The 227,696-nt window shown below is 60.1% G+C and carries 205 protein-coding genes and 1 pseudogene; 100 read left to right on the plus strand and 106 right to left on the minus strand.

Translation table 11 applies throughout. From position 1 onward, the window contains the following. Positions 1-230 precede the first annotated feature (230 nt). The 5 genes from HJB83_RS19410 to HJB83_RS19430 all read right to left on the minus strand — a co-directional run bounded on the left by HJB83_RS19410 (position 231) and on the right by HJB83_RS19430 (position 6,670). Complete coding sequence (locus HJB83_RS19410; RefSeq protein ID WP_221116511.1) at positions 231-1,550, minus strand: glucoamylase family protein; 1,320 nt, start codon at positions 1,548-1,550, stop codon at positions 231-233. Then, entirely contained in the window at positions 1,547-2,299 is a 753-nt protein-coding gene (locus HJB83_RS34745; RefSeq protein ID WP_246762688.1) for a hypothetical protein, read from the minus strand. Before HJB83_RS34745 ends, HJB83_RS19410 begins: the two co-directional genes overlap by 4 nt. Positions 2,300-2,362: 63 nt before the next feature. Next, on the minus strand, positions 2,363-4,825 hold the full coding sequence (locus HJB83_RS19420) for a phosphoketolase family protein (RefSeq protein WP_221132285.1): 2,463 nt from the start codon (positions 4,823-4,825) through the stop codon (positions 2,363-2,365). Positions 4,826-4,894: 69 nt separating this feature from the next. Further along, positions 4,895-5,923: an alcohol dehydrogenase AdhP gene (gene adhP, locus HJB83_RS19425; protein ID WP_207581616.1), complete on the minus strand. Its 1,029-nt coding sequence runs from the start codon at positions 5,921-5,923 to the stop codon at positions 4,895-4,897. Positions 5,924-6,001: 78 nt separating this feature from the next. Continuing rightward, positions 6,002-6,670: a CBS domain-containing protein gene (locus HJB83_RS19430; RefSeq protein WP_221132286.1), complete on the minus strand. Its 669-nt coding sequence runs from the start codon at positions 6,668-6,670 to the stop codon at positions 6,002-6,004. A gap of 465 nt (positions 6,671-7,135) precedes the next feature. Between HJB83_RS19430 and HJB83_RS19435 the strand changes: the two genes are divergently transcribed. Both HJB83_RS19435 and HJB83_RS19440 read left to right on the plus strand, forming a co-directional pair. Next, the gene (locus HJB83_RS19435; RefSeq protein WP_207581614.1) at positions 7,136-8,101 is read left to right on the plus strand and encodes a phosphate acetyltransferase; all 966 of its coding nucleotides are present in this window, start codon (positions 7,136-7,138) and stop codon (positions 8,099-8,101) included. 4 nt (positions 8,102-8,105) lie between these two features. Beyond that, complete coding sequence (locus tag HJB83_RS19440; protein ID WP_207581613.1) at positions 8,106-9,278, plus strand: acetate/propionate family kinase; 1,173 nt, start codon at positions 8,106-8,108, stop codon at positions 9,276-9,278. A gap of 68 nt (positions 9,279-9,346) precedes the next feature. On the opposite strand, the gene HJB83_RS19445 is transcribed toward HJB83_RS19440, so the two are convergent. From HJB83_RS19445 to HJB83_RS19455, 3 genes are all read right to left on the minus strand, one after another. Further along, entirely contained in the window at positions 9,347-11,035 is a 1,689-nt protein-coding gene (locus HJB83_RS19445; protein ID WP_221132287.1) for an ABC transporter ATP-binding protein/permease, read from the minus strand. 70 nt (positions 11,036-11,105) lie between these two features. Then, entirely contained in the window at positions 11,106-12,899 is a 1,794-nt protein-coding gene (locus HJB83_RS19450; RefSeq protein WP_221132288.1) for an adenylate/guanylate cyclase domain-containing protein, read from the minus strand. A 143-nt stretch (positions 12,900-13,042) separates the two neighbouring features. Further along, positions 13,043-15,361, minus strand: coding sequence for a membrane-bound PQQ-dependent dehydrogenase, glucose/quinate/shikimate family (locus HJB83_RS19455; protein ID WP_221132289.1), 2,319 nt, complete (start codon positions 15,359-15,361; stop codon positions 13,043-13,045). A gap of 254 nt (positions 15,362-15,615) precedes the next feature. Between HJB83_RS19455 and HJB83_RS19460 the strand changes: the two genes are divergently transcribed. Together HJB83_RS19460 and HJB83_RS19465 are read left to right on the plus strand one after the other, a co-directional pair. Further along, positions 15,616-16,725, plus strand: a complete 1,110-nt coding sequence (locus tag HJB83_RS19460; RefSeq protein ID WP_221116574.1) for an acyltransferase — start codon at positions 15,616-15,618, stop codon at positions 16,723-16,725. Between the two features lie 592 nt (positions 16,726-17,317). After that, on the plus strand, positions 17,318-17,617 hold the full coding sequence (locus tag HJB83_RS19465) for a hypothetical protein (protein ID WP_221116520.1): 300 nt from the start codon (positions 17,318-17,320) through the stop codon (positions 17,615-17,617). A gap of 213 nt (positions 17,618-17,830) precedes the next feature. Here the strand turns inward: HJB83_RS19465 and HJB83_RS19470 are convergent, their stop codons facing one another. Next, entirely contained in the window at positions 17,831-18,481 is a 651-nt protein-coding gene (locus HJB83_RS19470; protein ID WP_221132290.1) for a sugar transferase, read from the minus strand. Between the two features lie 450 nt (positions 18,482-18,931). Between HJB83_RS19470 and HJB83_RS19475 the strand changes: the two genes are divergently transcribed. Continuing rightward, positions 18,932-19,684 carry a Crp/Fnr family transcriptional regulator gene (locus HJB83_RS19475; protein WP_207581607.1) on the plus strand — a complete coding sequence of 251 codons (753 nt, stop codon included), beginning with the start codon at positions 18,932-18,934 and terminating at the stop codon, positions 19,682-19,684. A gap of 48 nt (positions 19,685-19,732) precedes the next feature. On the opposite strand, the gene HJB83_RS19480 is transcribed toward HJB83_RS19475, so the two are convergent. Then, positions 19,733-20,755 carry a glycosyltransferase family 2 protein gene (locus tag HJB83_RS19480; protein ID WP_207581606.1) on the minus strand — a complete coding sequence of 341 codons (1,023 nt, stop codon included), beginning with the start codon at positions 20,753-20,755 and terminating at the stop codon, positions 19,733-19,735. Between the two features lie 135 nt (positions 20,756-20,890). Continuing rightward, positions 20,891-21,802 carry a glycosyltransferase gene (locus HJB83_RS19485; protein WP_207581605.1) on the minus strand — a complete coding sequence of 304 codons (912 nt, stop codon included), beginning with the start codon at positions 21,800-21,802 and terminating at the stop codon, positions 20,891-20,893. Positions 21,803-22,107: 305 nt separating this feature from the next. Here HJB83_RS19485 and HJB83_RS19490 point away from each other — a divergent pair, with 305 nt between their 5' ends. Then, the gene (locus HJB83_RS19490) at positions 22,108-22,407 is read left to right on the plus strand and encodes a hypothetical protein (protein ID WP_246762687.1); all 300 of its coding nucleotides are present in this window, start codon (positions 22,108-22,110) and stop codon (positions 22,405-22,407) included. A gap of 104 nt (positions 22,408-22,511) precedes the next feature. Here the strand turns inward: HJB83_RS19490 and HJB83_RS19495 are convergent, their stop codons facing one another. The 5 genes from HJB83_RS19495 to HJB83_RS19515 form a co-directional block, all read right to left on the minus strand. Beyond that, positions 22,512-23,981, minus strand: a complete 1,470-nt coding sequence (locus tag HJB83_RS19495; protein ID WP_221132291.1) for a hypothetical protein — start codon at positions 23,979-23,981, stop codon at positions 22,512-22,514. A 125-nt stretch (positions 23,982-24,106) separates the two neighbouring features. Continuing rightward, positions 24,107-25,486, minus strand: coding sequence for a polysaccharide biosynthesis/export family protein (locus HJB83_RS19500; RefSeq protein ID WP_207581602.1), 1,380 nt, complete (start codon positions 25,484-25,486; stop codon positions 24,107-24,109). Positions 25,487-25,490: 4 nt separating this feature from the next. After that, the gene (locus HJB83_RS19505; protein WP_207581601.1) at positions 25,491-26,513 is read right to left on the minus strand and encodes a glycosyltransferase family 2 protein; all 1,023 of its coding nucleotides are present in this window, start codon (positions 26,511-26,513) and stop codon (positions 25,491-25,493) included. Then, positions 26,510-28,264, minus strand: a complete 1,755-nt coding sequence (locus HJB83_RS19510) for a GNVR domain-containing protein (RefSeq protein WP_221132292.1) — start codon at positions 28,262-28,264, stop codon at positions 26,510-26,512. The genes HJB83_RS19505 and HJB83_RS19510 overlap by 4 nt, the downstream gene beginning before the upstream one ends. Positions 28,265-28,397: 133 nt before the next feature. Then, positions 28,398-29,099 (minus strand): sugar transferase, encoded by a 702-nt coding sequence (locus tag HJB83_RS19515; RefSeq protein ID WP_207581599.1) that lies wholly within the window; start codon positions 29,097-29,099, stop codon positions 28,398-28,400. A 471-nt stretch (positions 29,100-29,570) separates the two neighbouring features. Between HJB83_RS19515 and HJB83_RS19520 the strand changes: the two genes are divergently transcribed. From HJB83_RS19520 to HJB83_RS19540, 5 genes are all read left to right on the plus strand, one after another. Beyond that, positions 29,571-30,308, plus strand: a complete 738-nt coding sequence (locus HJB83_RS19520; RefSeq protein ID WP_207581598.1) for a Crp/Fnr family transcriptional regulator — start codon at positions 29,571-29,573, stop codon at positions 30,306-30,308. Beyond that, a complete protein-coding gene (locus HJB83_RS19525; RefSeq protein WP_221132293.1) occupies positions 30,308-31,654 on the plus strand; it encodes a glycosyltransferase family 4 protein in 1,347 nt (448 codons plus the stop codon). The genes HJB83_RS19520 and HJB83_RS19525 overlap by 1 nt, the downstream gene beginning before the upstream one ends. Further along, positions 31,651-32,895, plus strand: coding sequence for a glycosyltransferase family 4 protein (locus HJB83_RS19530; protein ID WP_207581596.1), 1,245 nt, complete (start codon positions 31,651-31,653; stop codon positions 32,893-32,895). The genes HJB83_RS19525 and HJB83_RS19530 overlap by 4 nt, the downstream gene beginning before the upstream one ends. A gap of 83 nt (positions 32,896-32,978) precedes the next feature. Then, positions 32,979-34,460, plus strand: coding sequence for a lipopolysaccharide biosynthesis protein (locus HJB83_RS19535; protein ID WP_221132294.1), 1,482 nt, complete (start codon positions 32,979-32,981; stop codon positions 34,458-34,460). Positions 34,461-34,511: 51 nt separating this feature from the next. Next, positions 34,512-35,339 carry a glycoside hydrolase family 16 protein gene (locus tag HJB83_RS19540; protein ID WP_207581594.1) on the plus strand — a complete coding sequence of 276 codons (828 nt, stop codon included), beginning with the start codon at positions 34,512-34,514 and terminating at the stop codon, positions 35,337-35,339. A 27-nt stretch (positions 35,340-35,366) separates the two neighbouring features. On the opposite strand, the gene HJB83_RS19545 is transcribed toward HJB83_RS19540, so the two are convergent. The 6 genes from HJB83_RS19545 to HJB83_RS19570 all read right to left on the minus strand — a co-directional run bounded on the left by HJB83_RS19545 (position 35,367) and on the right by HJB83_RS19570 (position 41,435). Continuing rightward, complete coding sequence (locus tag HJB83_RS19545) at positions 35,367-36,446, minus strand: ABC transporter ATP-binding protein (protein ID WP_221132295.1); 1,080 nt, start codon at positions 36,444-36,446, stop codon at positions 35,367-35,369. After that, a complete protein-coding gene (locus HJB83_RS19550) occupies positions 36,443-37,372 on the minus strand; it encodes a PfkB family carbohydrate kinase (protein WP_207581592.1) in 930 nt (309 codons plus the stop codon). The genes HJB83_RS19545 and HJB83_RS19550 overlap by 4 nt, the downstream gene beginning before the upstream one ends. Continuing rightward, complete coding sequence (locus HJB83_RS19555) at positions 37,373-38,395, minus strand: SIS domain-containing protein (RefSeq protein ID WP_221132296.1); 1,023 nt, start codon at positions 38,393-38,395, stop codon at positions 37,373-37,375. Further along, positions 38,392-39,237: a carbohydrate ABC transporter permease gene (locus HJB83_RS19560; protein WP_221132297.1), complete on the minus strand. Its 846-nt coding sequence runs from the start codon at positions 39,235-39,237 to the stop codon at positions 38,392-38,394. Before HJB83_RS19560 ends, HJB83_RS19555 begins: the two co-directional genes overlap by 4 nt. Beyond that, on the minus strand, positions 39,237-40,121 hold the full coding sequence (locus HJB83_RS19565; RefSeq protein WP_221132298.1) for a carbohydrate ABC transporter permease: 885 nt from the start codon (positions 40,119-40,121) through the stop codon (positions 39,237-39,239). Before HJB83_RS19565 ends, HJB83_RS19560 begins: the two co-directional genes overlap by 1 nt. 75 nt (positions 40,122-40,196) lie before the next feature. Continuing rightward, a complete protein-coding gene (locus tag HJB83_RS19570; protein WP_207581588.1) occupies positions 40,197-41,435 on the minus strand; it encodes an extracellular solute-binding protein in 1,239 nt (412 codons plus the stop codon). A gap of 193 nt (positions 41,436-41,628) precedes the next feature. Between HJB83_RS19570 and HJB83_RS19575 the strand changes: the two genes are divergently transcribed. From HJB83_RS19575 to HJB83_RS19595, 5 genes are all read left to right on the plus strand, one after another. After that, positions 41,629-42,834: an ROK family transcriptional regulator gene (locus HJB83_RS19575; protein ID WP_221116533.1), complete on the plus strand. Its 1,206-nt coding sequence runs from the start codon at positions 41,629-41,631 to the stop codon at positions 42,832-42,834. A gap of 362 nt (positions 42,835-43,196) precedes the next feature. After that, complete coding sequence (locus HJB83_RS19580) at positions 43,197-44,552, plus strand: extracellular solute-binding protein (protein WP_207581586.1); 1,356 nt, start codon at positions 43,197-43,199, stop codon at positions 44,550-44,552. Positions 44,553-44,779: 227 nt separating this feature from the next. Further along, on the plus strand, positions 44,780-45,664 hold the full coding sequence (locus HJB83_RS19585; protein WP_207581585.1) for a carbohydrate ABC transporter permease: 885 nt from the start codon (positions 44,780-44,782) through the stop codon (positions 45,662-45,664). Positions 45,665-45,675: 11 nt separating this feature from the next. Next, the gene (locus HJB83_RS19590) at positions 45,676-46,590 is read left to right on the plus strand and encodes an ABC transporter permease subunit (RefSeq protein ID WP_164016154.1); all 915 of its coding nucleotides are present in this window, start codon (positions 45,676-45,678) and stop codon (positions 46,588-46,590) included. Positions 46,591-46,602: 12 nt separating this feature from the next. Continuing rightward, positions 46,603-47,712, plus strand: coding sequence for a sn-glycerol-3-phosphate import ATP-binding protein UgpC (locus tag HJB83_RS19595; RefSeq protein WP_221132300.1), 1,110 nt, complete (start codon positions 46,603-46,605; stop codon positions 47,710-47,712). A gap of 48 nt (positions 47,713-47,760) precedes the next feature. Here HJB83_RS19595 and HJB83_RS19600 read toward each other — a convergent pair whose 3' ends face one another. Then, positions 47,761-48,234 (minus strand): cupin domain-containing protein, encoded by a 474-nt coding sequence (locus tag HJB83_RS19600; RefSeq protein ID WP_207581583.1) that lies wholly within the window; start codon positions 48,232-48,234, stop codon positions 47,761-47,763. Between the two features lie 174 nt (positions 48,235-48,408). Here HJB83_RS19600 and HJB83_RS19605 point away from each other — a divergent pair, with 174 nt between their 5' ends. Beyond that, complete coding sequence (locus HJB83_RS19605; protein WP_221132301.1) at positions 48,409-48,951, plus strand: hypothetical protein; 543 nt, start codon at positions 48,409-48,411, stop codon at positions 48,949-48,951. A 3-nt stretch (positions 48,952-48,954) separates the two neighbouring features. Here HJB83_RS19605 and HJB83_RS19610 read toward each other — a convergent pair whose 3' ends face one another. The 8 genes from HJB83_RS19610 to HJB83_RS19645 form a co-directional block, all read right to left on the minus strand. After that, a complete protein-coding gene (locus HJB83_RS19610) occupies positions 48,955-51,057 on the minus strand; it encodes a beta-galactosidase (RefSeq protein ID WP_221116536.1) in 2,103 nt (700 codons plus the stop codon). A 108-nt stretch (positions 51,058-51,165) separates the two neighbouring features. After that, positions 51,166-52,041 (minus strand): 2-hydroxy-3-oxopropionate reductase, encoded by an 876-nt coding sequence (locus HJB83_RS19615; protein WP_207581580.1) that lies wholly within the window; start codon positions 52,039-52,041, stop codon positions 51,166-51,168. Beyond that, positions 52,038-52,832 carry a 2-oxo-tetronate isomerase gene (otnI, locus tag HJB83_RS19620; RefSeq protein ID WP_221132302.1) on the minus strand — a complete coding sequence of 265 codons (795 nt, stop codon included), beginning with the start codon at positions 52,830-52,832 and terminating at the stop codon, positions 52,038-52,040. Before otnI ends, HJB83_RS19615 begins: the two co-directional genes overlap by 4 nt. A 10-nt stretch (positions 52,833-52,842) precedes the next feature. Continuing rightward, positions 52,843-54,567: an ABC transporter ATP-binding protein gene (locus HJB83_RS19625; RefSeq protein WP_221132303.1), complete on the minus strand. Its 1,725-nt coding sequence runs from the start codon at positions 54,565-54,567 to the stop codon at positions 52,843-52,845. A 10-nt stretch (positions 54,568-54,577) separates the two neighbouring features. Continuing rightward, a complete protein-coding gene (locus HJB83_RS19630; protein ID WP_221132304.1) occupies positions 54,578-55,768 on the minus strand; it encodes an ABC transporter permease in 1,191 nt (396 codons plus the stop codon). A 10-nt stretch (positions 55,769-55,778) separates the two neighbouring features. Further along, positions 55,779-56,765 (minus strand): ABC transporter permease, encoded by a 987-nt coding sequence (locus HJB83_RS19635; protein ID WP_221132305.1) that lies wholly within the window; start codon positions 56,763-56,765, stop codon positions 55,779-55,781. Between the two features lie 101 nt (positions 56,766-56,866). Next, positions 56,867-58,975, minus strand: a complete 2,109-nt coding sequence (locus HJB83_RS19640; protein ID WP_221132306.1) for a family 10 glycosylhydrolase — start codon at positions 58,973-58,975, stop codon at positions 56,867-56,869. A 188-nt stretch (positions 58,976-59,163) separates the two neighbouring features. Then, positions 59,164-61,089, minus strand: a complete 1,926-nt coding sequence (locus HJB83_RS19645) for an ABC transporter substrate-binding protein (RefSeq protein WP_207581575.1) — start codon at positions 61,087-61,089, stop codon at positions 59,164-59,166. Positions 61,090-61,256: 167 nt separating this feature from the next. Here HJB83_RS19645 and HJB83_RS19650 point away from each other — a divergent pair, with 167 nt between their 5' ends. Next, on the plus strand, positions 61,257-62,276 hold the full coding sequence (locus tag HJB83_RS19650) for a LacI family DNA-binding transcriptional regulator (RefSeq protein WP_207581574.1): 1,020 nt from the start codon (positions 61,257-61,259) through the stop codon (positions 62,274-62,276). Here the strand turns inward: HJB83_RS19650 and HJB83_RS19655 are convergent. Then, the gene (locus HJB83_RS19655) at positions 62,273-63,043 is read right to left on the minus strand and encodes a TIM barrel protein (protein WP_221132307.1); all 771 of its coding nucleotides are present in this window, start codon (positions 63,041-63,043) and stop codon (positions 62,273-62,275) included. The genes HJB83_RS19650 and HJB83_RS19655 overlap by 4 nt on opposite strands. A gap of 143 nt (positions 63,044-63,186) precedes the next feature. Between HJB83_RS19655 and HJB83_RS19660 the strand changes: the two genes are divergently transcribed. Both HJB83_RS19660 and HJB83_RS19665 read left to right on the plus strand, forming a co-directional pair. After that, positions 63,187-63,975 carry an SDR family NAD(P)-dependent oxidoreductase gene (locus HJB83_RS19660; protein WP_221159579.1) on the plus strand — a complete coding sequence of 263 codons (789 nt, stop codon included), beginning with the start codon at positions 63,187-63,189 and terminating at the stop codon, positions 63,973-63,975. Between the two features lie 174 nt (positions 63,976-64,149). Further along, the gene (locus HJB83_RS19665) at positions 64,150-64,614 is read left to right on the plus strand and encodes an Rrf2 family transcriptional regulator (protein ID WP_207581571.1); all 465 of its coding nucleotides are present in this window, start codon (positions 64,150-64,152) and stop codon (positions 64,612-64,614) included. A gap of 1 nt (position 64,615) precedes the next feature. Here the strand turns inward: HJB83_RS19665 and HJB83_RS19670 are convergent, their stop codons facing one another. Then, positions 64,616-65,740: a monooxygenase gene (locus HJB83_RS19670; RefSeq protein WP_221132308.1), complete on the minus strand. Its 1,125-nt coding sequence runs from the start codon at positions 65,738-65,740 to the stop codon at positions 64,616-64,618. Between the two features lie 262 nt (positions 65,741-66,002). On the opposite strand from HJB83_RS19670, the gene HJB83_RS19675 reads away from it, so the two are divergent. After that, positions 66,003-66,779: a metallophosphoesterase family protein gene (locus HJB83_RS19675; RefSeq protein ID WP_221132309.1), complete on the plus strand. Its 777-nt coding sequence runs from the start codon at positions 66,003-66,005 to the stop codon at positions 66,777-66,779. 33 nt (positions 66,780-66,812) lie between these two features. Here HJB83_RS19675 and HJB83_RS19680 read toward each other — a convergent pair whose 3' ends face one another. From HJB83_RS19680 to HJB83_RS19690, 3 genes are all read right to left on the minus strand, one after another. Further along, positions 66,813-69,998, minus strand: coding sequence for an efflux RND transporter permease subunit (locus HJB83_RS19680; RefSeq protein ID WP_221132310.1), 3,186 nt, complete (start codon positions 69,996-69,998; stop codon positions 66,813-66,815). After that, a complete protein-coding gene (locus tag HJB83_RS19685; protein WP_207581567.1) occupies positions 69,995-71,173 on the minus strand; it encodes an efflux RND transporter periplasmic adaptor subunit in 1,179 nt (392 codons plus the stop codon). The genes HJB83_RS19680 and HJB83_RS19685 overlap by 4 nt, the downstream gene beginning before the upstream one ends. A gap of 260 nt (positions 71,174-71,433) precedes the next feature. Further along, positions 71,434-72,978 carry a sodium:proton antiporter gene (locus tag HJB83_RS19690; RefSeq protein ID WP_207581566.1) on the minus strand — a complete coding sequence of 515 codons (1,545 nt, stop codon included), beginning with the start codon at positions 72,976-72,978 and terminating at the stop codon, positions 71,434-71,436. Between the two features lie 243 nt (positions 72,979-73,221). Between HJB83_RS19690 and HJB83_RS19695 the strand changes: the two genes are divergently transcribed. Genes HJB83_RS19695 through HJB83_RS19705 form a run of 3 tightly spaced genes read left to right on the plus strand, consistent with a single transcriptional unit; the run spans position 73,222 to position 76,436 of the window. Next, the gene (locus HJB83_RS19695; RefSeq protein ID WP_207581565.1) at positions 73,222-73,686 is read left to right on the plus strand and encodes a MarR family winged helix-turn-helix transcriptional regulator; all 465 of its coding nucleotides are present in this window, start codon (positions 73,222-73,224) and stop codon (positions 73,684-73,686) included. Beyond that, entirely contained in the window at positions 73,679-74,902 is a 1,224-nt protein-coding gene (locus tag HJB83_RS19700; RefSeq protein ID WP_207581564.1) for an HlyD family secretion protein, read from the plus strand. Before HJB83_RS19695 ends, HJB83_RS19700 begins: the two co-directional genes overlap by 8 nt. Next, a complete protein-coding gene (locus HJB83_RS19705) occupies positions 74,895-76,436 on the plus strand; it encodes a DHA2 family efflux MFS transporter permease subunit (RefSeq protein ID WP_207581563.1) in 1,542 nt (513 codons plus the stop codon). The genes HJB83_RS19700 and HJB83_RS19705 overlap by 8 nt, the downstream gene beginning before the upstream one ends. On the opposite strand, the gene HJB83_RS19710 is transcribed toward HJB83_RS19705, so the two are convergent. From HJB83_RS19710 to HJB83_RS19720, 3 genes are all read right to left on the minus strand, one after another. Beyond that, positions 76,437-77,054 carry a DNA-3-methyladenine glycosylase gene (locus HJB83_RS19710; protein WP_207581562.1) on the minus strand — a complete coding sequence of 206 codons (618 nt, stop codon included), beginning with the start codon at positions 77,052-77,054 and terminating at the stop codon, positions 76,437-76,439. It abuts the gene before it with no gap. Between the two features lie 52 nt (positions 77,055-77,106). Next, positions 77,107-77,421: a hypothetical protein gene (locus HJB83_RS19715; protein WP_207581561.1), complete on the minus strand. Its 315-nt coding sequence runs from the start codon at positions 77,419-77,421 to the stop codon at positions 77,107-77,109. A 124-nt stretch (positions 77,422-77,545) separates the two neighbouring features. Next, a complete protein-coding gene (locus HJB83_RS19720; protein ID WP_207581560.1) occupies positions 77,546-78,469 on the minus strand; it encodes a LysR family transcriptional regulator in 924 nt (307 codons plus the stop codon). A 119-nt stretch (positions 78,470-78,588) separates the two neighbouring features. On the opposite strand from HJB83_RS19720, the gene HJB83_RS19725 reads away from it, so the two are divergent. Further along, positions 78,589-79,332: an SDR family oxidoreductase gene (locus HJB83_RS19725; protein ID WP_221132311.1), complete on the plus strand. Its 744-nt coding sequence runs from the start codon at positions 78,589-78,591 to the stop codon at positions 79,330-79,332. 325 nt (positions 79,333-79,657) lie between these two features. Here the strand turns inward: HJB83_RS19725 and HJB83_RS19730 are convergent, their stop codons facing one another. Beyond that, positions 79,658-80,569, minus strand: coding sequence for a LysR family transcriptional regulator (locus HJB83_RS19730; RefSeq protein WP_207581558.1), 912 nt, complete (start codon positions 80,567-80,569; stop codon positions 79,658-79,660). 164 nt (positions 80,570-80,733) lie between these two features. Here HJB83_RS19730 and HJB83_RS19735 point away from each other — a divergent pair, with 164 nt between their 5' ends. From HJB83_RS19735 to HJB83_RS19765, 7 genes are all read left to right on the plus strand, one after another. Continuing rightward, a complete protein-coding gene (locus HJB83_RS19735; RefSeq protein ID WP_207581557.1) occupies positions 80,734-81,546 on the plus strand; it encodes an alpha/beta hydrolase in 813 nt (270 codons plus the stop codon). Positions 81,547-81,592: 46 nt separating this feature from the next. Further along, on the plus strand, positions 81,593-82,783 hold the full coding sequence (locus tag HJB83_RS19740) for an efflux RND transporter periplasmic adaptor subunit (RefSeq protein ID WP_221116547.1): 1,191 nt from the start codon (positions 81,593-81,595) through the stop codon (positions 82,781-82,783). Between the two features lie 141 nt (positions 82,784-82,924). After that, the gene (locus HJB83_RS19745) at positions 82,925-86,125 is read left to right on the plus strand and encodes an efflux RND transporter permease subunit (protein WP_207581555.1); all 3,201 of its coding nucleotides are present in this window, start codon (positions 82,925-82,927) and stop codon (positions 86,123-86,125) included. A 144-nt stretch (positions 86,126-86,269) separates the two neighbouring features. Next, the gene (locus tag HJB83_RS19750; protein ID WP_221132312.1) at positions 86,270-87,181 is read left to right on the plus strand and encodes an NAD(P)-dependent oxidoreductase; all 912 of its coding nucleotides are present in this window, start codon (positions 86,270-86,272) and stop codon (positions 87,179-87,181) included. Then, positions 87,178-88,962, plus strand: coding sequence for an IlvD/Edd family dehydratase (locus HJB83_RS19755; RefSeq protein ID WP_221116548.1), 1,785 nt, complete (start codon positions 87,178-87,180; stop codon positions 88,960-88,962). Before HJB83_RS19750 ends, HJB83_RS19755 begins: the two co-directional genes overlap by 4 nt. 132 nt (positions 88,963-89,094) lie before the next feature. Then, positions 89,095-90,921, plus strand: a complete 1,827-nt coding sequence (locus HJB83_RS19760) for a bifunctional diguanylate cyclase/phosphodiesterase (RefSeq protein ID WP_221132314.1) — start codon at positions 89,095-89,097, stop codon at positions 90,919-90,921. 372 nt (positions 90,922-91,293) lie between these two features. Next, entirely contained in the window at positions 91,294-92,142 is an 849-nt protein-coding gene (locus tag HJB83_RS19765; protein WP_207581551.1) for a GNAT family N-acetyltransferase, read from the plus strand. Positions 92,143-92,224: 82 nt separating this feature from the next. Here the strand turns inward: HJB83_RS19765 and HJB83_RS19770 are convergent, their stop codons facing one another. Then, positions 92,225-93,142, minus strand: coding sequence for a DMT family transporter (locus HJB83_RS19770; protein WP_207581550.1), 918 nt, complete (start codon positions 93,140-93,142; stop codon positions 92,225-92,227). 191 nt (positions 93,143-93,333) lie between these two features. Here HJB83_RS19770 and HJB83_RS19775 point away from each other — a divergent pair, with 191 nt between their 5' ends. Then, positions 93,334-94,632, plus strand: coding sequence for an adenylosuccinate synthase (locus HJB83_RS19775; protein WP_207581549.1), 1,299 nt, complete (start codon positions 93,334-93,336; stop codon positions 94,630-94,632). 60 nt (positions 94,633-94,692) lie between these two features. Next, positions 94,693-97,197: a hypothetical protein gene (locus HJB83_RS19780; protein ID WP_221159580.1), complete on the plus strand. Its 2,505-nt coding sequence runs from the start codon at positions 94,693-94,695 to the stop codon at positions 97,195-97,197. Between the two features lie 208 nt (positions 97,198-97,405). Here the strand turns inward: HJB83_RS19780 and rpoH are convergent, their stop codons facing one another. Both rpoH and HJB83_RS19790 read right to left on the minus strand, forming a co-directional pair. Next, positions 97,406-98,314, minus strand: coding sequence for an RNA polymerase sigma factor RpoH (gene rpoH / locus HJB83_RS19785; protein WP_007630673.1), 909 nt, complete (start codon positions 98,312-98,314; stop codon positions 97,406-97,408). A 180-nt stretch (positions 98,315-98,494) separates the two neighbouring features. Beyond that, positions 98,495-99,520: an RluA family pseudouridine synthase gene (locus HJB83_RS19790; protein ID WP_221116549.1), complete on the minus strand. Its 1,026-nt coding sequence runs from the start codon at positions 99,518-99,520 to the stop codon at positions 98,495-98,497. Between the two features lie 41 nt (positions 99,521-99,561). On the opposite strand from HJB83_RS19790, the gene HJB83_RS19795 reads away from it, so the two are divergent. Continuing rightward, the gene (locus HJB83_RS19795) at positions 99,562-99,948 is read left to right on the plus strand and encodes a hypothetical protein (protein WP_221116550.1); all 387 of its coding nucleotides are present in this window, start codon (positions 99,562-99,564) and stop codon (positions 99,946-99,948) included. Between the two features lie 7 nt (positions 99,949-99,955). Then, positions 99,956-100,780, plus strand: a complete 825-nt coding sequence (locus HJB83_RS19800; RefSeq protein ID WP_221116551.1) for an RNA methyltransferase — start codon at positions 99,956-99,958, stop codon at positions 100,778-100,780. 59 nt (positions 100,781-100,839) lie between these two features. On the opposite strand, the gene HJB83_RS19805 is transcribed toward HJB83_RS19800, so the two are convergent. Together HJB83_RS19805 and HJB83_RS19810 are read right to left on the minus strand one after the other, a co-directional pair. Further along, positions 100,840-102,000, minus strand: coding sequence for a hypothetical protein (locus HJB83_RS19805; protein WP_221132315.1), 1,161 nt, complete (start codon positions 101,998-102,000; stop codon positions 100,840-100,842). A 116-nt stretch (positions 102,001-102,116) separates the two neighbouring features. After that, positions 102,117-102,704 carry a DUF1134 domain-containing protein gene (locus HJB83_RS19810; protein ID WP_221132316.1) on the minus strand — a complete coding sequence of 196 codons (588 nt, stop codon included), beginning with the start codon at positions 102,702-102,704 and terminating at the stop codon, positions 102,117-102,119. A gap of 194 nt (positions 102,705-102,898) precedes the next feature. On the opposite strand from HJB83_RS19810, the gene chpT reads away from it, so the two are divergent. Both chpT and HJB83_RS19820 read left to right on the plus strand, forming a co-directional pair. Then, positions 102,899-103,546 carry a histidine phosphotransferase ChpT gene (gene chpT / locus HJB83_RS19815; protein WP_207581542.1) on the plus strand — a complete coding sequence of 216 codons (648 nt, stop codon included), beginning with the start codon at positions 102,899-102,901 and terminating at the stop codon, positions 103,544-103,546. A gap of 121 nt (positions 103,547-103,667) precedes the next feature. Next, positions 103,668-104,030 carry a response regulator gene (locus HJB83_RS19820; RefSeq protein ID WP_207581541.1) on the plus strand — a complete coding sequence of 121 codons (363 nt, stop codon included), beginning with the start codon at positions 103,668-103,670 and terminating at the stop codon, positions 104,028-104,030. A gap of 182 nt (positions 104,031-104,212) precedes the next feature. On the opposite strand, the gene ctrA is transcribed toward HJB83_RS19820, so the two are convergent. Further along, positions 104,213-104,914, minus strand: a complete 702-nt coding sequence (gene ctrA / locus HJB83_RS19825) for a response regulator transcription factor CtrA (RefSeq protein WP_003542362.1) — start codon at positions 104,912-104,914, stop codon at positions 104,213-104,215. Between the two features lie 435 nt (positions 104,915-105,349). Between ctrA and HJB83_RS19830 the strand changes: the two genes are divergently transcribed. Continuing rightward, positions 105,350-105,700 carry a hypothetical protein gene (locus tag HJB83_RS19830; protein WP_026188505.1) on the plus strand — a complete coding sequence of 117 codons (351 nt, stop codon included), beginning with the start codon at positions 105,350-105,352 and terminating at the stop codon, positions 105,698-105,700. 259 nt (positions 105,701-105,959) lie between these two features. On the opposite strand, the gene HJB83_RS19835 is transcribed toward HJB83_RS19830, so the two are convergent. Next, positions 105,960-106,238 carry a GNAT family N-acetyltransferase gene (locus HJB83_RS19835; protein ID WP_207581540.1) on the minus strand — a complete coding sequence of 93 codons (279 nt, stop codon included), beginning with the start codon at positions 106,236-106,238 and terminating at the stop codon, positions 105,960-105,962. A 133-nt stretch (positions 106,239-106,371) separates the two neighbouring features. Here HJB83_RS19835 and HJB83_RS19840 point away from each other — a divergent pair, with 133 nt between their 5' ends. Next, positions 106,372-106,839 (plus strand): paraquat-inducible protein A, encoded by a 468-nt coding sequence (locus HJB83_RS19840; protein ID WP_207581539.1) that lies wholly within the window; start codon positions 106,372-106,374, stop codon positions 106,837-106,839. A gap of 20 nt (positions 106,840-106,859) precedes the next feature. Here HJB83_RS19840 and HJB83_RS19845 read toward each other — a convergent pair whose 3' ends face one another. After that, positions 106,860-107,135, minus strand: coding sequence for a DUF1153 domain-containing protein (locus HJB83_RS19845; RefSeq protein WP_007533628.1), 276 nt, complete (start codon positions 107,133-107,135; stop codon positions 106,860-106,862). A gap of 413 nt (positions 107,136-107,548) precedes the next feature. On the opposite strand from HJB83_RS19845, the gene HJB83_RS34195 reads away from it, so the two are divergent. Further along, a complete protein-coding gene (locus HJB83_RS34195; RefSeq protein WP_246762686.1) occupies positions 107,549-107,821 on the plus strand; it encodes a hypothetical protein in 273 nt (90 codons plus the stop codon). A gap of 452 nt (positions 107,822-108,273) precedes the next feature. Here HJB83_RS34195 and HJB83_RS19855 read toward each other — a convergent pair whose 3' ends face one another. Together HJB83_RS19855 and cysQ are read right to left on the minus strand one after the other, a co-directional pair. Next, positions 108,274-108,999 (minus strand): sugar transferase, encoded by a 726-nt coding sequence (locus HJB83_RS19855; protein ID WP_221132317.1) that lies wholly within the window; start codon positions 108,997-108,999, stop codon positions 108,274-108,276. A gap of 734 nt (positions 109,000-109,733) precedes the next feature. After that, positions 109,734-110,531: a 3'(2'),5'-bisphosphate nucleotidase CysQ gene (cysQ, locus tag HJB83_RS19860; protein ID WP_207581538.1), complete on the minus strand. Its 798-nt coding sequence runs from the start codon at positions 110,529-110,531 to the stop codon at positions 109,734-109,736. A 536-nt stretch (positions 110,532-111,067) separates the two neighbouring features. On the opposite strand from cysQ, the gene HJB83_RS19865 reads away from it, so the two are divergent. From HJB83_RS19865 to HJB83_RS19895, 7 genes are all read left to right on the plus strand, one after another. Beyond that, positions 111,068-111,970 carry a branched-chain amino acid ABC transporter permease gene (locus tag HJB83_RS19865; protein WP_207581537.1) on the plus strand — a complete coding sequence of 301 codons (903 nt, stop codon included), beginning with the start codon at positions 111,068-111,070 and terminating at the stop codon, positions 111,968-111,970. 4 nt (positions 111,971-111,974) lie between these two features. Next, on the plus strand, positions 111,975-113,366 hold the full coding sequence (gene livM, locus HJB83_RS19870; RefSeq protein WP_164014065.1) for a high-affinity branched-chain amino acid ABC transporter permease LivM: 1,392 nt from the start codon (positions 111,975-111,977) through the stop codon (positions 113,364-113,366). Further along, complete coding sequence (locus tag HJB83_RS19875; protein ID WP_207581536.1) at positions 113,366-114,241, plus strand: ABC transporter ATP-binding protein; 876 nt, start codon at positions 113,366-113,368, stop codon at positions 114,239-114,241. The genes livM and HJB83_RS19875 overlap by 1 nt, the downstream gene beginning before the upstream one ends. Continuing rightward, entirely contained in the window at positions 114,241-114,984 is a 744-nt protein-coding gene (locus HJB83_RS19880; protein ID WP_221132318.1) for an ABC transporter ATP-binding protein, read from the plus strand. The genes HJB83_RS19875 and HJB83_RS19880 overlap by 1 nt, the downstream gene beginning before the upstream one ends. 20 nt (positions 114,985-115,004) lie before the next feature. Continuing rightward, positions 115,005-115,358, plus strand: a complete 354-nt coding sequence (locus HJB83_RS19885; RefSeq protein ID WP_207581534.1) for a DUF6867 family protein — start codon at positions 115,005-115,007, stop codon at positions 115,356-115,358. Positions 115,359-115,478: 120 nt separating this feature from the next. Next, a complete protein-coding gene (locus tag HJB83_RS19890; protein ID WP_207581533.1) occupies positions 115,479-116,600 on the plus strand; it encodes a branched-chain amino acid ABC transporter substrate-binding protein in 1,122 nt (373 codons plus the stop codon). A 240-nt stretch (positions 116,601-116,840) separates the two neighbouring features. Then, positions 116,841-117,812: a D-glycerate dehydrogenase gene (locus tag HJB83_RS19895; protein ID WP_221132319.1), complete on the plus strand. Its 972-nt coding sequence runs from the start codon at positions 116,841-116,843 to the stop codon at positions 117,810-117,812. A 19-nt stretch (positions 117,813-117,831) separates the two neighbouring features. Here HJB83_RS19895 and HJB83_RS19900 read toward each other — a convergent pair whose 3' ends face one another. Next, entirely contained in the window at positions 117,832-118,749 is a 918-nt protein-coding gene (locus HJB83_RS19900; protein ID WP_207581531.1) for a response regulator transcription factor, read from the minus strand. Further along, positions 118,742-122,128: an ATP-binding protein gene (locus HJB83_RS19905; protein ID WP_221132320.1), complete on the minus strand. Its 3,387-nt coding sequence runs from the start codon at positions 122,126-122,128 to the stop codon at positions 118,742-118,744. Before HJB83_RS19905 ends, HJB83_RS19900 begins: the two co-directional genes overlap by 8 nt. Before the next feature lie 178 nt (positions 122,129-122,306). Here HJB83_RS19905 and HJB83_RS19910 point away from each other — a divergent pair, with 178 nt between their 5' ends. From HJB83_RS19910 to ureG, 18 genes are all read left to right on the plus strand, one after another. After that, positions 122,307-124,211: a phosphatase PAP2 family protein gene (locus HJB83_RS19910; RefSeq protein ID WP_207581529.1), complete on the plus strand. Its 1,905-nt coding sequence runs from the start codon at positions 122,307-122,309 to the stop codon at positions 124,209-124,211. 187 nt (positions 124,212-124,398) lie between these two features. Then, positions 124,399-125,691 carry an urea ABC transporter substrate-binding protein gene (urtA, locus tag HJB83_RS19915; protein ID WP_164014049.1) on the plus strand — a complete coding sequence of 431 codons (1,293 nt, stop codon included), beginning with the start codon at positions 124,399-124,401 and terminating at the stop codon, positions 125,689-125,691. Positions 125,692-125,806: 115 nt separating this feature from the next. After that, positions 125,807-127,459 (plus strand): urea ABC transporter permease subunit UrtB, encoded by a 1,653-nt coding sequence (gene urtB / locus HJB83_RS19920; RefSeq protein ID WP_207581528.1) that lies wholly within the window; start codon positions 125,807-125,809, stop codon positions 127,457-127,459. Next, entirely contained in the window at positions 127,456-128,619 is a 1,164-nt protein-coding gene (urtC, locus tag HJB83_RS19925) for an urea ABC transporter permease subunit UrtC (protein WP_207581527.1), read from the plus strand. Before urtB ends, urtC begins: the two co-directional genes overlap by 4 nt. Before the next feature lie 5 nt (positions 128,620-128,624). Continuing rightward, positions 128,625-129,380 (plus strand): urea ABC transporter ATP-binding protein UrtD, encoded by a 756-nt coding sequence (gene urtD, locus HJB83_RS19930; RefSeq protein ID WP_207581526.1) that lies wholly within the window; start codon positions 128,625-128,627, stop codon positions 129,378-129,380. Positions 129,381-129,604: 224 nt separating this feature from the next. Beyond that, on the plus strand, positions 129,605-130,300 hold the full coding sequence (urtE, locus tag HJB83_RS19935; protein ID WP_207581525.1) for an urea ABC transporter ATP-binding subunit UrtE: 696 nt from the start codon (positions 129,605-129,607) through the stop codon (positions 130,298-130,300). 152 nt (positions 130,301-130,452) lie between these two features. Then, positions 130,453-131,271 (plus strand): urease accessory protein UreD, encoded by an 819-nt coding sequence (locus HJB83_RS19940; RefSeq protein WP_207581524.1) that lies wholly within the window; start codon positions 130,453-130,455, stop codon positions 131,269-131,271. 20 nt (positions 131,272-131,291) lie between these two features. Beyond that, a complete protein-coding gene (locus tag HJB83_RS19945) occupies positions 131,292-131,594 on the plus strand; it encodes an urease subunit gamma (protein ID WP_028743291.1) in 303 nt (100 codons plus the stop codon). A gap of 10 nt (positions 131,595-131,604) precedes the next feature. Continuing rightward, positions 131,605-131,856: a DUF1272 domain-containing protein gene (locus HJB83_RS19950; RefSeq protein ID WP_207581523.1), complete on the plus strand. Its 252-nt coding sequence runs from the start codon at positions 131,605-131,607 to the stop codon at positions 131,854-131,856. 10 nt (positions 131,857-131,866) lie between these two features. Next, complete coding sequence (locus tag HJB83_RS19955; RefSeq protein WP_207581522.1) at positions 131,867-132,172, plus strand: urease subunit beta; 306 nt, start codon at positions 131,867-131,869, stop codon at positions 132,170-132,172. A gap of 12 nt (positions 132,173-132,184) precedes the next feature. Beyond that, positions 132,185-132,592, plus strand: coding sequence for a lysozyme inhibitor LprI family protein (locus tag HJB83_RS19960; RefSeq protein ID WP_207581521.1), 408 nt, complete (start codon positions 132,185-132,187; stop codon positions 132,590-132,592). Between the two features lie 16 nt (positions 132,593-132,608). Beyond that, positions 132,609-133,232, plus strand: coding sequence for a Urease operon accessory protein (locus HJB83_RS19965; protein WP_221132342.1), 624 nt, complete (start codon positions 132,609-132,611; stop codon positions 133,230-133,232). Positions 133,233-133,235: 3 nt separating this feature from the next. After that, positions 133,236-134,948, plus strand: a complete 1,713-nt coding sequence (ureC, locus tag HJB83_RS19970; protein ID WP_207581520.1) for an urease subunit alpha — start codon at positions 133,236-133,238, stop codon at positions 134,946-134,948. A gap of 33 nt (positions 134,949-134,981) precedes the next feature. Further along, positions 134,982-135,653 (plus strand): TIGR02117 family protein, encoded by a 672-nt coding sequence (locus HJB83_RS19975; RefSeq protein ID WP_207581519.1) that lies wholly within the window; start codon positions 134,982-134,984, stop codon positions 135,651-135,653. 330 nt (positions 135,654-135,983) lie between these two features. Next, on the plus strand, positions 135,984-136,847 hold the full coding sequence (locus HJB83_RS19980; protein WP_207581518.1) for a GGDEF domain-containing protein: 864 nt from the start codon (positions 135,984-135,986) through the stop codon (positions 136,845-136,847). Between the two features lie 87 nt (positions 136,848-136,934). Next, on the plus strand, positions 136,935-137,534 hold the full coding sequence (ureE, locus tag HJB83_RS19985) for an urease accessory protein UreE (RefSeq protein ID WP_221116559.1): 600 nt from the start codon (positions 136,935-136,937) through the stop codon (positions 137,532-137,534). A 6-nt stretch (positions 137,535-137,540) separates the two neighbouring features. Further along, on the plus strand, positions 137,541-138,212 hold the full coding sequence (locus tag HJB83_RS19990) for an urease accessory protein UreF (RefSeq protein ID WP_207581516.1): 672 nt from the start codon (positions 137,541-137,543) through the stop codon (positions 138,210-138,212). Between the two features lie 90 nt (positions 138,213-138,302). Next, on the plus strand, positions 138,303-138,914 hold the full coding sequence (gene ureG / locus HJB83_RS19995) for an urease accessory protein UreG (protein WP_207581515.1): 612 nt from the start codon (positions 138,303-138,305) through the stop codon (positions 138,912-138,914). 104 nt (positions 138,915-139,018) lie between these two features. Here the strand turns inward: ureG and HJB83_RS20000 are convergent, their stop codons facing one another. Further along, positions 139,019-142,345, minus strand: a complete 3,327-nt coding sequence (locus HJB83_RS20000) for an efflux RND transporter permease subunit (RefSeq protein ID WP_221132321.1) — start codon at positions 142,343-142,345, stop codon at positions 139,019-139,021. Between the two features lie 12 nt (positions 142,346-142,357). After that, positions 142,358-143,548 carry an efflux RND transporter periplasmic adaptor subunit gene (locus tag HJB83_RS20005; protein ID WP_207581513.1) on the minus strand — a complete coding sequence of 397 codons (1,191 nt, stop codon included), beginning with the start codon at positions 143,546-143,548 and terminating at the stop codon, positions 142,358-142,360. A 194-nt stretch (positions 143,549-143,742) separates the two neighbouring features. On the opposite strand from HJB83_RS20005, the gene HJB83_RS20010 reads away from it, so the two are divergent. Next, positions 143,743-143,949 (plus strand): hypothetical protein, encoded by a 207-nt coding sequence (locus tag HJB83_RS20010; RefSeq protein WP_207581512.1) that lies wholly within the window; start codon positions 143,743-143,745, stop codon positions 143,947-143,949. Here HJB83_RS20010 and HJB83_RS20015 read toward each other — a convergent pair. The 4 genes from HJB83_RS20015 to HJB83_RS20030 all read right to left on the minus strand — a co-directional run bounded on the left by HJB83_RS20015 (position 143,942) and on the right by HJB83_RS20030 (position 148,044). After that, entirely contained in the window at positions 143,942-144,913 is a 972-nt protein-coding gene (locus HJB83_RS20015; protein ID WP_207581511.1) for an ABC transporter substrate-binding protein, read from the minus strand. The genes HJB83_RS20010 and HJB83_RS20015 overlap by 8 nt on opposite strands. A gap of 57 nt (positions 144,914-144,970) precedes the next feature. After that, on the minus strand, positions 144,971-146,098 hold the full coding sequence (locus HJB83_RS20020; RefSeq protein ID WP_207581510.1) for an ABC transporter permease: 1,128 nt from the start codon (positions 146,096-146,098) through the stop codon (positions 144,971-144,973). Further along, complete coding sequence (locus HJB83_RS20025) at positions 146,095-147,024, minus strand: ABC transporter permease (RefSeq protein ID WP_207581509.1); 930 nt, start codon at positions 147,022-147,024, stop codon at positions 146,095-146,097. Before HJB83_RS20025 ends, HJB83_RS20020 begins: the two co-directional genes overlap by 4 nt. Positions 147,025-147,258: 234 nt before the next feature. Then, complete coding sequence (locus HJB83_RS20030; RefSeq protein WP_164014014.1) at positions 147,259-148,044, minus strand: ABC transporter ATP-binding protein; 786 nt, start codon at positions 148,042-148,044, stop codon at positions 147,259-147,261. Between the two features lie 94 nt (positions 148,045-148,138). Between HJB83_RS20030 and HJB83_RS20035 the strand changes: the two genes are divergently transcribed. Beyond that, positions 148,139-148,552: a cupin domain-containing protein gene (locus tag HJB83_RS20035; RefSeq protein ID WP_207581508.1), complete on the plus strand. Its 414-nt coding sequence runs from the start codon at positions 148,139-148,141 to the stop codon at positions 148,550-148,552. A gap of 58 nt (positions 148,553-148,610) precedes the next feature. Here HJB83_RS20035 and hydA read toward each other — a convergent pair whose 3' ends face one another. The 3 genes from hydA to HJB83_RS20050 are packed head-to-tail and all read right to left on the minus strand — an operon-like array spanning position 148,611 to position 151,958. Then, on the minus strand, positions 148,611-150,065 hold the full coding sequence (hydA, locus tag HJB83_RS20040) for a dihydropyrimidinase (RefSeq protein ID WP_207581507.1): 1,455 nt from the start codon (positions 150,063-150,065) through the stop codon (positions 148,611-148,613). A gap of 34 nt (positions 150,066-150,099) precedes the next feature. Next, positions 150,100-150,705, minus strand: coding sequence for a hypothetical protein (locus HJB83_RS20045; protein ID WP_221116561.1), 606 nt, complete (start codon positions 150,703-150,705; stop codon positions 150,100-150,102). Next, on the minus strand, positions 150,705-151,958 hold the full coding sequence (locus HJB83_RS20050; RefSeq protein ID WP_221116562.1) for a Zn-dependent hydrolase: 1,254 nt from the start codon (positions 151,956-151,958) through the stop codon (positions 150,705-150,707). The genes HJB83_RS20045 and HJB83_RS20050 overlap by 1 nt, the downstream gene beginning before the upstream one ends. 276 nt (positions 151,959-152,234) lie before the next feature. Here HJB83_RS20050 and HJB83_RS20055 point away from each other — a divergent pair, with 276 nt between their 5' ends. Further along, positions 152,235-152,912, plus strand: coding sequence for a TetR family transcriptional regulator C-terminal domain-containing protein (locus HJB83_RS20055; RefSeq protein WP_207581504.1), 678 nt, complete (start codon positions 152,235-152,237; stop codon positions 152,910-152,912). Positions 152,913-152,915: 3 nt separating this feature from the next. Here the strand turns inward: HJB83_RS20055 and HJB83_RS20060 are convergent, their stop codons facing one another. From HJB83_RS20060 to HJB83_RS20070, 3 genes are all read right to left on the minus strand, one after another. Then, positions 152,916-155,486 carry an HWE histidine kinase domain-containing protein gene (locus HJB83_RS20060; RefSeq protein ID WP_221132322.1) on the minus strand — a complete coding sequence of 857 codons (2,571 nt, stop codon included), beginning with the start codon at positions 155,484-155,486 and terminating at the stop codon, positions 152,916-152,918. Continuing rightward, entirely contained in the window at positions 155,483-156,019 is a 537-nt protein-coding gene (locus HJB83_RS20065; protein ID WP_207581502.1) for a biliverdin-producing heme oxygenase, read from the minus strand. The genes HJB83_RS20060 and HJB83_RS20065 overlap by 4 nt, the downstream gene beginning before the upstream one ends. A gap of 192 nt (positions 156,020-156,211) precedes the next feature. Next, the gene (locus tag HJB83_RS20070) at positions 156,212-157,111 is read right to left on the minus strand and encodes a LysR family transcriptional regulator (RefSeq protein ID WP_221132323.1); all 900 of its coding nucleotides are present in this window, start codon (positions 157,109-157,111) and stop codon (positions 156,212-156,214) included. Positions 157,112-157,214: 103 nt separating this feature from the next. On the opposite strand from HJB83_RS20070, the gene HJB83_RS20075 reads away from it, so the two are divergent. After that, positions 157,215-158,237 (plus strand): NAD(P)-dependent alcohol dehydrogenase, encoded by a 1,023-nt coding sequence (locus tag HJB83_RS20075; protein ID WP_207581500.1) that lies wholly within the window; start codon positions 157,215-157,217, stop codon positions 158,235-158,237. A gap of 38 nt (positions 158,238-158,275) precedes the next feature. Here HJB83_RS20075 and HJB83_RS20080 read toward each other — a convergent pair whose 3' ends face one another. Beyond that, complete coding sequence (locus tag HJB83_RS20080; RefSeq protein ID WP_207581499.1) at positions 158,276-158,686, minus strand: rhodanese-like domain-containing protein; 411 nt, start codon at positions 158,684-158,686, stop codon at positions 158,276-158,278. Positions 158,687-158,776: 90 nt separating this feature from the next. Between HJB83_RS20080 and ftrA the strand changes: the two genes are divergently transcribed. Then, on the plus strand, positions 158,777-159,763 hold the full coding sequence (ftrA, locus tag HJB83_RS20085; RefSeq protein WP_207581498.1) for a transcriptional regulator FtrA: 987 nt from the start codon (positions 158,777-158,779) through the stop codon (positions 159,761-159,763). Positions 159,764-159,827: 64 nt separating this feature from the next. Here the strand turns inward: ftrA and preA are convergent, their stop codons facing one another. The 4 genes from preA to HJB83_RS20105 all read right to left on the minus strand — a co-directional run bounded on the left by preA (position 159,828) and on the right by HJB83_RS20105 (position 164,926). Next, positions 159,828-161,141, minus strand: coding sequence for an NAD-dependent dihydropyrimidine dehydrogenase subunit PreA (gene preA, locus HJB83_RS20090; RefSeq protein ID WP_221132325.1), 1,314 nt, complete (start codon positions 161,139-161,141; stop codon positions 159,828-159,830). A gap of 15 nt (positions 161,142-161,156) precedes the next feature. Beyond that, positions 161,157-162,518 carry an NAD(P)-dependent oxidoreductase gene (locus HJB83_RS20095; protein WP_221132326.1) on the minus strand — a complete coding sequence of 454 codons (1,362 nt, stop codon included), beginning with the start codon at positions 162,516-162,518 and terminating at the stop codon, positions 161,157-161,159. A 425-nt stretch (positions 162,519-162,943) separates the two neighbouring features. Continuing rightward, a complete protein-coding gene (locus HJB83_RS20100; RefSeq protein ID WP_221132343.1) occupies positions 162,944-163,939 on the minus strand; it encodes a sensor histidine kinase in 996 nt (331 codons plus the stop codon). Positions 163,940-164,131: 192 nt separating this feature from the next. After that, the gene (locus HJB83_RS20105; RefSeq protein ID WP_003581798.1) at positions 164,132-164,926 is read right to left on the minus strand and encodes a response regulator; all 795 of its coding nucleotides are present in this window, start codon (positions 164,924-164,926) and stop codon (positions 164,132-164,134) included. A 254-nt stretch (positions 164,927-165,180) separates the two neighbouring features. Here HJB83_RS20105 and HJB83_RS20110 point away from each other — a divergent pair, with 254 nt between their 5' ends. Then, entirely contained in the window at positions 165,181-165,387 is a 207-nt protein-coding gene (locus HJB83_RS20110; protein WP_207584361.1) for a NepR family anti-sigma factor, read from the plus strand. 10 nt (positions 165,388-165,397) lie between these two features. Then, complete coding sequence (locus HJB83_RS20115) at positions 165,398-165,955, plus strand: RNA polymerase sigma factor (RefSeq protein WP_007630757.1); 558 nt, start codon at positions 165,398-165,400, stop codon at positions 165,953-165,955. Between the two features lie 215 nt (positions 165,956-166,170). Here HJB83_RS20115 and HJB83_RS20120 read toward each other — a convergent pair whose 3' ends face one another. The 7 genes from HJB83_RS20120 to hemP all read right to left on the minus strand — a co-directional run bounded on the left by HJB83_RS20120 (position 166,171) and on the right by hemP (position 171,177). After that, positions 166,171-166,572: a hypothetical protein gene (locus tag HJB83_RS20120; protein ID WP_221132327.1), complete on the minus strand. Its 402-nt coding sequence runs from the start codon at positions 166,570-166,572 to the stop codon at positions 166,171-166,173. A 9-nt stretch (positions 166,573-166,581) separates the two neighbouring features. Then, positions 166,582-166,926, minus strand: a complete 345-nt coding sequence (locus tag HJB83_RS20125; RefSeq protein WP_221132328.1) for a YqjD family protein — start codon at positions 166,924-166,926, stop codon at positions 166,582-166,584. Positions 166,927-167,073: 147 nt separating this feature from the next. After that, positions 167,074-167,868 carry a heme ABC transporter ATP-binding protein gene (locus HJB83_RS20130; protein WP_221132329.1) on the minus strand — a complete coding sequence of 265 codons (795 nt, stop codon included), beginning with the start codon at positions 167,866-167,868 and terminating at the stop codon, positions 167,074-167,076. A gap of 11 nt (positions 167,869-167,879) precedes the next feature. Next, positions 167,880-168,992 (minus strand): iron ABC transporter permease, encoded by a 1,113-nt coding sequence (locus HJB83_RS20135; protein WP_221132330.1) that lies wholly within the window; start codon positions 168,990-168,992, stop codon positions 167,880-167,882. Between the two features lie 3 nt (positions 168,993-168,995). Continuing rightward, positions 168,996-169,925, minus strand: coding sequence for a hemin ABC transporter substrate-binding protein (locus tag HJB83_RS20140; protein WP_221132331.1), 930 nt, complete (start codon positions 169,923-169,925; stop codon positions 168,996-168,998). 11 nt (positions 169,926-169,936) lie between these two features. Then, positions 169,937-170,986, minus strand: a complete 1,050-nt coding sequence (locus HJB83_RS20145; RefSeq protein ID WP_221132332.1) for a hemin-degrading factor — start codon at positions 170,984-170,986, stop codon at positions 169,937-169,939. A gap of 8 nt (positions 170,987-170,994) precedes the next feature. Beyond that, positions 170,995-171,177 (minus strand): hemin uptake protein HemP, encoded by a 183-nt coding sequence (hemP, locus tag HJB83_RS20150; protein ID WP_221132344.1) that lies wholly within the window; start codon positions 171,175-171,177, stop codon positions 170,995-170,997. A 175-nt stretch (positions 171,178-171,352) separates the two neighbouring features. On the opposite strand from hemP, the gene HJB83_RS20155 reads away from it, so the two are divergent. The 5 genes from HJB83_RS20155 to HJB83_RS20175 all read left to right on the plus strand — a co-directional run bounded on the left by HJB83_RS20155 (position 171,353) and on the right by HJB83_RS20175 (position 174,257). After that, the gene (locus tag HJB83_RS20155) at positions 171,353-171,775 is read left to right on the plus strand and encodes a hypothetical protein (RefSeq protein WP_221116569.1); all 423 of its coding nucleotides are present in this window, start codon (positions 171,353-171,355) and stop codon (positions 171,773-171,775) included. A 54-nt stretch (positions 171,776-171,829) separates the two neighbouring features. Then, complete coding sequence (locus HJB83_RS20160; protein ID WP_221132333.1) at positions 171,830-173,149, plus strand: energy transducer TonB; 1,320 nt, start codon at positions 171,830-171,832, stop codon at positions 173,147-173,149. A gap of 107 nt (positions 173,150-173,256) precedes the next feature. After that, positions 173,257-173,664 (plus strand): DUF2325 domain-containing protein, encoded by a 408-nt coding sequence (locus HJB83_RS20165; RefSeq protein WP_207581487.1) that lies wholly within the window; start codon positions 173,257-173,259, stop codon positions 173,662-173,664. Beyond that, a complete protein-coding gene (locus tag HJB83_RS20170; protein WP_221116571.1) occupies positions 173,661-173,933 on the plus strand; it encodes a hypothetical protein in 273 nt (90 codons plus the stop codon). The genes HJB83_RS20165 and HJB83_RS20170 overlap by 4 nt, the downstream gene beginning before the upstream one ends. Before the next feature lie 9 nt (positions 173,934-173,942). Next, the gene (locus HJB83_RS20175) at positions 173,943-174,257 is read left to right on the plus strand and encodes an antibiotic biosynthesis monooxygenase (RefSeq protein WP_221116572.1); all 315 of its coding nucleotides are present in this window, start codon (positions 173,943-173,945) and stop codon (positions 174,255-174,257) included. 109 nt (positions 174,258-174,366) lie between these two features. Here HJB83_RS20175 and HJB83_RS20180 read toward each other — a convergent pair whose 3' ends face one another. Together HJB83_RS20180 and HJB83_RS20185 are read right to left on the minus strand one after the other, a co-directional pair. Beyond that, positions 174,367-174,738, minus strand: a complete 372-nt coding sequence (locus tag HJB83_RS20180; protein WP_221132345.1) for a DUF423 domain-containing protein — start codon at positions 174,736-174,738, stop codon at positions 174,367-174,369. Between the two features lie 2 nt (positions 174,739-174,740). Beyond that, positions 174,741-175,151 (minus strand): group II truncated hemoglobin, encoded by a 411-nt coding sequence (locus HJB83_RS20185; RefSeq protein ID WP_221132346.1) that lies wholly within the window; start codon positions 175,149-175,151, stop codon positions 174,741-174,743. 167 nt (positions 175,152-175,318) lie between these two features. Between HJB83_RS20185 and HJB83_RS20190 the strand changes: the two genes are divergently transcribed. The 6 genes and pseudogenes from HJB83_RS20190 (at position 175,319) to HJB83_RS20215 (ending at position 180,368) form a co-directional block, all read left to right on the plus strand. Further along, entirely contained in the window at positions 175,319-175,882 is a 564-nt protein-coding gene (locus HJB83_RS20190; RefSeq protein WP_221117530.1) for a TetR/AcrR family transcriptional regulator, read from the plus strand. Positions 175,883-175,900: 18 nt separating this feature from the next. After that, positions 175,901-176,242, plus strand: coding sequence for a multidrug efflux SMR transporter (locus HJB83_RS20195; RefSeq protein WP_207581483.1), 342 nt, complete (start codon positions 175,901-175,903; stop codon positions 176,240-176,242). A gap of 195 nt (positions 176,243-176,437) precedes the next feature. After that, a complete protein-coding gene (locus HJB83_RS20200) occupies positions 176,438-177,223 on the plus strand; it encodes a ThuA domain-containing protein (protein WP_221117529.1) in 786 nt (261 codons plus the stop codon). A 9-nt stretch (positions 177,224-177,232) separates the two neighbouring features. Further along, positions 177,233-178,276: a Gfo/Idh/MocA family protein gene (locus HJB83_RS20205; protein WP_221132334.1), complete on the plus strand. Its 1,044-nt coding sequence runs from the start codon at positions 177,233-177,235 to the stop codon at positions 178,274-178,276. Between the two features lie 41 nt (positions 178,277-178,317). Then, positions 178,318-178,755 carry an EamA family transporter gene (locus HJB83_RS20210; RefSeq protein ID WP_207581480.1) on the plus strand — a complete coding sequence of 146 codons (438 nt, stop codon included), beginning with the start codon at positions 178,318-178,320 and terminating at the stop codon, positions 178,753-178,755. An 84-nt stretch (positions 178,756-178,839) separates the two neighbouring features. Then, positions 178,840-180,368, plus strand: a pseudogene (locus HJB83_RS20215) (tetratricopeptide repeat protein). A 323-nt stretch (positions 180,369-180,691) separates the two neighbouring features. On the opposite strand, the gene HJB83_RS20220 reads toward HJB83_RS20215, so the two are convergent. From HJB83_RS20220 to HJB83_RS20250, 7 genes are all read right to left on the minus strand, one after another. Next, a complete protein-coding gene (locus HJB83_RS20220; protein ID WP_221117528.1) occupies positions 180,692-181,087 on the minus strand; it encodes a DUF1236 domain-containing protein in 396 nt (131 codons plus the stop codon). A gap of 130 nt (positions 181,088-181,217) precedes the next feature. After that, positions 181,218-182,327: an ABC transporter permease gene (locus HJB83_RS20225; RefSeq protein ID WP_221117527.1), complete on the minus strand. Its 1,110-nt coding sequence runs from the start codon at positions 182,325-182,327 to the stop codon at positions 181,218-181,220. Then, positions 182,327-183,469 (minus strand): ABC transporter permease, encoded by a 1,143-nt coding sequence (locus HJB83_RS20230; RefSeq protein ID WP_221132335.1) that lies wholly within the window; start codon positions 183,467-183,469, stop codon positions 182,327-182,329. Before HJB83_RS20230 ends, HJB83_RS20225 begins: the two co-directional genes overlap by 1 nt. Then, positions 183,466-185,208, minus strand: coding sequence for an ATP-binding cassette domain-containing protein (locus HJB83_RS20235; protein ID WP_221132336.1), 1,743 nt, complete (start codon positions 185,206-185,208; stop codon positions 183,466-183,468). Before HJB83_RS20235 ends, HJB83_RS20230 begins: the two co-directional genes overlap by 4 nt. Further along, complete coding sequence (gene hlyD, locus HJB83_RS20240; RefSeq protein ID WP_221117526.1) at positions 185,205-186,212, minus strand: secretion protein HlyD; 1,008 nt, start codon at positions 186,210-186,212, stop codon at positions 185,205-185,207. Before hlyD ends, HJB83_RS20235 begins: the two co-directional genes overlap by 4 nt. Then, positions 186,209-186,913 carry a CerR family C-terminal domain-containing protein gene (locus HJB83_RS20245; protein WP_207581474.1) on the minus strand — a complete coding sequence of 235 codons (705 nt, stop codon included), beginning with the start codon at positions 186,911-186,913 and terminating at the stop codon, positions 186,209-186,211. The genes hlyD and HJB83_RS20245 overlap by 4 nt, the downstream gene beginning before the upstream one ends. Before the next feature lie 348 nt (positions 186,914-187,261). Next, positions 187,262-187,498 carry a hypothetical protein gene (locus HJB83_RS20250; RefSeq protein ID WP_207581473.1) on the minus strand — a complete coding sequence of 79 codons (237 nt, stop codon included), beginning with the start codon at positions 187,496-187,498 and terminating at the stop codon, positions 187,262-187,264. A gap of 228 nt (positions 187,499-187,726) precedes the next feature. Here HJB83_RS20250 and HJB83_RS20255 point away from each other — a divergent pair, with 228 nt between their 5' ends. Next, on the plus strand, positions 187,727-188,041 hold the full coding sequence (locus HJB83_RS20255; RefSeq protein ID WP_207581472.1) for a hypothetical protein: 315 nt from the start codon (positions 187,727-187,729) through the stop codon (positions 188,039-188,041). Between the two features lie 36 nt (positions 188,042-188,077). Here HJB83_RS20255 and HJB83_RS20260 read toward each other — a convergent pair whose 3' ends face one another. Beyond that, on the minus strand, positions 188,078-189,094 hold the full coding sequence (locus HJB83_RS20260) for an NAD-dependent epimerase/dehydratase family protein (RefSeq protein ID WP_207581471.1): 1,017 nt from the start codon (positions 189,092-189,094) through the stop codon (positions 188,078-188,080). 280 nt (positions 189,095-189,374) lie between these two features. Between HJB83_RS20260 and HJB83_RS20265 the strand changes: the two genes are divergently transcribed. Continuing rightward, positions 189,375-190,331, plus strand: coding sequence for an endonuclease/exonuclease/phosphatase family protein (locus HJB83_RS20265; protein ID WP_207581470.1), 957 nt, complete (start codon positions 189,375-189,377; stop codon positions 190,329-190,331). Between the two features lie 15 nt (positions 190,332-190,346). Here the strand turns inward: HJB83_RS20265 and HJB83_RS20270 are convergent, their stop codons facing one another. The 3 genes from HJB83_RS20270 to HJB83_RS20280 all read right to left on the minus strand — a co-directional run bounded on the left by HJB83_RS20270 (position 190,347) and on the right by HJB83_RS20280 (position 193,675). After that, a complete protein-coding gene (locus tag HJB83_RS20270) occupies positions 190,347-190,652 on the minus strand; it encodes a hypothetical protein (protein ID WP_164014133.1) in 306 nt (101 codons plus the stop codon). 133 nt (positions 190,653-190,785) lie between these two features. Further along, positions 190,786-192,213, minus strand: coding sequence for a mannose-1-phosphate guanylyltransferase/mannose-6-phosphate isomerase (locus HJB83_RS20275; RefSeq protein ID WP_207581469.1), 1,428 nt, complete (start codon positions 192,211-192,213; stop codon positions 190,786-190,788). A 37-nt stretch (positions 192,214-192,250) separates the two neighbouring features. Then, positions 192,251-193,675 (minus strand): phosphomannomutase, encoded by a 1,425-nt coding sequence (locus HJB83_RS20280; protein ID WP_221132337.1) that lies wholly within the window; start codon positions 193,673-193,675, stop codon positions 192,251-192,253. Between the two features lie 236 nt (positions 193,676-193,911). Between HJB83_RS20280 and ung the strand changes: the two genes are divergently transcribed. The 3 genes from ung (at position 193,912) to HJB83_RS20295 (ending at position 196,299) form a co-directional block, all read left to right on the plus strand. Next, positions 193,912-194,619, plus strand: coding sequence for a uracil-DNA glycosylase (ung, locus tag HJB83_RS20285; RefSeq protein WP_221117524.1), 708 nt, complete (start codon positions 193,912-193,914; stop codon positions 194,617-194,619). A gap of 130 nt (positions 194,620-194,749) precedes the next feature. After that, on the plus strand, positions 194,750-195,682 hold the full coding sequence (locus HJB83_RS20290) for a VOC family protein (protein ID WP_207581466.1): 933 nt from the start codon (positions 194,750-194,752) through the stop codon (positions 195,680-195,682). Between the two features lie 11 nt (positions 195,683-195,693). Next, the gene (locus tag HJB83_RS20295) at positions 195,694-196,299 is read left to right on the plus strand and encodes an alpha/beta hydrolase (RefSeq protein WP_207581465.1); all 606 of its coding nucleotides are present in this window, start codon (positions 195,694-195,696) and stop codon (positions 196,297-196,299) included. Between the two features lie 81 nt (positions 196,300-196,380). On the opposite strand, the gene HJB83_RS20300 is transcribed toward HJB83_RS20295, so the two are convergent. Further along, a complete protein-coding gene (locus HJB83_RS20300; protein ID WP_007630795.1) occupies positions 196,381-196,584 on the minus strand; it encodes a KTSC domain-containing protein in 204 nt (67 codons plus the stop codon). 664 nt (positions 196,585-197,248) lie between these two features. Here HJB83_RS20300 and HJB83_RS20305 point away from each other — a divergent pair. Continuing rightward, positions 197,249-198,043: a metallophosphoesterase gene (locus HJB83_RS20305; protein WP_207581464.1), complete on the plus strand. Its 795-nt coding sequence runs from the start codon at positions 197,249-197,251 to the stop codon at positions 198,041-198,043. 111 nt (positions 198,044-198,154) lie between these two features. Here HJB83_RS20305 and HJB83_RS20310 read toward each other — a convergent pair whose 3' ends face one another. Together HJB83_RS20310 and HJB83_RS20315 are read right to left on the minus strand one after the other, a co-directional pair. Beyond that, positions 198,155-199,483 carry a UDP-glucose/GDP-mannose dehydrogenase family protein gene (locus HJB83_RS20310; protein ID WP_207581463.1) on the minus strand — a complete coding sequence of 443 codons (1,329 nt, stop codon included), beginning with the start codon at positions 199,481-199,483 and terminating at the stop codon, positions 198,155-198,157. Between the two features lie 269 nt (positions 199,484-199,752). Then, positions 199,753-200,352 (minus strand): transglutaminase-like cysteine peptidase, encoded by a 600-nt coding sequence (locus tag HJB83_RS20315; RefSeq protein ID WP_207581462.1) that lies wholly within the window; start codon positions 200,350-200,352, stop codon positions 199,753-199,755. A 304-nt stretch (positions 200,353-200,656) separates the two neighbouring features. Between HJB83_RS20315 and HJB83_RS20320 the strand changes: the two genes are divergently transcribed. The 5 genes from HJB83_RS20320 (at position 200,657) to HJB83_RS20340 (ending at position 207,395) form a co-directional block, all read left to right on the plus strand. Then, a complete protein-coding gene (locus HJB83_RS20320) occupies positions 200,657-202,063 on the plus strand; it encodes an O-antigen ligase (protein WP_207584358.1) in 1,407 nt (468 codons plus the stop codon). 298 nt (positions 202,064-202,361) lie between these two features. Next, positions 202,362-203,573 carry a polysaccharide biosynthesis/export family protein gene (locus HJB83_RS20325; protein WP_164014128.1) on the plus strand — a complete coding sequence of 404 codons (1,212 nt, stop codon included), beginning with the start codon at positions 202,362-202,364 and terminating at the stop codon, positions 203,571-203,573. Between the two features lie 79 nt (positions 203,574-203,652). Continuing rightward, positions 203,653-204,363, plus strand: a complete 711-nt coding sequence (locus tag HJB83_RS20330; protein ID WP_221117523.1) for a sugar transporter — start codon at positions 203,653-203,655, stop codon at positions 204,361-204,363. 51 nt (positions 204,364-204,414) lie between these two features. Next, positions 204,415-206,691, plus strand: coding sequence for a polysaccharide biosynthesis tyrosine autokinase (locus HJB83_RS20335; RefSeq protein ID WP_207581460.1), 2,277 nt, complete (start codon positions 204,415-204,417; stop codon positions 206,689-206,691). Then, a complete protein-coding gene (locus HJB83_RS20340) occupies positions 206,691-207,395 on the plus strand; it encodes a hypothetical protein (protein ID WP_207581459.1) in 705 nt (234 codons plus the stop codon). The genes HJB83_RS20335 and HJB83_RS20340 overlap by 1 nt, the downstream gene beginning before the upstream one ends. Before the next feature lie 104 nt (positions 207,396-207,499). On the opposite strand, the gene HJB83_RS20345 is transcribed toward HJB83_RS20340, so the two are convergent. Then, complete coding sequence (locus tag HJB83_RS20345) at positions 207,500-208,210, minus strand: Ig-like domain-containing protein (protein WP_207581458.1); 711 nt, start codon at positions 208,208-208,210, stop codon at positions 207,500-207,502. 687 nt (positions 208,211-208,897) lie between these two features. On the opposite strand from HJB83_RS20345, the gene HJB83_RS20350 reads away from it, so the two are divergent. From HJB83_RS20350 to HJB83_RS20365, 4 genes are all read left to right on the plus strand, one after another. Further along, the gene (locus HJB83_RS20350) at positions 208,898-210,523 is read left to right on the plus strand and encodes a right-handed parallel beta-helix repeat-containing protein (protein ID WP_221132338.1); all 1,626 of its coding nucleotides are present in this window, start codon (positions 208,898-208,900) and stop codon (positions 210,521-210,523) included. A gap of 503 nt (positions 210,524-211,026) precedes the next feature. After that, positions 211,027-212,814: a type I secretion system permease/ATPase gene (locus tag HJB83_RS20355; protein ID WP_221117519.1), complete on the plus strand. Its 1,788-nt coding sequence runs from the start codon at positions 211,027-211,029 to the stop codon at positions 212,812-212,814. A 15-nt stretch (positions 212,815-212,829) separates the two neighbouring features. Further along, entirely contained in the window at positions 212,830-214,137 is a 1,308-nt protein-coding gene (locus HJB83_RS20360) for an HlyD family type I secretion periplasmic adaptor subunit (protein ID WP_207581456.1), read from the plus strand. 185 nt (positions 214,138-214,322) lie between these two features. Further along, positions 214,323-215,018: an SGNH/GDSL hydrolase family protein gene (locus HJB83_RS20365; protein WP_207581455.1), complete on the plus strand. Its 696-nt coding sequence runs from the start codon at positions 214,323-214,325 to the stop codon at positions 215,016-215,018. Between the two features lie 145 nt (positions 215,019-215,163). Here HJB83_RS20365 and HJB83_RS20370 read toward each other — a convergent pair whose 3' ends face one another. From HJB83_RS20370 to HJB83_RS20425, 12 genes are all read right to left on the minus strand, one after another. After that, the gene (locus HJB83_RS20370; protein WP_207581454.1) at positions 215,164-215,640 is read right to left on the minus strand and encodes a glycosyltransferase; all 477 of its coding nucleotides are present in this window, start codon (positions 215,638-215,640) and stop codon (positions 215,164-215,166) included. Beyond that, entirely contained in the window at positions 215,637-216,095 is a 459-nt protein-coding gene (locus HJB83_RS20375; RefSeq protein ID WP_207581453.1) for a glucuronosyltransferase, read from the minus strand. Before HJB83_RS20375 ends, HJB83_RS20370 begins: the two co-directional genes overlap by 4 nt. 209 nt (positions 216,096-216,304) lie before the next feature. Further along, positions 216,305-217,285, minus strand: coding sequence for a glycosyltransferase family 2 protein (locus tag HJB83_RS20380; protein ID WP_221117518.1), 981 nt, complete (start codon positions 217,283-217,285; stop codon positions 216,305-216,307). Continuing rightward, complete coding sequence (locus HJB83_RS20385; protein ID WP_207584357.1) at positions 217,282-218,166, minus strand: glycosyltransferase family 2 protein; 885 nt, start codon at positions 218,164-218,166, stop codon at positions 217,282-217,284. Before HJB83_RS20385 ends, HJB83_RS20380 begins: the two co-directional genes overlap by 4 nt. A gap of 23 nt (positions 218,167-218,189) precedes the next feature. Beyond that, complete coding sequence (locus tag HJB83_RS20390; RefSeq protein ID WP_207581451.1) at positions 218,190-219,134, minus strand: glycosyltransferase family 2 protein; 945 nt, start codon at positions 219,132-219,134, stop codon at positions 218,190-218,192. Between the two features lie 81 nt (positions 219,135-219,215). Beyond that, on the minus strand, positions 219,216-220,037 hold the full coding sequence (locus HJB83_RS20395; RefSeq protein ID WP_207581450.1) for a galactosyl transferase: 822 nt from the start codon (positions 220,035-220,037) through the stop codon (positions 219,216-219,218). Positions 220,038-220,047: 10 nt separating this feature from the next. Beyond that, on the minus strand, positions 220,048-221,079 hold the full coding sequence (locus tag HJB83_RS20400; protein WP_207581449.1) for a polysaccharide pyruvyl transferase family protein: 1,032 nt from the start codon (positions 221,077-221,079) through the stop codon (positions 220,048-220,050). Between the two features lie 31 nt (positions 221,080-221,110). Further along, positions 221,111-222,613 (minus strand): lipopolysaccharide biosynthesis protein, encoded by a 1,503-nt coding sequence (locus HJB83_RS20405; RefSeq protein WP_207581448.1) that lies wholly within the window; start codon positions 222,611-222,613, stop codon positions 221,111-221,113. Positions 222,614-222,764: 151 nt separating this feature from the next. Then, positions 222,765-223,667 carry an exopolysaccharide glucosyl ketal-pyruvate-transferase gene (gene pssM / locus HJB83_RS20410; protein ID WP_221132339.1) on the minus strand — a complete coding sequence of 301 codons (903 nt, stop codon included), beginning with the start codon at positions 223,665-223,667 and terminating at the stop codon, positions 222,765-222,767. Continuing rightward, the gene (locus HJB83_RS20415) at positions 223,664-224,167 is read right to left on the minus strand and encodes a DapH/DapD/GlmU-related protein (protein ID WP_007630830.1); all 504 of its coding nucleotides are present in this window, start codon (positions 224,165-224,167) and stop codon (positions 223,664-223,666) included. The genes pssM and HJB83_RS20415 overlap by 4 nt, the downstream gene beginning before the upstream one ends. Further along, entirely contained in the window at positions 224,167-225,318 is a 1,152-nt protein-coding gene (locus HJB83_RS20420) for a glycosyltransferase (RefSeq protein ID WP_221159581.1), read from the minus strand. Before HJB83_RS20420 ends, HJB83_RS20415 begins: the two co-directional genes overlap by 1 nt. Positions 225,319-225,349: 31 nt before the next feature. Further along, positions 225,350-226,423 carry an endo-1,4-beta-xylanase gene (locus tag HJB83_RS20425; protein ID WP_207581445.1) on the minus strand — a complete coding sequence of 358 codons (1,074 nt, stop codon included), beginning with the start codon at positions 226,421-226,423 and terminating at the stop codon, positions 225,350-225,352. Positions 226,424-226,619: 196 nt separating this feature from the next. Between HJB83_RS20425 and HJB83_RS20430 the strand changes: the two genes are divergently transcribed. Beyond that, positions 226,620-226,994 (plus strand): hypothetical protein, encoded by a 375-nt coding sequence (locus tag HJB83_RS20430; protein WP_221117536.1) that lies wholly within the window; start codon positions 226,620-226,622, stop codon positions 226,992-226,994. Positions 226,995-227,021: 27 nt separating this feature from the next. Here the strand turns inward: HJB83_RS20430 and HJB83_RS20435 are convergent. Next, the coding region (locus HJB83_RS20435; protein WP_221140778.1) for a DUF6030 family protein at positions 227,022-227,696 on the minus strand (675 nt) is incomplete at its 5' end.

The following is a 227,696-nucleotide window of genomic DNA, read 5'->3' on the forward strand; positions in this document are numbered from 1 at the left end:
TAAGCCGATATGGCCAGAAAACCCGCCTCAATCGGCCAAAATCCCACCGCACGACAGCCAGTCTGTAAAAAATCAGACCCACAGCAAGCAACTGCGCCAACGCAGAGCGAATTTCAGCAGCCTGCTAAAGCGCGAGGAGCAAATCTGAAAGATCGCGACCCGCTTTAGGCCCGAGATCGTTGACGCTGTTTGTAACATTCGAACCGAGGCCTGTTGCCTCTCGGTTGTTTTCACAGCCACCCGCCTGCAAAACCTGCTTTCCTCAATCCCACCACGATTGGCCGGCAGCGACGCATGATGCTCCACAGCAACCCGCTCCTGTAGTTCTCGATCATCAGAACGACGGGACCTTGATCGATTCCAAAGTGATAGGGACTGACCCATCGTCCGGTGTCACTGTTTTTCACGGCATAGGTTTGGTTGAAAGACGGCTTGAAGCCATAAAGTCGCGTCATGCCAAGATCCATGCGTGCGAAGTTCCAAAGTGTCGGTATGACTATCTCTGGCGCAAAGGGTAGAGAGGCAACAACTGCCCATGGTGATACCGTTCCATCGTCCGGCCCGTATGGCGCGCCGCGAGCGATGTAGTCGAAGAACTCCACCTCTACCCCCCCAACGTTTCGCTTGGTCCAGCCCGGTCCGTCGCTTGCGGTGAAACCCCAGCAATGCTCGCCGTATCCGGCGAAATTCTTGGGATTGCGGATCGCATATTCCTGCTGGACGAATGTCGCGTGGCGACTGTTCTGGAAATAGTCGCTGTCGTGCTCTCTCATAAATTCGTCACGGATGCCACGAAAGTCGATCCACATATGCGAAAGCTGATGGGTAAACAGCGGTCCGGAGTAGAGCAGTTCGCGTCCGTAGATGTTACGCCATTCATAGCTGGCGGTGTAGGCCGCATAGGATTCAAAGGGCAACGGATGGGTCGGTGACCCGAGGCCCAGAATATAGAGAAGCAATCCCTCGTCGTAACCGCGCCAGCGGTAGGGGATAAAACCGATTTCCGGCCGCCAGCCGTGGGTCAAGGTGAGGCCGTGATCACAAGCCCAATCCCAGTCAGCGCGCTCGTAAAGTGCATTGGCCAGGCGGCGAACTTCAGCCTCTTCCACGGAATCGCCATCAAAATAGGCGGCAACGGTCAATGCTCCGGCAAACAGGAACGCGGAGTCGATCGTCGACAGCTCGCATTGCCAAACGCGTCGTCCGGTTTCGATGTCAAGGAAATGGTAGAAAAAGCCCTTGTATCCCGTTGCATCGGGCTCAGGTCCTTGTGGACTATCCAGCAAGAACTTCAATCGCATGCGTGCGATCTTCACCGCGAACTCTCGAATGATGATGCCACGCTCCACGAGAACGGGGATGGTTGCGAGAGCCATGCCTATCGCGGCAATGCTCGCAGGCGCGTCCGGCTGCGTCTTGTCGCGGACAAGGCCGTTGTCCGGATTCGTGCAGTGAAGATAGTAGAGCAGGGTCGTGAACTGCAGACGAGCCAGGTCCTCCTCGGCCGGCATCCTGTTCAGTTCGGGATCCGTAGAGAGCTGCTCTGTCATGGCGAACCAAGGATAGTGCGGACATCATGACGGCGGCCGTCATCTGACAGCGTTATCGTGCTTCCATCGATCCCTTTGCCATCCACGACAAGCGAAAGCAGGCTGTGCCCCGGCCCGCTCTTGTTGTCCACATGGATTTTATGGGTTGCTGATCCGTGCTCGAAATCGAGCTCGTAGCCCGGCCAATCCGCCGGATTGCAGGGATCGACCGAAAGAAACTGACCTTCTCTTCGAATGCCGAGAATAGCCTCAAGTTTGGCAAAGGCCGGGTGCGCACTGTCGGCACGACGGTTGTTCAGGCAGATTTCGCTATAGCTTGTCAGTTCGAGCTCTTTTGCCTTTGAGCCAAGATTGGAAATTCGAAGCAGGCGCACTTCCGCATCGCAATCTGTCACGACGCATATCGAACTCCGAATATCAATGTCTTCGGTAGAGCAGCGGAGTTCCGCTCGATCACTTTGAAAGGAGTGTTCGTAGATGCAGTCTGTCCGATGGATCGGCTGCCCGCCGACTGACCAGATCTTGTTGTCCGCAAGATCCCTGACGTAGCAGAATTGCCCCCAGCAATCGCGCGTGCCATCCTCGCGCCAGCGAGTCACGTCGAGGTCGAACCGGGATGCGTAGCCCGCGCCTGCCTCGGTGACGAGAGTGCGACCGTTGGAGAGCAAGCCTACCTCTGGAAGCATGCCCATACGGTCATGGCTTCCTTCGGCGTCGTGAGCGCCAACATCCTTGTTTGATCGCATCATAAACGGATCCTTCAAACTAGATCGGTCCCGCGGAGCGATTGATTGGAAAGCCCGCCAATGTCTTCAGGCGTTGTCGCCTTCGGTGGAGGTTGATTTCGGTGCCTTCGTCGTGCCCCTTGCTCCCCATTTCCAGCCGCTGATCGACGGCATGTCATCGCCGTATTTCTCGATGTACTCCTTGTGTTCAAGCAGCTTCATCCGGATGGCCTGTTTGAAGTAGGCGGCGCGGGCACCCAGTTGCGGCAACCGGTCGATGACGTCTGCGACAAGGCTGAACCGATCGAGTTCATTAAGAACCACCATGTCGAAGGGCGTGGTTGTGGTGCCTTCTTCCTTGTAGCCGCGGACATGCAGGTTGCCGTGGTTCGTCCTCCGATAGGTCAGCCGGTGGATCAGCCAGGGATAGCCGTGGAACGCGAAGATGATGGGCTTGTTCTTGGTGAACAGGCCGTCGAAATCCGCATCGGACAGCCCGTGTGGATGTTCCTTGGCCGGCTGCAGCTTCATCAGGTTGACGACATTGATGACCCGCACCTTGATCTCGGGAAGATGCTCACGGATCAATTGGACCGCGGCCAGCGTCTCGACGGTCGGAACGTCGCCACAGCAGGCCATCACCACGTCCGGCTCGCTGCCCTTGTCATTGCTGGCCCATTCCCAGATGCCAATACCCATGCTGCAATGCCTGACGGCCTCGGACATCGTCAGCCATTGCGGCGCGGGTTGCTTTCCCGCAACCACCACGTTGACGTAGTTGCGACTGCGCAGGCAATGATCCGTGACCGACAGCAGTGTGTTGGCATCCGGTGGCAGGTAGACCCGCACCACCTCCGCCTTCTTGTTGACGACATGATCGATGAACCCGGGGTCTTGATGGCTGAAGCCGTTGTGATCCTGGCGCCAGACATGAGAACTCAAAAAGTAGTTCAGTGACGCGATCGGCCTTCGCCACGGGATTTCATTGCATACTTTCAGCCATTTGGCGTGCTGGTTGAACATCGAGTCGATGATGTGGATGAAGGCTTCGTAGCAGGAGAAGAAGCCGTGACGACCCGTCAGAAGGTAGCCTTCCAGCCAGCCCTGGCACTGGTGCTCGCTCAGCACTTCCATGACACGGCCATCAGGCGAGAGATGGTCGTCCTCCGGATAGATCTCGGCCATGTAACAACGGTTGGTGACCTCGAGCACGTCCTGCCAGCGGTTGGAATTGTTTTCATCCGGACTGAAGAGGCGGAAATTTTCGGTTTCGAGGTTCAGCTTCATTACGTCGCGCAGGAATGTTCCCATGACGCGCGCCGCCTCGGCCGTCGTTTCGCCGGGACTCGGAACATCGATCGCGTAGTCCCGGAAATCCGGCATCTTGAGATCGCGCATCACGAGCCCGCCATTGGCATGGGGGTTATCGCTCATCCGGCGCTGCCCGGTCGGAGCCAGTGCCGCCAGTTCGGGCTTGAACCGGCCGGAATCGTCGAACAGCTCCTCGGGACGATAGCTCTTCATCCATTGCTCGAGGATTCGGATGTGTTCGGGCTTGTCCATGTCGCCCATCGGAACCTGGTGCGATCGCCAGTAGCCCTCGGACTTCTTCCCATCTATCTCCGCCGGGCATGTCCACCCCTTTGGCGTTCGAAAGACGATCATCGGCCAGGCGGGGCGCTTCAGGTTGCCGTTCGCTCGCGCATCTGCCCAGATGTTGCGGATCTCGGCAACGGCCGTGTCGAGCACAGAAGCCAGCTCCCGGTGGACCTTGTCGGGATCATGCCCCTCGACGAAATAGGGCTTGTAACCCATGCCCTCGAAGAACTTCCGCAGTTCCTCTTTCGGGATTCTGGCAAGGAAGCACGGGTTGGCGATTTTGTATCCGTTGAGATGGAGGATCGGCAGAACGCAGCCGTCGCGCGCCGGGTTCAGGAACTTGTTGCCTTGCCAGCCGGTCGCCAGTGGCCCGGTCTCGGCTTCGCCGTCACCGACGACGCAGGCAACGATCATGTCGGGATTGTCGAAGGCGGCGCCATAGGCGTGGCTGAGCGCATATCCGAGCTCACCGCCCTCATGAATGCTGCCCGGCGTTTCCGGAGCAACATGGCTTGGAATGCCGCCTGGGAAGCTGAACTGCTTGAACAGCCGCCGCATGCCCTCCGTATCCTCGCTAATGTTCGGATAGAACTCGCTGTAGGTGCCCTCCAGATAGGCATGGGCGACCAGTGACGGCCCTCCATGACCAGGACCGATCACGTAGATCATGTTCAGGTCATCGCGCTTGATCACCCTATTCAGGTGCACATAGAGCATGTTGAGGCCGGGCGACGTGCCCCAGTGGCCGAGCAGCCGCGGCTTTACGTGCTCGCGCTTCAACGGCTCCTTCAGCAAAGGATTGTCCAGGAGGTATATCTGGCCGACCGAAAGGTAGTTCGAAGCGCGCCAATAGGCATCCAGCAGACGAAGTTCTTGTGCTGAAATCGCACTTGGTGGCGGGGGACCGCCCGACACAGTTTCGTTCATTGCTGCCATCTCAGTCGAACCCATCTCAACCTCCCGATCAAACTGACATTTGCCAACCCGTAGATCTATGCAGCTCGCTCCGACGCTCTCCGGTTATGAAAGGGGAATGACGACGCGACCATCGATTTTGCCCGCTTCCATGCGGTGGAATATGTCGTTGATGTTTTCCAAGCTGTCCCAGGAAAAATGAGGCGTAACCTTGCCCTCCGCCGCGAACTGCAGGGACTCGTCCAAATCCTGGCGCGTGCCAACGATTGATCCACGCACGGTGATGCGTTTCAGAACCGTTTCAAAGACGGGTAGTGCGATTTTCCCAGGCGGCAAGCCGACGAGGACCATCGTGCCCTTTGACCGCATGAACCCGAAAGCCTGCTCCATTGCCGGCGGTGAGACCGCCGTCACCAGTACTCCATGAACGCCGCCATTTGTGGCAGCTTGTATCTGCGCGACCGCATCTACAGCCTTGGCGTTTATCGTGATATCCGCGCCGAGTTGCTTTGCCAACGCCAGCTTGTCTTCGAAAATGTCGGCAGCAACAACGTTCATGCCCATCGCCTTAGCATACTGAACGGCCATGTGGCCCAAGCCTCCCACGCCCGAAATCGCCACCCATTCACCGGGGCGCACCTCTGATTCCTTGAGGCCTTTGTAAACGGTCACCCCGGCGCACAGCACCGGAGCGGCGGGACCGAAATCCAACCCGTTTGGCAAATTGCCGACGAAATCAGGATCAGCCAGCCCGAACTCGGCGAAGGTTCCATTCACCGAATATCCAGTGTTGGACTGAGACGCGCAAAGCGTTTCCCAACCGGTTCGGCAATGGGGGCAGTAGCCGCACGCGGCATGGAGCCAAGGCACGCCGACTCGGTCGCCCTCCTTTACCCGCTTCACGCCCGCTCCTACCGCAGCGACAAAGCCGGCACCTTCATGTCCAGGTATGAACGGCGGGGAGGGCTTCACTGGCCAGTCGCCATTGGCCGCATGCAGATCGGTGTGGCATACACCAGTCGCTTCGTATTTCACGAGAATCTGACCGCTTCCCGGACTTGGGATCTCCATCTCTTCGATAACTAGCGGTGCGCGGAACTGTCGAACGACGGCCGCGTTCATGAGCTTTACCATGCGATGCCTCCGTCGGAATATGCCAGCTCCGACAGTCCGGAGCGGCAGTAGGCCTCTATATCGGCAATGCAGTGCTGATCAGCTATCCGGGGCGGTGAAGTGCTCGACTACTCCCCTGACCCCATGAACACCTTCTGCGAGAACCCGCGCCGCTCTTCGGCATTCGGTGGTCTCGACGTTCCCCCAGATGTGCACGATCCCGTCGGTAACCGTCACGCTTAGATCCAAACCTTCCAGTCCGGTGTTTTCTCCGAACCGTGTGACGATACTGCGTTGGATGCCCTCATCCCCTCCACCGGTTTCGTCTTGCCGCGCCACCAGAATTGCCTGAAGCAGGTCTGCGCGACTAACTATGCCGACCAGCTCGCGACCTCTCACGACAGGAATTCGCTTGATGCTCCACTCGTGCATGAGCTTCGCAACGCGCGCCAGCGAGGCTTCCTCGTCAATGGTGAGAGGATCCGGGGTCATTGCATCACCGACCCGCCACGAGGTGCGCCTGACATAGGCGTTGGCTCGAGCTTCCGATGGCAATGCCATTTCCTCAAGCGAGGCTATCGCTCCAGATACCAACTCCGTTCTGCGGATCAGATCCCCTTCGCTGAGGACACCCAGCAAATGCCCTTCGTCATCAACGACTGGGACGCCGCTGACGTGGTTATCAAGCATGATTTTTGCCGCCTGCCTGACATTGTTGTCAGGCGACACCTTGATAATTTTGACGGTCATTACATCTTTGACGAGCATTCGGCTCCAACTCCTGCATGGACCTCAGGGCGGCGATACGAATTGAGCTAGCTGTAGGCTCGGTAACCGTTTATCGCCCCTGGGCAAAGTTGCAGACAGGCGGCATCAGATAACTCCCTACGGGTATCTGGCAAGGTGTATGTTCCCGTAACATACGTGCAGTGGCTGGAAGGAGACGATAAACCGTCACAATGGGATACTAGGATGGCTTCGGTCGCCGGCTTGTCCTGCACGCCGTCGGGTTTTTCCCGTTCAATTGCGGCTGCCGCAAAGCGGGGCTGGCAAGAAGCAATGTGGGTGCGCTCGCGGCGCTCCCGGCATGTCGCCTGCAGACACGCAGCTTAGCCGGAGCGCCATCCGATTGCCCGAAAACGGCGAGGATCGCACCGGACCGGCAGGTCCAGAACTCAGGATCACGACCCGATATCGGCGGCTGCGATAGAAGCTGTTCTAATGGGAGTTTTCATGACGGATACAGCAGGCATTGTACCGCCGGAGGCGCACCGGAAATATGAACAGCTCGTCGCGCGCGCCAAGCAGGCTCCGCGGATGAACACGGTCATCGTTCACCCCTGCGACGAAGCATCTCTGCGCGGCGCCGTCGAGGCTGCCGAGGAGGGGCTGATCACGCCCATACTCGTCGGTCCCGCCCAGAAGATTGAGGCGGTGGCCGAGGCACACCATCTCGATATCGCAGCCTATGAGATTGTGGACGTTACCCACAGCGATGCCGCCGCAGTTCGCGGAGTTGAGCTGATCCGCGAGGCGAAAGGCGAGCTTCTGATGAAGGGCAGCCTGCACACCGACGAGTTGATGCGTGCCGTGACCGCGTCAGCCACGGGATTGCGGACTGCCCGCCGGATCAGCCACGTCTTCGTCATGGACGTGCCGACCTATTCGGAGCCGCTGTTCATCACGGATGCAGCTATCAATATCGAACCGGACCTCGATGCGAAGCGCGATATCGTCCAGAATGCCATCGACCTGTTTACCCAGGTTGGCCTCGGCAAGCCGCGGGTGGCGATCCTGTCGGCCGTCGAAACGGTAACCTCGAAGATCCCTTCCACCATCGAGGCGGCCGCGCTTTGCAAGATGGCGGAGCGCGGGCAGATCACCGGCGGGCTGCTCGATGGGCCGCTCGCCTTCGACAATGCCATCGACCCCGAAGCTGCGCGGATAAAAGCTATCCATTCGCCGGTGGCAGGCAAGGCGCAGATTCTTGTCGTGCCCAATCTGGAAGCCGGCAATATGCTGGCGAAGAACCTTACATTTCTGGCGCGCGCAGACGCTGCTGGCATCGTGCTCGGCGCCAGGGTGCCGATCATCCTCACGTCCCGTGCCGATTCCGTGCGGACCCGCCTTGCTTCCTGTGCGGTGGCAGTCCTGCTCGCCGAAGCGCGCCGCCGAATGGCGACCATATCAGGTGCATAGTGTGATGGATGTCATTCTCGTCGTAAATGCCGGATCCTCCAGCCTCAAATTCGAGGTCTTTTCGGTCGAAGGTGGCCTTTCAAAACTTTTGAAAGGGCAGATGGAAGGCGTGGGTACCGCCCCGCGTTTACGCATCAAGGGCACCGGCTCAGAGATGCTTGCGGATCATCAGCACAGCCCGAGCGAAGTTCCCGACCTGCCGGCCGCCATGCGGCTCGTCGGGGACTGGCTGCGAGAACGACATCAAGATCGGCTTGTCGCAGTTGGTCACCGGGTTGTGCACGGCGGCCCGGATTATGATCGGGCGGTGCTCATCGATAAAACGGTGCTCGCGGATCTGGAGCGTTATGTGCCGCTCGCCCCGCTGCATCAGCCGAACAATCTGGCGCCGATCCGCGCGATCCGGCAGCGGCGTCCGGATTTGCCGCAGGTCGCCTGCTTCGATACATCCTTCCATCGCGGCCACAGTGCGGTTGCAGATCACTATGCCATTCCTGAACGGTTCTATGCCGAAGGCGTCAGGCGCTACGGCTTTCACGGGCTCTCCTATGAATATGTGGCAAATCGCCTGCGCGAACTTGCACCGGAGATCGCCGGTGGCCGCATTGTCGTCGCCCATCTCGGCAGCGGCGCCTCAATGTGCGCGCTGCTCGGTGGTCACAGTGTGGAAAGCACTTTTGGCTTCACTGCTCTCGACGGGCTGCCGATGGGCACGCGTTGCGGTCAGATCGATCCCGGCGTCATCCTCTATCTTCTAGACCAGAAGGGCATGAAGCCCGACGGAGTGCAGGACCTGCTCTACAAGGAGTCGGGGCTCATGGGCCTTTCCGGCGTGAGCAATGATGTACGTGCGCTCCTGGAAAGCCGGCAATCGTCTGCGGCCTTCGCGCTGGAGCACTTCGTCCATCGCATCGGCTTGCATGCCGGCATGCTGGCAGCAGCCCTTGGCGGCATCGATGCCTTTGTCTTCACTGCCGGCATCGGCGAAAACTCGCCCGAGATGAGGAAGAGGATCGTTGCGAAACTCGAATGGCTGGGGGCGAAGCTGGATCCGGAAAGGAACGCCAAGGGAGATCTGCTGATCTCGACGCCGGATAGCAGGCTGCGGGTCTATGTGGTGCCTACGGACGAAGAACTGATGATCGCCCGCCATACGCTAGCTACGACCCGGACCTAGAATGGAATGTCCAACAGCGGCAATGGCGGCATGGAGGAAGTGCGGCAGCACTCGCCCACCATGAGCAATTAGGAATTGCCTAGTTGATCGATCCAGATCCAGGATCCGTCGGCATGATATTCGAGAACTGCATCATAGCCGCTGCGCGCTGCATCGGGCTCCGCGAAGTTGATGCATGCGACCGATCTTTCCGCCAGAAGCCCGAGGATCTGATTCAGCAGTTCCTGCCCGAACATGACCTCGCCCTTCTCCATCAGGACATAGTGCGGCTCGGCAACGAGCGCTCCCGCGATAGCCAGAAGGTGCTGCTCGCGTGGCGACAGCAGTGTCGCGCAGTTCTGTTCCTTGTCGATTTCCCCGGCATCCATGGCGCGTCCAAGACCGAGCTCTTTCAGCAATCGAAGGATTTGCTCTTCCGAGACGTCCCCGGATCGATCCGGCGGTACGAGGATCTGGCGCAACGTGCCGGGAGCAACATAGGGGCGCTGGGGAATGAAACGGATCAAATCCCGCCTTGGACGGTTGATGCGTCCGTTGCCTGATATATTGATCCCCGCTGTGGCCCGGAACAAAGCAATGCCTGCGGCGTCTTCATCGCCGACGACAAGCAATCGCGTGCCGAGCGGGATCGACGTTGACAGCTCTCGCAGCAAAGGCACATCCGAGGGTGCCGTCAGGGTCACATCCTCATAGGCAAGTTGCTCTCCGTTTTCGGTGAACTCAATCCCGGATTCTGCGGATTCTTGCGCCTCCTCTATGGCGTCCAGCAGAGAGCTGATGCGGGCCACCACGGCGGCGAAATTGGAAATCGAATGGAACTGGCTGACGATGAACGAGAATGCGCCGACCAGCGTCGCAAACGCTGCAGCCGACTGCGTGATGACGCCGAATTCCATGTCGCCATTCATGAAGACTGGAGCAATGATGACGACCGGAATGATCTGTATCATCCAGTTATAGCCGGTGGTGAAGAAGCCGACATTGCGATTGATGAGTATTATTCTCCTGAAATTGCTGGCGAGCTGATCGAACTGTTTGATCAGGAATCTGGCGTGGCGCTCCTCTCCGCCTGCGATCATGACGGATTCCGCGTTTTCCCGCATATGGATCAGGCTGGAGCGGAAGGCCGCTTCGGAGTCGAGCTGGTTGTAGTTCAGGTCGATCAACGGTCGGCCGAGCGCGATCGTCATGTAGGAGCCAAATGCCGCATAGACGACTGCAGCAATGAACAGCAGCGGACTGATCAACCACAGCACACCTGAAAAGGTCAAAATGGTCAACCCGCTGTTCAACAGCATCAGCACGAAGGAAAGCGTGGCAATGGTAAACGCCTTGATGTCGTCTGCGATTCTCTGGTCCGGGTGTGAGAGCTTGCCTGATATGCCGACCCGATAAAAGGTGCCGTCGCTCATGTAAAGCCCGATGGCGCGATGTGTCAGGAATTCCCTCCAGAGCAGAGCAAGACGTTCCTCCGCAAAACGCGCGATCACCGAGACAATCGTCGAGGCGCCAAATACCCCAGTATAAAGCAACGCCTGGCGGACGAATTCGGCAGTTTGCTTTTCGGCAATGGCGGTCATGAAATGTCGCCCAACAAAGCTGTTGAGGACATTCAGTGCGCTGATGCCGCAGAAGAGCGTTACCAAGCCAAGGAGGAGGAGTTTTGCTCTTCCGCCGACATGCGAAGTCAAGAAGATTTTCACCGCGTAGGAAAACCTGGCCACGGTTACCTTGAGCGGAGTGTATTGCTGGCTCATGCTCTTCCTCCACAACTACATATCTGCGGCGGATGCAGCTATCGGCATCGTAAGCGCGGCCGAAGGCGGTTCATCGATCGAGATTCGCGATCGTCAATCCGGCCTTACGCAGTCCTTCCACACGGCGGTTAAAGTCCTCGGGGTTTCGGAAGGGAAGGACGCGGCGGCGGCGCTCGACGGAAAAATTGGGATTGATCTGGAGTGCCTTTTCCCACGCGCGTCGGCACTCCTCCGGCCGGCCGAGGTGGCCGTAGCATGACGCCAGCAGGGCATAGGCGGTTTCCGATTGGGAGTTTTGTTGGAGCCGCAGCTCGATCGCGACGATCGCTTGCTCATATTCACCGAGAGAAAAGCGCGCGTCAGCGAGAAATTGGAAAAGAATTTCCGGATGATGTGGGTCAAGCCGCATCGATGCATCGAGTTTTTCCAAGGCGCCTTCGGGATCGCCGGAGAATATCTGGATATGGGCCATCAGCATCAGGAGCTCGGCGGAATTGGGAGAAAGCGCGAGGCCTCGCAGCACTTCTGCCCGGGCCCGGTCCAGTTCGCGGTTCCACATGCAGGCCATGCCCAGCGCGAAGTGGCTATTGGGTTGTTCTTCCGCCATTTGCACTGCCTGCTGCGCGAGATCCAGCCCGATCTGCAGCGAAGCCTCCGGATCGTCGCTCCAGGCGTTGACGTAGTCGAGCACATGCGTGAAGGAAATGAGTGCCCATGCCGCTGCATAGTCCGGATCGATGGTGATAGCGTCTGCTGCCAGGCTGCGGGCGGCTCCATTTCCGGCTCGGGTATGGGCCGATGCCTGTTCGCGACCACGCAATAGCAACTCGTAAGCGCCGACATCGGCAGCGCGCCCGTGGCCCAAACGGTTCTGGTCGCCATGGGTGAGGTTCAGCTTGAGCGCTGTCACGATCTCCTGGGTCAGTTCATCCTGAACCGCAAAAATGTCGGTAAGGTCGCGGTCGAACCGGCTGGCCCAGATATGTCCGCCATTGCTGGCGTCGATCAATTGGGCGGTAACACGCACGCGGTTGCCAGCCTTGCGCACGCTGCCTTCAAGGACATAGCGGACACCAAGCGCCTTGGCCATCTCAGGCACGGAAGCTGTCACGTTCTTGTAGATGAAGGATGAGTTGCGAGCGATCACGTGCAATTCGGACAACTTCGAGAGGTCGGTGATGATGTCCTCGCTGATCCCGTCGGAGAAATATTCCTGTTCGGCGTCGCCGCTCATGTTGTTGAACGCCAGTACGGCGATGGAGGGCTTGTCACGAACGGCTGCGGCCCATGCCGGTTTCATCGGGGTCGGCTCTCCCGGCTGCCATGCCGGAAGCGGCTTTGACGCGGTTCCGATCTGAAGCAAATAGGCCCGCATCGGCTCCGCGATATTCTTGAGAGGGATTTTGCCGAGATCGGTCACGGCACATTCAAGCCGCGTTTTCACCTGGCGATAGGCATCTTCGGAGAGGCAGATGGCGCCGGGCTGGGCAATTCCCTCCAACCGCGCGGCGATATTGACGCCGTCGCCCATCAAATCGCCGTCGCTCTCCTCGACGACATCCCCCAGATGGATACCGACCCGGAACTCGATGCGATTCTCGGGGGACACGCCGATATTTCGCTCGACCATGGCAGTCTGCACTTCGATCGCGCAGCGCACGGCGTCGACGACGCTGCGAAACTCGATGAGGCTTCCATCTCCGGTACGCTTGACCACACGGCCATTGTGCACGGCAATGGTAGGATCGACCAGATCGCTGCGCAACGTTCGCAGCCGCGCCAGGATGCGATCCTCGTCCGCACCGGCGAGGCGGCTGTAGCCGACCACATCCGCGACCAGGATCGCCGCCAGTTTTCGCGTCACGCTCGTAGCCTCAGTTCCCTATCGGACCAAAATAACACAATGCGGCCGGCAACGTCGCCAAATCCTGATTGCCTTTGCTGCGGGTCCCGTGATGAGTTCGTTTGAGGTGGAGATGGTCGGGTAAGCTTGTGCGCTGACAGCGGCTAATGTTCGTCTTTGAGAGTGAAGGCGAGCACGTAGTCGCCGACGTCCGTCGAATATGGCGCTCCACCAACGGATATCAGGACATACTGCTTTCCGGTTTTAGGTGAGACATAGGTCATGGGCGTGGCGCTCGAGCCGACCGGCAGGGGATATTTCCAGAGTTCCGAGCCGTTCTCGGCGTCATAGGCGCGGATATAATAGTCCTGAAAGCCGGCGAAGAAGACCACACCGCCGGCAGTCGCCGACGTGCCGGCATAACTCGGCAGGCCCATCGGCATCGGCAGATTGGTTTTGATCTTAAACGGCCCTAGTTCTTCGGCGGTCCCGGCCGGAACCTGCCATGCGATCTTACGGGTGTTCAGATCCACTGCCGTGACGGTGCCGAAAGGCGGCTGCGTGCAGGGAACCCGGAGCCTCGAGGTCCACATTTCGGTAGCCATACCATATGGTGTACCGCGCTGCGGGGCGGAGGGGCCATGCGCGGTCGTGGTGAGGGCAAAATCGACATACTCGCCGCGTGGGATGAGTGCGAAGAGACTGGGCACGCGGATATCGTTCATGAAGACCCGGTTGTTCGGCAGATCGACCGATACGCTTCCCCAGTTGAGACCACCCAGATTTCCCGGCTGCTGGATTGCATAGTGCGGGCCGATCGGGGTGAAATCGCCATCGTAGCGCATCTTTCGGAAGGCGATGCGGCATGCCAGTTGATCGAACATCGTCAGGCCCCAGGCCGTCTGCTCCGTCACCCGCTCCGCACCGATTGTCGGCATGCCGACGGAATAGGGCTGTGTCGGAGACAGCTTCTCCCCCGGCGCGCCGCCGTCCTGCGGCACCGGGTTCTCCTGAACCTCGGCAAGCGGTGCGCCGGTCTGCCGGTTGAGCAGGAAAAGCTGCCCGCGTTTGGTGGTCTGCAGGAGAGCAGGCATTGTGGCGCCATTGCCATCAGGCAGGTCGATCAAAACCGGTTGGGCCGGGAGGTCATAGTCCCAGATGTCGTGATGCACGGTCTGGAACTTCCATTTCTCTCGTCCCGTCGTGACATCGAGCGCTACCAGTGTGGCATTGTATCGATCGGCGAAGGCCGGGCGATTGACGCCGTAGTAATCCGGGGTGGTATTGCCGAGCGGTGCATAGATGAGCCCAAGCTTGTCGTCGAATGCGGCCGTCGTCCACATGTTGGGCGTGGCTCGCGTATAAGTCTGGCCCTTCGGCGGGAGTTTGGTGATCTCAGGATTGCCGAGATCCCACGCCCATTCGAGCTCGCCGGTGACGACATTGAAGGCGCGGATGACGCCCGAGGGTTCGCCGACCTCCTGATTGTCCATGACCCAGCCTCCGACGACGATCAGATTGCGGGCAATCAGCGGCGCTGATGTTTGGAAATAATAACCTGTCTTGACTTCGCCCATGCCCTGGGAGAGCTGCACGGTGCCATTGTCTCCGAAGCCTTTACAGGGCGCGCCGGTCCTGCTGTCGATCTCGAGGAGGCGGGCATCAATCGTTGTCTGCACCAGACGCTCATTGCAAAGACCGTCGGCAGATGGGGCCTCCTGGGGCATCTTATAGTAACCGAGGCCGCGGCAGCGCTGCCAGTAAGGCGCCGTTGCCTTGGGGTCGAAGGTCCAGCGGGGTTTGCCGGTATCTGCATCGAGCGCTGCGATCACATCCGTCGGCGTGCAGCTATAGATCGTATCGCCGATCTGCAGAGGCGTGTTCTGATCGGCGCCTTCTCCTTTTCCGGTGCGATATGTCCAGGCAAGGTCTAGCTTGGCAACATTGCCGCGATTGATCTGATCGAACGGCGAGTAGCGATCTCCTGCCGTGCTGCGGCCATAGGATGTCCAGTCGGAGGGAGCATTGTCGCCTTTGGCGATTTTGTAGGCGGGGATGTCGGCGGAGGGGCGGATCAGCCCATGCGGCGTGAAAGCAAGGCTAAAGCCCGCAACGAACAGGACGACGGCAAGCAGGGTGCCGCCATAGAAAAGTTTCCGGTTGGCGGCTGGCAAAAGCGAGGGCGCAAAAAGAAGTGCAAAGCCCGCCAGTGCAATGGGAGACATCAAACGTGCAAAAAGTGCCCAAAAATTGAGACCCGACTCCCAAAGTGCCCAGGGAAGGGTGAAAACGGCAACAAGAAAGACGATGAATGCGCCTGACGCTTTCCGGCGCCATAGCAGGAGCGCTGCAATCAGATAGGCAATCCCGACGATCGCGTAATAGGGCGAGCCGCCGAGGCTGAGCAGCACGGCGCCGCCTCCCATCAAGCCCAACCCGATAAAGGCGAGAACAATACAGAATAGGGTGGCCAGAAATTTCATCGTTTCCTCATCCAATCCGCCGCCCGATCGCCTGGATTTAAAATCTGACCGTCGCATGGCACCTCGGGAAGCACAGGGCCATTGGGTTGATGGTCAGCTATCTCGTCTTTAGGAGAGGGGAGCTCTCTCGTTCAATTTTTCCTGGTGTACCTCTGGTCACTGACACGCGGCTCCGATCTGGCAATGATGCCGCCGCCGCTCTGCGGCAACAGCTTGCCATTCCAAATCGAGTAATATTTCTGAAAGGGGCACAGATGTTTCTCGGCGAAAAGCTTGATCTAGCGAACGGGCGACCGGCAGGATTCGACTATATGCGATTACTGTTAGCCTTTTCAGTGCTTTGGATACATACGGCCCGCGTCACCTACGGCGATGACCTCTTCCTCTGGGAGTCGCCCTTCCGTCCTGTCATCAAATCAGTGCTCCCGATGTTCTTTGTCTTGAGTGGATTCCTGGTGGCCGGCAGTCTTGAACGGTCGAAGACATTAATCTCATTTCTCGGTAACCGATTTATCCGGATCTACCCTGCTCTTGCGGTGGAGGTATTGCTGGCTGCCTTTATACTCGGAGCCATCTATACAGAGTATGACCTGCGTGACTATTTCACCGACCCACAGTTCTTTACCTATCTGCTGAATGTCACAGGGCACATTCACTTCAATCTTCCAGGGGTATTCCTGGATAATCCCGACGCCGCGATGGTGAACGGGCAGCTCTGGACTGTACCCTTCGAGCTCGAGTGTTATGCTGTGATCGCCGCCCTGTTTCTGCTTGGCGTGGTCAGGCGGCGCGTGATCGCCCTTATCGCAACGCCGGCTTTGATCGTAAGCTTCGGTATCGCAAGGTATTGGAAACATGAAAGTGATTGGGCGACGATGCCCACGACCGCATCGGGCAATCTGCTTATTTGCGCTTTTCTCGTGGGGGTGACTTTCTATCTCTACAAGGACAAGGTTCTTTGGGACGTGAGAATTTTCCTTGCCTCTGTGGCAATGATATTCTGGGCCTACTGGTTCACCTCCTTTGGGGATTTCGTAGCCATTCCAGCCATGGGATATGTCACGGTTTTCCTCGGCCTGACCTCGCCCCGCAAGCTTGGCGTTTTGCGCGGGGCCGACTACTCCTACGGCGTCTTCCTCTATGGATATCCCATCCAACAAGCGTTCGTAGCGCTCGGGCCTTGGGCGCATAACTGGTTGTTGAATGGCATTGTCTGCAGCATCGTTGCGACTTGCTTTGCTGCCTTCTCCTGGATATTCATCGAAAAGCCGGCGTTGAAATTGAGGAAACAAGTCACTTGGCTTGAAAACCTCAGTCTCCAACGCGGCGCAAAACGGCAATTGGCGGCTGCAGTCTCGAAATAGACTTATCGATGCCGGTCGCGAGACTGGCAACTTTATCGCCGGTGCTTAACCTGCAAAAGACATCAGCAGGGCTCACCAATCACCGGCGGGCCCTGTTTCGTTGTAACGTGGTCGACCGCCACGGGGGAGCGTCCGATCCCGTCGTGAAAGCCGAGCTTGGAGCAGGCTTGCTGCAGATCACTGACGTCGTCGTCATCTCATGCTGGGTTGACAGGCGCTGTTTGGATCATCGCGGGTGCATAAGTGCCCATACGCAAGCTTATGTTCAGATTTGTCTTTTTGGAACAATCGAACGAATGTTCAGTTAGGCGCTGGAACGTCGCGGCAGCACCGCGGCGCCTCGTTACTAATCCGATACCTAAACCTTCCTGCGTGCTCCAAGCATCTTTTGATTTTGGACGATGGATGGCCCTGTCTGAGGAATAGCCAAATATTCTTCGCGTAGTTGATCGGGTTGCTAGGCGGTTCTTAGCAATATTTTAACAGTAATAGATAAAATACTTTGATCGGACTTCGTTCCGACTTTGAGTTTTGTCATGTCATTGAGGGCAGACGGCGGCTTGAAGGAGGCGTGAAGAGAGGAGCAGTATAAATGCTGAAGAGCACGCTCATCGTGGTTTCCATCTCCATCGCCGCCGGAGCGACCATTCGCGCCTGGGCCTTTGCAATCTTTGCATTTCTGCTGGTCGCTGCCCTGGGTGCTGTGATCCTGCTGAAAGGCTCCTCCTTTTCCGAAGCGATCGCCTACTCGCTCGAAGCGCTTGTATTGATGGAAATATGCTATCTGGCGGGTCTATTCGCCTACTCATTGTGGGTGCATATCCAAAAGCGGCGGAAAAAGGACTCTATCACCGAGCGCTCACAAGTGACCGGCAAGCCTCCCCACGGATAATGCAATGGCTGAACAGGCAGGTTGCGCCTCTGTGTGGTATCTCAGCCGTCCGGAACGAAGGCAACATCCACAAAAAATGACGATTTGCGCCCACCAGAACAGGATGGTTTAAGGCTGCCGGTCTGCCTAAAATCCAGTTTTTAATAAGATATTTTGCATCATTATTTCGTCCAAAAACCGCTTACGCTTTTCGGCGGGGAAAACGGAAATACTCTACCAGTCCACTTTCGGCAGCAAGGCGTGCCGGGAAAGCAGGGCCGACAGAGTTTTTGCCATGATCATGAAATCCAATGCGAGCGTCCATTTGCTCAGATACTCGACGTCGAGGCAAACGCTATTCTGATAGTTGGCGCGCTCGCCAGTCTGCCACTGACCGATCAGACCAGGACGGACCGCGATGTAGGCATAGGCATGTTCGCCGTATCGCGGCAGCTCTTCTTTGCTAACGGCGCGGGGTCCGACAAGGCTCATTTGCCCAAGCAGCACGTTGATCACTTTAGGAAGCTTGTCGAGGCTCGATCGCGTCAGGATGTCGCCGAGAACAGTCACATGCGGGCTGGCCGTTGCGTCGGCTCTCGTCGTCCGAAACTTGAGGCAACCGAACTCTTTTCCCCTATAGCCAATCCGCCGATGGGAATTGAGAATGGGCCCCCTATCGCTTAGCGTCATGATGAGTGCTACCGACAGAAGGAGCGGCGACAGAAGAAATAAGAGAGACGCCGCAATGGTGATGTCCAATGCGCGCTTCAGAATCCTGCTGATCGTATCGGATTTGGACGAGTTGAATGGATACCCTTCCTGTCGTCCCCTGGTGTAGTCCCGCCAAGGATCGTTTCGGTTGATACCCTGATTTTTTCCCGCCATCCGCGTCTCCGTTGGGCGAAGCCCAGAAATTACAGCGAAAGCTTGTTCTAATATAGGCTTGATGTCTGTGACCGAGGTCATAATGGTGAACAAATTCTTTATCTCCGAAGGTGTATTTGTGCATATTTAAAATACTGTTTGCACATCCGGTTAAGTAAACAAAATGTTATTAGTATTAATTGGTGGTAATGGGATTAATCGTCTGTCGCGCCGATTTGTCGTGTAATTGAGAAATTGTCATGGATCGTACAAAATCCAACCATAGCTTACGATCATGGCAGTTTATGGAATTCAGTATAGATCTTTATGTATATAAATGTGAGCATTCGTCATAGTTTATGTATAATTTCGACAGGATATCTTTATACTATCGTTATTCGACTTTCTAAGTTAACGTATTTCCAATGTCGCCGACGATAATAACGAATTAATCTGCGTGGAGTTGTGTGTATGGACGGGGCGATTAGCATCAGAGATAACAAGACTAAAGGAGGCGCGTCGCGAATAGAGGAGGCGGTTACTTCAGGGCCTGTAGGTATTATATACGGTGGGCGGGGGGATCTGGATCATGAATTCCCGTTTTGCCGTTCGAGTGTCCGAAAGTTTCGCCGCGGTGAGGTGATTGCCAGCGCCGGTGTCGTCGTCGACATATTCGCCCGCGTTCAGCACGGAATGGTGAGTGCAAGCACCCCGCTTGCAGATGGACGAGAGTTCATCGTGGAAATCGTTCCAAAAGGCGGCCTGATCGGCGAACTGGCGGTACTGCGCAAGCAGTCCCTCAGCCTGGAATATCGGGCCTCGTCCGACTGCGAACTGCATTATTTCGACGGTCGGTTGCTGCGGGACTTATGTGCAAACGATCCGCAATTTCAGGTGAAGCTTCTGTCGAAGGCGCTGGCGCGTGTTTCCGAACTCGAACTGCGGATCATTTCCAATGCGGGATCGAGCCTAAGGCAGAGACTGGCCGGGACGCTGCTGCGCCTTTCTGCCGTGTACAAAGTGGATGCGCAAAATAGCGGAGATGAGCTGATTATCTCCCAACATGAGCTGGCGGCGACGCTGCCGGCGTCGCGCGAAAAGGTCAACCAGTGTCTGCGGCGTTTGCGCGAGAGCAAAGTGGTCGACGGCACGCATGGCAAAATCCGCATTCTCAATCGGAAGGCGTTGGAGGCTTATGCCGAGGGTGCGGCGCACCTCGCTTGAGACGGCGCCGCGAGCACTTCCGGGGGATATGCATCTAGGTGACCTGCATCAGACTTCGCTCTCGGAGGCATTTCTCCAGTATTTCCAGCCTTCACCCTGGATGAGCCCGTGATCGGAGAGGTCCTTCCAGCTTCTGTAGGTCCCGGTATCGGCACAGACGAAGGCATCCACATTATTGCTCGAGGAATATACGGCATATTCCTCCGTATGTTGGGACCGGTGCGCCGCATCGGCAACCTTGTGCACGAAGGTCGACAGGAACTTAAAATGCAGAAGCGCGCCAGATACGCCGAGTGCGCCGCTCATGTCGCCCAAATTCAGGGAGAGCGGCCAGACCTGGTGGGATGATTTCAGAAAAAGACGTTCACCCCCGACATAGACAAGGGGTATCTTGTTGAGCGCAGGGCCATCCCAGAGCCGGTTGTTGAAATAGACCCGCCCGCGAACGCCGCCCTTGATCCAAATCGTCCAGTTGCGTTTGTCGAAATGCGCGACATAACCGGACCGGTCGAAGAGATTGCAGACTTCGAGCGGATTTCGACCGGGTTCACATATGTTTTCGAGAACGGGATGGGGGCTGTACATGTCGATCATCACCGAGCGGAGGGAATGGCCGCCCATGGAATCGATATAGGCGGTCAATTGATCGATCGGCCGTGTGTCGCAATGGGGATAGACCAGGAACTCGTCTGCATCGACATAGAGAACCCATTTCTCCCGACAGTGACGATTGATGACTTCGTTGATCCAGTCGTTTCCGAATCTCGCAGCCTTGTAGGACCCGTGGGCAGAAAGAAGTGAGACATCGTCGAAGCTGGACAGCAGCTCGACCGTGCCATCGGTCGAGCCGTTGTCGATGCAGATAAAATGCTCGAAGCCGAGATCACGATAATATTGCAGGAAGAATGCCAGCCGGTGCACCTCGTCGCGGATGACGCAGATGACGACGTGACGTGCCTGCGTGAGCCCATCGCGCAGCAGGTCATAGCGAACCTGCCGGGCCTTGAGCGACCGGCGCAGGCGGGCTTTTGCGTAATGCGAGATACTGGCGACGGAAGCCCTATAACTCATATTCTGTCCTGAACATTATCTATCCTGGTATGAATAGATGAATACTTGCGCGCGCGCCTGCAATCCAAAGCTCGACCGGCGATGCTGAGATCGGTCACGCCGACATTCACCTCAGGACGAACCAACGATGGGTCCTCATACAGCGTAGTCGCCAACCAGCAGCTTTTGGACCCGCGGATCAGATCCGTCTTTCTCAATTGCATGTTCGATGCGCGCTCGTATCGACCGGTACTTATACAGGATCTTACGATCGAAGCTTATTCCGCGATACAACGAGTTGTAAATCGGATGGGCTTTGCGAAGGTCGACGTAAACTTGGCTTTCCTTGTCGGTCCATGGAAAGAAGGTTCCGTGCCACGGCTTCGGATGCGCCATGTAATGCACGATCGCCAAGGAGGACATATTGACGAGATGAAGGAACTGCTTGGGAAAGTTCCAGCGGTTCGATACGAGGATCAGCGATGCGCCACAGACATAATTCAATGCGCCCTGATCGTGTTTGCCCTCGCAGGCCTCAGGATTTTTAGCAAAAAGCTCAAGCGCCTCCTGCCCGATCCAGCCATTGCGATGGAATTTCAGGACTCCCGCGTTGAAATAGTGGCTGCTCTTTCCAGTGTCGAGGAAATCATGGATCGCCGTGTAATCGCGCGCCGCGAAAAACCTGCCTTCGGGCACAGCGGCGTTTTCGAGCCTGCCGAGATCGCTGACGATCTGCGTATCCCCATCAAGGTAGATGATCTGGGTATAGTTGGCAGGCAGAATCTCGCAAAGCACCAACTTGGCCATCGTGCTGACGCTGATGCGTCCCCGGAAATGCGCCCCGTCGAGCTTGCCGAGCGAATCGTGCAGCGCTCCGGTCACATCCATCAAGTCGACCCCGCTCGTGGCGAGCAGGGCTTTCAATTCTACGAAATTATCGAGATGTTCCGACATGAGAACGCAGACATCAGTCGCGGGGCTTGCGAATTTGCGAGCCTGAAGCGCCGAGAGAATAGTCGGAAATGAATACTCGACATCCGTGACGTAGACGACGCACTGATTGTTCATGCCATCACCCTTCCGATTGTGCGCGATACAAATGAACCGGCATTGTCTTTCCAGTCGAGAGAACAGTTGTGAATTGAGCCGACGGGTCTGTCATATGAAGGCCCCGTTCGGTATATATAGCCCGCGTCCAGTCCGGTGGTGACCGAATCGGATCTGTCCGCCGGCGGCTTTTGTGTGATCATTGTTGAGATATTCACCATGAAGAGTGCCTTGCCTGTCACAAGGCTGTGTTTCGACATCTTGTTTCGCGGACCAACGATTGGTGCTGGGAGCCGTGTCGGCATGCAGAAGGAATGGGGATTGCGATGCTGATCACCACACTCGTGGCAGCTGTGATTTCGATCGTTGCCGGGGCTTCCATCCGTGCCTGGGGCTTCGCAATTTTTGCATTCCTCGTGGCAATCGGATTCGGCAGCGTGGCTTTCGCCGATGGGTCTTCCGTGATTGCGGCGGTCCTCTCCGGTATTGCTATCCTCATACTGATGGAAATTGGCTATGTGGCAGGCGTATTCGTGTCGGGGCTTTTGCGGCGTAGTGCCAGGTTGCGGGAAAATAATTCGGTCGCAGACAACGTCGCGACCAGCCGCGAGCGCCCGCAAGGCTGATGTTGATACAGACCTCTCAGCATATCCGTCTGCAGCGCGCTTTGTAGGAGCGCCTTTGGCCGACGGGCTCCTTCTCGTGCTGCGGCGGAGTTCGAGCGCGGGCATCATCGTGCTGAAAACATCGGCGCTCTCATCAGAGATGTCGATGTCTCCCGTGGGGTTCGGTTGGCAAGCGACAGGGCTGCGCGTCGCGGTGAGATATTGGTTGGTGCCAGGCACCCGGCAGCCAGACCCGCCGTGGTGCTGAACAGCAGGCCGAGATCGGTGCCGCTTCCTGATATCGCCGCCGAGGCGACCTGGGCGATGCATGCCATAATCGCGGCATTTCCGATCGCGTGGGTTTCCCGATCGCCTGATATGCGCCGGCCGGAAGCCCTTAAAAGGCTGCACAGGAAAGTGGCGAAGAGAAGAGTGCCGGTTAATCCGACATTGGAAAGCAATGCAGCGATAAAACTCGAGGCTCGAACCGTGCCGAGCCCGGCGCCGAAGGTGGCGGTATCAACGAATGCGATCAATGCCAGCGTGTTCCAGGCGGTCCGTTCTTCGCCGGATTGCGATTGGAGCTTGTCCGACAAGGTGGTGTTCACCAGGCCGGCAATGGAATCCCACGCATCGGGGACGAGGCTGAGTGCAACGATGGCACAGGGAATCAAGAACAGCGTGATCACCAGGAGTGTCACGTGCGGGGTCGTTGCCGGGCCGCCGATCAGTCGTTTCAGGCAGAACAGCACGAACAAGCTGACAACGAAGATGCCGGCGATGTAGGCGGTTGTTGACGTGCAAAGCACGATCGTCGGGCCGATGAAAAGCGTTGCAAGTCCCGCCATGCGGCTTTGAACACGCTCCAGCCAGAGCATCAGCGTGAAGGAAAAATAGGCCAGCGCGACCGCGCCATAGGTGCTCGCTTCGGGAAAGGAACCGACGATGCGCTTGAACCCGCTGATCGTCTCGGCCGTATGCATCGTATAATTCGCATTCCTGATGACATCGAGCAGGTAGGACTGGCCGGTCAGGAAGGTTCCGATATCGATAAGCGCCAATGCAAAACATACTAGCGACGCCACGATCAGTTGTTGTGCAATGAAACGGGCATATCCGAGCCTGGTAAGCCCCGAGACGACGGCAAAGCAGGCGAGGTCGCCAAGCAGATAGACGGACTGGCTGAGATTGGACGAGCCTGGAGCCAGCGGAGCAGCCACTGTCGACATCATCCCCGAAACGTCTCGTGCAGAGGAGTAGACGAGGGTCGCGCCGGCAAAGATGCGGGGCAAGAAGAACGACGATGCCACGGAAAACAGGATGTAGCTGGCAAACCAGAAGCCAGGGCCTGGATAGGCGATGCTGGCCAGTACCGTCTGCGTTTGAGCCGGGCGCAGCAGGGCGGCCAGAACGAGAAAGAGCACCAAAAGATGGCTTGGCTGGATGCTGCTGCCGCCGAGCGCGGGCAATTGGAGAGCCGCTGCGGCTCCTAGCAGCGTCGACAGGCAGAGGGTCGTAAGAGCAAAGCGCGCGCCGTTGATCATGCCGAGCACACCAAGCAGCAGAACGATGAAACCGATCGGTTCTATCGACATGCTTCAGATCCTGATCCGGAGGGTAAGCGGCCAAGACCCCGCTTTTGCCGACAACCGGCATCCGTCTCTCGGCATGATGCTCGAGGCGAAAGCTGCCCGCTGTCGTCGAGGATCACAACCGCCACCTAATTCGATCCCGCCTGAGATACCCAGCCGGGGGCCGGCCGACTGTCCCCGGCCACATCGGACGACGAGACCGTCGAGCTCTGTTTCTGCGGCGCGGTCTGCGGCGACTGGGATGAGCCCTGAAGAGCCGTGTCTAAACCGACCTCGACCAGATCGTGCGGCAGCAATGCGGTTTGCTCATCCGCCACGATGTTGTGATAGGTTCCGTCGTCATTGCGGCGCACGATCCTGTAGTTCTTCTGCGCTCTGCCGAGACCCGGTGCGTCCGTGCTGATCTGGGCGAGTTGAGCGTCGTAGCCGGCCTGTTCGCCAAGAAGCTGGGCCACCTGGATATCGATCGCCGCCCTGCCGATCGCAAGATTGACCTGATTGAGCAGGTCCTGGTTTTCGCTGTTCTGCCTGTTGACGATGTTGATCTTGGAACGGTCAGCTTCGCTGAGGCCCTGACGAGCCGTGGTCAGGGCAACTTCGAGATCGATCAGGGTGCCCTGTGCATCCGCGACCCCGCGATCGACCGAGACCTGACGGGAATTGCTGACCAGGCCTTTGCTGACCAGGCTGTTGACATTGTCCAATTCTTTTTGGGCAAGATCGATCTGCCGTTTTTGCGAATTGATCTTGGCCGCAAGCGACTCGACCTGCTGGCCATAGAGGCGGGTGAGATCATTCGCCGCTTCGATCTGGCTGTCGATATCGACGCGCCGCAGCCGCATCAGGTTCAATTCCTGTGCCTTCAGCTTGTCTATATCGGGCGTTCCCACAAGTTCGTCAGGAATTTCAAAACTCTGCTCGCCAGCGATCTCCGCGCGCAGCCGCGCCTGCCGCATCAAGAGATCGCGCCGGTTGAGAACGGCCGTTCGGTAGGCGCCGGCAGCCTGGATCCGGTCGCGTTCGAAGTAGGTATTATCCTCGCGTTCCCGCAGGAAACCACCAGCGATGCTGACCACCTTCATGACGGTCATGTTGGGTTCAAAAGGATAGCGCCCGGGAGTTTGCACGGTTCCGGTGACGAAGATCGGCGCATGCTCGGCAATCTCCAAGGCGATGTACGGCTTGCCCGGGAGTTCCGCCTTTTCGGCCAGCGCGCCGGCGATAGCATCGGCGAGCTCTTCCGTCGTCTTTCCGGTCGCCTGCACGTGACCGGCGATCGGGATCGACAGGTCGCCGGTATCATCGACGGTATAGACGCCGTCGAGAGCCTCCCAGCTGGCATAGCGCGAATCCGACGAGCGCCATTCGACGACGCGCAGTCTTACCTTGTCTTCCGGTACGAGGGTGAATGTCTGCGCATGGGCGACGCTCCAGCCGGTCAGGCAGCAGAAGGCCAGCAAGGAGAGTGCCGCGGAGATGAGGCGATCGGACAAGGATGTAGGCTGCATTGATCTATCTCCGTTTCGTTGCGATCGACGGCGAAGGCATCTCGCGCGGCGACGGATTGCCGAGTTCGAGAATGCGGGACGGAGAGGCGCGGCCGACAAGAAGATCGGAAAGCGCCAGCAAATTGCCATTCAAACGTCCCCAACGGTCAATCAAGCGGTCTTTGAACAATAGGCCCGAGGCGTTCGCCAGGATGTTGCGGCCGATTTGTGCGATTGCGCGGGCCCTCGACATCGTGCCCTTGCGGATCAGATAAACAGGATTGGCAACCTGCGAATAGCCGAGTCTTCGGCCGGGCTGGCGCCCGGATCTGACGCCGAGATGCACGCCGCGGGCGCCTTCGACATGCACGGACCTGCCGTAGCGGGCGATGGACCTGCTGAAATCGACATCCTCGAGCCAGCCGTAGAGTGGCAGCTGCTCGTCAAAAGTCAGCGCATGCTCGACAACGGATGAAAGGCGAACCGCCATGTTGCATCCGTAGGCGTTATAGACCTCCGTCACCTGTTCGGCCGCTTCGCCGGCCGTTTCAAGAACCTGCAGGGCCTTTGACATGCTAAGGCCGCCATCGAGGATGCCGTCAGCCAGGACTTCGCCAGTGGCGATCGCGACGTCGGGCCTTAGCGTAAAGACCGCCGCAATCCGCGACAGGAAGGTTGCTGCGGGAATGAAGTCGTCGTCCAGGAATATCAGAATATCCGTATCGGCCGCGGCGGCCTCGATGATCCTGTTGCGCTGAGAGGTCAGGCCACGGCTGCCGATGATGACGTCCACGTCGATGCGGTCGGCAAGCCCGGTGGCATCGTCGATCGAAGGCACGCAGACGATCAACCGCTCAGCCTGACCGGGCATGGTGGTGAGATAATCGATCGTCTCCCGCAGGATCGAGGGGCGGCCTGCCGAAGCAATCCCGATGGCAATCCGCAATGGGCGGCTCGCGGCCCCTGACGCGGCTTCAGTGCCGCAAGGACCAGGCGCCGGCGCGATTGGCCCGTCCTGCCTGGTTGCTCCTGCCGAAGATGAGGTCATGACTGCATTCTCTTCGGTGCATGGTTGATGATCGCGCCGAGGATCTCCGCGCCGACGTTCCGCATCGTGTCGATGATGCGCATGGTATCGTCGATCGAGGTGCGGCCGTGCGAGGTGACGACGAGGACGCCGTCCAGTTCCGGCGCGATCGCATTGGCATCCGGAGAAGCGGAGAATGCGGAAATGTCGACGAATATGGCGTCGAATTCCTTTTTCAGATCGGCGAAGCTCAACTGCGTGCGACGGGAGCTCAGGCGAATGGCCGGCGTCACCGCTTCGACATCGCCGAGGGGAAGGAACTTCAGCGTCGGGGTGAGGGGCAATGCCGCCGTCTGAATCAGTTCTCCATTGTCGAGGACATCGACGAGGCCGGTGGAACTATAGGGCGCGATCGATTTGCTGAGCGACGATTTCTGTGCAGCCGCATCGATCAACAGCGTCCGAGCTCCTGATATCGACGACAGCACGGCAAGTTCACACGCAATGGTCGATGCCCCGCTGCCGGGATCGATAGCGACGATTCCAATCACAACCCGGCGTTTGCGCCGAAGACCGACGACCGTCGCGCTCAGTTCCGCCATGCCTGGGATATCAGGATAGGCGGCTGCAGTGCTGCTATCAGTGCCGGCCGCAAGGAAACGCGCAGGGTGTCGATTGCTGGCCCTCTTCGATGTCGCCAGCAGAGTGACGAAGGGCAGTCCAGCGGCCTCCGCGATCTGATGGGGACGGATGATCCGGCGATCACCGGCGTGCCTTATCATGGCAAGTGCCAGGCCGAGACCAAGACCGACCGCCGCCGCAAAGGCGAGGATAAGCGTGCTGCGTGGCCTGGCCTTCGAAAGAGGCAGCGTGGCCCGCGAAACGATCGTGGCATCGGACACCGGGTAGGTGATGCGCTGCTTGGCTTCGGTAAGCTGGTTCAAGGTGCTTTCATAAAGGGTGCGGCGGGCGTCCGTCGCGCTTTGCAGCTCCGCAAGCTTGAACTGATCGCGCGGATTGCTCGTAAAGCCAGCCAAAGCGCTAGCAGCTTCGGCAAGTCCTCGCTGTTGCTCGGTTATGAACTTCGCCAGCCAGTCGCTGTATTGGCGGGCGGCGCTGGCCTTCATGGAGATATTCTTCTGGATATACTGCCTGGCGAGCGTGTCGGCGATATCGACGGCTTTCTGAGGGGTCGTTGCCGCGGCCGATATCTCGATGACCGTCGAACTTCCGATCCGGCGTATTTCCATCATGTTCAGCAGGGTGGCGGTCGCCCAGTCATGGAGCCGCTCCCCCTCCGGCTGCGCTTCTCTCGTTCCCTTGCCCGTCGCTTCCTGCGATGGCGTATCCAGTTGCGAAGAAAAGCCCGTCAGCCAATTCTTTGCCCTGTCCTGCAGCGAAGGCGCCTGATCGACGAATTCCGGATCGGTGTCGAGATCCAGCGCCGTTACCGTTCCGCCGACGACGTCGCTGGATCTGGCGATTTCCAGCTGTCCCTCTATGAATGCGTCTTCCGCAAAGGCCCTCTGTGTTTCGGAGCCGCTCACCTGGGGAAAGATCAAAAGTTGCGTGCTGGCAACGAATGTCGGCTCGGCGGTCAGTACATAGCTCCCCGCCATTACGAGGAAGGCTATCGTCGTCGCCGCAATCCACAGCCAGCGCATTCTAAGAAAGAAAAGCATATCCCGCAAAGTCAGCGGTGAATTCGCCCCAGTCGTTGCGGCAGGCAGAGGTATCGAAGAAACGCCGCTGAAGATCGTGCTCGAGGTCATGTCGTCCTAATCCAAAATGGCGATATCAAGGAGTAACCAGGTATCGGGTGACCAGGTGCCTGCAGCTTGGAGGGGACGGAGGAGGTGTATGTCTTCCGATTTCAGGCATGATCGGCAGCTCTCTCCTAATTGCTCAGTACGAGCCCCGCTGCGAAAACAGTGCGGGAATGGTCTTGGCAATGATGATTAAGTCCCGGCCTAGCGACCAGTTATCGAGATAGTGAACGTCGAGGGAAACCCGGTGCTCATAGCTGACATCGTTGCGCCCGCTGGTTTGCCAGTGGCCTGTCAGGCCGGGGCGGACTGCCATGTACGCCCAGATATGCTCGCCGTAGCGCGGCAATTCCTCGACGGTGATTGGCCGAGGGCCGACGAGGCTCATTTCGCCACGCAGGACATTGAACAGCTGGGGAAGCTCGTCGATGCTCGACCGCCTCAGGATGTCGCCGACGGCCGTAATCCTCGGATCGTCCTTCAGCTTGTGGGTCGCCTCCCACTCGGTTCGTGCAACTGGGTTGTTTTCGAGCAATTCGGCAAGCTGAGCACTCGCATCGGTCTTCATCGTGCGAAATTTGAGGCATCCGAACGGCGCGCCGCTGAAGCCGATGCGCGTATGGGAGTAGAAGACCGGGCCGCGGTCGGAGACCTTTACGATCAAGGCGACGACCAAAAGAAGCGGGGAAAGCAGGAACAGGGCGGTGATCGCCATCAGAAGGTCGAGTGCGCGCTTGGACGATCTGCCTGCTGCACGAGGCCGGGACGCATTCAGATCGCCGCCTTTCGCAGACCTTCCGACACGCGACCATGCTTCGAAACTATGTGCATCCCATGCCATAGGGGGTCTCCAAAACTTTCCGATTAAGAACCGTTCAAAGTTTGCTGCGCCGCACTCTTGTTGTCTGTTACCAAGGTCATAATCCTTAATAAATTCTTTATGCTACTAGACGGCAGAAGAGAACTCCGATTGTACCTTTGGGCGAATTATTTTCATTCTAAAGAGCAATCTAACATACTTAAAGGTGATTAATTCACTGAAATTCAATTATATTTTTGATATCACCTTTTCGATTATGACTTTTTTTTAACTAGAAAGACTTTTTAATGAGCACCTCTTTCCAATCATACAATCGTTCTTCGGTTACGCCGAGTTTTCGATTGTCGATGATGGTGTATTTTTGTTTTTCACCCAAATGTAGTCTTAATCTTTACGCTGTCTATCGGGGATGTTATTTGACTTGGGTATTAAGGTAATATAAATGATGCGGTGCAGCATTGCCTATCGTTATTCGAGTACTGGAGTATGCGCATGGACGGGGTGACTCACGCATCAGATCGCAGGGCCGGGGTCGGCAAGGCGGCGATATCGGCTAGTGGCGGCATTCATCTCGGCAGCCGCATAGTGCTCGACGACGAATTCCTTTCGTGCCGGTCGAGCGTTCGGCGTTTCCGGCGCGGCGAGGTCATCGCCGGGGCCGGCGTCCTGATCGATATGTTCGCTCGCGTACATTCGGGAGTGGTCAGCGCAAGCACGATGTTGCCCGACGGCAGAGAATTTATCGTTGAGATCATCCCAAAATCGGGCCTGATCGGCGAACTCGAGGTTTTGCGCAGACAGACGTTGAGCCTAGAATACCGAGCCGGTTCCAACTGCGAGTTGCACTTCTTCGAAGGCCGCCTGCTGCGCGACATGTATGCCAGCGATCCTAGCTTTCGCGAAAAGGTCTTCTCCAGGGCGCTGGCGCGTATTTCGGAGCTCGAACTCCGGATCATTGCGAATGCGGCGTCGAGCCTGCAGTCGAGGCTGGCCAGCACACTGCTGCGGCTCTCCGCCGTTTATGGAAAAGATGCGGCAAACAGCGGGGACGAACTGATCATTTCGCAAAATGATCTGGCCGCGACGCTGCCGGCGTCCCGCGAGAAGGTCAATCAATGCCTGCGGCGCCTGCGTGAAGGCAAGATCATCGACGGGGGGCAGGGCAAGATCCGTATTCTTAACCGAAAGGCGCTGGAAGCCTGTGCCAACGGTGCGGTTTCGGTGAAATGATGCGCCTGTCGCCTTCCGAGGCCAGCCGATCCACCGCACGCGTCGGCCGGTTTCTCGGCCCTGGCACGACAAAGATCGATCGCCTGGTCATTATCGACGACTACTCGGTGGCCAGAGGCGGGGCGACAGGCCTGGCGGTGCTGTCTGCCAAGCTTTTTCGCGGGCTCGGCATTCCGGTGACCTATATTTGCGGAGATAACGCCGCCAATGCGGAGCTTGCCGCGCTCGGAGTCTCGATGGTCGGACTGAAAAGCCGCGACCTGCTCAGTGCCGAGCGTGCGAAGGCGTTCGTGACCGGCATTCACAATGGCGCCGCCGTCCGCATGGTCGCGAACTGGATTGCTGCAAACGATACCGCCAACACCATCTACCATGTGCATGGCTGGCACCAGATTCTGTCCCCCGCGATTTTCAGGGCGTTGGTGCCGGTCGCCAGACGATGCGTGGTTCACGCGCATGATTTCTTCACGGCTTGCCCGAACGGCGCCTTCTTCGACTATCAGGCGCAGGAGATCTGCCTGCGACGCCCGCTCGGCGGAGGCTGCATTGCGACGGCTTGCGACAAGAGAAGCTATTCGCACAAATTGTGGCGTGTCGCCCGCGGCTCGAATATCTTCCGGCTCTTGAAGGATCAGGCCAATTTCGGCCGGATAATTCTGCTGCACGAGAAGATGGCGAGCTTTCTCGTCGGCGCCGGCTATCGGCCCGAAAGGCTGACGACGATCCGCAATCCCGTCGCTCCACTTTCCATCAAACGGATTGTGGCAGAGGCCAACGACGAGTTCGTGTTCATCGGACGGTTGGACGAGGAGAAAGGCGTGGAGGACGCCCTAGCCGCCACGCGCAGAGCCGGCGTCCGGCTTTGCGTGATCGGGGACGGGCCACTGATGCCGCTGGTCGCCGCGTCAGGAAATCACGTCAGGGCCGTCGGCTGGCAGTCGCATGCGGAGATCGGCCCGACCATCCGCAAGGCGCGTGCGCTGTTGATGCCCTCGCGTTATCCCGAGCCGTTCGGTCTCGTCGCTATCGAAGCGGCCAGGAGCGGTCTGCCCGTGATCATGTCGCGCAGCGCCTTTCTCGCCGAGGAAATGGAAAGAGCCGGCATGGCACTTGCCTGCGATACGGCCGATCAAAGCGCCTTTGCCGACACTCTGGCGAGATTTAGCCAAATGCCCAAGCAAGAGGTCCGCGCCATGAGCGAGCGGGCTTTCCGGCTGTCGCCGGATCTCGCCTCGACACACGAGGAATGGCGCGATGCGCTTCTTGCCGAATACCATAGCCTGATTTCGACGAATACGGTTTCCGAGCTGACAGACGGTGTGGCGATACAAGGAGTATTGAGTTGACCCTTAAAGCAACAACCTCTCTTCCCGACGCGAGGGCTTTTCTTACCGATGCGCCTGTCATGGCGAAAAGGCGCGTCACCGAGGGCGGAAGCACAAGCGAAACCGGGCAACTTCGGGTCGCCATCGTGCATTACTGGCTCGTTTCGATGCGCGGCGGCGAAAAGGTCCTTGAAGAGCTGTGCCGCATGTTTCCGCAGGCCGATATCTTCACCCTCGTCTGTAACCGGGATCGCATCAGCGATTTTCTGAAGACGCGGAACATCCGCACCTCTTTCCTGCAGAAGATCCCTGGCGCGCAGCGGCATTATACCAAGATGCTGCCGCTGATGCCCTTCGCGCTCGAGCAGTTCGATCTGCAGGATTACGACCTGGTCCTGTCGAGCGAATCCGGGCCCGCCAAAGGCATCATCACGCGCGCCGACGCTCTCCATGTCTGTTACTGCCATTCGCCGATGCGCTATATCTGGGATCAGTTCCATGTCTATCGCCATGGCCTTCCCTGGCTGGGACGCGCCTTAATGTCGATTACCGCGCCGATGCTGCGCGCCTGGGACGTGACGACGTCCTCGCGCGTCGATGTGTTCGTCGCCAACTCCGATTATGTCGCAAGCCGCATCCGCCGCTTCTACGACCGGGACTCCGTCGTCATTCATCCGCCCGTTGCGACCGACGATTTTGCGGTGGGGAAGGGGAAAGGCGAATTTTACCTTTATGCGGGACAGCTGACCACCTACAAGCGGCCGGATATCGCGGTGCGCGCCTGCACCGAGGCTGGCCGGAAGCTGGTCGTCATCGGCGAGGGAGAACAATTATCTTATCTGAAGTCGATCGCCGGCCCGACCGTTGAGTTTCTCGGCCATCAGCCATTCAACGTGCTGCGCGACCATCTGTCGCGATGCCGCGCGCTGTTGTTTCCGGGCACGGAGGATTTCGGCATCCTGCCGGTGGAAGCCATGGCATCGGGGCGGCCGGTTCTGGCTTTCGACGCGGGCGGCGCCCGGGAAACCGTATCCGCGCCACAGGTCGGCTTTCGCTTCGCGCAACAGACGACGGAAGCCCTTTTGGAAACGATGGCAGCGTTCGAAGCGGTCGAGGACGATATCGATCCGCATGCAATCCGCGCGCACTCGCTGAAATTCTCCGCCGCCGTATTCCGCGATCGTCTGTCCAGCCTGATCGAGCGACAGTTGTCCAGCCATGGAGACGGATCTGCCGACGTCTTCAGAAGACGGCACGGTTGAGGGGGAAGGAACGGAGCTGCCTGCCTTGCCGCGCCCCGCCCGAATCCGTCTCAAGCCCCCGACGAGGAATAGATAAACAGATCATGTCAAGCGTATCTCAGAGGACGGCGACGGCGAGCATCTGGACCATCAGCGGAAAATTCCTCGCGCGGATGCTCGATTTCGTCAGCCTCCTTGTCCTGGCAAGGCTGCTGAGCCCTGAGGATTTCGGCCTGGTCGCCATCGCAACGTCGGTCTTGGTCATCGTCGAGGCGATCCTGGACCTGCCGTTGACCCAGGCCCTGATGCGCCAATCGTCGCCTTCGGACGAGATGTTCGCCACGGCCTTCACCCTCAGCCTGCTGAGAGGGCTGGCTATCAGCCTGCTGATGATGATCATCTCCTGGCCAATGGCGCTGGTCTACGCCGATCCGCGGCTTTTCGCCCTTGTCGCCGTTCTATCGATCGCGCCTGCCATGCGCAGCATGATCAGCCCGCGTATGGTTCTTTTCATGCAGCGGTTCGATTTCAAGCGTGAGTTCGCGCTCGATCTTATTGCCAAGGGATCGACATTGTTGTTCGGGGTGGGTGTAGCTGTGGCAACAGGCAGCTACTGGGGGCTGGCGATCGGAGCGGTCGCCGGCCCGACGGCGGCGATGATCACGTCCTATGTCTTTGCGCCGATGCGACCGACGTTCAGCCTTTCCGAATGGAAGCATTTTCAGGACATGATCAGCTGGAATACCGTGTCGCAGGTGCTGAATTCGATCAATTGGCAGCTGGACCGGCTGCTTCTGCCGCGTTTTACGGGCTTGTCGACGTTCGGCGCCTTCAGCGTCGCCGACAATATCGCGGGCATTCCGTACCAGACCTTCGTCGGACCGTTGCTACGCCCGCTGATGGCGGCATTCTCCACCGTCGAAGACCGCCGCAACCTGGTCGCCGCCTATCTAAAGGCGACGAATGCGATCACCTTCGTCGCGGCACCCATTCTCATCGCGCTTGCCCTCCTCGCAGAGCCGACCGTGCGCGTCCTCGTCGGCGAAAAATGGGCATCGTCCGCACCGATCCTGCAATGGCTGTGCCTTGTCAGCCTACTCGGTCTTCCCACGAACATGATGCCGCCATTGGCCATGGTCATGAACAATACCCGCTATGTCGCTCTCAGGATGTTTGTCGAGTTCGCCGTCAGGGCTCCGGTTACCATTCTGGCTATCGCCTATTTTCAGGTGGCGGGCGCGCTGGGGGCGCGGTTCGTGGCAGTCCTCGTCGCCTATGGCGCATCGCTCGTCATCACAAGGCGTCTGATCGGCGCGAGTTTTGCCGCGCAATTGATGTCCTTTTTCCGGCCTCTGCTCGCGAGCTTGCCGATGATCGCTTTCCTGCTCTGGGCGGAGCCGATGCTTGTCGCCATGCCTGTCGGTCTCAATCTTATCGTCGGCGTCGCGCTTTTCGGCGGGGCGGCAGCGGGGATTTTCTGGGCTGTCGCCTTGCTGTTGTGGCAGATGATCGGAAGGCCCGACGGTATCGAGACCATCATCGTCCAAAGGCTCATGCCACGACGAAACGAGGTCTTCACCTCATGATCGAGAAGAGTGCATCCCAATGATTGGTTCGGCGTTTCCAGAGGAGTAGTAATGCGTTACGGGATATCTGCTAAGGGGCTCGGTTTGCTCCTCGTCCTCGGTCTGGGCGCGTTGCCGGGCCAGCCCAGCGTGGCCCAGGAACCACTCAATATCGATGCATACCAGCTGACGTTCGAGGAGAGTTTTGACAGCCTTGACGTTTCGGCCTGGGGAGAGAAAAGCTCCCGCTGGATCGCCCATACGCCCTGGAACGGTGATTTCGGTGATGCCCGTTTCACCGATCCGGCCCCCGGCTTTCCATTTACCACCGATCAGGGAATTCTGAAGATCGAGGCGCGCAAGGAGGCCGACGGCACCTGGCGCTCGGGCTTGCTTTCGTCGGTGAACCCGAAGGGTGAAGGTTTCTCGCAGCAGTTCGGCTATTTCGAAGCACGAATGAAGCTGCCGCCGGGTAAGGGAGTCTGGCCGGCATTCTGGCTCATCGGGCTCGATCGGTCGAAATACACCTCCGAAATCGACGTGCTGGAATATTATGGACGCGCGCCCTACGAATTCAGCATGGGCTTTCATGTCTGGCGTCAGAGCCAGGGCGGCCAGAACAGCACCGGTGGCCATTGGCAAAGCGTCCAGCACGGAATTTTGAACAGCGAATATCACACCTACGGCGTCGATATCCAAGCTGACAAGACGAGTTTTTACTTCGATCGTCAGTTCATCTGGAGCTTCGACACGCCGAAAGAGTTCCACATGCCATTTTATCCGTTGGTAAACTTGGCGCTTGGCTCGGGTTGGCCGATCGATGAAACGCCGAACCCTTCCATTCTGCTCGTCGACTATATCCATGTTTACAAGCGGAAGCCTGCCGACGCAGCGAATTGAACGAGTGGCTCGTGGTGCGTGACCGGCCTATTGCTCGCGGAGGCAGCTGAGACCGGTTTCAGCGTCGAAGAGATGCATTGCCTCCTCGTCGAAGAAGAGGGTCAGCTTTTCGTTGTCGCGGATCGGCGTGCGCGGCGGCAGGCAGGCCATCAGACGCTGATTTCCGGCAAGGGCTGTGACGACGAGTTCCGGGCCGGTCAGCTCTGCGACCTCAGCGGTGGCCTCGATCGACGGGCCGGGGCCGTCTGTGCGAAGCGCCTCGGGGCGGATGCCGAGGACGAGGTCGCGGCCATTGCCGGCCGTATCGCGGAAACGGGCGGGCAGGAGTAGGCCAGTGTCGGAGCCTGAAAGCACCAGCCGGTTGTCCCGAACGGTGGCCTTCAAAAGGTTCATCGGCGGCGCGCCGACAAAAGTGGCGACGTAAAGCGTTGCCGGGTGGTTGTAGATCTCCTCCGGCGTGCCGAGCTGCTCGATACGGCCGTCGCGCATAACGGCGATGCGGCTTGCCAGCGTCATCGCCTCGATCTGGTCATGGGTGACATAGACGACCGTCGTCTTCAGCATCTGGTGCAGCCGCTTGATCTCGGTGCGCATCTCCATTCGCAGCTTGGCGTCAAGGTTGGAGAGCGGCTCGTCGAACAGAAACACCTCAGGTTTGCGCACCAGCGCACGGCCGATCGCGACGCGCTGACGCTGGCCGCCGGAAAGCTGACTCGGCTTGCGGTCGAGGAGGTTTTCGATCTGCAGGAGCTTTGCCGCATCGCGAACGGCCTTGTCGCGGTCGTCCGCCGGCACTTTGCGCATTTCCAGCCCGAAGCCGATGTTCCTGTGCACCGTCAGATTAGGATAGAGCGCGTAGGATTGAAAGACCATGGCGATGTCACGGTCCTTCGGATGCACGCCGAGCACCGAGCGCCCACCGATCCTGACATCGCCGCTCGTTGCCTCGGCAAGTCCGGCGATGATGTTCAAGAGCGTAGACTTGCCGCAGCCGGACGAGCCGAGCAAAACGAGAAATTCACCGCTTTCCAGCGAGATGTCGATGCCTTTCAGGGTCTCGACATCACCATAGGACTTGCGGATGGTCTGGATTTCGAGCGCACTCATCGCAACGGCTCCTGAAGAGTTGTCGGGCCGCCATAATTGCGGGGAAGGGTTGAGATGGCGCGCGAGGCAACCTCCGTTCCGGCTATCAGGCAGGAAAGCAGCGGCGCATCGCCAGCGAGAGCCGCGAGGAAAGCGGCGTTGAAGACATCACCGGCACCGATCGTATCGACAACTTCGACAACGGGTGCGCCCACCGAAACCAACACGCCCTCCGGCCCGATCGCGATCGCGCCGTCCGGGCCACGCTTAACAACGACGATCGCATCCTGCGGCATATGCAGCCTGATGTGACGTGCGGCCGCGATCGGATCGACGATGCCGGCAAGCGTCGTCGCCTCGATTTCGTTCAACAGCGCGATGCCGCTGCGAGACAGCCAGGCGCGTGTCGCCGCGCAATTCCGCTGCGTCCAACCGTCGAGCGGCCAGCCGGTGTCGAGTGCGACGGTAACGTCATGGCTGTCGGCCCAGTCGAAAAAGGGGTCGTATTGCTCGGTCAGATCGTCGGTCAGGAACGAGCCGCAAAGGAGGGCGTAACCGCTGCTAAGGCGCGCTGCGTCGAGGACCGCGAAGACATCGGCCAGACTGAAACGCGGCAGATGGCCTTTGGTCGTGAAGAAGGTGCGCTCGCCGTCCGGATGGATGATGCCGACGGAGAGCGTCGTTTTCTCAGGACGTATGGGCCACTTCTCGGAACGGTGGCCGAAGGCTTCGCTCAGCCAGCGGCCGAATTGGTCACTGCCGATATTGGCGGCGATCTCGAATTCGACGCCAAGCGCCTGCCAGGTGAGTGCGCTGTTGCCGGCGGCTCCGCCGACCCGTAGTTCGTCGTGATCGACGATGATTTCCGTCCCGGCCTTCGGCCAGGCGGCTGCCGGCCCAAGGATCAGGTCGACGTTGACGTTGCCGATGACTGCAAGCGGCCGCATTCATTCACTCCGGGTGATCTTGGTGGATCGAACCGGCGTTCCGGCATTCTCCACACGGGCGTCGGCAAAGGCGATCATCAGCCGCTGGGCAACCGGCAGCATGGCGAAGATCGCGGCAAGGCCCGTTACCGGGGTAAAGCGGATTGTCACCGCGCCGGCGACCGGCGCTTGCCCGGATGCGTCGAACAGGATGACGGGGGCGCCGGTCTCGACGGCGGAGATCGCCATTGCGGTCACCAAGCCGGATGTCTCGTCCAAGCCGCGGAACAGCACGACGCCGATTTCCGGCCCCAGCATCTCCATCGGCCCATGGCGCAACTGGCCGCCTTCAAGCGAGAAGCAGGGGCGGCGCGACAATTCGGTCAATCCGAGCGCCAATGCCTCGGCGATGCCCTGCAGCCGGCGGCCTGAGGTGACGACCGTTGCGACGTCTTCGAGCGCGGTGAGGGCGGCGGCGATGTCATGGTCTTCAGGCGCGTTGAGGATCGCAAGTGCGGCCCGGGGATCTTCGCCGAGGGCGGCGAGGATTGCCAGATGCAGGGCGAAGGTTACCGTCAGGCTGCGTGTCGCGGCGAAGGCAAGTTCGGTGCCGCCGGCGCCCACCAATGACGGGGCGGTTCTTGCGAGGAAGGAACTGGCTTCGAGCGTCAGGCCGAAGGTCTCCTCAGTGCCGCCGGTTTCATCGAACCAACGCACCACCTCGGCGCTCTCGCCGGATTGCGAGGTGACGAAGATCGTCCTGCCGCTAACTGGTAGCGGCTGGCCAAGCTGCTCGGAAAGCGGCAAGGCGACGGCATCGATACCGAGGGCCCGATAGAGCGGTTCGACGGCGCGGTTGACGGCATGCGAGCCGCCCATGCCGAGCAGGAGCAGCCGGCCGGTTTTCTTCAGCGAGACGGCGGCTCTTGTCGCGCTCGGCCCGGCAACTTCATAGGAGGCGATCGCATCGGCATGCTGGCGCGCCATCTCGCGATCGATCGCGGCAAGTCCGGCCGGCCGGATTGTTTCTGTTGTCATGTTCATCCCTTGACGCCGCCGCTGGTGAGCCCTGAAACCAGGGCACGTTGCATGATGAGACCAATCAGTACCGGAGGCAGGGCGGCGAGCACGCCCGCCGTGGCGATCAGTCCGTAATCGGAAACGCGGCCACCGGCGAGATCCGCGATGGCGACGGTCAGCGTTTTGGCGCGCTGGTCGGAGGTGAAAAGCAGCGCATAGAAGAATTCGTCCCAGGCAAGCAGGAATGCAAACAGGCTTGACGTCGCGACCACAGGGGCGGCGAGCGGCAGCGTAATGATCCTCAGCGTCTGGAACAGGCCGGCGCCGTCGATCATTGCGGCGGATTCGATTTCGCGTGGAATGGAATCGAAGCCCGATTTCATCAGCCAGGTGGTGAAGGGCGCCAGGATGCTGAGATAGACGAGGGCCAGGCCGAAGACGTTGTTCAGCATGCCGAGATGGGAGAGACCCATATAGAGCGGCACCGCAAGCGCCACCGGCGGCAGCATATAGGTGCCGATCACCATCGACAGCGACCATCCCACAGAAGGCGTGCGCGACACCGCCCAGCCGGCCGGAATGGCGAGCGCAATCGACGCGATCGTCGCCATGCCAGCCACCTCGATGCTGTTGCGCAGCGACGAGGTGAAGGCGGCGCCGGCGCTGTTTTCGATCGTCGAGAGCAGCACGGCGTAGCGAGAGAAATCCGCCGTTTGCGGCCACCAGCGCAATGGCTTCGCCGCAAGGTCGGCGGCGGGCGAGATGCTCATGATGAACAGCCACAGGATCGGCGCCAGGATGACGGCGGCAAGAAGCAGCGCGCAGACATAGATGAAGGCGGAAAAGAGTGGGCTTTGGCGTTCCATCAGGCCGCACTCCCGGCGGTCTTGCGCACCAGGGCGGCGTAGCCGGCGGCAAGCAGCGTCACCAGCAGCGTCACGATCAACGCCAGCGATGCGCCGGAGCCGGCTCGCTGGAAGGAGAAGGCTTCCTGATAGACGAGGATCGACAGCGTGCGCGTGCTATTGGCCGGGCCACCGCGGGTCATGACCCAGATGATGTCGAACACCTTGAAGGCTTCGATCGTGCGCAGCACCAGGGCCACCATCAGCGGGCCGGCGAGATAGGGCAGGATGACGAAGCGGAAGCGGGCGAAAGCGCCGGCGCCGTCGACGAGCGAGGCGGCGGTGATGTCGCGCGGTACGGCCTGGAGTGCGGCCAGCGCGATCAGCGCCACCAGCGGGAAATTCTTCCAGCAATCGGCGACGATGAGGGCTGCCAACGCCGTGCCCGGTTCGCCGAGCCAGGAGCGGTAGGCATCAAGCAGGCCGAGCTGGGTCAGCGCCGCGTTCAGCGCGCCATATTCCGGGTTGTAGATCAGCCGCCAGAGCGTGGCATTGACGACGGTCGGCAGCGCCCAGGGCAGGATCATCAGGGCGCGAAGCGCGGCGCGGCCGCGGAATTGCTGGTTCAGTAACAGGGCGGCGAGAACGCCGATCACCATTTCGGCGGCAACCGAGACGATCGCGAACCATGCGGTGGTGATGAGGGTGCGTTGAAAATTCGAGCCGGAGATCATCTTCGCGTAATTGCCGATACCGACGAAATTTCCTTCCGTGCCGACGAGCTTGGCATCGGTGAAGGAGAGGCCGACAGTATCGATCAGGGGCCAGCCGATGACCGATATCATGACCACGAGAAGCGGCAGCATCAAAAGCCACGCGCGGGTTGTCAGCCAAGTGCCCGACATCAAGGCGACCCTTCTTCATTCTTAAGTTTTTGGAAACCGGGCGACGGCAGGCGCCGCCCGGGGTTCTGAGCCGGATCAGAGACCGCTATTATCGGCCGCCGATTTCAGCGCGTTCTCGGGAGAGGACTGGCCGAGCAACGATTCCTGTATCGCCTGCTGCAGGGCGGTCGAAAGCTCCTGATATTTCGGTGTCGTCGGACGCGGATACATGGCGGCGAGGCCGACCTTGGCAGCGGAGATCAGCTCTTCCTGACCCTTGGTGACGGCCGGGTCCTCATAGGAGGAGGCCCAGATCGGCAGGCTGAGCTTGGCATAGGCATTCTGCGTCGCCTGCGAGGTCATGAAGGTGATGTATTTCCAGGCCTCATCCGGATGCTGGCTGGCCGAGGTGATGCCGAGGCCCATCGAACCGTTGACGGCCGAAGCCGCGCTCTTGCCGGCCACACCCGGTGCCGGGACGACGCCGACCTTGCCCGCGACCTTGCTGTCCTTCGGATCGTTGGCCATATTGTACATATAGGTCCAGTTCAGCGCGAAGGCGGCATCGCCGTTTTCGAAGACCTTGCGGACGTCCTCTTCCAGGAATTCCTTGGAGTTCGGATTGGTCAGGCCGGAGGAATAGCTGGAGACCATATATTTCAGCGCATCAAGACCGCCGCCGGTCTGGAAGGCGGGCTTGCCCTCCTTGAGGAAATCGCCGCCATAGGCGCTGACGAGCGTTGTATAGTCGCAGATTGCCGCTTCGGCCTGCGACCAGCTCCAGGCGATCGGCGTAGCGAGCAGGCCCTTGTCCTTGATCGTCTTTGCCTGCTCGGTCAGCTCGTCCCAGGTTTTCGGTGGAGCCTTGATGCCGGCCTTTTCAAGGATCTCCTTGTTGTAGAACAGGTATTTGGTATCGAGGATCCACGGCATGCCGAAATATTTGCCGTCATACTGCACGGTGGTCCAGGCGCCCGGCAGCACGCCTTTCTTCATCTCGTCGGTGATGTGCGAGGAGACGTCGACCAGCACCTTGTTGGTGGCGTATTCCGCCGGCCAGATAACATCGAAGAGGACGACGTCATAGCCGCCGCCGGAACCCTGCGCCAGCACCGTCTTGTCGTGCAGGCCTTCATAGGGAACGAATTCGAGATTGACTTTGATATCGGGGTTCGCCTTGGCGAAGGCATCGGTCATGGCCCGCACGTCGGCCTCGCTATAGGCGGCCTGCGCCATGAAAAGCGCGTTCAGCGTCGTCTCGGCGAAAGCGTGCGGTGCAAGAGATGCGCCGATCAAGGCCGCACCGAGAAGCGTCTTGTTAAAGGATTTCAGCATTGCAGCCTCCAGTTTTTGACATTTACGCATTTCCGAGGGCTTCCGCCATCGGTGTTCGAGAAGTCGTCTCGGAGCGTCGTCGGAGCCCTTGTCGGCGTCCTGCGTTCCCTGGAACTCTCCGGCTCCTTATTAAGTCAAGTGTCTTGACTTATTACTTCTTCAACATTCTATTGGAGTCAAGAGGCAATTGCACATGAATGACAGCCGTCCGATCCGAGCCAAGAGCGGCACCAACCACGGGGGCACCAGTGCCCATAACCGGCGCGTGATGATCGATGCCCTGAGAATCAACGGTGCGCTTTCCCGCGCCGATCTGGCGCGGGCGACGCGGCTGACCAAGCAGACGGTGTCCAATATCATTGAGGAACTCGAACGCGACGGTCTCGTCAGTTCGCAGGAGGCGGTGAGGAAGGGCAGGGGCCAGCCCTCGACGCCCTATCGGCTCGTGCCGGAAGGCGCCTTTGCGATCGGCCTGCAGATCGACCGGCATGTGACGCGTGCGGTTGCGGTCGATCTTGTCGGTAGCGTTCTCGTGCGCGACGAGGCCGGGCTCCCACCTGGAGGTCCGTCGCAGGGGGCGAAGGTGATCCTCAATCTTGTCGCCAGCGTGCGTTCGAAGCTTGCCGGCGTCGTCCGGCAGTCGGAAAAGCGGCTTGTCGGCCTCGGCGCGGCCATGCCTGGGCCCTTCGGCGTCGCCGGTAGCGGCGACGATCCGTGGATGATGGAGGCTTGGCAGAAGTTTCCGCTGTTGGAAACGCTGACTGCCGGCACCGGGCTCGATGTCGACCTGCAGAACGATGCGGCGGCGGCAGCGACCGCCGAGCGCATGGTGGGGGCGGCCCATGGGCTCGACCATGCCATCTGCCTCTTCGTCGGCTATGGCATCGGTGCCGGGCTTATCCTGAATGGCGAGCTCTACCGCGGCGCCAACGGCAATGCCGGCGAGATCGGCATGGCGCTGCTGTTTGCCGACGGCAAATCGACGCCGCTCGAACATCGTGCCTCCCTCGCCTCGCTCTATCAGCATCTCTCGGCCGATCCCGCCGATCCCGACCTCCACGCACGCATCAACGACCTTACCTTGAGCGGCGATCAAAGCATCGACGCCTGGGTCGAGGCGGCGGCGGTCGACCTGCGCTGGAGCATCCATCTCATCGAGACCCTGTTCGATCCGCAAACCGTTATCCTTTGCGGCAGCGCGCCGGAAGCGCTGGTGAACAAGTTGATTGCGGCAATCGGCCGGTTGCTGCCCTCGATCGCCGAACGTCGCGGTCGCATACTGCCGCGCCTGCAGCCCGGTATGGCCGATCCCTGGTCGGTCGCACTCGGTGCTGCCGCCGGGCCGATCAGCCACGCGTTCGATCCGCGTTTTGCTGCAATTTTGAAGGATTCCCTTTGATTTCAAGGCTAAAACCAGACGTTGCACACGAGTGCAGTGGCGGAAAGATAGCCGTTTCTGCAGGTTTCATGTGACGGTATCCCCGAATAAGGATGCTCTGTCGCAATATAGGCAAATATTGAAAACCCTTGATAATTATAATTATTCGAATATGAATATAACTGTTCGGCAGTGCGCTGGGGAGGCTGGCGAGGCTTCTCTAAATATAGCCTCGGCTGCGGCAAATAACATCCGAATGAAGGTTTTGTGACGGCACGATTTCGATCGTTTCATGTCATGTAATATTCATTAGCCGCAGCAATTTGAACCAGCTAATAGGGCGTGCGCTGAAAGTGCGCGTCTCTTTTACGTTCGAGGTTCTCATGCAAGCCAAGCTTCTCGGCGCCGTAGGCGCCCTTCTCGCTACAGCGTTTCTTGCTGGTCCCGCTGCCGCCGCCGATAAGACCAAGATTGACTTCTGGTTCGGCAATTCCGGTGACATCGCAAAGCGGGTCCAGGAACAGTGCGATCGGTTCAACCAGTCGCAGGCCGATTATGAAATCGTCTGCACCAGCCAGGGCAGCTACGACGCTTCCCTGCAGAACACCATCGCCGCCTTCCGCGCCGGCAAGCAGCCGACCATCGCCCAGGTCTCCGACGCCGGCACGCTCGACATCATGCTTTCCGGCGCCTACTACCCGGCCAACAAGCTGATGACCGACATGGGCTACAATGTCGACTGGAAAGATTACTTCTCCGGCATCGCAAACTATTATGCGACGTCGAAGGGCGAGATGTATTCGTTCCCCTTCAATTCCTCGACCGCTCTGCTCTACTGGAACAAGGATGCCTTCGCCAAGATCGGCAAAGACCATGCTCCCGCCACCTGGCAGGAAGCCGGCGAAGACTTCAAGGCTCTGAAGAACGCCGGCTATGCTTGCCCGCTCGCCTTCGACATCTCCAACAACGAAGTCTGGCAGTACATCGAGCAGTTCGAAGCCGTCAACGGCGAAGCGATCGCGACGAAGAAGAACGGCTTTGAAGGCCTCGACGCCGAGCTGGCGTTCAACAAGAACCCGCTGCTCGTCAGCTATGTCAAGGACCTCAAGTCCTGGTACGACAACAAGCTTGCCTTCATCAAGAACAAGGCCGTCGGCCAGACTTTCGTCGAGGCTTTCGCCGCCGGCGATTGCCAGGTCATCCTGACCTCGGTCGGCGACCATGGCAATGTTGGCCGCACCGCCAAGCAGGGCATGAACTGGGGCGTTGCCATGCTCCCCACCTACGGCAACGCAACCCGCCACAGCTCCTACGTCGGCGGCGCTTCGCTCTGGGTTCTGAAGGGTCACTCCGACGCCGAATACAAGGCTGCTGCTGCCTTCTTCAACTTCATCGCAAAGCCGGAAGAAGCTCTCACCTGGTCGACTGTTACCGGCTATATCCCGGTTCGCAACTCCGGTTTCGAATACCTGAAGAAGCAGGGCTTCTACGACAAGGCTCCCTATGCCGGCCGCGAACTCGCCATTCAGAGCCTGACCGCATCGCCTGCTGACGACACGGCTGCGCACGGCATCCGCCTCGGCGGCCTGCTGCAGGTTCGCACCGAAATCGCAAACAGCCTGCAGGCAATCTTTGTCAACAACGCTGACGTCCAGGCTTCGCTCGACGGCGCGGCCGAACGCGGCAACCAGCTCCTGCGTCGCTTCCAGCAGACCTACAAGAACGTTCAGCTTCCCTGATCATTCGATATGAGCCGCACCCAGCCCGCGTTTGGCGCGCTGGGTGCGTTTTGCAGGTTCTTCAATCGGACGCGGATGCGAACTCGCCGCCCGCGCCTACCGCATAATCCCTTAAATCGGAATCGATTTAGGGATAAATTATGCAGCAATTCAAAAGCTGCAGCGTCCTTTGCGCGTCTGAAAGAGGCGCGGCGCTGTGGGTCAAACCAGGGCGAAAACGACCACTCATGGAAAAGCGCGTCACTTTCTCCTCGACGACGATCGGACTGCTCTTTGCATTTCCGATGCTGCTGCTGATCTTCGTATTCTTCTATTGGCCTAGCGCCCAGGCGCTCTATTGGGCGTTCACGCTCGAGCAGCCATGGGGCGGCGGCAATGCCTGGGTCGGTTTCGACAATTTCAAACAGCTGCTTACCGACCCGGTCTATTGGGACTCGATTTCCCGCAGCATGATCTTCGGCTTCAGTTCGACGGCCATTGCCATGGGTCTGGCGCTCATCCTAGCGCTTTTGACAGATCGTGAACTGCGCGGCCATAAGATCTACCGGTCGGTCTTCATCTGGCCCTACGCGATTGCCGCGCCCGCTCTCGGTCTCGCCTTCCGCTTCATCCTGGCGCCGGAGGCAGGCCTTCTGTCGGTCATCAATCACGTCTGGCCCGGTCTCTGGAATCCGGCGCTCGACGGCAAGGATGCGATGATCGCCGTCATCGTTGCATTCTCCTGGAAATATATCGGCTACAATTTCATCTTCTTCCTCTCGGCGCTGCAAGGCATTCCGCGTTCGCTGATCGAGGCCGCCGCAATGGACGGTTCGGGGCCGATGCGCCGTATCTGGGATATTCAGCTGCCCTTGCTGACGCCGACGCTGTTCTTCCTGCTCGTCATCAACATCACCGAGAGCTTCCAGGATTCCTTCGGCATCGTCGACGTCATGACGCAGGGGGGGCCGGCGCGCGCGACGGACCTCATGGTTTACAAGATCTATTTCGACGGCTTTAGGGGCCTCGATTATTCGGGCGCCGCAGCCCAGTCGATCATTCTGATGGTGCTCGTTGTTCTTCTTACCATCTTTCAGTTCCGCTTTATCGAGCGGCGCGTGCACTACAAGTAAGGCCCCTGCACATGATCGAACGCACCCCAATATTCAATTTCATCTGCTATACGCTTCTCGCGCTCGGCATGGTCATCGCGCTCCTGCCTTTCGCCATTGTCATCATCGCGTCGACCCTCGATCTGGAGACGGTCAATCGTGTGCCGCTGCCGCTCACGCCGGGCTCGCATTTCTGGGAAAACGTCCAGACCGCCTGGGTCCGTGCCGATCTCGGCAACAAGCTGTTTCACAGTATCATCTTCGCCGCGGCGGTCGGCGCCGGCAAAGTGATCCTTTCTGCCATGGCAGCCTTCTCGATCGTCTACTTCCGCTTCCGCGGCCGGTATGTGATTTTCTGGATCATCTTCATCACGCTGATGCTGCCGCTGGAGGTCCGCATCGTGCCGACCTATTCGATCGCGGCCAATGCGCTGCAGCCGTTCCAGACGATCCTTGATGTCCTCGGCATAAGCTGGCTCGTGGCGCAGATCACCGGCATCCAGATCAAGCTCGAATGGGGCCTGCTGAATTCCTATCCCGGTCTCGTTCTGCCGTTGGTCGCAACGGCGACCGGCACTTTCCTTTACCGGCAGTTTTACCTGACGGTTCCGGACGAACTTGCCGAGGCCTCGAAGATGGACGGATCGGGTCCTGTCCGGTTTTTCTGGGACATTCTGGTGCCGCTTTCGCGGCCCAACATGATCGCACTGTTCACGATCATGTTCGTCTGGGCATGGAACCAGTATCTCTGGCCGCTGCTGATTACTACCGATCCGAATTTCGGCATTGCTGTGACGCAGCTCAAGACCCTCATTCCCTCCGAATTCGGCCTGCCAGACTGGAACGTCGCCATGGCAGGTACACTTATCATCATGTCGCCGCCGCTGGTGCTCGTCATCCTGATGCAGCGTTGGTTCGTGCGCGGCCTTATCTCTACCGAGAAATGAAGGAATAGTCCTGTGGCACCTATCTCAATCCGTGATGTGAAGAAGAGCTACGGCAAGAATCCCGTCGTTCACGGCGTCGATCTCGAAATCCAGTCCGGTGAGTTCATCGTCATCCTCGGCCCGTCCGGCTGCGGCAAGTCCACACTGTTGCGCATGATCGCCGGCCTGGAGGAAATCAGCGGCGGCGAAATCGCAATCGATGGGCGCGTCGTCAACCGGCTTGAGCCGCGCGAGCGCGGCTGCGCCATGGTGTTTCAGAACTATGCGCTCTATCCGCATATGAGCGTCGCCGAGAATATCGGTTATGCCCTTAAAGTGGCCGGCGTCTCCAAGGTGGAGCGTGAGCGCCGCATCGCCGAAGTCGCCAAGGCGCTCAGCCTGGAACCCTTCCTCGACCGCCGGCCCGCCGCCCTTTCCGGCGGGCAGCGCCAGCGCGTCGCCATGGGCCGTGCGATGATCCGCGAACCGAACGTGTTCCTCTTCGACGAGCCGCTTTCGAACCTCGACGCCAAGCTGCGCATCGCCATGCGCGCCGAAATCCGCCGGCTGCATCGCCGCCTTGGCGCCACTTCGATCTTCGTCACGCATGACCAGACCGAGGCCATGACGCTGGCTGACCGGCTGGTGGTGATGAACGGCGGCAGGGTCGAGCAGGTCGGCACCCCGGAAGAAGTCTATCATCATCCGGTGTCGCGTTTCGTTGCCGGCTTCGTCGGCACGCCGGCGATGAACCTGCTTGAAGGCACAATCAATGACGAGGGTGTCTTCGTCTACGACCAGAGCCGCAAGATCGCGCTGCCGCGCGAGCGCGCAGCACCGCTGAAAGGCAAACGCGTCGTGCTCGGCATGCGCGCCGAAGCGGCCCGGCTGGTGGCCCCGGATGCGCCCGGTGCTCTCACTGCAACGGCCGATTTCATCGAAGAACTCGGCGCGAGCCGTGTCGTTCACGCCGATTTCGACGGGCTGCCCTTTGCCGTGGCGCTGACCGAAGCCGTGAAGGTGAAGTCCGGCGATCCGATCGGCATCGCGATCGACTATAACGCGATCCATCTCTATGCCGCCGATACCGGCCGGATCATCGAGAACCCTGTGATGAGCAGCGCTGGCGCCGTTCACGCGTGAGGGGACGCGCCGAGGTTGCTTTCTTTCCAGCGGGCGTGGCGGCATGCATCAGCGATGGATCGGGTCGATCCAGGGCACGTCTTCCGGTTTCTCGATCGGCTCGATGTCGAGATTGACGACGACCGGCTCCTGGCCTGAACGGACGAGCACGCATTCCAGCGTCTCGTCGCGGCTGGCGTTGATCTCCTGGTGCGGCACATAGGGGGGAACATAGATGAAGTCGCCGGGACCGGCCTCGGCGGTATATTCCAGATGCTCGCCCCAGCGCATGCGGGCTTTGCCCTTGACCACGTAGATGATGCTTTCGAGGTCACCGTGATGATGGGCGCCGGTCTTGGCGTTGGCATGGATCGTCACCGTGCCGGCCCAGATTTTCTCGGCCCCGGCACGCGCATTGTTGATCGCGGCGGCGCGGTTCATGCCCGGCGTCTGCGCGGTGTTCGGATCGAGCGAATTGCCGGGAATGACCTTGACGCCATGTTCCCGCCAGTCGACGTGATGATGCTCGTGATCGTCGCTCATGCCTTGCCTCCACCTTCGATGAGATCAATCTAGGCGGAGGCGGCGCGAGGGCCAAGTGGATTTGCCGGTCACGCGGGCCGGAATATCTGATCGAAACGAAAAGCTGAACGAAGTTGGGTTGCACACTATGCCGGTGCATCGATAACGTCTGCGCAAAACGAAAGAGCGGACCCGATGAGCCACCTCCCACAGATCGACTACGACACTGCTTCGCAAGAGGTTCGTGCGGCGCATGACGAGGAAGTCAGGCTGCGCGGACGCATGACCAACATGAAGCGCACGCTGCTGCATTCGCCGGCCGCCCATCGCATCTATGCCGAATGGTTCACGCTACGGGCAGAACTCGATCCTGCTATCGGCGACCGGGCGATCTGGATCTTCTCGCATGCAATCTCGAAGGCGGCGAAATCGAAGATCGCCGTCACCTTCTTTCGCCGGGCTTTGATCAACAAAGGTTTCAATCCCGACGCGCTCGAACTTTCCGAGGAGGAAGCGCTGCTCGAGGCCTTCGGCAAGGCGACCGTCGCCGATTCCAATGCCGTTCCCGCCGAACTCTGGGCGAAGCTGAAAGAGCGCTACGAGACGCGGGTGCTGGTCGATCTCGTCGCTTTCGCCGGCATCATGCTGGCTACCGCCGTCTTCAACAATGTCGTCGAGGTCGATTTCGACCCCGAGTTTGAAGCCTTTGCCGAAAGCGCCGATTCACCGGCATCCTGAAACTCAACGATCGAGCGGCAGGATCAGCACATCGCGCGCCGGCACCTCGATGCCGCCATTGTCCATATGGTCGATCGGCCAGACGGGTTGGCCTCGCGCCAACATTCCGCGGGCAAGCGTCACCTCTGTTTTCTGTGCAGTTCTCGTCGGGTTGACGAGCCAGAGAAAGCTGCCTTTCTCCCCGACGTGAATGCGCGGGAAGAGCGCGCCATTCGAAAGCGTCGCATGCCGCTTCTTGCCGCTCCATGTTATTAGTTCGGCGAAGAAAGCCCCGTTCGCCTTTCCCAGCGTGCGGTAATAGGCGACGGAGGGATTGGTGCCAATTAGCAGCGTGCGGCCGTTGCCAAAGGTATTTTCGACGACGGCAAGACGGCCGTCAGTGAAATGCCCACGTGCCGCGCCGCCCGCCAGCCGGTAGGACTGCAGGAAACCGCCGCCGTCGACAGCTGCGCCGTCGAGATCGAAATGGATGCGGTCGCCGATATCGGGCATGAATTCGACTTCTTCCTCGCGCGCACCGAAGACCTCGTCGAGGCCCATGTTCGGCTGCACGGTGCCGACATGGCCACGATCGCCGAAATAGCCGGGGCATGCTTCGGCAATCAGTGTGCCGCCGTTTTCGACCCAGGCTTTCAGGCGTTTTGCCTGTTCTGATGTGAACATGATCGGGTAGGGGAAATAGAGGAAATCATAGGGGTCGATATCGTCGATATGCACCCAGTCCGGTTGCGCGCCCTGTTCGAGGAAGGCGCGATAGGCGCCCCACATGGCTTCGGGGTAGGGCTTTTCCTTACGATCGTGGTTCAGGAGGTAATCGAACTCCTGCGTTTCGCGGATAAACAGGATGCCGACCTCGCCGCGCACCGGCTTTGCCTCCCAGAGGGGACCTTGCGCCGTGTCGTTTGCCCACTTTGCCATGGCGCTCGCCATGTCGGAGCGCGGCGTGCGCGAGCCGTCCATGCCGTAGGAGCCGAAGGCGCCGAAAAGGGGGCCGTCAAGCAGCGGGCGCCAGCGAAGGTTTAGGACGCCGCGGGCGCCGCCGGCAAGCGAGGTCATGCTCCAGAGGCGGATATCCTCGGGCTCGGCGACACGGCCATCCTCCTTGTCGCGGCCGATCACCTGCGGCTGCAGCCAAAGCGGGCCGCCCTGGCGCTCGGCATGCCAGAAAGGCTTGCCGCGGGCGGCGGCGCGGTTGATATCGACGCCGTACCAGTTCTTCCAGGCTTCCGAGCCCTTGCGCGCCTGGATCCAGGTGAAGCCGTAGACTTCGACCTTGGAAGCGGCGAGCCAGTCGTCGCAGCCGTTGGCCGCCATGTTGGGAATTGCGCCCGATATGCCATGGGCAACGATGGTGTTCTTCAGATCGACGGCGCGGAGTGTGTCGATGCGCCACTGCATCTGGTCGTAGAAGTTGTCGCGCTTGAACTGCAGCCAGTCGATGCATTCGGGATAGGGCGCCATGTGGACCGGCGGCTCGATATCCTCCCATTCGGCGTAGCTGTAGCGGTGCCAGGCTGTCGCCAGGGCCTTCAGGCTCCCGTATTTCTTCTCCAGCCACTTCCGGAAGGCTGATTTGGCGTAGCTGCTGTAATCGACATCGGCGGAATAGTTGCACTCGTTCCAGACGTCGTAGCCATAGATTGCCGGGTGATCCTTGTAGCGGGTGGCGAGCGCGGTCAGGAACTTGCCCGCAGCTTCCTTGACCTCCGGGCAGTTCAGCGTCAGGGCGCCGGCACCGCCGCCATTATTGGAGAAGCCGCCGGTCGCCGCCGAGACGCCCATATAGGAACCGAGCTTGTTGCCGTCGGCATTGACCTGCAGCGCATGGGCGTATTTGCGAACGGCCCAGTCGGGCACGGCATGGATCAGTTCGGCGATGACTGTCTTGATGCCGTTTGCGGCGGCAAGGTCCAACTGGCGGTCATATTCTTCCCAGTCGTAAACGCCGGGTGCTGTCTCGATCGCGCCCCACATGAACCAGTGGCGGAAGATGTTGAGGCCGTCTTGCCCAGCGGTCGCGTAGTCGCGCTCCCAATCGTCGCGGGGCGGATTTGATTTGCGAAAATAGACGGCGCCGTAGGGCAGTTGGATATCTTTATTGAGCATTGTCTTGTCCTTTTCTATCGATGTCCGGACATGGCTTCGCCGTCCGGAGAAGAGGCTCCGGCAATAGGCAATCGAGGATGTCGTCCGGCTATTTTAAAAGCGTTTCTTCTAGCGCGGCCCTCCGGCGAGGAGTTCGAGCGTGCGGATGAGGGCGGAATGGTCGCGTTCGCCGTCGCCAATGGCGATGGCGGCATTCATCAGTTGCTGCGTCGCGGCGGTGTTCGGCAGCGACAGATCGAGCGCGCGGGCTGCATCGACGGCAAGTGTCATGTCCTTGCGATGCAGGCGGATGCGGAAGCCGGGCTCGAAGGTCTCCTTGACCATGCGCTCTCCATGCACCTCGAGGATGCGCGAGGCGGCAAAGCCGCCCATCAGTGCGGCGCGCACCTTGGCCGGGTCGGCGCCGGCCTTCCTGGCAAACAGCAGCGCTTCGGCAACCGCTTCGATCGTCAGCCCGACGATGATCTGGTTGGCGACCTTGGCGGTCTGGCCGTCGCCACTGCCGCCGACATGGGTGATGTTCTTGCCCATCTTTTCGAAGAGCGGTCTGGCGCGCTCGAAAGCCTGCTCCTTGCCACCGACCATGATCGTCAGCGAGGCGGCCTTTGCGCCAACTTCGCCGCCGGAAACCGGAGCATCGAGATAATCGCAGCCGAGGGCCTCGACGCGCTTGGCGAAGCTCTTCGTCGCCACCGGCGAGATCGAGCTCATGTCGATGACAAGCTTGCCCTCGGACAAGCCCGAGGCGACGCCGTTCTCGCTGAAGAGAACCGTCTCGACGTCAGGCGTATCCGGCAGCATCAGGACGATGATGTCCGAGGCTTCGGCCACAGCCTTGGCGCCTAACGCCGCCTTGCCGCCCTTGTCGACGAGATGCTGCGAGACCTCCTTGACACGGTGGAGATGCAGCGTGTGGCCGGAATCGATCAGGTGTTCCGCCATCGGGCGACCCATGACGCCCAGTCCGATGAATCCTATATTCATGCTGTTCTCGCTTGCTTCCGGTAGGGTTTCATCCAGCCGAGGCCCTCGCTGGTGCCTGATTTCGGCTTGTATTCACAGCCGACCCAGCCGTCGTAGCCAAGGCGGTCGAGTTCAGAGAGGATGAAGCGGTAATTGATCTCGCCGGTGCCGGGTTCGTTGCGGCCGGGATTGTCGGCGATCTGCACATGGGCGATCTTCTCCTGCAGCCTTGTGAAGGTCGGCATCAGATCGCCCTGCATGATCTGCATGTGGTAGAAATCATACTGGATATAGAGATTGTCGGAGCCGACCCTGTCGAGGATGCGTTCGACATGGGCGGTGCTCGACAGGAAGAAACCCGGAATATCGCGCAGGTTGATCGGCTCGATCAGCAGCCTGACGCCGGCATCGGCGGCGCGCTTTGCTGCATATTTCAGATTGTCGACCAGCACCGTTTCCAGCGTTTCGAGGTCCGCACCCTTTGGCACCAGGCCGGAGATGACGTTGACCTGCCGGCAATTGAGCACCTTGGCATAATCGAGCGCCTGGGTCACACCATCGCGGAATTCCTGCACGCGATCCGGCAGGCAGGCAATGCCGCGCTCACCGCCGGCCCAGTCTCCTGATGGCACGTTGAAGAGCGCCTGTTTCAGGCCACTTGCCTTCAGCGTCTCGGCGACCTTCTCCTTCGGCTCGGCATAGGGGCCGAGATATTCGAACGCGCCGAAACCGTCCCGTGCGGCAGCGGCGAAACGATCGAGGAACGGTAGGTCCTGATAGAGGAAGGAAAGGTTGGCGGAGAATTTCGGCACTGGACAGTCCTTAGATGGCGGGCGCGACGAAACGATGCCGATGCAGCATGCGCTTGTCGCGGGGGTCAGGATTGGGAACGGCTGATATGAGGCTCTTGGTATAGGCCTCCTTGGGAGCGGTGCAGATCTGCTCGGCCTCGCCGAGTTCGACGATTTTGCCGCGATGCATGACGGCGACCCGATCGCAGAAATAACGCACGACTGAAATGTCGTGCGAGATGAAGATGAAGCTCAGGTTCAGCCGCTGGCGGATATCGAGCAGCAGATCGAGAATCTGGCTGCGGATCGAGACGTCGAGCGCAGAGGTCGCCTCGTCGGCGATGATGATGCGCGGATCGAGCGCAAGCGCGCGGGCGATGCCGATACGCTGGCGCTGGCCGCCGGAGAAGGCATGGGGGTAACGCTCCATGCCCATCGGATCGAGGCCGACGAGCCGCATCAGCTCGGCGACGCGGTCCTCCAGCGCCTTGCCCTTGGCGAGGCCGTTGACGATGAGGGGATCGCCGATCACCTCCTTGACGGTCATGCGCGGATTGAGCGAGGCGAACGGATCCTGGAAGACGAGGCGGACTTCGCGGTGGAAGGTGCGCAGCTCGCGTTTCGTCAGCTTGGTGACGTCGATCTCGGTACCGTCCCTGCCGCGATAGGTGATGCTACCCGATGTTGGCTCGACGGTGCGCAGGATGAGGCGGCCGAGTGTGGTCTTGCCGGAGCCGCTTTCGCCGACAATGCCGAGGTTCTCGCCGGGATAGAGATCGAAGCTGGCGTCGTCGACCGCGCGTAGCGTATTGGCTTTGCCGTGCCAGCCGTAAATTTTGCCGAGATTGCGGACGGAAAGGATCGGCTGCGGCGCTTGAGGCGACAGCGCCACGGCCGGCAGCCTGCCTTCGACATGATGAGTGAGTTTCACCGTCGAGGCGAGCAGCTGGCGGGTATAGGGATGCTCGGCGGCGTGATAGATCGCGTCGACCGGACCCCGTTCGACGATGCGGCCGAAGCGCATGACGGCGACGTCGTCGGCCACTTCGGCGACGATGCCCATATCGTGGGTGATGAGCAGCATGGCCATGCCGCGTTCGACCTGCAGGCGCTTGATCAGGTCGAGGATTTCGGCCTGGGTGGTGACATCGAGCGCCGTGGTCGGTTCGTCGGCGATGAGAATATCGGGATTGCCGGCAAGCGCCATGGCGATCATAGCGCGCTGGCGCATGCCGCCGGAAAATTCGAAGGTGTAGCGGTCCGCCATCCTGTCGGGATCGGGGATTTCGACTTGGCGCAGCAGTTCGACGGTTCTTTCGCGGGCGGCGCGCTTGTCGAGATCGCTGTGCAGGCGCACGGCCTCGATGATCTGCGAACCGATGGTATGGACCGGCGACAGCGAGCTCATCGGCTCCTGGAAGATCAGGCCGATGCGGCGGCCGCGGATGGCGCGCATCGCCCGATCCGACGGCTTCAGGGCGGCGATATCGGTGACCCCGTTACCCCCGGTGACCTCGTCGCCGTTGCGCAGCAGGATGCGGCCGGAAACGATGCTGCCGGGGCTGTCGACGATCTGCAGCAGCGAGCGGGCGGTGACGCTCTTGCCGGAGCCGCTTTCGCCGACGAGGCAGAGCGTTTGGCCGCGTTTCAGCTCGAAACTGACATTTTCGACCGCGTGCAGGATGTGGGTGCGCAGCCTGAAATCGATCGAGAGGTTTTCGACGGAGAGAACGACGTCTTCGGAAAGATCGGTCACGATTTCCTCCTCAGCTCTCATAGGGGTCGGCGGCATCGCGAAGGCCGTCGCCGAAGAAATTGAAGGACAGCACGGCGACGACGACCGCGAGCGACGGCCAGATCAGCAGCCATGGCGCGGTGGCGACCGTGCGAATGTTCTGCGCGTCCTGCAACAGCACGCCCCAGCTGACGACCGGCGGCTTCAAGCCGATGCCGAGGAAGGAGAGCGACGTCTCGGCGACGATCATGGTCGGCACGGCAAGGGTGACGACCGCGAGGATGTGGCTCGTCAGCGACGGCAGGATGTGGCGGAAGATCAGCCGCGCTTCGCTCGATCCGTCGAGTCTGGCGGCAACGACGAAATCCTCGCTGCGTAGCGCAAGAAACCGGCCGCGCACCTCGCGGGCGAGGCTGGTCCAGCCGAGCAAGGAGACGATGATCGTTATGACGAAATAGACGTTGACCGGCGACCATGTCAGCGGGATCGCCGCCGCCAGACCCAGCCAGAGCGGGATGGTCGGCATGGCGCTGACGACCTCGATGAGCCGCTGCATCAGGGTATCCACCCAGCCGCCGTAGAAGCCCGAGATCGAACCGAGTACGACACCCAGGATCAGCGACATGGCGACGCCGACGAGGCCGATCGACATAGAGACTCGGGTGCCGTAGACGAGGCGCGAGAAGACGTCGCGGCCGAGACGGTCGGCGCCGAGCAGATACATCGGGTCGTTCTGGTTGAGAGGGCCGATCAGGTGCCTGTTCATCGGGATCAAGCCCCAGAGATCATAGGGGGCGCCTTTGACGAAGAAGCCGATCGGCACCACCTTGGTGTCGTCGACGACGAAGGTGCGGCGCAGCGCCACCTTGTCGATCTCGACCTTGTAGCCCTTCACGTGGAAATTGAATTCCGAGCTGCCGTCCGGTTTTTCGACGAAGAAGCTGAAGCCCTGCGGTGGGGCATAGGTGTATTGCGGCCGCGAGGTCGTCGGTAAGGCGGGCGCCAGAAATTCGGCGAAGAGGCCGACCAGATAGAGGAAGAGAATGATTGCGCCGGCTACCATCGCCACCTTTTGGCGGACCAGCTTGCCCGCGACCAGCCGCCAGGGGCCAATCGCGGCGGTCGAGACGGTCTTGCCCTGTTTCAGCGGGCTGATCGAGGGACCGTCGGCGACGGCATGGAGCGGGCCTGCATGGGTTCCGAAGGTTTCGTGCGTGCTCATCGCATTCCCCTCAATTGAACCGGATGCGCGGATCGAGCAGCGCCAGCAGCAGATCCGACAGCAGCATGCCGACGAGGGTGAGGGCGCTCAAAAGCAGGATGAAGCTGCCGGCGAGATACATATCCTGTGAGATCAGCGCGCGAAAAAGCAGCGGGCCGGCGGTCGGCAGGTTCAGCACGATGGCGGTGATGGTGACGCCGGAGACGAGGTGCGGCAATACCCAGCCAATTGCCGAGACGAAGGGATTGAGCGCGATTCTGACAGGATATTTGAGGATGACCTTGTACTCCGGCAAGCCCTTGGCGCGGGCGGTGACCACATAAGGCTTGTGCAGTTCATCCGTCAGGTTGGCGCGCAGGATGCGGATCATCGCCGCCGTTCCCGATGCGCCGATGATGATAATCGGGATCCAGAGATGGGCGAGGAAGTCGCCGACCTTGGCAAGGCTCCACGGCGCTTCGGCATATTCCGGCGAGATCAGCCCGCCGACGCTCTGGCCGAGATATTTATAGGCGATGTACATCAGCGTCAGCGCGAGGATGAAGTTCGGCACCGCCAGGCCGATGAAGCCGAGGAACGTGAAGACGTGATCGCCGACGGAGTGGCGGCGGACGGCGGAATAGATGCCGATCGGCAAAGCGACGATCCAGACGAAGAGCAAGCTCAAGAGCGAGATCACCAGCGTCGAGCCCATGCGGGCCCAGATCAGGCCGGAGACCGGCTGGCCCCATTCGTAGGAGTAGCCGAAGTCGCCGCGGCTGACGATGCCCCAGATCCATTTCAGGTATTGGACATAGAAGGGGTCGTCGAAGCCATAAATTTCCTTGAGGCGCTCGATCTGCGCGGGATCGACGGTCTGGCCGCTGTCGCTCATGGTGGCGATCATCGAGGTCAGGTAGTCACCCGGCGGCAGCTGGATGATCAGGAACGAGATCAGCGACATGCCGAACAAGGTCGGGATCATGTAGAGCACGCGCTTGAAGATATAGCCAAGCATCGGAATGTTTCTCCTCCCGTCGGGAACACCGTGAGGTGCTTCCCCCGGATCTCCATCCGCTTTCGGCCCCTCCAGGCCAAAAGCGCTCCTCGCGTATCACCTCATTTCCAGGTGAGGTGCAGCACCTCCAGCCGATCAATGCTCGGCACCTCCACCTGTGCGCGGCCATTCCCGAGGGTGAAGCTTGCGGCGCGGTCGGCAACGACAAGCCACGCCTTCGCCATCGATCGGCCCTCTGGAATCTCCACCGAAACGGTCTGTGTAGCCAGAGGGTAATTCTCGCGGATCGGACCTTTCATCATCATCGGGTTGGTGAGGTTGAAGAGGCTAAGTGCTAGGCCATGATCGTTTTCTCGAAGCGCCAGATCGACGACGCCCTTGCCCTTGACGGCGATGCGCGGCGTCTTGCCGAGCGCCCAGTGGACGGCATTGGCAAGCAGGCGGGCGTGGTCGACAGCAAAGACTTCCCAGAAGATCTCGCCGATATTCCAGGGGATATAGACTGTGCGTCCGCCCTTGCCGGTTTCGCGGGCGATGACGGCCGCTCCTTTCGGGTCCTCACGCGGATAGACCTCTTCCATCGGCAGATCCGGGAAATCGGGAACGTAGAGGAAGGGTGTCTTCGCATCGGCATACGGCTCGGCGTGGATGAGGCGGGTGCCGCCCATGATGCGCTCGGCGTCTTCATAACCCTGGTTGATCGGATGATCGCCGGAAAGGGCGATATAGGTATTCTTGACGATGCCGCGCGGGCCGGCGATGAATTTTGCACCGAGCACGTCGGCAAGGCCGAAGTCCGGACGTTTCTTGCCGAACTCGTCCCGCAGCGATGTCTCATAGGAAGCGATGACGCTGCCGCCGCGATCGACATAGGCGCGGATCGCCGCGTTTTGCACATCCGAGAGGCAGGAGGCGTTGGCGAGAATGATCAGCTTGAAACGGTCGAGGTTGTCCTCGGTCAGCACCTGATCCGAAAGCAGTTCGAAGGGCAGGCGGGCTTCGACGAGGGCGTGATAGAGACCGAGATCGTGCTTCTCGGCAAAGTGCCGCTCTTCCGGCGCCCAGTGACGCAGCGTCGTCGAGGGATCGACGACGGCGATTTCTGCGGTCGGCTTCATGCTTTCCAGTACCGGCTCGACGGCTGCCTGCAGACCGAAGGCGTCGGCCACAGGCTCGACCCAGCGCTTGTCGGGCACGACGCCGTTGAACTTGGTGAACCAGGCGTAGAGGCCGTGGGCCGTGCCGTCATTGATCCAGAGCTGCATCTCCTCACCCGAGGTGACGGCGTCCTTCCAGCGATATTCCTCCTCCGGGCCGATCGAGGTGATCAGCACGACCGGGCGGTCGGGGAAGGTGGCGCGGATGCGCTTGCCGTTGCGCCCGGCCGACCAGCCGAGTTCAAGGCCCTTGCGGCCCTGATGGTCGACGACGAGGAAGGGGCAATGCCTGGCGATGACCGAGAGGTCGAACTCCATCAGCGAAGCGCCGCCCATGTTCGGGATGAAGCTCGCATGCGGGCGGATCGCCTTCACGGCATCGTCCCAATGGGCGATCATGTCCGTCAGCACACGGCGGCGCCACTGCACCCAGGCCTGCCAGGCCGGATCCTCGGCATCGGGCTTCTTCGGCAGGTGATGGCCAGACATGTCCTTGAAGCGGCGAGCGCTGTCTTCGCTGTAATCGACGCCGTGGCCCTGCCAGCGATTGGCGAAGATCGCGTCGATATCGTATTTGCGGACGATCTCCTTGACCACTTCCGGCATGAAAACGGTGTTATAATCGCCATAGGCATTGGTCACCCAGACATCGGGATAGGCCCAGTGGCGGCGCGGCGTGCCGTCGGCATTGATCATCACCCATTCCGGATGGGCCTTGGCTGCGTCGTCGTGGATCGCATGCGGGTCGACGCGGGCCATGACATGCATGTCGAGCTTGCGGGCGGCGTCGACGAGCGCGCCGAAGATATCCTTGTCGCCGAGATATTTGCTCACATAGTGGTAGGGCACATCGCTCGGATAATAGGCGATATAGCCGCCGGCGCTGAGACAGACCGCATTCGATTTGGTGCGCTTGAAGACATCGATCCAGAAGGCCGGGTCATATTTTTCCGGGTCATCCTCCACGAAGGTCAGCTGGGTCCAGCGGGTCGCGGTCTTGAACCACTCCGGCGTCCTCAACGTATCGGTGTTCTGTTTCCTGGCGTCGAGCATCGTCTTCATCCAATCATTGGCAAAAGAAGGGCCTTAGAGCGGCGCGCGTCGAAAAGGACGCGTTAGTGACGCTCTAACACTTTGAATTTGCGTATAATCCTTTCCGAAAATCGATTCCGATTTTCGGGGCTATGCGCTGGCGCCGGCCGGTGAAGCCGGCGCCTGACATGCATCATTGAAAAAGGCCATCAGACCTTGTAGAACTGCTCCGGCATCGTCGGAGCGGGCGTCGGCCAGCCGAAGGAGTTCGGCATGGTCTTCGTGATGTTCTTCATGTTGTTCTTGACGATGCCGTAGCCATCCGGCGGCAGCGAGATGCCGAAGACATAGAAGTTGTCGGCGGCACCCTGAAGGAGCTGCTTCATGATCTCGTGCTGGCCGGCAGCGTCGGAGGTCGCTTTCAGCTTGTCATAAAGAGCAAGCTGGCTCTTCGTGCCTTCCGGCGGCTCCTCGGCATTGGCGTTGCCGCGGTCGCGGTACCAGAGCTGCCAGGCCGGTGCGTACATGGCATTGGCATCGGTCGGCACGTAGTAGCGCGGGTCCAGCATGGCGGCGACGCCGCCATTGGCGCCGAACTGGTGCGCCGTCGCATCGAAATCGCGGCCCTGGCGGACGCGGGTTTCCCAGAGCGACCGGTCCATCGAGCGCATCTGCGCATCGATGCCGACCGCCTGGAACATCGGGATGACCAGTTGGAAGAGATCGAGGAAGACGGCTCGGGCCTGGTCGATCTCGAAGATGATCGTGAGGCGGCGACCCTTCTCATCGAGGCGGAAGTTCTGGTCGTCGCGCTTCGGCACGAGCTGGTCGAGCATGGCATTCGCCTTGTCGACGTCATAGGCCGTGAATTGCGTGGCGAGCTGCTCGTTGTAGAGCGGATCTTCCTTCTTAATCGAGGGCTGGGCGGGCGTACCCTGGCCGACGAGCACGGCATCGATCAGCGCCTGCCGGTCGAGTGCGGTGGAGAGTGCCGCACGGAAATCCTTGTTCTGGAAGAGTTTCCGCTTGGTCTCGTCATTGTGGTTCAGGTTGAAGATGAAATTCATCACATTGGCTTCGGTCGAGGTCAACGTGTAGAAATCATAGCCGCCCTGCTCACGCGCATCGTAGAGCACCGACTTGTTGTTCGGAGTGGCGATATACTGATCCATTAGGTCGACTTCGCCCTGCATGGCCTTCAGCAGCAGAACCTGCGGGTCGGCGACCATCTGGTAGACGATGCGGTCCATGTAGGGCAGCTGGTTGCCTTCGGTATCGACCTTCCAATAGTAGGGATTGCGTTCGGCGACGGCGCGCTCGGTGTTTTCGCCGGGTGCTACGGTGAACATCCAGGCGTGGACGCAGGGCTTCTTCGAGGAGTTCAGGAAGAAGGCATTGTCGTCCTGGAAACCGGCGGCCGCCTGGAAGGAGGCGATCCAGCTTTCGAAGCCGCGCTGCTTGGCGAGCTCATCGGCCTTCGGATTGTAGTCGATGTGGAATTGCTCGAGATAGTGCTTCGGCGTGCGCGTCGTCTGGTCGCTGTTCGCCCAGGCGACCTGCAGCGGGAACAGGCCGTTCGGCCTGTCGAAAGTGACCTTGAAGGTCTGTTCGTCGACGATTTCGAGCTTGGCCGGCTTGCCGCCAGACTTCCAGTGATCCTGGCCGACGAAGGCGACACGCTTGTCGGTGAAGACAGTGTCGTACCAGAACTTGATGTCCTCAGTGGTGTAGGGATGGCCGTCAGACCATTTCATGCCCTTGCGCAGGCGGATCGTGTAGACCTTGGAGTCGGCGTCGCCCTCGAAGGACTCTGCAACATTCAGCGTCACGCCGGACCAATCGGGCGTATAGCGCAGCAGCGGCTCATAGGCCTGGTAGCGGAACAGCATCGACAGCGAGCCGCCGCCGACCAGCGCCATGTTCCAGTCGCCGCCGTGTTTGCCGACGCTCTCGACCGGCTTGACGACGAGCGGATTTTCTGGAAGCCGGTCCTTGAGGGCCGGCAGGGCGCCGCTTGAAACTTTCGCTTTCAGAATATCCGCTTCCTTGAAGTCGGCGGCGAAAACCGGCAGCGCCGGCAATATGAGTGCGGCCGACGTCCCGGCCAGAAACGCACGACGTTTCAGCTTGATCATAGGGGTCTCCTCCGAAAACCGCGCCCTTGTTCTTAATTTTGCCGTCGGGCTTGGGATATAGGAAAGATTACATTTGGATATTGTTAGGTAAAGCGTTATGTTCTGTTAGTGCAATATTTTGGCTTGCGAGCGCGATAGCGCCGATCAGTCGAAGAGCGAGGTGTCAGGTGGGAAGTAGGGGCCGGGTTACGTTGCAGACGATCGCGCGGGAGGTCGGCCTCTCGAAATATGCCGTGTCACGCTCGCTTGCCGGCAAGAGTGGTGTCAGCGAGGAAACGCGCACGCTGATTCGCGAGACGGCACAGCGTCTCGGTTATACCAGGCCCGCGGGACAGGGGGGCGCTGGTGAAGTCGCAGTCGTCTTTCATGATCTCGATGCGGTCAATAGCGAGCTCTATATGCAGGTGCAGAACGGGGTGCAGCGCGAGGCGCACCGGCTCGGCATGACGTTGCGCGTGCGTTGGACGCACAATGCCGGACAGTTGGAGGAACTTGCGCGCGCTTGCGACGGGCTGATCATCGTTGGGCCTCACGACCGCGAGGCAATGGTGGCGGTGAGTGCGACGGGCGTTCCGATCGTGCGTTTCGGCTGGGTCGATCCGCTGGAACAGGCCGACCAAGTGACCGGAACGGACCACGAGGCGGGGCAGGCGGTGATCCAATATCTGGTAGATCTTGGACACCGTTCCATCGTCTATGTCTATGGCACGCCGGGGTTCAGGGGGCGCCAGGAGCGTTACTACGGCGCCCGGGAGATCGCAGAACGTTATGGCAATGTTGCGCTGCATGTTATGCATTTCGACGAACAAGCCGGCTTCGGCGCAGCCTTCCGGGCGTTGGCAGAAAAAGATATCCGGCCGACGGCCTTTTTCTGCGCACATGACGGCTTGGCGCTGACCGTGGTTTCCGAGCTTCTCGGCCAAGGATATCGCATTCCCGATGATATTTCGGTCGTCGGTTTCGGCGATTTTTCGCCGGCGACGCAGATTTCGCCTGCGCTGACGACGGTGAGGATGGAAGGGCAGGAATGCGGGGCGGTCGGCCTGCGGCTCCTGCTCGAACGCATCGAGAATCCACGCCTGCCCGGTATGCCGGCGCGGCGTGTCATGATTGCCTCCCGCATCGTCGAGCGCCGCTCGGCCGGCCCATGCAAGGTGGCGCCGAGCGCTGACGTCGCTCAAGCTTAACCGCCGAGCGAGGCGATCGCAGCTCTGACTGCGTCCGCACCGGGCCTGGTCGGTCGGTACTCCAGGCCGACCGAACCGTCGTAGCCGTTGGCGAAAATCCAGCCGAGGCGGTGGGCAAGGTCGATGCCGCCGGAGCCCGGTTCGTTGCGGCCGGGATGATCGGCGACATGGACGTGGATGACGCGGTCGAGACGGCCCTTCAGCACCTCTTCCGTGCGCTCGTCCATCACGGCGGAATGGTAGATGTCGTAGACGATGCCGATCTCCGGGCGGGCGACGTCATCGATGATGTCGAGGCCCTCGCGGGTCGAATGGAGGAAATAGCCGACATGATCGATGCGGATGTTGAGCGGCTCGACGCCGACGCGCACACCGCTGCCGGCAAGAATATCGGCGCCGGCTTTCAGCGTTTCGGTGAGCGCCCGGCGCTGCTCCTCGCGGGGCACATTTGGAAGATCGTTGCCCGCCTGGGCAATCAGGACCGGCGCGCCGAGACGTTTTGCCACGGCGACGGATTCGGCAAGACCTTTCAGCCAGGCCTGGCGGTTGGCGGCATCGGTCAGCGCGATCATCGGTTCGGCAACGAGGCTGGTGACGGCAAGGCCGCTTTCCTTCAGCGCCGCCTCGATCGCATCCAGATCCTTGTCGGTCCAGCGCCAGAATTCGATCGCCGTCAGGCCGCTGGCACGAGCGCGGCCGATGCGATCGGGAAAGCGGTCGCCTTCTTTGGCAAACAGCCACTCTATACAGGCTGAATAACGTCGCATGAAAACTCCTCTTATGTGTGGATGCAGGCTGCGACAGATCGGTGACTGCCGCAAGAGGCGTTTGGGTGCTTGACGCCCGGTTTCATTGACGGAACACTCGGCACATCAGGCCGGAACCGCCGGCCGCTTGCGCGGAGGAAAATATGGATCTCGGACTTAAGGGAAAGACCGCCGTCATAACCGGCGCCTCTGTCGGGATTGGGTTGGCGATCTCCGAGGGGCTGGCGGCTGAGGGCTCCAATCTGGTGCTGGCGGCCCGTGGCGGCGAACGGCTCGAGGCGGAAGCCGCCCGGATCGCCGAGAAGTATGGCGTCAGCGCCGCCGCTATTGTCGCCGATGTCGCGACGGTTGCGGGAACCGAGGCGATCATTGCAGCGGCGGCCGAAAAAGGCGGCGCCGATATCCTCATCAACAATGCCGGCACCGGTTCGAACGAGACGGTGATGGAGGCGCCCGACGAAAAGTGGCAGACCTATTGGGACCTGCATGTGATGGCCGCCGTGCGGCTGGCGCGCGGAATTGCGCCGCAGATGAAGGAACGCGGTGGCGGTGTGATCCTGCACAATGCCTCGATCTGCGCTGTCCAGCCGCTCTGGTACGAGCCGATCTACAATGTCAGCAAGTCGGCACTGATGATGTTTTCGAAGACGCTTTCGACTGAGCTCATCAAGGACAATATCCGCGTCAACTGCGTCAATGCCGGCCTGATCCTGACGCCCGACTGGATCAAGACCGCCAAGCAGTTGACGGCCGAAACCGGCGGGAACTGGGAGGGCTATCTGCAGGGTGTCGCCAACGAACACGCCGCCTCCAAACGGTTCGGCACTCCCGAGGAACTGGCAAACGTCTTCGTCTTCCTGAGTTCGGAACGCGCGAGCTATTGCATCGGCTCCACCTATTTCGTCGATGGCGGCATGCTGAAGACGATCTGACCAAAGGCTGTCAATGGCTCGGCAAGTCGGTTCTTCTCAAGACTGCCGGGCGGGCCTGTGGACGTTGCCGATATAAGCTATAAATAATAGCTATTTTGTTGTATGTTCACGCTTTTGACGCTATTTGCCTGCTATTGGCAGGATAAATACTGCGTTTTCTACAGGGCAAAGACGATGCTGACGAAAAAGGGCAAATACGGGCTTAAGGCGCTGGTGGATCTGGCGCGGCTGGCGCCGGGTGAGACCGCCTTCATCAATGACATCGCAAGCCGCAATAATATCCCGAAGAAATTCCTCGATACGATCCTGCTCGAACTGCGCAATGTCGGCATCCTGCGGTCGAAGAAGGGGCCGGGCGGCGGCTATTCCCTGTCGCGGCCGGCTTCCGAAATCCGCATCGGCCATGTCATCCGCACGCTCGATGGGCCGCTGGCGCCGATTCGCTGTGCCAGCCGTACGGCTTACGAGGCCTGCGACGACTGCGCCGATCCGGAAACCTGTCAGGTGCGGCGCTCGATGACCGATGTTCGTGACGCGATCGCCGCCATTCTCGACAATATGAGCCTCGAGCAATTCGTCGCCGATGGCGGCGGCATCGAAGGCCCCGAGGAACAATTCCCGGTCTCCGCTGCCAGCTGAATTAGGCGTCGCCGGGCTTCGACCTATATTCGCCTGCGGAACGCACCAGCTTGTCCCGTGGCAGCGATAGAGCGTGAATGCGGGCATTGCGCCAATGCCGGTCGAGATTGAGCCCGATGCCGGCGGATGTTTCCCCTACAAGTTCGAACAGCGCGTTTGCGGTGTCGATTGCCGTTTCCCCTGCAAGGATCGCGGCCGCCGAGGCAGAGAAATGCGCGTCCGCCATCGCGGCCTCCACAGGGTTGACCTGGGCAATATCGAGTTTGCGGCCAGCCCGTTCCAAGGCTGCCGCCGTCGCTTCGATGCGGACGGCGCGTTCGCCGAGCTGCGCAAGGACGGCGGTGCAATCGTCAATCGCGGTCGTGAGGTCGGTCCATGCGGCCCGCGCGATGCCGAGGCTGACGCTGGCCTTGAGCAGCAGGCCGAGCGAGATGCCGGTCGGATTTCCGGAGGAGGGGGAAGGCGCTATCGCATCGGCATTGACGTGTAGCCTGCCTATGATCGCCGTTCCCGAGCCATTGGTGCGTTGGCCAAAACCGTCCCAATCGTCGATCACCTGCAGGCCTACCGCATCGCATGCGAGGTAGAGTGTCACTGGGCGGCTGGGCGGCGCGGTGGCGGCAGCCGCGATCCAGTCGGCGAATAGAATGCCGGGCGTCTGCCGAGTTCGCCCGCTCAGGCGGTAGCCTGGACCTTCGGCGGTAAGCTCGGCCCCTTCGGTGAGGCCGGCGCCCGCAAAGCGGTCGCCGAGCAGCGCACGGGTAAACAGCGATACCTTCAAATCCTCGCCGGCATGGGTGCGGAGTGTTTCCAGGACGCAATAATGGTTTTGCAGCGCCTCGCCGATCGAGGCATCGGCCTCGGCAATGATTGCAACGATTTCGGCGAGCAGCGCGTTCGACACGTCGAGCCCCTGATAGTCGGGCGGAACGGTGATCGCCGTCAGTCCCGAGACCGACAGCGCATCGAGTTCAGCAAAGGGCAGCACGCGGTTGATATCGCGTTCGCTCGCCCGACGCCGGAATGCGGCGGCGAGGCTGCGGGCCGTGGATATCGCCTCCTCTTCACTTTCGATGCGATGTGCGGGAGGCCTCACTTTATCCTGAAACTGCGATACCGTTCCCATCGGTCACTCTTTCCTACAGCGCCGCGCGTCTTTTCAGACGCGCAACGGACGCTGCAACACGTTGACTCCGCGTATCGTGTCTTCCGAAAATCGCTCCGATTTTCGGGCCGATGCGAGAGGTACAGGAGTGAAGGATTGGCCCACGAATGATAAGGCCGGTTTTTCTACAAAACCCGAAGGCTTTGAATTTTCTTACCAGCTTGATTGCCTTGTGCTCCACTCTATTTACGGTGAAGTGGGGCTTCCTTGATCGAGAAACATGATGGGCGACACTCTTGCTCGCAACGGCGAGGTTTCGAAAATGGCACGCCGGCCGAGACCGCGTCTGAGGCTGGATATTGCCGCTATCCCAACCTATGCGATCGGCGACATCCATGGGCGGTACGATCTGCTTGTGAAAGCAGAAGAGGCGATCCTGCGCGATGCCGCTCGATTGCCGGGTCGCAAGCTGATCGTCACGCTTGGCGACTATATCGACCGTGGGCCGGATTCGGCCCGGGTCATCACGCATCTCATGGAGCCGCCGCCTGATGATTTCGATCGCATCTGCCTTACCGGCAATCACGAAATTGCCATGCTCGACTACATCGATGGCTGGATCTCCTATGACGAGTGGATGGGGATGGGTTCGGCAGAGTCGCTCAAATCTTATGGACTCGATCCGGAGCATCTGCCGCTAGTCTTTCCCTCCGGCGCAAAGCTCGATGCCTTTATCCGCCAGTCGCTGCCACACACGCATATCGATTTCATGCGGGCGATGCCTGTCATGCTGGAGACTCCAAGCGTAATTTTCGTGCATGCCGGCATCAATCCGAAGCTGTCGCTGGGCGAGCAGACGGATGAGGATCTGGTCATCATCCGTCAGCGTTTTCTCGAAAGCCGGGTGCCGTTGCCGAAGCTCGTCGTTCACGGCCATACGCCGAATGACGAGCCCGACATACGGTCGAAACGGCTCAATCTCGATACGCGCGCCTATCGCAGCGGCAAGCTCACCGTCGCCCGCCTGTGGCAGGGCGAGGTGCATCTGTTTTCAACCTGATTTCTCGCCTTATCAGCCGCCTGTCGAAGCGGATCAAGCCGTCTCGCTCTCAACCGGGACGGTCTCGACCGCCTTCTCAGCCGGACGGTTGCGGCGCCAACCGCGCAGCACGACGTAGAAGACCGGCGTCAGGAACAGGCCGAAGATCGTCACACCAAGCATGCCCGAAAAGACGGCGGTGCCGAGCGACTGGCGCATTTCGGCGCCCGGGCCGGTGGCGATGGCAAGCGGCAGAACGCCGAAGATGAAGGCGAATGCCGTCATCAGGATCGGGCGCAGGCGGAGATGGCTGGCCTCGATGGCCGCCTCCACCGGCGACTTGCCCTCATCTTCCGCTTGCCTGGCAAACTCGACGATCAGAATGGCGTTCTTGGCCGCAAGGCCGATCAGCACGATCAGGCCGATCTGCGTCAGGACGTTGTTGTCCATTCCTCTCAGCGAGACCCCGATCAACGCCGCGAGCACCGCAAGCGGAACGATGAGAATGATCGCCAAGGGCAGAACCCAGCTCTCATATTGTGCCGCCAGCGCCAGGAAGACGAAGACGACAGACAGGGCGAAGATGTAAACGGCCGTGTTGCCGGTATGGGTCTCCTGGTAAGCGAGTTCGGTCCATTCGAAGGTTGTCCCTTGCGGCAGGATCTTCGCCGCCAGCGCTTCCATCTTCGCGATGGCATCGCCCGTCGATGTCCCCGGCGTCGGATTGCCCTGAAGCGGCACCGAGACATACATGTTGTAGCGCTGGACAAGCGCCGGGCCGCTGGCATCTTGGATATCCATCAACGTTCCAAGCGGAACCAGCGCGCCGGTCGCCGATCGAACCTTCAGGGCGAGGATGTCTTCCCTGTCCATGCGATATTGCCGGTCGGCCTGGGCACGGACCTGGTAGACGCGGCCGAACGCATTGAAATCGTTAACGTAGGCGACGCCGAGATTGATGGAAAGCGCGTTGAAGATATTGGGGATCGGCACGTTCAAGAACCGCGCCTTGTCACGGTCGATCGCCAGGAAGTATTGCGGGCTTGCATCGGAGAATGTCGTAAAGACGCCGGTCAGTCCCTCGGTCGTGGCTGCCGCACCCATCATCTGGCGGGCGAGACCGAGCACGCGCGTCATGTCGGCGTTTTCAAGATCGGAAATCTGCATCTTGAAACCACCGGAATTGCCGACGCCACGCACGGATGGCGGCGGGATGGCGATGATGAAGGCTTCCTGGATGCTTTGCAGTTTGCCGTAAAGCTCGCCGATGATCTTGTTGGCGTTCTCTCCGCCTTCTTCACGTTCAGCAAAGGATTTGAAGGGCACGAAGACGACGCCGGCATTCGAGGCATTGGTGAATGTCGCGCCGCTGAAGCCGGCAAACTGTACGGCGTTGCCGACACCGGGCACAGTACGGGCGATATCGCCCACCTGTTTGACCACGGCGTCGGTACGCGCAAGCGAGGCACCATCGGGAAGCTGTATGACGATGATCGCGTAGCCCTGGTCCATGGTCGGGATGAAGCCCGCGGGAACGCGGGTGCTCATGTACCAGGTTGCTCCGAGCAGGCAGACGAAGGCGACCATCGCCGCGGTCAGGCCGACCCAACTGCTGACCAGATGCCGAATGGTCCATGAATAGCCGGAGCTCAGCCGATCGAACCCATGATTGAAGCCATTTGCAAGACCTCTTCCCAGGCGTGATGCAACATTCGTGGGCTTGGTTTCATGGTCATGGGTTTTCAGCAATATCCCCGCAAGGGCGGGCGACAGTGTCAGTGAATTCAACGCCGATATCGCGGTGGTGACCGAGATCGTCACGGCGAACTGCCTGTAAAACTGGCCGGATATGCCCGGGATGAAGGCTGTCGGCACGAACACGGCGATCAGCACCAGCGAGATGGCGACGACGGCGGTTCCGACTTCGTCCATCGTGACATGGGAAGCCTGCTTCGGCGTCATGCCGCGGGCCAGATTGCGCTCGACGTTTTCCACCACCACGATCGCGTCGTCGACGACGATGCCGATCGCCAGCACCAGACCGAACAAGGTGAGCATGTTGAGCGAGAAGCCGAATGCCAGCAGGACGGCGAAGGTGCCAATCAGCGATACAGGGATGGCGATGATCGGAATGATTGCGGTTCGCCAGGATTGCAGGAAGACAAGAACGACGATCGCCACAAGGATGGCCGCCTCGGCGATGGTCCTGTATACCTCGGTGATCGAATCCGAGATGAATTCGGTCGTGTCATATACAATGCGATATTCCAGGCCCGGCGGGAAATTCTGCGAGACGTCCTTCATGAGCGTCTGGATCTGATGGGCCGTGTCGAGCGCGTTGCTTCCCGGCCGGGCGAAGATGCCGAGAGCAACTGCGGGGTCGTTGTTGAGATAACTGTTGGTGACGTAGTCCTGCGCGCCGAGTTCGATACGGGCGACGTCCTGCAACTGAACAAGTCGCCCCGCTGTCGTCGATTTCACGATGACATAACGGAACTCTCGCGCATCGGAGAAGCGGCCTTCCGTTCGTACCGTATATTCGAATGCATTCTTGCCGGTTACCGGCGGGGCACCGATCTTGCCGCCCGATACCTGGACGTTTTGGTCTCTCAGGGCGGAGACGACATCGTCTGACGTCATGCCATAGGCGGAGAGCTTTTCCGGATCCAGCCAGATTCGCATCGAATATTGGCGTTCGCCGAAGATCTGCACGTCGCCGACACCGTCGAGGCGCACGAGAACGTCGCGAATGCGGTTGCGGGCGTAGTTCGAGACGTAAAGCTGGTCATAGCGGTGCGACGGCGACAGCAGGTGCACCACCATCATCAGATCAGGTGAGCTTTTGTCGGTGGTCACCCCAAGCCGCTGAACTTCCTCGGGAAGACGGGGGAGGGCGATGGAAACCCGGTTCTGGACAAGCACCTGGACCTTGTCGAGATCGGTGCCGAGCTTGAAGGTGATGGTCAACGACATGGCGCCATCGGCGCTGGAGTACGAGGACATGTAAAGCATGTCTTCGACGCCGTTGATCTGTTGTTCAAGCGGCGTCGAAACGGTATCGGCGATCGTCTGCGGGTCGGCGCCGGGATAGGAGGTGCGCACGACGATGGTCGGCGGCGCTATCTCCGGATACTGGGATACCGGCAATTGCGTGTAGGCAATGCCGCCGACGACGAGAAAAAGGATCGAGATGACCGCCGCAAAGATCGGCCGGTCGACGAAAAAATGAGCAAATCTCATTGTCCGTTCTCCGCGCCGGCAGTTTCGGGCGCAGTATCCTGCCGCTCCTGCGGCAATTCGGTCATCTGAGGCGTGATCTTTGAACCCGGTCGGGCGCGCATCAGGCCGTTGACGATGATCGTCTCGGTGCCGTCGAGGCCCTCGCGTATCACGCGGTAACCGTAAAGTCGCGGTCCGGCTCGCACCGGCTTGGTCGAAACCGTGCCGTCCGTTGCGACGACATAAACGACACGCTCATTCTGATCCGAACCGATTGCCTCGTCGGGGACGAGAATGGCCTGGTAGGTGTTGGAGGCTTCAACCTGAATGCGGCCGAATAGGCCGGGCTGAAGGACGAGATCGGGGTTGGGAAAGCGGGCGCGGAGACGAATGGTGCCGCTCTGATTGTCGACCCGGTTCTCAGCGAAATCGAGCTTTCCCTTAAATGGTTTGGCAGAGGGATCCGAGATCGTGACGGATACATCCAGCCCGCCACCGCCCAACTGGAGTTCCTTGCCCACTTTGCGCGCCGTGTCGGCGAAATTCAGCAGGCGGCGCTCATCGACGTCGAAATAGAAATCGATCGGGTCGAGCGAAACGATGGTCGTTAGGACGGTCTGGTCGGTCTGCACAAGGTTGCCGGCCGAGATCAGTCGGCGGTCGATGCGGCCGCTGAGCGGCGCCTTGATTTCGGTATATTCCATGTCGAGAGAAGCGCGATCGGCTGCGGCCTGCGCGCCGCGGACATTGGCCTCGGCCGAATCGAATTCGCGGCGGCGATCATCCAGTGTCTGCGCCGACTGGCTGCCGCTCGCGGCAAGCGATTGCGCGCGCTTATACTGCGCATCGGCAAAGACCAGAGCCGATTGCGACGCTTCGAGCGTCGCCTTTGCCTGGCTGAGCGCGGTGACGAAGGGCCTCTGGTCGATGACGAAGAGCAGGTCGCCCTGCTTGACCAATGCACCGTCCTGGAAATGGATTTCCTGCAGGTATCCACCAACGCGCGAGCGAACGGAGACTTCGTCGACCGGCTCGAAGCGGCCGATGAATTCGTCACTGTCGATGACATCACGAACGACCGGCTTGGCGACGGTGACCGGAGGAGGGGCAGACGGTGCGCCCTGCGCCATCGCCGCCAGAGGCATGAACGTGGTGATGCAGCCGAGCATCAATATCCGTCGAAGCACGTAACTCATACCGGTCCCTCCAATCGCGACGGCTGATAGACTGCCGCCGAACCTAAGATTAGGTGATGCTATTCACGTCTTGCTGCTTTGAACGAAGGCCTCGGCCCTCGTGATTTCCCCCGGCGTTCAATCCATGGGAGGGAAGGCCGGCATACAATGCAAATCGGAAAAATCGTAACCTATGGAACCGGATATAAACGGCAGCGGCGAAAAATAGCAAATGCCAATTGGCTGCGGTTTCGAAATCCATCAAAACGTCATGGATGGCGTCAGCTCTCGACGATCTCGTCGCGGCCGGGCGGCAGGACGGCGAGTTCGGCCCAATCGAGCTCCTGTTCCAGCATGTGAAAAACATCGTCGTCGATCTCGTCTGCACGACGCATCGCCGCCAGTCTGCGGCGTTTGGCGGCGATGACGTTGCGGCGCTGCTTGTCCAACTTGCTGACCTCGCGTGGGTGTTTTCCGTCGGCGGCGATCTCGCGTTCGGAGGTATAGACCTCGCGCAGGATGCGCGCGGATTTATCCTCGTCGTCGGCAAGCTCGGCAAGCGCTGCATCGATCAACGCGACGCGAGCTCTGACGAGGTCGCGGTCCAGCGAGGTGTCGGGGTCGAATTTCAGGAAACGGATCAGCGGTCCGAGCGTCAGGCCTTGGATGATGAGCGTGCCGAGAACGACGGCCAGCGCGCTGAGCAGGATGATATCGCGATCCGGAAAGTCGATTGGCAGAGCAAGTGCTGTCGCCAGCGTGACGAGACCGCGCATGCCGCACCAGCCGGCAAGCAGGCTGGTCGCGAATGTCGGAGCCGCTTGTGTCGTGTGTCCGCGCGCGGCGAGAAAGTTCACCACGCGATTATAGAAGAGTACCCAGGCCAGGCGGACGACGATAACGGTGATGAAGACCGCGGCGGCTAAGGTGATGGCGAAACTCAGGCGACCGGGATCGAGGTCGAGAACGATCTGCCGGACCTGCAGGCCCATCAGCAGGAAGGCGAGCACGTTGAGCAGGAAAACTGCTGCTTCCCAGACCGAATACGAATGAATGCGGTGGCGGGCGGTCTGCCGCTCGGGCATGTATCGGGCGATCACCATGGCATAGACGACGATCGCCAGAATGGCCGAAAGGTGCAGCCGCTCGGCGATGATCCACGTGCCAAAGGTGGCGACGAATTCGAGCAAGGTGCCGCCAAGCGTGCCGGCCAGCCTCAGACCGACGATCATGTACAGGCGGCCCATGAGGTAACCGAGGATGAGGCCGCCAGGCACGGCGAGCGCCAGTTGCGCCAGAACGCCGGCGAAGAAGGTGGGGCTCGCCGCCGCGGCAACCGCGGCGCTGAAGATCAGCAGCGCGACGGCGTCGTTGAGCAGGCTTTCGCCCTTCAGGATCACATAGGTTTGGCGCGGGAGGGTGAAACGGTCGAGCATGGCGGTCGCCGCCGCGGCATCCGGCGGCGCGACGATGGCGCCGAGTGCGACGGCAGCGGCAAGCGGCAGGCCGGCCATCGTCACGCTGACGGTGGCGACCGCGGCGGCCGTTAGGATCACGGCGATGGCGGCGAGCGAGAAGAGCGGCAGCCAGTTTCGTCGCAACGTTCTCGGCGGCAGATCATAGGCGGCGTCGAAGAGCACGGGTGCCACCAGCAGCGCAAGTGCAAGTTCGGGATCGATCGCGACCTCGGGCGCCCAGGGCACGGCGGCGACAATGACGCCGGCGATCGCCAGCATGGTCGGATATGGAATTTTGAACTTCCTGGAGAATTGCAGAAAGACGATTGCCACCAGCAGCAGCGTCAACATGCTTTCGAAGAACGCCATCGAGCTCCCCAATGCGCGCCTCCGACGGAGGCTGCTCCTGTCTCGGAACTAGGGCGGAGCCGGGCCGCGGCTACCGTCTGGCGTCTCGAAAGGGCGATAGAGGGGAACCCAGGATAGGCTCGGCCGGCTGCGGCATTTTCACCGCGGCGGCCGAATCTGTCTTCCATACCCTTGTGCAGCGCACAAGCTCAATATATCTACCCATATTATAAGTATGCTTATAAATAACAGTCACAGGTTTTCATGAACGCCACTCCTACCCTCGGTTTCCTTCTCCACGACGTCGCGCGGCTGCTGCGCAAGCGGTTCGAGCAGCGTGCGAAGTGCCTTGGGCTGACCCGATCGCAATGGCAGACGCTTGCCTATCTCTCGAACAATGAAGGCATCCATCAAAGCGGGCTTGCCGAAATCCTCGAGGTCGAGCCAATTACGCTGGTGCGCATCCTCGACAAACTCGCCGAACGCGGGTTGATCGAGCGCCGTCAGCACCCGACCGACCGGCGCATCTGGTTGCTCTACATGCGCGAAGAGGCGCATCCGCTGCTCGCCGAAATGCGCGAGATTGGCGACACCACCCGCGCGGAAGCGCTGCAAAGCGTTTCAGCCGAGCAGCGCGAGCAGCTTTTCCACACCCTATCCGTAATGAAGACGAACCTGGTTCAGGCATGCCGGACCCCGGTTGACGAGAACGAGACGAACGATGGCTGATCAATCCCCCCTCCGCGTCGTTGCTGACGCCAATACCAAGACATCTGTCGAAGACAACCAAACGAAACAGCAGGAAACGGTAGCCGAAGCGCCTTCATCCAATTCAGCGCCGGCTGCCGCCGTGGCTGCGCCCGGCGGCATCAAGGTCCGCCGCCGGCGCAGTCTCACTCGGCCGATCCTGTTCGCCCTGCTGCCGGTGGCACTCGTTGTCGGCGGTTATTATTACGTCAATGGCGGCCAGGTGATGTCGACCGACAACGCTTATCTCCAGGCCGACATGGTCGGGCTTACCACCGATGTCTCGGGTATCGTCGAGCAGATCAAAGTGCACGAGAACGAGGCGGTCAAGGCGGGGCAGGTGCTCTTCAGCCTCAGAGCCGATTCCTTCAAGATCGCGCTCGACGGCGCCAAGGCGCAGCTCGGCGTGCAGCGCAACCAGATCATGAATCTCAAGGCGAGCTACCAGCAGTCGCTGGCCGAGATTACCCAGGCGCAAGCCGATCTGCCTTATTACCAGGATCAATTCGACCGGCAGCAGAACCTGGTCAACAACGGCAGCGCGACGCAATCGGCCTATGACGAAGCCAAGCATAATCTCGAGGCTGCTGAGCAGAAGGTGACCGTCGCCAAGGCGGAAGCCGCAACCACGCTTGCCCAGCTCGGCGGTTCGGCCGATCAGCCGATCGAGCTGAACCCGCTCTACCTGCAGGCAAAGTCGAATGTCGACAATGCCCAGCGCGAACTCGACCACAGCGTCGTCAAGGCGCCGTTCGACGGCATCGTCACCAATGTCAACGCGCTGCAGGTCGGCTCCTACCTGCAGGCTTCGCAGCAGGCCTTCTCGCTCGTTGCCACCGATCATCTGTGGATCGCCGCCAGCCCGAAGGAAACCGAGCTTACCTACGTCAAGCCAGGCCAGACGGCCGAGATCTACGTCGACACCTATCCTGGCGTGACGTGGAAGGGCAAGGTCGAGAGCATTAGCCCGGCCTCAGGCTCCAGCTTCTCGCTGCTGCCGGCGCAGAACACCACGGGCAACTGGGTGAAGGTCGTCCAGCGCATTCCGATGCGCGTCAGCATCGAAGACACCGAAGGCAAGCCGCCGCTTCGCGTCGGCATGAGCACGGTGGTCGATGTCGAGACCGGTCATGCCCGCGGCCTGCCCGATTTCGTCAACAAGCTTCTGGGTCGGCCTCAGGGCAAGGATCATGAGTAACGCTTCCGCTTCCCCGGCGACCCCGGTTGCCAATCGCGGCGCAATCACGGCCTGCGTCATCCTCGCCGTCATCATGCAGGCGCTGGACACGACGATCGCCAACGTGGCGCTGCCCTATATTCAGGGCAGCGTGTCGGCTTCTGCCGACCAGATCAACTGGGTCCTGACCTCTTACATCGTCGCGGCGGCGATCATGACGCCGCCGTCAGGCTTCCTTGCCGCCAAGTTCGGCCGCAAGCGCGTGCTGCTCGTCGCTATCGCCGGCTTCGTGGCCGCCTCGATCCTATGCGGCCTGGCGCAATCGCTGAATCAGATCGTCGCCTTCCGCCTGCTGCAGGGTCTGTTCGGCGCATCGCTGGTGCCGCTTTCGCAGGGGATCCTTCTCGACATCTATACCGTCGAGGAGCGCGGGTCGGCCATGGCCCTCTTCGGCGTCTCGGTCATGGTCGGGCCGGTGCTCGGTCCCGTCATCGGCGGCTGGCTGACTGATAACATCAGCTGGCGCTGGGTGTTCTACATCAACATTCCGATCGGCGCGCTTGCCTTCGCCGGCATCGTCATCTTCGTCACCGAGACCAAGAGAGATTTCCTCGCCAAACTGGATTGGTTCGGGTTCGGGATGATGAGTCTCGGCATCGCCTCGCTGCAGCTCTTCCTCGACCGCGGCGAGCAGCTCGACTGGTTCTCCTCCGGCGAGATAATCCTCGAGGCGCTGATCTGCGCTTCCGCTTTCTATCTGCTGATCGTGCATACGCTGACGGCGGAGAAATCCTTCGTCAATCCGAAGCTGTTTCTCGACCAGAATTTTACCATCAGCATGATCTTCATCTTCGTGATCGGTATCACTTATCTCGCCTCGCTGGCGCTGATGACACCATACCTGCAGACGCTGATGGGCTATCCCGTCATCACCGCCGGCATCGTCATGGGGCCGCGCGGGCTCGGCACCATGCTCTGCATGTTCATCGTCGGGCGTCTGATCGGCAAGGTCGATACGCGTTGGCTGCTGGTGCTCGGCCTCGGCCTGACTGCCTGGGCGATGCACGACATGACCGGTTGGACGCCCGACGTCTCGCAATGGACGATCGTCTCGGTCGGCTTCATACAGGGCGCCGGCCTCGGTTTCCTGTTCGTGCCACTGACAACCATCGCTTTCGCCACGCTGCCCGCCCATATGCGCGGCGACGGCACCGGGCTCTACAACCTGTCGCGCAACATCGGCTCCTCGGTCGGCATTTCGATCGTCGCGGCGCTGATCGTCGAGAACACGCAGAGCAATCATGAATCGATCGCGGCCTATGTGACGCCATTCAACCACGCCTTCAATGCCGTGGCGGCGCAGGGGCTCAGTCCGCTGACGGCGGCGGGGCGCGCTTCGCTCAACGAGATCATCACCCTGCAATCGACGATCATCGCCTACATGGACGATTTCAAGCTGCTGATGGTGATGTCGCTCGCGGTCATTCCGCTGGTGCTGCTGCTGCGCAAGCCGAAAGCAGCGCCCGCCGTCGACCATAGTGCGGTCATGGAATAATCAGCGGAAAGGTTTGCTGAGATAACGCGAGCCCTGAATGCCGAAGCGCCACGGTGCTTCGGCATTTTTGGTGATGCCGATGCGTTTTCCCGAGATGATCGGCACCGGTGCTGACGGCGCGATCGCATAGGGCGGGCGGTCGAGCAGACGGTCGTTGATCTGAATATCGATGCCGAGCCCCTGGCAGAGTTTGCCGGGACCGCTGCAGAGCGCGGTCAGCCTCTCGGTGCCGCGCCGCTCGATCATCAGAGGGATTCCCGTTTCCGGCTCCAGCGCGCGAATGAGCGCGGCCGAGCCCGGATGGCAAACGAAGTTCAGGCACCAGTACATGCCGTAAATGCGGTAAATGTAGACATTGCCGGGGCGGCCGTACATGGCGCCGTTCCGCTTGGTCGGGCCGCGGAAACTGTGCGAGGCCTCGTCATCGGGGAAATAGGCTTCGGTCTCGGTGATCCGGCCGCCGACGCCATCGACAGTGAGATGGCAGCCGAGCAGGTCGCGAGAGACGGTGATCGCGTCGCGCTCGAAAAACGCCCTGAGGTTTTCGCCGGTGAGCGCGCCAGCGCCGATCGCGCCAGTTATCGTTCCACCATCGGTCATGGCCGACGCAGATAACATTCATCGCACCCGCCGTCATCCCAAAACCGCTTCATGCTTTCAGCCACCGGCATCAGCGGCCGGCATTCGGATCGCGCATCGGGATTGAGGAGACGGTGACCGAGACCGGGTCGCTCGCCGGGAAGGAGCCTTCCAGACCTTCCTCCAGCTCTTCTTCGAGCAAAGCTGGGTCCTTGCTGCGCGCGCCGTCGTTATGGGCAGGTTCGATCGCTGCCGCAAGCAGGGTCTTGGCCCGCAAGACGGCGGTTTCCAGGGTCAGCTCGGGCGTACTCCGCAGTGTCGCGGCAATCCTGTCTTCGCCTTCGCCGCCGAATTCGACGACAAAGCCGTCTTCCGTCTGGTAGACGGTGATATCATTGAGTGCCATGGCCGTTTCCCCAAAGAACGCTCATATTAGCAAGGTGCGTTTTACTGCATAATTCCCTAAATCGGAATCGATTTAGGGAATTATGCAGCGATTCAGAGTGTTACAGCATCCTTTGCGCGTCTTTTCAGACGCGCGGTGCTGTAATAAACGCGTTTTCCGAATTTTGTCGTGCGAAGACCTTCACCAGCCAGTCGATGAAGACGCGCACGCGCGGCGTAAGCTGGCGGTTGCGCGGATAGAGCAGGGAAACCGGTGTCGGGGTCAGCGGAAAATCCTTGAGGACATGAATAAGCGTTCCTTCGGCCAAGTCTTTTTCGGCGTGATAGCGTGGGATCTGGATCATGCCGAGGCCCATCCTCGCCGCTGAAATGTAGCTTTCGGCGGCGTTGACGGCGACGGTAGCGGGAATGGTGATGTGACGCACCGCGCTGTCGACGATGAATTCGAGCGGTAACAGGCTGCCTGTACTGCTGGAGCGGAAGCCGACCATGCGGTGGCCGGCAAGCCCGTCTGGATGCTGCGGCAGGCCATGGGTGGCGACATAGCCAGGTGAGGCGAGCGTGATCTCATCCAGCATGGCAACGCGCCGGGCGATCATGTCGCTATCCCCAGGCGTGCCAACGCGCAGCACGCAGTCGATGCCCTCGCGCACCAGATCGACCAGCCGGTCGCCTTCGCTCATGTAAAATTCGATCTCAGGATAGGTCTGGAGAAAAGACGGCAGGCTCGGCAGCACGAAATGGCGGGCGAGTGTGCCATGCACATCGACGCGCAGCAGACCCTTCGGCTTGGCGCCGGCAAAGCCGCCTTCGGCATCTTCGATATCGGCAAGGATCGACAGGCAGCGCTGGTAATACGCTTCGCCGTCGAGCGTTGGGCTGACATGGCGTGTGGTGCGCTGGAGCAGGCGCACGCCGAGGCGGGCCTCGAGCTGCTTCACCGCATCGGTGACGGTCGAGCGCGGCAGGCCGGTGTCTTCGGCGGCAAGCGTGAAGCTGCGGCGTTCCACGACGCGGCAAAGCACCCGCATGGCATCGAATCTGTCCATCTTTTTGTTCGCCATTCCCGGATAGTGATGCCGAAGAATGCCTGATTATCCGCGGAAGGAAAAGGCGCATCTTCTCCTCATCGAAAACGCGCTGCGGCGCAGGATGAAGGAGACGGACCATGGCTTCCCAAGAAAACGGCAAGGTGGCGCTGGTCACCGGCGCTTCCCGCGGCATCGGCGCGGCAGTCGCCCGACGCCTCGCCAAGGACGGTTTCACCGTCGTCATCAATTACTCCGGCAACGCCACCCCGGCCGAGGAACTCGCCCGGGAGATCGAGCAGGCCGGCGGCAAGGCGCTGACTGAGAAAGCCGATGTCAGCGATGCGCAAGCCGTCCGTCGCATGTTCGATGCTGCGGAAACTGCCTTCGGCGGTGTCGACGTCCTCGTCAATAATGCCGGCATCATGATGCTGTCCTCGCTGGCTGAGGCCGATGATGCCCATTTCGACCGCCAAGTCAGCGTCAATCTCAAGGGCACCTTCAATACGCTACGCGAAGCGGCCAAGCGGATGCGCGACGGCGGCCGGATCATCAATTTCTCGACCTCGGTCGTCGGGCTGAAGCTCGAAACCTACGGAGTCTATGCCGCCACCAAGGCTGCGGTCGAAACGCTGACAGCGATCATGGCCAAGGAGATGCGCGGCCGCAACATCACCGTCAACGCCATCGCACCTGGTCCTGTTGCCACGGACCTTTTCCTCAACGGCAAGTCGGACGAGCTGATTGCCCGGATGGCCAAGATGAACCCGCTGGAGCGCCTGGGCACACCTGAAGACATCGCCGCCGCGGTGGCCTTCCTCGCCGGCCCCGACGGCGGCTGGATCAACGGCCAGACGCTGCGCGCCAATGGCGGAATGATCTGACGAAGGCAAGCGGCCGATGCCCTATGGCATCGACGATTTGCTGAAGCCGGCCGTCGAGAACTGAAACCCGGCCCGCCGACGGGGGTACATGAGCCAAGCCGTCATCGCGATTATGTGAACGGGCTTGCGGAATTTCCCCTTACAATCCTGCGGGGAGTACCTATGTTTGTTCTATCGGGAGAGAGTGGAATTCCCTACCGTTCTTTTCCGAAACTCCAGAGCCTGCCGCTCTCTTCCTGCGGTGCGACAGGCTTGATGTTCAAAGTTGCACAGTGCGGCCCGTCGAAGGTTTCCCCTGCCTTCCGGGCCGTACTTGTTTTGGCGCTCAGCCGTCGTTCAGTCTCGCCTCTACCAGAAGCTTTACCAGCCAGTCGACAAAGACACGGACCTTGTTGCTGAGGTGGCGGTTCGGGGGGTAGACGACGTAGAGCGGCAGCGGATCGCGGCGCCAGTCCGGGAGCACGCGGACGAGTTCACCCCTTGCCATCGGCTCACGCGCCATGAAAATCGGCACCTGCGCGACGCCGAGCCCCGTCAACGCAGCTGTCAGATAGGTGCGGCTATCGTTAACCGAGGCGATGTAACGTGGACTGGTTTCGATCACCTCGTTGTGCCGGCGAAATTCAAAGGGCAGCGTTCGGTTGTTCTGAGCGCGGAAATAATTGACGGAGTAATGATCGGCCTCCAGATCCTCCGGCCGCTCGGGCATGCCGAATTTTTGGATATAGTTCGGCGAAGCACAGGTGATCATCTCGACTTCGGAGACACGCCGCGCAATCAGCGACTGATCGGCCGGCGTGCCGGCCCGTAGCGCGCAGTCGACATTTTCTGCAAGATAATCGACCGTGCGGTCGCCGACCCCGAGATCGATGCGGATATCGGGATAACGCTGATAGAAATCGTAGAGCGCGGGAACGACGATCCAATCGGCGAAAGCGCCGGCCATCTCGACACGCAGCCGCCCGCTCGGCAGGCTCTGCGAATTGGAGAGGCTGCCATCGAGTTCCTCCAGCTCCGAAATAATCTGGGCGGCGCGTTCGTAATAAAGCGCGCCGTCCGTGGTCACCATCACCCGGCGCGTGGTACGATTCAAAAGCTTGGTGCGCAAATGCGCCTCCAGGCCCTGGATGAGATTGGTTACCGTCGCCTTGGGCATGGCGAGCATGTCGGCGGCACGGGTGAAATTGCCCGTCTCCACCACGCGAATGAAGACGCGCATTGCCGAAAGCTGATCCATCGGTTTGAAATCCGCGGTTTGCGTTGCACCATTGTTCGAGATCTGGAACAGTGTTATCGCGATATAGCTTCTTATTCCTCGGTTGGAATAACAATATCTTTTTTGTACAAAATGCAAGCGGCAGGCGTTGTCTGCTTCTGGCTGACGCAAAAGAGACCGGACGCATGACGGTGGAATGGAAAGATATGATGCTGGATAAGGTGGCCATCGGCCCCGTTTCCGCACGTATCTACCAGGGCGCCGATTACGGCAAGGGTCCGCCAATCGTGCTTTACCTGCATGGCGGCGCGTTTCTCGACAGCGACAAGAACGTCGACCGGCCGGTGGCAATGAGTCTCGCCAAGGCGGGCGCCATTGTTGTCGCCGCTGATTACAGCAGCCTTTCCGATAATATTTTTCCGAGGGCGTTGGAAGTCTCCTTCTCCGTCTTCAGCTATCTCGCCAACAAACGCGCTGGCCTCGGTGACCGCAAATCGCTGCTCTTCGTCGCCGGCGAAGAGGCGGGTGGCAATATTGCCGCCGGCGTGGCGCTGAAGGCGCGCGACCAGATGCCGGATGCGCTCGACGGTCAGGTGCTGATTTCGCCGCTGCTCGATCCGTTCATGGGCACGTCCTCGATCCGCAAGGCCGATGCCATCGGCATGCGCCGGCGCTGGACGGAAGGCTGGAGCCACTATCTAAGCGGTGGCGGTTGTCACCCTTATGCAGCGCCTTGTCTCTGTTCGCGTATTTCAGGCGTCGCGCCGGCGCTGATACTCACTGCGGAGGACGATCCTCTGCACGACGAGACAATTGGTTACGGCGCCCGCCTGAAAACGGCCGGCGTCGGTGTGCGCCAGCATGTCCTTCCCGCCGGGACGGGCTGGCCTTCGATTTATGGTGGGAAATCCGACGGAGCGCCCGACTGGCAGGAAAACGTCAGCCGCCATTTCGGAAGCTTCCTTCGGGACGTAAGCGTCCAAACGCAATTGCATTGAAGAAGATCTGATATTTCGGCGGCTCGTAGCCGCAAGGAGAGCACTGATGACGTCCAGAAAGAAGCGCTGGGCCCTGGTGGGCGCCGGCTTAGGCCTTATTGCGTCCGTTTCCGGCGCTGCATTGTTTTTCGAGCTGCCGATGAGCACGACCGCCACGGCTGCTTCCGCCCCCGCACAGGCTCCCGCTGTGCCGGTGACGGTCGCCGTCGTTGCGGCGCGCGACGTGACGGCCTGGGAGAGTTTCTCCGGCCGTCTAGAAGCCGTCGACCGGGTGCAGGTGCGTTCCCGCGTCGCCGGCGCCATCCTGGCGGTGGCTTTCCGCGAAGGGGCGCTGGTGAAGCAGGGCGACCTGCTCTTCACCATCGACCCGGCTCCCTACCAGGCAACCGTAGCCCAGGCGCAAGGCCAGGTCGCTTCGGCCGAGGCCAGGGTCAGCCTGGCGCAAACCGAACTCGATCGTGGCCACAGGCTTTCCGACAATCGCACCATCTCCCAGAGCGATCTCGATCAGCGCCAGAGCGCACTGACCGAGGCTCAGGCGGGGCTGCGGTCGGCACAGGCTGCGCTGCAGTCGGCCCAGCTGGATCTCGATTATACGCAGGTGCGGGCTCCGGTTTCCGGCCGCATCGGCAAGATCGAGGTTACCGCCGGTAACCTTGTCGCAGCCGGCTCGACCTCGCCGGCGCTGACGACGCTTGTTTCGGTCGATCCGATCTATGCGAGTTTCAACGCCAGCGAAGAGATGGTGACGCGGGCGCTTGCCCAGCTTCCGCAGACCGACAGCGCCCTGCCTCCGGTCGAGCAGATCCCGGTCGAGGTCGGCACGCTGACCGACAGCGGTACGCCCATCAAGGGCAAGCTGCAGCTGATCGACAATGAGGTCGATGCCTCAAGCGGCACGATCGGCGTGCGCGCCGTGTTTGACAATCCGGGCGGGCGTCTCATCCCCGGCCAGTTCGTGCGGGTGCGTATGGGCCAGCCGAAGGCCGAGAACAAGATCGTCATCAGCGACCGCGCCGTCGGCACCGACCAGGACAAGAAATTCGTCTTCGTCGTCGATGCCGAAAACAAGGTCGCCTACCGGCAGGTCCAGCTCGGCACACTTTCCGATGGCCAGCGGGTGGTCGAAAGCGGCCTGAACGCCGGCGAGACGATTGTCGTCAACGGTTTGCAGCGCATCCGTCCAGGGGCAGTCGTAGCACCCCAGATGGAAGAGAAGGTCGCGACCGCTCAATAACACATCGCCTGCCCCTCCCGGGGGAGGGCGATGCCTTCGCTTCTGGGAAGGCCAATACCCGAAATGATATGACCCGCCGGCGGCTTCCAAACCGCCGGAGAGGGACTTTGCATCCATGTTCACCCCGGAGAGGGCTTTGATATGAACATCTCCAGATTCTTTGTCGACCGCCCGGTCTTTGCCGGCGTTCTTTCGGTCCTCATCGTGGTTGCCGGCCTGATCGGCCTGCGCTCGCTGCCGATTTCCGAATATCCGGAGGTGGTGCCGCCGTCGATTGTCGTGCGCGCCACCTATCCCGGCGCCAACCCGTCGGTCATCGCCGAAACCGTGGCGACGCCGCTCGAAGAGCAGATCAACGGCGTCGAGGGCATGCTCTACATGTCCAGCCAGGCGACATCCGACGGCGTGCTCAACGTGACCGTCACCTTCAAGCTCGGCACCGACGCCGACAAGGCGCAGCAGTTGGTGCAGAACCGCGTTTCGCAGGCCGAACCGCGGCTGCCGGCGGAAGTCCGTTCGCTCGGCATCACGACGGTCAAGAGTTCGCCCAACTTCATCATGGTCGTCAACCTCGTCTCCGACGGTGACAATCACGACATCACCTATCTTCGCAATTACGCGACTCTGAATATCAAGGATCGGCTTGCCCGCATCGCCGGCGTCGGTCAGGTGCAGGTCTTCGGCGCTGGCGATTATTCCATGCGGGTCTGGATCGACCCACAGAAGGCTGCCGAGCATAATCTCGCCGCGAGCGACATCAGCAACGCCATCAGTTCCCAGAACGTCCAGGCCGCCGCCGGCATCATCGGCGCATCGCCGAGCCAGCCGGGTGTGGATCTGCAGCTCAACGTGAATGCTCAGGGCCGCCTACGCACACCCGAGGAGTTCGGCAGCATCATCGTTAAGACGGGCGCCAGTGGCGAGATCACCCGCCTGCGCGATGTCGCCCGCATCGAACTCGGTGCCGCGGACTATACGCTGCGTTCGCTGCTCGACGGCAAGCCGGCCGTTGCCGTTGCCGTGCTTCAGGCGCCCGGTTCGAATGCGATCGAAATCGCCGACAATGTGCACGCCACCATGGATCAGCTGCAGCTCGCCATGCCCGAGGGCGTTAAATACGAGATCGTCTACGATACGACGAAATTCGTGCGTGCCTCGATCGAGAAGGTCATCGACACGCTGCTCGAAGCCATTGCGCTTGTTGTTCTCGTCGTCATCCTGTTCTTGCAGACATGGCGCGCCTCGATCATTCCGCTGATCGCGGTTCCGGTATCGATCATCGGCACCTTTGCGGTGATGTATGTCTTCGGCTTCTCGATCAACGCGCTCAGTCTGTTCGGGCTGGTGCTCGCGATCGGTATCGTCGTCGACGACGCGATCGTGGTGGTCGAAAACGTCGAGCGCAATATCGAACAGGGGCTGTCGCCACGGGCCGCCACCTACAAGGCGATGAAGGAAGTCTCCGGTCCGATCGTCGCGATCGCGCTGGTCCTCGTCGCGGTCTTCGTTCCGCTGGCCTTCATCTCCGGCCTTTCGGGTCAGTTCTATCGTCAGTTCGCACTGACGATCGCCATCTCGACCGTCATCTCGGCCTTCAACTCGCTCACCCTCTCGCCAGCGCTGGCAGCCCTTCTGCTGAAGGGCCATCATGAGCCGAAGGACTGGCTGACGCGCTTCATGGACGCCATCTTCGGCTGGTTCTTCCGTGGCTTCAACCGTGTCTTCGGCGCGGGCTCGAATGCCTACGGCAAGGGCGTGGGCGGATTGCTGTCGCGCAAGAGCATCGTCATGGTGATCTATCTGGCGCTGGTCGGTGCGACCTATAGCCTATTCAGTACGGTCCCCGGCGGCTTCGTGCCGTCTCAGGATAAGCAGTATCTGATCGGTTTCGCCCAGTTGCCGGACGCCGCAAGCCTCGACCGCACGGAAAATGTCATCAAGCGCATGACCGACATCGCGCTGGCGCAGCCGGGCGTTGCCAATGCGATCGCCTTCCCGGGCCTGTCGATCAACGGCTTCACCAACTCTTCGAATGCCGGCATCGTCTTCGTGACGCTGAAGGATTTCGAGGAGCGCAAGACGCCTGATCTCTCCGGGGGCGCCATCGCTATGGCGCTGAACCAGAAGTTCGGCTCCATTCAGGATGCCTTCATCGCCATGTTCCCGCCGCCGCCGGTCAACGGTCTCGGCACGACGGGCGGCTTCAAGCTGCAGATCGAGGATCGTGCAGGCCTTGGCAACCAGGCGCTCGACGAGGCCACCAAGGCAGTTCTTGCGAAAGCCTATCAGACGCCTGAGCTCGCCGGGCTGTTCTCCAGCTTCCAGATCAACGTGCCGCAGCTCTATGCCGATCTCGACCGCGCCAAGGCCGAGCAGCTCGGGGTTTCCGTCACCGACGTCTTCCAGACACTGCAGATCTATCTCGGTTCGCTCTATGTGAACGACTTCAATGCCTTCGGCCGCACCTACAGCGTCCGTGTGCAGGCCGATGCCAAATTCCGCGCTCAGCCGGAAGATATCGGCCAGTTGAAGGTCCGTTCGGCATCGGGTGAGATGATCCCGCTTTCAGCCCTGCTGAAGGTTGAGCCGAGCACCGGTCCGGAGCGCGCGAACCGCTACAACGGCTTCCTCGCTGCCGATATCAACGGCGGTCCGGCGCCGGGCTTCTCGTCCGGCCAGGCGCAGGCCGCTATCGAGAAGATCCTTCACGAGACCCTGCCTGCGGGTATCGACTTCGAATGGACGGATCTGACCTATCAGCAGATCCTTGCCGGTAACTCCAGTATCGTCGTCTTCCCGCTGGCACTGTTGCTCGTCTTCCTGGTGCTTGCCGCCCAGTATGAAAGTCTGACGCTGCCGCTTGCGATCATCATGATCGTGCCGATGGGTGTACTGGCCGCGCTGACAGGAGTCTGGCTCACCGGTGGAGACAACAATATCTTCACCCAGATCGGCCTTGTGGTGCTTGTCGGTCTATCGGCGAAGAACGCGATCCTGATCGTGGAATTCGCCCGCGAACTGGAGTTCGAGGGAAGGACACCGCGGGAGGCCGCGATCGAGGCCAGCCGCCTTCGTCTTCGCCCGATCCTGATGACCTCCCTGGCGTTCATCATGGGTGTCGTGCCGCTCGTCGTCTCCACGGGCGCCGGCGCGGAGATGCGCGCGGCCATGGGTGTCGCGGTTTTCTCGGGCATGATCGGGGTGACCTTCTTCGGCATCTTCATGACGCCCGTCTTCTACGTGCTGCTACGGCGGTTGACGGGCAACCGTCCGCTCGTCCAGCACAAGCCGGACGAGCACAAGGAAGAAGAGGCGGAGGTCATCCGGCTCGCGGCGGAATAAACAGAATTCAACCTTCCTTTGTCGAGTAAATCGGGCGGGAACTTCGGTTCCCGCCCGTATCGTTTTCAGGCCGATGCATCACCAAAATAGTTGCAACGGCGGGTGAGCGGGTTATCAAAGACGAACAACAGTTGGGAGGACTGAATGACAGGTTCGAGCAGAGGTCATGACGGGAGGCGGATCGCCTTTCTCGGCACCGGCCTGATGGGAGCGCCGATGGCGCGTCGGCTGCTTGGCGCGGGTTTTGCCGTCGCCGTCTGGAATCGTGATCCCAGCAAGGCCGAGGCCCTTGCAGGAGACGGCGCGATCTGCGCGGAAACACCCGCAGATGCCGTTTCAGGCGCTGATGTCGTCATCACCATGCTGACCAACGCCGAGGCGGTGAAGGACGTGCTGTTTAACCGCGGAGCGGTCGATGCGATGACATCAAGCGCCGTCGTTATCGATATGAGTTCGATCGCCCCGCATTTCGCCCGCGACCATTCTGCCAGGCTTTCCGAACGCGGTATCGCTCATGTCGATGCGCCGGTGTCCGGCGGCGTCGTCGGGGCGGATGCCGGTACGCTGGCCATCATGGCCGGCGGCGACAAGGACGTCGTCGATGCGCTTACAGATGTCTTTGCGCCGATGGGGCGCGTGACCCGCGTCGGCCCAAGCGGAGCAGGCCAGCTTGCCAAGCTTGCCAACCAGCAGATCGTCGCGGTAACGATCGGCGCCGTTGCCGAAGCGATGATGTTGATTACAGCCGGCGGCGGCTCGCCGGCAGCCTTTCGCGACGCCATTCGCGGCGGCTTTGCCGAGAGCCGTATCCTTGAACTGCACGGCAAGCGCATGGTCGAAAGGCAGTTTACTCCAGGCGGTTCGTCGAGCAACCAGTTGAAAGATCTGAACGCCGCCATGGAGACGGCCGACACCTTGTCGCTGACGCTGCCCCTGACTGCGACGGTGCACGCCGAATTCAGCGAATTCGTCGCAAACGGCAATGGCGAAAAAGATCATAGCGCCCTGCTCCTCCATCTCGAAGAGAAGAATGCCCTGCCGGGAGGAAAGAGGTGACTGACAGCCATTCTCCGAAGCGGCGCCTGCGTTCCCAGGATTGGTTCGACAATCCCGACCACATCGACATGGCAGCGCTCTATCTTGAGCGTTTCATGAACTACGGCATCACGCCGGAAGAATTGCGATCCGGCAAGCCGATCATCGGGATTGCCCAGAGCGGCAGCGATCTCACGCCCTGCAACAGGGTTCATGTCGAGCTTGCCACGCGCGTGCGCGACGGCATTCGCGATGCCGGCGGCATTCCGATCGAGTTTCCGACGCATCCGATCTTCGAGAACTGCAAGCGCCCGACGGCTGCGCTCGACCGCAATCTCGCCTATCTCGGCCTCGTTGAAATCCTCTACGGCTATCCTCTCGACGGCGTCGTGCTGACGACCGGCTGCGACAAGACCACGCCTTCGGCGATCATGGCTGCGTCGACGGTCGATATTCCGGCGATCGTGCTTTCCGGCGGTCCGATGCTCGACGGCTGGCACGAGGGGGAACTGGCGGGTTCCGGCACGGTGATCTGGCGGATGCGGCGAAAATATGCGGCAGGCGAGATCGATCGGGAAGAATTCCTGCAGGCGGCGCTCGATTCAGCGCCATCAGTCGGCCACTGCAATACGATGGGCACGGCTTCGACGATGAACGCCCTTGCCGAGGCACTCGGCCTTTCGCTGACCGGTTGCGGCGCCATTCCGGCCGCATATCGCGAACGCGGCCAGATGGCCTATCGTACCGGGCGGCGCGCCGTCGAAATCGTCTTCGAGGATCTGAAGCCGTCGGATATCCTGACCCGCGAGGCTTTCCTCAATGCCATCCGCACCAATTCGGCGATCGGCGGTTCCACCAACGCACAGCCGCATCTGGCGGCAATGGCGAAACACGCCGGCGTCGAACTTCATCCCGACGACTGGCAGGTGCACGGCTTCGATATCCCGCTGCTGGCCAATGTCCAACCGGCGGGCGCCTATCTCGGCGAGCGTTTTCATCGCGCCGGCGGCACGCCGGCGATCATGTGGGAATTGCTGCAGGCCGGAAAGCTCGATGGCGACTGTCGCACGGTGACGGGCAGGACGATGGCCGAAAACCTGCAGGGCAAGGAGGCGCGCGACCGCGAGGTTATCCGGCCATTCGCTGAACCGCTGAAGGAGCGAGCCGGCTTCCTTGTTCTCAAGGGCAATCTCTTCGATTTCGCGATCATGAAGATGAGTGTCGTCTCGGAGGATTTCCGCCGGCGCTACCTTCAGGAGCCGGGGCGCGAGGGCGTCTTCGAGGGCCGGGCGGTGGTTTTTGACGGGTCGGAGGACTATCACAAGCGCATCAACGATCCTGAACTCGACATTGACGAAAATACCATCCTTGTCATCCGCGGCGCCGGGCCGCTCGGCTGGCCGGGTTCGGCTGAGGTCGTCAACATGCAGCCGCCGGATCACCTGCTGAAACGCGGCATAAGCAGCCTGCCGACGATCGGCGATGGCCGCCAATCGGGCACGGCCGACAGCCCCTCGATCCTCAATGCTTCGCCGGAAAGTGCTGCCGGCGGCGGCCTCGCCTGGCTTCGCACCGGCGATGTCATCTGCATCGACTTCAATCAGGGGCGCTGCAACATGCTGGTCGACGAGACTGAAATCGAACGGCGCAAGGCAGAGGGAATTCCGCCGGTGCCGGCGGACGCGACGCCATGGCAGCAGATCTACCGCCGCTCGGTCACGCAGTTGTCCGACGGCGCAGTTCTGGAGGGAGCGGCGGAATTTCGTCAGATCGCCAAAAGACCGCCGCGGCACAACCACTGATCCTGAAGGGCGCCGTGGACTGCAAGTTCTCTGATCCAAAAGGGGAAAGTCGTAACGGACGGTTCACCTAGTGACTAGTTCGATCATCGGCACAAGGCTTCATTAATGCCGGCTTGAGACCATATTGCAATTATGGAAGCTCCTAAGGCTGAGACCGCGTTGCCAGAAAATAGACCCACACGATCCGAACAAGAGTTCCAGGATCTTCTGCGCCGGCTCGAACTCGCTCTCGATGCATCCCGGATCGGTGTCTGGGAACACAGCATCGCAAAGGGCGGGATCCTGTGGGATGCGCAGATGCACCGTCTCTACGAGACCGGCGAGACATGTCGGGACGTGCCGGCATGGTTATGGTCGAATGCGATCCATCCCGACGATCGTGAGCAGGCCGAACGCGACTTCGACCAGGCGATTGCAACACGCGGCGCCTATAATTCGCAATTCCGGATCGTACTGCCGAGCGGCGAAATCCGCTACCTGCGTTCACGCGCGCATTTCTATGTGGATGCAGAGGGGCTTCCCTCGTTCATCGGCGCCGAATGGGATGTGACTGCCGACATAGTGCTCAATGCCGAGCTCGCGCGACAGAAAATGGTGGCCGAGGCGAAGGCGGTGGCGCTCGAGGAAAGCAATGCGCGCATCGAGCACGTCGCCGATCACGATTATCTCACTGGCTTGCCGAACCGGCGGCTTCTCGACAAGCGGCTCACCGAACTGCCGGTTGACAAGAGCATCACGACGCTTGGCGTCCTGCATCTCGACCTCGACCAGTTCAAGCAGATCAATGACAGTCACGGCCATGCGGCAGGCGACGCCGTGCTCAGGGCCGCAGCGCTTCGCATCACCGCCGCCATTCCCGCAAATGGCATGGTCGCCCGCGTTGGCGGTGATGAATTCGTCATCGTACTGGTCAATTTCAGCGATCTCGCTGAGCTGAAGCTGATCACCGAGGATCTTCAGCGTCGGCTGCGCAAGAAGATCCGCTTCGGCCACGAGATGCTGCAATCCGGCGCCTCGATCGGTGTTTCCTGGAGCGGCGATCGGCGGGCGCGCAACCTGCTTGCCGAATCCGATCTGGCGCTCTACCAGGCGAAGAAGCTCGGGCGCAACCGCGTCGAATTCTTCACGCGGCAACTACAGGAGGATCTGCGCGCCAAGCGCCGCCTCGCCGAAGAGCTCAAGCTGGGGCTGGAGCGCGGCGAGATCGTTCCCTACTATCAGGTGCAGCTTGACGCCCGGACCCGGGAAGTCATCGGCTTTGAGGCGCTGGCGCGCTGGAAACATCCCGACAAGGGCGTGCTCGCCCCAGGGATTTTCCTGAAGATCGCCGACGAGCACGGGCTTGCGGCGGAGATCGATGCGGCGATCCTCAAGAGCGTTCTCGAAGACCGGCTGTCCTGGCTGTCTCGCGGCCTTGCGGTTCCACGCATCGCCGTCAACATCTCGGGGTCGCGCCTTGCCGATCCGACATTGCTCGGCAAGCTGAGGAAGCTCGATATTCCGCCCGCCGCGATCGTCTTCGAACTGGTCGAGACGATTTTCCTCGACGACAGCGACGAAAGACTGCTCTATCATATCGGCGATATCAAACAGATGGGTATCGACATCGAGATCGATGATTTCGGATCGGGCCATGCCTCGCTCATCGGTCTCGTTAAGCTGCGGCCGAAACGGTTGAAGATCGACCGGCAGCTCATCGCCGAGGTTGTCAGCTCCGCCGAGCAGCGGCGCGTGGTGGGTTCGATCGTGGAAATCGCCAAGGCGCTCGACGTCGAGGTGATCGCCGAGGGCATCGAGACCGAGGCGCATGCCGTCGTGTTGGCGCAACTCGGCTGTGATGGCCTGCAGGGTTACGCGTTTGGTTATCCCGCACCGGCGGCCGAGACAGCGCGTCTTTTCTCGCCGATGGCGAGCGGGATCGAAAAGCAGAAGACCGTGATGAGCGGAACGGCCCGGTGATCCGTCGGCGCGGCGACCGCCGCCGCGCCCGGTTTCAACAGCGGTTTTCCCGGCTTGCGGAAGTGATTTCGGCCGAAATGCTTTTCTCTTTTTCGGAACGGCCAGGCGATATCTTTTCGGCGCGGCGTTTTATTCGCGCTCGCAGGAGGATAATTGGCGCGCAAGTAATTTTCTTGAGCTTGCATCGGCATTGTTTCATGGTAATGCGGAAACCAAGCTTTCTGCATTGCCTCGAAAAATGATTATACGCGTCGTCACGTCCATCAACGCGGCTCTCCATCATTCGCAGGTGCAATCGGGGAGTCGGGGACCTGACAATTACTTTGACATTGCCGGGATGGACTTGCGGGACATGCAATCTGGGAAAGTCGCATGAATTCGGAATTTGCCGTTCGTTCGATGCGGCCCGGCGAACTGGAACTCGTGCTCGAATGGGCGCGTCAGGAGGGCTGGAACCCAGGCCTCGATGATTCGCTTGCATTCATGGAGGCCGATTCGTCCGGATTCTTCGTCGGCGCCATCGGTGAAGTCCCCGTCGGTTCGATCTCGGTCGTCAAATATGGCGAGAGTTTCGCCTTCCTCGGCCTCTACATCGTTCATCCCGATTTCCGCGGCAAGGGTTATGGCAGGACGATCTGGGAGGCGGGCATCGCCAGCGCACACGATCGCACGATCGGCCTTGACGGCGTCGCCGCACAGCAGGATAACTACCGCAAGGCCGGCTTCGAACCCGCCTACTCCACCCTTCGCTACGGCGGCGTCGTCACCTCCTTGCCGGTCTCGACGCTTGCCGCGCAGCCGGTGCTGGATTCGCGCCTGGAAGGCCTGCAGCGTTATGATTCGGCGATCTTTCCGCAGCCGCGCGATGCCTTCCTCGCGGCCTGGTGCACCGGTCGCAAGGGTCGCCGCTCAGTAGTGGTACGCAAAAGCGGCAAGATCCGCGGTTACGGCACGATCCGCCGCTGCTACGAGGGCTACAAGATCGGCCCGCTTTTTGCCAATGATGCCGACAGCGCCGCAGCACTGCTTGCCGAATTGATCCCCGAGGCGAAGGGGGCTTCGATCTTCATCGATATCCCCGCGGAGAACCACGAGGCGGTCGCGCTTGCCGAAAGCCTCGGCCTTCAACCGGTGTTCGAGACGACACGCATGTATCGCGGGCCGGCGCCGGCCATCCCACTAAAGCATGTCTTCGGCGTGACGACTCTGGAGCTTGGATAGACCAATGCGCGTCGCGTCAAACTTGATTCATCCGAGGCGCTTTGGTTCTTTTGTTGAACCGCCGCGCACTTCCTGACATGCATCAATCCACCGGTGAGGCGGGAACAGTCGCGGCCGAAGCTTTCGGCCGGCCTTTTTCGGCGATCGCGATGCCGCCCAAGGTCAACACCAGCGCGATCACATGGAAGGACTGCAGCGTCTCGCCGATCAGGACGACGGAGAGCAGCGTTCCGAACACCGGCACGAGATTGATGAACAGGCCGGCCCTGTTGGCGCCGATAGCAACGACACCCTTGATATAGAGGATCTGCGCCACCAGCGAGGGAAAGATCGCCGTGTAGAGCGTGATGATCCAGCCAGCATGGTCCGGCCATTGCGCGGCATCGCGGCCGGCTTCCCAAAGGAGCAGCGGCACCGAGGTCAGCATGGCTGCAAATGCCGGGATCGCCATCAGCGTGCGCCAGTCGAGCGGCGGTTTCCAGCGCAGGAAGATCGTGTAGACCGAATAGGCGGCAATGGCGATCAGCATCAGCCCATCACCGCGGTTGAGGCTTAATTGCAGCAGCGTTGTCAGGTCGCCATGAGCGGCGGTCAGAGCGACGCCGATCAGCGTCAAGCCGAAGCCGAGACATTGGGCCAGCGAAATGCCAGTGCGGAAGAACATGAAATTCAGCAGGAAGATCAGCATCGGGATGCCGGCCTGCTCGATGGCGACATTGATTGCCGTCGTATATTGCACGGCCGAATAAAGCATGGCGTTGAAAAGCGTGTAGCCGATGACGCCGTAGAAAAAGAGCAACGGCAGGTTCTTCCTGACCACCGGCCAGTCCCTCTTGAGCTGGGGCACCGAGATCAGGGCGATCAGCGCCACGGCGATAAACCAGCGCAGGAAGGTCAGCATCATCGGGCTGATATGCCCGAGTGCGAGCTTGCCGGCGACGGAGTTGCCGCCCCAGCAGAGGGTGGCGATAACGAGGCAGATGTAGGCCCTGGCTTGCAAAAGCGTTCTTCCCATCTTTCCGCGATCGCCGCGCGGCGTTTTGTGACGGGCAATAACCTGCCGGCTGCTGATTTGTCACGTAAAAAGCCCAATCACCTGTGACAACAGGGTCGCTTTCCCAAAAACAAAGCTTTATAGATGCGCGGGTTTGAGCAGGTGTGCGGTTTTCCGCCGGTAACAGGAAGAGTTGGATGACGAACGTAGTCGTGGTCGGTTCGCAATGGGGTGACGAGGGCAAGGGCAAAATTGTCGACTGGCTTTCGGAGCGTGCGGATATTGTCGTGCGCTATCAGGGCGGACACAATGCCGGCCACACGCTCGTCATCGACGGCACGAGCTACAAGCTGTCGCTGCTGCCGTCCGGTGTCGTGCGCCCGGGCAAGATGGCGGTGATCGGCAACGGCGTCGTCGTCGACCCGCATGCGCTGATCGCCGAGATCGGTCGACTGGAGGCCCAGGGCGTGACGGTGACGCCTGATAATCTGCGCATTGCCGACAATGCGACGCTCATCTTGTCGCTGCACCGCGAGCTCGATGCGATGCGCGAGGATGCGGCATCTAACAGCGGCACCAAGATCGGCACGACACGCCGCGGCATCGGTCCGGCCTATGAAGACAAGGTCGGCCGCCGCGCCATCCGGGTGATGGATCTTGCCGATCTCGACAGTCTTGCCGGCAAGGTCGACCGTATTCTGACGCATCACAATGCGCTTCGCCGCGGCCTCGGCGTCGCCGAAGTCAGCCACCAGACGATCATGGATGAACTGACCTCGGTCGCCGATCGGGTGCTGCCGTTCCGTGATACCGTCTGGCTCTTCCTCGACAAGGAGCGCCGCAAGGGCTCCCGTATCCTCTTCGAGGGCGCGCAGGGCACCCTGCTCGATATCGATCACGGCACCTATCCTTTCGTGACCTCGTCTAACACCGTGGCCGGCCAGGCCGCGGCCGGTTCCGGCATGGGACCGGGCTCGCTCGGCTATATTCTTGGCATCACCAAGGCCTATACGACGCGCGTCGGCGAAGGTCCGTTTCCGACCGAGCTGAAGGACGCCATCGGTGAGTTCCTTGGCGAAAAAGGTCATGAGTTCGGCGTGGTGACCGGGCGCAAGCGGCGCTGCGGCTGGTTCGATGCCGCACTCGTGCGCCAATCGATCGCCACCAACGGCATCACGGGTATCGCGCTGACTAAGCTCGACGTGCTCGACGGCCTCGAGGAATTGAAGATCTGCGTCGGCTACATGCTCGACGGCGAACAGATTGATCATCTTCCGGCAAGCCAGGGAGCGCAAGCTAGGGTCGAACCGATCTACATCACGCTGGAGGGGTGGAAAGAATCGACCGTCGGCGCCCGTAGTTGGGCGGATCTGCCGGCGCAGGCGATCAAATATGTTCGCCAGGTCGAGGAACTGATCGGGGCGCCCGTCGCGCTCCTTTCCACGAGCCCGGAGCGGGATGACACGATACTTGTGACCGATCCGTTTGAGGATTAAGCTCACGGGTCACTGTGGAGGATAGTTCGGTAGGGTGCCGGACTTCTTGAGAAAGTACTGATGGCGGATTTTATTGCAGTTATTCGGCGGGCCGTCGACGGCCTGGCTGAAAATACCCCCGAGATGCGGGTGAAAGTCTACGAACGTGCCCGCGGCGCAGTGCAGCGGCAGCTCGAGAACATGAAGCCGCGTCCGCCGGAAGCCATGCTGCAACGCCAGCTCGAAAAACTCGAGGCCGCCATCCGCGAAGTGGAAGGCGAACACTCCGAAGCGCTGCCGCTCGAGGCGGCGGTTGCCGCGGTCCCCGCGCCGGAATCTTCGGAAGAACAAACGGTTCACGACGAAAGCGAACCAACACCTGCGCCTGTCGTCGAAGAGCCGACCTACGAAGCCTCTGCGGAACCGCAGGCGGTTGAGCCCGCCGACGAGCCGGATCACCTGGAGGCAGCCGCGCCGCAGGAGCCCCAGGAAAAGCTGGCGGACGAGGAACCTCTCTCCGAGCAAGCGCGCAGCCTCCCGGAGACGTCTGTTGCGGCCGAGGCCACCGCTCCCGCGCAGGCAGAGACACCCGTTCCTGCCGAAACATACTGGCATCCCTCGCATGAAGAGGAAGCGCCGGCCGAGGAATGGCATTCCAGCGAGGGGCGCGACATCGCTGCGGAGGCTTGGCCTGCAGATGATGAGCGCTGGGAGCCGCCTGCCGAGAATCGCAACGAGGAATCCGGCGAATATCATCCCGACGAGCAGCATCCCGCAGAGGCCGAAGAACTCGCGGCCGAACCGGCGACGGTGGAAAGCGAGGAGCCGGCTGCCGAGAAGGCGTACGAGCCTATCGACGCCTCCCAACGCGTCGCGCGCGGCCTAGACCATGCTGCCCATCGGCTGGTGGAGCCGGTTGCAGAGTTCGATCGTCCGCAGGAATTCGTCGAGCACAGCCGCGAGGAGCCGCTGCAGGCCGATGCCGCAGCGCATTTCGATCCCGTCTGGAGTGAGCCCGCCGCCGAAACGCCGGCTCCGGCGCCGAAGGATGCCGAGACCGAATGGGCGCAAGAGGAACTCCGGCAATATTCGGAAACGGCGCCAGTCACCGCCGACGTCTCGGCACGCGCCTTCGAAGAGGTGATTTCGAGCCTCGAAAAAGTCGCGCCTGCGGCCGTCATGCCGACGGCCAAGGAAAGTTTCTCCTGGGAGACCGCAGCCTTCGACGATCTGCCGCCGATCGACGCCGGCAGCAGCAAGAAGACGCCGGTGGCCTCGCATTTCGACGATGTCGATATCTTCGCGGAAGTGCACAACGGCAAGCCGGCGCCTGCAAGCGGCGCGCCGAGCGAGGAATGGCGCGAGGCGAAGGCGCTGCGCGGCTACGACCGCCGCGGCTCGGTCGCCACTGACGATGATGACGCCAATCCGGCGATGGACATCGATCGGATCGTCGCTTCCAAGCTGCAGGGCAAGAATTTCCGGATGGAGCCGAAGCGCCGCCGCTTCGGCATCGGCACCGTGATCACACTCATCTTCGCACTCATCTTGATTGGTGGCGGCGCCTATGCCGGCTGGATGAACAGAGAGGCGCTGGTGGCGATGGTCGACGGGCTCGTCAGTTCGGCACCGTCGCAGGCGACCAAGAACGAGACGCCGCCGCCGGCTAACTCCGCGACGCCTGCCCAGCCGGGCGCGGTGGCGCCAGCTCAGCCGACCACGCCAGGAGCACAGAATACCCCAGTGGCGCCGGCCCAGCCGAACCCGCAGGTGGCGTCATTGAACAATGACGGCGCCGTGGCCAATTCGAAATTCACTCAGCGGCTGCTGATGGATGGAACCGAGGTCGACAGCGGACCGGCGACGGTGCCGGGAACGCCGACCGCGGAAGGAAAATCGGTCGCCGAACAGAATGTCGCTGCAGCCGATACGCCGCCTGCCAGCGCCCAGGGCGATGTCGCACCAGCCGAAACGCTGACGCCGAACGGCCCGGCGGCATCTCCGCAGCAGACCGCCCCCGTCGGTTCGTCGCAAAAGATGTTCCTCTATGAGGAACGTATCGGCCAAAGCTCGCCAACCGCGATCGAGGGATCCGTCGTCTGGAGTGTGCAGCACGAGGCCGGTCAGGACGGCCGCCAGGAGGCGACGGTACAAGGCAACGTCACCGTGTCGGAACGCAATCTCTCGGCACTCGTCACTTTCAAACGCAATTCCGATCCGTCGCTGCCGGCAAGTCATCTGGTCGAGATCGTTTTCTCGGTGCCGCCGAATTTCGAAGGCGGCAGCATCGACAGCGTCCAGCGCATCTCGATGAAGCGCACAGAGCAGGACCGCGGCGACGCGCTGATCGCGGTTCCGGCCAAGATCACCGACGATTTCCACATGATCGCGCTCAACGACTATCCCGATGCGCGCAAGGCCAATCTCGATCTGATGGCGACCCGTAGCTGGATCGATATCCCAGTCACCTACCGCAACGGTCGCCGCGCGCTACTGACGATGGAAAAGGGGGGCACGGGAACGGACGCCTTCAATACCGCGATCAAGGAATGGACTGCGCTCGGGGATGTGTCGACGAGTCAGTGATGGTCGTCCGCAATGCCAGCTTTCCCGGCCTTTGACAGGGTGCCGAGGCTGCGAAAAGAGAATGAAACAGAAAGGCGGGCCGCAAGGACCCGCCTTCTTCAATTCTAAAGCGCGTCGCATCAAAACGCGATTTATCGGGCGCATTCTAATGTCGTTATTCCGGGACCACTACGCACTTCCGGGCGACATGCATTCTCACGCGGCAGGTCTATGCCGTTGCTTCGACGACGCGGACGGCCTTGGCGCGTTCCTGGGCTTCCTTGCGGACAGCATCCTGCACCTTTTCGAAGGCGCGGACCTCGATCTGACGGACCCGTTCGCGGCTGATGTCGAATTCGGTCGAAAGGTCTTCCAGGGTCACCGGATCCTCGGCGAGGCGACGAGCCTCGAAGATACGGCGTTCGCGCTCGTTCAGCACGCTCATCGCTTTCGCCAGCATACGCCGACGGGTATCGAGCTCATCCTGTTCGATCAGCACGTCTTCCTGGCTGTCATGGTCGTCCACCAGCCAATCCTGCCATTGGCCGCCGTCACCTTCGGCCGCCTTGATCGGCGCGTTCAGCGAAGCGTCGCCGGACAGCCGGCGGTTCATCGAAATGACCTCCTCCTCCGAGACTTTCAGCTTGGTGGCGATTTCGGAGACGTGCTCCGGCTTCAAGTCGCCGTCATCAATTGCCTGGATACGGCCTTTCAGCCGGCGCAGGTTGAAAAACAAGCGCTTCTGGTTGGCGGTCGTGCCCATCTTCACGAGCGACCATGAACGCAGAATATATTCCTGGATCGAGGCCTTGATCCACCACATAGCATAGGTGGCAAGGCGGAAGCCGCGTTCGGCATCGAATTTCTTGACGGCTTGCATCAGACCGACATTGCCCTCGGAGACGACTTCGCCGATCGGCAGGCCGTAGCCGCGATAACCCATCGCGATCTTTGCGACGAGGCGAAGATGGCTGGTAACGAGCTGGTGGGCGGCGTCGCGATCACCGTGCTCGGCATAACGCTTGGCGAGCATATATTCTTGCTGCGGCTCAAGCATCGGAAACTTGCGGATTTCGTCGAGGTAACGATTGAGACCGGCTTCGCCGGCGGTAATGGACGGCAAGGTATTTCGGGCCATAGTGCACCCTCCTAAAGTGGCTTCCGGCTCCCGTCGGCAACGCGTTCTCGCGTTAAAAAAGGCAAACCGGGACATGCGGCTCTACTGCAAGCCCGCACTAAGTCAACATACAGATAAGTGTGGCGAAACGGCGGTTCAAGGTGCCGCTCACGCAGGTGTGAGATGGGGTCGAAGACGCCTCTATCCTCGCAATGACTCGACCAGTTCTACCATATCATCCGGTAGCGGCACTTCGAAACGCATGATTTCGCCGGTGCGGGGATGCTCGAACTGCAACATGAAGGCATGCAGCGCCTGGCGGCCGAAACCGTTGACGACCTTGCGGATTTCTTCGGGCAGGATATTGGCCTTGGTCTTGAAGCCAGCGCCGTAAACCGTGTCACCAAGCAGCGGATGGCCGATATGGGCCATATGGACACGGATCTGATGGGTGCGGCCGGTTTCGAGGTGGCACTCGACCAGTGAGGCAAGCGCGGTCGCGTCGGGTTTTTCTTGGAAGCGCTCGACCACCTCGTAATGGGTGATCGCCTCGTCGGCGTCATGACTGTCGGCGCGCTTGACGGCGCGGCGCGTGCGATCGCCGGTGGCGCGGCCAAGCGGCGCGTCGACCGTGCCCGTCAGCGTGCGGGGCCGGCCCCAGACGACGGCCTGATAGGCGCGCTCGAGCGGCATGGTGCGGCCATGGTCGGCAAATTGGAGCGAGAGGTGGCGATGGGCAATGTCGTTCTTGGCGACGACCATGACCCCTGTCGTGTCTTTGTCTAGACGGTGGACGATTCCAGGCCGGCGCACGCCACCGATGCCGGAGAGCGTATCGCCGCAATGATAGATCAGCGCGTTGACCAGCGTCCCCGTCCAGTTGCCAGGCCCGGGATGGACGACGAGACCGGAAGGCTTGGAGATGACGATGACGTCTTCGTCCTCATGGAGGATATCGAGAGGAATATCCTCGCCTTGCGGCGTCGGGTCTTCCGGCTCGGGAAGCGTGATCTCGAAACTGTCGCCATTGCGCACCTTGCGCTGGGGGTCGGTGACGGGTTCGCCGCGCAGAAGAACCTGGCCGTCCTTGATCAGCGCCTTGATGCGGCTGCGCGAAAATTCCTCGGCGACCTGTGCCGTCAGCCAGGTGTCGAGCCGGCCTTCTGCGGTTTCGTCGGCGGTCAGGACTTTTCTATTGCCGGCTGCTTGTTTAAAGGGGTCGCTCAAGACGCTTCTTCTCCGACGTATTTTTAGAATGGGACGCACAGATGACAGCTATCGAGCCAGACGATCAGGAAGAGAAGCCCCTTGATCCGGCGATGGAAAGTGTCCGGCGCAAGATGGTCCGCCTGCAGGTCGTTTCCGGCGCCATCATGTTCGTGAGCCTTATGGCGGTCTTCGGGGCGGTTGTCTACAAGACGATGCACAGCGAACCGAAGGACACAGCGGCGACGGTTTCCGCCTCCGGCGTGCCCTCGGATGCGCCGCTTTCGGCGACGGTTTCCCTGCCGCTCGGCTTCAAGGTGCAGTCCACTTCGTTTTCTGCAGGGCAGATCCTGTTTTACGGCGAGACGGCCGAGGGCAAAAGTAAGGCGCTGGTCTTCGATCTCAGGACTGGCCGCACCGTCGCCGATCTCACCGTCTCGGGCAATTGAGGCCGGCATGGCCGCCGTCCCGATCACCATCGACAGCGCCGACGATCCGCGCGTCGCGGAATTCCGCAACATCCGCGAGCGTGACCTGACAGGCCGAGAGAACCGCTTCATCGCCGAAGGCACTGTCGTGCTGCGCATGCTCGCCGAGGCGCACCTGGGAGACCGCGGCTTTTTCGCCGAGAAGATCCTGCTGCTGCGCAACCGCGTCGACGGCGTTCTGCCGATCCTGGAACGACTGCCGGCCGACGTGCCGGTCTTTGTCGCCGAGGCTGATGTGCTTAACGGCGTCGTCGGTTTCCATCTGCATCGCGGCGTACTCGCACTCGGCCGGCGGGAGGATCGCGGGGAGGCGGCACTTCTCGACGCGCTGCCGGAACGGGCGCTGGTTCTCGTCGGCTGCGGCATCTCCAATCATGACAATGCCGGCTCGATGTTCCGCAATGCAGCCGCCTTCCGGGCCGATGCAGTGCTGCTCGACGAAACCAGCTGTGATCCGCTCTACCGCAAGGCGCTGCGTGTCTCGGTTGGTTCGGTGCTGAGCGTTCCGCACCGGCGCGGTGGCAAGGCACTGGATATGCTTCTGGCACTTGCCGACCGGGGCTTTGCCATCTGGACGCTTTCGCCGCACGGCAAGACCGATATCCGCGCTATTCCGGCTTCAATGCGTATGGCGCTCGTCGTCGGCACGGAGGGGGAGGGGTTACCGGAGGCGCTGCTTGCGCGCTTTCAGAGCGCGCGCATTCCACAGTCGGAGGAACTCGACAGCCTTAACGCCGCGACGGCGACGGGGATCGCTCTATTTTCCATGGCTTCCGCGATGGGTCGGATCTAAATTATAGCGTCTTTTTAGACACACGAAGGACGCCGTAGCATATTGAATTGCTGCAGGTCTCAGCGCTGGGGATCGGCGATGATCGCCGTTGCCCGGTCGGCAAGGCTGACGCGATCGTTCGGGTTCTTTTCCGCAGCCTCCGCGAGAAGCGTGCGGATCGGCGATGAGGGACCTTCATTGAGTGCGGTCAGCGCCACCATGTTGGCGGCGATCGAGGCGATCTCCTCACGGATCGTGCCATCGCGCCCGGGTACGGCCTTTGCCTTTTGCAAGTGCTCGGCAAGGGCGGCGCTGCGTTTGCGGACATCCTGGCCTATCTCAGCCGTGCCAACGGCGGCGTCGAGCGTGACTGTCGTCGTATCTTCGGCCGCCATCTCCGCCGGCAACTCCGCGGCCATCCCGGCAAGACCGGCGTCGCGCAGCACGTGGTTGACCTTGCGGATCTCGGCATTGGCAGCCTTCAACTGTTCCTTCAACTTGACGATCTCCTGCTGGCGGCGAGTGACCAGGGTTTCTTTTTCGGCGGCCGACGCGCTGTCGCGCGCGGCCTTATCCTCCAGGCGGATCACCATGTGCTGCTGCTGCGTCAATTTCTGTTCGGCATCCTTGGCACGCTTTTGCAGCAGGGTGACGTCCTGGCGCAACGTGTCTCGTTCGTCGCGCAAGGCGTTGGCGCGAAATTTCAGGCTCTCCGCCTCGGTTTCGCGTGCAGCCAGGTCGATCCTCAGTCCATCGGTCTGTTCGCCGAGCTTGCTCAGCCGCGTCCTCATCGTCGCCAGTTCGCTCTCCTTGTTGGCAACGGACTGTTCGGCAATATGCAGATTGGTCTTCAACTGACTGATATAATTCTCGTCCTTGCGCAGATGCGAGCGCTGCTCGGCGGCCTCGACATGCATCTCGCCGATCTGGGCCTGCAATTCGCCGATATCGGCGGCAAGCCTGCCTGCATCGACGGCAAGCGCGTCGTGGCGAAGCTGGAGCCAAAGGGATTTCTCCCGCTCACGCAGAAGGTCCTGGGCGGTCCGGGCATTTTCAGCGGCATAGAGCGCGCGCACCATATCCTTCTGGGCGCGAACCTCCTGCGGGCTTAGCGGCATGGTCGCCTTCAAGCGGTTCTCGGTATACCAGACAATGCGGCGGTGAACGGCGGGTGAGACCAGAAAAACGAGGAAGGCCGCGGTCAGGAAGCCCAATCCGAACAAGAGAGCATATTCGATCACGGCGCGGCCATCGATTCGAAGGTTGATACGGGGTCAGCCGCGATGATTAAGCACGCAGGACACGTATGGCAAGGCCGCTGATGCGGGCGAGGATGGATTCCAGCGGCCTTGCGGCCTCAGAAGGGGTTCCAGGTCGGTGCCTGGGTGATCTTCAGATAGCCGACATTGATACCCAGGCGGGCGCCGACGCCGGTGCGGATCGGCACGACCAGGACGTCATTGTTCTTGAGCAGCGTCATGCCGAATCCGGCGATCACATAGGCAGAGCCGCTGACGCCGCCGAACCGGGCATAGATACCGTTGACGGAGGGCAGGTCGTAGACCAGCATCATTACGCGTGAGCCTTGGCCGCCGTAATCGAGGCCGAGCGAGGGACCTTGCCAGTAGAGATTATGTTCGCCGGCGTTCTTGGTGTTCAACTGACCTTCGCCGTAGGTGAGGCCGGCGATGAAGGCGCCGCCGCCCTCTTGTCCGAGAATGTAGCCATTTGGCAGGCCGTATTTCTGGAAGGCACTCTCGACGACTTTGGCAAGTCCGCCGCTGGCGGAACCGAAGAAGGAGTGGCCGGCGTCAACGATTTCCTGCATCGTGTACTGGCCGTTGTCCTGAGCGGAGGCAGGTCCGGCAACCATCAGCGAGGAGAAGACGAGGGCCGAAAGCAACCTGTAGAAGTCGATGAATCGGTGCGGAAATCGAGGGCGCATGGTATCATCCGTTCGTCGTTTGGCTGGAGCGGGCAAGCGCTCGCGGCGATTGGTGCATTTTGCGCCGATGATCTTAACAATCGGTTTACCAAATATGGTGTCATTATGGCACCGAATACGATCGCAAACTTCGCGCAATTTTGATGAAGCATATTCCCGGGCGCAATGAAATTGCTGCCCCTCAGGAGACGATGATGTCCAAGAACCTTAATCTCACCTTGGCCGGCCCGGATCTGGCCGCGCTTCTTTGCAGCCGCGTTTGCCACGATGTCATCTCACCGGTCGGTGCGATCAATAACGGCCTAGAACTCCTGGATGAGGGTGGTGCCGATGCCGATGCGATGGACCTGATCCGCACCAGCGCGCTCAACGCCTCCGTCCGCCTGAAATTCGCACGTCTCGCCTTTGGCGCTTCGGGTTCTGTCGGTGCCTCGATCGACACCGGCGAGGCCGAGCGAGCAGCCAAAGATTTCGCCGTCGCCGAGAAGAAGACCGAAGTGATCTGGAACGGGCCGCGCGCCATCGTCGCCAAGAATCGCGTCAAGCTGCTGCTCAACCTCTTTCTGGTTGCTTATTCCGCTATCCCGCGCGGCGGCGTCCTCGAAGTAACGCTTGAGAACCCCGAGTTCGATGCAAGGTTCAAGCTCACGGCCAAAGGCAAACTGATGCGCTTGCCGCCGAAATTCGTCGAGATATCGACCGGCACCATCGAGGAGGCGATCGACGCTCATTCGATCCAGCCCTATTACACCGTGCTTCTGGCGCAGGAGTGCGGAATGACGCTTGATCACAGCGCCAGCCCAGAAGAGCTGGTGTTCACTGCGGTAGCCGCCGCTGCCTGATTTCGGAGCGAGGGGCGGGTGTACGCGCCCGTCCGGTAACGATTCCTTAGCCTGATGGACCTATCCTCCAGGGTTGTAAGAGGCCTCTTGCTGCGACGAATGCGGGGGCAAAGGAGCGCCCATGCAAAGGTTCATGATCACCGATAATTCGGATATCGTCCGCAAGGTCGGCAAGCGCATTCTCTCTGAACTCGACTTTCTTGTCAGCGAGGCCTCCAACGCCGCCGAGGCACTGCAGCGCTGCCAGGCGGAGCTGCCGGAATATCTGATCGTCGATTCCGGCATGGAAGGCGCTCTCGACCTCATCGCCGCCATCCGCGCCATGGACGGCGGCAAAGAGGTCAAGATCTACTACTGTGTCGTCGAGGCGGATCTGAAGAAACTGATGGCGGGCAAACGGGCCGGTGCCACCGACTTCCTGCTGAAGCCGTTCGATCGCAAGATCTTGACCGCTGTTTTTGGAAACCGCGCAATCGCTGCCTGATGGCATGCCTCTCCCCATGCAGCATGATGCCGAAGGTGTAAGCACGTTCGGCCGCAGCCATTGTTTCCCTTTGTACCGATCCAGCCCCGATCCTCTCAGGACGGCTTCTTATTGCCAGGCAGAAACGAAAAATCCCGCCGAAAGGGCGGGATTTTCGTTATCCGATAAGGGGGATCGGAAAATCAGGCGGTTTCGGCGTATTCGGCACCATCCGGCTCGCGCAGAACGTAGCCACGGCCCCAGACGGTCTCGATGTAGTTCGCGCCGCCGGCGGCGTTGGCGAGCTTCTTGCGGAGCTTGCAGATGAAGACGTCGATGATCTTCAGTTCCGGCTCGTCCATGCCACCATAAAGGTGGTTCAGGAACATTTCCTTGGTGAGGGTAGTGCCTTTACGGAGCGAAAGCAGCTCCAGCATCTGGTATTCCTTGCCCGTCAGGTGGACACGCTGGCCGCCGACTTCGACAGTCTTGGCGTCGAGATTGACGATCAGTTCGCCAGTCATGATGACCGACTGGGCGTGGCCCTTGGAGCGGCGGACGATGGCATGGATGCGGGCGACGAGCTCGTCCTTGTGGAAGGGCTTGGTCATGTAGTCGTCGGCGCCGAAGCCGAGGCCGCGAACCTTGTCTTCGATGCCGGCCATGCCCGACAGAATGAGGATCGGTGTCTTGACCTTGGACAGCCGGAGCGTGCGAAGCACTTCATATCCGGACATGTCGGGCAGGTTCAGATCGAGAAGGATGATGTCATAATCATACAGCTTGCCCAGATCGACGCCTTCTTCACCGAGATCGGTGGTATAAACATTAAAACTTTCTGATTTCAGCATCAACTCGATGCTCTGCGCCGTCGCGCTATCATCCTCGATGAGAAGTACCCGCATAATTATCCCCTTTACCGCCGCCGAAAGGTGGTCTGGCCCCCTACACGATACCGAACACGCTACGTGATTTGGAAGCTGCCACGAAATGGTTAACAAATTCTAATTCACTCTGGCAAGGAGTATCGAATTTATTAAATATTTTTTCCATTTCTCTGTTTTCCAATAGGAATCTCAAATGGCGCTCCTAAACTTTGACATTAGGAAAAGGCGCTAAGTGATTCATCCGACTCGCCAATGAAAAGGTTCGAACTTCATGCCGCGGCATTTACCGACCCTTAAATCATCTGGCCTATCATTAACGATGCCCGTAAACGAAAGGTTACCAGCGGTAGGTATTTGTTAATATCGCAGGAAATTTTTTAGCAAACCGTGTCAAAGCGGCGCGCAGGGCGGTTTCAAGTTGAGCCGGGGTCTCGCATCACGGGAGTAATGCGTATGAAGTCGCGAGAGAGCCTCGTTCGTCTGAAAGAGTTTCAGGTGAACGAAAAACGACGTCAATTGCAGCAGTTGCAGATGATGATGTCCGAATTCGAACGAATGACGAAGGATCTGGAAAGCCAGATCGTCGTCGAGGAAAAGAAGTCCGGTATCTCAGATCCGAATCACTTTGCCTATCCGACCTTCGCCAAGGCCGCGCGTCAGCGGGCCGATAACCTGCAGGTTTCGATCAAGGAACTGAAGATGCAGGAAGAGACGCTGGAAATGGCGCTCGAGGAGATGCAGGCCGAATATGCAAGAGCGACGGCGCTGGAAGAGCGTGACAGCGGCGCCCGCGCCAGAGCATGATGCCGAAAAGTGTGAGCGGTTTTCGGACGACATCATGCTCTTACTCTTCAATTTAGAACAGGATTCAGATCTTAGGCCGATCTGGCCTAAAATCATCCTGTTCTAGGGCGTAAAAGAAAACCGCGGGCGCCGACTTCGGCGCCCTGGCGATCGCCACTGAGAAGCCATGTATGACGGGCGCACTGTCCGTCATACATGGCTTTTGGTGTTTTCGCCGTCTGAAGGGTCGTCGGCTTAAAACCGCCCCTTCGGGCCAGAATCAGTTCACCACATCCTGCCATTCCGGATGGCGCTGTGCCTGCGCCTTGAAAAAGGGGCACAGCGGTATGATCTTCCAGCCGCCGGTTCGGGCTGCCTCCACGGCATGAAGCGCCAATGCCTGGCCTACACCCTTGCCGCGTAGCGCATCGGGTACAGCCGTATGGTCGATGATGATAAGCTTCGCCGATGCGCGCGAATAGGTCATCTCCGCCGCATGCCCTTCGACCTCGGCCGCATAGCGGCCCCCGGAGGCGCCATCTTCATTTCGAATGTCCATTGTCGTTCCTTGCAACCAGATATGGTGGTAGCCGACGGTGACACGGCCACACAGCCGTGCCAAGCCTGTGCGGCGATTCTTTGGGAGACGAAGTGTTCATGAAAAATGTCGGATCGATGCGGGGTTCAGCGCAATGAGAGCGCTTTTGATGATCCGCCCCGTTCTTCTGGTGGCCGCGCCGTTCTTCCTGGCGCTCGGCCTCGTCCTGCCGCTGGTCCATTTCGAGACGCTGTATTTCTTCGACAGAACGCCTTCGCTCATCGAGATCGTTATGTCGCTGTGGCAAGGCGGGGATGGGCTGTTGGCGGCGATCGTCGCATTGGTTTCGATTCTGCTCCCGCTTCTGAAGATGATCGGCATTGCCGCGGAAGTGACGACCGCCGGCGGTGGGGCCGGCAGCCTGTTCTATCGTCGCGTCGTGCCGCATCTGTCCAAGTGGTCAATGATGGACGTGCTGCTGGTCGCGATCGTCATTGCGGCGGCGAAGACAACGGGGCTGGCAAATGCCTTCACCCAGCCCGGCCTCTGGTGTTACGCCGCCTCGTCAATGATTTCGGGCCTTCTTCATTCCCTGACGGGAGATGCGTCCGGCCCGAAATAGATGTCGATGATGGCGTGCGATCAGTGGCGATATTGCTGGATGCGCGTGGTGCGCAGGCCGGCAAGGCCATGGCTGTTGATCGATGACTGCCAGGAGAGGAATTCTTCGACCGTGAGCGTATAACGCTCGCAGGCCTCTTCCAAGCTCAACAGGCCACCGCGAACAGCCGCGACAACCTCTGCCTTCCGACGGATCACCCAGCGCCGCGTATTGGGCGGCGGAAGATCCGCGATCGTCAGGGGGCTGCCATCGGGGCCGATGACATATTTAACTCGGGGACGTATCATTTCGGTCATTGGACTCTCTACACAACGCAAGACCACGGACGCCACTCTAGCTTGCCACATTTAAAATTTGCCTAAACTCATCGTAAGACTTTGATAACAAATTTAGATGCCCTGGCGCGGCCGGTGGCCTGGGACGGCCATCTGCAGATCGTTAATTTGTAGCGCCGAAAAAAGGGGGCGAGCCGAAGAACTAGGACTGATTTCCCGGGATGATCTTTGTGGCGCTGGGTATAGGGCTGAGCGCAAGACATCGTCTCCGTTCCTTTTGGTGTATCAGTCCAGCTCGCGCTTTTGGTGATCTGGTTCGTCGGATGCAGTGCAAAAGTCGTCTTTGGCAACGCCCGGCTCGGAGCCTTTTGCTGCCAGCGGCGGGGTTCGGTTGAAGCAGGCCATACGTGGTACGAAGATGAAAAGAAGTGAGCATGCGCGCGGCGATTGCATTGAGGATGCTGGATTTTCGCCTTCACGGACCGGTCGCGCCGAACGGCGCCAAGGAGCGGCTCGGCGAGATGACAAAGCTTGCGGACTTCGATTTTTATCTTGCCCTCGGCTTTCCCGAGAAGCGACCGCACGGCTTTCATCGAAGTCCGGCTGACCGGCAACTCGGAGGGAAGCCTGACCGGCTTTTGCTGGGCGACCGATTTCTTCTATTGCATCAGATTGGTGACCGTGGCGAAGCGGACGATCGTGCCTAATCTTCTGTAAGGAGGGGCGATTGCGGGCGGCGTTGCCAAAAGACGCCGCCTCAACCCGCTCTTTCAGATGCATGCGCTGAAGAGTGCCTTCGCCTTCGCGCTCGCACGGCGATGACCTGAAATAATACATCTACGCCTTTTCAGGCGCTTGCCCATGTCCACGCACGCGATGGCGCTGCGTCACGGGTGCATGGAACTTCTGGCCAAGGTTTTGCGACGATGCAGTTCGGACGACAGCCGGTCGGCGAGGCTTACTCGGCGCGAAATCGAATGCGCGCGCTGGTCGGCGGCCGGCAAAGGCAGCGATGAGTCACGATCATTTCGGTCTCTCGTCACACACGCTGGGACTTATCTGAGGAGCGCAATGCGCAAGCTCTTGGTCAGCCGCATGCAGGCGGCCGCCAGAGCATTGCGGGACCGGCTGCTGAGGCAGCCGGTCCCTCTCATAAAGCTTAGAAACCTTTTCCTCGGGTCAGCTCCGACACGACGGTTCCGGCAATGATGCGGATGTCCATCACAATCGAAAAATTCCCGACGTAATAGAGATCGCTGACGATGCGCGCGCGCGCCTTGGCCGGACGGTCGGTCGGGCCGCGCAGGCCGCGCATCTGGGCAAGACCCGTCATGCCGGGACGCATGGCATGGCGTTGATGGTATTCCGGAACCAGCTCTTCGTAGAGCATGCCGCCGGCACGCATGCCGATTGCATGGCAGCGCGGACCGACGACGGACATGTGACCCATCAGCACGTTCAGCAACTGCGGCAGCTCATCAACGTTCGTGCGGCGAAGAATGGCGCCGACGCGGGTGATGCGCGGATCGTTCTTCACTGTCTGGGCAATACCCGAGACATCGCAAAGATCGGTGCGCATCGAGCGGAACTTGTAGACCTTGATGGTCTTGCAGTTCTTGCCCCAGCGGGTCTGCTTGAAGAGCACCGGTCCTGGGCTGTCGAGCTTGATCAGCAAGGCGACGAACAGAAGGAAAGGGGCGAGGACGAGGAGGGCGCTCAACGACGAAACGATGTCGAACGCCCGCTTCAAGACGAGATCCATCCACGGCGCCTGCGGCGCATCGCTATGGACGACAGGGGTCTGGATCTTCGGGCTGGGCTGCTGGCGGCGGCTTGGCCTAAAGGACTCTGTCGAAATGCTGTTGTTTAGTTCCGTGATGCTCAAGGATCGTACTCTGTTGTCTTCGAGGGGTGCGGCGGCAATAGGCGATCAATGGTTTACCCTGTCACCAGGGCTGCACTCAGGTCTTGGTAACCCTACTAAAACGGAAAAATGCGACAATTGTGTAATGGTGTCCAGAGAAATATCGCATCGCAGCAAATCTTTCGCATTTGCGATAAGTTGAGGCAAGCTCATGATATTTCGTTAATAATTGGAATTTCGTCAAGGTTTCTAGGCCTTTGGCGAGGGCTTCCAGGGGTGTTCCGACGTGCTGTTTCGGCACGCGACCGACGGTCGTCAGACGGTAATTTTAACGATTGCCGACGCGAAAACTTTTTAGCGAGGCTGCTCGATCATTCTCAAGCTGTGTCGGAATATGACAAAATCAAGGCGGAACGGGTCACGATCTGGCGTCGGAACGATGAAAAAACGGCGTCGCACCCCAGAATCACTTGATCCGCCCACGCCGTTTGCGAATCACTCTCAGACCACTGCTAGCGGTCCGGTCCCGTGGACAGCCGCTCGATCATGACAAGACGATATGACCTGGATCACGTGGCGCCCGCTTCCAAAGCGCGTGTTGTTGTCCCGGAACCGCTGCACACTTCCGGCAGACATTAGGAGAAAAGGGGCGGGCTCCAAGCCGGGGCCGGTTGCGACTGCCGCGGCAGGTGCAGAAATCGTCACGGTGCGAGAAATCGCGCCGCTGCCCGACGTTCAGGGATTGCTGCGGGTGGCTACACCGGTTCGAGGACGCGTTTGGTGCCGCCCCAGGAGATGAAGTTCGGGTTGGCAAAGTCGAAATCAGCGGCAGTTCCGGTCTTGCCGTAGCTCAGCGGCGCGCCGTCGAGCGTCACCGTCGAACCGCCAGCGGCGCGCAGCACCGCATCGCCAGCCGCCGTGTCCCATTCCATAGTACGCGTGAAGCGCGGATAGACGTCGGCCTTGCCTTCGGCCAGCAGGCAGAATTTCAGCGAGGAGCCGATATTCGTGCATTTGGAGATCGCGTGGTGGGCGAGGAAGTTTCCGGTCTCCGGGCTGTTGTGACGAAGGCTTGCAAGCGCCAGCCTGTCGTCCGGCTGTTCGCGCACGGCGATTGCGGCGCGTGCGCCAACCGCGAAATCATCGGTCACGACGAACCTTTGCGCCCGCCCCCGTTCTCCTGAGAAGGCAAGGCCGAGCGCCGGCGCATAGACGATGCCGGCCACCGGGGCGCCGTTCTCGATATAGGCGATGTTGACGGTGAATTCCTGCCGCCCATCGACGAATTCGCGCGTGCCGTCGAGAGGGTCGACCAGGAAGAAGCCTCGGCCGGCGATGTCGGGCACCTTTCCGGCGGCGACGGATTCTTCCGCCACGACGGGTATTTCGGGATAATCTCTGGCGAGATGAGCGAGGATGATGCGTTCGGCCTCCTCGTCGGCGACCGTCACTGGACTTGCATCCGCTTTCATGGCGACCGGGAAGCCATTGCGCAAGACCGTGATAATGGCCTTGCCAGCTTCGAGCGCCGCCCGTTCAAATGTCCTCAGCATTGTCCTTTTGCCGTTCGCCATGCGGCGAGCACCCCACGGTCGCTCATCCGCAAACCATCCCTTTCACCACATGCTTGATATGGTGCTTCCCGTCGCGCTCTGCATCCCCGATACCGCAGTTCCACGATGCTACCATAAGTTTTCAGTGATGTCAGACGAAGATCGGGCGTCTGCTGGTGAAATGGTATTCGTAAAAGAACCTGGGTTGGGGTTTGAATTTGCGCCATCTTCCAATTCTATGGAATAGCTTGTGCGACGAACGGCGTAGAAAATCGACGGCGACATCTTCGGATCGTTAACTCGCTGGCAGTTTATGACCAAAAATAGGTCCTTCCTTGCCGATTTTCTGTGGACTTTGGTTCAAAATGCGCCAGTTAGGCCTGTTCGGACAAGAATTTGTCGGAGTAAATCCTTTTTGTCTTCACATTTCCAACGAAACCGGTATGCATTCGGCCTATGAGGTTCTCTGAAACGGGGAACCAAAGAACCAAAAAGAGATGCAGCCTGTTGGGCTCGTATCCAGGGGAAAACGACATATGGAGTATTTCGTCCAGCAGCTCTTCAATGGGCTGACGCTCGGATCCATCTATGGCCTTGTGGCTATTGGCTATACGATGGTTTACGGCATTATCGGCATGATCAATTTCGCCCATGGCGACATTTTCATGCTCGGTGGCTTCGCCGCTCTTATCGTCTTTCTCGTCCTCACATCCATCTTCGCAGGTCTTCCGGTGGCGGTTCTGCTGCTGGCGATGCTTGTCGTCGCGATGCTGATGACGAGTTTGTGGAATTGGACGATCGAGCGAGTCGCATACCGTCCGTTGCGCGGTTCCTTCCGCCTGGCGCCGCTGATCACCGCCATCGGCATGTCGATCGTGCTGTCCAATTTCATCCAGGTGACGCAGGGTCCGCGCAACAAGCCGATCCCGCCGATGATCAGCTCGGTCTATCAGTTCGGCAACGTCTCGGTGTCGCTGAAACAGATCGTCATCATCGTGATCACGGTCGTGCTGCTCGCCGTCTTTTGGTACATCGTCAATCGTACCGCACTCGGCCGTGCCCAGCGCGCCACGGAGCAGGACCGCAAGATGGCGGCGCTGCTGGGCGTCAATGTCGACCAGACGATTTCGATCACCTTCGTCATGGGTGCGGCACTGGCCGCCGTCGCCGGCACGATGTACCTGATGTATTATGGTGTCGCCTCGTTCGCCGACGGCTTCACGCCGGGTGTCAAGGCATTTACGGCAGCCGTTCTCGGCGGCATCGGCTCATTGCCGGGCGCGGTTCTCGGCGGATTGATGATAGGCCTGATCGAATCGCTGTGGTCGGCCTATTTCACCATCGCGTACAAGGATGTCGCGACGTTCGCCATCCTCGCTTTCGTGCTGATCTTCAAGCCGACGGGTATTCTTGGACGGCCGGAAGTCGAGAAGGTGTAACGTCATGGCAAACATTGATAATTCCGCAGGCAAGCCCGATGCAGGACTTGTCCGTAAAGGCCTTACCGAAGCTCTTTTCGCCGCCATCCTGTCGTTCGGCATGTTCGTTTTGTATGTCGGCCTCAAGACCGACCAGAACATCAACAACGAGTTGATCATCGTCCAGCGCTGGGGGCTGCTTGCGATCTTCGTCGCTGTCGCCGCGATCGGCCGCTTCGCCACGGTGGTTTTCCTGCGGCCGCATCTCGACAGCCGCAAGCTGGCAAAGGCGAGACAGGGTGAACTCGCCATCTCAACCGAGAAGAGCTTCTTCCACCGGCATTTCCTAAAGATCGCGCTGATCGCGCTGCTGCTTTATCCCATGGTGGTGGTGGCGATCAAAGGGCCTCAGGGCTCGCTGACATATGTCGACAATTTCGGCATCCAGATCCTGATCTATGTGATGCTTGCCTGGGGGCTGAACATCGTCGTCGGCCTCGCCGGTCTTCTCGATCTCGGCTATGTCGCCTTCTACGCAGTCGGCGCCTATTCTTATGCGCTGCTTTCGAGCCATTTCGGCCTGTCCTTCTGGGTTCTCCTGCCGCTTTCCGGCATTTTCGCCGCACTCTGGGGCGTCATCCTCGGCTTCCCGGTGCTGCGCCTGCGCGGCGACTACCTCGCCATCGTGACGCTCGCCTTCGGCGAAATCATCCGCCTCGTCATCATCAACTGGACGGATGTCACCAAGGGGACTTTCGGTATCTCGAGCATTCCCAAGGTGACGCTCTTCGGCATTCCCTTCGATGCGACGGCCGGCGGCTTCGCCAAGCTCTTTCACCTGCCGATGTCCTCAGCTTACTACAAGATCTTCCTTTTTTACCTTATCCTGGCGCTCTGCATGCTGACCGCCTACGTGACCATCCGACTGCGCCGCATGCCGATCGGGCGCGCCTGGGAAGCGTTGCGCGAAGACGAGATCGCCTGCCGTTCGCTCGGCATCAATACGGTGACGACCAAACTCACGGCCTTTGCGACGGGAGCGATGTTTGCCGGTTTCGCCGGGTCCTTCTTTGCTGCCCGTCAGGGCTTCGTTTCGCCGGAATCCTTCGTCTTCTTGGAATCGGCCGTCATCCTCGCCATCGTCGTCCTCGGCGGCATGGGTTCTCTGACCGGCATTGCGATCGCCGCAATCGTCATGGTCGGCGGCACCGAGTTGCTGCGCGAAATGGACTTCCTGAAAGTGATCTTCGGGCCGACTTTCACGCCAGAATTGTATCGCATGCTGATCTTCGGCCTCGCCATGGTCGTGGTCATGCTGTTCAAGCCGCGCGGTTTCGTCGGTTCGCGTGAACCGACCGCCTTCCTCAAGGCGCGCAAGGCAATATCCGGAAGCTTCATCAAGGAGGGCCATGGTTGATGAGCCCCGTCACCAACACCATGTCCAGCGATACGCTTCTCAAGGTCGAACACCTGTCGATGAAGTTCGGCGGTCTTATGGCCATCAACGACTTCTCCTTCGAAGCCAAGCGCGGCGATATCACCGCGCTGATCGGGCCGAACGGTGCCGGCAAGACCACCGTCTTCAACTGCATCACCGGCTTCTACAAGCCGACGATGGGGATGATCACGCTCAACCAGAAGAGCGGCAAGCAGCACCTGCTGGAGCGTTTGCCGGACTTTCGCATCACTAAAGAAGCCAAGGTGGCGCGCACCTTCCAGAACATCCGGCTATTCTCCGGCCTGACGGTTCTCGAGAATCTGCTCGTCGCCCAGCACAACAAGCTGATGAAGGCGTCGGGTTATACGATCCTCGGCCTCATCGGCATCGGTCCCTACAAACGGGAGGCGGCCGCATCAATCGAGCTTGCGCGCTATTGGCTGGAGAAGGCCGATCTGATCGACCGCGCCGACGATCCGGCAGGCGATCTGCCCTACGGCGCCCAGCGGCGTCTAGAGATCGCCCGTGCCATGTGCACCGGCCCGGAGCTGCTATGCCTAGACGAACCGGCCGCCGGCCTGAACCCGCGGGAATCGGCTACGCTCAACGCGCTGCTGCAGAGCATCCGCGCTGAAACCGGAACATCTATCCTGCTCATCGAGCACGACATGTCGGTGGTCATGGAAATCTCCGACCACGTCGTCGTCCTCGAATACGGCCAGAAGATTTCAGATGGCACGCCGGATCACGTGAAGAACGATCCGAAGGTCATCGCGGCCTATCTCGGTGTCGAGGATGAAGAAGTGGAAGAGGTGATCGCAACCGTCGAGCAGCTCGAAGGAGGCGCAAACTGATGGGCGATGAAGTAATGACGGGTCAACCGCTCCTTCAGGTGAATGGCGTCGAAACCTATTATGGCAATATCCGTGCGCTGGCCGGCGTCGATGTCCAGGTCAACAAGGGCGAGATCGTCAGCCTGATCGGCGCCAACGGCGCCGGCAAGTCGACGCTGATGATGACAGTCTGCGGCAGCCCGCAGGCCCGTGTCGGTTCGGTCGTCTTCGAGGGCCGCGACATCACCAAGCTTCCGACCCATGAAATCGCCCGCCTGCGCATCGCGCAGTCGCCGGAAGGTCGCCGCATCTTTCCACGCATGACGGTTCTGGAGAACCTTCAGATGGGCGCCGGCCTCGACAATCTCAAATACTTCGCCGAGGACGTCGAGAAGATATTCACGCTCTTCCCACGTCTCAAGGAACGCCATGCCCAGCGCGGCGGCACCCTTTCGGGGGGCGAGCAGCAGATGCTGTCGATCGGCCGCGCGCTGATGGCGCGCCCGAAGCTGCTGCTTCTCGACGAACCCTCGCTTGGTCTGGCGCCGCTGATCGTCAAGGGCATCTTCGAGGCGATTCGGAAGCTTAATGAACAGGAAGGGTTGACGGTGTTTCTTGTCGAACAGAACGCATTTGCCGCCCTCAGGCTTTCGCACCGCGCTTACGTGATGGTGAACGGCAAGGTAACGATGAGCGGCTCCGGCAAGGAGCTGCTCGCCAATCCTGAAGTCCGTGCCGCTTATCTCGAAGGCGGAAGACACTAGCTCGAAGGGGGGAGTTTGACATGCAGGGACTTTTCTTCGAAAGCGATACCGGCGCCCGCTTGATCATCCGCGCGATCGTCGTGCTGATTGGCTTCTGGACGGCCTGGCGCGCCGGCAAGGCGGTTGCCGAAGGCTGGAACGACTATCCGCTGACTGTCGTCTACACCTTCCTACTCGCCTGGGCGATGCAGTTCCTGCACCACGCCCTGTTTGATGGGCCGATGCTCAGCACCCTCTACTACTGCATCGATTTCGTAATGCTGCTGGTCTTCTCGACGGCCGGCTTCCGCTTTCGCCGCACCAATCAGATGGTCAACAACTATTACTGGCTGTATGAAAAAACTTCCGCGTTTTCGTGGAAGGACAAACATTGACAGTCCGTTGAAACTAGGCATGAATTGCCTTCAGAGTGGAACAGCTTTCCTAGCGCAGTCAATGGTGGGTAGTGCGCTGGGCCTTGGACCGGAACCCGCCCAAAAATTGGGAGTAACAATATGAAGAAGTCTCTTCTGTCGGCAGTGGCTCTGACGGCGATGGTCGCCTTCAGCGGCAACGCATGGGCCGACGTCCTCATCGCAGTCGCTGGTCCGCTGACTGGCCCGAACGCCGCGTTCGGCGCTCAGCTCCAGAAGGGCGCCGAGCAGGCGGCCGCCGACATCAATGCTGCTGGCGGCATCAACGGCGAGCAGATCAAGCTCGAGCTCGGCGACGACGTCTCCGACCCGAAGCAGGGCATCTCGGTCGCCAACAAATTCGTTGCCGACGGCGTCAAGTTCGTCATCGGCCACTTCAACTCTGGCGTTTCGATCCCGGCTTCGGAAGTCTATGCCGAAAACGGTATCCTCGAAATCACCCCGGCCGCTACGAATCCGAAGTTTACGGAACGGGGCCTCTGGAACACGTTCCGTACCTGCGGCCGTGACGACCAGCAGGGCGCCATCGCCGGCAAGTATCTTGCCGATCACTTCAAGGACGCCAAGATCGCCGTCGTTCACGACAAGACACCTTACGGTCAGGGTCTTGCTGACGAAACCAAGAAGGCGATGAATGCCGCCGGTCTGACGGAAGTCATGTACGAAGGCATCAACGTCGGCGACAAGGACTTCTCGGCCCTCATCGCCAAGATGAAGGAAGCCGGCGTCTCGATCATCTATTGGGGCGGCCTGCACACGGAAGCCGGTCTCATCATCCGCCAGGCCGCCGATCAGGGCCTGAAGGCAACGCTGGTTTCGGGCGACGGTATCGTTTCGAACGAACTGGCCTCGATCGCTGGCGACGCTGTCGCCGGTACCTTGAACACTTTCGGTCCTGATCCGACGCTGAACCCGGCCAACAAGGAACTCGTCGAAAAGTTCAAGGCCGCCGGTTTCAACCCGGAAGCCTACACGCTCTATTCCTATGCTGCGATGCAGGCGATCGTCGGTGCCGCCAAGGCTGCCGGTTCGGTGGATCCTGAGGCTGTTGCCACGGCAATGAAGGAAAAGGGTCCGTTCCCGACGGTTCTCGGCGACATTTCGTTCGACGCAAAGGGCGACCCGAAGATCCCTGGTTACATCATGTACGAATGGAAGAAGGGCGCGGACGGCAAGTACACCTACGTCCCGCAGGGCAAGTAAGCTTTCGCTACCTTGGTGAGCGATGACTATCGAAGCCCGGTTCCGACCGGGCTTCTTTCTTTTTGCGAAACGTTCCAATTTCCGCCGGGCTGGTCTAAAGTTCGTCGCGATCTTTCGGAATCGCTCCTCGCGCTTTAGGTCTTTGTTTTTACGCAAGTCGTTAGCGCAAAACCGCTGCACACTTTTGCGCGACATGCTTTAACTCTCGTCATCCTTTTGAAGCGTCGAGTGGAGCCGCCCATGTCTAAACCCCGCATTCTCGTCACCCGGCGCTGGCCAGCCGCGGTGGAGGCCGTCCTTGCCGAACGTTTCGATGTGACGCTCAACGGCAACGACAGTCCGCTCGGCGAATATGAGCTGAGGCTGGCGCTTTCTACCTATGATGCGGTGCTGCCGACGGTTTCCGATCGGTTGCCGGTCGCCGTCTTCGAAGGCGCGCCTGTGGTCACTAAGATCCTCGGAAATTTTGGCGTCGGCTATAATCATATCGACATATCAGCCGCCAGGGCGAAGGGCATTGCGGTGACGAATACGCCCGGCGTGCTGACCGACTGCACGGCCGATATCGCCGTGCTGCTGCTACTCTCCGTTGCCCGGCGCGGCGGCGAGGGCGAACGGCAACTGCGCGGCGGCGAATGGACGGGCTGGTGCCCGACCCATATGATCGGCACCAAGGTAACCGGCAAGACGGTCGGCATCATCGGCTTCGGCCGGATCGGCAAGGCGTTTGCGCAACGCTGCCATTTCGGCTTCGGCATGGACGTCGTGTTCTTCAATCGCTCGACCGTCGATCCCGCGGAGGCGGCGCGGTACGGCGCGCGGCAATTGCCGGCGATCGAGGATGTGCTGGCGGCTGCCGATTTCGTTTCGTTGCACTGCCCTGGCGGAGCAGAGAACAGGCACCTGATGAATGCGGCGCGGCTTTCGACGATGAAGCCGAATGCTTTTCTCATCAATACCGCGCGCGGTGACGTGGTGGATGAGATGGCGCTCATTGCAGCACTTGAAGCGGGGACGATTCGTGGCGCCGGGCTTGACGTCTATGAGGCGGAACCTGACGTGCCGAAGGAGCTGCGGCGGATGGAGAACGTCATGGTGCTGCCGCATCTCGGCAGCGCTACGGAAGAGACGCGGACTGCCATGGGTATGAAGGTGGTCGACAACGTGACGGCATTCTTCGAGGGCAGGGACCTGCCGGATCGGGTGGCTTGATGCGGTTGTCGTCCCGTCCTCACATCTCGTGCAGCACGTGCGTGGCCTTGACGGCTGCTGACGCCCGGTTCTCAACGCCGAGCTTCACGTAGATCTGTTCGAGGTGCTTGTTCACCGTGCGCGCCGACAGTCCCAATATTTCGCCGATGTCGCGGTTAGCCTTGCCTTTGGCGATCCAGAGCAGAACTTCGGATTCGCGCTGGGTGAGCGAGAAGCGCTGGCGCAGTGCCTCGTCGTCGCGCCGCTGGTTGGCGGCGGTCAGGCGGAAGAGATATTCGTCAGGCCCGATTGCGCCAAGGAAGGCGAGTTGCAGCGCCGCCTGGCCGGCATGGGCGATAGAGATAACGCTATCGCGCACTGCGGCTGCGCGGTCGCGCATCCAGCCCGCGATATGGCGGACGACGATTTCCATGCCGTCGTCGCTGCCCATGGCGGCGTTGACGAGCCGTGTTGCTTGCGGCGTCGACCAATGGATGGCGCCATCGCCTTTGACGGCCAGCAAATGGCGGCCGGCTGCGTCGAGCGCGACGCGGGCGCTTTGGGCCGAGCGAGCATTGCGCAGATGGACACGAATGCGGGCGCGCAGTTCGTCGATATTGATCGGCTTGCTGAGATAGTCGACACCGCCGGATTCCAGCGCGTGCACGACATGTTCGGTCTCGGTCAGGCCGGTCATGAAGATGACGGGCACCTGCGCCACCGCGGCATTCGCCTTCAGCCGGCGGCAAGTCTCGAAGCCATCCATGGCGGGCATGACGGCGTCGAGCAGGATGAGATCGGGGGTGATGCGCTCGACGATACCCAGGGCCGCGGTGCCTGACGTGGCGATCAGTACGGAAAAGCCGGATTGTTCGAGCGCGTCGGTCAGGAAGCCGAGCGCTTCGGGCGAGTCGTCGACGAGCAGAACGATGTCGCGAGGGAGGGCCGGCTCAGCCAATGGGTTCCACCTTTTCGTCGAAGTCGTGCAGGAAGGTCATGAAGCCGGCGAGATCGAAGGCGGCGACATAGGCGCGAAGTTTCTCGGTGAATGGCTGATTTGCCTCCACCCTGGCAAGGTCCGAAAGCTTGGCTTCGATGCCTCTGATATAGCCGATCTCACCGAGCCGCAGCAATTCCTGCACATGGGCAGCACCTGGGCTCGGCATCGGCGCTTGGGTCTTAACGGGAACTGCGGGTGCAGCGCCGGCATAGACCCATTTCAACCCAAGATGCAAAGCGAGCTTGTCGCGGAGCTGGCGGATGTCGACCGGCTTGCCGATCGCATCATTGTGGCTGTCGTCACTGTCGCTGAGAACAGCGGCATCACCGATATTGGCCGAGAGCATCAGCACCGGCGCTGTCTGGCCGGCCTCGCGCAGACGCGAGACGAGCTGCCAGCCGTTCATGCCGGGCATCAGGATATCGACGAGGAAGAGGTCCGGCATGATGCCTTCGATCAGCGTCAGGCATTCGGCGCCGCCCGCCGCCGTCAGCATGATGAAATCGAGGGGTGCCAGGATTTCGCGCATCATCTCGCGATGGTCTTCGTTATCGTCGACGATAACGAGCGTGCGGCGCGGGCCGTCATAACCGGCGATGCGTTTCTCCTGCGGCGCGGCGGCCACGGCGCGCATGACGGCCGATAGCATGAGGCGGACGCGGAAAGTCGAGCCCTCGTCCTTGACGCTCGAAACCGAAATCTCGCCGCCGAGCGTGTTGGTCAGAAGCCGGGTGATGGTGAGGCCGAGGCCGAGGCCCGGCATCGGCCGCACGCTTTCGGCCTCGCCGCGCTGGAAGGGTTCGTAAATGCGGGGAAGATCTTTCTCGGTGATGCCGCGGCCGGTATCGGCAACGGTGAAGGTCGCCACCTGGTTGCGATAGCCGACATCGAAGGTGACGCTGCCTTCGTCGGTAAACTTGATGGCATTGGAGAGCAGGTTGACGAGGATCTGGCGCAGCCGCTTTTCGTCGGTACGGACGAATTGCGGCAAGGCCGGCGAGCGCTCGTGGATGAAGACGAGGCCTTTTGCCTGCGCCTGCGGGCGGAACAAATCGACGATCTGGTCGAGGAAATCCTGGATGTTGATCTCATTGGAGTAGACCTGCAGGCGGCCGGCCTCGATCTTGGAAATATCGAGCAGGCCGTCGATCAGTCCGGAAAGGTGTTCGGCGCTGCGGCGGATGACCTTGATCGAGGATTGACGTGGCGCCGGGATGGTTTCGTCGCGCTCAAGGATCTGGGCATAGCCGAGCACGGCGTTGAGCGGCGTGCGCAGTTCGTGGCTCAATCCCACGACGTAGCGGCTCTTGGCGCGATTGGCGGCCTCTGCCGTCTCCTTGGCGCTCTGCAAGGCGGTGTCGGTCTTCTTGTGGGCGGCGATCTCCTTGAGCAGCAGCGTATTCTGGCGCGAGGATTCCTCCTCGGCGACGACGCGGCTGTCATGGGCGAGCACATAGAACCAGCAAACGACCCCTGATATCACCGAGAAGACGAAGAAGACGATGAGGATAGTGCGGTTGACGACCTCGGCTGTTTCAGGCGAGGCGGCGGCGACCTGATGGGCGATCATCGCCAGGATTGCGCCGATGGCGGTCAAGGCCAGCACGACGGCGATGCCGTAGCGGCCGAGTCGCGTCGTCAGCTTCCCCAGAATGGCGTCGGGCAGCAGTACCTTGGCGACGGTGCCGACCTGCGCGTTGAAACGGGCGGCCGGCTTGCACATGTCGTGGCAGCGGCTGTCGAGCGAGCAGCAGAGCGAACAGATCGGCGCGGCGTAGGCCGGACACCAGGCCATGTCCTCCGGCTCGAACGGGTGTTCGCAGACGGAGCAAGTGATGTTCGTCAGGTTCTTCCAACCGTGTCGCGGCTTGCGGGCGAGGTAAAACTTGCCTTTCGTCGCCCAAGCGAGCACCGGCGAGGCGATCAGCGCGATGACGAGGGTGATATAGGGAGCGAGCGAGGCGGCGATCTCGCCGAAGGCACCGAAATGGGCAATCAGCGACACCGTCGCCGACAGCGTCATGGCGCCAAGGCCGACCGGGTTGATGTCGTAGAGATGGGCACGCTTGAACTCGATGCCGGGTGGAGCGAGGCCAAGGGGCTTGTTGATGAAAAGATCGGCGGAGATCGTGCAGAGCCAGGCCATGGCGATGATCGAGAAGATGCCGAGCGTTTCCTCCAGCAGCCGGTAGATGCCAAGCTCCATCAAAAGCAGGGCGATCGCGACGTTGAAGACCAGCCAGATGACGCGGCCAGGATGGCTGTGGGTCAGCCGCGAGAAGAAATTCGACCAGGCGAGCGAGCCGGCATAGGCATTCATCACGTTGATCTTCAACTGCGAGATGACGACGAAGGCGGCCATCAACAACAGCGCAGCGTTGTGCCAGGGGACCATGTAGCCGAAAGCGGTCAGATACATCTGCGCCGGGTCCGCGGCACGATCAAGCGGCACGCCCGAGGCAAAGGTCAGCACGACGAGGAAGGAGCCGGCAAGCAGTTTCGGCGCGCCGATAATGACCCAGCCGGGTCCGGCGAGAAAAACAGCCAGGCGATGGCGCCACTTGCGCTGCGGGTCCGGCGGCAGGAAACGCAGGAAGTCGGCCTGTTCGCCGATCTGCGACATCAGCGCCAGGATAACGGCAGAGGCAGCACCGAACTCCACCAGATCGAAATCGGCGATGGTGCCGGGCGGACCGGAGGCATGGCGGATGCCGGCAAAGGCGCGCCAGAGATCGAACTTTTCCCAGTCCAAACAGGCGATGAAGATGAAAGGCAGGATATTCAGCACGATCCAGAAGGGCTGGGTCATCAGCTGGAACTTGCTGATCAGCCGCACGCCATGCGTCACCAGCGGGATCACCATGACGGCGCTGAGGATGTATCCGATCCAGAGCGGGATGCCGAGGGTGAGCTCCAATGCGCCGGACATGATCGAAGCCTCGATCGCAAACAGCATGAAGGTGAAGCTCGCATAGATCAGCGAGGTGATGGTCGAACCGATATAGCCGAAGCCGGCGCCGCGCGTCAGAAGATCGATGTCGACGCCGTGGCGGATGGCGTAGCGGCTGATCGGCAGGCCGATCGCCAGCATCGCGATGCTTGCGACGATAATGGCATAAAAGGCGTTGGTGGTGCCGTAGGAGAGGGTGATTGCGCCGCCGATCGCCTCGAGCGCCAGGAAAGAGATTGCGCCGATCGCCGTCTGCGAGATGCGTTGCGAAGAGAAATGGCGTGCGCTCTTTGCGGTGAAGCGCAACGCATAATCTTCCAGCGTCTGGTTGGCGACCCAGCGATTGTATTCGCGTCTTACCGGAATGATGCGTTGGCGCGCTGCCATGTCTTCCTTTCAGCATTCCGGTTGGGGCTCATCGTCTTCCAGCGAGTTTTGGCGGGATGGAGCGGAAAGGCAAGAGGCGGACGCCGGGTGGTTCACAGAATGGCAATATTTTTGAAATTGACCTGTCACACAAGAACTCTACCTCTCCCCGCGTTCGTTCAACTATTTCGGGTATTCCATGTCTGCTTTAAGCCTTTGCCGCCTGAGCACCGCCCTCGTCTGCCTTGTTTCCATCGTGCCTTCGTTTGCCAGCGCCGATCAGGCCACGGCGGCGAAAGCGCCCTATGCCGAAGCCGGAAACACCAACAAGCGCGGGGACGCCTGCTTCTCGACGGTCGACACCAACGCCGCCGTTCACCTCCTCTCCGGCTTCCTTGAAATCTGGACCCCGCGCACGTCCTTCGTCGATGCAGGTGTCGAAGCCCCGGCCAAGGACAATTGCCCGGCGGTCGCCAAGACGGATTGGGATGGCATTCCCTCCAGCAAGACCGACGGCCATATCGTCAACCAAGCCGTCCATGACGCCAACATCGCCTATGTCGTCAATGCGACGCGGGCGCGGACGGCCGATCAGGCGGTGGCCGCCTATCTCGACGACCGGCGCGGCAAGAATGCTAGCATCGTCGATGGCCTCGGTCCGCTGACGGATGCCTGGAAAGCCGGCTCGAAGCAGACCACCACGATCACCGAAGTGGCGGCTGATGCAACGACGGTCAAATATGACGACAAGGGCAACAATCGCGGCGCCGGCAGCAAGCGGGATACGGAAAACAAGACCGATGCAAACCCGGACATGGGCCTTGCTATCGATTTCATCAACGCCGCAAGCGGTGACGGCTCGACGGAACCCGCCAAGCGCTATTTCAAATATGGCCGCCCCTATCGCTGGAGCCAGGACGTGTCGGTCGTCCCGACGCTTGAGCCGGCCAAGAGCGGCAAGCCGGTCGAGGACGGCGGTTTCCCGAGCGGGCATACGGCGGAAGCCTGGCGGGATGCGCTTGCCATGGCCTATCTCGTGCCGCAGCGCTTTCAGGAAATGATCACGCGTGCCAGCGAACTGGGCGAGGATCGCATCCTCGCCGGCATGCATTCCCCTCTCGACGTGATGGGTGGCCGGATGCTCGGCACTGCGACGGTCGTCTATAATCTGAACAAGGCCGACAATGCCGCGCTGAAGAGCGATGCGTACACCCGGGCACAGTCATGGCTCCTCGCCAAATCAGGCGTTGCCGATGCGGGCGCGCTTGCAGTCGCCGCGCATGCGGCGCCGCTCGCCGCAGACCGTTTTGCCGATCATGACGCCAATCGCGCTTACGTGCTGCAGCGCCTGAGCTACGGAATGCCGACGATCCATGCGACCGATCAGCCGGCTCGCGTGCCGCAGGGCGCTGAAGCGCTTCTCGAAACGCGCCTGCCCTATCTCGACGTCGAACAGCGCCGCGACGTGCTGAAGACCACCGAAATCGCCTCGGGTTATCCGCTCATTGACGATGCGGAAGGTTACGGTCGTCTCAACCTGTTTGCCGCCGCCGATGGTTACGGTGCCTTCGAGCAGGATGTCACCGTGACGATGGACGCGGCAAAGGGCGGCTTCAATTCGATCGATACCTGGCGCAACGACATCGCCGGCAAAGGCAGGCTGGTAAAACGCGGCAGCGGCACTCTCGGGCTTTCGGGCGCCAACAGCTATGCTGGTGGCACCGTGCTCGAAGACGGCGCGCTGGTGGCTGGATCGCCCTCGGCCTTCGGTGCCGGCGCCCTTACGGTCAATGGCGGTTCGCTCGTCGTGGCGGCAGACAAGCCTTTGATCGTAGGCGGTGATTATCAGCAGCTCGCCCATGCAACGGTAAAGCTGGCGCTCGGCGCGAACGGCGCCGGCACGCTGGCCGTCGAGGGCAAGGCTGCGCTCGCCGGCGATCTCGAGGTGACGCTTGCCGATGGCATTACCCCTATACCCGGAACGAAGATCGAGATCCTGAAGGCGGGTGGTGTCGTCGGCACCTTGGGTAAGGTCACCGTTTCCGAACACAAGGCCAGCCTCTCTTACGGCCCGACGGCCGTCATCTTGACGATCGACGAATAATTCTTCGCATAGAACCGACAGGGCATCTCCCGCTGGGGGGATGCCGCTTTCTTCGATCTGTCCGTTTGCCCCCGCGCCTACGTCATTTTGCGTATGTGTTTTTGCGATGCAGCACCCGATAGTCCTCTCGGCAACAGTTAAATTCCGTTTCCGGCCTGTTGCGGAACAAGAAGAGGGGCTCAACCAGATGAATCTCAGATCCACGATCACCGGCGCTGCGCTCGGTGCCGTCATGGCGGCATCGGCCGCATTCCACGGCGCGGTGGCCGCCGAGGACACGATTAAAGTCGGCGTATTGCATTCGCTTTCCGGCACGATGGCGATTTCCGAAACCACGCTGAAAGACGCCATGTTGATGCTCATCGACGAGCAGAACAAAAAGGGCGGCCTTCTCGGCAAGAAGCTCGAGGCCGTCGTCGTCGATCCGGCTTCCGACTGGCCGCTGTTTGCCGAAAAGGCCCGTGAACTGATCCAGAAGGACAAGGTTGCCGCCGTCTTCGGTTGCTGGACCTCGTCCTCGCGCAAATCCGTGCTGCCGGTATTCGAAGAGCTGAATTCGCTGCTCTTCTATCCCGTGCAGTATGAAGGCGAAGAATCCTCGCGCAACATCTTCTACACCGGTGCTGCTCCGAACCAGCAGGCCATTCCGGCCGTCGACTACCTGATGGAAAAAGAAGGCGTCAAGCGCTTCGTTCTTGAAGGGACCGACTACGTCTATCCGCGCACGACCAACAAAATTCTCGAGGCATACCTGATTTCGAAGGGTATTCCGAAAGAAGACATCATGACCAACTACACGCCGTTCGGCTTCTCCGACTGGCAGACCGAAGTTTCCAAGATCAAGGAATTCGGTTCGGCTGGCAAGAAGACCGCTGTCGTCTCGACGATCAACGGCGACGCCAACGTTCCGTTTTACAAGGAACTGGGCAACAAGGGCATCAAGGCAACCGACATTCCTGTCATCGCCTTCTCGGTCGGCGAAGAAGAACTTGCCGGTCTCGACACCAAGCCGCTTGTCGGCCATCTCGCTGCCTGGAACTATTTCGAGTCGGTCGAAAGCCCGGCCAACAAGAAGTTCATCAAGGACTGGCACGCATACACCAAGAACGACAAGCGCGTGACGAACGACCCGATGGAGGCTGCGTATATCGGCTTCAACGCATGGGTTAAGGCCGTCCAGGCTGCCGGCACGACCGATACCGACAAGGTTCTCGACTCCATCATCGGCGTCAGCGTTCCGAACCTCTCCGGCGGTTATGCGACCGTCATGCCGAACCACCACATCACCAAGCCAGTGCTGATCGGTGAAATCCAGGCCGACGGCCAGTTCGAAATCGTCCAGCAGACGCCCGCCGTGGTCGGCGACGAATGGTCCGATTACCTGCCTGATTCCAAGGACCTGATCTCCGATTGGCGCAAGCCGATGTCCTGCGGCAACTTCAACGTCGCTACCGGCAAGTGCGGCGGCAAGGGTTCCTGAGTACGACCCCGGTCAGATGATTGCCTGAAGACTTCCGTCCGGGTTTGATACCGGGCGGAAGCTCCGTCCCAGCGATTGCGCCGCGAGGCCAACACACTCAAGGGCGAGAAAGCTGATGTATCGCGCCATAAAGATTTTCCTCATCACGCTCTGCCTGACGTTCTCGGGCCTGACATTTTCCGGCCTCGCATTTCCGGGCCTGGCAACATCGAGCGAAGTTCGGGCAGAGGACGATATCCACGTGCTCATCGATGCGCTCGGCGCCGGCGACTTCCCGGAACGCGAGGCGGCCATCAAGGCGCTGGTCGCCTCCAAGGACCCGCATGTCAGCCAGATCCTGCAGCAGTTGAGCACCGGCTTTCTCTACGTCAATTCCGATGGCGGCCCAGTGCTCCTCCAGGGCGGCACCGATGACGAACCGACCTATTCCGATCCGATCACCGGCGAAGCCGCTGCCGATGTCGATCCGGATCTGATGACCAAGGTCAAGATCAACAATGCACTTCGCGGCGTCATCAGCGCCGCCACCAGCCAGCTGACGCTGATGAGCCCGGACCGTTCGGCGCGGCTCGCGGCGGCGCAGGGCCTGCTGAAAGACGCCAATCCCGCCAATCTCGACCTGCTGAACGCGGCGCTTGCGGCTGAAAAGGACGCCGAGATCAAGAATACGATGGAAGCGGCGCGCGCAGTGCTGCTGCTCAAGACGGATGCGAGCGTCGAAGACAAGAAGGCTGCGATCGATACGATCGCAGCTCGCGGTAATCGTGATGCACTGACCATTCTCACGACCACACTCGAAACTGCGCCCGATGATCTGAAGCCGGCGATCCAGGCAGATATCAGCACGATCAATCGCAGCCTGGCGCTGTGGGATGTCGTCCAGAACGTCTGGTACGGATTGTCGCTCGGCTCGGTGCTGTTGCTTGCCGCGATCGGCCTTGCCATCACCTTCGGCGTCATGGGCGTCATCAACATGGCGCATGGCGAAATGGTGATGATCGGCGCCTACACCACCTACGTGGTGCAGGAATACATTACCTCGACCTTTCCCGGTGTGGCGGACTATTCGCTTGCCTTTGCCGTGCCTGCCGCCTTCGTCTTTACCGGCTTCGTCGGCCTTGTCATCGAGCGCGCCGTCATTCGCTATCTCTACGGCCGCCCGCTCGAAACGCTGCTCGCCACCTGGGGCGTGTCGCTGATCCTGCAACAGGCCGTGCGCAGCATCTTCGGCCCAACCAACCGCGAGGTCCGCAATCCGACCTGGATGTCCGGTGTCTTCGATCTCGGCGGGCTCTCCATCACCTGGAACAGACTGTGGATCATCGTCTTTTCGATGGTCGTCTTCGTAACGCTGCTCCTGCTGCTCAAGCGGTCAGCTTTCGGGCTGCAGATGCGTGCCGTCACGCAGAACCGCCGCATGGCATCGTCGATGGGCATCCGCACAGGCTGGGTCGACGCCTTCACCTTCGCGCTCGGTTCGGGCATTGCCGGTATTGCCGGGGTGGCGCTCAGCCAGATCGACAACGTCTCGCCGAACCTCGGCCAATCCTACATCATCGACAGCTTCATGGTGGTCGTCTTCGGCGGTGTCGGCAATCTCTGGGGCACGCTGGTCGGGGCGCTGTCGCTCGGCGTCGTCAACAAGTTCCTCGAGCCCTTCGCCGGCGCCGTGCTCGGTAAGATCCTGGTGCTCGTCCTCATCATTCTCTTCATCCAGAGGCGTCCCCGCGGACTCTTCGCACTCAAAGGAAGGGCGGTGGAAGCATGATAACGGCCTTCCTTCTCCGATCACTCGATCGTAAGATCGTCATTGCCATCGCCCTGCTGCTTCTGGTCGCGGTTCTCGTGCCGGTGCTGAACCTGATGACCGGGCCGACCAATCCGCTGCACGTGCCGACCTATATCATGTCACTGTTCGGCAAGTATCTGACCTATGCGCTGCTGGCGCTGGCGCTCGATCTCGTCTGGGGCTTCTGCGGCATTCTCTCGCTCGGCCACGGTGCCTTCTTTGCGCTCGGCGGTTATGCGATGGGCATGTATCTTATGCGCCAGATCGGCACCCGCGGCAGCTACGGCGACCCAATCCTGCCCGATTTCATGGTGTTCCTGAACTGGAAGGATCTGCCCTGGTTCTGGTACGGCTTCAACCACTTGTGGTTTGCGGCGCTGATGGTGCTCGTCGTGCCCGGCCTGCTCGCCTTTGTCTTTGGCTGGTTCGCCTTCCGCTCACGCGTCAACGGCGTCTATCTCTCGATCATCACCCAGGCGATGACCTACGCGCTGCTGCTGGCCTTCTTCCGTAACGACATGGGCTTCGGCGGTAATAACGGCCTGACCGATTTCAAGGACATTATCGGCTTCAACGTCCAGGCTGACGGCACGCGTGCAGCCCTGTTTGCGGCAACCGCGGTCTTGCTGGCGCTGTCGCTGCTGCTTGCCTCGGCGATCGTTCGTTCGAAGTTCGGCAAGGTGCTGGTCGGCGTGCGTGATGCCGAAAGCCGCACGCGCTTCCTCGGTTACCGCGTCGAGCATTTCAAGCTCTTCACCTTCGTCGTCTCGGCGATGATGGCGGGCATTGCCGGCGCGCTCTATGTGCCGCAGGTCGGCATCATCAATCCCGGCGAATTCGCTCCTGCAAACTCGATCGAAGTGGTCATCTGGACAGCGGTCGGCGGACGGGCGACGCTGATCGGACCGATCATCGGCGCGATCCTCGTCAATGGCGGCAAGACGATCTTCACCGGCCTCTTCCCGGAGTTTTGGCTGTTTGCGCTCGGTGGTCTCTTCGTCGCCGTCACTCTGTTTCTGCCAAAGGGTGTCGTCGGCACGATCGCCCAATATCTCGGCAGGCGGAAAGCCGTCTCCAAGGCTGCCCCACCGGTGGCGCAGGAAGACGGCATCGAACCTAAAATCCAGGCCGCGGAGTGAGCAGCATGATCCCCGACGTCAAACCCACCAGCGTGCTTTATCTTAACGGCGTCTCGGTTTCCTTTGACGGCTTCAAGGCGCTGAATTCGCTGTCGATCGTGATCGAGCCCGGCGAACTGCGCGCCATCATCGGCCCGAACGGGGCCGGCAAGACCACGATGATGGATATCATCACCGGCAAGACGCGGCCCGATGAGGGTGAAGTGTTCTTCAATGGCATGATCGACCTTACCAAAAAGGACGAGGCCGATATCGCCGAGCTCGGCATCGGCCGCAAATTCCAGAAGCCGACGGTCTTCGAAAGCCACACGGTCTGGGACAATCTGGAACTGGCGCTGAACCGCCGCCGCGGCGTGTTCTCGACGCTGTTCTATCGGCTTTCGCGCGGGGACAAAGCACGCATCGAAGAAATCCTCGAAACGGTGCGGCTGACGTATCGGCGCGACGAATTCGCCGCCAACCTCTCGCATGGGCAGAAGCAGTGGTTGGAGATCGGCATGCTGCTGGCGCAGGAGCCGAAGCTCCTGCTCGTCGACGAGCCGGTGGCCGGGATGACGGATGCGGAGACGGCGGAAACGGCGATCCTGCTCAAGGACATCGCCAGGACCCGCTCGGTCGTCGTCGTCGAACACGACATGGGCTTCATCCGCGACCTCGGCGTCAAGGTGACGTGCCTTGCCGAAGGCTCGGTCCTGGCTGAGGGATCAATCGACTTTGTGAGTTCCGATCCGAAGGTGATCGAGAACTATCTGGGGCGGTGAGGGATGATGCGTCGATTGAATGTTGGTGGGTGTGTCACCCCTCTTCAACCCCTCCCCACAAGGGGGAGGGGCTTAACCTGGGCGCTCGCTCATCACTACGATTGCCAGCTTTCTTATGATCTCTTGGGAAGTGGGACGGTAGCTCCGAGCTTGTCCCTCTCCCTTGTGGGGAGGGGTTGGGGAGGGGTCTTTTTGGGACCCACAAAGATTCTGGAGACGGCATCATGCTGACAGTCGAAAACGTAAACCTGCACTATGGCGCCGCCCAGGCGTTGCGTGGCATCTCCGTCAAGGCGGAGATGGGAAAGATCACCTGCGTGCTGGGGCGGAACGGCGTGGGGAAGAGTTCGCTTCTGCGCGCCGTGACCGGCCAGCATCCACTGTCGGCCGGCACCGTTACCTTCAATGATACCAGACTCAATGGCCTGCCGCCTTTTGCCCGCGCCAAGCAGGGCATCGGCTATGTGCCGCAGGGGCGCGAGATCTTCCCGCTGCTGACAGTCAAGGAAAATCTCGAAACCGGCTTTGCTCCGCTTGGCCGCGGCGACCGGAATATTCCCGACGACATCTTCAGTCTCTTCCCGGTGCTGAAGTCGATGTTATCGCGTCGTGGCGGCGATCTTTCCGGTGGCCAGCAGCAGCAACTGGCGATCGGACGCGCCATGGTGACCCGGCCTCGGATTCTCGTGCTCGACGAGCCGACCGAGGGCATTCAGCCGTCGATCATCAAGGATATCGGCCGGGCCATCCGTTACCTGCGCGATTCCACCGGCATGGCGATTCTGCTTGTCGAGCAATATCTCGACTTTTGCCGGGAGCTTGCCGATTACGTCTACATCATGGATCGGGGCGAGATCGTGCATGAAGGCCTTGCCGAAACGCTGGATACGCCGGAGGCCCGCCGTCACCTGACCGTCTGATCGGCAAATGCTGCATTTTTCGGCAGCTAGCAGAGCGCCTTTCAAATCTTCCAGCTCCGCTGCGGGTATCCCTGGACGGCATGGGACTTGCTTGCTTTCCGTTATCCGCGCGATGGAATGAAACCGGTGGCGCGACCGAAAGGGACGGTACGATGATTGCGGCGGCAGGGACGAGACCGCAAAGAGCGGAGGGACGCGGGCATCTGGCGGCAAAGCTGTTTGATGGCCGCACGCGTCTGCGTGAACTCTATCAGGAGGGCGCGGCGAAGATCCGCCTGCCCGATACGTTCGATGCCTCGATGGAAGCCGTCATCATCAACACAGCAGGCGGGCTGACCGGTGGCGACCGGATGGACTGGAGCGTCGTGGCCGGTCCCGCCACGAAGATCGACGTCACCACCCAGGCCTGCGAGAAGATCTACAAGGCGTCGGCCGGCACGGCCGAGGTGACGACCAGCATTAAGGTCGGAGCCCAAGCGAGGGTCGACTGGCTGCCGCAGGAAACGATCCTCTTCGATCGGGCCGCACTTTTCCGCAGGCTCGATGTCGATCTTGACGAAGGCTCCGAATTTCTGGCCGTCGAAGCTGTGTTGCTCGGCCGCAAGGCGATGGGCGAGACGGTGGAAACCGGGCTGTTTCGCGACCGCTGGCGCATCCGACGCTCGGGTCAACTGATCCACGCCGAAGAGCTCAGACTTTCCGAAGGTGTCTCGGCACTGGCGGCGCGGCAGGCGGTGCTCGGCGGACAGGTGGCCTTTGCGACGCTGCTTTATGCCGGGCCGCTTTCGGAAGCCTATCTCGGCAGGGTGCGGCCGCTCATAGAAGGATCGATGGGCGGTGCGAGCGCCTGGGATGGCAAGCTCGTCGTCCGTCTTGCAGCGGCCGACGGCTTTGCACTTAGAAAAATCCTGATCCCGGTCATTTCCGCCTTGCGCAATGGTGCGCCTGTGCCGAAAGTCTGGAATCTATGAGTTCAATAGGCAGGTAGACGATGAACCTCACTCCGAGAGAAAAAGACAAGCTGCTGATATCCATGGCGGCGATGGTGGCGCAGCGGCGGCTGGAGCGTGGCGTCAAGCTGAATTATCCCGAGGCGATCGCGCTGATCAGCGATTTCGTTGTCGAAGGCGCCCGCGACGGCCGTCCTGTCGCCGAGCTGATGGAGGCCGGCGCCCATGTGATCGGCCGCGACCAGGTGATGGAGGGCATTGCCGAGATGATCCATGACGTGCAGGTGGAAGCGACGTTCCCGGATGGAACCAAGCTCGTCACCGTGCACGAACCGATTCGGTAAGGAGACAGGGATGCTCGAACTCAGGCCCAATTGCGAATGCTGCGACAAGGATCTGCCGCCGGAGAGCACCGAGGCACGGATTTGCACCTACGAATGCACCTTCTGCGCCGATTGCGTCGACGACGTGCTGAAGGGTGTCTGCCCCAACTGCGGCGGCAATCTCGTTGTCAGGCCTATTCGGCCGGCGGCGATGCTCGTCAAAAACCCGGCGTCGACAAAGCGTGTGCTGAAGGCCGAGGGCTGCGCGCCCAAGGCGGCTTAAGGAGGACGAGATGATTCCAGGCGAGATCATTGCCGCAAGCGGCGACATCGAACTGAATGCCGGCGCGCCGACGGTGACGCTGGATGTTTCCAATACGGGCGACCGGCCGGTGCAGGTCGGCAGCCACTATCATTTCGCCGAGACCAATGCCGGGCTCTCCTTCGATCGCGCGGCAGCGCATGGCACGCGGCTCGATATTCCGGCGGGAACGGCCGTGCGCTTCGAGCCGGGGCAGACGCGTTCGGTTACGCTCATCCCGCTTTCCGGCAAGCGCGAAGTCTATGGCTTCCGTCAGTTGGTAATGGGCAAGCTTTAACGGGAGAGGCGCATGCGCTTGAACATTTGCCTCATCGGGGCGGCGATGCTGGTAGCGGCTGGTACCGCCTCCGCTCAGGATGTCGATTGCAACAATCCGAAGACGCAATCGGAGATGACCGCCTGCGAGGCGGCGCGTCACGAGACCGCCGACAAGGCGCTGAATGCGCAATATAAGAAGACGCGTGCCGCCATGGTGGCGATCGACAAGGATCTGGATGGCGACATGAAAGGTGCGGAACAGGCGCTGGTCAAGGCTCAGCGCGCCTGGATCGATTATCGCGACGCCGAATGCGATGCCTTCGGCTTTCAGGCCCGCGGCGGCACGCTGGAGCCGATGCTGGTTGTTGGATGTCTCGCCGACATCACCGACAAACGCACGAAAGAGCTGAAAGAGCTTGAAGACACGATGAGCAACTAAGGTGACCAAGAAGATCATGATCGTCGGCAATGGCGAGATCGCAGAGAAAGAGGCAGGCGTCATCGATGCCGCTGATTTCGTCATCCGTTTCAATGATTGCCGTTCCTACGGGGCTGGCGGCAGCCGCACGGATGCCGTCGCGGTCTGCAATACCGGCCGGCCGGCAAAGGCGATGCTCGGTTCGCCACAATGGCGTGCCCATCCCGGCGTCGTTTCGGCGCGCGAAATCTGGAGTGTGCGCGATCCGGAAAAATTCGCCGCGATGCGGGCGCCGCTTGCCGTCTCACATCCGGAACTCGACGATTTCTGCGACGACTATACGGATGAATTCACTGCCTTCTGCGCTGATACCGGCAAGACGCATGTCGTCATCGGCAAGGCGGTCCACGAGGCTGTCGATGCCTCGCTGTCGGCCTTCGCGCCGGCGCCTTACATTGTGCCGAGCAGCGGCATGATCGTCATTGCCGAGGCGCTGAACAGCTATGCCGATGCCGAGGTGACGCTTGCCGGGTTCGGTCATGTCGGCTGGGAATGGCACCCGTTTGCCGCCGAAAGGCAGCTTGCCGATGCCTATATTGCCGCGGGCCGCCTCAAGCGGCTTAGCGGGGAAACGCTTATCTCTTTCTCCCATGGAGCCTGATGGATGCCCTACAAGATCTCGCGCGCCGCCTATGCCGGCATGTTCGGACCGACCACCGGCGACAAGGTGCGCCTTGCGGATACGGAACTCTTCATCGAGATCGAGAAGGACTTCACCACCTATGGCGAGGAGGTAAAGTTCGGCGGTGGCAAGGTCATTCGTGACGGCATGGGCCAGAGCCAGGTGACGCGGGCGGATGGTGCGGTCGATACCGTCATCACCAATGCCGTGATCGTCGATCACTCCGGCATCTACAAGGCCGATATCGGGCTTAAGGACGGGCGCATCGTTGCGATCGGCAAGGCGGGCAATCCCGATATGCAGCCTGGCGTCAATATCATCGTCGGTCCGGGCACGGAGGCGATCGCCGCCGAAGGCAAGATCGTCACTGCTGGCGGCATGGACAGCCATATCCACTTCATCGCGCCGCAGCAGATCGAGGAAGCGCTGATGTCAGGCATGACCTGCATGCTCGGCGGCGGCACGGGACCGGCGCACGGCACGCTTGCCACCACTTGCACGCCCGGTCCCTGGCATCTCGCGCGCATGATCGAAGCGGCCGACGCCTTCCCGATGAACCTCGCCTTTGCCGGCAAGGGCAATGCGTCGTTGCCGGGGGCGCTGACCGAGATGGTGCTGGCCGGCGCCACCTCGCTGAAGCTGCACGAGGATTGGGGCACGACGCCAGGCGCTATCGATTGCTGCCTGTCGGTCGCCGACGAATATGACGTGCAGGTGATGATCCACACCGATACGCTGAACGAAAGCGGCTTTGTCGAAGATACGATCAGTGCCATCAAGGGCCGCACCATTCATGCTTTCCACACGGAAGGGGCGGGCGGTGGGCACGCGCCTGACATCATCAAGATCTGCGGTCAGCCGAACGTCATTCCGTCGTCTACCAACCCGACCCGGCCCTATACGGTCAACACCATCGCCGAACATCTCGACATGCTGATGGTCTGCCATCATCTGTCGCCGTCGATCCCCGAGGATATCGCCTTCGCGGAAAGCCGCATCCGCAAGGAGACGATCGCCGCCGAGGATATCCTGCACGATATCGGCGCCTTCTCGATCATCTCGTCCGACAGCCAGGCCATGGGCCGCGTCGGCGAGGTGGCGATCCGCACCTGGCAGACGGCCGACAAGATGAAGCGGCAGCGCGGCCGGCTGAAGGAGGAAAAGGGCGATAACGACAATTTCCGCGTCCGCCGTTATATCGCCAAATATACGATCAATCCGGCGATCGCTCATGGCCTCAGCCATGAGATTGGCTCGGTCGAGGTCGGCAAGCGTGCCGACCTGGTGCTCTGGAATCCGGCCTTCTTCGGCGTGAAGCCCGACATGGTGCTGCTCGGTGGCTCGATCGCCGCCGCGCCGATGGGGGATCCGAACGCCTCGATCCCGACGCCGCAGCCGGTGCACTACCGGCCGATGTTTGCTTCCTATGGCAAGAGCCTCACCAATTCCTCCGTCACCTTCGTCAGCCAGGCCTCGCTCGACGGTGGCTTGAGGGGCCGGCTCGGCGTCGCCAAGCAACTGGTCGCGGTGAAGAATACGCGCGGCGGCATCTCCAAGGCATCGATGATCCATAACGACCTGACACCCGAGATCGAGGTCGATCCGGAGACCTATGAGGTCAGGGCAAACGGCGAATTGCTGACTTGCGAGCCGGCGACGGTGCTGCCGATGGCGCAGCGCTATTTCCTGTTTTAGGCCGGCTCGCTCCGTGCGTCCCGGACGGTTCCGATGAGAACAGGCATCCGCTGGGTTTTACGGATCGTATTCCTGCTTGTGCTTTTGGTGGCTTGCGGAAGCTTCATTCCCCGGCCGCTGATTGCCCCGGTCAAGGCGTCGTCTGTGGCCGCGACGCATCGGATTCTCCTGCTGTCGGGACCGATCCACACCGATATTGCAATTCCGCTCGACGAGGAGGCGCGGAGTGCCTTTTCCTTTCTCGTCGATGACGGTTTTCCGCTCGGCCATCCGGATGCGGAATGGCTCATCGTCGGCTGGGGCGGCCGCGCCTTCTATCTGGAAACCCCGACCTGGGCGGAGCTGAAACCGCTGCCGGTGCTGCGAGCGCTGACAATCGACCGTTCGGTCCTGCATGTGGACCTTGCCGGTCATATCACCGAGCCGCAGTCCAGTGTTGCGCCATTCGATGTCAGTGACGATCAATTGGCGCGGCTGCGCAATTTTATCTCAGACAGCTTCGTTCGCGACGCGGGCTCGGTGGTGCCGATCCCGGATGCAGGTTACGGCGAAATCGACCGGTTCTTCGAGGCCAAGGGATATTTCAACGCCCTCTTCGGCTGTAACACCTGGACGGCTGCAGCGCTGCGCTCTGCGGGGCTTCGGACCGGCTTGTGGAACGCGTTTCCACAATCATTGCGATTGTCTGTTGCTGTCTACAATTGAGGCAGCCGATGGCCGTCCCGCTCTTAAAGTGAATTGTGAAGGGCACTCTCCATTCGGTTGTAAAAATCGTTGAAGAAACCGGTATTTTCTCCAGATAGATCATTCTGAAACAGCCCCATTCCCTGACCCCGTAAATCTGTTTTAAATCAATCGCCTAAGTGTGTCTGCGTACTGTCCGATTCAGGGATTGGAAGGCTGCATCTCCTGCTAGAAAAAATCTGTCCACCGAATCGTCTAAAACCGTTCGAATTTTAACGAGTCGATTAAGACACCCGCAGCAATTCGGCTCTTATCAATGTCTTGAAACGCCGGGCAGGAAGGTCGATTCTCATGAGAAACTGGATGTCGCTGCAGGCCGATTTCGGCAATTTTCAACATCGCAGGAATGTCTATCTCTTTGCGTTGAAGATGAGCTTTCTTGCAGTCATTCTCTCCGGCGTTATCATTTCGCTGACGATACCGCCGCTCGGCTTTTTCGGGCTGCTACCGATGACACTCGCGCACGCGATCGGCTTCGGAGCCATTTTTTCCTGGCTCGTTGGTGGGACGGTTTCCGGCATGCTATCGCTGGCCGCCGGTTTTGCACTGCATGAGTTGACGCTGTCGCGGGCGGAGTTTGAAAAACTCAGCCGAACGGACACGCTCTCCGGACTATTGAACCGGCGCGCTTTCACAGAGGCGCTTGAAAACACCGAGGGCAACGCCTCGCTTGTTGTTTTCGATGTCGACCGCTTCAAGGCGATCAACGACCGCTTCGGCCATGCCTGCGGCGATGCCGTCATCACCGCGGTCTCGGCGATGCTCATATCCGCCTTCGATGAGATGTCCGTCGTGGCACGGTTGGGTGGGGAGGAGTTCGGCGTCATCGTCTCCGGCGAGCCGCTGGAGGCGCGGATGGAACGCGTCGAAGGTGTCCGAGCCCGGATCGCAAGCGGCGCCATCGCGGCCGAGGGGCACGATATCCGCATCACCGTTTCCGGCGGTGTTGCCGACCTCGCCGCCGGGCGCAACAAGCAGGCGGTCTACGCTTCGGCTGACCGGGCGCTCTATCTCGCCAAGGCGCTCGGGCGCAATCGCGTCGTACACGAGCGGGAAGGCTTGCATCATGCATGGCACGGGCTCGTCGACAATAGCCCCGATGCCGAGGGCAGGGGAACCGAGGGCGACAACATGATGCAGGCTTACGGAATATAAAAGCCCGACACGCGCACAAAGACCATTGGTGCTTGCATCGGGAAAGGCTATTTTGCATGGTCGTCGTCTCAGCAAAACGGACATATCATGCAGCGCGTTACCTCCTATCTCCCCGCCGGAACCCCGTCCTCCCATCCGACCGTCCAGGTCAAACTGCCGCACGATCTGCGCCATCTGCGCCGAAAGCTGCTGCATCTGGAAAATGGCGAGATGGTCATGCTCGATCTCAAGGACCCGGTGCTTTTCGCCAACGGCGACCTGCTGGTGCGCGACGACGGCGAACTGATCGAGATTCTCGCGGCTGATGAGAAGCTCTTCGAAATTCGCGGACGCAACCGCATGCACCTGGTCGAGCTTGCCTGGCATCTCGGCAACCGTCATCTCGCAGCCCAGATCGAGGAAGACCGCATCGTCATCCTGCGCGATCATGTCATCCGCACCATGCTGCAGGGCCTCGGCGCCACCGTCCTCGATATCGATGAGCCGTTCCAGCCTGCACGGGGAGCCTATCATTCCCATGGCGGCCATTCGCATGAGCGCGATCATGATCACGGGCACATTCCTAACCAGGGTCATGACCACGATCATGAACATGGCTACGAGCATGAGCATGAGCACCGCCACGATCATGGTCATGACCATGACCATGACCATGATCACGGACATCACGGCCACAAGCACGACTGAAACCTAATGACCAGGGATCGTGAGCTGCACGCATTGCTGCGTCTAACGGCATGGCTTTCGCCGGCTTTTCCGATTGGCAGCTTTGCCTATTCGGGCGGGTTGGAGCGGGCGGTGGCCGACGGGCTGGTCACTGATGCGGCCTCGCTTGCGGCCTGGATCGGCACGCTGATCGGCCATGGTTCGGTTTGGAACGATGCGGTACTGCTGGCCGAAAGCCACAGGTGTCAGGAAGAACCCGTGCGCCTTGTCGAGATCGCCGCACTCGCCGCCGCACTTGCCGGATCGCGCGAGCGCCATCAGGAAATCATGCTGCTTGGCGAGGCGTTCCTGGCGGCGGCGCGGGCCTGGCCGGACGGCGTGTTCGATAGGTTGCCCGACAAGGTCGCTTATCCCGTTGCGGTCGGGGCGGTGACGGGTGCACACGGCATAGAGCCGGAGAAGGCGCTTGCTGCCTTCCTGCACGCCTATGTCTCACAAGCGGTTTCATCCGGCATCCGCCTCGGCGTCGCCGGCCAGAGGGACGGTGTTGCCGTGCTTGCCGGCCTCGAAGAGCGTATTGCGGAAGTCGCCCGGCGGGCGGCAGCCTCCTCGCTTGACGATCTGGGCTCGGCAACGGTGCAGGCCGATATTGCCGGCCTGCGCCACGAGACCCAGGCGACGCGGCTGTTCCGCTCGTGATGGTTCGAAATTATCACTGCGACTGCGTCATTTGACGGTGGCGTGCGATGGCAGCGTCGCTATCATCGGGGTTCGATTGGAGTAAGGCACATGAAATCAAGAAACGGACCTTTGCGGGTCGGCATTGGCGGGCCGGTCGGCTCGGGCAAGACGGCGCTGACAGAAAAGCTCTGCAAGGCGATGCGCGACGACTATTCCGTCGCGGTTGTAACCAACGACATCTACACGACCGAGGATGCCGAGGCCCTGGTGCGCATGCAGGCACTGACTTCGGACCGCATCGTCGGCGTCGAGACCGGGGGCTGCCCGCATACCGCCATTCGCGAGGACGCGACGATCAATCTCCAGGCGATCGCCGGCCTTAACCAGCGAATTCCCGATCTCGACGTCGTCTTCATCGAATCCGGCGGCGACAACCTGGCGGCAACCTTTTCGCCCGATCTTGCCGATATCACCATCTATGTCATCTCCGTCTGCCAAGGCGAGGAGATCCCGCGTAAGGGCGGCCCCGGCATCACCCGCTCGGACCTGCTCGTGATCAACAAGAAGGATCTGGCGCCCTATGTCGGCGCCGATCTCGAGGTAATGGATCGGGATGCCACGCGCATGCGCGCGGCGCGCCCCTTCGTCTTCTCCGACATGAAACGCGGCGACGGCGTCAGCTCGATCGTCAGCTTCCTCAGAGAGCAGGGGGGGCTCTGACGACCAGATCTGGCGGAAAAGATCGACGTCGCTGATAGCAGCGAAACGGCAAAACGAAACGGGCCGGGAGAGTGCTCCCGGCCCGTTGATTTTCTGGGCTTTGCTTATTCCGCTGCGAAGGGCGGCAGGCGCAGCACGTTGGTGTCGTTGCCGTTGGCGCTCTTGCGCTTGCTTTCCGGCTTTTCGATCGCGGTCAGCCGCTCCTCCAGCGAGTCGATCTCGCTGCGGTTCTCGCGGGTGACGCGAGTGAGATCCTCGCGCGACAGCGGCAGCTCCTCATTGTCCTTCCTGCCGACCAGGCGGCCGAACATCCAGCCGAGCAGGCGGGACAGATCGTCCATGATCAGGAAGAAGGAGGGCACGACGACGAGCGAGAGCACCGTCGAGACGATGATGCCGCCGATCACCGCGATCGCCATCGGCGCGCGGAACGAGCCGCCTTCGCCGACGCCGAGCGCGGAAGGCAGCATGCCGGCCGACATGGCGATTGAAGTCATGATGATCGGCCGGGCGCGTTTGCGGCCGGCTTCGACCATCGCCTCGACGCGGGCCATGCCCTGGTGGCGCATCTCGATCGCGAAATCGACGAGCAGGATGGCGTTCTTGGTGACGACACCCATCAGCATCAGGATGCCGATCATGACCGGCATAGACAGCGGGTTGCTGGTGATGATCAGAGCCGCCGCTACGCCGCCGATGGCGAGCGGCAGCGAGAGCAGGATGGTGAAGGGCTGGATCACGTCCTTGAAGAGCAGGATCAGCACTGTCAGCACCAGCAGGAGGCCCATCAACATGGCGTTGACGAAACTCTGCTGCATCTCGCTCTGCACCTTGGTGTCGCCGCTTTCGGCAAGATGCACCGTGGCCGGGATATTGGCTGATTTGACGATCTCGCGGAAGCGGGCCGAAGCCGTGTCGAGTGCTACGCCCTGCGGCAGGTCGGAGCCGATCGAAACGACGCGGTAACGGTTGTTGCGCTTGATCGAACTTACGCCTTCCGAGTAGTTGATATCGGCGACGCTTGAGAGCGGAACGGTGCCGCCGCTGGCGGTCTGGATCTTCAATGCACGGATCGCCGAGAGATCACGGCGCATGTCAACCGCCGCCTGGACCCGGATCGGGATCTGGCGATCGTCGAGCGAGATCTTGGCAAGAGCCGCATCGACATCGCCGATTGTGGCGACACGGATCGTTTCGGAGATCTGCTGCGGCGTGATCCCGAGGCGTGCGGCTTCGTCCTTGCGCGGATAAACCTGCAGTTCCGGACGGGGCAGGGCGCCGTCGGCGCTGACATTGGCAAGCAGCGGATCGGCACGGAGCTTGGATTCCAGAACGCCGACAGCGTCGTTCAGGTCTTTCTCGTTCTTGGAGAGGAAGTTAAAGGCGAGGTCGCGTTCGCCGCGATCGTTGAGTTTCAGGATATGGACGTCGGGAATGTCGCGCAGCTTGGCGAAAACTTCCTTTTCGATATCCCATTGCGGCCGTTCACGGCCGTGGACTTCCACCTTCGGCAGCATCGGACCGATGAGGGGGATGTGGCCGAGCCCGTCATTGACCATCTTCTTGACCAGCGATTGGTCGAGCTTATCAAGCGCGAGCGCGATGGTCGCACGGCGCAATTCGAGATCGCCCTTCGGCGATGCGCCGCCGAGGACGAAGACGCTTTCGACGCCGTTGATATCCTTGACCCTGTCATAGATCGCATCCGTCGTCTTCTCGGTATCGTCAAGCCGCGCATTGGGCGGCAATTCGACAGAAAGCACGATGCGCGAGGCATCTTCCGGTGGCAAAAAGCTGCCGGGAACCTGCATGAGCAGCAAAACGGAGCCGGCCAGGAAGCCGAACGCGACAAGCAGCGTCGCATAACGCGTGTACCAGCGCCCGGTCGTGCCACGTATGAGCCGTGTGTATCCACGCATCAGCAGGCTGTCATTGTCGTGATGATCGTCGACGCCGTCTTCGGCGCGCATCAGATAGGCGGCCATCATCGGGGTGATGAGGCGCGCGACCATCAGCGAGAAGAAGACGGAGAAGGCGACGGTCAGGCCGAACTGAATGAAGTACTGGCCCGGAATACCCGGCATGAAGGAAACCGGCACAAAGACGGCGATGATGGTGAAGGTGGTGGCGATGACGGCAAGGCCGATTTCATCAGCGGCCTCGATCGCCGCCCGGTAAGGGGTCTTGCCCATCTTGATGTGGCGGGCGATGTTTTCGATTTCGACGATCGCGTCGTCGACGAGGATGCCGGTCGCAAGCGTCAAAGCAAGGAAGCTGACGAGGTTCAGCGAGAAGCCCATCATGTCCATGATCCAGAAGGTCGGGATCGCAGATAACGGAAGGGCGATTGCCGAAATCAACGTCGCGCGCCAGTTCCTCAGGAACAGGAAGACGACGATGACGGCGAGCAGCGCGCCTTCGAGCAGCGTATCGATGGCGGCTTCGTAGTTACCGTAGGTGAAATAAACCGAATCGTCGATCAGTTCGATCTTCACGTTCGGGTTTTCGGTCCGGACCTTGTCGAGGCTCTGCGCTACGGTTTTGGCGACACTGACTTCGCTGGCGCCCTTCGAGCGGAAGACGCCGAAGGTGACAACCGGCGTGGCGTCGAAGCGCGAGAAGGATTTCGGCTCTTCATAGGTGTCCTTGATGACACCGAGATCGGACAGCTTGACGAAGCGGCCGTTCGGCAGCGCGATCGTGGTGTCGGCGAGCTCGGCGACGTTGCGGGCATCGCCCAGAACACGGATTGCCTGTTCGCTGCCGGCCACCTGGCCGCGGCCGGAGCCGAGATCGATATTGGTGCCGCGCAGTTGCTGGTTCACGCTTGCGGCGGTTATGCCATAGGCATCGAGCTTGCCAGGGGTGAGTTCGATGCGTACTTCGCGCTCTGCGCCGCCGTAACGATCGACGCGGCCGATGCCGGCCTGTCCCTGCAGCGATCGCTTGACGGTATCGTCGACGAACCAGGAGAGCTCTTCCAGCGACATGGCAGGCGAGGAAACGGCGAAGGTCTGGATCGCCTGGCCTTCGACATCGACCTTGGAGACGATCGGTGTTTCGGCCGTCGCCGGCAGATCGCTGCGGATGCGGTCGATCGCATCCTTGGTGTCCTGTACCGCCTGTTGCGTCGGCACTTCCATCCGGAACATGACGACGGTCTGCGAGCTGCCATCGGTCACTGTCGACTGGATTTCGTCGATGCCGGTGATGGAGGCGACCGCGTCTTCGATCTCCTTCGTCACCTGCATTTCGAGTTCGGCCGGCGAAGCGCCGCTCTGCGTCACGTTGATCGAAACGAGCGGCACGTCGATGTTTGGAAAGCGCGTGATCGGCAACGCATTGAAGGACTGCATGCCGATGAGCACCAGCAGGCAGAAGGCCAGGAGCGGCGCGATGGGATTTCGAATGGACCAGGCTGAAAAATTCATCGGATGGTCTCTTTAGTTGGAAGCCGAGGGCTGTTCACGCACCGGAGTGATGTGGTCGCCGTCACGGACATAAGCGCCCGCCTTGGCCACGACCTCGTCGCCGGTCTTCAATCCATCGACGATCTCGACATAGGCACCGTCCTGGATGCCGGTCTCGACCTTGGCGTATTTCACCACGCCATCCTCCACCTTGCGGGCGGAGGAGCCTTCGTTGCCGGTGAGCACGGCGGTCAGGGGAAGCGATACGCCCTCCGTCTCGCGAACGATGATCTCGGCGCTGCCATACATGCCGGAACGCGCCTTGCTGTCGTCGTCGATGGAGATATGGACGAGACCGAGGCGGGTGACCGGATCGACGGTCGGCGAAACCAGGCGCACGGCGCCGGAAAGCTTCTCGCGGCTGCCGGACAGCGAAATTGACGCTTTCTGGCCGCCCACCACCCTGACGATGTCGCTTTCGGCGACCTCGGCGACAAGCTCGATATCGCCGTCGCGAATGATGGTGAATAGCGGATCGCCGTTGCCGGCGGCAATGGCGCCGACCTTGGCGTTCTTCGCCGAGACCGTGCCGGCGACCGGTGTCTTCACATCGGTGCGCGCCAGCTTCAAATCGGCGTCGGCAATCTGGCTGTCGAAGACCTTGAGATCGGCTTCGGCGACTTCGATCGCCTGTTCGGCGGAGACAACGCGGGCATTGGCGGCGGCGGCAGTCGCATCGGCCTGCTCGACCTGGGCGGTGGAAACAGTGCCCTTTTTGCCCATTTCCTGGGCACGGGCCTGCTGCTGCCTTGCCTGTTCGGCATTGGCCTGCGCCTCGATGAGTTGGGCGCGCAGCTGGGCGAGGCTTGCCTCGCCCTTGGCTTTCGTCGCCATCATCTGGCTCTTTGCCAGGACCAGCGCGTCATCGTTGAGCGTCGCCAGCGTGCTCTCCACCTCAACCTTGTCGCCGATATCGGCTTTCAGCGTTCGGATCGATAGGCCCTCGACCTGCGGCTGGATATAGACTTCCTCGACGGGCTTGACCGTTCCCGTGCCGATGACACGGTCGACCAGCGTCCGGCTTGTCGCCTTGGTGACGACGATCGCCGGCAGATTCTGTTGCGGTTTTTCGACCGGCGTTTCCTGCGAGAATGCAGTGGATGCGGCGAGAGCCGCAGCAAAAAGGGTAGCGGTGCCTAGAATTCCAATCGGCTTGCGTGCCATGCGTCTTCGTCCAATCTTGTAACAAGCTTAGCCGAACTCGCGCGTGTGCCACTCAGCTCGCGACCAGGCCACTGCCTTTCCTGCATTCTCAGGGGTATCCACACATCATTGCCGTCTTCGTCCCTCGCCGGCAAATCGGCTTTTAATTGGTATCGATTTGCTCGATATGCAAGCCCGGCAGAAAACAATTCCCCATGAGCGATGATAGTTACCATCAGAACCTGAATCAATCACTGCAGGGTTATGTGAACATGACGATGATTGATCCTGCTTCCCTTATGACGTTTGACGCCGGACAAATGCGACAGTTGCAAGGCGTTTTTTCATCGGTGCCGAAAAAAAAGAAACGCGCGGAGATATCCCGCGCGTTTCGCTTTGCATTGCTTGCCGCGATTACTTAGAAGCGGCGTCGGTAATGTCGTGCGTCCAGGCGCCCGCGGGCTCCTTGCTGATGATCTTCTGGTCGAGTAGCGCCTTTGCGGTGCGGGCATAGAGTGCCTCGTCCAGCTTGCCGGAGCTGTCGCCGACCAGCTTGGCGACTTCGCCCATCATGCGCTTCTGGTGGTTGTCGTCCTGGCCGCCATTGTCCATGACGATCCCGGCGGCTTCGTCGGGGTTTTCGGTCGCATATTTCCAGCCCTTCATCGAGGCGCGAACGAACTTGACCATCTTTTCCTTGAAGGCCGGATCCTTCAGCTTGTCTTCCATCGCATAGAGACCGTCTTCGAGAAGGTCATTGCCCATCTCGGTGTAGTTGAAGACCGTCAGTTCTTCCGGCTTGAAGCCGGCATCGATCGCCTGCCAGTATTCATTATAGGTCATGACGGAGATGCAGTCGGCCTGCTTCTGGACCAGCGGCTGCACGTCGAAGCTCTGCTTCAGCACGGTGACGCCATTGGCGCCGCCTTCTGTGGACAGGCCGAGCTTGTTCATCCACGCGAAGAAGGGATATTCGTTGCCGAAGAACCAGACGCCGAGCGTGTGGCCCTTGAAGTCGGCTTCGGTCTTGATCGGGCCATCCTTGCGGCAGACCATTTCCAGGCCGGCCTTCTGATAGGGCTGGGCGATGTTGACGAGCGGAACGCCCTTTTCGCGGGCAACCAGCGCGCCGCCCATCCAGTCGACGATGACATCGGCGCCGCCGCCGGCGATCACCTGCTCCGGGGCGATATCGGGACCGCCCGGCTTAATATCGACGTCGAGGCCTTCTTCCTTGTAAAAGCCCTTGTCCTTGGCGACGTAATAGCCGCCGAACTGGCTCTGCGTGACCCATTTCAGCTGCAAAACCACCTTGTCGGCGGCCATCGCATGGGTTGCTGCCAGCGACATCGCGCTCGCCATCATTGCAACTATCAACTTTCTCATTTTCTTATCCTTACCCTCTGAAGTTATGCCCGGGCCGGTTCCAAAGCCCGGGCGCGTCTAGCCACCACGGATAGACGGATGCCAGAACGTCACCGCCCGTTCGGTCAGGGCGATGATGCCATAAAAGATCGAGCCGGCCAGCGCCGCGACGGCGATTTCCGCCCAGACCATGTCGACATTCATACGGCCGATCTCGGTGGAGATGCGGAAGCCCATGCCGACGATCGGCGTTCCGAAGAATTCCGCAACGATGGCACCAATCAGCGCCAGCGTCGAGTTGATCTTCAGTGCGTTGAAAATGAACGGCATGGCTGCCGGAAGCTTGAGCTTGAGCAGCGTCTGCCAGTCGCTCGAGGCATAGGTGCGCATCAGATCGCGCTCCATGCTGCCGGAGGCGACAAGGCCGGCGACAGTATTCACCAGCATCGGGAAGAAGGTCATGATGATGACGACCGCTGCCTTCGACGGCCAGTCGAAGCCGAACCACATGACCATGACAGGGGCGACGCCGATGATCGGCAGGGCCGATACCATGTTGCCGATCGGCAGGAGGCCGCGGCGCAGGAAGGTGATGCGGTCGGCGAGCACCGCGACGACAAAGCCGCTGAGGTTGCCGACGATGTAACCGATCAACACCGCCTTGAAGATCGTCTGCCTGACATCCGCACCGAGGATCGGCAGGGAGGCCGTGATGCGCATGCCGATGGCACTCGGCGGCGGCAGGATGATGAAGGGGATGCCGGCGCCACGCGTTGCTGCTTCCCAAAGGATGAGGATCCAGGCGCCGAAGATCGCCGGGATCAGCAGTTGGAGCGAAGATTTGCCGAAAGCAGTGACGGGCTGCAGTTTCGACAGCTCCGTGACGCATCGCCACGCAAGCAGCCAGCAGGAAAAGAGCGGCAGGAAGAAGGCTCTTGTCGCCAGACCCTCGTTGCCGGAAAGTGCGGAAAGCAGCATCCAGGCGGCACCATGCGCGCCGATGAACAGCACAGTGGCGCGGTAGGCCGGCGGTTGCGGCGCAAAAGATAGCAGGGCAGCCGCGACGACAATGATGAAGATGAGGCTTGCCGTACCGTCGGTTAAGGGGTGTGCCGCGCCTTCGGCGAAAAGCGGAAAGGTGATTAGCGACACGAGGCAGAGAAGGAGGGCCACCGTGCCCTGCCAGGAGAAGGTCAGATGTCTCATGCCGGTCTCCCGCCCATCGCGCGATCGACGATCTTCGCCGCAACCCCGACGATCGCGACCAGGATGCCGGCCAGCAACGATCCGGCGACCAGGGCCGCCCAGATATCGATGGTCTGGCTGTAATAGGAGCCGGCAAGCAGTTTGGAGCCGATGCCGGCGACAGCGCCTGTCGGCAGCTCGCCGACGATGGCGCCGACGAGGCTGGCGGCGATCGCCACCTTCATCGAGGTGAACAGGAACGGGATCGAGGCGGGAACGCGCAGTTTCCAGAAGGTTTGCATCGGGCTGGCATAATAGGTGCGCATTAGGTCGAGATGCATGATTTCAGGTGAACGCAAGCCCTTCACCATGCCGACGGCGACGGGGAAGAAAGAAAGATAGGTGGAGATCAGCGCCTTGGAGACGAGGCGGGAAGCATCGGAATCGAGGTTCAACAGATGCGCAAGCGCATTATCGCCGGTCAGCACATTGTAGGAGATAATGACGATCATCGGGGCGATGGCGAGGATCGGTATGGTCTGGCTCGCCACCAGCCAGGGCATTAGCGAGCGGTCCATGGCGCGGTTGTGCACGATCAGCACCGCAAGAAGGATGCCAAGCAGCATGCCGAAACCGAAGCCGAGCAGGGTCGAGGAGAGCGTCACCCAGCTGTGATAGACGAGGCTGCGATTGCTGGAAAGGCTGCGCAGGACGGTGTTCTCGTAGACGTTCTGCGCCACCTGATGCGGCGCCGGCAGGATCGGCTTCGGCTGCGCCAGCGTCTTGCCGATGAATTCCAGGGTCGTCGGCGTGACGCCGGCGCGGCTGTCCATGTCGCGCTGAAACGGCGCGTTCATCAGGACGGCAGCGACATACCAGATAGCGACGAGGGCCAGCAGGATGGTGGTGACGGGGACGAGCTTGTCCTTGAAGGTATCGGGTTTCACAGCGACTGCCCCCATTTGTTGGCGTCGAATGCGCGGCCGCCCCCCTCTGCCCTGCCGGGCATCTCCCCCACAAGGAGGGAGATCGATATGTGGAAACGGCTTCCCAAAACAACGAAAGGCCCCTGATCCAGCGTGGAATCAGTGAGGACCGACGTCCTCTCCTCTTGCCGATCTCTCCCCTTGTGGGGGAGATGCCCGGCAGGGCAGAGGGGGGTGGCCCCCGAACTCAACGGCCTAAACCTCATGGCTATGTCCCGTCCTCAGCCCCTCGCGGACACGATGGGCGATTTCCAGGAATTCAGGGGTGTCGCGGATGTCGAGTGGGCGTTCGGCCGGCAGGGTAGAGTCGATCACATCGGTCACGCGGCCCGGGCGCGGCGACATGACCACGATCTTGGTCGAGAGATAGACCGCTTCGGGGATGGAGTGGGTGACGAAGCAGATCGTCTTGTTGGTGCGCGCCCAGAGTTTCAGTAGCTCTTCGTTTAGATGGTCGCGGACGATCTCGTCCAGCGCGCCGAAGGGCTCGTCCATCAACAAGAGGTCGGCGTCGAAGGCGAGCGCGCGGGCGATCGAGGCGCGCTGCTGCATGCCGCCGGAAAGCTGCCAGGGAAATTTCTTCTCGAAGCCGGACAGGCTGACGAGATCAAGCGCTTCGGCGATGCGCCTTGCGCGGTCGGCGCCGGAATAGCCCATGATCTCCAGCGGCAGGGCGATATTGTTTTCGATAGTGCGCCAGGGATAGAGCGCCGGCGCCTGGAAGACATAGCCGTAGGCGCGGGCTTTGCGGGCTTCCTCCGGCGTCATGCCATTGATCGAAATCTCGCCCGAGGTGCTCTTTTCGAGATCGGCGATGACACGCAGGAAGGTGGTCTTGCCGCAGCCGGACGGGCCGATGAAAGAGACGAAATCGCCCTTGCGGACATCGAGATTGACATCGCTCAGCGCACGCACCGGGCCGTCATTTGCCTGGTAGGTGAGACAGAGATCCTTGGCGGATACGACGGAGGGTGCTTGCATCAATGCGACCGTTCTTGTTTTCGCCGCGGGGACGCGGTTTGCATGTTACCATCGCCGCAGGCCCTGCCGGCGGCACATTTCATGGAGGAAGAGAATGGACGCGACATCAAAGCCCACCTGCCACATCGTTCGGCCCAACCATGCCTATGACGGCAAGCAGGGGCTCAGCTACTTCGAAGGGGTCGCGGCCGAGACGGTCGGCGCCAAAGGCATCTGCATGCACCTGCTGACGATCCCGCCGGGCGTGCGCGCCAAGGCGCATCTGCACGAGGCGCACGAGACGGCGATCTACATGCTCTCCGGCGAGGCGCATACCTGGTACGGAGACGAACTCGAGCATCATGTCATCGTTCATGCCGGTGAACTCTTCTATATCCCGGCCGGCGTGCCGCACCTGCCGGCAAACCTCAGCAGCACGCCGTGCACGGCGATCATCGCCCGCACCGACCCCAACGAGCAGGAAAGCGTCGTGCTTCTGCCGGAGCTGGATGGATTGGTGCCGGCCTGAGGTCATGCGCATGGAGGCAGCGGTCTCCGGTTGATGGGCGTCTTGTTGCGCACCATCGTCAGACGCCGCTCGCCGGGATGCCGTTGCGCGTCACCTTGCGCGGCGCGGTGATATCCTTCCACTGGGAAAGTGCCTTGCTGACCGCTGTCACCGGCTCGCGCCTGACGAATTCGCCGTGACCCTCCTGGGTTTTGATGGTGCTTTCCTCGATCGCGACGATCCCGCGCGTCAGCGTGTAGCGCGGCAGGCCGGTCACTTCCTTGCCTTCGAAGACGTTGTAGTCGATCGCCGACTGCTGGGCCTTAGACGAGATGGTCTTGGAACGTTTTGGATCCCAGACGACGATGTCGGCGTCGGCGCCGACAAGGATCGCGCCCTTCTTCGGATAGATGTTGAGGATTTTGGCGATGTTGGTCGAGGTGACGGCGACGAATTCGTTCATCGTCAGCCGGCCGGTGTTGACGCCGTGTGTCCAAAGCATCGGCATGCGGTCTTCGAGACCGCCGGTACCGTTGGGGATCTTGGTGAAATCCCCGACACCGAAACGCTTCTGCGCAGTGGTGAAGGCGCAATGGTCGGTGGCGACCACCTGCAGCGAGCCGGAGGCAAGCCCGGCCCAGAGCGAGTCCTGATGCTGCTTGTTGCGGAAGGGCGGCGACATGACACGGCGGGCGGCGTGGTCCCAGTCAGGATTGGAATATTCGCTCTCGTCGAGCGTCAGGTGCTGGATCAGCGGTTCGCCGTAGACGCGCATGCCCTTTTGGCGGGCGCGTCGGATCGCTTCGTGCGCCTGCTCGCAGGAGGTATGGACGATATAGACCGGGCAGCCGGCCATGTCGGCGATCATGATGGCGCGATTGGTGGCCTCGCCCTCGACTTCGGCCGGGCGGGAATAGGCATGCGCCTCGGGCCCGTTATTGCCTTCTGCCAGCAGCTTTGCCGACATCGAGGCGACGACGTCGCCGTTTTCGGCGTGCACCAAGGGAAGGGCGCCGAGTTCGGCGCAGCGCTGGAAGGAGGCGAACATCTCGTCATCGTCAACCATCAGCGCGCCCTTGTAAGCCATGAAGTGCTTGAAGGTGTTGATGCCCTTGTCGCGGACGATGGTCTCCATCTCCTTGAACACCTGCTCGCTCCACCAGGTGACCGCCATGTGGAAGGAATAGTCGCAATTGGCCCGCGTCGACTTGTTGTCCCACATTGTCAGCGCTTCCAGCAGCGACTGGCCGGGGGCGGGAAGGGCAAAATCGACAACCATGGTGGTGCCGCCGGAAAGGGCCGCACGCGTGCCGCTCTCGAAATCGTCGGAGGAATAGGTGCCCATGAAGGGCATTTCGAGATGGGTGTGCGGATCGATGCCGCCGGGCATGATGTAACAGCCCGTCGCATCCAGCGTCTCGTCGCCCGAGAGGCCCGGGCCGATCTCGACGATCTTGCCGCCGTCAATCTTGACGTCCGCCTTGTAGGTGAGGTCGGCCGTGACGATGGTGCCGTTTTTGATGACTGTGGTCATGGCTGCTATTCCTTCTCCCTGCGGTCTGTTGTTGTTACTGCTCAACTGCCATTGTGGGCGTACCACTTCGCAGGAGTGCTGCGCCCTTGGCGATAAGGCCGTAGATGGCCTCCTCACTCAGCTCATCGGGCGTGTCATGCTCTTCCTCACAATACCAGTCGGGCTGGTCAACGACATCAGTGCCGCCGACTGACATTGACCAAGAACCATCGCTTTCGCGAAAGTAGAAATCCTTGCCGTCGATCAGCCCGGTTGACTGTACGGGTTGGCTGCCTTTGGGGCGTTCGATCAATATGCCGGGCATGGAAGGGCCGAGTTCGATCCGAACGACGCTCGACTCACGCCCGAACACATAATAGGTTCGATGGGGCGTATGTGGGTCGCGGTCATCTGAATCGGCCAGTTGAACAGCAGTAGGTTTATATCGCCAGAAGCTCGATAATTGCGGAAGCCTGATTCGCTCGCCTGCTAGGTCGATGCCAATATAGTAAATTTGCGCGGCAGGGACGTCGCCCCACGGACCTTCGTTCACCGGCGTCACATTGGCATTGGCCCATGCAAGGTCGTCTGCAGTTCGCTGGTTATAGAACTTAAAAGCGTCAGCATAATCGAGATAGGTTGCTGGCTGGTCTGGCGCCATCACACCACGATCTCCGCCGTCTCCACCACCGCATGGAACAGCACGTCGGCGCCCGCCGTCGCCCATTCCTTGGAAATCTCCTCCGCCTCGTTGTGCGAGAGCCCGCCGACGCAGGGGCACATGACCATCGTCGCGGGCGCGACCTTGGCGGCCCAGCAGGCGTCGTGGCCGGCGCCGGAGATGAGGTTCATATGGCTGTAGCCAAGGCGCTCGGCGGCTGCGCGAACCGAGGCGACGAGCTTTTCGTCGAAGGTGATCGGCTCGAAGTGGCCGATCGCCTCGATGGAACAGCCGACACCCAGAGCATCGCAAATGTCAGGCGCTTCCGCTTCGATCTTTGCGCGCATGCGATCAAGCTTGGCCTTGTCGGGCGAGCGGATGTCGACGGTGAAGACCACCTTGCCGGGCAGCACGTTGCGCGAGTTCGGGGAGAAGAACACCTGGCCGACACCACCGACGGCGCCGGGCTGCTCGCCCATTGCCACGCCCTGAACCATTTCCAGGATACGGGCCATGGCGAGACCGGCATTGACGCGCAGGTTCATCGGCGTCGAGCCGGTATGGGCCTCCTTGCCGGTCAGCGTGAATTCCAGCCACCACAGGCCCTGGCAATGGGTGACGACGCCGATCTGTTTTTCCTCGGCTTCGAGGATCGGTCCCTGCTCGATGTGATATTCGAAATAGGCGTGCATCTTGCGGGCGCCGACCTCTTCGTCGCCAATCCAGCCGACGCGCTTCAACTCGTCGCCGAACAGATTGCCCTCGGGATCCTTGCGATTATAGGCAAAATCCAGGCTGTGCACGCCGGCGAAGACGCCTGAGGCCAGCATGGCAGGGGCAAAACGCGCGCCTTCTTCGTTGGTCCAGTTGGTCACGACAACAGGATGTTTGGTCTTGATGCCGAGATCGTTCATGGTGCGCACGACTTCGAGAGCTGCAAGCACGCCGAGCACACCGTCATATTTGCCGCCGGTCGGCTGGGTGTCGAGATGCGAACCGACATAGACGGGCAGGGCATCGGGATCGGTGCCGGGCCGCGTCGCGAACATCGTTCCCATGCGGTCGACGCCCATGGTCAGGCCGGCCTCGTCGCACCATGTCTTGAAGAGGCTGCGGCCTTCAGCATCGGCGTCCGTCAGCGTCTGACGATTGTTGCCGCCTGCAATGCCGGGGCCGATCTTCGCCATGTCCATGAGACTGTCCCAGAGACGGTCGCCATTGACGCGCATGTTTTCGCCTGGTGCTGCCACCATTCTTCAAGCCCTCACCTGTTTGCGGCAGCCATGCGAAGTGGCATGCCCGCCTGTTCCCGTGGTCCTTTCCTGCGCCCCCTTATTGGTTTTGTCGAGCGCCGGAAAATCGCCAGTTGCCTTTGTTTTTCATCTGGCGGATAATTTGACCGATTGGTAAACATTACAACTTCCACCGCCGGGCTCAAGACGAAAATCACGAAAATTGCCGATAAAAATACGGGCAGTTGCTCAAGAAAGCGGCAGGGTCGTCCTCCAGCTTAATCTTGAGCGAAGAAGTTGAATTTCAAGGGGAAACGACAGCCTGTGACCATACCGAGAGCAGCGAAAACCCTCAGACGAACGCGGATCCAGGAGGAGAAGGAAGAGCAGATCCTGGAGGCAGCGCTCGACGTGTTTTCGGCAAGCGGCTTCCGCGGCTCGACCATCGACCAGATCGCCGAAGTGGCCGGGATGTCGAAACCCAACCTGCTCTATTATTTCCGCACCAAGGAAGCGATGCACCGGGCGCTGATCGACCGGGTGCTCTACACCTGGCTGGAGCCGCTACGCGCCTTCGATGCCGAGGGCAATCCGGAGGAGGAGATCCGCAGCTATATAAGACGCAAGCTGGAGATGGCGCGCGATTTTCCCCGCGAGAGCCGGCTCTTCGCCAATGAGGTGCTACAGGGGGCGCCGCATATCGAAGACGAGTTGAAGGGGCCGCTGAAGGAACTGGTCGACGAGAAGGCGGAGGTGATCCGCGCCTGGGCGAAATCAGGCAAGATCGCCAAATGCGATCCTTACCACCTGATCTTTTCCATCTGGTCGACGACGCAGCACTATGCGGATTTCGACGTCCAGGTGCGTGCCGTGCTCGGGCAGGAACATTCCGGCGAGGGACGCTTCGAGGATGCGGCGCGGTTTCTGGAACAGCTCTTTATCGGCGGGCTGCGACCGGGTCGCTCCGAAGCCTGAGGTTTATTGCCTTTTGCGCAGCGGCACCCGGACCAGGGTGTCCGTCACGCCTTCCATCGTATAGGGCTTCTGCAACACGGGCGCGCCAGAATGGCTGTTCGCCTGGGCGATGCCTTCCCCGTAGCCTGTGGCAAAAACGAAGGGCACGCCGTCTGCTGCCAGTCGGTCGGCAATGCCGAAACTCGTCTCATCCCCGAGATTGACATCGAGAAGCGCCAGATCAAACGACTGGCCGGCGAGGATTTCCATCGCCTCAGCGACACTTGGCGCCGTTGCTACGTCGGCGCCCAGTCGGCGCAGGATGTCTTCCCCATCCATGGCGATGATCAGATTGTTTTCCACCAGCAGCACCTTCAGGCCCGAGAGCGGCTGATGATCGTCGGGGATTGTCTTGCGGTCGGCCGCGCCATCCGGAGCCGAATCTAACCGTTCGCTCGTCGCTTTGACGACATATCGTGCCGGAATACAGAAATCCGCTTCGACCCCGTCTTTGACGTAGCGGACCTCGGCCTTGCCGCTGAGGTCATAGGGAACCGAACGACGGATGATCGTTGAACCGAAGCCATGGCGTTTGGGTTCGACAACGGGCGGACCATCCTTTTCGCGCCAGGCAATGCGCAGATTGCCGTCGTCGTCGCAGTGCCAGCCGAGTTGGACGGTACCGCTGCCGGTGCCGGAAAGGCTGCCATATTTGGCGCTGTTGGTCATCAACTCGTGGAAAACCAGGGCGGCGGTGGAAAAGGCCTGCGGTTCCAAGAGCACGTCCTCGCCGCTCATCTGGATGCGTTGCGCATTTTTCCCGAGATAGGCAGCGGTCTCTGCCAGCAGCAATTGGCGCAGCGAAGCGGGCGCCCAATGATCGCGGGTGATCTGATCATGGGCACGCGCGAGCGACTGGACGCGGCCCTCGATCTGGCGAATGTAGTCGTCAACGCTGACCGAGGTCCCCTGCGATTGCCGGATGATCCCGGTGATGAGGCTCAATATGTTGCGGACGCGGTGGTTCAGCTCGGCGATCAGCAGTTCCTGGCGCTCGTTTGCAGTCTGGCGCGCCATGCTGGCCTCGTCGGTGAGACGCAGTACCACCTCGATCAACGTGACGCGGATCGTTTCGGCGACGCGGCGCTCGGCCGCGGTAAAGGGGAGCGAGCGACCGCGCACCAGTTCAGACCAGGCCTCGAAACTCTTGCGCGGCGTCAGCCGCGGACCGTTCGGACCATATTCCACCGGCTTGTGCGGGTCGCCAGCCCAGCGGACGGTGCGCACCCGCTCCTGGCGGAAAAGCACGACATAGTCGCGCGGCGAACGCGAGATCGGGATGGCGAGCATGCCGGCCACCGCATCGTCGAGCTCGAGATCGGGATAGGTCTCAGCCAGCCTGTCGACGGCATAGATGCGGCCGGCGGCATTTCGGTTGAGGTGGCGGACGAGGGCTGCGAAGCTCTTCTCATCCGGCCCGATGCCAGCCAGTGCCAGCCGGCCGTTGATCCAGACGCCGATGCCATCGGCGGGAATGGCGTCGGCGAGCGCCTCGATCAACCAGGCGGGATCATCGAGCAGGCTGGCATTGTCTGCGACGGAGGTGAGAAGCCGATCGGCGATGCGACGCGCCTTGGTCTCGTAGTCAAGAGCGAGGCGCCGTTCGCGACTTTCAAGGCGCGAAGCAAACATCTGGCCGAAAAGTTCGGCGGTGGATCGGCTTTGCGCCGAGGGAAGACGTGGGCCGTAGTGATGGCAGGCAAACAGGCCCCAGAGCTTACCGTCGACGACGATCGATATGGAGAGCGACGCGCCGACGCCCATATTTTTCAGATATTCAATGTGGATTGGCGAGACCGAACGCAGGACCGACATGGAGAGATCGAGCGGCTGTCCGTACTCGTCGAGTTGCGGGAGGACCGGCACGGGGACGGCGTCGACATCGGCAATCATGCGGAACAGGTTGCGCAGATAAAGCGCGCGCGCCTGCACCGGGATGTCGGAAGCCGGATAGTGCAGCCCGAGGAACGAACCGATGCCAGCCCGGGCAGCTTCCGTCACCACCTCGCCGGAACCGCCGTCGTCGAAGCGATAGACCATGACCCGATCGAACCCGGTCAAAGCGCGCGCCTGCCTTGCCCCCTCGCGAAAGAAAGCCTCCATCGTTTCCGTGTGATCGAGGCGGGACATCATGCTGCGCATGGAGAGCGAAGGGGAGTCTCGTCTGTCTTCCTGGCAGCGCTCGCCTTCGATGATCACCTGACCTTCGTTCAGGTGCACGGCAACGTCGAACCGGTTTTGATCGGGCATCAGAGCGAGCCCGAAAATGCGCTCGACGACATCGGAACCGCGCAGCGTGGTCAGCTTGTTGCGGATCGTGTGGAGTGCCTCAGGCGTGATCAGCGAGGTGACAGGGCAGCCGAGCGCGTGGGCCTGCGCAATTCCGAGGAACTCCATCAGATTTTCCGAAGCGCGCGTGACAATCCAGTCCGAGGATATCGCCAACAGAAAGCCGAAGGGTTGAACCGATCCAAGCTGGTGGATGGGCTCACGGTCGCAATTGGTGAGATCGACGGGTTCAAACGTACCGCTCATGGGACGGCTTCCAGTTCGAGTTGCCCGGCTTTGAGGAAGAGGTCGAAGATGCTGCGGGCCGCGGAAATGGCAGCGGCCGGATCGTCTAGATCGCTGGCATCGAGACGATCCATGAAGCTCCTCATGGCGCCCTTCGGGCCTTGAAGGCGCAGGTAGCTGCTTGGCAGGTGATCGGGCACGGACTTGGCAAGCAGGGCGCCGCCGAGTTTGGAGCCTTCAAGCACGTAGAGGGCGCCCCAGAGCGCTGCCTCGCAGGACAATGCCGGCGGCGGAAGAGGCGGGGGCAACGAATCGCCGAGCTCCCGGATATCGGCGAGCAGTAGTTGCGTGCGCCGTCGTTCCGGCCAGTCGGGCAGCAGGCGGGCAATTCCTGCATCCTCGAGGGCCTCTTCGGCCGCCGGTACGACCCTGGCATGTGCACGCAGGAATGTTCTATATTGCTGTCTATTGGAGAGATCGAACGTGCCGAAAAGCTTGTCGACCTCGGCGTGGCAATCTGCTGTTTGTGCGCGCAGCACGCTGCGAAGTGACATGCGGACCGTGTTCTAAGTAAATGGCATTGGATGCCGTTCATGCGTGATGGCAAATTAGCGATATATTGCAGCATCCCGGTATTTCCAGGGAAACCCATAGAAAAACATGGGCTTCCGCTCCTTTTTGCAGCTCGTTGTTCGCCTCCGTCGGATTTTTAAGGCGCAGCCGGACGAGACTGCCAGAGAGCAACCTCAACCCATCAGGCGCGGCAGATCTGCTGCCAACATATCGATGGCAAGGCGCACCTTTGGCAACATCACGGGCGATCTCGGCCAGACGGCGTAGGCTTCGAAGACGCTCGGCGGTCTATCGGTCAGAACCCGCACGAGTTCGCCCGACAAGACCCTGTCGCGCACCAGCCAGCACGTGAGCCAGGCTAGCCCGCGCCCTTTTACCGCCGCGTCGGCTATCGAGGCGAGATCGTCAAGCCGCAGCCGCGATTTCGGCAGAACTTCGCGTGCGGGCCCTCCCGCTGCCGGAAAGGTCCAGGCTTTGTCGTTGTCGCCGCGGCGATAGACGATGCCCTGGTGATGAGCGATATCGTCCAGCGTTTGTGGCACCCCGTATTTTTCCAGATAGGCGGGCGAAGCGCAGACGGTCATGGGCTGTCGGGCGATCGCCCGCGTCATCAGGTCGGGATTGTCCTTCAGCGGACCGTTGCGCACGGCAAGGTCGAAGCCGTCCTCCAGAAGATCGACGACGCGGTCGCTGAAGGAGAAGTCGAGTTCGAGATTCGGATGGTCGTCGAGCAGGCGGGTCAGGATCGGAGCGGCACACTGGCGCCCGAAAAGCGCCGGCATCGATACACGCAGTCTGCCGCGGACTTCGCGCTTGCCCGATTCAAGCTGGGCCTCGCCGATGCGGATTTCCTCGACGGCTCTCAGGCAACGCTCGTAGAAGAACCGGCCTTCGTCGGTCAGGTTTTGGGCACGGGTCGTGCGGTTGAAGAGCCGGACGCCGAGCCGCTCTTCGAGCCTTGCAATCGTCTTGCTGACCGCCGAGCGAGTGAGATGGAGTCGCTCGGCCGCGGCCGAGAAACCACCGGCCTCGACCGTCTCGACAAAGATCGAAATTCCCTTCAACTGCTCCATCTTTGTTTCCTCAATGGCACCATTCTGGCGATTTAATATCTCAACTAGAGAGGAATATTCAACGATATATCTGCTGCTCCGCCTATTGAGAAGGAGCAGAAAGATGCAGACGACAAGGCAATGGCAGACCGATGCCATCGGCCCGGAGGCCAATCTGAAGATCGGCGAAGGCAGAATTCCTGAGGTGTCAGGCACGATGATCCGGGTGCGGACGCAGGCCGTCTCCCTCAATTTCCGCGACAGGCTGGTGCTTGATAGCGGCATGGGCCTGCCATTGCAGTTCCCCTTCGTGCCGGCCTCGGACATGGCAGGCGTAGTCGATGCCGTCGGGCCTGATGTTACGCGCTTCAAACCCGGCGATCGGGTGATCTCCACCTTTAACCCGGACTGGATCGATGGACGCGGGCCTGGAACTGCCCGCAATCCACATTATCAGACGCGCGGCGGCTTTTATTCTGGGGTACTTTCCGAGCACATGGTGCTTTCCGAGGAATGGTTCGCGCTTGCGCCTGATACACTCGATGCGGCTGAAGCAAGTACGCTGCCCTGCGCCGGGCTGACGGCGTGGTTTGCGCTCATCGAATGCGGCAAGCTCAAGGCCGGCGACAAGGTGCTGGTGCAGGGAACCGGCGGGGTTGCACTTTTCGGCCTGCAGATTGCCAAGGCGCATGGCGCCGAAGTCTTCATCACATCAGGCAGCAGCGAAAAGCTCGAACGTGCATCGGCGCTCGGGGCCGATCATCTGATCAACCGCCAGGAGCGCGACTGGGTGGAGCAGCTCTATCAACTGACCGGCGATTATGGCGCTGACCACGTGCTGGAAATCGTCGGTGGGCCGCATCTCGGCCGGGCGCTGGAGGCCGTGGCGGTCAACGGCCGGATTTCGGTGATTGGCGTGTTCGAGGGCTTTGAAGTCTCGGCGCCTGCTGCGCCCTTGCTTCTCAAGGCGCCCGTCGTGCAGGGAATTTCGGTCGGCCACCGCCGGGGGTTGGAGGATCTGGTGCGCGCCGTCGACCAGACGGGGCTGAAGCCTGTGATCGACAGACGTTATGCTTTCGAGGACCTGCCGCAGGCGCTCGATCATCTCTATCGCGGCCCGTTCGGCAAGGTCGTTATCGAGTTCTGAGACATGTGCTCCCCTCGCACCGTGAGGGGAGCGTTCTGCTATGCGGCGGCGATGGCTGCGCTTTCGAAGATAAAGCCCTCGTCGGCCCAGCCGGTCATGCCGCCGACCATCAGCTTGGCATGGAGGCCGAGATTGGCGAGACGGAAGGCGGCCTTGTCGGCGCCGTTGCAGTGAGGACCGGCGCAATAGACGACGAACAGGGTATCCCCCGACCATTCCGACATGCGGTGCGCGGTCATCTTGCCGTGCGGCAGGTTGATCGCGCCCGGTACATGGGCCTGCGCAAACAGTGCCGGCGAGCGGACGTCGAGAAGAATGAAATCGACCTTGGCGCCGGCAAAGGCGGCGTGGACATCCGAGCAGTCGGTTTCGAAGGCGAGCTTGGCGGCATAGTGGGCGGCGGCAGTATCGGGGGCTGCGGCAGGCATTTCGGCAACGGGGCTTGGCATCGTTTTTCCTTTCATGGTGCAATTGTCGCCTGGTATCGCCGATGCTAGAACTTTGCGAAACTGGCCATAACGACCGACAGCGTAAAGATCATGCCAAACTCATCACTGCCGCAGACGAAAGGACCATTGGTCGCAGCCCTTGCCTATGACGGGCTCTGCACCTTCGAGTTCGGCATCGCCTACGAAGTCTTCGGCCTGCCGCGCCCGGAGATGGGCGAAGACTGGTATCGCTTCTCGGTCTGCGGCATCGAACCGGGGCCGCTTCACGCCGCCGGAGGGCTGACGGTCGCGGTCGACAAGGGGCTGGAGGTGCTCGACGAGGCGGATCTGATCGTCGTGCCCGGCTGGCGGGCGATCGATGCGCCGGTGCCGGCGCCGCTCGCCGCAGCGCTCAAGGCGGCGCGTCAACGCGGCGCGCGCATCATGTCACTCTGCTCCGGCGTTGCGGTTCTTGCCGGATCGGGGCTGCTCGCCAACCGCAGGGCGACGACACATTGGCGCTATGTCGCCTCGATCGCCGCCCGTTATCCGGACATCGCCCTCGATCCCGACGTTCTCTACGTCGATGAAGGCAGCCTGCTGACGGCGGCGGGCAGTGCTGCCGGCATCGATCTTTGCCTGCATGTGGTGCGCGGCGATTTCGGCGCGGCGGCCGCAAACAGCGTCGCCCGCCGCCTCGTCGTGCCGCCGCACCGCGAAGGCGGACAGGTGCAGTTCATCCACGCGCCGGTTCCGCAGGAACGCGAGGGCATTCGCCTCGGGCCACTGATTGAATGGATGCGTCAAAGCCTTTCCGAGGAGCAGCCGATCAGCCTGCTTGCCAAAAGAGCAGGCATGAGCATGCGTACTTTTCAACGGCGCTTCGAAGCGACAACGGGTCTCAGTGTCGGCGAATGGCTGCTGAAGGAGCGGATGCGGCATGCGCGCGACCTTCTCGAAAGGGAGCTTGCGGTATCGCTCGATGATATCGCTGCCACCAGCGGCTTCGGCACGCTGGCGACAATGCGCCACCATTTCCGCAAACGGCTGGGCACGAGCCCGCATGCCTATCGGAAGTCATTCGGCGAAGGGGGCTGACGCTGCGAACGTTGCCGGCGAGATCCAACGCCGCGGATCATTGTTTCCGCGGCGTCGCAGATCGTTACTCCGCCGCCTGACGCGCCATCGGGTTGTTTGGGTGCGTCGTCCAGTTGGCGTAGTTTGGGTCGACGATGCGGCCGGTGCGCTTGTCGAGGGTGCCGGCGGGAAGCTGTTCCAGGGTGATGCAGTTCTCCACCGGGCAGACGCTGACGCAGAGATTGCAGCCGACGCATTCCTCGTCCATCACCTCGAAATGGCGAACGCCGTCGATGAAGTTGGTGATCGCCTGATGCGAAGTGTCCTCACAGGCGATGTAGCAGCGGCCGCATTTGATGCAGGCATCCTGATCGATCCTCGCCTTGGCGATATAGTTGAGGTTCAGATATTGCCAGTCGGTGACGTTGGGCACGGCGCGGCCGGTGATGTCGTCGAGGCTGCGATGGCCCTTTTCGTCCATCCAGTCGGAGAGGCCCGTGATCATCTCCTGCACGATCTTGAAGCCATAGGTCATCGCTGCCGTGCAGACCTGAACGTTGCCGGCGCCGAGGACGAGGAATTCGGCGGCGTCCCGCCAGGTGGTGATGCCGCCGATGCCTGAGATCGGCAGGCCGTAGGTTTCGGGATCACGGGCAATCTCGGCCACCATGTTGAGCGCGATCGGCTTGACGGCCGGGCCGCAATAACCGCCGTGGCTGCCCTTGCCGCCGACGGTCGGGTTCGGGGCGAAGTTGTCGAGATCGACGGAGACGATCGAATTGATCGTGTTGATCAGCGAGACGGCATCGGTGCCGCCGGCCTTGGCAGCGCGGGCAGGACGGCGGACATCGGTGATGTTCGGCGTCAGCTTGGTGATGACCGGCATGCGGGTGTACTGCTTGCACCAGCGTACGACCATTTCGATGTATTCCGGCACCTGGCCGACGGCGGAGCCCATGCCGCGCTCCGACATGCCGTGCGGACAGCCGAAATTGAGCTCGATACCGTCGGCGCCGGTTTCCTCGACCAAGGGCAGGATCGACTTCCAGGCCTCTTCCTCGCAGGGCACCATGATCGAAGCAATCAGCGCCCGATCGGGCCAATTCATCTTGACCTGCTTCATTTCCCTGAGGTTGGTATAGAGGTCGCGGTCGGTGATGAGTTCGATATTGTTCAGACCAAGCAGGCGGCGGTCGGCGCCCCAGATCGCGCCGTAGCGCGGGCCGTTGACGTTGACGACGGGCGGGCCTTCCTCGCCCAGCGTCTTCCAGACCACACCGCCCCAGCCTGCCTTGAAGGCGCGCTCGACGTTATAGGCCTTGTCGGTTGGCGGCGCGGACGCCAGCCAGAACGGGTTCGGAGACTTGATGCCGACGAAATTATTGCGGAGATCAGCCATTGTTCATTCTCCCCTTCAAGCAACCGCGACAGCCGGAGCGGCTGCAGCAGACAGGGTGCGATGGATGGATTCAGCTGCGTCGCGACCATGGGCGACGGCGGAAACCGTAAGATCGTCGCCGCCGAAGACGCAGTCGCCGCCGGCCCAGACGCCATCGAGCGAGGTGTGGCCTTCGACATCGACGGCGATGCGGCCGGATTCCATGCGCAGCGAACCGAGGCCCGAGGCGTCAAAGTTCTGGCCGATCGCCTTGAAAATCTGGTCGGCGGCGATCACGCCGGTCTCGCCGGTGCCGATGAGGCGGCCGTCAAGAACCCTCGTATATTCCACCTCGATGGCGGCAACCTTGCCGTCCTGTGACAGGATCGATTTCGGCGCCAGCCAGTGACGGATGATGACGCCCTTGGAGCTTGCCAGATCCTGCTCGAATTCCGACGCGTTCATGTGCTCCTTGCCGCGGCGGTAACAGATCGTCACCTCCTCGGCGCCGAGCAACTTTGCCTGAACGGCAGCGTCGATCGCCGTCATGCCGCCGCCGAGGACGACGACCCGGCGGCCGATAGCTATTTCGTTCTTTTCTTCGGCTTGGCGGAGTGCCGCGATGAAATCGACAGCGTCGTCGACGCCTGCAAAGTTCTCGCCGTCGATGCGCAGGGCGTTGACGCCGGCAAGGCCGATACCGAGAAAGACGGCGTCATACTGCGCCTGCAGATCGGAGAGCGAAAAATCGCGGCCGAGAAGAGCGCCTTGGCGAACTTCGATGCCGCCGATCGAGATGATGTAGTCGACTTCCTGCTGGGCGAAATCATCGACCGTCTTATAGGTGGCGATGCCGTATTCGTTGAGGCCGCCGGATTTTTCCCTGGCGTCATAGATGACGACGGAGTGGCCCTTCACGGCCAGACGATGGGCGGCGGCAAGGCCGGCTGGGCCTGCGCCGACGACGGCGATCGTCTTTCCTGATGCTTCGGCCCTGGCGTAGAACTGCCTGCCGGCCTGTATGGCGGCATCGGTCGCATAACGCTGCAGCCGGCCGATCTCGACGGGGCGTTCTTCTGCCGTGTTGCGCACACAGGCCTGTTCGCAAAGCTCTTCGGTGGGACAGACGCGAGCGCACATGCCGCCGAGGATGTTCTGATCGAAGATCGTCTTGGCCGAGCCGATCGGATTGCCGGTCGAAATCTGCCGGATGAACAGCGGAATATCGATCGAGGTGGGACAGGCCGTCATGCACGGCGCGTCGTAACAGAAATAACAGCGGTCGGCGGCGACCAGCGCCTCATGATTGTCGAGGCGCGGATGAAGATCGGAAAAATTAGCCTCATACTCGGCGGGCGAAAGCCGGCCGGCATGAATCCCCGTTTCCAGTCGTTCCATTGAAGTTCCCTCATTATTGGTAAACGGCCTGTGAGGGAAAGCGTAACTCAGGTTTAAAAATTTATCAAACGGTAAAATTTTGAGAGCGTTCTGTTGTTTATCCCTAGATAACTATCTGTTTCCTTTCACTGATTTTCACTGGTCGATATCGGTGAAATGGTGGGACGTGTGTCAGCGTCAGGACTTCCAAAAAAAGATTCGAAAAAGTCGGATTTTTTTGTTGGTGGAGGGAACCAATGTTGGATGTCGTCGTTATTGCGATATCTGGATGGTGACCGCATCGACCCAACATGCGCGCCCCCAACCCACCATCCGGACGTACTCACGGTCCCCTCCCGGTGAGTGAAGACAGCTGGTGCGCCGCCCTCGCACCGGCTGTTTTTCCGTTTGCGACGGTTTGTTTTCTGGTTTGCTTTCCCGGGCTTTCACAGGCGCTTAAAGATTTCGAATTCGCTTTCCGGAATGATCAGGCGATATTCGATGCGGCCGGGCACGAGGCTCAGCTCCGCCTTGCCGTTGACCGACGAGGGCACGACACGCTCCAGCACGGTGCGGCCGAAGCTGTTGTCGCTGAATTCGTGGATTTCCAACTGGTTCTGCAGCACCTCTACCCAGGTTATTTCGATCGCCTTCCTGTCGCCGATCATGGCGTCGCGGCAATTCAACGTGATCGAAGCGGCGCCACCGGAAATCGCGCCGTAGGAGGCGGAGTTGACGATGAGTTCATGGAGGGCGAGCCCGAGATGCACGGCGGCATTCGGCGTCAGATGGGCGTTGATGCCGTAGATCGGCATGGAGCCGGCCGTTTCCGGCCAGTAGGGGGCGAATTGCTTTTCGGCAAGTTCGAAGAGATAGGCGCCGCGCCAGCTCGAGTCTGTAATCAGATCCTGCGAATTGGAAAGCGATTGCAGCCGTCCGCGGAACTTGAGGAGGAAGCTGTCGAGAGAGAGCGTGTTGCGCGCCGTCTGGGTGGCGATGCCCTGGATGATGGCGAGAAGGTTCTTCGAGCGGTGCGAGAGTTCGCGCAGCAGCGATTTCAGCACTTTTTCACGATGTCGGCTTTCGGTCACTTCAGCCATTACCGACAGAAGTCCATGTGTGCCACGTTCGCCGGTGCGCTGGATCTTCAGCTCATAACTGCGCATTTCGCCGTCGACGTCAATCTCGACCTCGGCATTGTTGGGGATACCGGTTTCCAGCACTTTGTGTTTTAGTGCCGTCAGATACCGGCCGTGCGCGTCGCCAAAGAGGGCAGCATCGCCGCCGCCCGGCATGAAGAGCGCCGCGAAATGCGGCGGCAGATTTTCGGCGTAGAAGATTGAAAGCCGGGCGTCCTGACAGAGGATTGAAATCCCGGCGCTGCCGAGCGCGCGTTCCATCATTGCGGCTTTGCCTTCGAAGGTAAAAGGCATGCCGGACAATGGTTCAGTCGTATTCACTCGGCCGCCTTTCCTTGTGACATCTTGAACGTCGCTGAAGGACGCGCCCTTAGAGACGCCGCCGGTCAACTCTAGATCAAAGCGCTGCAAAAACCGTTAAAGCCACCGGAGCGTCCCGGTAACACCGGAACGCCTGTTTTGGCGATTTGGTTCCGAAGGCCGGAAAATTGCGTCTCAGGCAGCCACTCTGGTCGATTCGTTGAAGAAAAGAGCTTGGCTGATCAATGCCTTGACCATGTCTGGATTGAAGGGCTTGGTGACGAGGAATGTCGGTTCGGGCCGCTCGCCGGTCAAAAGCCTTTCCGGGAAAGCGGTGATGAAGATCACCGGCACGCTAGACGTCTTGAGGATGTCGTTGACAGCGTCGATGCCGGAGCTGCCGTCGGCCAGCTGGATGTCGGCCAAAACCATGCTCGGCTTGGTTTTGTTGTAGAGCGCAACGGCCTCGGCGTGCGTGCGGGCAATGCCGGTGACGCGATGGCCGAGGCTTTCGACCATTTGCTCGATATCCATGGCGATCAGCGGTTCGTCCTCGATGATCATGATGTCGGTTGCGACCTGACGGGAAATCTCCTGCGAGGCCATGTCGAGCAGACGCATGACATCCTGTTCGTCGAGTTCCAGGATTTCGCCGATCTCGGCGACGCGGAAATTCTCTACGGAGGCGAGCAGGAAGGCTTGACGGGCGCCTGGCGAAACCTTGGAAAGGTTGAGCGTGGCGCGCTGTTCCCAGGCATAGGGCGAGGTGGGTTCTGGAATCTGGACTGCGGTGGAACCAAACAATTGCGTAAACAGTTTGTAGAGTGCCACCCGGTCATTCGCCGTATCCGGGAAAATCGTGAGATCGGCGATGATGGCTTCGAGAACGGCGGCGACATACGCGTCGCCGGAAGTCTGAGTGCCGGTAAGGGCGCGGGAATAGCGGCGCAGATAAGGAAGGTGCGGCGCAATTCGAGTGGAAAGTGTCATTAAGGGCTCCCGTATGCAGGCCGGTCATTGGCTTCAATGAGCGGTAAACGTCACTTTGATAAAAAAGTTCCGGAATGGCAGGAACTTTTTTTGTCGCGCCGCATTATTCCAGCCGACGAGGAAAGGGCGTAGCGTTTTGACCCATGCAACAAAAGATGTCAGCGACATCGACAATCGGAGGGTCGGTGTCGATGGTTGAAATCGTGATCGATCCCATGCACGCCCCAACAGACAACCGGCGAGAAGACGAATTGATGATTACACGCAAGAAAGAAGCAGCCGACCAGCGCAAGCTGGAGCTGCGGGCAAGCGATATACTGGACCCGAACAATCAGATCGGCGTCAGGCTGCGGTCGCTGTATGCCTCTGCGCAGGGGGAGGCGATCCCCGATCGTTTTCTCGATCTTCTCGAAAAGCTCGACCATGCCGAAATGATGGCTTCTGCCAAGATGGCCGAATAGGATCGTGCGCATGGAAGATAAAGCGCAACCCAGCTTCAAGCGGGAACTGCTGGCGGCCCTCCCAAGTCTCCGCGCCTTCGCAATATCGCTCATCGGGCGGCATGATCGTGCCGACGATCTCGTCCAGGACACCATCATGAAGGCCTGGGCCAAGCAGGATCATTTTGAGATGGGCACGAATATGAAGGCCTGGCTGTTCACGATCCTGCGCAATGAACTCTACAGCCAGATGCGCAAAAGCGGCCGCGAGGTCCAGGACAGCGACGGGCTGTTCACGGAATCGATGGCGATGCACCCCTCGCAATACGGCGCGCTCGATCTTCAGGACTTCAAGAAAGCGCTCGACCAGTTGCCGCCGGACCAGCGCGAGGCGATCATCCTTGTCGGCGCCTCGGGTTTTTCCTACGAGGAGGCGGCCGAAATCTGCGGCTGCGCCGTCGGCACCATCAAGAGCCGCGTCAACCGCGCCCGTCAGCGGCTGCAGGAATTGCTGCAGATATCCGGCGAGGCCGATTTCGGCCCCGACGCCACCTCGGCGCCGCTGACGTCGAAGGCGTTTGCGTTCTGAAAATTATGATCGCGAGGAAGCCGGCGGCCTCTTGGGGCGCCGGCTTTTTTGCGTTGTTGGGAGCGTGAGCAACCGCGCGGCGGAGACGGGGTTGCGGGTTGTTCCGCGGGATCCTCCTCTCCAACCTCATTACTGTGACGAGCACAGGAATGAAGGAAGTTGGCTTGGTGCTTCTGAATCCAAAGGCGATCGGGTGCTGCCGGTCCCCTCCCTCCTCAATCCTCGCGCTTCGAACCCACCAGATTGGCCGCGACGATGGCTGCCAGCACGCCGGCGGTCAGCAGCGGCTGGGCGCGGATGAGGCCGAGGCCAACCGTTGCGAAGGATTCCAGCGCCTCGCGGCGCTCGCGGGCGCGACGCTTCTCCCGGGCATTCATGACTGCCATGACCACCAAGGCGATGATAGCGATCAGCAACGCGCCCGCGGCCAGGAAGAGAACGGCGGCGAATGCGCCGTAGATGCCGGCGAGCCAGATGGCGCCGGCGGTGACTGCCAGCGCGTAGGCGGTGAGGAGAAAGAGCGCGGCAAGCGCGATGAAGATGCTATTGCGTTTGGCGCGCGCAACGGTCCGTTGCACGCTTGCGCCCGTCAGCAGGCTGAGGATCGAGAACAGCATCGCGCGTCCTCAGCGGCGGGCGAGGAAGGCGATAACCAGGCCGAAAGCGGCTGCGGCGCCGATCGTTGCCAGCGGATGTTTGCGGACGGTCTCGCGCATTTCGGTCGCGCTACGCTCGTAGCCGTGCTGCAATTCGCGTAGCAGATCCTCGCTGCGGCCGAGCAGGTCCTCATAACCGGCGCCGGCTTGACTGCGGATTTTTTCGCCCTGGTGGCGCGAACTCTTGCCGACGAGGCGTGTCAGTTCCGCGAGTTCGTCGCGCAGCGCCTCGACCTGCTCCTCGATGCCGGATTCCAGATTGTGGAAAGTACCATTGCGGCGGCTGCGGCCGGATTGGAAGATAGAATAGCTCATGGCTGTCTCCATTGGCTGGGGCGCGCGCAAGCCCGCCTATTTCGCACTGGGGTCGCCACCGTTCGTTGCATGAATGATATTGCCCGGCATTGACCCAGATCACTGCCGAAAACGTGCCGGGCGATCAAAAGTTCCGCGTGTGCTGGTCTAAGGACGGGATACGGCGCTGTGGGCAAGCACGAAGGGCGTGCCGTCGGCCGGCACCTGGTTGATCCGCAGCGCGCAGCCGAACACCGACAGCATTGTTTCGTCCGTCAACACGTCACTGACGCTGCCGGCGGCGGCGAGGCGGCCGGATTTCATCAGCACGATGCGGTCGGCAAAGAGCGCCGTCAGGTTGAGATCATGCATGACGGCGATGACGCCGCCGCCGCGTTCGCAGAAATTGCGGGCAAGCGTCATGATCGCCAGCTGGTGGCTGATGTCGAGGCTTGAGACCGGCTCGTCGAGCAGCAGCCAGCAGGGTTTGCCGTCGACGACAGGCTCGGCGATCTGGCAGAGCACGCGGGCAAGCTGCACGCGCTGCTGCTCGCCGCCGGAGAGTTCCTGATAGAAACGGCCTTCGAAGCCGGTCAAGTCGACGGAGGAAAGTGCGGCGGCGGCCGTCTGGTCGGCCTTGTCGGGATTGAGGTTGATGCCTGATGTGAGGCCCATGCGGACGATCTCTCGCACGGTGAAGGGAAAGGAGATCGTGCTTGCCTGCGGGAGCACGCCACGAACGGCGGCAAGCTGCCAGGGTGACAGTCCCTTGACCTCGTTGCCGCCGATGCGCACCGAGCCGCCATAGGCAAGTTCACCGGAGATTGCCTTCATCGTCGTCGTCTTGCCGGAGCCGTTCGGCCCGGCAATCGCCGTCAGCTCGCCGGCCTTTGCCGTGAAGGCGACGTCGCTGATGATGGCCTTGCCGGAAAGGTGCACCGAGACGCCGGAAACTTCGATCATCTAAACATTACTCACAGGGCAAGGTGCGAACGCTGCTTGAGCAGGATCCACAGGAAGAAGGGTCCGCCGACCGCCGCTGTGATTATGCCGATCGGCAGTTCGGCCGGCGCGACAAGGGTGCGCGCCAGCACGTCGGCGAAGATCAGCAGAGAGCCGCCGAGAAGAGCTGCGGCCGGCAGCAGGAAACGATGGTCCGGGCCGATCGCCATGCGCAGGATATGCGGCACGACGATCCCGACGAAACCGATGCCGCCGCTGACGGCGACGGACGCGCCGGTCGCCGCGGCGACGCCGACGATCGCGGTATTCTTCAGCCGCTGCACCGGCACCCCCACATGAAAGGCGGCGGCCTCGCCGAGCGTCATGGCATTGAGGCCGCGGGCCATGAAGGGCAGACTGGTGAAGGACAACAGGATGATCGGGCCGGCGGCGGCGATCTTCTTCCAAGTGGCGCCGGCAAGCGAGCCCATGCTCCAGAATGTCAGGTCGCGCAGCTGCTGGTCGTTGGCCATGTAGATCAGCAGTCCTGTCATCGCCAGCGCGAGCGCGCCGAGAGCGATGCCGGCAAGCAGCATCGTCGCCACTGAGGTCTGACCGTGGCGGGTGGCGATCCTGTAGAGCAGCAGCGTCGTGACGAGACCGCCGCCAAAGGCGGCCGCTGGCAGAGCGTAGATGCCGAGAAGCGCCTGGAGCGGAGCGGCAAGGCCACCGCCGAGCACGATGATGGTGACCGCACCGAGACTTGCACCGGAGGAGACGCCGACGAGGCCGGGATCGGCCAGCGGATTGCGGAACAGGCCCTGCATCACCGTGCCGGAAACGGCCAGCGAGGCGCCGATCAGGAAGCCGAGGATTGCCCTCGGCAGGCGGATATCGAAGATGATGATCCGGTCACGCGTGCTGAGCGCCGTCTCAGAACCGGCGATGTTGCCGATAACGTCGAGGATCGAGGCGTCCGAGGCGCCTGTCGTCACCGAAAACAGCATCGAGAAGACCGAGCCGATGACGAGCAGCGCGATGACCAGCAAAGCGAGCCGCGTTCTGTCGCCCGCCCGCCGGTTTGCGCTGATCTCCGCCATCGGGAATGGTCGCCTTCGTTCCATCATGGCTTGCGGCAGGACCAATGATCAGCCCCCGTAGATCGCCATGTTGAGCTCACGCGCGGCGGCGGCGGTGCGCGGGCCGAAGCCGAGCAGGTAGATGCCGTCCATGCGGATGATCGCCTTCTTCTCGCCAGCCGGCGTCAGCGCGATCGCCGGCTGGGCCAGCAGGTCCTCGTTCTTGGTGCCGGCGCCATCGCCGCGGTTCATCATCAGGATGATGTCGGGCTTGGCCTCGATGATCGCCTCGTCCGTCAGCGGCTTGTAGCCCGGGAATGCGCCGACGGCGTTGATGGCACCGGCGAGCTTGACGATGCCATCGGCCGCCGTGCCGGTGCCCGATGCCATGATCCGGCCGTTCTGGGCGCTGAGGATGAAGAGAACGCGCTTGCGCTCCGCCTCCGGACGCTTTTCGGCATCGGCGATCGCCGCGTCGAGATCGGTCGCAACCTTTTCTTCAAGCGCCTTCGCCTTGTCAGGCACGCCAAGCAGCAAGCCCACCCGGTCGATCTTGGCGATGATGCCATCGCGGGTAAAGGGGCTCGGCACGGTTTCGAAGGGCACGCTGGCACTCTTCAGCACAGCCAGCGCCTCCTTCGGGCCGGAACCCTCGACGGCGATGATCGCCGTCGGGTTCATGGCGAGGATACCTTCCGGCGAGAGCGCCCGCATGTAACCGACATTGGGCAGCTTCAGCGCCGCCTCGGGGTAGATGCTTGTCGTGTCGCGGGCGATCAGCCGGTTTTCCTCGCCGAGCGCATAGACGATCTCGGTGATATCACCGCCGACCGAAACCAGGCGCGAGGTGTCGAGCTTGTTTTCTTCGGCATGGGCGGCGCGGACGAAGGCGAAGCCTTTGACCGCAGGTGCCGACGGGATCAGCGGCAGTGCCATGACGGTCGCCGTCAGGGCGAGTTGCCAGGGGCGAATCCGGCGCAGATTGTTACGCATCGTCATCACAGCGATCCTTATGCGGCAACACTTGCTGCCCGCGGCAGATTTTGCATGATCGCGCGCCATTCGGCGCGTTCGTCGGAGCCTTCCTGCCGCTTGCCGAAGAACTGGATGATCATCTCGCCATCGGCATTGTAAGCCTCCAGCGAGGTGACATGCCCATCCTTGGTCGGCTTGCGCACGGCCCAGGTCTCGGCGATGTGATCCTGGCGCAGATGCAGATGGAAGGTAGGGTCCATGATATTGATCCACGGACCCATGGCCTGGACGTTGAAGATCGGGCCGGAATGGATCTGGACGATGCCGTTATTGGCGACGAAGCACATGATCGGCAGGCCGGATTTCACCGAGGCATGCATCATCTCCGAAGTCGCGGTGTTGTCCAGCTTCCAGGCATAATCGTCGCCGACGCTGCGGATGGCCGCCTGGCGGCCGATCTTCAGGCGTTTCAGCATGCCGAAGAACTCATGGGTATCGGTGAGCTTGTTCCAACTGTCGCGCAATTCGTCTCGGCTGACGTAGGCGGTTTCATCGACGGTATTCGAGGTCTCGGCCTCGACGAAGTCCTGAGACTGGTCTTCGAGTTTCAACTCGGCGACCATCGCGTGATAAGCCTCGACATTCGAATTCGGACGCAGGTGCAGCTTGTGCACGGCGCAGCCCGCCTTATCGAAATATTGCAGGCTGAGGCGCACCTGGTCGCCATCCTTCTTGGATACGGCGAAACCGTATTCCCAGCAGCTCGGGAAGATGCGCAGGTCGATATTCTCGCCGAGAACGATTGCGGCCTGCACGCCGCTTTTGATGTTTTCGAAGATGCCGATTTTTTCGTGCACGGCACTTTCGTTGCGCGACAGCGCCATCACTTCGCCGAGGCCGGCCACGCGTTCGAGGAGCATCAGCGCGCTGCCATCGATGCGGGTCACGCTGATGCCAGTTTCGGCGGCGACGAGAGCTGCCTCGGAAATCTTCAGCTGGGCAGCGATCTCGCGCTCGCGCATCTTCGGATTTTGGGCGCGAAACGCACGGATTTCGGCTGGCGCCGGTCTTGTCTGCTCGGTCATATCTTACCCTATTTATTGAGAATGAGCTTGCCCTGCCGGGTGATCTTCAGGCGATAGGTCAAACCGTCGTGTCTGATCATGATTTCGTTCGTGCCGCGGAAAAGATCCGCGCTTTCGACGATCCGGTGCGGCGCCGCAGGCGCGCTCGGCAGCGGCACGTGCTTAAAGTTATTTGGCTTTTCAACCATCATTTCGGTTGGCAATTCCGTGGGGCCGGGATTGGGGTCCCCGGTTGTGATGACAATTAACTTGACTTTCTTACTCATAGTTTTTTAAAGACGCAATAGGAGACTATTGCAGTCAAGTTTTTGAGATTGCTGATTTGAGGCTGCCTGGCGGCGGTTCGGGACAGAAGCGGAGAAGATAATGACGGTTAGGTTTGCGGCTGTTGCGGCCGGCGTGGTGATGGCGGTCTCAAGCATATGCCAGGCGCAGGATGCGGCAACCGCCAAGCTCGATGTCGAACTCAACGCTCTGGCGCCGTCGCAAAAGGGCTGCATGATGACCTTCGTTGCCGAGAACAATCTTCAGGCGCCGATCAACAAGATCTCTTTCGAGCTTGCCTTCTTCAACGACAAGAATGCCGTCGACCGCATCACCGTGCTCGATTTCCGCGATCTGCCGCAGGGCAAGAAACGCGTGCGCCAGTTCGACATGCCGAATGTCAAATGCGAAAGCGTGACCCGGATCCTCATCAACGACACGCCGGTCTGCGACGGGCCGGCGGCGGGCGAATGCATGAAGGGTCTCGTCACCCGCTCGCAGATTTCCATTCCCTTCGAGGGCTAAATACGCCGGGGGCTGACCCCGGCGGACATGTTTCAGGCTGTCCGAGGCATAACAATGGCGATTTCAGCGAATTCCAGATCGAGACAGGTGCTCATCGGGGAGCCGGACGCTGACGGCAGTCTCAACGACAATTACATGCATCCCGGCCATGAGCTTTCCGACCTGCGCAATGCGCAGCGGCAACCGGCCGGCGAGGCGGTGGTCCATTATGCGCGTTTGGCGCAGATATCCTCTTTTCCCGATCATCCGGAAGCCGCATCAACTGCGCGTGCCGCAGCGCCGGCGATGGATGCGGCGGTGGAAAAGCAGGAAGGCGAGAAGAAACCGGTGCGGCGGCGGCTGGCGCTGACTTGTGTTGGCTCGTTGATTTTTCATGCGACGTTGGCTGCCATGTTGATCATTGCCTTCCCGAAGGCGCCGGAGGAGGCGATCGAGGAAGCGGGCGAAGCTGTCAGCGTTGTGATGTACGGCAATTCGGACGTCGATCAGACCGCTGCAGGCGAGACCGATGTGACCGTACAGGAAGAAATCATTCCGGAGGCCGTTGAACCGGATACAATCCAGCCGACCGAAGCGGCTAACCTTCAGCCGGAAACCGTTCAGCCGACCGATGTCTCGCCTGTGGAGGCTCAGGATCCGATCCAGCAAGCCCCGGTTCCAGAAGTGACGCGCGTCTCTCCGGAAACAGCGGCGGCGGTCGCACCGGAGGTTCTCGTTTCCGAGGTTCCAGCTGAAACCGCCGTCCTACAACCGCTGTCGACGGTCGTTCCGGAAGAGCAGAAGCCGGCCGATGACATCCCCACGGACGTTCAGCCATCCAACACGCCCCCTGTGGCCGCAGTTGAGCCTGAAGAGGTCAAGCCCGTCGAGACAGCAGAGGTGCAGTCGGAGCCGGACGAGCCGCAGGAGATCGTAACCCCAGAGCCGAAGCCGAAAGAGGTCACGCAGGAAAAGCCGAAACCGGTCGAGAAAAAGCGTCCACTGAAAAGGACCGCTGGTTCGCAGGGTGAGACGCAGCAAGATTCTACTCGTGGTGTTGCTGAAGGTGATCGGTCGGGTCAGTCGGATCGTAACTCGCGCACCGCCGGCAACAATAATGGGGTCGGAACTGCAGTCTTTGCCAATTACGACGGCAAGGTCCGTAGTCGCATTCGCCGCGCGATCAGAACACCTCGTGGTGTCGAGGGAACCGTGGTCGTCTCGTTTTCCGTGAATGGCAGCGGCGGCTTGACATCCGTTCGCGTGGTAAGCGGGTCTGGCATTCTCGAGATCGATAAGCGCGCCGTCGATGCTATCCGGCGCGCGGCTCCATTCGGTCCAACGCCCGGTGGAAATGGAAGGAGCTTTACCTCCGTGCCGATCGCGGTCGAATAATATGAGAAAACTTATCAACTTTATACTTTACTCTAAAAATCAAGTTTAATAAGGTCCACCCGCACACGCAGGAATCGTGTGACGATCAACGAGCGAACGGGTGGTATATGGCTCGCAAGGGCAAGAAGGGTTCGAACAGGGAGGCCCGCGCCAGCGCGGCCGAGGACGCCAGCCAGCTATCCGCCGGACGATCCAAACTGGATGGCCGCAGTTTTCTCTATGTCGGCGGGCGTGACTGCCAGGTGGCGCATCTTCGCCAGATCGCCAGCAATTTCGGCGCCGAGCTCCTTCATCATGACGGCGGCCTGCGCGAAGCTGTTTCCCGCATCGATACCGTGCTGCCTTCGGTCGACTGCGTGTTCTGCCCGATCGACTGTATCAGCCACGATGCCTGCCTGCGCGTGAAGACCGGCTGCAAGAAATTCGGCAAGGCCTTCATCCCGCTTCGCAACGGCAGCAAGTCCAGCCTGGAACGTGCGCTGCATACGATGAACGAACGAGACAATTCCCGATGAACGACCAGCGTCCCGACGGCTTCACCATGATCGGCCTGCATAAGCTTGCCGCGCAGACAGGCGAGGGCCTCGTGCCCGAGCTCTACGCACTTTTCCGGCAGCATACCGATCGTCAGCAGATCTACCGGAATGTGATGCTGTTCCCGACTTGGGAAGCGCGCATGCCCGGAGAAGCGACGACGAGACCGCTTGGCCCGGCGGCAGCAAACGGCAATAATGTTCTCGCTTTTCCCTGCTATGCAGCAAGGGCCGGCAAGAGGAAGGCCTAAGGAGATCGCATGTATATCGCAATGAACCGCTTCAAGGTCGCAACCGGGAACGAAGTTGATTTCGAGACGGTCTGGCGCAATCGCGATTCCAGCCTGGCCGAAGTGCCCGGTTTCGTCGAATTCCGCCTGCTGCGCGGGAAGGCCAACGAAGAGGAGGGCTACACGCTCTATTCCTCGCACACGGTCTGGAACAGCGAAGCGGATTTTCAGAACTGGACCAAGTCCGAGAATTTTCGAGCGGCGCACCGCAATGCCGGCGACCGCAAGGCCATGTACAAGGGGCCGCCTGTTTTCGAAGGCTTCAACGTGGTCGACGGCGTCTAACTGCGTACTCACCCTCATTCCTGTGACAAGGACAGATGAGGGACGAGAGGTGAGACCTCCCATCAACCCTTTCGATAGGCCGATGAATCGAAGCCAGTTTGCAAAGCCCTCAAGGTCGTACCCGGAAAACGGCGCCGGCGGCAACGGCCAGCCAGCCAAGCATCATCGCCCAGCCGCCGGTCGGGGCGGCATAGGGGAAGAGGCTAGAGCCGGTGAAACGCAGAGTGACGAGATCGCCTGCAAAGAGCAGGGTTCCGATAATCATCAGAAAACCGGCCAGCCAGGCGGTTTTGAGCCTGGCGGTGCCGAGAGCCAATGCCAGCAGGGTAGGGGCGTGCGCGAGGCACATGGCAGATGCGGATGCCGCGAGATTGGCCTCACCGCCGCCATGGGCGGCAAGGGCGGCGAGCGCCACGCCGGCTACGCCGAACAGACCGGCAAAAAGATAGAGCACCGGCTCCAGGCGCGCATTCAAGCTCATGGTCATTCCTTTTCCTGTATGTCAGGGGCCTTGTTCTGCATGTGATAGGCGAGCCGTTCCACCGGCGCCCAGATGAGATCGCGCAGCGCTTGGCTTGATATCGTCTGGTCGAGGGCACGGCGGAAGCAGAGCAGCCACTCGTCGCGCTCGACGGGGCCGATCTTGGCGACGAAATGGCGGCTGCGCAGACGCGGATGGCCGCGCTTGTCGGTATAGAGCGGCGGGCCGCCGAGATAACCGCTCATATATTCGTAGAATTTCTCTTCGCTGCCGGCAAGGCTCGGCGGATGCACGGCGCGCACGTTGCTTGCCTCCGGCAGCCTGTCCATCAGTTCGTAGAAACGCTGCGTCAGCGCCCGCACGACAGGATCGCCGCCGATCGCCTCATATAGAGTGGTGACCTTCTCCGTCACGAAACCATCCCCGATGCCCATCCATTGCCCCGGTCCTTCATGCACCGGGCGGAAAACGATCGCAACTGTCATCAAAGCGACGCGGCAATTCGCGCATATTGCCAGGCGGGCAGGAGTTTCAGCCAATTCATCTTGACAAAACCGTCCAGACGGTATCTTTTGCTCGCATGTCGAACGCTCATCATCGCAAAAAGCAGCCTATCCTCGTGCGCCAGCAGTTGCTGGATGTTGCGGCGCGCCTTGCTGCCAGCGCAGGCATGGCCGCGGTCACGCTCGATGCGGTGTCCGCCGCCTCCAGCGTCAGCAAGGGTGGGCTGCTGCATCACTTCCCGACGAAAAATGCGCTTCTTGATGCACTGTTCGAGAGCCTGCTCGAAAAGTTCGACGCGGATATAGAAGAGCTGATGCGCGGCGATCCGCTGCCGCAGGGACGCTTCACCCGCGCCTATCTCAGAGCGGTATCCGGTATCAAGGATCGTCCAGACGATTCCAGGGGTTGGACGCAGGTGACGATCGCGCTTCTTGCCGAACCCCGGTTGCGCCTTCGATGGCGCCAATGGGTGCAGGCGCGGGCCGAGGAATATATCGGCACCGACTCCTCCCTCGACGCCCAGGTCGTGCGTTTTGCCGCCGACGGGTTGTGGTTCTCAGATACGTTGGAAAGCCATGATATCGACGGCGTTCTGAGGCGGGATCTCATTAATCGCCTTGTCGAACTGACCGGGAAGTAATCCGAAAAGGAATTCGCCATGAGCCAGGCCGCCGTCTACGGGCTGTTGTTTGCCGCCATCGTGCTCGAGGTCATCGGCACGACTGCGCTGCAGCTGTCGCAGCAGTTCACCCGCATCGGGCCGACGGCGCTTGTCGTCGCCTGTTATGCGGCCGCCTTCTATTGCCTGTCGCTGACGCTGAAAAGCATCCCTGTCGGCATTGCTTATGCAATTTGGAGCGCTTTGGGAATCGTGCTGATTTCCTCGGTCGGTCTGGTCTTCTTCAAGCAGCGGCTCGACCTGCCGGCAATCCTCGGGCTCGGGCTGATCATATCGGGCGTCGTCGTCGTCAACCTGTTCTCGAAATCCGTTTCGCATTGATATTGCTGCGATATTGCCGAGTGGAGTTTCCGCCTTCTGCCGGTAAATTTTCCCCTTTGTCAAATTCCTGACAAAGGTCTATGTGTTGCTTAGACGTGGAGGAGACGAGGCGCAGCCAGCGCTGCTGTTTTCCAAAGCGCTTTGAATCCTGTCTTTCCCGCCTACCGATACTTCCAGTTTCTACAGGAGCACATCATGGCCATTCGCACCGTCGTCTGGGGAGAGAATATCCACGAGACTACCAACGAAATCGTTCGTGGGATCTATCCCGAAGGCATGCACACGACGATCGCCAACGCGCTGAATACGGATCCCGGTATCTCGGCAACTACGGCAACGCTGCAGGAGCCGGAACACGGCCTCAACGAGGCCCGCCTTGCCGAAACCGATGTGTTGACCTGGTGGGGCCATAAGGATCACGGCGCGGTCTCCGACGTCGTCGTCGAGCGGGTGGCCAGGCGTGTCTGGGAGGGTATGGGCCTCATCGTGCTGCATTCCGGCCATTTCTCCAAGATCTTCAAGCGGCTGATGGGCACGCCCTGCGCGCTGAAGTGGCGCGAAGCGGGCGAGCGCGAGCGTCTATGGACGATCAACCAGCGCCATCCGATCGCAGCGGGCATCGGCGAGCATTTCGAGCTCGAGAACGAAGAAATGTACGGCGAGCAGTTTTCGGTTCCGGAGCCGCTCGAAACGGTGTTCATTTCCTGGTTCCAGGGTGGCGAAGTGTTCCGCTCGGGCCTGACCTGGCGGCGCGGCGCCGGCAACATCTTCTATTTCCGCCCCGGCCACGAGACCTATCCGACCTATCACGACGTCAATATCCAGAAGGTGCTGATCAACGGCGTCAAGTGGGCCTATAACCCTGAGGGATCGTTGACTGGTATTACCGACGCACCAAATGTGCCGGTAGAAAAGGCACTGGAGCCGATCGTCGAACGCGGCCCGAGACTGCACCAGGCCGGCGAAGCCGGTTACCGCTGAGGAGCATCCATGCGACTACTCGTTCTTGGCACGGGGGTGATGGCGAAAAACCAGCTCGCCCGCTTCCCCCTCATCGACGGCGTGACGGTGGTCGGTGCCGTCGACACCGATCCCGAGCGGCTTTCGGCCTTCGCCGACAAGTTCAACATCGAAAAGCGGTTTCTTTCACTGGAGGAGGCGATCGCCTGGGGTGAATTCGATGCGGCGACGAACGTCACGCCCGACCGGATCCATCACCCGACGACGATGGCGTTGATCTCCGCGGGCAAGCATGTGTTCTGCGAAAAGCCGCTGGCGGAGAACTATGCGAAGGCGCTGGAGATGACGGAGGCGGCGGAAAAGGCCGGCGTCATCAACATGGTGAACCTGACCTACCGCAATGTCGCGCCGTTGCAGCGCGCCCGCGAGATGGTGCTCGCCGGCGAGCTCGGCACGATCAGGCACGTGGAAGCCTCCTATCTCCAGAGCTGGCTCGTCTCGCGTGCCTGGGGCGACTGGCGCACGGAATCGACCTGGCTGTGGCGGCTTTCCACTGGCCACGGCTCGAACGGCGTGCTCGGCGACGTCGGCATCCATATCCTTGATTTTGCCGCCTATGGCGCGGCGACCGACATCGACCACGTCTTTGCGCGGCTGAAGACCTTCAACAAGGCGCCGGGCGGCCAGATCGGCGAATATCTGCTCGATGCCAATGACAGCTTCACCATGTCTGTCGATTTCGCCAACGGCGCGCTCGGCGTCGTCCATGCCAGCCGCTGGGCGACGGGGCATCTGAACGAGTTGAAGTTGCGCATTTATGGCGAGAGGGGCAGCCTTGAGGTTATCCACCGTCCCGGCGGTTCCGAGCTGCATGGCTGCCTCGGCGAAGGGGTCGAAACGGCCACCTGGACGCAGATCGAAGTTGAACCGGTGGCGACCAACTACGAGCGTTTTGCCGAGGCCGTGGCAACTGGTGTCCAGCCGGACCCGAACTTCCGCCACGCCGCCAACCTGCAGAAAGTGCTCGACCTTGCGATGGTGACCGAGCGCGAACGGCGCGAGTTGAAGGTGTGATCGTCCTTGAGATCGAGGTGTAACGGGACAAGGAACGCCGCATGAAAAGCCTCCTCACAAGCTGGCCGCTTTGGGCGCTTTTTTCCGCCGGCTTCGCAGCGCTCACGGCGATTTTCGCCAAAGTCGGCGTCGAGAACGTCAATTCCGACTTCGCGACCTTCATTCGCACCATCGTCATCCTGCTGGCGGCGGGGATGATGGTCTATGTCACCGGCAACTGGCAGGAACCGTCTTCGGTGTCGAGCAGGAGCTGGCTCTTCCTGGGGCTCTCGGGTCTTGCCACCGGCGCATCCTGGATTTGCTATTTCCGCGCTCTGAAGCTCGGTGATGCCGCCCGCGTCGCGCCGATCGACAAGCTATCCGTCGTCTTCGTGGCCGTCTTTGCCGTGCTGTTCCTGGGCGAACGCCTGACGCTGCCAAACTGGCTTGGCGTCGTGATGATTGCTGGAGGAGCCGTGCTCGTCGCTTACCGGGCATGAAGCCGCGGATCGAGCCTTACGATCATAAATTCGTCGCGCGTCGAGCCGCTTTCAGTTTGCGATATTTTCGCGTTATGCTTCCTCATGGGCAATTCAACGCTCTCCTTTGGTCCGTTCCTTTGCGATCCCGTGACAGGAAGCCTGTGGCGGGAAGGCAAGTCCGTGGCGATAGGACCACGACCGACAGCGCTGCTCGGCATGCTGCTGGAGGTCGAGGGTCGCGTCGTCACCAAAGCGGATCTGATGGAGCGGGCTTGGCCGGGGCCTGCCGTGGAGGAAGGCAACCTCACCGTTCAGATTGCCACGCTCAGGAAGCTTCTCGGCCCGAAGCCTGACGGCACGGAGTGGATCGTCACCGTTCCGAGGGTCGGTTATCGCCTGCCGCGCCAGGACGATGCCGGGGTGGCGTCGGTGGCGCCGCAGCCGCCTTCTCTCGCGGTTCTTCCCTTCGCCAATCTCGGTGGTGATGCCGACCAGGATTATTTTGCCGATGGCGTGGTGACGGAGATCATCACGGCCCTTGCCCGCTTCCGCTCCTTTTCGGTCGTCTCGCGATATTCCGCCTTCGTCTACAAGGGGCGCAGCATCGATGTGCGAGAGGTGGCCAGGGAATTGGGGTCCGCTACGTGCTCGAAGGCAGCATCCGGCGGGAAGGCGGGCAGGTGCGTATCAACGTGCAATTGGTCGATGGCGTGACGGCGACCAATCTTGGGCCGATCAATTCGAGGACGGCATCAGCGGCATCTTCGCCTTCCAGGACCATATTACCGAACACGTCGCTTCGATTGTCGAACCGGCAATCGAAATTGCCGAAATCCGGAGATCGCGCCGCGACCGGCCGAACAGTCCGGCGGTTTATGATCTCTATCTGCGCGCGCTTGCGGCGATAACCGACGAGTCGATCGAAAACAACGCCGTCGCCTATGCGCTGCTGCGCGAGGCCCTTGCCATGGAGCCGGAAAATGCGTTGATCCTGTCACTTGCCGCCTGGGCGCTCGAACATCGTACGACCATGGGCTGGCCGCCGTTCGGAGGGGACGACAAGGCGGATGCCTCAGGCTTGCACGCCGCGGCCTTCAGCATTCCGCCGGCGATCCCCGGGTGATGGTCCATTGCGGCATGGCGCTGCTGCAGACGGGCAAGGATTATGACGGCGGCATGGCCGTGCTGGAGGCCGCCGCCGCTGCCAATCCCAACGATCTTCGCGTTGCCGCCTGTTCCGGCATTGCGGCCCTGCACTGCGGCGATATCGATGGGCGCTCGAGCGTCTGCACCGCGCCGTGAGGCTGGGGCCGCGCGATCCGGATGCGCGTTTTTCGCTGACAGGCATCGCGATGGCCAAGATCTTCCGCGGCAATTACGAGGCAGCGCTTTCGTTTGCGTCACGATCGCTGGCGCTCAATGCCCATTTCGACCCGACCTACTGGATGCTGATCGCCGCACACGCGCATCTCGGCAATATTGAGCAGGCGCGGCAGTTGCTGCGCACGCTGGAGGCGATTGCACCTGATGTGACACTGGAAGGCATTCTGGCGGGTCAGCCGGCCAAGAATCCCCAGCGTTTTGCGCCGGTTCTGGAAGGGCTGGCGCGCGCCGGGATGCGGCCGCGCTGAGAGGCATTTGGAAGTTTTAGCAGCTTTTATCCGGAGCATTAAGGACCCGGCCCCGTCGCTTCAGCCATGCTGATCCCATCAATCGATGGAGGATCGGCCCATGCTTTCCAGCATGCATATTCTATCCCTTAAACAGGGCAGGCTTTACGGCGACCGGATCCGGATAGAGGCGCTGCCGCAAGGGTTCGCCCCGCCGCGACGGCTCGTTGCCCTGTTCGCGCTGATCGGCAGATGGCGCAAACACGCGAAAAAAGACCCCGCCGAAGCGGGGCCGGAGTTGCCGAACCGCAGCAGGCGGCACGGCGATCTGATTTTTCGGTGGTTTATTCTACGACCTGCACCACGCGGTGGGTGCGGGGTTCGACGATCACATGTTGATTGTTGATGACCGTATAGGCGTATTTCGGGTTGTCCGGCACCGGTGTGACGACGACATCGGCCGGAAGCGGCTTGCCGACGACGATTGGCTCCTGGACGACCACGGAGGCGGTCGGGGCCGGCTGCTGCTGGACGTAGGTTACGACCTCGCGCGGCGGCGGATCGACTACGGCGCCGGCGACACCACCGGCTACGCCGCCAATGGCAGCACCCACGGGGCCACCGACGATCGCGCCGGTGATGGCGCCGCCGGCTGCACCGGTCACGGCGCCATCAGCGAGCGCATTGGTTGCAAGTGACGACAGCGCAAGGGCGCTGGAGACAAGTAGAATCTTGTACATTTTGCTTCTCCTTTGCTGGGGTTGCGTTTGAGTAACGACCGCGCCAATCCGAGGTTCCGGCAGGAGAGAGTCACGCTTTGGAAGGTCGGTTCACATTCTGTGAGGCGGCCGAAGCGTTTGTCGCGATGCATTATTCCAGCCGCCGGCGGAAGAGCCATGCGGCGGCGCTGAGCGTGACGGCGGCGATCAGCGCCAGCGGGATCGTCTGGTTCACCACCTCGCTCAGCGGAATATCCTTCAGGAAAACACCTTTGACGATCACCAGGAAATAGCGCAGCGGATTGATCAAGGTCACCGGCTGCAGCCATGCCGGCATGTTCTCGATCGGCGTCGCGAAGCCGGAGAGCAGCATGGCCGGGACCATGAACAGGAAGGCGCCAAGGATCGCCTGCTGCTGGGTCATCGACAGCGCCGAGATGAAGAGGCCGAGACCGGCGACCGAACCGAGGTAGAAGATCGCGCTGCCGTAAAGCAGGAAGAGCGAGCCGCGCAGCGGCACGTCGAAAAGAAAGACTGCGGCCAGGATATAGACGGTGATGTGGAAGAGGCCGATCATCATCGGCGGGATCAGCTTGCCGATCAGGATTTCGTGCATGCGCAGCGGCGAGACCATCAACTGATCGAAGGTGCCGAGCTCGCGCTCGCGGGCGATCGACAAAGCCGTGACGATCAGGCCGATCAGGAGCGCGATGCTGGCGATCAGGTTCGGCACCATGAACCATTGGTAGGTGAGGTTCGGGTTGAACCAATTGCGGGGCACTGTCGAGACGATACCTGTGCCGGCGCGTCTGCCGGCTGGCGTCTCGGCGGCAAGTGTCGCGCCGATCTGCTGGAGATAGCCGGCGACGATCTGCGAGGCGTTGGAGCGGCGGCCGTCGAGCACCATCTGCAGGTCGGCCGGTGTTCCCGCCTCGATATTGCGCGAAAAATCCGGGCCGATCTCGATCGCCGCGATGGCCGTCTGGTTGTCGATCGCCACCCTGATATCCGCCTGGCTTCCCGCCATCTCGATCCGGCGGAAGGTTGGCGAGCCATCGATGCGTTCGATCAGTTCCTGGCCCCAATGGCCGCTGTCGCGGTTGAGGATCATGACGTCCACATTGCGCACTTCGAGCGTCGCGGCATAGGAAAAGACGAGAAGCTGGACGATCGGCGGGCCGATCAGGATGGCGCGGCCCTTGGGGTCGCGCAGGACGGCAAGCAGTTCCTTGACGATGAGGGCGTAGAGCCTTGTCCACATCAGCCGATCCTCTTTCGGGTGTTGCGCGCCGCAAGCACGAACATGACGGCGCCGATCGTCAGCATCACGCCGATCGCCTGCAGGAACATCGGCCAGATGTCGCCGGCTAGGAACACCGTCTGCAGGCTGGGGATCAGGTAGCGCGCCGGCACGATGAAGGTGATCCACTGAATGACGGCAGGCATGGAATTGATCTCGAACAGGAAGCCCGACAGCAGGAAGGCCGGGAGGAAGGCGGAGATCAGCGCCAGCTGCGAGGCGAGGAACTGGTTCTTCGTTGCCGTCGAGATCAACAGACCCTGGCCAAGCGCCGGGATCAGGAAAGCGGCCGACAGGGCGTAAAGCGCTGCGACCGATCCGCGGAACGGCACGCCGAAGAGAAAGACCGCAAACAGCACGCAGAGCGTCATCGAGGTGAGGCCGAGCACGAAATAGGGCAGGATTTTGCCGATGAGCAATTCAACCGCCGTTACCGGCGTCGCCATCATCGCCTCCATGGTGCCTCGCTCCCATTCGCGGGCGACGACGAGCGAGGTCAGAAGCGTGCCGACCAGGGTCATGACGATGGCGATCGAACCGGGCACGAGGAAATTGCGGCTGGTCAGTTCCGGATTGAACCAGAAGCGCTGTTCGACCGAGATGGCCGGATTGGAAGTGGCGACATCCGCCTGCCTCTGCCGTTCCCAATTGGCGACGGCGCCCTGGGCATAATTCTGCACGAAATTGGCCGTGTTCGGATCAGAGCCATCGACGATCACCTGAATATCCGGACGGTTGCCGGCGATATAGTCCGTGGTGAAATCGGCTGGGATGACGACGATGCCACGCACCTTGCCGAGCACGAGATCTTCCTCGAACAGGCGCCGGTCGCGGCCGACGGCGACTTCGAAATAACGCGAGGCCTGGAAACTTGCCGACAGATCCTGTGTCAGCGGCGTCATCTCCTCGGTCACGAGGCCGATGCGGGTGCGGGTGGTATCGAGCGAAACGCCGTAGCCGAAGAGAAAGAGCAGGATCAGCGGCAGCACGAAGGCAATGAGAATGCTGCTCGGATCGCGGATCGCCTGGTAGCTTTCCTTGCGCACCAGGGCTGAAAGACGCCGCAGCCGGCCAAGTTCGGGTTCGCGGGGGGAGGCGCTCATGCGGCATCCTCCGCTTCCGATTGCTGCACCAAGGCGATGAAGGCGTCCTCCATCGTCGGGTCGGGCAGATCTTTGGTTGCGACGCGGGCCTTCAACTCATCGGGCGAGCCGAGTGCGATCGAGCGGCCGCGATAGATCAGCGAGATGCGGTCGCAATATTCCGCCTCGTCCATGAAGTGAGTAGTGACGAGCACGGTGACGCCTTTTTCCACAAGCGCGTTGATATGCGTCCAGAATTCGCGCCGGGTGATCGGATCGACGCCGGAGGTCGGCTCGTCGAGGAAAAGGGCGCGCGGCTCGTGCATGACGGCGCAGGCAAGCGCCAGGCGCTGCTTCAGCCCGAGCGGCAGGTCCTTGGCGGGCTCGCGGGCGTGGCGGCCGAAATCGAAGATGCCGACCATCAGTTCGATGCGCTCGCGCTTGTGCTGGCCGCGAAGGCCATAGACGCCCGCGAAGAATTCGAGGTTCTGGATGACGGTGAGATCACCGTAGAGCGAGAATTTCTGCGCCATGTAACCAAGCTGGTTACGGGCTTCGGCAGCATCGCGGCGAAGATCGAAACCGGCGACCCGGCCTTCGCCGCCGCTCGGCTTCAACAGGCCGCAGAGCATCTTGAAGGTGGTGGACTTGCCGGCGCCGTTCGGGCCGAGCAGGCCGAAGATCTCACCGCGGCGGATATCGAAGCTGATATCGTCGGCAGCGGTGAAATCGCCGAAACGCTTGGTCAGGCCCCTGGCCTCGATCACCGGCCGGTCGCCTTCAGCCTTCAGCGGCTCCTGCGCTTCCGCCAACCTGGAGCGGCCGCCGGGACCGCCGCCAAGCATGTCGACGAAGGCATCCTCGAAGCGGGGCGGGGCAGGGGCGAGCGTTGCGCCATCGCCGGCCGATCCGATATCCGGTTTCTTATCCTTGGCGGCGACGAGGCGGATCGCCTCGCCCTGGATCACGCCGTCGATGACGCCATCTGCCTGCAGAAGCCCGGCAAGCACTTGCCGGCGGCGCCCCGATATGCCCGAGACGCGGAAGACCCGATCGCTGACGCGGCCGGTCATCTCAGCCGGTTTTCCCGAAAACAGCAGCTTTCCCTGGTTCAACAGCAGCACGTGGTCGCAGGCCTCAGCCTCATCCAGATAGGCGGTCGACCAGAGCACGCCGATGCCTTCCTTGGTCAGGTTCTCGACCATCTTCCAGAGGTCGCGACGCGAGATCGGGTCGACGCCGACGCCCGGCTCGTCGAGCAACAGCAGGCGCGGTTTTTTGAGAAGTGCGCAGGCAAGGCCGAGCTTCTGCTTCATGCCGCCGGAGAGTTTGCCGGCAAGCCTGCCGGTGAAGCGCTTGAGATCGGTGAAGGTCAGCAGCTCGTCGAAGGCACCGGCGCGTTCGCTCTTCGGCAGGCCGCGCAGATCGGCATAGAGATCGAGGTTTTCCTGCACCGACAGGTCCTCATAGAGGCCGAAACGCTGGGGCATGTAGCCGATGGCCGCCTGGATGCCGGCGGCATTCTTGCTCGTGTCGAAGCCGAGAACTTCCACCGTTCCGGTATCGGGCAGCATCAGGCCGGTCATCAGCCGGATCAGTGTCGTCTTGCCGGCGCCGTCGGGACCGACGAGGCCGGTGATCGCACCGCCGCCGATCGCGCCGGAGACGGCGTCGAGAGCAGGGGGCGCATCGCCGAAGCGCTTAGTGACGCCGTCGATCCGGACGAGCGGCTTGTCGTCCCGGCCGGGTTCGGCGGTCATTGTCCACCCGCCGCAGGCGGCGGAAGCCGCACGGTGACCGGCATGCCCTGGCGCAGATCCGGGCCGGGCTGGTCGATGACGATCCTCAGGCGATAGACGAGATCGGTCCTGAGTTCCGGCGTCTCCACCGATTTCGGGGTGAATTCGGCGACCGGCGAGATAAAGCCGATCGTGCCTTCATAGGGTTTGTCGGGCGCCGTATCGGAGGCGACGGAAACCTTCATGCCGGGGTGGAGGCGGCCGAGATCGGGTTCGGCGACATAGCTGCGCACCCAGACGGGCTCGGTCAGGGACAATACGAAGACGGTATCCGCCGGCGAGACGATCGCACCATTTTCCCGCACACGTGAGAGGATGACGCCGTCGTTCGGGGCGCGAAGCTCGGTATCTGCAAGCGAGGTGCGGGCCGAGGCAAGGCTCGCCTCGGCAGCCTTCACCTGCGCGTCGGCGGCGGCGATATCCTCGACGCGCGAGCCTTCCTGCAGCAGCTTCAGCGCCTCGCTGGCGGAATCGGAGCGGGCGGCGGCCATGGCCCTTGCGGCGGTCGCCTGGTCAAGGCTCGCCTCGGAAATCGTGCCCTGCGGGCGAAGCTGGCGGGCGCGGTCATAGGCGAGGTTGGCATTTTCGAGATCCGCCAGGCTTTCATCATAGGCGGCGCGCGCCTGGGCGATCTCTGTCGGGCGCGGGCCGGCCTTCAGCTTGTCGAGCGTTGCCCGAAGAGCTGCGGCGTTGGCTTCGCCGGAGCGGACAGCGAATTCATAGGGTGCGGCATCGAGTTCGGCCAGAACCGTTCCGCTCTTGACGACATCGCCCTCGTCGACGTGAAGTTCAGAAAGGCGGCCGCTGACACGGAAGCCGAGCGAGACCTGGCGGATATCGACATTGCCGTAAAGGACAAATTCGCGGTGGGCCTCGGGCAGCCAGCCGAGCTTTTCGGGCAGGCCGTACCACCAGGCGGCGGCACCCGCCGCAACGAGGAGAAGGAGGGCGAGGATGCGTTTCATGCTGCACCTGCCTTGGACGGGCCGAGCACATCGACCAGTTCAGCGGCGAGGCCGCGCAAGATTTCCACCTGTTCCGGGCCGACGGCGTCCCATTCCATCTGGGCAAGCACGGCGGCATGGGTGACGCGAAAGACGAGGATGCTGCCGAGAAGGGTGAAGGTGCGCAGGCGCACATGTTCCGAGGCGGGATCTTCACGCAGGATGACGCCGATCAGCCGCCGGCCCATCTCGATCATCGGCCGCATGATGCCCTGATAAACCCTTGCGAAGGCTTCGGTCGGCTCCATCTGCTCGCGGATCAGGAAGCGCGCCCAGGATTCGGATTCCTTGCCGACGAAAAGCGTCACCATGGTCTGGAGAATGTCTGTCAGGAAGCGACGAGCCTCGGTTTCTCCGAGCGGTTCGCCAGCGGCATCGAGCGTCATGAGATATGTGCCGATGCGCGCCCTCATGTCACCGACATGCGTATCGATGCGGGCCATCAGATACTCGGCCGTGGCGATGTAAAGACCTTCCTTGCTGCCGAAATAATAGGGGATCGCCTGCAGGTTGACGCCGGCGGCCTCGGTCAGCTGACGTGTCGAGGCGCCGTCGAAGCCGTAGCGGCCAAAGACGTCGAGGGCGGCGGAAAGCATCTTCTGACGCGCGATCTCGGCGCGGGCGGATGCTGGCGGGGTTCGGGCGTCGCGTTCCTGGTTCATGATGGTTTTATAACTCCGAACGGATAATAAGTCAATCGATTGATATATTTCTGAAGAAGGAATTCGACCCGAGATCTATCGCTGGCATGAACAGGCGTTTAGCCGAGATTGATGTCAGCTCTGCGCATCAGGTGATTCAGTTACCCGCGGGAAACATCGGCAGGAAAAGGCAAAGAGGCCCGTGGCGAACGGACCTCTCAGGGTTCTCAGGGTGGGAAAGAGAAACCAAGCCTGGGGGTTGGCTGCTAACAGGTAGCGATGCGCTATCGCTAATTTTCGCGACACTAATGTGTCTGGCGCCACTCATTGCGGGACAAAAAAGGCCGGCGTTTTTTACTATTTCTACGATCATTTTCTGACACAAATCTGCCTTGCTCTTTCAGTATCGCCGATGAGATGCGTATCCAAATTTATATTATTGCGCTCCTCTTGAGCGCCATCATGTGGTCGATCTCGTTCGATGCGGCGCGTGAATCCTATCATGCTGCGCAAAGTGCGGGGTTGATGCCGAACCTGCATATCAACAAGAGGCTGGATCGCGTTCTTTAGATTGCGATCAGCGTTCAAATCATTGGTATATTGCACCGACGTCGCTTTCCCAGCCCTGCGGGTCGGCGAACCTATTTTCCTGGTGAGTGCTGAGGCCTTCCAAAGAAAATCAAATTTCGTAAAATTTGACTGACCTGCTTAAAAGCCCTGCAAATACTGATGTGTAGAGTGGTCTCATGAAAGCGACCGAAGCGTGGACAGACGCGTCGATCGTTTGGAGACGGGCGAAGCGAAGCCCGCCGATCCGCAAACGGGGACTTCGACATGCACAAAATTCTCGCCGCCATGGCTTTGACTCTGACCATCACCGGCGCTGCCGGGCCGGCGCTCGCCATCGGTCCCGCCAGCCTTGCCCGCGACCTGATGTACACCTCCGCCATCGGCCATTCGCCCGAAATTCCTTTGACGACACGGGCCGGTTTCGTGCGCCCGGCGGTTCCTTTCGTCCTGCGCAGCCCGGCTGAAGTCGAGGGTGAGAACTACCAGCTCAAGGCCTATTCGCAGAGCCTGACCGTGGTCGTCGACTATGTGTTCTCGAAGGCGGTCAATGCCGTGCACGCGGTGACGTTTCTCCGCTGACATTCTGGACCGACCGGAAACAGTCCGGCAAATAGGTTAGGCGTCGAGTTCGCCGCGGACGTCGAGATACCACTCGACGAAGGCCTTGACGCCGACTTCCAACGTCGTATCCGGCTTGTAACCTGTCAGCGCGACGAGCAGATCGGGGGCTGCGAAGGTGCGCGGCACGTCACCCTTTTGCATCGCCAGCATCTTGCGCATGGCAGGACGGCCGAGCGCTTTCTCGACCGTTTCGACGAAATCCATCAGGCTGACCGGCTGGCCGCCGCCAATATTGACGACCCGAAAGGGCGCCTGGCGCGAAAGCGTTTCGACAGCCACGTTGTCGAGACGGTTTTCCTCGCCAGGGGCGATTGCCGACAGCCTGGCGATCGCTTCAATGAGATCGTCGATATAGGTGAAATCACGGCTCATGTTGCCTTCGCCATAGATCTCGATCGGCTGGTCTTCGAGCATGTTCTTGGTGAATTTGAACAGCGCCATGTCGGGCCGACCCCACGGGCCATAAACGGTGAAGAAGCGAAAGGCCGTGGTCGGAATCTTGTGCAGATGCGCATAACTATGCGCCATCAACTCCATCGATTTCTTCGTCGCGGCATAAATGGTCAGCGGTTCGTCGGCGCGATCGGTCTCATGAAAGGGGACGGTCGCATTGGCGCCATAGATCGATGATGTCGAGGCCAGCATCAGGTGACGAATTTCGACGCGCCGCGCGATTTCCATGATGTTCCACGAGCCTTCGACGTTCGAACGAAGATAGGCCTCAGGATTCTCAAGGCTATAGCGCACGCCGGCCTGTGCGGCGAGGTGGATCAGGATGTCGGGCTTGGCCGCCAGAACAGCCGCTTCCAGAGCTGGCCGATCCTCGAGCATTGATATGACGGGTGTGAAGGTCGGAAATTGGGAGAGTGCCGCATGACGCATCTCCTTGAGCTTGACATTGTAATAGGGAGTAAGGCCGTCGAAGCCTGTGACTTCATGCCCTTCCTGCAGCAGACGCCTGGCCAGATGAAAACCGATAAAGCCGGCGGTCCCGGTAATGAAGTAGCGCATTCCCACCTTCTCTCGGCTCACTGCCGACGGCAAAAAGCCGATTCCCTATCACGTGACCCCTTACAGGATAAGAAGAGGCCGAGTCGATAGTTCTTTGAAAGAGAAGGCGGCGGCCGCCCTCGCTGCGGTCGTCGGCGTATTCGCCGGCTGCCCCGCCGAATGACGGAGAGGTCGTCGATATCATCTGAGGTCAGCCGCGGCCATCGGCTGTTATGCTGCATTGCAACATGTTGGCCTGCGTGTTATGGCCGGCCGGTCGGCTGCAAGCAGGTCAGGATCGATGAGAGAGATAATTTATTGGATTCTCTGTGCGTTTCTGACCGTTGCGATCGCGATCGTGTCTCTACGCTTTGTCACGAACTTCTGGCTGCTGTCCTTCCTCTACAGCTTTCAGGTTCATTTCGGCGTCCTCTTTGTTGCCGCCAGCCTTATCATTCTGGCTGTCAGGAGACGGATCTACGGCTTCGTCCTTCTGTTTGCCTCGCTTCTTCTCATCTTTCACGGCGTCATCACGCTGCGCGAGTTTTCTGAGGACGACGGAGGCACGGACAGGCCGCCACTTTTTCGGCTGATGTCGTTCAATATCGCGATCGACAACTGGAAAAACTCGACTGCAATCACCGATATGGTGATCGCTTCGAATGCCGATGTCGTCAATTTGCTCGAAGCCAAGCCGCTGACGTTCCATCTGCAGCAATTGTTCAAGGCCTATCCCTATCACATCGGTTGCGAAAGCGGGAAGGATACGTGCGATACGCTGGTGCTGTCCAAACGCCCGTTCGTCAGCCGACAGGTCGCAAGCATGGGCAGTCTCCGGAAAAACAGGCTGGTTATATCGAGCGTCGACTTCGGCGGCGAAACCATCAATCTGGTTTCGGCGCACCTCACCAAACCCTATTTCGACGATTTCCAGATGGCTGAATTGGAAGATCTCGCCAAAACGCTTGGATTGATCGACGGTCCTCTGGTGCTGTCGGGTGATTTCAACTCCTCGGTGATCGCCCCGAGCATCCAGGGTTTCCTGCGCGACCAGAAGCTGAAAACAATCGTGCCGGAACCGGAAACATGGCCGGTCGGCGCCGGCTTGCTCGGGATCGCCATCGATCACATATTTGCGCGCGCGCCGCTTCATCTGACATCGCTGAAACGTCTTGATGACAGTCTTGGCTCGAACCATTCAGGCCTGATCGCCGAATTCGTCCTCGACAAAAGCGGCGAAACCTCACCGGCAAGATAAGCCTGCCGGGCAAAGTCAAAATTTCGTTCTGCCGCCTTTCTTGTCGATCATCTGAAATTTCTCTCCGTCGGTCTTCACGCTGACGCAGTCGGTCGACTTGTTGGGAAACCGGACGCAGACTTGGCCATTTGTTATTTTATAGCCATTGGCGTTGCCCTTGCGATATTCGTAACCGTTGCTGCTTTCTTTCAGTTCCGACGTGCCCGGCAGGTGTTCGCGAATTTCAGCCTCGCTTGCGGTTCGCATCTTTGCGGTTTCGGCAAACGCCATTCCCGGTACCATGATTGAAAGAAATCCGGCGAGGGCGGGCAAGATGCGCATCAGGGAGATATCTCCAGTCATGTCTTCGGTATGCCCATTCTACGAGAATTCCGATAGCGAATTCAACAGCGATGGCGGTCGTGCCGGAAAAGCGGCCAATTGTTTGGACGCCGCCACCGGTTTGGCTGCGACGCTACGTTCTTCCGAACTCGTCGACGATGCGGATAATGTCGTCCTCGCCGAGATAGGAGCCCGTCTGCACCTCGATCAGTTCGAGAAGGATCTTGCCGGGGTTGGCGAGGCGATGGACTTCGCCAAGCGGAATATAGACGCTCTCGTTCTCGCGCAGCATCCGCACGGTCTCTCCGACCGTCACCTCGGCGGTTCCCTTGACGACGACCCAGTGTTCGGAGCGATGATGGTGTTTTTGCAGCGAAAGTTTCTTGCCCGGCGTGACAAAGATGCGCTTCACCTGAAAGCGATCGCCATTGAAGATGGAGGTGTAGCCGCCCCACGGCCGGTAGGAGGTCGGGTGGGTTTCGGTGAATTTCGCCGTCGCGGAAGAGGAGGCCAGCATCTTGACCAATTGCCCGACATTCTGGCTGTCTTTGAGTGGTCCGACATAGACGGCGTCCTCGCTGGCAATGACGGCGACATCCTCCATGCCCTGGACGGCAAGATGCACGCCATGGGTCATGACCAGTGAGTTGCGGGTATTGACGACGGTGGTGTTTGCGGCGGCGACATTGCCGTTGTCGTCGCGGACGCCGGATTTCCAGACAGCATCCCAGCTTCCCATGTCCGACCATTTGAACGGCGAGGGGACGACCACGGCCTTGGAGGTTTTTTCCATGATCGCGTAGTCGATGGAGATATCGGGGCTCTTGGCAAAATGGTCGGCCTCAAGACGGGTAAAGTCGAGGTCGCGGCTTGCCTTGGAAACGGCCTTGCTTGCCGCCTTCAGCACATCGGGGGCATATTCCTGCAGTTCGGCAATAAGTTCCGCAACCGGGAACATGAAGATGCCGGAGTTCCAGTAGAAGCCGCCGTCGGCGAGCATCTGCTCGGCCTTTTCCAGTGTCGGTTTTTCCACAAAACGGCTGACCTTGTGGGCGCCGTTTTCGAGCGCATCGCCGATTTCGATATAGCCGTAACCGGTCGCCGGCTCGGTAGGGCTGATGCCGAAGGTTACGAGCTTGCCGTCGGCTGCGGCATCGCGGGCGATGCGGATGCAATCGAAATAGCTGTTGTCGGCGAGGATTTCGTGATCCGAGGCGAGCATCTGGATGATGGTGCCCTTGCCGAAAAGCTCAGCGGCAAGTGTTGCGGCGGCGGCCACCGCTGCGGCGGTGTTGCGGGCGACTGGTTCAAGCAGCACCGCGGCGAGCGGGACGGCCAGCGCACGGGCCTGCTCGGCGACCAGAAAGCGAAATTCCTCGTTGGTGACGACGATCGGAGCCTCATAGAGCTCCGGGTTGGAAACGCGTTCGAGCGTCTCCTGAAACAGCGTCTTGTTGCCGACGAACTGGATGAACTGTTTCGGGGCGGTGGCACGGGAAAGCGGCCAGAGCCGCGTGCCTTTGCCGCCGGCCATGATCACGGGAACGATTTTCTGCGTCATAGGCGGGTTCCTTGAAAAAATCTTGTTCGTGGCATGTTTAGCGGGCGTCTGCCCAGTTCGTTATTTGGGTGAGCCCTGTCTTCAGCAGATCCAGGGCTGCAGTTTCGCTCCCGGCTTCGACGTAGCAGCGCATTTCCGGCGCATTGCCGGAGGGGCGGAAATGCATGATCCTGCCGTCTTTCAGCGTCACGCGAAGTCCGTCGATGTCGGATTTCGTCGCCACCTCGCCGACCGGCTGCAGGAAGGCAGCAAGGTTTTCATTGGAGGCGCGCAGATGCTCCATCAGCGCCGCGCTCGTCTGCACCGGAAAATTCTCCAGGCGATCGGCGGCGGCAAAGGGCAGGTGATAGGAGGCGGCAATGGCCGAGAGCGGCTGCCGGCGAACGGCGGCGAGCGACAGGATCGCGAGCATCGGGATAAAACAGTCGCGCGTCGGCAAGGCGCGCACATTTTGGCCGTTGATATCGAAAGGGGTTGCAGTCAGCAGCCCGCCATTGGCTTCAAAGCCCATGACATGATCCCCGCCGGCCGCCACGGCCTCTTCCATGCCTGCGATGACGAAGGGCGAGCCGACGCGGGTGCGCCTGACGGCGAAAGAACCCGCCGCCTCAATGCCGGAATTGGAGGTTACCGGTGTCACCACCGTGCTGGCGCCAAGAAAATTGGCTGCGACAAGGCCGAGAAGGTCGCCGCGCAACGGCGTGCCGGTTTCGTCGGTGACCAGCGGGCGGTCACCGTCGCCATCGGTCGAGACGATCGCATCGCATTTATGCTCGGACACCCAGTGCTTCATCAGTGTGACCGTCTCCTCGGAAACGGCTTCGGTGTCGACGGGAATGAAACTCTCCGAACGCCCGAGAGCGGTGATCTCGGCGCCGTAATGGGCGAGAACGTCAACCAGAAGGTCGCGGGCGACGGTGCTGTGCTGGTAGACGCCGATCTTCAGACCGGATAGCGCGCCTTGCGGCAGCAGCGCGGCAATGCGTTGGAAAAAGAGCTGCCGGCAGATCGCCTCATGATCTTCGTTTATGGCCGGTGCCTCTGCAACGGCCTCGCCTGTTCGTTCGATCTCGGCCGCCAATGCGGTGATATCAGCCTCGTCCAACTTGTCGATCTCGCCGTCCGGGCGATAGAACTTAATGCCGTTGCGGTCCGCCGGAATATGCGAACCGGTGACCATCAGACATGCAGCATTGCTCTTGAGACCATAGAGGGCAAGGGCGGGTGTCGGTACATTGCCGCAGTCGAATACCCGGAAGCCGAGAGCGGCGAGTGCGCCGGCACAATTTCCCGAAATATCGGGGCTCGAATCGCGAAAATCGCGGCCGATCAGAATGGCATCGCCGACCTGCGCCTTGCCGGTCTGCAGCAGATATTTGCCGAACGCCGTCGCATAAAGCGCAGAGGCGCGTCCCTTGAGATCCACTGAAAGTCCGCGAAGGCCGCTCGTGCCGAATTTCATTTGAAGACATGTCCCCGGTTTATGATCAAGGTTCTACTCAGGCCACCTGCCGGCGTAAATACCGAAGACGTCATATAGTTAAACACGGACGACCGTGCCTCGCACAGCCTCTCGCAATCTTCTCTCGCCTATCCCAAAGGCGTAGACCCATTGCCGAGCGGACAGGCATTGCAGCGTAGATCGATTTTGTTAGAACCGTGTGTCCGTTGTTTCGTCGTATGCGAAGGGTTTGCTGGATGAGCGATTCGTCAGTCAGTCTCGAAGAGAGCTGGAAGGCCGCCTTGGCGGCGGAGTTCTCGAGCCCCTATATGCAGCAACTCAAATCCTTTCTTGTGACGCAAAAGCAGGTCGGTAAACGGATTTTCCCCCGCGGCAGCGAATATTTCCGCGCCCTCGACCTGACGCCGATCTCCAACGTCAAGGTCGTCATTCTCGGCCAAGACCCCTATCATGGGCAGGGGCAAGCCCACGGGCTGTGCTTCAGCGTGCGGCCGGGCGTGCGCATCCCGCCTTCCCTCGTCAATATCTACAAGGAGATGAAGACGGATCTCGGCATAGCGCCGGCGCGTCACGGCTTCCTCGAACATTGGGCAAGACAGGGCGTGCTGCTGCTGAACAGCGTGTTGACCGTCGAGGAAGGGCAGGCGGCGGCCCATCAGGGCAAGGGGTGGGAGCGCTTCACCGACGCCGTCATCCGCAAGATCAACGACGAATGCGAATCCGTCGTCTTCATGCTCTGGGGCTCCTATGCCCAGCGCAAGGCCGCCTTCGTGGATACGACGCGGCATCTCGTGCTCAGGGCGCCGCATCCCTCGCCGCTTTCGGCTCATAGCGGGTTTTTCGGCTGCGGGCATTTTTCGAAGGCGAATGGCTTCCTGCAATCGCGGGGACGCGAGCCGATCGACTGGCAATTGCCGGTCGATCCCCACGACACCGAACTGTGAACGCGCGGTAGTCTTCGTTCACTAAAAGAAGACAATGCGTTTTGCTCTACGGGTCTGTTCGCAGGGAGCCTGAGCGCGCATCTTAGCCTCATCGAAAGCCCGCGAGCTGCGGGCAAGAAAGGGGTCTCACATGCTCGATCAGATCAGGGGTCTGCACCACGTCACGGCGATGGCGGAGGACGCCCATACCAACAACCAGTTCTTCACCAATGCGCTTGGCTTGCGCCGCGTCAAGAAGACAGTGAACTTCGACGCGCCTGACGTCTATCATCTCTATTATGGTGATGAGACAGGTGCGCCGGGCACTGTCATGACCTATTTCCCATTCCCGAAGATGGCGCAGGGCCGTCCGGGCACAGGGGAGGTCGGCACGACAGTGTTTTCCGTTCCGCAAGGCTCTCTTGGCTTCTGGAGCGATCGTTTCAGCACGTTGAACATCGGCGGGCTGAAGGCCGAGGAAAGCTTCGGCGAGAAGCGCCTGAATTTTTCCGGCCCCGACGGTGACGGTTTTGCGCTCGTCGAGGTCAGGGACGATACCCGTCAAGCCTGGACACATGCCGGCATCAGCGAAGACCACGCCATTCGCGGCTTCCATTCCGTCGCCATGCGCCTGCGGGATGAGGGCGCCACTGCCGAACTCCTGAAGTTCATGGGCTACGAGGTCGTCGAGGAACGGGACGGTGTCAAGCGGCTGATCAAGCCTGATGGCAACGGCGCGCATCTCATCGATCTCGAGACCATGCCGAACATCGCCCGCGCGCTTCCCGGCGCCGGTTCCGTCCACCACGTCGCCTTCGCCGTCGAAAATCGCGAGAAGCAGCTCGAAGTGCGCAAGGCGCTGATGGACACCGGCTATCAGGTGACCCCGGTGATCGACCGCGATTATTTCTGGGCGATCTATTTCCGCACGCCGGGCGGCGTGCTGTTCGAGGTCGCGACCAATGAGCCGGGCTTTGACCGCGATGAGGATACGGCCCACCTCGGCGAAGCTCTAAAGCTGCCGCCGCAGCACGCTCATCTTCGCGCGCTGCTCGAGCAACACCTGCAGCCGCTCGAAGCGTAAGGAGAGGTGATATGACCGAAGCTGGATATGTGCACCGGCTGCATGCCGGTGCACCTGATAAACCCATTCTGCTGGTGCTGCACGGCACCGGTGGCGACGAGAACCAGTTCTTCGACCTCGGCCGGCGCCTGTTGCCCCAAGCGACGGTTCTCTCGCCGCGCGGCGACGTTTCCGAACATGGCGCGGCGCGGTTCTTCCGGCGCACCGGGGAGGGGGTCTACGACATGGCCGACCTTTCACGGGCGACGGAGAAGATGGCCACCTATGTTAGTTCATTGGCTGAGGAGCACCAGGCTTCCCAGATTCTCGGCCTGGGTTTTTCGAACGGCGCAAACATTCTTGCCAATATGCTGATCGAGAAGGGTATCTTCGATGCCGTGGTTCTGATGCACCCGCTCATTCCGTTTCAGCCTGAAGCCCAGGCAACGCTTGCGGGGAGAAAGGTGCTGGTGACGGCCGGCCAGCGGGATCCGATCGCTCCTGTCCCCGTGACCGAGGCGCTGTCGGAGCATCTGAAAGATCGCGGGGCTGATGTCAGGACGGTATGGCATCCCGGCGGCCATGAGATTGCGCCGCTCGAGATCAATGCAGTTCGCGATTTCTTCAGTGGCTATTGATGGAATGTGCCGCCACTCGGTGGTGCTGATTTGCGGGGCCGGTAAATGCCGGTCCCGCATCTCGGCTGGAATGATAGATCCTTAGGGACGGGGAGGATATTTGCCTCTGATTGCCGTCATATAAAAATTTCCCGGGGATTCCGCCATCGTCAAGCCGACGACGACGCCCTTGGGGACGCCTTCATATTCTCGCCTCTGACCGTTTGTCAGATAGACCCGTAGATGCCGGCTGTCTTCGTCGTAGGTGATCGCCTCGATAAGTTTCGAATCAACCGCAGTTTCCACTTCGCACCCCGCAGTTTTTGATCTGAGATTTGGTGAAGGATGTCATTCACGCTGCAATGCGCCATCATCATGCGGCGCCGCGGCAGCGTCAAGCATGATAATCTTAAGCGTTCATTTTTTTATGTTGGCTCTCGTTATAGTTGATTTTTGCAGCTTTTCAGGAGGCATTGCCTGTGGAAATCCGATTGCCACAAGTTCTCTCGCTTGGAGCGCCGGTGATTGACACAGCCGCTTACGGAACCAGTAATTTGATTTAACGCTGAATTAACCATCGCATACCAAAATGCTGTCGCAATAATAGCCGTGACGCCTTCTAAAATGACCGACTACAACTGGCGTTTCTAGCAGGCGCGTCGCGTGAGCGGCGGAACGAGTGCCTCGGAAAGCCGATCTGCAAAGGTGGCGATGTAAGGATTGATTCGACGCGAAGGTGCGGTGTCCCGTGCGGAGGAGACGGTCCGGCAGTGATGGAGGCGCCAGCTCGGCTCAGCCGGCGCAGCAAATAGCGACGGATTATATCGTAATATCGCAACCGGTTCCGGTTACTCTTTCCAAGAGGCGGTGATCAGGCCTACTTCTTTTTGAACACTGAGCTTCATCCCGTGCAGGGATGGGTAAGGAATGGAGCTTATCCGACAGCCTCGTGTGCTATCGGATCGCATAAATGGGTTACATGTTTAACTATCTCGGGCCGTGGCGACGACAGATACCGATACTGGCCGCTAACCGCAAAGGACGCGCTCGGCTGACGTTTGCCGAAGGCGACTTCGCTGCGGTCTACGCGATGAGCGATGTTCACGGATGTTATAACGAGCTTGTCGAGGCGCATCGCCGCATCGAGGAGGACGCCGCGCGCATTCCGGGGCCGAAACTTATCGTCTTGCTCGGCGATTATGTCGACCGCGGGCCTGATTCGAGTGCGGTGCTGGAGTTCCTGAGCAAGACCCCGCCGCCGGGATTTCAGCGTTTCGCGCTGTGCGGCAATCACGACGCGGAGCTGGTGAAGCTTTATCGCAAACCGGCGCGCATTCTTGAATGGCTGGGTTTTGCCGGGACGGAGACGTTGCATTCATACGGTATCGATATCGAGCATCTGCTGCAGTCGGCGGCCGGAAGCGAAATGATTGCCCGCGTCATTCGCCACATGATCCCCGAGAGGCATATCGAATTCCTGGAATCGCTGCCGATCATGCTGCGGATGGGAAGGGTGGTCTTCGTCCATGCCGGCATCAAACCGGGCGTCGACCTCAAGAGGCAGAAGGACAGCGATCTGATGTGGATCCGTCAGCCCTTCCTGGATGAAGGACCGCAGCTTCCCGTCCTCGTGATCCATGGGCATACCCCGGCGCGAATCCCGACATTCGGCCCGCAGCGAATCGGTATCGACACCGCAGTTTCGGCGACGGGCCGGCTGACCGTGCTGACGATAAAAGGGACGCGGGTCGGGATCCTCAATTAGATCTGCAGGCGTGACCCGACCGTTCAGGGTTTCGGCGCGGTACTCCAAAAACCAAACGCCGCGGGATTTTGCTCCGCGGCGTCAGGACAATTACCGGTTCATCAGAGCCTGTCAGGCGGTTGTCGATTCCTGATAGAGATTGGTGCCGATGCCCGTATAGGTAAAGCCGTGTTTGCGCACCTCGTCGCTGCGGTAGATATTGCGCAGGTCGACCAAGACTGGGGCGCGCATCGACTGCTTCAGGCGATTGAAATCGAGTGCGCGGAACTGGTTCCATTCGGTGACGATGACGAGCGCATCCGCACCAGCGGCCGCTTCATAGGGACCGCTCGCATATTCGATGTTCTCGATCACCTTGCGGGCATTCTCCATGCCCTCAGGATCGTAGCCGACCACCTGGGCGCCGGCGTCCTGCAAGGTCTGGATGACGGCAATCGCCGGGCTGTCGCGCATGTCGTCGGTGTTCGGCTTGAAGGTCAGGCCTAAGATGGCAATCTTCTTGCCGCGAATATCACCGCCGACAGCCGAAATGACCTTGCGTCCCATCGCCCGTTTGCGGTTGTCGTTGATCGAAATCGTCGTCTCGATGAGACGGACCGGCGCGTCGAAATCCTGCGCCGTCTTGGCAAGGGCAAGCGTATCCTTGGGGAAGCACGAACCGCCGTAACCCGGCCCGGCATGCAGGAACTTGGCGCCGATACGGCCATCGAGACCGATGCCGCGCGAAACGTCCTGGACGTTTGCATCGACCCGCTCGCACAGATCAGCGATCTCGTTGATGAAGGTAATCTTCATCGCGAGGAATGCATTGGCCGCATATTTGATCAGTTCCGACGTGCGGCGGGTGGTGAAGACCAGGGGTGCCTGGTTGAGGTAAAGCGGCCGATAGACCTCGGTCATGGTTTCGCGCGCCCGATCGTCATTCAGCCCGATGACGATACGGTCGGGACGCTTGAAATCTTCGATCGCCGCGCCTTCGCGCAGGAACTCCGGATTGGAAACGACCGCGACATCCGCCGCAGGGTTGGTTTCGCGCATGATGCGCTCGACTTCGTCGCCGGTGCCGACCGGCACCGTCGACTTGGTGACGATAACGGTGAAGCCTTCCACGTAGGCAGCTATCTCGCGCGCAGCGGCGTAGACATAGGAAAGATCCGCGTGGCCGTCGCCGCGCCGCGATGGTGTACCGACCGCGATAAACACGACATCGGCGCTGCGGACGCTTTCGCCGACATCCGTCGAAAACGACAGGCGGCCAGTGCTGGTATTTTCGGCGACCAATTGCTCGAGACCCGGCTCGAAGATCGGAATGCGGCCGTCGCGAAGGGCTTCGATCTTACTCAGATCCTTGTCGACGCAGATGACGTCGTGGCCGAAATCCGCAAAGCAAACGCCTGAAACGAGGCCGACATAGCCTGATCCAATCATCGTGATGCGCATATTTCCCTCAAATCATTAGAGTAGAACGTCATGCTGCGTCGCAGCATGGCGACCGTCATACTTAATCTGGGCGAAAAGACAATATCGAAGATCGCTTGATACCCACACCGGAAATCGAACCCTGGGCGCTGCAGCTTTCTGTCGGCGGCCGCGTCAATGGCAAAAAACATAGGTTTGTGTGGGCAATATGACAAGTCGAGCCGTTCGTCAGAGCGGCTCGACTTCGATCTCTAAGAAGGTGCGTTCAGTTTATTTTGCTGCGCCCGCTGTCACAGCCGGTACCAGACATAGGGGTCTGTTCCCGATTGAATCTTGTCCCAGCGCAGATCGGTATCCCGCCAGTTCTTGATGCTGCTTTGCCTGTTGTCGAGCACGAGGTCGCCCTTGTCGGTCCTGACCACCAGGACGGCATGCCCTTCACCGGAGGGTGTATATGCGGTCGCGATTCGCAAAGCGCGCGACGACCAGCCCATCGCGATCAGCCGGCTGCGCTTGGTGAGCGCGAAATCTTCGCAGTCACCGCTGCGGACATTCACCTTCCAGACATCGCCGTTCAATTCGGTGCGGGAATCGTTTCGGCCGATCATCGTACGATTGACGGTGCCGTTCACGTTCTTCAACTGCAGCATCTGCTCATCCGTGAGCGCGACGACCGAAAGACCATTGTTGTCTCGGCATTCGGCCGGGTTCTGAGCACAGAACAACACCTGGGCGAAGGGCGGAATGATCTTGCCTTTTTCAGAGATATAGCTGACCGCCGAATTGCCGTTCAAACCTCGGGCGAAACCTGCGGGACCGGCGGCAAATGCCGAACAGGCATTCCCTGCTGTAAAGGCCAGCGCCAGAAGTGTAACGAATGTTTTCTTCATCTGTTAAATCCCCGTTCAGGACAACCGATTGAGATCAGGCTTGCCTTTTGTCTCAGTCAATGGCATGGCGATTTAGTGATCTGCCAAGTATTGACTGCAGAACGTCTGTCCCGTTCCTGCTGCTTGACGGAGCATAGCCGGGGCTTGTCTCGATTGGCTTAAGTCTTTCGCGACAATTTTAAACGATGTGAAATTCTGTTACACTTTAACACGCAAGCCCTTGATATGCAACCTATGTTAGTACGTGTATATTAACCTCTCTGGTTGTAATTCTGCCATTGCCGCTCGCTGGCGAAGAGATCGAATGTTATCCAACCTCATCAACAGGCAGGTCTTGCGAGAGGCTCTTCTCTTTGCCTTTATCGGTCTCGTTATACTGACGCTCATTCCGTTCGGGAGCGTCACGCCCTTTCCCTTTGCCTTTGCCGCGATCGGCATGTTTACCCTCGGTGCCATTTCGGCACTGCTGGTCGAAGAGCCAAGACAAAGCAGATGGGTTTTTAGCAGCGCTCTGTTGATGCTCGTCGTGGTGACAGGCTGGACGTGCATCCAGACCATCGAACTGCCTTCCAACTGGCTGGCAAATCCGGCCTGGAGTGCTGCGCGTGACTTGGCAGGTGTCGAGTACGCGGCAATCTCGGTCGAACCGGCCGACACTCTGGCGTCGATCCTCTCGGTGGCGCTGCCGTTCGTTACGTTCCTGACGGGGCTTCTGTTATGCGATACCGATCAGCGCGCGAGGAAAGTGTTGACCCTCCTCGGGCTTTCTGCGGGCGGCATTGCTGTTTTCGGCCTGCTGCAGTTTTCGCTGTTTCCCAACATATTGATTGTCGTGGAGAAACACGCCTACCTCGACAGCCTCACCGCGGTCTTCGTCAACCGCAACACCGCCGCGACCTTCCTTGGACTTGGAACGCTGCTGATGCTGACCCTGGTCAGAGACATTGCCCGTTCCTATTCAAACCACCCGCCCGGCGAGCCAGGCCGAAACACTCTTGTCTTGAAATCGTGGATCTACGTCCTGCTCTTGTGCGCGTGTTTCACCGCGCTGATGTTAACCCGCTCGCGCGCTGGGATATTTGCGACCTTTGTTGCCGCTCTCATCTATTTTCCGTGGCTTGTCATCAATTGGAACGGCTCGAGGCGTCACTTGAGACCGGCGCCAAGATGGCATTCCATGCTGAAGCTCCTCTCGGCAATCGTTTTCGTTGTCGTGCTGCTGACGGTGTTTGCGGGTCAGGCGATTTTGCGCGCACAAGAGCGGCGGCTCGAGGATGATGATCGTTTCTGCATCCTGCCGGGCATATGGCGCGCCATCTCGGATCATTGGTTGACCGGGACCGGCCTCGGAACTTTCCGGACCGTGTTTTCTGCCTATCGTGATCCGGCCTGCGGAATCTTCGGAATCTTTGACCGAGCGCACAATTTCTATCTCGAAGGATTTCTGGGGCTGGGGATCTTGTTCCCGATTGCGGCGATCCTTGCCTTCTCTGTCCTCGCCAGGGTGTTCTGGCAAGGGCTCGCTCAAAGGCGGCGCCTCAGGCATTATGTTCTTCTCGGCCTGGCGGCGACGGTTTTGGTCGCTCTTCACGCGGCGGTCGATTTCTCGCTGCAAATACCGGGTTTCGCCGTATTTTTCTCCGCTTTCCTGAGTGCGGTTGTGGCGATAAGCCTTGGGCGCAACCATGGGGAGGCGGATGCGGCAATATGAGCTTGTTCTTTTAAATGGATGTTTTTTATGAAGGTTTTTCGAAAATGCCAATTGCGCGGGTACCGCGCTGTTGACTCTGAAACGCAAGAGATTTTATAGCGGGTCTAGCCTTTAGATTATTGTCGGCGCCAGAAGAGCCGGGCTTGAGCCGTTTTCGCTTCCTTGAGGTGCTGGTCGTTGCCAGCTTGCCACAGTTAGAGAATGTTAATCGGCTTTCAGTGATTATAGATCGGGGATTGTCTTGTATTTTGTCAGATTGCGGGGCAGTAGCTTCAGGGGCGTCAACACAGGTTATTCTATGGGTTGTTCTCGTATCGGTAGTACACGCGTCGCCATTGTTGTAGCGCTAACGACTATATTGGCAAGCTGCACCTCGTTGCCAAGATCCGGTCCCGATCACAAAGACGTTGATCGAGATGCGGCGGTGAAAGTGACAACGAAGGAGCGTCGTGTCGGCATCGACTACGCTCTGATTGATCTCAGCAAGAACGTTCTGACATATTTTACCGCTCCTCAGCCGACTTCGTTCAAGGGGTTTGGCGGCGGCCGAGGCGGAGCGCCTGAAATTCCACTCGGTTTCGGTGACGTCGTTCAGGTCGCCATCTTCGAAGCTCAGTCCGGTGGTCTCTTCATTCCGTCCGATGCTGGTAGCCGACCCGGCAATTACATCTCTCTGCCTGAGCAGACCATCGATAGAAACGGAACGATCACAATCCCCTATGCGGGTCGGGTTCCGGCTGCCGGTCGCCTCAAAGAGACGGTGGAACAGGACGTCGAGGATCGTCTGGCGAGCCGTGCGATCGAGCCGCAGGTGGTTATCACGACAACGACGAGTCGCTCCAGCCAGGTTGCTGTGCTGGGCGACGTCAATAATCCCCAGCGCGTCCAGATCAGCCCGGCCGGTGAGCGCGTTCTCGACGTTATTTCCGCAGCGGGCGGTTTGACGACCAACAATATCGAAACGAATGTGACGCTGCAGCGCCGCGGCAAGACTGCAACCGTCGCCTACAGCACGCTGCTGAAGAATCCGGTGGAAAATATCTATGTTGCGCCGGATGATACGATCTCGATCGACCATGAGCGCCGCACCTATCTTATGCTCGGCGCCGCAGGCACCAGCGGCCGCTTCGATTTCGAAGAGTCCGACCTGACCCTTGGAGAGGCAATCGCCAAGGCGGGCGGTCTGCGTGACGACCGCGCCGATCCGGCTCAGGTCCTGCTCTATCGCCTTGTTCCAAAGAAGACGGTTCAGGCGATGCACGTGGACACGACGAGATTTGCAGGTGAGACGGTTCCGGTGATCGTCCGCGCGAATCTTCGCGATCCGGCAACCTTGTTTGCCGTTCAGCAATTCAAGATGGAAGACAAGGATATTATCTATATTTCCAATTCGGACTCTGTTGAACTGGTCAAGTTCCTTGACATCGTAAACTCGGTATCGTCCACTGTTTCCGGCGTGGCCGACGATGCGAAAGATACCCGCAACGCGGTCGAGGATCTCGGAAATTGATTGAAATAGGCGAGCCGGCATCGATCGCGAGTGATCAATGCCGGCGGCCTATATAGCGGATTTGATGAAGGACTATGTTATGGCAAGGTCAGGTGTTTATCGTAAGCTTGCGTATAGCGGAATTGTCGTCGCGATGTTTGCCGGCATGACGTCGAGCGCCTTTGCGGCTGCTTGCCTGGGGCCGGCAAATCTGACTTCGGTCGATGTTACTGGCTTCACGGCTAATCCCGCGGTTTTGCTGGACATGTCCGATCCGTTGGTTCTGTCATCGCGTGTTCGCGCACTGGTCGGCAGCAGCAACGACGCTCTGTCGCCGGTGATCGAGCAGGCCAAGAAGGCCAATGCCGCACAGATGGCGGCGATCGGCTCCGGTCTCGGACGGGCGGCAAACAGCTGCCAAGTGACGGACCCGCAGTTCAAGCTGGCGATCGAAAAAGCTGTTGCCGATGCGGCAAGTGCCGATCCCAACCTTGCGCCGTTGCTCGCCGCCTTTGCGAAGGTCCTCGCCGAAGGCGGAACTGCAGCGCTCGGCCCGGGTGGAAGTGCGTCTGCCGCAGCCGGCATCGGCAATACGGGGTCGATTGGGCAGACAGGTCCTGGATCGGACGATGGCACGCCCTTCGACGGCGCCGCGACGACTGCCGGTTCGCTGGTCTCGAACGCCGGTGACGGAGATAACTCGTCCTCGACCTCGACGACCACAAGGATATTCCTCACCGTAAATGGGGGAGGGCAGTCGTCCACCGACCCGACGGGATCGACCAGTCCGAGCACACCGGTCATACAATAGCTGGAATTGCCCGTAGATCTTGGCGCTTGACGCCTTAGTTGGAGATCGAAATTGCTATCGCCAGATAAACTTACGCCACGTATCGACCCCTCCCGCGATACGGGAAACGAAGCTGACTTCATCGATTTCGACAAGCTCATCGCGATTGCCCGCCGACAGTGGCGGATGGTTGCGGCGTGCGCTTTCGCCTTCGCTATTCTCGGCATTGTATATGTGCTGACTTCGGTGCCGGTCTACACCGCCGACACAAGCGTGCTGATCGACCGCAGCGACAACCAGGTGATCAACCAGTTGGCGGCTTTCGGCCAGATGGATGATGACGAAGGTACTGTCCTCAGCCAGGTCGAGCTGTTGAAGTCCGACACGATCGCCTATGCCGTCGTCGATAAGCTGAAACTGGTCGACGATCCGGTGTTCAATGCACAGCGGAATTCGCTGTTTTCAGTCGCAACGCTGAAATCCCTGGTGAATTTCAGATCATGGTTTGCCGATGACGCGGCAGTAGCGCCCGATCCCGAAATGCAGCGGCGGTACGCTGCGGAAACCGTGGCCGGCAATATCGATGTCGAGCGTGTCGGCAAATCCTACGTTCTCGATGTCAGTTATACCTCGCAGTCACCCGATATGGCTCGTCAGATCGCAGCGGCCATTGCCGACGTCTATCTGGTCGATAAACTCAATTCGAAATATGAGGCGACACGCCGCGCCGGCCAATGGCTGCAGGAGCGTATCGAGGAACTCCGGCAGCAGGCGCTGGACACCGACCTTGCGGTTCAGAAATTCCGCAGCGAGCATGGGCTTGTCGAGGCCGGATCCGGCACGCTGATCAGCGAGCAGCAGCTTTCCGAGATAAACACGCAATTGATCAATGCCCAGGCCGAGACGGCGAAGGCCGAGGCAAAATATGCGCGCGTCAAATCGATCATCGACGCCAAGCAGACCGATGCGATCGTCACGGATGTGCTCGACAGCTCCATTTCGAACGAGCTGCGCAAGAAATATCTGGAGGCTTCCAAGCTCGAAACCGAAATTGAGGCGCGGCTCGGTCCCGATCACGTCCAGGCGGTTCGGCTTCGTGCGGAGATGGAAGAATATAAGAGACTCATGTTCGATGAGTTGAACCGCATCGCCGAGAGCTACCAAAGCGAGCTGCAGGTCGCGAAGTCGCGGGAAAATTCCTTGCGTGACAGTGTGACGCAGGCGACGGGCGTTGCTGCGACGGCCGGCGAAACGCAGGTGCAGGTTCGCGAACTCGAGCGCACGCGCGATACCTACAAGAATCTCTATCAGAGCTTCCTGACGCGCTACCAAGAAGCAATTCAGCAGCAGAGCTTCCCGATTACGGCTGCCCGCATCATCACGATGGCGGAAACCCCAACGAAGCCGAGTGCACCGAAGAGAGCCCTCGTCGTCGCTTTTGCGATGTTCCTCGGATGTGCGGTCGGAAGCGGTATAGGCGCTTTCCGGGAATTCCGGGATCGGTTCTTCCGTACCGGCGATGACATCAAGGAAGTACTCGATGTCGAGTCGCTTGGCGTCATGCCGCTGGTTGACGATAACGTCGATGATCCGTCCCTCGTCGATCCAAGCAATCCGCGAAGCATCGCCAGGGGTAGCAAGACCACGACCTATGTCGAGGAGCACCCGCTCTCAGCGTTTGCCGAGACGCTTCGGAGCGCCAAGATCGCGATCGACCTCAGTGCGGCCGATCAGCGCTGCAAGGTCATAGGCGTGGTGTCGAGCCTGCCCGGAGAGGGGAAGTCGACGACATCCATCAATTTTGCCAAGCTTCTGGCAATGCAGGGCGCCCGCTGCCTGCTGATCGACGGCGACATGCGCAATCCCGGTTCGACCCGGGCAATCGGCCGTCATGCCGAGGCCGGCTTGCTCGAGGCGATCGTCGATGGCCGTCCTCTCAAGGATCTGATCCTTCTCGATCCCAGAACGAAGCTTGCATTTCTGCCGACGGTTGCAAGGTATCGTGTCCCGCATTCCTCGGAGCTGCTCGCCTCACGCGGCATGGATCAACTTCTCGAAATGGCGCGTCAAAGCTTCGACTACATTATTGTCGACCTGCCGCCTTTGGCGCCTGTTGTGGATGCGCGCGCCATCAACTCCAAGCTCGATGCAGTGGTTTTCGTTATCGAGTGGGGGAAAACATCGCGTAAGGTCGTGCAGTCCACCCTGCTGTCCGAGCCGGAGCTCTATGCGAAATGCGTCGGTGCGATATTGACCAAGGTCGACCCGTCGCAGATGAAGCTTTATCGCACATTCGGCTCTAGCGAGTATTATTATAAGCGGTACTCGCGATACTACACTGAAAGCTGATGCTTCGCGGTCAGTTCGTTTCGGTTACTAGGATTGTTTTCGTTGTCGTCGCCGTCGCCTTTGCGATGTTCGCCGGTCGAGAGCTGTACGCTTCGATAAGAACGGCCAGCATCTCGATCGTCGCGGAAAGGATCGAGCGTGGCGACACGGTCGCGAATGACGTCACCGCCAAATACGCGGCGCGGACCGTCGCCATGGTTGACGGGCATTATTGCCGATCCGACATCGTGGCTCCTGGCGTTACTCTCGTCTTGGCGCAACTCGATCGGCAGAATATCGATGTCGATTACGACGCCTGGGCTGCGGCCGCATCGGGTGCCCGTCACTTTCTACAGCATGCGGTTTCGTGCATGCCGACGAACAGCAATTTTTGGCTTCGTCTCGCGGCCGTCCAGTCTGTGATTGCGGAAGAGCCGCTTTCGATTGCCGGAATGATGAAGCGTTCGGTTGCTCTCGCGCCCCACGACGAGTCGATGATTTTGACCCGGTTTTATTTCTGGAACGATTTTACTGACGCAACGCTTTCAGCGGCAAAGACTGCGCTCGATAGCGATCTCACGACGATGCTGAAACTTGGCGACCGTTGCAGGGTCAACGTCACCATTAAAGTCATCAGCCCACAACTCCGCCCTATCTTCGACCGAACCTGGGCAGGCGTTGGGGACCGAGCGACAGCGCGATTCCGGCAGCGCTGCAGCAAATAATCATCAGCGTTTTTCTGCCGAAGGCTCCGGGGGTCACAACGTCCGTTGTTCAACGCTCGCCGCGACGCTCGCGCGGCGGGCGTTGTCGATTGATTGGCTATTGATCAGACGGTGGCGCCTGAGACAAAATCCGTGCCCGTAATATTGAGCGTCAAAATACCGGCATCCGTGTGACCTTGGCCGTCGGAGATCTTATAATACTGGATGGTTTCTGTGACGTGATCGCCCGGTGCGATATCTGCTGCCAGATCATAGGTGAATGAGCCGTCGGCCTTGACATGGAACGTACCATAGGTGCCGGCGACGTCGGTGGTTGCGCTCGGGTTGCCGTTGACGTTCGTGCCGGCGAACTGACGGAGGAAGAGATGTCCATTGTCGCCGGGAATGTCGTTGTCGAGCGCATTGCCGCCGATCGGGCTGCCTTCGTTGAAGCTGTAATGGTCGTCGACAGCGATCGGCTTGACCTGAGTGACGCCCTGAATATTCAGGGTGAACAGGCCGACATCGGTATGACCGCTGCCGTCGGAGATCTTGTACGAGACCTTTTCCTGGAGCAATTCACCATTGGTGAAGTTGACCTTCGCAGCAGCGCTCAGAACATAGGTGTAGCTGCCGTCCGGTTTGACGAAGAAGGTGCCGTAGTCGCCCTGGATTTCAGTAACCTGGCTGTTGCCCTGCTTGGCGCCAACGCTCTGCTGGTCGAATGCGCGAAGGAATAGGTGGCCGTTGTCAGATGAATCGTTGCTCAGCAAGTTTCCCGAGATGACGTCGGTTTCCAGAAATGTTGCAGTATCGTCGGTTGCGTGAATAGCCATTGTTGTCTCTCCTTGAATTGATCTTCGCTGGTCAATTTTAACCTTAGCGACGGGTAGGATTAAGGATATGTTAATACACAGAGTCAAGGCTGAGATTAACATGATATGAACATTGGAGCGCCTTATATGCAATAATGGCACACCTACAATCGGGGTAATAGGATGAAACACTGGCAGCTTAGTGCATTAATAATAAGTGAATACGCAGTGTAACGGACGGCTGCATATATTTCTTCAGAATGTAAGGAATTTTATTCTGAGGCAATCAATGGGAATACAGATATTCACTTCCATGTCGATGAAATTGTCAAATAATCACATTGGGCTAGCAATCTCTTTTGATGATTTTGCCGTGTAGTCTCGATACCCATCTCACATCATATTAAGTTCATCACTGTCATTTCCATTGTAGGATACGCTGTAGGGAGAACCTTCGCAGTTGTGGCGGCATGATCACAGCAATCCGCCGGGTACGCAAAATGGACTGCTAGCGAACTGACATTCTAGTAAAAATACATATCGTTTGTGCGTTACAACTTTGGCGCCATGAAAAATACCTTGAAGACGAAGAAAGTACCCCCTGCGATCAAGAATATCGACAGATAGAAAGAATTTTAGTGTTTCATTTTAGCTGACGGAGAGAGAGGCGGGCTTAGAAGATTTCCATTACCTCCGGGAGATCAGAGCATGACCGTCTACTACGTGAATTCAGCGACAGGATCCGACCACAATAGCGGAACCACGGAGAATTCGGCTTTCGCGACATTGTCCGCCGTCGAGTCACTGAGGCTGAACCCCGGCGACAGCGTGCTGCTTGCTGCCGGAAGCGTGTTCAATGAACAATTCGATTTGAAATACTCCGGAAGCGTCACGGCTCCGATCACGATTGGCAGCTACGGTCTTGGCGACGCACCGGTCATTCACAGCAGCAATGATGGCATCCATGGTTCCAAGGCCTCGAATATCGTTATCGAGAATATCAAGATCGCCGATACTGGGGCGAACGCGATATATGCAGGGAACGTGTCCAACTGGGTCGTGCGGAATGTCGAGGTGACGAATACGGGCCTTGCCGGAAAGCCCGGATCCATCAGTTTCCAAAGCAGCCAGAACATCACCATCGAGAACAGCACGCTGACCGGTGTCCATTCCGATGGGATTTGGATGGAGAAGGTCAACGGCGTCACCTTGATCAACAACACCGTCACCAACGCCCAGGGAAGCGCGGCAGACGCCATTCAGCTCAACGACAGCAGCAACATTCTCGTCAAGGACAATCATCTGGAGCAGACGCAAACCAACAGCGCCAAAGGTGTCCTGGTGCTGATCCGAGCTCAGGATGCCCTGGTCGAGGGCAACACGCTCATCGGCGGCGGCTTCGGCTTGAGTGCTCAGGCGGGCACCAATATAGCCATCCACGATAACAACATCTCGGGATATGGCGGCTACAGTTGGTCCTATGGCATCGGCCTTGGCGATCAGGGCGATGCGAAAAACTATGACATCAGCGGAAATTATATCCATGGCGGGGTTTATGGGGTTCTGGTCAGCGCCGCCGGCAACCCCGTCTATATTCGCGAGAATATCGATGTTCATGACAACGTTTTTGACGATCTGTCCTCCGCGGCACTTAAGGTCGACCGGCCTGCGTCGGGCTCCTTCCATGATAATATTATAGATAGCGACGTATTGACGCTGACGATGCCGGCCGCAATCGCCGCGCAAAACACGTTCTTTGTTGGTGAGAACAAGACGTTCGAGCAAGCACAGGCCGAGCTCGACAGCGCCGCCGGCAGCACGGATGGTGGTGCGTCGTCGAACCACGAGCAGGCGCCTGCTGAACCGGTGGTCGATCACCCTGCGGAAGTGGCCGCGCCACCGCAACATAGCACCCCGGCGCCTGCGACGGAAACGACGGTCGCGACCGCACCTGCAGTCGCCGCGCCGAAAATTGTCGCAGTCCATGACAACTTGAAGATTTCGACCGATACTGGCAGCGCTTATCACGGCAATCTTCTTGATAACGACAATGCTCTTAACGGAATCGTGCTGCTCCGCCGCTTCGGTGACAGCGCAGTAGATAAGCATGGCCTGACGCTGACCGGCAAATATGGGGTCATCCATGTCGAGAGCGATGGCGACTATACCTATACAGTAGACGTGACGAAACTCGCCGGCCTCAGCGGCAACGTCAGCGAAACCTTCCAGTACAAAATTTCTGACGGCGCTTCGCACATCGACACGGACTCGCTCGGTGTGTCCATCAATGTCGATGCATTCCATTCCAGCCAAGCCGCGCACCTGCTGATCTGAGGCAGGCCAACGCTGAGAGAGCGTCGGACGGTTGTCATCGTCCGACTGACGTTTTCCGGCTTCAACGTTCGATCATGAATTGCCGCCGGCTATCGGAATGGACTAAAGGAACGCTGGAAAAATATTTCAGCCGTTCATAAGCAGAGCGAACTATAGTTTAAATTTATAGTTAATACAACAGTAAGCATCGTGTTTATGGCGCGCGACACGGTCATCGCCTTGAGCCGTAATTGGGCGGTTTGCGATTTTCACTTGCTTAGGCCGGTATATTTAGCGTAGCTTTAACGTAGAACCCCTGAAATCACGCGCTATCAATTGGTTTTTTTGTTGGTCACTTTTCGGTGGGATTCATATAATAGGCTGTGGACTTGCAAGCGGAATTTGGCACCGGTGCCGAGGGTCCAAAGGCAGTCATGTCATTGATCGGGTTTTGATGGACCCGTAGCTGCAGTGCACGCTCGCCTTTTGGGGTTGTGTGCCATGCGGTATGAGAGGAATATTTCGTGTTTCAGAGTTCGGCAACCGATGTCAGCGAGCCATCCCAAGCTTTACGGAAGTGCAAAGGGGGGCTTATCTTCATTGGCATAGCTAGCGCGCTTATCAATATCCTTTATCTTACAAGTTCATTTTTTATGCTTGAGGTGTATGACAGAGTCATCCCAAGCAAAAGCATACCGACGCTGACTGCCTTGGCAATACTTGCGTTAACTCTTTACGCCTTCCAGGGAGCGTTCGAAGTTCTCAGAAGCAGAATGCTCGTGCGTGTTGCCGGTGCGCTCGACGAGATGATGAATGGACGTGTGTTCCGGGCGCTCATCAAGGCGCCGTTGAAGGTCAAAATCGGCGGGGACGGGCTTCAGCCGTTGCGCGACTTCGACCAGATCAGAACCTTCCTGTCCGGCATGGGCCCGACGGCGATGTTCGATCTGCCCTGGCTTCCCTTCTATATCGTCATCTGCTTCCTGTTTCATCCAGCGATCGGATATATCGCGATTGGTGGATCTCTGGTTCTGGCCATCTTGACGTTCTTGACCAACCAGGGAACGCGTACGGTTTCAAAACGGCAGTCCGACGCCGCCAATATGCGAAATGCGTTTGCGCAGACCTCGATCCGCAATTCCGAGGTCATTCACGCAATGGGCATGGCGGGCACCATGGCTGAAATCTGGGAACGCAAGAACGGGGAATACCGGGGCATCAACCGGCAAGCATCGGATGTCGGCAACGGATATGCGACCCTTTCGAAGATTTTCCGTATCGCCTTGCAATCGGGAACGCTTGCGACCGGCGCGATCCTGGTCATTCAAGGACAGGCCTCTTCAGGCATCATCATCGCGGGCTCCATTCTGACATCTCGCGCGCTGGCTCCTGTGGAAGCAGCGATCGGAAATTGGCGCGGGTTCGTTTCCGCCCAGCAAAGCTGGGGGCGGCTTGCGAACCTGCTGAAAACCATTCCGGAAATTCCAGCCCCCCTCGCGCTTGCGGCGCCTTCCAAGCAGGTTACGGTGGAGGGACTGGCAAGCGGGCCGCCGGCTGGCCAACGCCTGGTGATTTCCGATGTCAGCTTCGGGCTGAGAGCAGGAAGCGCACTTGGGGTTATCGGTTTCAGCGCCTCGGGCAAGTCATCTTTGGCGCGGGCGATGATGGGCATCTGGCCGACCGCCAGGGGATCCATCCGCCTCGATGGCGCAGCACTCGACCAGTGGGATGGTGACGCGCTTGGCCGGCACATTGGTTATCTGCCGCAGGACGTCGAACTGTTCTCGGGGACCGTCGCGCAGAATATCTGCCGTTTCGCGAAGGATATGTCGCCTGAGACCGTGGTTGCCGCGGCGAGGGCGGCGCGTGTTCACGATCTCATTCTTCGTCTGCCGAATGGTTACGAAACCGAAATCGGTGAAGGGGGGGCAGCGCTTTCGGCCGGCCAGAGACAGCGTATCGCACTGGCAAGAGCGCTTTACGCGGACCCCTTCCTCGTCGTGCTCGACGAACCGAACTCCAATCTCGATGAAGAAGGCGAACGGGCACTGAGTGCCGCGATCATGAGCGTGCGCGCACGCGGCGGCATCGTCGTTGTCATCGCACATCGATCCGGCGTTCTGGCCGTGTGCGACTTCGTGTTGATGATGCAGGACGGCCGGATGATCGCATTCGGTCCCAAGGAGGAAGTTCTGGCACGGGTCAGCCGACCGGAAGCAGCGCGCACACCGATTGAAGCAGCGCGTACACCGATTGCCGAGCGTGTGGCTCAGCTCAAAGTCGTGGTCGACGGCATGAATGCGGCCGAATAGGCCGGAGGGAAAATTTTGAACAAGATTATCAGCGAATCCAAACGTTCCCTCAATCGTCATGTCGCCATTGTCGGCGTGTTGTCGCTAGCTCTCGTTTGCGGCATTGGCGGTTGGGCAGCAACGACGGAACTTTCGAGCGCCGTCATCGGCGAAGGCGTGGTCGTCGTCAATGGTGATGTCAAGAAGGTCCAGCACCTGATCGGTGGTATCGTCTCGAAACTGCTGGTTTCCGAAAATGACCATGTGACGGCTGGACAGGTGTTGATACAGCTCGATGGCACGACGACAAAAGCACAGCTCTCGATCGTCGAGAGCACGCTCGCTCAGCTTTATGCGCGCCGTGCCCGTCTGAAGGCCGAACGGATCGACGCCGAGTCATTCGATGTCGAGGAAAACATCAGTGATCTGACATCCAGCACCGCCGCGCGGGATCTGCTCGACGGCGAGACGAAGTTGTTCGATAGCCGCAGATCGGCGCTGATCGGCATGAAGAGCCAGTTGGCGTCGCGCAAGGATCAGCTGGCCGAGCAGATCAAGGGCTTGGTCGTTCAGATCGACGCCACCAATGATTCCCTAGGCCTGATCGAACAGGAGCTCGAGGGCGTCGATACGCTCTACAAGAAGGGGCTGGTTACGCTCCAGCGTTTGAATGCGCTCAAGCGCGCCCGCGCCGAACTCAAGGGTAACAGCGGCCAGGAAATCGCCGCAAAGGCGGAGGCCGAAGGCAAGGCAATCGAGATCGATCGCCAGTCAATCCAGCTGGACGAGGATCGTCGTTCGGAGATCGCGAAAGAACTGACCGACGTTGAGGCGAAGATCGCCGAGAATGAAGAGCGCCGCGGAACTGCTGTCGATCAACTCCGCCGTCTCGACATTACCGCGCCGCTCAGTGGGCGCGTTCACGAACTCTCTGTTCACACGGTCAATGGCGTCGTCAATCCTGGTGAGACGCTGATGCTCGTCGTTCCCGAAAATGACGATCTGACGGTTCAGGCGAAAGTCGCCACTCGCGATATCGACCAGGTTCACGTCGGCCAGTCCGTCGATGTGCGTTTCAGCGCCTTTGATCAGCGCACGACGCCTGATGTGCGCGGCGAGATCACCTCGATTGCACCTGATATCGTCAAGGATGAGCGGACGGGCATCAGCTATTATCCCCTTCGCGTCAAGCCGGAGGCTGCAAGCATCGCGAAGCTGAAGTCGATAAAGCTCTATCCCGGCATGCCGGCCGAAGTCTTTATCAAGATCGCCGACAGGAACGTCATCTCCTATCTGACGAAGCCGCTGACCGATCAGATGCAGCACGTATTTCGTGAGGAGTGATGGCGCTTGGACCGCGTCGTTGCGAGGGTCCTGACATATGGCATTTCCGATCAGCGAGGCCGCATGAGGCCATAGCCGCGTCAAACCCGGCATGAGTGGTCGACTTCAGAAACTTGTAATCCTGCTGCCGCTTGGTTCAAGGAAGGACGCGTGACCTCTGGGCTCCGCCGAGATATGGTTTCTCCATGATACGTTTGCGGCTTTGGAGCACGGTGCCAACTGAGAGACGATCGGTCTATGGATGGCTTCTGCTTTCGGCGTGTCTGGTTATGCTCTCAGCGCCCGAAAGCGGTTATGCCGAAAATTCCCCGCCGATGAAAATAGTAGCCTTCGGAACATCTTTGACGGCCCGCGGGGGGTGGCAATCGTCTCTCGAGACGGCGCTTGCAGCCTGCCTGCAAAGGCCGGTGACGGTCGAGAGCGTCGCAAAGAGTGGCGAGACGTCGCTATGGGCTCTCACCCAGATCGATCGCGTTATTGCCGAGCAGCCGGATATCGTGCTGATCGAGCTTTACGCCAACGATGCGGCATTGCAGCGGTTTGTGTCGCTTGCGCAAAGCCGAAAGGATATCGGCGATATCCTCGACCAGATTCGGCTGCGCCTGCCGCACGCGCGGATCATCGTCATGGCGATGAATCCGTTTTCGGGACTGCGTGGCCTTATCCGCCCCTTTGTCGGCAGCTACATCTCGGCCCATGAGGCGGAGGCCCAGAAACGAGGTCTGGAGTTTGTCGACCACCGGCCCAACTGGCAGCGTCTGACATCGGGGGATCTGGCCGCAGCGATTCCTGATGGTGCCCATCCGCTGCCCGACATTGCTTCCAAAATCATCGTGCCGGAACTTGTCAAACATATCGCCGGCGGCAACTGCAAAGACTGAAGATTCCTGCCTTGCCGATAAAGCGTGTCGCGATCTTTCAGATTCGCTTGTCACGCTTTAGGTCTTTGTTTTTACGCATGTCTTTATCGCAAAACCGCGGCACACTTTTGCGAGACATGCTCTAGGGTCCGCGGGGGGCTTGGGGTCAGACTGTCGCCAGATAGCCTTTAAGGTAGGTGACCAGCGAAGCCCGTCCAACCTCTGACGGGTCCTCGTGAGACGGGCTGTCCAGATCGTCGAGAAGATAGTTTTTGAGATCCTCGTCGGTATGCGCGACATAGATGCCCGGTCGGCCGGCGAGCTGGCCTACCGTGGCAAGCTGATGATCGTTTCGATGCTCGCCAAGCGACGCCTGCCGGGGAACGAGAATGATCGGTTTTCCAAAACGTTTTGCGGTCAGCACCGTGCCAATTCCCGCATGCGAGACGATAACGCTTGCATCGAAAAAGACCCTATCGAAGTCCGCGGGCTCGATATTCTTGATCCATTTCATATTCTGTGGCGTGTAGGTGCCCTTGCCGATTTGCGCCAGAACCGGCTTGGAAAGTTCTTTCGCGAAGGTGTCGACTGCCTTGACGAGGCGATCAAACGGCAGCTGCGTTCCGACGGTGACAAGGATCAAAGGACAGCTCCTGCGTAGTGGGGGCCATCCGGCCGCGACAAATGTTGCCATTGCGTGAGCCAGAGCGACGCGATACGGCCAGCCAATTTTCCCGATAGGGAGAGCTTCTCGACATTGGCGACACTATCGATCCAGATCGTCCGCTTGCCCGTCAGTTTGCCGGCAAGCAGGCAAAAAAGGCCGGGCGCCGCACCTGTGGAGATGACGACGTCGGGCTTGTGTTTGATAACGATGGCGAAGGCGCTGAAAAAGCACCGGATCGACATGGTAATCGAGTCGCGGCTGCAATCGGGAAGGACCAGGCCGTCGCGAATGTCGTATTTGGCAAGCAGCCCTGGGATGGTCGTTGCAAAGACGATATCGCAGCCCTCGAAAGCGCTCCGCATGGCCATCATCTGCTCCCAGTGGCCGCCTCCCGAGGAGGCAGCGAGAACCTTCAATTTTTTCTCAGTCATAGACAGGCATCCCCTATATTTGACCGACGACAAGAGCGAAAAACCGTTCGGTTCGAACAGCAGTTGTGTCAGAGTAATTCAGTGATAGTCTACCATTCTTGGCCCGGTTGGTTGAATCCATGAAGTTCATCGACGCCGTTACGCATGATGCTTTTGGCTGAAACATAGTAAGGGCCAGAAATTCTCCAAGGGCGTTTGCGCAAACAATATCAGAGGGCGGCATTGGGCTTGTATTCCTGATAGGCATGTCCGAGAATCCCGTTAACCATGCCGGCGCCGCGCAGAACATGGGTGAGAGCCCGCATGCCCCAGTAGGGTGAAATCAAGATCGCCGGCAGCATGACCAGTCCAAGCACGACTCTCGTGGCGCCATAGGCGGCGCGATAAATCCGGCGCTTGAGGTTGCCATGCAGAACCTCGCTGACTGCGAAGGTATTGCCCAGCCGATACTGTCTTTGCAACACCCATTTCCAGGTCATTCGGTTTGCCGGAACGATGTCATAGACAAGGGCCTTGTCAGCCCAGAAAACCTGCATGCCGCGGCGGATGGCCTGATTGAAGAAAAGATAGTCCGTGCCGCCGGTGAAGCGCATTTTCTCCTCAAAACGAAGATTCCACGAGCGGATCAGGGGATAGTCGAACATGACGTTATTCGAAGCCGCATAACCGATACGCTGGCCGTCCACGTTCTTCTTGCGCTCGAATACCCTGGCCTTGATGAAATATTCCGGTGGGTTTTCCGGATAGACCGGCTGGACGGGGCCGTAGACGCAATCGGCGCGGCTTTTCTGGCGAGTCTCCAGCATAGCGTCCAGCCAGCCGTCGACCGGCCATTCGTCATCGTCGAGAAAGCAGAAGAGGTCTGTGCCCGGAGGTGCCGAATCCAGCGCGCGGTTGCGGGCAAAGGGGATGCCCTGGTTTTGCTCGACGACGTAGATCAGGTCGTAGGCGCCTGTCTGGCCGAAGCTCTCCACCGTTGCCTTGGCGCTGCCGGCCGCATCATTATCCACGATCACCATGGTGAGATGATAGGGGCGGACGGGGTGCCTGATCTGGCGCGTCATGACGTCAAGCAGCTTGGCGATCCCGTCCAGACGCCGATAGGTCAGCACGCCGACGGCGATCTTCAACGGCGCTGCGCCGACGTCGGTACCGGCTGCTGAATGCGGGAAAGTTTCTTGCTGGTTCACGACTGTCCCCTCCGCAGCATCTTTCCCAAACGCTTGCGCGCCGCCATCAAGGCCAATTCGGTCGCGGCATCATCGCCGAACGGACCGCCCGCCACCATGTTGCGCGCTTCGCTCCGGAGCTTCAGCAGCGATGTCGTTTCGGCAATGCCGCCGGCCACCAGGCTCTTGCCGAGCGCCTGCAGCCCGTCGTAGCGGCGTGCCAGTTCCAGCCCTGTCGCGATCATGATCCGCGGGCGCAGCGTCTTTGCCCTGCTTGTGCCCGTATAGCGGTTTGAGGCATGAATGCGCTGAAACGTCAGCGGTGTTTCAACGATGGCGCCGCGGCCGAGATAGGCTGCGGCAAACTTAATATAATTGTCGCTCAGAACGACGTCGGTCGCGACGGACATCGGCAATATCTGGGACAGCAGGCTGCGGCGGAAGCTCAAGCCCGATGTCGGAACCGGAAGCGAAGGGAAGCCGCCATTGCGAAGCGCGTGCCGCTTGTCGAACAGCGTCACTTGAAGTTCTGCAGGAGGCTGGTCATTTTCCTCGGTCGTCACCCGGTCGAAACACCAGTCGATCTCGTTGCGATCGTAGATCTCGGCAATCCGTGCGAGTTTACCGGGCAAGAACGCATCATCGGCATCCAGGAGAAAGAGGATATCGCCGCTTGCCGCCGCAAAGCCTGCATTGAAGCTCGACGCCTGACCACCGTTTTCCTTCAATATAGTCAGAATCCGTTCCCCGTAGGAGGCAAGAATCTCACGGGAATCGTCGGTCGATCCGTCGTCGACCACCACCACTTCGAAGTCAGGGTAGGTCTGCGACAGAACGCTATCGATGCATGGGCGCAGGAAGCGACCATAATTGAAATTATTGATGAGCACCGAGAGTTTCAAATCATCGCCTCCTGGACAATCGATCACCGCGCCAGCGTCTGAGGCGCATATCGGCGAATTCCAGCACGATACCCCCGCATGTAGTAATATTTCCAGATAGCCCAGAAACGCTTCTTTGATTGCGGCAAGAGATAAAGCGTGGCTGCCCGCAATGCCCATTGCGCGCTTTCGATCCAGGTCGGAAGCGGAACTCCACTTAGCCTTACCCCTCCAGGCACTTCGTCGGGAAAGAGCGCCGGCATGCCATAACCAAGCCGCTCGCCGCGTTTTTGCACCCAGTCCTCGGTGACACTTGCTGCCGGAATCCAGTGATGAACCACGGCTTCGGCGCATCGATAGGATTTGGCGCCATTTGCCGCCAAACGAATGATGATCTCCGCATCTTCGCCCATGGCAAATATCTTACCTGGAAGAGGACCGATATCTTCCCGGTAGCGCACGCTCGGTCCAAGCAGCTCACGTCGAATGATCGTATTGGGGCCCCAGACCTTTGTCGGGTCGCACGGTCCGCTTTGCGTTTCATTCACGATCGCAAAGGTGGATCCCATGGGAATCCACTCGATAAAGCGGGCCGTCGGCTCCTTTTCCCAATCAGGGACGATTCGGCCCCCGAAGACGCCATAGCCCGGATGGGCGGTGGCGCAGTCGACGATCGCCTTCAGCCAATTCGGTTCGGCGCGAATATCGTCATCCGTAAAGACGACAAGATCTCCCTTCACCCGATCCAAAGCCAAGTTCAGCGCGCCGGACTTTCCGGGCTTGTGCTGTTGCAGGATGATGATCGGGAGCTTGTCGCTATAGGATTTCAAAAGATCAAACGTGTCGTCATTGCTGTTATTGTCGACAGCAATCAGTTCCCATCGATCATGAGGAAGCTCCTGGCGCACCAAGGAATCCAAAGTGTGGCGCAGCCGGCGGCTGGCGCCATTGTAGGATGAAAAGATAACGCTGACGAATAGATCCGACATCAGTTACCAACCCTCTTGGTGAAGTCGAAAGAGAAAAGCCTCATATTTTGACTGCCTGTGCGATGTTCGGGTGAAAGGGTTTTAGGCTGGATTCGACCGCGTCTTGCCGAAGAATTCGCGCCTATGAGTTTCGCCGAGCACCCTCAGCTTACGAAGATTACGCAACCAGCGCCGCGGTTTGGTGAGCACGCCGCGGTTCAGGAAATACTGTCGCAGCAGGCTTGGTGCCTGACTGTGCGATCCGCCATGGGCAACCCGATAGACCGCCCCGCGAAAGGGAAGTTTCGCAAGCGGCGCTCCGCGTTGCGCCAGAATTTTCGCGATACGGACATGGCTACCAAGCATCGACTTGATCCAGTCAAGCGAAGCATCCTCAAATCGGTTCGGCAGATCGTAGAGATCGGCACGAACGATCAAGGATGTGCCGCAGAGATGGCTGAAGTCATCATGGCCGAACAGGAAATTGCCGCCATCGTCCCAGATGTAACCATGGTCGATCGTCCACCCGTTGGCGTCCCGATTTTCGGATGCATGTTGCACGATTCGAGAACTGACGAAATCGTCATCGTCGACAATCATGAAGAAGCGGCTGTCGGCGGCGTTCAACATGCCGCTCAAAACACGCCGGCCTTTGTCAGCCCGGAAGGCATCGAGGAAGTCTTCCTTGCTGCCTTTTCCAAGCTCATGCAGGTCGTTTGGCGGAAAAGTCACGCGCAAGGCGGAAAATTTTTCCGGCAGATCAGGCAGATCGGCCCCTTCGTTCGCCACGATGATTCCGCGCCAGTCCCCATTGGTCTGGTTGGAAATGGAGGCCACGGTCTGGGTGAGATTTGCCTTCAGCCTGCTCCAATCGCGGGCATTGTCCTGATGCCGGACCGGTATAATGAAGGTGACGAGTGGCATCGAATTCTCCCTACGCCCGCAAGCTCATGGCTTCTTTTCGACCGGCATGGTCCATCGCCGCCTGGTGACGCGCCCATTCGATCCCGTCGTCGAGCGAGGTTGCCTTGTATGAAAGATCCGTTCCGCCGGAGAAAGCATTCATGAAGCGGCGAATTTTTCCGTAGCTGTTGTCCAGCACGGCGTGTGGGCGGCCGAGCAGCAACGAGCAAATATGGACGTGCAGACGATCGGTGACGATTGCGCGAGCACGCGAGATCTGACTGATGCCGCGCTCGAAACGGTTGTGCGCTGCGGCGTCCAGCCTCCGCAATGCAACTTCGCTTGGCTTCAATGCGAGATAGGCCGACGCCACCCCCAGCTTCTTGGCGATATCTACCTTCCGTTTCGACTCCGTGATCCAGTCTTCCACAGGAATTTCGGAAGGAATGTTGCGATCGGTGCCGCCGACCCGTTCTGCGTCCTCTCTCAACATGGCGAGAACGGGAATCTGGGTGGCCCTGTCCGGAAGTGGGCCGATGGCAAAGGCCATATCCGGGCATAGCCGTACGGTGCAGTCGAAGTGTTTTTCGGAAAATTCCTTCGATTCTTCGTCTCGCACGAGCAGCACGAAATTCTTGTGGCGACCGATTGCCCGTTTGGACTGCTCGATGCGCTCAGGCGAACTATAGTGGATCGACTGCGGGAACTGGATGATCTGCCGATCGGGGAAACGCTCCATGATCGCTTCGCGGAAATCCTGGTGGGCAACCCAGATATCGCCGAAATTGCCGCCGCCGTGAATGAAGATCGGGCCTGTGGGAACTCGCCGTTTCAGCTCTTCGGCTGAGAAATCGTACAGCCTGGAAACATAGTCCGGGCGCTTGCCGAAGCGATCCTTGAGATAGGCCATCTCACCCAGCCAGATCGCCGAGTCGCCGCAATTGCGGATGTCGGGGAAGTCGAGAATCGCGAGCGGTTCGTCGCGCGAGACATAGTCCTTCAGGCAATCATGGATCATGCCATTGAGTTTTGCGATCAGCTCAGATCTGGATAGGCTGGTCATTCTGCCTCACTTGTTAATGTTCGTTTTAGCTTTAAGCCGACTTGGGAACGGCAATACGTTTGGCTTTTGACAGGAACTTGGCAAAGATACGCTGAACTTCGGTTTCCGGGCCATTTGGCTTGTTCATTGCGAGCCACAGGACAAAGCTGGAACCGACATAGAGAATACCGCCCGTGATGACCAGAATGGCCAGGTGAAGGGCCAAGGCCAGCTTGTCGACGGGAGCGCTCATGAAATGCGACAATCCCCAGATGCCGGCGGCCATCAGGGCGACGCTGGCAAGCGCGCGGAAGTTTGCCGCGAGCTGCTGGAAGAACGGCAGATTGATTAAGCGCTTGACGAGAAGCATGTTGACAACGGTGGAAATCAGACCCGTCAGCACGCGCGCATAAACGACGCCCGGAAGCCCGGCCATCATGAGACCGGCGATGATGATGGGAATGCGAACCACCAGCATTTGCGTGTCGCGGATAAACAGCATCTTGGTATGGCCCTTCGCCATGCCCAGCGGCTGGACGAGCGAGCCAAGGGTCTGCAGGGCGAAGACCGATGCAAGTGCCTGCACGATGAAGATCGCAGGAGCCCACTTCTCTCCCAAGGCAAGCCGCATCATCGGGTCAGCCACAACAGCCATGCCGATTCCGGCCGGAAGCGCCACCGCAGCCAACAGGGCCTGTGCGCGCTGATAGGCTGCGACAAGCCGGACCGGGTCGTTCCGGACCTTCGAAAAGCCCGGATAAATCGTCTGGTTCAACGGCGCGGTAGCCTCGCGCGTCGGCAGCGTCGAAAGAGTGTTGCCGACCGTATAGTGACCAAGCTGTGTGGCGCCCAGCATCTTACCGATCAGCAGATACTCGATGCGCCAGTTCAGCGTGTTGACGATCTGTCCGGCCGTCAGCCAGACCGAGAAGGAAAACAATTCGCGGGCATGGCGGAAGGTTATGCGCGGCCAGAACGGCAAGACGGTGTAGGACACGATGATATTGGTCACCTGATAGGCAAGGGTGCCGATGACGAGAGCCCAATAGCTCTGGTAGATGGCGGCAATTGCCACCGTCACGACGAAACCGACCAGCTTTTGCGAGACGTTCAGCACGAACTCCTGCCAGAAGATCAGATCGCGCTGGAGCATGACGCGGCGTGGGTTGGCGAGGCCGCTCAGGAGCAGGCTGAAACTCAAGGCAAGCATCACGCTCGTCAAACGAGGTTCATTATAAAACTCGGCGATCGGATAAGACGCGGCGGCAAAGAGCAGCGCCAATATGGCGCTTCTTGTCACGCTCAGTGTCCAAACCGCGCTGAAATGGGTTTCGCTCGGAGACTCGTGGCGGATGAGCGCCTGATTGAGCGAAAGCTCAGTGACCGAACTCAAGATGACTTGAATCGTCGTTGCAATAGCGACGAGACCAAAGTCAGCCGGTACGAGATACCAGGCGAGGACAAAGGTGCTGAGTGCCGAAAGCCCGTTGACGATGGCGCGGGACAGGCTCAGCCACATGCTGCCCTGGATCAGTCGGTCGGTCACACTGCTCATGGGCGAACGGCTCCCGAGGTCGCGGACATTGACCATTTGAGCGGGCCGCATGCGCATCGAAGGTGCTTCTGCTCCTTGCCGGCGCAGAGGGTATTCATGAAGTTAGAAAGCATCATGCTTTAATTGCCTCGTCACGAAAGCGATTGCGACCTTAAAGGGCGCTTGCCGCTTTCTTGGAAAAATCTTGCTTCAGCCGGTTCAGCTCGACCAGCATTCTCTCGTGTGCTCTTACAATAGACTCGTCTGTGCTGAGCTGGCCCGGCTTCTCTGCCACTCGCTGCAATGTCTTGACGGTCGATCCGAAGACATAATTTCCGGTCAGCTGGCGGATCCGGCGGTGACGGAATGTTACGTTCTTCAATAGGTAGGTATTTTTCCGAACCAGCGAGGCTCCGGCTTCGACGAGGTTCGACGGGCCGATCGGGTCGAAATCGATCTCCAGATCAAGTGCACTCGCCCAGTCGTACCACTTGGCTCTGTTCCCTGGAGCGATCGGGCGAATCGCCCGCCAAGGAACGCGAAGCGCGTCTGATATAATGCAGCCATGCATCGCTTCCGAGACGACTTTATGTGATGCGCTGATTTCGGTCAGAACTTTTTCCACCGACCAGCGCGGATCGATATAGTGGATACCGGCGAGATCGCAAACCTTATCCCAGCTGCCGTACATGGCGCTTTCATAATGCGGCATGAACGAGACGGGATAACGCTTCTCGATGCTTTTTGTATCCCAGCAGCTCCGCGTGAGGATGCCCGAATCGCCGATGGCGTAGCTCGAATCGATGCCGAGAATCTCGGCGGTCTTCTTTCCGCGGACGAAATAGAATGTCCAGTTGCGATCGACTTTCGGCGGGTTGGTGTAGCCGCCATAACCCGAGCCGAAGACAATCTTCTGCATGTTCGGATCGAAATTGTCGTAGAGGATCGAACCGATGCCGAGAAAGAGCTGGCCTTCGTCATCGTCGAAGAAGCCGGGTAGCAGACGCTCCCAGAGCCAATGGTTGAGTTCATCGCCGAAATTCTCGTGTTTCCCGCGGTAGGCAAACATCTTCATCGTGCTTCTCCAGTCGGCAAGTGCTTGACGATCGAGACCGTCTCGTCTTCGCGTGCCATGCGCCCGTAACGCGAAATGATCTCGATATCGCTGCGGATTATCTTTGCCGGATTGCCCGCGACCAGCGAGCGCGGTGGAACACTCTTGGTCACCACCGAGCCCGAGCCGATGACGCATTCGTCGCCGATTTCAACACCGGGCAAAATGATGCTGCGGGCGCCGATGAAGCAGCGTCTGCCGATTCTCGTGTGAAGATAGAGCCCGCGCGTGAGGTCGTGGGTCAGGATCGCCGCCTCAAAGGCGACATAGGTTTCCGCGCCGATATGCAATCCCTTCGGATTGGTCTTGTCGAACCGCACGCTCAGGGAAAAGCTGGCCGTCGGATCGATGTCCATTCCCCAGAACTTCGTATAGTAGAGCCATTTGGCCTTCACAATTCCGTTCCGCAGCGGCCGAAATACGTTCAGTCCCCACTTCGGCTTTTTTCCTGTCTGCACCATCAAGTCCGACCCCGGCTGGAAAATTCGTCTAGCACGGAACTGTAATAGTCCTCGAGCATCCCCGTCTGACGACGTAAGTCAAAGCGCTCGGCCACCAGAAGCGGTGCCCGCGCGCTAAAGGCTGTCCACAGGGCCTGGTCATTGAGCAGCCTTCCGACTGCTTCGGCCATTCCTGCGACATCCCGCTCCTCCACGAGATAACCAGTTTTCCCCTCTTCGATCGCTTCGCCCACGCCTCCCGAGCGAAATGCGACGACCGGAGTTCCCACGGCTTCGGCCTCGAGATTGGCCAGGCCGAAAGCTTCAGCGTGACCATTATCGAGGGTCACGCTTCCATGGAGATAAAGCTCCGCACTGGCGAGCAGATCCCTTATCTCAGTCTGCGACAGATTTTCATGGATCGTGACGCTTGGCAAGGAACGACGCGCCAGTGCTTCGATTTCCTCCTTCAAAGGACCCTGGCCGACCATGACGAATTCGACCGGAGTGCCGGCGGCCGCCACGCGTGCCAGCGCGTCGATCATGAAGCGGTGGCCCTTATAGTCGACGAAGCGGGCAATGGAAACCACCAGCCCTTTTTTTCGTGGACGTGGCTCCATTTTGAACAGATCGAGATCGATGCCGATATGATGGCGATAGACGCGGTCGGCGCGAAAGCCGAGCGCCAGCAGCCGATCGCGGATGAAATCGGAAACGGCGATATTCCAGCTGTTCCAGCCAGCCATCTCGCTCCGGCCCTTGGCAAAAAAGCGCACCTGATTGAAGCCGCCCGGCTTTTTCGGGTCACCGCCATAGGTGGCGTCGAACCCGTGGAATGTCGTGACCAGCGGCTTGCCGGCGGCGCGCGCCAGGGGGCCGATGACATAACCGTTCTTGCCGAAATGGGCGTGAACGAGATCGGCCTGGCCGATCGCCGGAAAGAGAAAGGGAAGGCCGATCTGCGGAATTTTCAGAAGCAGTTCGCCGGCCCGCGCAACGGGAGACCGACGGATGTCATGAACCGGGATAGTGGATTTTTTGGTGTGGGCGGACGGAATTCGCGTGCCGGCAAGAATTTCAGCTTCGAAAGAACGAAATGCTGCCGCCTGATTGAGAACAAATGCCTGGCTGGCAGGCAAAAATTTTTCCACGTAAATAACGGCTTTTCTCATGAATCTGTCGACGTCTCCGTTGTCTTGCCCATCACATCGCCTCTATTGCCCGCCTGATGCCATTAACCGCACTTCTCGGCGCATTGTTGTCGTCATAAAGATTAACGCGCTTTGCGCAGGCTGCGTCGGGAGCGGCTTCGTTCTCAATGCGCTCGCCGTATTTTTCCGACATGCCCCATACTGTCACGCCTTTCAAGTCGCCACGCTCGGCCGCCACAGTAATCACATCACCGAAAATATCCGCGTATGACGTCGGCGAAAAGCCTTTGTCGCGGTTCAGGAACTGGCAGGAGGCATCAAGCTCGGTGATGAACACGCCGACACCCATGTCCTTCAGCGCCGCGCAGAAGCGCCCCATTCCTTCCGGATCGATCCGGTCGAGGCCGGGACGGAAATGCGCCTGCAGCCCCACCGCATTGATCGGCGATTTCCGGGCGACGAGATCCTCAACGATTCTCAGGATACGCGCGCGCTTCTGTTCGAACACGTCGGATTTTTTCTCCAGATGCGTTTCGTTCAGCACCAGCATTGCGCCGGGATTTGCCTCATGTGCCATATCGAAGCTCATACGGATATAGTCGTCGCCAAGAAGGCGTCGGAAAACACAATCTCGCAGATCCGGCGCATCATATTCCAACGGCTCGTTCACCACATCCCAAGCGTCGATTGAGTTCTTATAGCGAGTGACAACCTGTTTTATGTGACGGTTCATCGTCGCCTGAATCGCCTTCGCGTCGGTGATGTCCGACACCCACTCCGGGACGCGATACCAGATCAGCGTATGGCCATAAACCCTCATGTTGTTTTTTTGCGCAAATGCAACCATCCGGTCCGCATTCCTGAAACTGAAAACACCGGGCCTCTTTTCCGTCGCATTCCACTTCAGTTCGTTTCGCGGCGTTATTGAATTGACGTTATTGATGTATATCTCGGAAGCAATTGGATCGCTGATATTTTGCAGGTCGATTGCCGATCCGAATCGGAACGCCTTGCCGTCGGCAAGGGCGCGCAGCCCTCCCGCTGAAGGCACCTGTGCCAGGACGTGGCCCGCATTGGCATACAACAGGGCGAGCGGAACCGAGGCGAGGAAACGTCTTCTATTCATTTTATCTCTCACGGTTGGCTTTTTTGATGTCCGCGGCCAAATTTAGAGGGCCAGGCTCGTCGGCAACGCGGCATTCGCGTTCAATTCAACGGAGTAATTCAACCCTAAATATACTTTCGCCGTAGGGGATATTGTCAGTGTGTGCTAGACTTTTCAGCCGGCGCCACGATATAAACTGTTCTGGAGGGCGCTGGTGATGGAAGATTGGTTTAGCTATCTGATAAGCTGTTTTCATATGGCATTGCAAAATGCCGTTTTTTTTATGACGACCATTCGAAACGATCTATTTCTTCTCGATGCCCGACAATTCTCGGCGCTCGTTCTCGGTGTCACCGGCGTCATTTTTCTGTCGTTCGCAGCGCTTGTCAGGCTGTCGGGGCGGCTGCGTCGATCGGAGGCCGCCATTCGCTCGCTGAACGAAGACCTTGAGCAAGTCACGCAGGACCTCAATGTCGAGCGTGTCTGGCGCTTGGCGGGCGGGGACAGCACCGAACGGCCGAGTGCGGACAGTTTGAAAGAGCTTTACGAGATTTTGGCCAGGCATCACGACGATGCAAGTTACATGGCGTGAGAAGTCGGCGCATAATCTCAGCTGACCCTAATGCGGATGTTCCTGACTTTGTGCCGGTGCCTTGGCATCGGCAGGAATGGATGCCGGCCGCAGGTCGGTCCCGACCGTCGGCTCGGGCGATCGAAGCCATGCTCTCTCGGAAAAATAGTTTCTCGTTCTTTTCTGGGGTCCCGAAGTGGCATCCAGGGCTAGCGTAAAATTATACCGCCCAGGATTGAGCACTTCGCGGCTGAAATTGATGCTGGCTCCAAAGCCGTCTTCCTTGATGTCCCTCAGATTTTTGATCGCGTTCAGCGTCTCGTGAAAATCGAGCCATTGCGGTTGCCGCAACATGGTTTCGAAAATTCGCAGAATGTTGGGATCGAGCTGACCATTTTGATCCGTCTCGGGATTGATGATTTTCACCCGCATGTTGTTGATCGCGCCGGTGGCGTCGCCGCGAACGATGACGAAGATGGAACTCGGAAGCTGATCCTTCTCCCGCTTGCCGCTATGCTCGAAAATGCATTCGAACGTATCGGCGTCGAAGCTTGCCGCCGCCCAATCGCTGGTTTCGATGCCGGCATTGCGCAGCGCCGCACACATTGCAGGCCCGGATATCCGCCATGTCCGCAGAAAAGTCGACGCGGTCTGTGCCACCGGCGGTTCGATGATATGCAATGGAAACGTGAAGGTGGCTGGGGGCGTCGGGCGGGGCAGGGG

The sequence above is a fragment of the Rhizobium sp. NZLR11 genome, from assembly GCF_019685115.1.
In the GTDB taxonomy this organism is placed as follows: Bacteria; Pseudomonadota; Alphaproteobacteria; order Rhizobiales; family Rhizobiaceae; genus Rhizobium.

What these genes read in the sequence shown, in the direction of transcription:
- HJB83_RS19410 (WP_221116511.1), bottom strand. Translation starts at nt 1,550, where the DNA reads ATGACAGAGCAGCTCTCTACGGATCCCGAACTGAACAGGATGCCGGCC.
- HJB83_RS34745 (WP_246762688.1), bottom strand. Translation starts at nt 2,299, where the DNA reads ATGATGCGATCAAACAAGGATGTTGGCGCTCACGACGCCGAAGGAAGC.
- HJB83_RS19420 (WP_221132285.1), bottom strand. Translation starts at nt 4,825, where the DNA reads ATGGGTTCGACTGAGATGGCAGCAATGAACGAAACTGTGTCGGGCGGT.
- adhP (WP_207581616.1), bottom strand. Translation starts at nt 5,923, where the DNA reads ATGGTAAAGCTCATGAACGCGGCCGTCGTTCGACAGTTCCGCGCACCG.
- HJB83_RS19430 (WP_221132286.1), bottom strand. Translation starts at nt 6,670, where the DNA reads ATGCTCGTCAAAGATGTAATGACCGTCAAAATTATCAAGGTGTCGCCT.
- HJB83_RS19435 (WP_207581614.1), top strand. Translation starts at nt 7,136, where the DNA reads ATGACGGATACAGCAGGCATTGTACCGCCGGAGGCGCACCGGAAATAT.
- HJB83_RS19440 (WP_207581613.1), top strand. Translation starts at nt 8,106, where the DNA reads ATGGATGTCATTCTCGTCGTAAATGCCGGATCCTCCAGCCTCAAATTC.
- HJB83_RS19445 (WP_221132287.1), bottom strand. Translation starts at nt 11,035, where the DNA reads ATGAGCCAGCAATACACTCCGCTCAAGGTAACCGTGGCCAGGTTTTCC.
- HJB83_RS19455 (WP_221132289.1), bottom strand. Translation starts at nt 15,361, where the DNA reads ATGAAATTTCTGGCCACCCTATTCTGTATTGTTCTCGCCTTTATCGGG.
- HJB83_RS19460 (WP_221116574.1), top strand. Translation starts at nt 15,616, where the DNA reads ATGTTTCTCGGCGAAAAGCTTGATCTAGCGAACGGGCGACCGGCAGGA.
- HJB83_RS19465 (WP_221116520.1), top strand. Translation starts at nt 17,318, where the DNA reads ATGCTGAAGAGCACGCTCATCGTGGTTTCCATCTCCATCGCCGCCGGA.
- HJB83_RS19470 (WP_221132290.1), bottom strand. Translation starts at nt 18,481, where the DNA reads ATGGCGGGAAAAAATCAGGGTATCAACCGAAACGATCCTTGGCGGGAC.
- HJB83_RS19475 (WP_207581607.1), top strand. Translation starts at nt 18,932, where the DNA reads ATGGACGGGGCGATTAGCATCAGAGATAACAAGACTAAAGGAGGCGCG.
- HJB83_RS19480 (WP_207581606.1), bottom strand. Translation starts at nt 20,755, where the DNA reads ATGAGTTATAGGGCTTCCGTCGCCAGTATCTCGCATTACGCAAAAGCC.
- HJB83_RS19485 (WP_207581605.1), bottom strand. Translation starts at nt 21,802, where the DNA reads ATGAACAATCAGTGCGTCGTCTACGTCACGGATGTCGAGTATTCATTT.
- HJB83_RS19490 (WP_246762687.1), top strand. Translation starts at nt 22,108, where the DNA reads ATGCTGATCACCACACTCGTGGCAGCTGTGATTTCGATCGTTGCCGGG.
- HJB83_RS19495 (WP_221132291.1), bottom strand. Translation starts at nt 23,981, where the DNA reads ATGTCGATAGAACCGATCGGTTTCATCGTTCTGCTGCTTGGTGTGCTC.
- HJB83_RS19500 (WP_207581602.1), bottom strand. Translation starts at nt 25,486, where the DNA reads ATGCAGCCTACATCCTTGTCCGATCGCCTCATCTCCGCGGCACTCTCC.
- HJB83_RS19505 (WP_207581601.1), bottom strand. Translation starts at nt 26,513, where the DNA reads ATGACCTCATCTTCGGCAGGAGCAACCAGGCAGGACGGGCCAATCGCG.
- HJB83_RS19510 (WP_221132292.1), bottom strand. Translation starts at nt 28,264, where the DNA reads ATGACCTCGAGCACGATCTTCAGCGGCGTTTCTTCGATACCTCTGCCT.
- HJB83_RS19515 (WP_207581599.1), bottom strand. Translation starts at nt 29,099, where the DNA reads ATGGCATGGGATGCACATAGTTTCGAAGCATGGTCGCGTGTCGGAAGG.
- HJB83_RS19520 (WP_207581598.1), top strand. Translation starts at nt 29,571, where the DNA reads ATGGACGGGGTGACTCACGCATCAGATCGCAGGGCCGGGGTCGGCAAG.
- HJB83_RS19525 (WP_221132293.1), top strand. Translation starts at nt 30,308, where the DNA reads ATGCGCCTGTCGCCTTCCGAGGCCAGCCGATCCACCGCACGCGTCGGC.
- HJB83_RS19535 (WP_221132294.1), top strand. Translation starts at nt 32,979, where the DNA reads ATGTCAAGCGTATCTCAGAGGACGGCGACGGCGAGCATCTGGACCATC.
- HJB83_RS19540 (WP_207581594.1), top strand. Translation starts at nt 34,512, where the DNA reads ATGCGTTACGGGATATCTGCTAAGGGGCTCGGTTTGCTCCTCGTCCTC.
- HJB83_RS19545 (WP_221132295.1), bottom strand. Translation starts at nt 36,446, where the DNA reads ATGAGTGCGCTCGAAATCCAGACCATCCGCAAGTCCTATGGTGATGTC.
- HJB83_RS19550 (WP_207581592.1), bottom strand. Translation starts at nt 37,372, where the DNA reads ATGCGGCCGCTTGCAGTCATCGGCAACGTCAACGTCGACCTGATCCTT.
- HJB83_RS19555 (WP_221132296.1), bottom strand. Translation starts at nt 38,395, where the DNA reads ATGAACATGACAACAGAAACAATCCGGCCGGCCGGACTTGCCGCGATC.
- HJB83_RS19560 (WP_221132297.1), bottom strand. Translation starts at nt 39,237, where the DNA reads ATGGAACGCCAAAGCCCACTCTTTTCCGCCTTCATCTATGTCTGCGCG.
- HJB83_RS19565 (WP_221132298.1), bottom strand. Translation starts at nt 40,121, where the DNA reads ATGTCGGGCACTTGGCTGACAACCCGCGCGTGGCTTTTGATGCTGCCG.
- HJB83_RS19570 (WP_207581588.1), bottom strand. Translation starts at nt 41,435, where the DNA reads ATGCTGAAATCCTTTAACAAGACGCTTCTCGGTGCGGCCTTGATCGGC.
- HJB83_RS19575 (WP_221116533.1), top strand. Translation starts at nt 41,629, where the DNA reads ATGAATGACAGCCGTCCGATCCGAGCCAAGAGCGGCACCAACCACGGG.
- HJB83_RS19580 (WP_207581586.1), top strand. Translation starts at nt 43,197, where the DNA reads ATGCAAGCCAAGCTTCTCGGCGCCGTAGGCGCCCTTCTCGCTACAGCG.
- HJB83_RS19585 (WP_207581585.1), top strand. Translation starts at nt 44,780, where the DNA reads ATGGAAAAGCGCGTCACTTTCTCCTCGACGACGATCGGACTGCTCTTT.
- HJB83_RS19590 (WP_164016154.1), top strand. Translation starts at nt 45,676, where the DNA reads ATGATCGAACGCACCCCAATATTCAATTTCATCTGCTATACGCTTCTC.
- HJB83_RS19600 (WP_207581583.1), bottom strand. Translation starts at nt 48,234, where the DNA reads ATGAGCGACGATCACGAGCATCATCACGTCGACTGGCGGGAACATGGC.
- HJB83_RS19605 (WP_221132301.1), top strand. Translation starts at nt 48,409, where the DNA reads ATGAGCCACCTCCCACAGATCGACTACGACACTGCTTCGCAAGAGGTT.
- HJB83_RS19610 (WP_221116536.1), bottom strand. Translation starts at nt 51,057, where the DNA reads ATGCTCAATAAAGATATCCAACTGCCCTACGGCGCCGTCTATTTTCGC.
- HJB83_RS19615 (WP_207581580.1), bottom strand. Translation starts at nt 52,041, where the DNA reads ATGAATATAGGATTCATCGGACTGGGCGTCATGGGTCGCCCGATGGCG.
- HJB83_RS19630 (WP_221132304.1), bottom strand. Translation starts at nt 55,768, where the DNA reads ATGAGCACGCACGAAACCTTCGGAACCCATGCAGGCCCGCTCCATGCC.
- HJB83_RS19635 (WP_221132305.1), bottom strand. Translation starts at nt 56,765, where the DNA reads ATGCTTGGCTATATCTTCAAGCGCGTGCTCTACATGATCCCGACCTTG.
- HJB83_RS19640 (WP_221132306.1), bottom strand. Translation starts at nt 58,975, where the DNA reads ATGCTCGACGCCAGGAAACAGAACACCGATACGTTGAGGACGCCGGAG.
- HJB83_RS19645 (WP_207581575.1), bottom strand. Translation starts at nt 61,089, where the DNA reads ATGATCAAGCTGAAACGTCGTGCGTTTCTGGCCGGGACGTCGGCCGCA.
- HJB83_RS19655 (WP_221132307.1), bottom strand. Translation starts at nt 63,043, where the DNA reads ATGCGACGTTATTCAGCCTGTATAGAGTGGCTGTTTGCCAAAGAAGGC.
- HJB83_RS19660 (WP_221159579.1), top strand. Translation starts at nt 63,187, where the DNA reads ATGGATCTCGGACTTAAGGGAAAGACCGCCGTCATAACCGGCGCCTCT.
- HJB83_RS19665 (WP_207581571.1), top strand. Translation starts at nt 64,150, where the DNA reads ATGCTGACGAAAAAGGGCAAATACGGGCTTAAGGCGCTGGTGGATCTG.
- HJB83_RS19670 (WP_221132308.1), bottom strand. Translation starts at nt 65,740, where the DNA reads ATGGGAACGGTATCGCAGTTTCAGGATAAAGTGAGGCCTCCCGCACAT.
- HJB83_RS19675 (WP_221132309.1), top strand. Translation starts at nt 66,003, where the DNA reads ATGGGCGACACTCTTGCTCGCAACGGCGAGGTTTCGAAAATGGCACGC.
- HJB83_RS19680 (WP_221132310.1), bottom strand. Translation starts at nt 69,998, where the DNA reads ATGAGATTTGCTCATTTTTTCGTCGACCGGCCGATCTTTGCGGCGGTC.
- HJB83_RS19685 (WP_207581567.1), bottom strand. Translation starts at nt 71,173, where the DNA reads ATGAGTTACGTGCTTCGACGGATATTGATGCTCGGCTGCATCACCACG.
- HJB83_RS19690 (WP_207581566.1), bottom strand. Translation starts at nt 72,978, where the DNA reads ATGGCGTTCTTCGAAAGCATGTTGACGCTGCTGCTGGTGGCAATCGTC.
- HJB83_RS19695 (WP_207581565.1), top strand. Translation starts at nt 73,222, where the DNA reads ATGAACGCCACTCCTACCCTCGGTTTCCTTCTCCACGACGTCGCGCGG.
- HJB83_RS19700 (WP_207581564.1), top strand. Translation starts at nt 73,679, where the DNA reads ATGGCTGATCAATCCCCCCTCCGCGTCGTTGCTGACGCCAATACCAAG.
- HJB83_RS19705 (WP_207581563.1), top strand. Translation starts at nt 74,895, where the DNA reads ATGAGTAACGCTTCCGCTTCCCCGGCGACCCCGGTTGCCAATCGCGGC.
- HJB83_RS19710 (WP_207581562.1), bottom strand. Translation starts at nt 77,054, where the DNA reads ATGTTATCTGCGTCGGCCATGACCGATGGTGGAACGATAACTGGCGCG.
- HJB83_RS19715 (WP_207581561.1), bottom strand. Translation starts at nt 77,421, where the DNA reads ATGGCACTCAATGATATCACCGTCTACCAGACGGAAGACGGCTTTGTC.
- HJB83_RS19720 (WP_207581560.1), bottom strand. Translation starts at nt 78,469, where the DNA reads ATGGACAGATTCGATGCCATGCGGGTGCTTTGCCGCGTCGTGGAACGC.
- HJB83_RS19725 (WP_221132311.1), top strand. Translation starts at nt 78,589, where the DNA reads ATGGCTTCCCAAGAAAACGGCAAGGTGGCGCTGGTCACCGGCGCTTCC.
- HJB83_RS19730 (WP_207581558.1), bottom strand. Translation starts at nt 80,569, where the DNA reads ATGGATCAGCTTTCGGCAATGCGCGTCTTCATTCGCGTGGTGGAGACG.
- HJB83_RS19735 (WP_207581557.1), top strand. Translation starts at nt 80,734, where the DNA reads ATGACGGTGGAATGGAAAGATATGATGCTGGATAAGGTGGCCATCGGC.
- HJB83_RS19740 (WP_221116547.1), top strand. Translation starts at nt 81,593, where the DNA reads ATGACGTCCAGAAAGAAGCGCTGGGCCCTGGTGGGCGCCGGCTTAGGC.
- HJB83_RS19745 (WP_207581555.1), top strand. Translation starts at nt 82,925, where the DNA reads ATGAACATCTCCAGATTCTTTGTCGACCGCCCGGTCTTTGCCGGCGTT.
- HJB83_RS19750 (WP_221132312.1), top strand. Translation starts at nt 86,270, where the DNA reads ATGACAGGTTCGAGCAGAGGTCATGACGGGAGGCGGATCGCCTTTCTC.
- HJB83_RS19760 (WP_221132314.1), top strand. Translation starts at nt 89,095, where the DNA reads ATGGAAGCTCCTAAGGCTGAGACCGCGTTGCCAGAAAATAGACCCACA.
- HJB83_RS19765 (WP_207581551.1), top strand. Translation starts at nt 91,294, where the DNA reads ATGAATTCGGAATTTGCCGTTCGTTCGATGCGGCCCGGCGAACTGGAA.
- HJB83_RS19775 (WP_207581549.1), top strand. Translation starts at nt 93,334, where the DNA reads ATGACGAACGTAGTCGTGGTCGGTTCGCAATGGGGTGACGAGGGCAAG.
- HJB83_RS19780 (WP_221159580.1), top strand. Translation starts at nt 94,693, where the DNA reads ATGGCGGATTTTATTGCAGTTATTCGGCGGGCCGTCGACGGCCTGGCT.
- rpoH (WP_007630673.1), bottom strand. Translation starts at nt 98,314, where the DNA reads ATGGCCCGAAATACCTTGCCGTCCATTACCGCCGGCGAAGCCGGTCTC.
- HJB83_RS19795 (WP_221116550.1), top strand. Translation starts at nt 99,562, where the DNA reads ATGACAGCTATCGAGCCAGACGATCAGGAAGAGAAGCCCCTTGATCCG.
- HJB83_RS19800 (WP_221116551.1), top strand. Translation starts at nt 99,956, where the DNA reads ATGGCCGCCGTCCCGATCACCATCGACAGCGCCGACGATCCGCGCGTC.
- HJB83_RS19810 (WP_221132316.1), bottom strand. Translation starts at nt 102,704, where the DNA reads ATGCGCCCTCGATTTCCGCACCGATTCATCGACTTCTACAGGTTGCTT.
- chpT (WP_207581542.1), top strand. Translation starts at nt 102,899, where the DNA reads ATGTCCAAGAACCTTAATCTCACCTTGGCCGGCCCGGATCTGGCCGCG.
- HJB83_RS19820 (WP_207581541.1), top strand. Translation starts at nt 103,668, where the DNA reads ATGCAAAGGTTCATGATCACCGATAATTCGGATATCGTCCGCAAGGTC.
- ctrA (WP_003542362.1), bottom strand. Translation starts at nt 104,914, where the DNA reads ATGCGGGTACTTCTCATCGAGGATGATAGCGCGACGGCGCAGAGCATC.
- HJB83_RS19830 (WP_026188505.1), top strand. Translation starts at nt 105,350, where the DNA reads ATGAAGTCGCGAGAGAGCCTCGTTCGTCTGAAAGAGTTTCAGGTGAAC.
- HJB83_RS19835 (WP_207581540.1), bottom strand. Translation starts at nt 106,238, where the DNA reads ATGGACATTCGAAATGAAGATGGCGCCTCCGGGGGCCGCTATGCGGCC.
- HJB83_RS19840 (WP_207581539.1), top strand. Translation starts at nt 106,372, where the DNA reads ATGAGAGCGCTTTTGATGATCCGCCCCGTTCTTCTGGTGGCCGCGCCG.
- HJB83_RS19845 (WP_007533628.1), bottom strand. Translation starts at nt 107,135, where the DNA reads ATGACCGAAATGATACGTCCCCGAGTTAAATATGTCATCGGCCCCGAT.
- HJB83_RS34195 (WP_246762686.1), top strand. Translation starts at nt 107,549, where the DNA reads ATGCGCGCGGCGATTGCATTGAGGATGCTGGATTTTCGCCTTCACGGA.
- cysQ (WP_207581538.1), bottom strand. Translation starts at nt 110,531, where the DNA reads ATGCTGAGGACATTTGAACGGGCGGCGCTCGAAGCTGGCAAGGCCATT.
- HJB83_RS19865 (WP_207581537.1), top strand. Translation starts at nt 111,068, where the DNA reads ATGGAGTATTTCGTCCAGCAGCTCTTCAATGGGCTGACGCTCGGATCC.
- livM (WP_164014065.1), top strand. Translation starts at nt 111,975, where the DNA reads ATGGCAAACATTGATAATTCCGCAGGCAAGCCCGATGCAGGACTTGTC.
- HJB83_RS19875 (WP_207581536.1), top strand. Translation starts at nt 113,366, where the DNA reads ATGAGCCCCGTCACCAACACCATGTCCAGCGATACGCTTCTCAAGGTC.
- HJB83_RS19880 (WP_221132318.1), top strand. Translation starts at nt 114,241, where the DNA reads ATGGGCGATGAAGTAATGACGGGTCAACCGCTCCTTCAGGTGAATGGC.
- HJB83_RS19885 (WP_207581534.1), top strand. Translation starts at nt 115,005, where the DNA reads ATGCAGGGACTTTTCTTCGAAAGCGATACCGGCGCCCGCTTGATCATC.
- HJB83_RS19890 (WP_207581533.1), top strand. Translation starts at nt 115,479, where the DNA reads ATGAAGAAGTCTCTTCTGTCGGCAGTGGCTCTGACGGCGATGGTCGCC.
- HJB83_RS19895 (WP_221132319.1), top strand. Translation starts at nt 116,841, where the DNA reads ATGTCTAAACCCCGCATTCTCGTCACCCGGCGCTGGCCAGCCGCGGTG.
- HJB83_RS19905 (WP_221132320.1), bottom strand. Translation starts at nt 122,128, where the DNA reads ATGGCAGCGCGCCAACGCATCATTCCGGTAAGACGCGAATACAATCGC.
- HJB83_RS19910 (WP_207581529.1), top strand. Translation starts at nt 122,307, where the DNA reads ATGTCTGCTTTAAGCCTTTGCCGCCTGAGCACCGCCCTCGTCTGCCTT.
- urtA (WP_164014049.1), top strand. Translation starts at nt 124,399, where the DNA reads ATGAATCTCAGATCCACGATCACCGGCGCTGCGCTCGGTGCCGTCATG.
- urtB (WP_207581528.1), top strand. Translation starts at nt 125,807, where the DNA reads ATGTATCGCGCCATAAAGATTTTCCTCATCACGCTCTGCCTGACGTTC.
- urtC (WP_207581527.1), top strand. Translation starts at nt 127,456, where the DNA reads ATGATAACGGCCTTCCTTCTCCGATCACTCGATCGTAAGATCGTCATT.
- urtD (WP_207581526.1), top strand. Translation starts at nt 128,625, where the DNA reads ATGATCCCCGACGTCAAACCCACCAGCGTGCTTTATCTTAACGGCGTC.
- urtE (WP_207581525.1), top strand. Translation starts at nt 129,605, where the DNA reads ATGCTGACAGTCGAAAACGTAAACCTGCACTATGGCGCCGCCCAGGCG.
- HJB83_RS19940 (WP_207581524.1), top strand. Translation starts at nt 130,453, where the DNA reads ATGATTGCGGCGGCAGGGACGAGACCGCAAAGAGCGGAGGGACGCGGG.
- HJB83_RS19945 (WP_028743291.1), top strand. Translation starts at nt 131,292, where the DNA reads ATGAACCTCACTCCGAGAGAAAAAGACAAGCTGCTGATATCCATGGCG.
- HJB83_RS19950 (WP_207581523.1), top strand. Translation starts at nt 131,605, where the DNA reads ATGCTCGAACTCAGGCCCAATTGCGAATGCTGCGACAAGGATCTGCCG.
- HJB83_RS19955 (WP_207581522.1), top strand. Translation starts at nt 131,867, where the DNA reads ATGATTCCAGGCGAGATCATTGCCGCAAGCGGCGACATCGAACTGAAT.
- HJB83_RS19960 (WP_207581521.1), top strand. Translation starts at nt 132,185, where the DNA reads ATGCGCTTGAACATTTGCCTCATCGGGGCGGCGATGCTGGTAGCGGCT.
- HJB83_RS19965 (WP_221132342.1), top strand. Translation starts at nt 132,609, where the DNA reads ATGATCGTCGGCAATGGCGAGATCGCAGAGAAAGAGGCAGGCGTCATC.
- ureC (WP_207581520.1), top strand. Translation starts at nt 133,236, where the DNA reads ATGCCCTACAAGATCTCGCGCGCCGCCTATGCCGGCATGTTCGGACCG.
- HJB83_RS19975 (WP_207581519.1), top strand. Translation starts at nt 134,982, where the DNA reads ATGAGAACAGGCATCCGCTGGGTTTTACGGATCGTATTCCTGCTTGTG.
- HJB83_RS19980 (WP_207581518.1), top strand. Translation starts at nt 135,984, where the DNA reads ATGAGAAACTGGATGTCGCTGCAGGCCGATTTCGGCAATTTTCAACAT.
- ureE (WP_221116559.1), top strand. Translation starts at nt 136,935, where the DNA reads ATGCAGCGCGTTACCTCCTATCTCCCCGCCGGAACCCCGTCCTCCCAT.
- HJB83_RS19990 (WP_207581516.1), top strand. Translation starts at nt 137,541, where the DNA reads ATGACCAGGGATCGTGAGCTGCACGCATTGCTGCGTCTAACGGCATGG.
- ureG (WP_207581515.1), top strand. Translation starts at nt 138,303, where the DNA reads ATGAAATCAAGAAACGGACCTTTGCGGGTCGGCATTGGCGGGCCGGTC.
- HJB83_RS20000 (WP_221132321.1), bottom strand. Translation starts at nt 142,345, where the DNA reads ATGAATTTTTCAGCCTGGTCCATTCGAAATCCCATCGCGCCGCTCCTG.
- HJB83_RS20005 (WP_207581513.1), bottom strand. Translation starts at nt 143,548, where the DNA reads ATGGCACGCAAGCCGATTGGAATTCTAGGCACCGCTACCCTTTTTGCT.
- HJB83_RS20010 (WP_207581512.1), top strand. Translation starts at nt 143,743, where the DNA reads ATGAGCGATGATAGTTACCATCAGAACCTGAATCAATCACTGCAGGGT.
- HJB83_RS20015 (WP_207581511.1), bottom strand. Translation starts at nt 144,913, where the DNA reads ATGAGAAAGTTGATAGTTGCAATGATGGCGAGCGCGATGTCGCTGGCA.
- HJB83_RS20020 (WP_207581510.1), bottom strand. Translation starts at nt 146,098, where the DNA reads ATGAGACATCTGACCTTCTCCTGGCAGGGCACGGTGGCCCTCCTTCTC.
- HJB83_RS20030 (WP_164014014.1), bottom strand. Translation starts at nt 148,044, where the DNA reads ATGCAAGCACCCTCCGTCGTATCCGCCAAGGATCTCTGTCTCACCTAC.
- HJB83_RS20035 (WP_207581508.1), top strand. Translation starts at nt 148,139, where the DNA reads ATGGACGCGACATCAAAGCCCACCTGCCACATCGTTCGGCCCAACCAT.
- hydA (WP_207581507.1), bottom strand. Translation starts at nt 150,065, where the DNA reads ATGACCACAGTCATCAAAAACGGCACCATCGTCACGGCCGACCTCACC.
- HJB83_RS20045 (WP_221116561.1), bottom strand. Translation starts at nt 150,705, where the DNA reads ATGGCGCCAGACCAGCCAGCAACCTATCTCGATTATGCTGACGCTTTT.
- HJB83_RS20050 (WP_221116562.1), bottom strand. Translation starts at nt 151,958, where the DNA reads ATGGTGGCAGCACCAGGCGAAAACATGCGCGTCAATGGCGACCGTCTC.
- HJB83_RS20060 (WP_221132322.1), bottom strand. Translation starts at nt 155,486, where the DNA reads ATGAGCGGTACGTTTGAACCCGTCGATCTCACCAATTGCGACCGTGAG.
- HJB83_RS20065 (WP_207581502.1), bottom strand. Translation starts at nt 156,019, where the DNA reads ATGTCACTTCGCAGCGTGCTGCGCGCACAAACAGCAGATTGCCACGCC.
- HJB83_RS20070 (WP_221132323.1), bottom strand. Translation starts at nt 157,111, where the DNA reads ATGGAGCAGTTGAAGGGAATTTCGATCTTTGTCGAGACGGTCGAGGCC.
- HJB83_RS20075 (WP_207581500.1), top strand. Translation starts at nt 157,215, where the DNA reads ATGCAGACGACAAGGCAATGGCAGACCGATGCCATCGGCCCGGAGGCC.
- HJB83_RS20080 (WP_207581499.1), bottom strand. Translation starts at nt 158,686, where the DNA reads ATGCCAAGCCCCGTTGCCGAAATGCCTGCCGCAGCCCCCGATACTGCC.
- ftrA (WP_207581498.1), top strand. Translation starts at nt 158,777, where the DNA reads ATGCCAAACTCATCACTGCCGCAGACGAAAGGACCATTGGTCGCAGCC.
- preA (WP_221132325.1), bottom strand. Translation starts at nt 161,141, where the DNA reads ATGGCTGATCTCCGCAATAATTTCGTCGGCATCAAGTCTCCGAACCCG.
- HJB83_RS20095 (WP_221132326.1), bottom strand. Translation starts at nt 162,518, where the DNA reads ATGGAACGACTGGAAACGGGGATTCATGCCGGCCGGCTTTCGCCCGCC.
- HJB83_RS20105 (WP_003581798.1), bottom strand. Translation starts at nt 164,926, where the DNA reads ATGACACTTTCCACTCGAATTGCGCCGCACCTTCCTTATCTGCGCCGC.
- HJB83_RS20110 (WP_207584361.1), top strand. Translation starts at nt 165,181, where the DNA reads ATGATTACACGCAAGAAAGAAGCAGCCGACCAGCGCAAGCTGGAGCTG.
- HJB83_RS20115 (WP_007630757.1), top strand. Translation starts at nt 165,398, where the DNA reads ATGGAAGATAAAGCGCAACCCAGCTTCAAGCGGGAACTGCTGGCGGCC.
- HJB83_RS20120 (WP_221132327.1), bottom strand. Translation starts at nt 166,572, where the DNA reads ATGCTGTTCTCGATCCTCAGCCTGCTGACGGGCGCAAGCGTGCAACGG.
- HJB83_RS20125 (WP_221132328.1), bottom strand. Translation starts at nt 166,926, where the DNA reads ATGAGCTATTCTATCTTCCAATCCGGCCGCAGCCGCCGCAATGGTACT.
- HJB83_RS20130 (WP_221132329.1), bottom strand. Translation starts at nt 167,868, where the DNA reads ATGATCGAAGTTTCCGGCGTCTCGGTGCACCTTTCCGGCAAGGCCATC.
- HJB83_RS20140 (WP_221132331.1), bottom strand. Translation starts at nt 169,925, where the DNA reads ATGACGATGCGTAACAATCTGCGCCGGATTCGCCCCTGGCAACTCGCC.
- HJB83_RS20145 (WP_221132332.1), bottom strand. Translation starts at nt 170,986, where the DNA reads ATGACCGAGCAGACAAGACCGGCGCCAGCCGAAATCCGTGCGTTTCGC.
- hemP (WP_221132344.1), bottom strand. Translation starts at nt 171,177, where the DNA reads ATGATGGTTGAAAAGCCAAATAACTTTAAGCACGTGCCGCTGCCGAGC.
- HJB83_RS20155 (WP_221116569.1), top strand. Translation starts at nt 171,353, where the DNA reads ATGACGGTTAGGTTTGCGGCTGTTGCGGCCGGCGTGGTGATGGCGGTC.
- HJB83_RS20160 (WP_221132333.1), top strand. Translation starts at nt 171,830, where the DNA reads ATGGCGATTTCAGCGAATTCCAGATCGAGACAGGTGCTCATCGGGGAG.
- HJB83_RS20165 (WP_207581487.1), top strand. Translation starts at nt 173,257, where the DNA reads ATGGCTCGCAAGGGCAAGAAGGGTTCGAACAGGGAGGCCCGCGCCAGC.
- HJB83_RS20170 (WP_221116571.1), top strand. Translation starts at nt 173,661, where the DNA reads ATGAACGACCAGCGTCCCGACGGCTTCACCATGATCGGCCTGCATAAG.
- HJB83_RS20175 (WP_221116572.1), top strand. Translation starts at nt 173,943, where the DNA reads ATGTATATCGCAATGAACCGCTTCAAGGTCGCAACCGGGAACGAAGTT.
- HJB83_RS20180 (WP_221132345.1), bottom strand. Translation starts at nt 174,738, where the DNA reads ATGAGCTTGAATGCGCGCCTGGAGCCGGTGCTCTATCTTTTTGCCGGT.
- HJB83_RS20190 (WP_221117530.1), top strand. Translation starts at nt 175,319, where the DNA reads ATGTCGAACGCTCATCATCGCAAAAAGCAGCCTATCCTCGTGCGCCAG.
- HJB83_RS20195 (WP_207581483.1), top strand. Translation starts at nt 175,901, where the DNA reads ATGAGCCAGGCCGCCGTCTACGGGCTGTTGTTTGCCGCCATCGTGCTC.
- HJB83_RS20200 (WP_221117529.1), top strand. Translation starts at nt 176,438, where the DNA reads ATGGCCATTCGCACCGTCGTCTGGGGAGAGAATATCCACGAGACTACC.
- HJB83_RS20205 (WP_221132334.1), top strand. Translation starts at nt 177,233, where the DNA reads ATGCGACTACTCGTTCTTGGCACGGGGGTGATGGCGAAAAACCAGCTC.
- HJB83_RS20210 (WP_207581480.1), top strand. Translation starts at nt 178,318, where the DNA reads ATGAAAAGCCTCCTCACAAGCTGGCCGCTTTGGGCGCTTTTTTCCGCC.
- HJB83_RS20220 (WP_221117528.1), bottom strand. Translation starts at nt 181,087, where the DNA reads ATGTACAAGATTCTACTTGTCTCCAGCGCCCTTGCGCTGTCGTCACTT.
- HJB83_RS20225 (WP_221117527.1), bottom strand. Translation starts at nt 182,327, where the DNA reads ATGTGGACAAGGCTCTACGCCCTCATCGTCAAGGAACTGCTTGCCGTC.
- HJB83_RS20230 (WP_221132335.1), bottom strand. Translation starts at nt 183,469, where the DNA reads ATGAGCGCCTCCCCCCGCGAACCCGAACTTGGCCGGCTGCGGCGTCTT.
- HJB83_RS20235 (WP_221132336.1), bottom strand. Translation starts at nt 185,208, where the DNA reads ATGACCGCCGAACCCGGCCGGGACGACAAGCCGCTCGTCCGGATCGAC.
- hlyD (WP_221117526.1), bottom strand. Translation starts at nt 186,212, where the DNA reads ATGAAACGCATCCTCGCCCTCCTTCTCCTCGTTGCGGCGGGTGCCGCC.
- HJB83_RS20245 (WP_207581474.1), bottom strand. Translation starts at nt 186,913, where the DNA reads ATGAACCAGGAACGCGACGCCCGAACCCCGCCAGCATCCGCCCGCGCC.
- HJB83_RS20255 (WP_207581472.1), top strand. Translation starts at nt 187,727, where the DNA reads ATGCACAAAATTCTCGCCGCCATGGCTTTGACTCTGACCATCACCGGC.
- HJB83_RS20260 (WP_207581471.1), bottom strand. Translation starts at nt 189,094, where the DNA reads ATGCGCTACTTCATTACCGGGACCGCCGGCTTTATCGGTTTTCATCTG.
- HJB83_RS20265 (WP_207581470.1), top strand. Translation starts at nt 189,375, where the DNA reads ATGAGAGAGATAATTTATTGGATTCTCTGTGCGTTTCTGACCGTTGCG.
- HJB83_RS20270 (WP_164014133.1), bottom strand. Translation starts at nt 190,652, where the DNA reads ATGCGCATCTTGCCCGCCCTCGCCGGATTTCTTTCAATCATGGTACCG.
- HJB83_RS20275 (WP_207581469.1), bottom strand. Translation starts at nt 192,213, where the DNA reads ATGACGCAGAAAATCGTTCCCGTGATCATGGCCGGCGGCAAAGGCACG.
- HJB83_RS20280 (WP_221132337.1), bottom strand. Translation starts at nt 193,675, where the DNA reads ATGAAATTCGGCACGAGCGGCCTTCGCGGACTTTCAGTGGATCTCAAG.
- ung (WP_221117524.1), top strand. Translation starts at nt 193,912, where the DNA reads ATGAGCGATTCGTCAGTCAGTCTCGAAGAGAGCTGGAAGGCCGCCTTG.
- HJB83_RS20290 (WP_207581466.1), top strand. Translation starts at nt 194,750, where the DNA reads ATGCTCGATCAGATCAGGGGTCTGCACCACGTCACGGCGATGGCGGAG.
- HJB83_RS20295 (WP_207581465.1), top strand. Translation starts at nt 195,694, where the DNA reads ATGACCGAAGCTGGATATGTGCACCGGCTGCATGCCGGTGCACCTGAT.
- HJB83_RS20305 (WP_207581464.1), top strand. Translation starts at nt 197,249, where the DNA reads ATGGGTTACATGTTTAACTATCTCGGGCCGTGGCGACGACAGATACCG.
- HJB83_RS20310 (WP_207581463.1), bottom strand. Translation starts at nt 199,483, where the DNA reads ATGCGCATCACGATGATTGGATCAGGCTATGTCGGCCTCGTTTCAGGC.
- HJB83_RS20315 (WP_207581462.1), bottom strand. Translation starts at nt 200,352, where the DNA reads ATGAAGAAAACATTCGTTACACTTCTGGCGCTGGCCTTTACAGCAGGG.
- HJB83_RS20320 (WP_207584358.1), top strand. Translation starts at nt 200,657, where the DNA reads ATGTTATCCAACCTCATCAACAGGCAGGTCTTGCGAGAGGCTCTTCTC.
- HJB83_RS20325 (WP_164014128.1), top strand. Translation starts at nt 202,362, where the DNA reads ATGGGTTGTTCTCGTATCGGTAGTACACGCGTCGCCATTGTTGTAGCG.
- HJB83_RS20330 (WP_221117523.1), top strand. Translation starts at nt 203,653, where the DNA reads ATGGCAAGGTCAGGTGTTTATCGTAAGCTTGCGTATAGCGGAATTGTC.
- HJB83_RS20340 (WP_207581459.1), top strand. Translation starts at nt 206,691, where the DNA reads ATGCTTCGCGGTCAGTTCGTTTCGGTTACTAGGATTGTTTTCGTTGTC.
- HJB83_RS20345 (WP_207581458.1), bottom strand. Translation starts at nt 208,210, where the DNA reads ATGGCTATTCACGCAACCGACGATACTGCAACATTTCTGGAAACCGAC.
- HJB83_RS20350 (WP_221132338.1), top strand. Translation starts at nt 208,898, where the DNA reads ATGACCGTCTACTACGTGAATTCAGCGACAGGATCCGACCACAATAGC.
- HJB83_RS20365 (WP_207581455.1), top strand. Translation starts at nt 214,323, where the DNA reads ATGATACGTTTGCGGCTTTGGAGCACGGTGCCAACTGAGAGACGATCG.
- HJB83_RS20375 (WP_207581453.1), bottom strand. Translation starts at nt 216,095, where the DNA reads ATGACTGAGAAAAAATTGAAGGTTCTCGCTGCCTCCTCGGGAGGCGGC.
- HJB83_RS20390 (WP_207581451.1), bottom strand. Translation starts at nt 219,134, where the DNA reads ATGTCGGATCTATTCGTCAGCGTTATCTTTTCATCCTACAATGGCGCC.
- HJB83_RS20395 (WP_207581450.1), bottom strand. Translation starts at nt 220,037, where the DNA reads ATGCCACTCGTCACCTTCATTATACCGGTCCGGCATCAGGACAATGCC.
- HJB83_RS20400 (WP_207581449.1), bottom strand. Translation starts at nt 221,079, where the DNA reads ATGACCAGCCTATCCAGATCTGAGCTGATCGCAAAACTCAATGGCATG.
- HJB83_RS20405 (WP_207581448.1), bottom strand. Translation starts at nt 222,613, where the DNA reads ATGAGCAGTGTGACCGACCGACTGATCCAGGGCAGCATGTGGCTGAGC.
- pssM (WP_221132339.1), bottom strand. Translation starts at nt 223,667, where the DNA reads ATGAAGATGTTTGCCTACCGCGGGAAACACGAGAATTTCGGCGATGAA.
- HJB83_RS20415 (WP_007630830.1), bottom strand. Translation starts at nt 224,167, where the DNA reads ATGGTGCAGACAGGAAAAAAGCCGAAGTGGGGACTGAACGTATTTCGG.
- HJB83_RS20420 (WP_221159581.1), bottom strand. Translation starts at nt 225,318, where the DNA reads ATGAGAAAAGCCGTTATTTACGTGGAAAAATTTTTGCCTGCCAGCCAG.
- HJB83_RS20425 (WP_207581445.1), bottom strand. Translation starts at nt 226,423, where the DNA reads ATGAATAGAAGACGTTTCCTCGCCTCGGTTCCGCTCGCCCTGTTGTAT.
- HJB83_RS20430 (WP_221117536.1), top strand. Translation starts at nt 226,620, where the DNA reads ATGGAAGATTGGTTTAGCTATCTGATAAGCTGTTTTCATATGGCATTG.